Annotated in this window: 206 protein-coding genes, 4 tRNA genes, 1 other RNA gene and 11 pseudogenes (1 of these 222 only partly in view); 87 read left to right on the plus strand and 135 right to left on the minus strand. The window is 71.6% G+C overall.

The features are described from left to right. Positions 1-282, minus strand: the 5' portion of a protein-coding gene (locus ACGRHY_RS11410) for a zinc-dependent metalloprotease (protein ID WP_394635248.1). Its footprint begins 855 nt before the window's first position; 282 of the gene's 1,137 nt are visible here — the first part of the coding sequence; it begins with the start codon at positions 280-282; its stop codon lies beyond the left edge, outside the window. A gap of 162 nt (positions 283-444) precedes the next feature. Further along, positions 445-1,926 carry a D-alanyl-D-alanine carboxypeptidase/D-alanyl-D-alanine endopeptidase gene (gene dacB, locus ACGRHY_RS11415; protein ID WP_394635249.1) on the minus strand — a complete coding sequence of 494 codons (1,482 nt, stop codon included), beginning with the start codon at positions 1,924-1,926 and terminating at the stop codon, positions 445-447. Positions 1,927-2,048: 122 nt separating this feature from the next. Between dacB and ACGRHY_RS11420 the strand changes: the two genes are divergently transcribed. After that, complete coding sequence (locus ACGRHY_RS11420; protein WP_279556956.1) at positions 2,049-2,546, plus strand: inorganic diphosphatase; 498 nt, start codon at positions 2,049-2,051, stop codon at positions 2,544-2,546. Between the two features lie 129 nt (positions 2,547-2,675). Here ACGRHY_RS11420 and ACGRHY_RS11425 read toward each other — a convergent pair whose 3' ends face one another. From ACGRHY_RS11425 to ACGRHY_RS11440, 4 genes are all read right to left on the minus strand, one after another. Next, entirely contained in the window at positions 2,676-4,400 is a 1,725-nt protein-coding gene (locus ACGRHY_RS11425; protein WP_394635250.1) for a threonine/serine exporter family protein, read from the minus strand. Between the two features lie 185 nt (positions 4,401-4,585). Next, positions 4,586-5,224, minus strand: a complete 639-nt coding sequence (locus ACGRHY_RS11430) for a PadR family transcriptional regulator (RefSeq protein WP_394638009.1) — start codon at positions 5,222-5,224, stop codon at positions 4,586-4,588. 97 nt (positions 5,225-5,321) lie between these two features. Next, positions 5,322-5,885 carry a DinB family protein gene (locus tag ACGRHY_RS11435; RefSeq protein WP_394635251.1) on the minus strand — a complete coding sequence of 188 codons (564 nt, stop codon included), beginning with the start codon at positions 5,883-5,885 and terminating at the stop codon, positions 5,322-5,324. A 209-nt stretch (positions 5,886-6,094) separates the two neighbouring features. Beyond that, entirely contained in the window at positions 6,095-6,934 is an 840-nt protein-coding gene (locus ACGRHY_RS11440) for a Sco1979 family transcriptional regulator (RefSeq protein WP_394638010.1), read from the minus strand. A gap of 345 nt (positions 6,935-7,279) precedes the next feature. Between ACGRHY_RS11440 and ACGRHY_RS11445 the strand changes: the two genes are divergently transcribed. After that, positions 7,280-7,900 carry an ATP-binding protein gene (locus tag ACGRHY_RS11445; RefSeq protein WP_394635252.1) on the plus strand — a complete coding sequence of 207 codons (621 nt, stop codon included), beginning with the start codon at positions 7,280-7,282 and terminating at the stop codon, positions 7,898-7,900. Here ACGRHY_RS11445 and ACGRHY_RS11450 read toward each other — a convergent pair. Both ACGRHY_RS11450 and ACGRHY_RS11455 read right to left on the minus strand, forming a co-directional pair. Further along, the gene (locus tag ACGRHY_RS11450; protein ID WP_394635253.1) at positions 7,887-8,126 is read right to left on the minus strand and encodes a DUF397 domain-containing protein; all 240 of its coding nucleotides are present in this window, start codon (positions 8,124-8,126) and stop codon (positions 7,887-7,889) included. The genes ACGRHY_RS11445 and ACGRHY_RS11450 overlap by 14 nt on opposite strands. Positions 8,127-8,356: 230 nt before the next feature. After that, the gene (locus tag ACGRHY_RS11455; RefSeq protein WP_394635254.1) at positions 8,357-8,722 is read right to left on the minus strand and encodes a metalloregulator ArsR/SmtB family transcription factor; all 366 of its coding nucleotides are present in this window, start codon (positions 8,720-8,722) and stop codon (positions 8,357-8,359) included. A gap of 946 nt (positions 8,723-9,668) precedes the next feature. On the opposite strand from ACGRHY_RS11455, the gene ACGRHY_RS11460 reads away from it, so the two are divergent. Continuing rightward, the gene (locus ACGRHY_RS11460) at positions 9,669-10,697 is read left to right on the plus strand and encodes a rod shape-determining protein (protein ID WP_394638011.1); all 1,029 of its coding nucleotides are present in this window, start codon (positions 9,669-9,671) and stop codon (positions 10,695-10,697) included. 287 nt (positions 10,698-10,984) lie between these two features. Here ACGRHY_RS11460 and ACGRHY_RS11465 read toward each other — a convergent pair whose 3' ends face one another. Then, complete coding sequence (locus ACGRHY_RS11465) at positions 10,985-11,881, minus strand: SRPBCC family protein (protein ID WP_394635255.1); 897 nt, start codon at positions 11,879-11,881, stop codon at positions 10,985-10,987. Between the two features lie 15 nt (positions 11,882-11,896). Beyond that, complete coding sequence (locus ACGRHY_RS11470) at positions 11,897-12,691, minus strand: AfsR/SARP family transcriptional regulator (RefSeq protein WP_394635256.1); 795 nt, start codon at positions 12,689-12,691, stop codon at positions 11,897-11,899. A 240-nt stretch (positions 12,692-12,931) separates the two neighbouring features. On the opposite strand from ACGRHY_RS11470, the gene ACGRHY_RS11475 reads away from it, so the two are divergent. The 4 genes from ACGRHY_RS11475 (at position 12,932) to ACGRHY_RS11490 (ending at position 17,641) form a co-directional block, all read left to right on the plus strand. After that, on the plus strand, positions 12,932-13,255 hold the full coding sequence (locus ACGRHY_RS11475; RefSeq protein WP_394635257.1) for a hypothetical protein: 324 nt from the start codon (positions 12,932-12,934) through the stop codon (positions 13,253-13,255). Then, positions 13,252-15,609 carry a TOMM precursor leader peptide-binding protein gene (locus ACGRHY_RS11480; protein ID WP_394635258.1) on the plus strand — a complete coding sequence of 786 codons (2,358 nt, stop codon included), beginning with the start codon at positions 13,252-13,254 and terminating at the stop codon, positions 15,607-15,609. Before ACGRHY_RS11475 ends, ACGRHY_RS11480 begins: the two co-directional genes overlap by 4 nt. A gap of 103 nt (positions 15,610-15,712) precedes the next feature. Continuing rightward, positions 15,713-16,978: a sensor histidine kinase gene (locus ACGRHY_RS11485; protein WP_394635259.1), complete on the plus strand. Its 1,266-nt coding sequence runs from the start codon at positions 15,713-15,715 to the stop codon at positions 16,976-16,978. A gap of 48 nt (positions 16,979-17,026) precedes the next feature. Then, the gene (locus ACGRHY_RS11490) at positions 17,027-17,641 is read left to right on the plus strand and encodes a response regulator transcription factor (protein WP_394635260.1); all 615 of its coding nucleotides are present in this window, start codon (positions 17,027-17,029) and stop codon (positions 17,639-17,641) included. A gap of 43 nt (positions 17,642-17,684) precedes the next feature. On the opposite strand, the gene ACGRHY_RS11495 is transcribed toward ACGRHY_RS11490, so the two are convergent. Then, the gene (locus ACGRHY_RS11495) at positions 17,685-18,317 is read right to left on the minus strand and encodes an antibiotic biosynthesis monooxygenase family protein (RefSeq protein WP_394635261.1); all 633 of its coding nucleotides are present in this window, start codon (positions 18,315-18,317) and stop codon (positions 17,685-17,687) included. Between the two features lie 447 nt (positions 18,318-18,764). On the opposite strand from ACGRHY_RS11495, the gene ACGRHY_RS11500 reads away from it, so the two are divergent. Continuing rightward, complete coding sequence (locus ACGRHY_RS11500) at positions 18,765-19,796, plus strand: winged helix DNA-binding domain-containing protein (RefSeq protein WP_394635262.1); 1,032 nt, start codon at positions 18,765-18,767, stop codon at positions 19,794-19,796. 109 nt (positions 19,797-19,905) lie between these two features. On the opposite strand, the gene ACGRHY_RS11505 is transcribed toward ACGRHY_RS11500, so the two are convergent. After that, positions 19,906-22,692: a helix-turn-helix transcriptional regulator gene (locus ACGRHY_RS11505; RefSeq protein ID WP_394635263.1), complete on the minus strand. Its 2,787-nt coding sequence runs from the start codon at positions 22,690-22,692 to the stop codon at positions 19,906-19,908. Between the two features lie 365 nt (positions 22,693-23,057). Beyond that, positions 23,058-24,836, minus strand: coding sequence for a S8 family serine peptidase (locus ACGRHY_RS11510; protein WP_394638012.1), 1,779 nt, complete (start codon positions 24,834-24,836; stop codon positions 23,058-23,060). Between the two features lie 689 nt (positions 24,837-25,525). Here ACGRHY_RS11510 and ACGRHY_RS11515 point away from each other — a divergent pair. The 4 genes from ACGRHY_RS11515 (at position 25,526) to ACGRHY_RS11530 (ending at position 28,680) form a co-directional block, all read left to right on the plus strand. Next, the gene (locus ACGRHY_RS11515) at positions 25,526-25,708 is read left to right on the plus strand and encodes a hypothetical protein (protein WP_093657563.1); all 183 of its coding nucleotides are present in this window, start codon (positions 25,526-25,528) and stop codon (positions 25,706-25,708) included. A gap of 103 nt (positions 25,709-25,811) precedes the next feature. Further along, positions 25,812-26,588, plus strand: coding sequence for a hypothetical protein (locus ACGRHY_RS11520; protein ID WP_394635264.1), 777 nt, complete (start codon positions 25,812-25,814; stop codon positions 26,586-26,588). Further along, on the plus strand, positions 26,585-27,520 hold the full coding sequence (locus ACGRHY_RS11525) for a DUF6895 family protein (protein ID WP_394635265.1): 936 nt from the start codon (positions 26,585-26,587) through the stop codon (positions 27,518-27,520). The genes ACGRHY_RS11520 and ACGRHY_RS11525 overlap by 4 nt, the downstream gene beginning before the upstream one ends. Before the next feature lie 5 nt (positions 27,521-27,525). Beyond that, positions 27,526-28,680, plus strand: a complete 1,155-nt coding sequence (locus ACGRHY_RS11530) for a serine hydrolase domain-containing protein (protein WP_394635266.1) — start codon at positions 27,526-27,528, stop codon at positions 28,678-28,680. Positions 28,681-28,766: 86 nt separating this feature from the next. Here ACGRHY_RS11530 and ACGRHY_RS11535 read toward each other — a convergent pair whose 3' ends face one another. The 3 genes from ACGRHY_RS11535 to ACGRHY_RS11545 all read right to left on the minus strand — a co-directional run bounded on the left by ACGRHY_RS11535 (position 28,767) and on the right by ACGRHY_RS11545 (position 31,495). Continuing rightward, positions 28,767-30,080 (minus strand): RNA polymerase sigma factor, encoded by a 1,314-nt coding sequence (locus ACGRHY_RS11535; protein WP_394635267.1) that lies wholly within the window; start codon positions 30,078-30,080, stop codon positions 28,767-28,769. Between the two features lie 15 nt (positions 30,081-30,095). Then, positions 30,096-30,515, minus strand: coding sequence for a YciI family protein (locus ACGRHY_RS11540; protein ID WP_394635268.1), 420 nt, complete (start codon positions 30,513-30,515; stop codon positions 30,096-30,098). A gap of 173 nt (positions 30,516-30,688) precedes the next feature. Next, the gene (locus ACGRHY_RS11545; protein ID WP_394635269.1) at positions 30,689-31,495 is read right to left on the minus strand and encodes an aminotransferase class IV family protein; all 807 of its coding nucleotides are present in this window, start codon (positions 31,493-31,495) and stop codon (positions 30,689-30,691) included. A 144-nt stretch (positions 31,496-31,639) separates the two neighbouring features. On the opposite strand from ACGRHY_RS11545, the gene ACGRHY_RS11550 reads away from it, so the two are divergent. Together ACGRHY_RS11550 and ACGRHY_RS11555 are read left to right on the plus strand one after the other, a co-directional pair. Continuing rightward, positions 31,640-31,984, plus strand: coding sequence for a MerR family transcriptional regulator (locus tag ACGRHY_RS11550; protein WP_394635270.1), 345 nt, complete (start codon positions 31,640-31,642; stop codon positions 31,982-31,984). A gap of 114 nt (positions 31,985-32,098) precedes the next feature. Continuing rightward, complete coding sequence (locus ACGRHY_RS11555) at positions 32,099-32,644, plus strand: GNAT family N-acetyltransferase (RefSeq protein WP_394635271.1); 546 nt, start codon at positions 32,099-32,101, stop codon at positions 32,642-32,644. A 48-nt stretch (positions 32,645-32,692) separates the two neighbouring features. Here ACGRHY_RS11555 and ACGRHY_RS11560 read toward each other — a convergent pair whose 3' ends face one another. Then, entirely contained in the window at positions 32,693-33,331 is a 639-nt protein-coding gene (locus ACGRHY_RS11560) for an HAD family hydrolase (protein ID WP_394635272.1), read from the minus strand. Between the two features lie 358 nt (positions 33,332-33,689). Here ACGRHY_RS11560 and ACGRHY_RS11565 point away from each other — a divergent pair, with 358 nt between their 5' ends. After that, positions 33,690-34,451, plus strand: coding sequence for a hypothetical protein (locus ACGRHY_RS11565; RefSeq protein ID WP_394635273.1), 762 nt, complete (start codon positions 33,690-33,692; stop codon positions 34,449-34,451). 191 nt (positions 34,452-34,642) lie between these two features. Here ACGRHY_RS11565 and ACGRHY_RS11570 read toward each other — a convergent pair whose 3' ends face one another. Beyond that, positions 34,643-35,323 carry an enoyl-CoA hydratase-related protein gene (locus ACGRHY_RS11570; RefSeq protein WP_394635274.1) on the minus strand — a complete coding sequence of 227 codons (681 nt, stop codon included), beginning with the start codon at positions 35,321-35,323 and terminating at the stop codon, positions 34,643-34,645. A 269-nt stretch (positions 35,324-35,592) separates the two neighbouring features. On the opposite strand from ACGRHY_RS11570, the gene ACGRHY_RS11575 reads away from it, so the two are divergent. Then, on the plus strand, positions 35,593-36,990 hold the full coding sequence (locus tag ACGRHY_RS11575) for a PP2C family protein-serine/threonine phosphatase (RefSeq protein ID WP_394635275.1): 1,398 nt from the start codon (positions 35,593-35,595) through the stop codon (positions 36,988-36,990). A gap of 42 nt (positions 36,991-37,032) precedes the next feature. Here the strand turns inward: ACGRHY_RS11575 and ACGRHY_RS11580 are convergent, their stop codons facing one another. The 3 genes from ACGRHY_RS11580 to ACGRHY_RS11590 all read right to left on the minus strand — a co-directional run bounded on the left by ACGRHY_RS11580 (position 37,033) and on the right by ACGRHY_RS11590 (position 40,580). Beyond that, positions 37,033-37,758: an SDR family oxidoreductase gene (locus tag ACGRHY_RS11580; RefSeq protein WP_394638013.1), complete on the minus strand. Its 726-nt coding sequence runs from the start codon at positions 37,756-37,758 to the stop codon at positions 37,033-37,035. 199 nt (positions 37,759-37,957) lie between these two features. Next, positions 37,958-38,626 carry a lytic polysaccharide monooxygenase auxiliary activity family 9 protein gene (locus ACGRHY_RS11585; protein WP_394635276.1) on the minus strand — a complete coding sequence of 223 codons (669 nt, stop codon included), beginning with the start codon at positions 38,624-38,626 and terminating at the stop codon, positions 37,958-37,960. A 424-nt stretch (positions 38,627-39,050) separates the two neighbouring features. Beyond that, entirely contained in the window at positions 39,051-40,580 is a 1,530-nt protein-coding gene (locus ACGRHY_RS11590; RefSeq protein WP_394635277.1) for an AAA family ATPase, read from the minus strand. Between the two features lie 142 nt (positions 40,581-40,722). Between ACGRHY_RS11590 and ACGRHY_RS11595 the strand changes: the two genes are divergently transcribed. From ACGRHY_RS11595 to ACGRHY_RS11605, 3 genes are all read left to right on the plus strand, one after another. Next, positions 40,723-41,172: an archease gene (locus ACGRHY_RS11595; protein WP_394635278.1), complete on the plus strand. Its 450-nt coding sequence runs from the start codon at positions 40,723-40,725 to the stop codon at positions 41,170-41,172. Between the two features lie 170 nt (positions 41,173-41,342). Beyond that, positions 41,343-41,789 carry a DUF2267 domain-containing protein gene (locus ACGRHY_RS11600; protein ID WP_394635279.1) on the plus strand — a complete coding sequence of 149 codons (447 nt, stop codon included), beginning with the start codon at positions 41,343-41,345 and terminating at the stop codon, positions 41,787-41,789. Between the two features lie 82 nt (positions 41,790-41,871). Beyond that, positions 41,872-43,296: an RtcB family protein gene (locus tag ACGRHY_RS11605; RefSeq protein WP_394635280.1), complete on the plus strand. Its 1,425-nt coding sequence runs from the start codon at positions 41,872-41,874 to the stop codon at positions 43,294-43,296. A gap of 857 nt (positions 43,297-44,153) precedes the next feature. Here ACGRHY_RS11605 and ACGRHY_RS11610 read toward each other — a convergent pair. The 5 genes and pseudogenes from ACGRHY_RS11610 to ACGRHY_RS11630 form a co-directional block, all read right to left on the minus strand. After that, entirely contained in the window at positions 44,154-44,570 is a 417-nt protein-coding gene (locus tag ACGRHY_RS11610; RefSeq protein WP_394635281.1) for a transposase, read from the minus strand. 1,120 nt (positions 44,571-45,690) lie between these two features. Then, positions 45,691-46,437: a transposase family protein gene (locus tag ACGRHY_RS11615; protein WP_394638014.1), complete on the minus strand. Its 747-nt coding sequence runs from the start codon at positions 46,435-46,437 to the stop codon at positions 45,691-45,693. 224 nt (positions 46,438-46,661) lie between these two features. After that, positions 46,662-47,479: pseudogene (locus tag ACGRHY_RS11620) on the minus strand (IS5 family transposase). Between the two features lie 50 nt (positions 47,480-47,529). Further along, positions 47,530-47,847 (minus strand): hypothetical protein, encoded by a 318-nt coding sequence (locus ACGRHY_RS11625; protein WP_394635282.1) that lies wholly within the window; start codon positions 47,845-47,847, stop codon positions 47,530-47,532. A 40-nt stretch (positions 47,848-47,887) separates the two neighbouring features. Then, positions 47,888-48,687 (minus strand): IS5 family transposase gene (locus tag ACGRHY_RS11630; RefSeq protein WP_394638015.1). Its coding sequence is split into 2 segments (ribosomal slippage): positions 47,888-48,348 and positions 48,348-48,687, totalling 801 coding nucleotides; the frame shifts between segments, so codons are not numbered across the junction. 85 nt (positions 48,688-48,772) lie between these two features. Here ACGRHY_RS11630 and ACGRHY_RS11635 point away from each other — a divergent pair. Beyond that, positions 48,773-49,590, plus strand: a pseudogene (locus ACGRHY_RS11635) (IS5 family transposase). Between the two features lie 229 nt (positions 49,591-49,819). Continuing rightward, positions 49,820-50,140, plus strand: a pseudogene (locus ACGRHY_RS11640) (hypothetical protein); the annotation flags it as partial. On the opposite strand, the gene ACGRHY_RS11645 reads toward ACGRHY_RS11640, so the two are convergent. From ACGRHY_RS11645 to ACGRHY_RS11685, 9 genes and pseudogenes are all read right to left on the minus strand, one after another. Continuing rightward, on the minus strand, positions 50,122-50,589 hold the full coding sequence (locus tag ACGRHY_RS11645; protein WP_394635283.1) for an NUDIX hydrolase: 468 nt from the start codon (positions 50,587-50,589) through the stop codon (positions 50,122-50,124). The pseudogene ACGRHY_RS11640 and the gene ACGRHY_RS11645 overlap by 19 nt on opposite strands. Continuing rightward, positions 50,576-50,665: pseudogene (locus ACGRHY_RS11650) on the minus strand (XRE family transcriptional regulator); the annotation flags it as partial. The gene ACGRHY_RS11645 and the pseudogene ACGRHY_RS11650, both read right to left, overlap by 14 nt. Positions 50,666-50,703: 38 nt before the next feature. After that, positions 50,704-51,237 carry an ATP-binding protein gene (locus ACGRHY_RS11655; protein WP_394635284.1) on the minus strand — a complete coding sequence of 178 codons (534 nt, stop codon included), beginning with the start codon at positions 51,235-51,237 and terminating at the stop codon, positions 50,704-50,706. A 123-nt stretch (positions 51,238-51,360) separates the two neighbouring features. After that, positions 51,361-52,098, minus strand: coding sequence for a class I SAM-dependent methyltransferase (locus tag ACGRHY_RS11660; protein WP_394635285.1), 738 nt, complete (start codon positions 52,096-52,098; stop codon positions 51,361-51,363). A 63-nt stretch (positions 52,099-52,161) separates the two neighbouring features. After that, the gene (locus tag ACGRHY_RS11665) at positions 52,162-53,556 is read right to left on the minus strand and encodes a hypothetical protein (RefSeq protein ID WP_394635286.1); all 1,395 of its coding nucleotides are present in this window, start codon (positions 53,554-53,556) and stop codon (positions 52,162-52,164) included. A 2-nt stretch (positions 53,557-53,558) separates the two neighbouring features. Continuing rightward, positions 53,559-54,323: a hypothetical protein gene (locus tag ACGRHY_RS11670; protein WP_394635287.1), complete on the minus strand. Its 765-nt coding sequence runs from the start codon at positions 54,321-54,323 to the stop codon at positions 53,559-53,561. 39 nt (positions 54,324-54,362) lie between these two features. Then, positions 54,363-54,947, minus strand: coding sequence for a CYTH domain-containing protein (locus ACGRHY_RS11675; RefSeq protein ID WP_394635288.1), 585 nt, complete (start codon positions 54,945-54,947; stop codon positions 54,363-54,365). Between the two features lie 162 nt (positions 54,948-55,109). After that, on the minus strand, positions 55,110-55,409 hold the full coding sequence (locus ACGRHY_RS11680) for a hypothetical protein (RefSeq protein ID WP_206351994.1): 300 nt from the start codon (positions 55,407-55,409) through the stop codon (positions 55,110-55,112). An 80-nt stretch (positions 55,410-55,489) separates the two neighbouring features. Further along, complete coding sequence (locus ACGRHY_RS11685; protein WP_394635289.1) at positions 55,490-55,999, minus strand: nucleoside-diphosphate kinase; 510 nt, start codon at positions 55,997-55,999, stop codon at positions 55,490-55,492. Positions 56,000-56,407: 408 nt separating this feature from the next. Here ACGRHY_RS11685 and ACGRHY_RS11690 point away from each other — a divergent pair, with 408 nt between their 5' ends. Then, on the plus strand, positions 56,408-57,067 hold the full coding sequence (locus ACGRHY_RS11690; RefSeq protein WP_394635290.1) for an NUDIX hydrolase: 660 nt from the start codon (positions 56,408-56,410) through the stop codon (positions 57,065-57,067). After that, a complete protein-coding gene (locus ACGRHY_RS11695) occupies positions 57,064-57,477 on the plus strand; it encodes an NUDIX hydrolase (RefSeq protein ID WP_394635291.1) in 414 nt (137 codons plus the stop codon). Before ACGRHY_RS11690 ends, ACGRHY_RS11695 begins: the two co-directional genes overlap by 4 nt. Before the next feature lie 53 nt (positions 57,478-57,530). Here the strand turns inward: ACGRHY_RS11695 and ACGRHY_RS11700 are convergent, their stop codons facing one another. From ACGRHY_RS11700 to ACGRHY_RS11725, 6 genes are all read right to left on the minus strand, one after another. Then, on the minus strand, positions 57,531-58,076 hold the full coding sequence (locus ACGRHY_RS11700) for a hypothetical protein (protein ID WP_394635292.1): 546 nt from the start codon (positions 58,074-58,076) through the stop codon (positions 57,531-57,533). A 372-nt stretch (positions 58,077-58,448) separates the two neighbouring features. After that, the gene (locus ACGRHY_RS11705; RefSeq protein WP_394635293.1) at positions 58,449-60,164 is read right to left on the minus strand and encodes a relaxase/mobilization nuclease domain-containing protein; all 1,716 of its coding nucleotides are present in this window, start codon (positions 60,162-60,164) and stop codon (positions 58,449-58,451) included. After that, on the minus strand, positions 60,161-60,700 hold the full coding sequence (locus ACGRHY_RS11710) for a MobC family plasmid mobilization relaxosome protein (protein WP_394635294.1): 540 nt from the start codon (positions 60,698-60,700) through the stop codon (positions 60,161-60,163). Before ACGRHY_RS11710 ends, ACGRHY_RS11705 begins: the two co-directional genes overlap by 4 nt. Before the next feature lie 338 nt (positions 60,701-61,038). Next, on the minus strand, positions 61,039-61,839 hold the full coding sequence (locus tag ACGRHY_RS11715; protein ID WP_394635295.1) for a DUF2637 domain-containing protein: 801 nt from the start codon (positions 61,837-61,839) through the stop codon (positions 61,039-61,041). A gap of 435 nt (positions 61,840-62,274) precedes the next feature. Next, on the minus strand, positions 62,275-63,564 hold the full coding sequence (locus ACGRHY_RS11720) for a DUF3631 domain-containing protein (RefSeq protein ID WP_394635296.1): 1,290 nt from the start codon (positions 63,562-63,564) through the stop codon (positions 62,275-62,277). Between the two features lie 233 nt (positions 63,565-63,797). Beyond that, complete coding sequence (locus ACGRHY_RS11725) at positions 63,798-64,028, minus strand: hypothetical protein (RefSeq protein ID WP_394635297.1); 231 nt, start codon at positions 64,026-64,028, stop codon at positions 63,798-63,800. 96 nt (positions 64,029-64,124) lie between these two features. Here ACGRHY_RS11725 and ACGRHY_RS11730 point away from each other — a divergent pair, with 96 nt between their 5' ends. Together ACGRHY_RS11730 and ACGRHY_RS11735 are read left to right on the plus strand one after the other, a co-directional pair. Continuing rightward, complete coding sequence (locus ACGRHY_RS11730) at positions 64,125-64,805, plus strand: helix-turn-helix transcriptional regulator (protein ID WP_394635298.1); 681 nt, start codon at positions 64,125-64,127, stop codon at positions 64,803-64,805. Beyond that, positions 64,802-66,424 (plus strand): tyrosine-type recombinase/integrase, encoded by a 1,623-nt coding sequence (locus ACGRHY_RS11735; RefSeq protein WP_394635299.1) that lies wholly within the window; start codon positions 64,802-64,804, stop codon positions 66,422-66,424. Before ACGRHY_RS11730 ends, ACGRHY_RS11735 begins: the two co-directional genes overlap by 4 nt. Before the next feature lie 127 nt (positions 66,425-66,551). Here ACGRHY_RS11735 and ACGRHY_RS11740 read toward each other — a convergent pair. The 5 genes from ACGRHY_RS11740 to topA all read right to left on the minus strand — a co-directional run bounded on the left by ACGRHY_RS11740 (position 66,552) and on the right by topA (position 75,942). After that, positions 66,552-66,625 (minus strand) — tRNA-Thr (locus ACGRHY_RS11740). A gap of 82 nt (positions 66,626-66,707) precedes the next feature. Continuing rightward, positions 66,708-68,312 carry an alpha/beta hydrolase gene (locus tag ACGRHY_RS11745; protein WP_394635300.1) on the minus strand — a complete coding sequence of 535 codons (1,605 nt, stop codon included), beginning with the start codon at positions 68,310-68,312 and terminating at the stop codon, positions 66,708-66,710. Between the two features lie 75 nt (positions 68,313-68,387). Further along, positions 68,388-69,641, minus strand: coding sequence for a DNA polymerase III subunit delta' (locus ACGRHY_RS11750; RefSeq protein ID WP_394635301.1), 1,254 nt, complete (start codon positions 69,639-69,641; stop codon positions 68,388-68,390). Positions 69,642-69,805: 164 nt separating this feature from the next. Beyond that, on the minus strand, positions 69,806-72,967 hold the full coding sequence (gene tmk, locus ACGRHY_RS11755; protein WP_394635302.1) for a dTMP kinase: 3,162 nt from the start codon (positions 72,965-72,967) through the stop codon (positions 69,806-69,808). Positions 72,968-73,095: 128 nt separating this feature from the next. Continuing rightward, on the minus strand, positions 73,096-75,942 hold the full coding sequence (gene topA, locus ACGRHY_RS11760) for a type I DNA topoisomerase (protein WP_394635303.1): 2,847 nt from the start codon (positions 75,940-75,942) through the stop codon (positions 73,096-73,098). A gap of 394 nt (positions 75,943-76,336) precedes the next feature. Here topA and ACGRHY_RS11765 point away from each other — a divergent pair, with 394 nt between their 5' ends. The 3 genes from ACGRHY_RS11765 (at position 76,337) to ACGRHY_RS11775 (ending at position 77,761) form a co-directional block, all read left to right on the plus strand. Further along, positions 76,337-76,792, plus strand: coding sequence for a TM2 domain-containing protein (locus ACGRHY_RS11765; RefSeq protein ID WP_394635304.1), 456 nt, complete (start codon positions 76,337-76,339; stop codon positions 76,790-76,792). Positions 76,793-76,797: 5 nt separating this feature from the next. After that, the gene (locus ACGRHY_RS11770; protein WP_394635305.1) at positions 76,798-77,280 is read left to right on the plus strand and encodes a DUF2752 domain-containing protein; all 483 of its coding nucleotides are present in this window, start codon (positions 76,798-76,800) and stop codon (positions 77,278-77,280) included. 235 nt (positions 77,281-77,515) lie between these two features. Next, positions 77,516-77,761 carry a TM2 domain-containing protein gene (locus tag ACGRHY_RS11775; protein WP_394635306.1) on the plus strand — a complete coding sequence of 82 codons (246 nt, stop codon included), beginning with the start codon at positions 77,516-77,518 and terminating at the stop codon, positions 77,759-77,761. 142 nt (positions 77,762-77,903) lie between these two features. On the opposite strand, the gene ACGRHY_RS11780 is transcribed toward ACGRHY_RS11775, so the two are convergent. The 6 genes and pseudogenes from ACGRHY_RS11780 to bldG all read right to left on the minus strand — a co-directional run bounded on the left by ACGRHY_RS11780 (position 77,904) and on the right by bldG (position 84,551). Continuing rightward, a complete protein-coding gene (locus tag ACGRHY_RS11780) occupies positions 77,904-78,101 on the minus strand; it encodes a hypothetical protein (RefSeq protein ID WP_394635307.1) in 198 nt (65 codons plus the stop codon). Between the two features lie 132 nt (positions 78,102-78,233). Next, positions 78,234-79,802 carry a DUF7059 domain-containing protein gene (locus tag ACGRHY_RS11785; RefSeq protein WP_394635308.1) on the minus strand — a complete coding sequence of 523 codons (1,569 nt, stop codon included), beginning with the start codon at positions 79,800-79,802 and terminating at the stop codon, positions 78,234-78,236. A 91-nt stretch (positions 79,803-79,893) separates the two neighbouring features. Continuing rightward, positions 79,894-80,472: a small secreted protein gene (locus ACGRHY_RS11790; RefSeq protein WP_394635309.1), complete on the minus strand. Its 579-nt coding sequence runs from the start codon at positions 80,470-80,472 to the stop codon at positions 79,894-79,896. A gap of 306 nt (positions 80,473-80,778) precedes the next feature. Next, positions 80,779-83,202, minus strand: a pseudogene (locus ACGRHY_RS11795) (sodium-translocating pyrophosphatase); the annotation flags it as partial. 445 nt (positions 83,203-83,647) lie between these two features. After that, positions 83,648-84,079: an ATP-binding protein gene (locus ACGRHY_RS11800; protein ID WP_394635310.1), complete on the minus strand. Its 432-nt coding sequence runs from the start codon at positions 84,077-84,079 to the stop codon at positions 83,648-83,650. A 130-nt stretch (positions 84,080-84,209) separates the two neighbouring features. After that, positions 84,210-84,551 (minus strand): anti-sigma factor antagonist BldG, encoded by a 342-nt coding sequence (bldG, locus tag ACGRHY_RS11805; protein WP_093657489.1) that lies wholly within the window; start codon positions 84,549-84,551, stop codon positions 84,210-84,212. A gap of 162 nt (positions 84,552-84,713) precedes the next feature. Here bldG and ACGRHY_RS11810 point away from each other — a divergent pair, with 162 nt between their 5' ends. Then, positions 84,714-87,179, plus strand: coding sequence for a DEAD/DEAH box helicase (locus ACGRHY_RS11810; protein ID WP_394638016.1), 2,466 nt, complete (start codon positions 84,714-84,716; stop codon positions 87,177-87,179). Here ACGRHY_RS11810 and ACGRHY_RS11815 read toward each other — a convergent pair. From ACGRHY_RS11815 to ssd, 7 genes are all read right to left on the minus strand, one after another. Beyond that, entirely contained in the window at positions 87,103-87,483 is a 381-nt protein-coding gene (locus ACGRHY_RS11815) for an Rv3654c family TadE-like protein (protein ID WP_394635311.1), read from the minus strand. The two genes, ACGRHY_RS11810 and ACGRHY_RS11815, sit on opposite strands and share 77 nt — an antisense overlap. After that, positions 87,467-87,814, minus strand: coding sequence for a TadE family type IV pilus minor pilin (locus ACGRHY_RS11820; RefSeq protein ID WP_394635312.1), 348 nt, complete (start codon positions 87,812-87,814; stop codon positions 87,467-87,469). The genes ACGRHY_RS11815 and ACGRHY_RS11820 overlap by 17 nt, the downstream gene beginning before the upstream one ends. Continuing rightward, the gene (locus ACGRHY_RS11825) at positions 87,801-87,938 is read right to left on the minus strand and encodes a DUF4244 domain-containing protein (RefSeq protein WP_394635313.1); all 138 of its coding nucleotides are present in this window, start codon (positions 87,936-87,938) and stop codon (positions 87,801-87,803) included. Before ACGRHY_RS11825 ends, ACGRHY_RS11820 begins: the two co-directional genes overlap by 14 nt. 213 nt (positions 87,939-88,151) lie before the next feature. Continuing rightward, positions 88,152-89,036 carry a type II secretion system F family protein gene (locus tag ACGRHY_RS11830; protein WP_394635314.1) on the minus strand — a complete coding sequence of 295 codons (885 nt, stop codon included), beginning with the start codon at positions 89,034-89,036 and terminating at the stop codon, positions 88,152-88,154. Next, positions 89,033-89,884 (minus strand): type II secretion system F family protein, encoded by an 852-nt coding sequence (locus tag ACGRHY_RS11835; protein WP_394638017.1) that lies wholly within the window; start codon positions 89,882-89,884, stop codon positions 89,033-89,035. Before ACGRHY_RS11835 ends, ACGRHY_RS11830 begins: the two co-directional genes overlap by 4 nt. A 65-nt stretch (positions 89,885-89,949) precedes the next feature. Next, entirely contained in the window at positions 89,950-91,095 is a 1,146-nt protein-coding gene (locus ACGRHY_RS11840) for a TadA family conjugal transfer-associated ATPase (protein WP_394638018.1), read from the minus strand. A gap of 92 nt (positions 91,096-91,187) precedes the next feature. Beyond that, positions 91,188-92,291 (minus strand): septum site-determining protein Ssd, encoded by a 1,104-nt coding sequence (gene ssd / locus ACGRHY_RS11845; RefSeq protein ID WP_394635315.1) that lies wholly within the window; start codon positions 92,289-92,291, stop codon positions 91,188-91,190. A 453-nt stretch (positions 92,292-92,744) separates the two neighbouring features. Here ssd and ACGRHY_RS11850 point away from each other — a divergent pair, with 453 nt between their 5' ends. Further along, complete coding sequence (locus ACGRHY_RS11850) at positions 92,745-93,581, plus strand: HAD family hydrolase (RefSeq protein WP_394635316.1); 837 nt, start codon at positions 92,745-92,747, stop codon at positions 93,579-93,581. 407 nt (positions 93,582-93,988) lie between these two features. On the opposite strand, the gene ACGRHY_RS11855 is transcribed toward ACGRHY_RS11850, so the two are convergent. Beyond that, the gene (locus tag ACGRHY_RS11855) at positions 93,989-94,813 is read right to left on the minus strand and encodes a Fic family protein (RefSeq protein WP_394635317.1); all 825 of its coding nucleotides are present in this window, start codon (positions 94,811-94,813) and stop codon (positions 93,989-93,991) included. A gap of 104 nt (positions 94,814-94,917) precedes the next feature. Between ACGRHY_RS11855 and ACGRHY_RS11860 the strand changes: the two genes are divergently transcribed. After that, a complete protein-coding gene (locus ACGRHY_RS11860) occupies positions 94,918-95,919 on the plus strand; it encodes an ATP-binding protein (RefSeq protein ID WP_394635318.1) in 1,002 nt (333 codons plus the stop codon). 127 nt (positions 95,920-96,046) lie between these two features. On the opposite strand, the gene ACGRHY_RS11865 is transcribed toward ACGRHY_RS11860, so the two are convergent. Continuing rightward, positions 96,047-97,297 carry a polysaccharide deacetylase family protein gene (locus tag ACGRHY_RS11865; protein ID WP_394635319.1) on the minus strand — a complete coding sequence of 417 codons (1,251 nt, stop codon included), beginning with the start codon at positions 97,295-97,297 and terminating at the stop codon, positions 96,047-96,049. Positions 97,298-97,559: 262 nt separating this feature from the next. Here ACGRHY_RS11865 and ACGRHY_RS11870 point away from each other — a divergent pair, with 262 nt between their 5' ends. The 5 genes from ACGRHY_RS11870 to ACGRHY_RS11890 all read left to right on the plus strand — a co-directional run bounded on the left by ACGRHY_RS11870 (position 97,560) and on the right by ACGRHY_RS11890 (position 104,281). Continuing rightward, entirely contained in the window at positions 97,560-100,082 is a 2,523-nt protein-coding gene (locus ACGRHY_RS11870) for a bifunctional SulP family inorganic anion transporter/carbonic anhydrase (protein ID WP_394635320.1), read from the plus strand. Between the two features lie 214 nt (positions 100,083-100,296). Further along, entirely contained in the window at positions 100,297-102,261 is a 1,965-nt protein-coding gene (gene acs, locus ACGRHY_RS11875) for an acetate--CoA ligase (RefSeq protein WP_394635321.1), read from the plus strand. 190 nt (positions 102,262-102,451) lie between these two features. Next, positions 102,452-102,934, plus strand: coding sequence for a phage holin family protein (locus tag ACGRHY_RS11880; protein ID WP_394635322.1), 483 nt, complete (start codon positions 102,452-102,454; stop codon positions 102,932-102,934). A gap of 179 nt (positions 102,935-103,113) precedes the next feature. Next, on the plus strand, positions 103,114-104,004 hold the full coding sequence (locus ACGRHY_RS11885) for an alpha/beta fold hydrolase (RefSeq protein ID WP_394638019.1): 891 nt from the start codon (positions 103,114-103,116) through the stop codon (positions 104,002-104,004). Positions 104,005-104,086: 82 nt separating this feature from the next. Next, a complete protein-coding gene (locus ACGRHY_RS11890) occupies positions 104,087-104,281 on the plus strand; it encodes a hypothetical protein (RefSeq protein ID WP_093657465.1) in 195 nt (64 codons plus the stop codon). A gap of 171 nt (positions 104,282-104,452) precedes the next feature. Here ACGRHY_RS11890 and ACGRHY_RS11895 read toward each other — a convergent pair whose 3' ends face one another. The 3 genes from ACGRHY_RS11895 to nth are packed head-to-tail and all read right to left on the minus strand — an operon-like array spanning position 104,453 to position 107,248. Continuing rightward, the gene (locus tag ACGRHY_RS11895; RefSeq protein WP_394638020.1) at positions 104,453-105,652 is read right to left on the minus strand and encodes a MarP family serine protease; all 1,200 of its coding nucleotides are present in this window, start codon (positions 105,650-105,652) and stop codon (positions 104,453-104,455) included. A 13-nt stretch (positions 105,653-105,665) separates the two neighbouring features. Then, a complete protein-coding gene (locus ACGRHY_RS11900; RefSeq protein WP_394635323.1) occupies positions 105,666-106,388 on the minus strand; it encodes an NUDIX hydrolase in 723 nt (240 codons plus the stop codon). Positions 106,389-106,399: 11 nt separating this feature from the next. Further along, entirely contained in the window at positions 106,400-107,248 is an 849-nt protein-coding gene (nth, locus tag ACGRHY_RS11905) for an endonuclease III (RefSeq protein WP_394635324.1), read from the minus strand. Positions 107,249-107,509: 261 nt separating this feature from the next. Here nth and ACGRHY_RS11910 point away from each other — a divergent pair, with 261 nt between their 5' ends. Further along, positions 107,510-108,184 carry a Crp/Fnr family transcriptional regulator gene (locus ACGRHY_RS11910; RefSeq protein WP_093657459.1) on the plus strand — a complete coding sequence of 225 codons (675 nt, stop codon included), beginning with the start codon at positions 107,510-107,512 and terminating at the stop codon, positions 108,182-108,184. Between the two features lie 39 nt (positions 108,185-108,223). Here ACGRHY_RS11910 and ACGRHY_RS11915 read toward each other — a convergent pair whose 3' ends face one another. The 4 genes from ACGRHY_RS11915 to sp36 form a co-directional block, all read right to left on the minus strand. Then, on the minus strand, positions 108,224-109,054 hold the full coding sequence (locus ACGRHY_RS11915; protein ID WP_394635325.1) for an MBL fold metallo-hydrolase: 831 nt from the start codon (positions 109,052-109,054) through the stop codon (positions 108,224-108,226). After that, positions 109,051-109,983 (minus strand): NUDIX hydrolase, encoded by a 933-nt coding sequence (locus tag ACGRHY_RS11920; RefSeq protein WP_394635326.1) that lies wholly within the window; start codon positions 109,981-109,983, stop codon positions 109,051-109,053. The genes ACGRHY_RS11915 and ACGRHY_RS11920 overlap by 4 nt, the downstream gene beginning before the upstream one ends. A gap of 124 nt (positions 109,984-110,107) precedes the next feature. Further along, the gene (locus ACGRHY_RS11925; RefSeq protein WP_394635327.1) at positions 110,108-110,584 is read right to left on the minus strand and encodes a RidA family protein; all 477 of its coding nucleotides are present in this window, start codon (positions 110,582-110,584) and stop codon (positions 110,108-110,110) included. Then, positions 110,581-110,739: a Sp36 family protein gene (gene sp36, locus ACGRHY_RS11930; protein ID WP_010470378.1), complete on the minus strand. Its 159-nt coding sequence runs from the start codon at positions 110,737-110,739 to the stop codon at positions 110,581-110,583. Before sp36 ends, ACGRHY_RS11925 begins: the two co-directional genes overlap by 4 nt. A gap of 148 nt (positions 110,740-110,887) precedes the next feature. On the opposite strand from sp36, the gene bagA reads away from it, so the two are divergent. Together bagA and bagB are read left to right on the plus strand one after the other, a co-directional pair. Continuing rightward, on the plus strand, positions 110,888-111,865 hold the full coding sequence (gene bagA / locus ACGRHY_RS11935; protein WP_394635328.1) for an ATPase BagA: 978 nt from the start codon (positions 110,888-110,890) through the stop codon (positions 111,863-111,865). Positions 111,866-111,918: 53 nt separating this feature from the next. Beyond that, complete coding sequence (bagB, locus tag ACGRHY_RS11940) at positions 111,919-113,226, plus strand: ATPase BagB (protein ID WP_394638021.1); 1,308 nt, start codon at positions 111,919-111,921, stop codon at positions 113,224-113,226. A 122-nt stretch (positions 113,227-113,348) separates the two neighbouring features. Here bagB and ACGRHY_RS11945 read toward each other — a convergent pair whose 3' ends face one another. Beyond that, positions 113,349-113,708 carry a WhiB family transcriptional regulator gene (locus ACGRHY_RS11945; RefSeq protein WP_394635329.1) on the minus strand — a complete coding sequence of 120 codons (360 nt, stop codon included), beginning with the start codon at positions 113,706-113,708 and terminating at the stop codon, positions 113,349-113,351. A gap of 396 nt (positions 113,709-114,104) precedes the next feature. Here ACGRHY_RS11945 and ACGRHY_RS11950 point away from each other — a divergent pair, with 396 nt between their 5' ends. After that, positions 114,105-116,528, plus strand: coding sequence for a transglycosylase domain-containing protein (locus ACGRHY_RS11950; RefSeq protein ID WP_394635330.1), 2,424 nt, complete (start codon positions 114,105-114,107; stop codon positions 116,526-116,528). A gap of 95 nt (positions 116,529-116,623) precedes the next feature. On the opposite strand, the gene ACGRHY_RS11955 is transcribed toward ACGRHY_RS11950, so the two are convergent. Then, positions 116,624-117,088 carry a GatB/YqeY domain-containing protein gene (locus ACGRHY_RS11955; protein ID WP_394635331.1) on the minus strand — a complete coding sequence of 155 codons (465 nt, stop codon included), beginning with the start codon at positions 117,086-117,088 and terminating at the stop codon, positions 116,624-116,626. A 181-nt stretch (positions 117,089-117,269) separates the two neighbouring features. On the opposite strand from ACGRHY_RS11955, the gene ACGRHY_RS11960 reads away from it, so the two are divergent. From ACGRHY_RS11960 to ACGRHY_RS11975, 4 genes are all read left to right on the plus strand, one after another. Next, positions 117,270-118,211, plus strand: coding sequence for a metallophosphoesterase (locus tag ACGRHY_RS11960; RefSeq protein ID WP_394635332.1), 942 nt, complete (start codon positions 117,270-117,272; stop codon positions 118,209-118,211). An 84-nt stretch (positions 118,212-118,295) separates the two neighbouring features. After that, a tRNA-Pro gene (locus ACGRHY_RS11965) sits at positions 118,296-118,369 on the plus strand. Positions 118,370-118,609: 240 nt separating this feature from the next. Continuing rightward, a complete protein-coding gene (locus ACGRHY_RS11970; RefSeq protein WP_394635333.1) occupies positions 118,610-119,083 on the plus strand; it encodes a hypothetical protein in 474 nt (157 codons plus the stop codon). Between the two features lie 54 nt (positions 119,084-119,137). Continuing rightward, positions 119,138-120,790, plus strand: a complete 1,653-nt coding sequence (locus ACGRHY_RS11975; protein WP_394635334.1) for a serpin family protein — start codon at positions 119,138-119,140, stop codon at positions 120,788-120,790. Here the strand turns inward: ACGRHY_RS11975 and ACGRHY_RS11980 are convergent. The 7 genes and pseudogenes from ACGRHY_RS11980 to ACGRHY_RS12010 all read right to left on the minus strand — a co-directional run bounded on the left by ACGRHY_RS11980 (position 120,720) and on the right by ACGRHY_RS12010 (position 127,401). Further along, the gene (locus ACGRHY_RS11980; RefSeq protein ID WP_394635335.1) at positions 120,720-121,562 is read right to left on the minus strand and encodes a PE-PGRS family protein; all 843 of its coding nucleotides are present in this window, start codon (positions 121,560-121,562) and stop codon (positions 120,720-120,722) included. The two genes, ACGRHY_RS11975 and ACGRHY_RS11980, sit on opposite strands and share 71 nt — an antisense overlap. Before the next feature lie 286 nt (positions 121,563-121,848). Continuing rightward, positions 121,849-123,027, minus strand: coding sequence for a restriction endonuclease subunit S domain-containing protein (locus tag ACGRHY_RS11985; protein WP_394635336.1), 1,179 nt, complete (start codon positions 123,025-123,027; stop codon positions 121,849-121,851). Further along, positions 123,027-124,532, minus strand: a complete 1,506-nt coding sequence (locus ACGRHY_RS11990) for an N-6 DNA methylase (protein ID WP_394635337.1) — start codon at positions 124,530-124,532, stop codon at positions 123,027-123,029. The genes ACGRHY_RS11985 and ACGRHY_RS11990 overlap by 1 nt, the downstream gene beginning before the upstream one ends. Positions 124,533-124,534: 2 nt before the next feature. Beyond that, complete coding sequence (locus ACGRHY_RS11995) at positions 124,535-124,720, minus strand: hypothetical protein (protein WP_031510945.1); 186 nt, start codon at positions 124,718-124,720, stop codon at positions 124,535-124,537. Between the two features lie 390 nt (positions 124,721-125,110). After that, a pseudogene (locus tag ACGRHY_RS12000) lies at positions 125,111-126,647 on the minus strand (LacI family DNA-binding transcriptional regulator). Between the two features lie 46 nt (positions 126,648-126,693). Further along, positions 126,694-127,083, minus strand: coding sequence for a helix-turn-helix domain-containing protein (locus tag ACGRHY_RS12005; protein ID WP_394635338.1), 390 nt, complete (start codon positions 127,081-127,083; stop codon positions 126,694-126,696). Between the two features lie 60 nt (positions 127,084-127,143). Then, the gene (locus ACGRHY_RS12010; protein ID WP_394635339.1) at positions 127,144-127,401 is read right to left on the minus strand and encodes a helix-turn-helix domain-containing protein; all 258 of its coding nucleotides are present in this window, start codon (positions 127,399-127,401) and stop codon (positions 127,144-127,146) included. 511 nt (positions 127,402-127,912) lie between these two features. On the opposite strand from ACGRHY_RS12010, the gene ACGRHY_RS12015 reads away from it, so the two are divergent. The 4 genes from ACGRHY_RS12015 (at position 127,913) to ACGRHY_RS12030 (ending at position 132,586) form a co-directional block, all read left to right on the plus strand. Next, on the plus strand, positions 127,913-128,845 hold the full coding sequence (locus ACGRHY_RS12015; protein WP_394635340.1) for a hypothetical protein: 933 nt from the start codon (positions 127,913-127,915) through the stop codon (positions 128,843-128,845). Further along, positions 128,842-129,597: an ATP-binding protein gene (locus ACGRHY_RS12020; protein WP_394635341.1), complete on the plus strand. Its 756-nt coding sequence runs from the start codon at positions 128,842-128,844 to the stop codon at positions 129,595-129,597. The genes ACGRHY_RS12015 and ACGRHY_RS12020 overlap by 4 nt, the downstream gene beginning before the upstream one ends. 944 nt (positions 129,598-130,541) lie before the next feature. Continuing rightward, positions 130,542-130,910: a plasmid mobilization protein gene (locus ACGRHY_RS12025; protein WP_394635342.1), complete on the plus strand. Its 369-nt coding sequence runs from the start codon at positions 130,542-130,544 to the stop codon at positions 130,908-130,910. After that, positions 130,907-132,586: a relaxase/mobilization nuclease domain-containing protein gene (locus ACGRHY_RS12030; protein WP_394635343.1), complete on the plus strand. Its 1,680-nt coding sequence runs from the start codon at positions 130,907-130,909 to the stop codon at positions 132,584-132,586. The genes ACGRHY_RS12025 and ACGRHY_RS12030 overlap by 4 nt, the downstream gene beginning before the upstream one ends. An 83-nt stretch (positions 132,587-132,669) precedes the next feature. Here the strand turns inward: ACGRHY_RS12030 and ACGRHY_RS12035 are convergent, their stop codons facing one another. The 9 genes from ACGRHY_RS12035 to ACGRHY_RS12075 form a co-directional block, all read right to left on the minus strand. After that, positions 132,670-133,902 carry a damage-control phosphatase ARMT1 family protein gene (locus ACGRHY_RS12035; RefSeq protein WP_394635344.1) on the minus strand — a complete coding sequence of 411 codons (1,233 nt, stop codon included), beginning with the start codon at positions 133,900-133,902 and terminating at the stop codon, positions 132,670-132,672. A 72-nt stretch (positions 133,903-133,974) separates the two neighbouring features. After that, the gene (locus ACGRHY_RS12040; protein WP_394635345.1) at positions 133,975-135,018 is read right to left on the minus strand and encodes a hypothetical protein; all 1,044 of its coding nucleotides are present in this window, start codon (positions 135,016-135,018) and stop codon (positions 133,975-133,977) included. Beyond that, positions 135,012-136,034: a glycosyltransferase gene (locus ACGRHY_RS12045; RefSeq protein ID WP_394635346.1), complete on the minus strand. Its 1,023-nt coding sequence runs from the start codon at positions 136,032-136,034 to the stop codon at positions 135,012-135,014. The genes ACGRHY_RS12040 and ACGRHY_RS12045 overlap by 7 nt, the downstream gene beginning before the upstream one ends. After that, positions 136,034-137,326, minus strand: coding sequence for a serine--tRNA ligase (gene serS / locus ACGRHY_RS12050; protein WP_394635347.1), 1,293 nt, complete (start codon positions 137,324-137,326; stop codon positions 136,034-136,036). The genes ACGRHY_RS12045 and serS overlap by 1 nt, the downstream gene beginning before the upstream one ends. Next, a complete protein-coding gene (locus ACGRHY_RS12055) occupies positions 137,319-138,035 on the minus strand; it encodes a histidine phosphatase family protein (RefSeq protein ID WP_394635348.1) in 717 nt (238 codons plus the stop codon). Before ACGRHY_RS12055 ends, serS begins: the two co-directional genes overlap by 8 nt. After that, a complete protein-coding gene (locus tag ACGRHY_RS12060) occupies positions 138,032-138,958 on the minus strand; it encodes a phosphotransferase (protein WP_394635349.1) in 927 nt (308 codons plus the stop codon). Before ACGRHY_RS12060 ends, ACGRHY_RS12055 begins: the two co-directional genes overlap by 4 nt. Next, positions 138,958-140,208: a methionine adenosyltransferase gene (locus ACGRHY_RS12065; RefSeq protein ID WP_394635350.1), complete on the minus strand. Its 1,251-nt coding sequence runs from the start codon at positions 140,206-140,208 to the stop codon at positions 138,958-138,960. The genes ACGRHY_RS12060 and ACGRHY_RS12065 overlap by 1 nt, the downstream gene beginning before the upstream one ends. 78 nt (positions 140,209-140,286) lie before the next feature. Then, positions 140,287-141,165 carry a phosphotransferase family protein gene (locus ACGRHY_RS12070; RefSeq protein WP_394635351.1) on the minus strand — a complete coding sequence of 293 codons (879 nt, stop codon included), beginning with the start codon at positions 141,163-141,165 and terminating at the stop codon, positions 140,287-140,289. A 77-nt stretch (positions 141,166-141,242) separates the two neighbouring features. Next, complete coding sequence (locus ACGRHY_RS12075; RefSeq protein WP_394635352.1) at positions 141,243-141,545, minus strand: hypothetical protein; 303 nt, start codon at positions 141,543-141,545, stop codon at positions 141,243-141,245. A gap of 105 nt (positions 141,546-141,650) precedes the next feature. Here ACGRHY_RS12075 and ACGRHY_RS12080 point away from each other — a divergent pair, with 105 nt between their 5' ends. Together ACGRHY_RS12080 and ACGRHY_RS12085 are read left to right on the plus strand one after the other, a co-directional pair. Next, positions 141,651-142,691: an AAA family ATPase gene (locus ACGRHY_RS12080; RefSeq protein ID WP_394635353.1), complete on the plus strand. Its 1,041-nt coding sequence runs from the start codon at positions 141,651-141,653 to the stop codon at positions 142,689-142,691. Further along, on the plus strand, positions 142,688-143,248 hold the full coding sequence (locus tag ACGRHY_RS12085; RefSeq protein ID WP_394635354.1) for a phosphotransferase-like protein: 561 nt from the start codon (positions 142,688-142,690) through the stop codon (positions 143,246-143,248). The genes ACGRHY_RS12080 and ACGRHY_RS12085 overlap by 4 nt, the downstream gene beginning before the upstream one ends. 31 nt (positions 143,249-143,279) lie before the next feature. On the opposite strand, the gene ACGRHY_RS12090 is transcribed toward ACGRHY_RS12085, so the two are convergent. Both ACGRHY_RS12090 and ACGRHY_RS12095 read right to left on the minus strand, forming a co-directional pair. Next, on the minus strand, positions 143,280-144,137 hold the full coding sequence (locus ACGRHY_RS12090; protein WP_394635355.1) for an NAD(P)-dependent oxidoreductase: 858 nt from the start codon (positions 144,135-144,137) through the stop codon (positions 143,280-143,282). Beyond that, complete coding sequence (locus ACGRHY_RS12095; RefSeq protein WP_394635356.1) at positions 144,134-144,808, minus strand: HAD family hydrolase; 675 nt, start codon at positions 144,806-144,808, stop codon at positions 144,134-144,136. The genes ACGRHY_RS12090 and ACGRHY_RS12095 overlap by 4 nt, the downstream gene beginning before the upstream one ends. A 109-nt stretch (positions 144,809-144,917) precedes the next feature. Between ACGRHY_RS12095 and ACGRHY_RS12100 the strand changes: the two are divergent. Next, positions 144,918-145,196: pseudogene (locus ACGRHY_RS12100) on the plus strand (transcriptional regulator); the annotation flags it as partial. Here the strand turns inward: ACGRHY_RS12100 and ACGRHY_RS12105 are convergent. The 3 genes from ACGRHY_RS12105 to ACGRHY_RS12115 form a co-directional block, all read right to left on the minus strand. Beyond that, entirely contained in the window at positions 145,177-145,836 is a 660-nt protein-coding gene (locus ACGRHY_RS12105; protein WP_394635357.1) for an HAD family hydrolase, read from the minus strand. The pseudogene ACGRHY_RS12100 and the gene ACGRHY_RS12105 sit on opposite strands and share 20 nt — an antisense overlap. A 360-nt stretch (positions 145,837-146,196) precedes the next feature. Further along, entirely contained in the window at positions 146,197-146,388 is a 192-nt protein-coding gene (locus tag ACGRHY_RS12110) for a hypothetical protein (protein ID WP_394635358.1), read from the minus strand. Continuing rightward, positions 146,385-146,666 carry a hypothetical protein gene (locus ACGRHY_RS12115; protein WP_394635359.1) on the minus strand — a complete coding sequence of 94 codons (282 nt, stop codon included), beginning with the start codon at positions 146,664-146,666 and terminating at the stop codon, positions 146,385-146,387. Before ACGRHY_RS12115 ends, ACGRHY_RS12110 begins: the two co-directional genes overlap by 4 nt. Positions 146,667-147,072: 406 nt before the next feature. Between ACGRHY_RS12115 and ACGRHY_RS12120 the strand changes: the two genes are divergently transcribed. The 4 genes and pseudogenes from ACGRHY_RS12120 (at position 147,073) to ACGRHY_RS12135 (ending at position 149,719) form a co-directional block, all read left to right on the plus strand. Continuing rightward, complete coding sequence (locus ACGRHY_RS12120; protein ID WP_394635360.1) at positions 147,073-148,269, plus strand: NsdA family TPR-like regulatory protein; 1,197 nt, start codon at positions 147,073-147,075, stop codon at positions 148,267-148,269. Positions 148,270-148,286: 17 nt separating this feature from the next. Further along, the gene (locus ACGRHY_RS12125) at positions 148,287-148,997 is read left to right on the plus strand and encodes a creatininase family protein (RefSeq protein WP_394635361.1); all 711 of its coding nucleotides are present in this window, start codon (positions 148,287-148,289) and stop codon (positions 148,995-148,997) included. Between the two features lie 31 nt (positions 148,998-149,028). After that, positions 149,029-149,265, plus strand: a pseudogene (locus ACGRHY_RS12130) (XRE family transcriptional regulator); the annotation flags it as partial. Then, positions 149,252-149,719, plus strand: coding sequence for an NUDIX hydrolase (locus ACGRHY_RS12135; protein ID WP_394635362.1), 468 nt, complete (start codon positions 149,252-149,254; stop codon positions 149,717-149,719). The pseudogene ACGRHY_RS12130 and the gene ACGRHY_RS12135, both read left to right, overlap by 14 nt. Before the next feature lie 123 nt (positions 149,720-149,842). Here the strand turns inward: ACGRHY_RS12135 and ACGRHY_RS12140 are convergent, their stop codons facing one another. Then, positions 149,843-150,493, minus strand: a complete 651-nt coding sequence (locus ACGRHY_RS12140) for a hypothetical protein (protein WP_394635363.1) — start codon at positions 150,491-150,493, stop codon at positions 149,843-149,845. 482 nt (positions 150,494-150,975) lie between these two features. On the opposite strand from ACGRHY_RS12140, the gene ACGRHY_RS12145 reads away from it, so the two are divergent. The 4 genes from ACGRHY_RS12145 (at position 150,976) to ACGRHY_RS12160 (ending at position 158,295) form a co-directional block, all read left to right on the plus strand. Continuing rightward, positions 150,976-152,451 (plus strand): ATP-binding protein, encoded by a 1,476-nt coding sequence (locus ACGRHY_RS12145; protein ID WP_394635364.1) that lies wholly within the window; start codon positions 150,976-150,978, stop codon positions 152,449-152,451. A 63-nt stretch (positions 152,452-152,514) separates the two neighbouring features. Continuing rightward, on the plus strand, positions 152,515-155,286 hold the full coding sequence (locus tag ACGRHY_RS12150; protein WP_394635365.1) for a Z1 domain-containing protein: 2,772 nt from the start codon (positions 152,515-152,517) through the stop codon (positions 155,284-155,286). Next, on the plus strand, positions 155,283-156,293 hold the full coding sequence (locus tag ACGRHY_RS12155; protein WP_394635366.1) for a PD-(D/E)XK motif protein: 1,011 nt from the start codon (positions 155,283-155,285) through the stop codon (positions 156,291-156,293). The genes ACGRHY_RS12150 and ACGRHY_RS12155 overlap by 4 nt, the downstream gene beginning before the upstream one ends. Continuing rightward, the gene (locus ACGRHY_RS12160) at positions 156,286-158,295 is read left to right on the plus strand and encodes an AIPR family protein (RefSeq protein WP_394635367.1); all 2,010 of its coding nucleotides are present in this window, start codon (positions 156,286-156,288) and stop codon (positions 158,293-158,295) included. The genes ACGRHY_RS12155 and ACGRHY_RS12160 overlap by 8 nt, the downstream gene beginning before the upstream one ends. A gap of 26 nt (positions 158,296-158,321) precedes the next feature. On the opposite strand, the gene ACGRHY_RS12165 is transcribed toward ACGRHY_RS12160, so the two are convergent. Next, positions 158,322-158,510 (minus strand): AbrB/MazE/SpoVT family DNA-binding domain-containing protein, encoded by a 189-nt coding sequence (locus tag ACGRHY_RS12165; RefSeq protein ID WP_394635368.1) that lies wholly within the window; start codon positions 158,508-158,510, stop codon positions 158,322-158,324. A 56-nt stretch (positions 158,511-158,566) separates the two neighbouring features. Between ACGRHY_RS12165 and ACGRHY_RS12170 the strand changes: the two genes are divergently transcribed. After that, positions 158,567-159,022 (plus strand): very short patch repair endonuclease, encoded by a 456-nt coding sequence (locus ACGRHY_RS12170; RefSeq protein ID WP_394638022.1) that lies wholly within the window; start codon positions 158,567-158,569, stop codon positions 159,020-159,022. Here the strand turns inward: ACGRHY_RS12170 and ACGRHY_RS12175 are convergent. Then, on the minus strand, positions 158,976-160,970 hold the full coding sequence (locus ACGRHY_RS12175) for a DNA cytosine methyltransferase (RefSeq protein ID WP_394638023.1): 1,995 nt from the start codon (positions 160,968-160,970) through the stop codon (positions 158,976-158,978). The genes ACGRHY_RS12170 and ACGRHY_RS12175 overlap by 47 nt on opposite strands. A gap of 421 nt (positions 160,971-161,391) precedes the next feature. On the opposite strand from ACGRHY_RS12175, the gene ACGRHY_RS12180 reads away from it, so the two are divergent. Both ACGRHY_RS12180 and ACGRHY_RS12185 read left to right on the plus strand, forming a co-directional pair. Next, positions 161,392-163,632, plus strand: a complete 2,241-nt coding sequence (locus ACGRHY_RS12180) for a sensor histidine kinase (RefSeq protein ID WP_394635369.1) — start codon at positions 161,392-161,394, stop codon at positions 163,630-163,632. Then, positions 163,629-164,864, plus strand: coding sequence for a hypothetical protein (locus ACGRHY_RS12185; protein ID WP_394635370.1), 1,236 nt, complete (start codon positions 163,629-163,631; stop codon positions 164,862-164,864). Before ACGRHY_RS12180 ends, ACGRHY_RS12185 begins: the two co-directional genes overlap by 4 nt. Before the next feature lie 589 nt (positions 164,865-165,453). Here ACGRHY_RS12185 and ACGRHY_RS12190 read toward each other — a convergent pair. Beyond that, positions 165,454-166,569: pseudogene (locus tag ACGRHY_RS12190) on the minus strand (hypothetical protein); the annotation flags it as partial. An 850-nt stretch (positions 166,570-167,419) separates the two neighbouring features. On the opposite strand from ACGRHY_RS12190, the gene ACGRHY_RS12195 reads away from it, so the two are divergent. Beyond that, the gene (locus tag ACGRHY_RS12195) at positions 167,420-168,640 is read left to right on the plus strand and encodes a cytochrome P450 (RefSeq protein ID WP_394635371.1); all 1,221 of its coding nucleotides are present in this window, start codon (positions 167,420-167,422) and stop codon (positions 168,638-168,640) included. A 150-nt stretch (positions 168,641-168,790) separates the two neighbouring features. Here the strand turns inward: ACGRHY_RS12195 and ACGRHY_RS12200 are convergent, their stop codons facing one another. The 12 genes from ACGRHY_RS12200 to ACGRHY_RS12255 form a co-directional block, all read right to left on the minus strand. Next, a complete protein-coding gene (locus tag ACGRHY_RS12200; protein WP_394635372.1) occupies positions 168,791-170,068 on the minus strand; it encodes a cytochrome P450 in 1,278 nt (425 codons plus the stop codon). Further along, complete coding sequence (locus tag ACGRHY_RS12205) at positions 170,065-170,679, minus strand: GTP-binding protein (protein ID WP_394635373.1); 615 nt, start codon at positions 170,677-170,679, stop codon at positions 170,065-170,067. The genes ACGRHY_RS12200 and ACGRHY_RS12205 overlap by 4 nt, the downstream gene beginning before the upstream one ends. After that, complete coding sequence (locus tag ACGRHY_RS12210) at positions 170,660-171,019, minus strand: DUF742 domain-containing protein (protein WP_394635374.1); 360 nt, start codon at positions 171,017-171,019, stop codon at positions 170,660-170,662. The genes ACGRHY_RS12205 and ACGRHY_RS12210 overlap by 20 nt, the downstream gene beginning before the upstream one ends. Continuing rightward, positions 171,016-171,435 carry a roadblock/LC7 domain-containing protein gene (locus ACGRHY_RS12215; protein ID WP_394635375.1) on the minus strand — a complete coding sequence of 140 codons (420 nt, stop codon included), beginning with the start codon at positions 171,433-171,435 and terminating at the stop codon, positions 171,016-171,018. Before ACGRHY_RS12215 ends, ACGRHY_RS12210 begins: the two co-directional genes overlap by 4 nt. Positions 171,436-171,562: 127 nt before the next feature. Further along, a complete protein-coding gene (locus tag ACGRHY_RS12220; RefSeq protein ID WP_394635376.1) occupies positions 171,563-173,248 on the minus strand; it encodes a sensor histidine kinase in 1,686 nt (561 codons plus the stop codon). Positions 173,249-173,506: 258 nt separating this feature from the next. Further along, positions 173,507-173,731, minus strand: coding sequence for a hypothetical protein (locus ACGRHY_RS12225; protein WP_394635377.1), 225 nt, complete (start codon positions 173,729-173,731; stop codon positions 173,507-173,509). 93 nt (positions 173,732-173,824) lie between these two features. Then, a complete protein-coding gene (locus ACGRHY_RS12230) occupies positions 173,825-174,679 on the minus strand; it encodes an SURF1 family protein (protein ID WP_394635378.1) in 855 nt (284 codons plus the stop codon). Between the two features lie 77 nt (positions 174,680-174,756). Further along, positions 174,757-176,049 (minus strand): hypothetical protein, encoded by a 1,293-nt coding sequence (locus tag ACGRHY_RS12235; RefSeq protein WP_394635379.1) that lies wholly within the window; start codon positions 176,047-176,049, stop codon positions 174,757-174,759. After that, a complete protein-coding gene (locus ACGRHY_RS12240; RefSeq protein WP_394635380.1) occupies positions 176,046-176,636 on the minus strand; it encodes a SigE family RNA polymerase sigma factor in 591 nt (196 codons plus the stop codon). The genes ACGRHY_RS12235 and ACGRHY_RS12240 overlap by 4 nt, the downstream gene beginning before the upstream one ends. 567 nt (positions 176,637-177,203) lie before the next feature. Further along, positions 177,204-178,298, minus strand: coding sequence for an aspartate-semialdehyde dehydrogenase (locus tag ACGRHY_RS12245; protein WP_394635381.1), 1,095 nt, complete (start codon positions 178,296-178,298; stop codon positions 177,204-177,206). Continuing rightward, the gene (locus tag ACGRHY_RS12250; RefSeq protein WP_394635382.1) at positions 178,295-179,566 is read right to left on the minus strand and encodes an aspartate kinase; all 1,272 of its coding nucleotides are present in this window, start codon (positions 179,564-179,566) and stop codon (positions 178,295-178,297) included. The genes ACGRHY_RS12245 and ACGRHY_RS12250 overlap by 4 nt, the downstream gene beginning before the upstream one ends. A 205-nt stretch (positions 179,567-179,771) precedes the next feature. Next, positions 179,772-180,371, minus strand: a complete 600-nt coding sequence (locus tag ACGRHY_RS12255) for a Uma2 family endonuclease (protein WP_394635383.1) — start codon at positions 180,369-180,371, stop codon at positions 179,772-179,774. On the opposite strand from ACGRHY_RS12255, the gene ACGRHY_RS12260 reads away from it, so the two are divergent. Together ACGRHY_RS12260 and ACGRHY_RS12265 are read left to right on the plus strand one after the other, a co-directional pair. Then, positions 180,370-181,041: a hypothetical protein gene (locus ACGRHY_RS12260; RefSeq protein ID WP_394635384.1), complete on the plus strand. Its 672-nt coding sequence runs from the start codon at positions 180,370-180,372 to the stop codon at positions 181,039-181,041. The two genes, ACGRHY_RS12255 and ACGRHY_RS12260, sit on opposite strands and share 2 nt — an antisense overlap. After that, complete coding sequence (locus ACGRHY_RS12265) at positions 181,038-182,207, plus strand: zinc-dependent alcohol dehydrogenase (RefSeq protein WP_394635385.1); 1,170 nt, start codon at positions 181,038-181,040, stop codon at positions 182,205-182,207. The genes ACGRHY_RS12260 and ACGRHY_RS12265 overlap by 4 nt, the downstream gene beginning before the upstream one ends. Here the strand turns inward: ACGRHY_RS12265 and ACGRHY_RS12270 are convergent. From ACGRHY_RS12270 to ACGRHY_RS12295, 6 genes are all read right to left on the minus strand, one after another. Beyond that, positions 182,150-183,019, minus strand: a complete 870-nt coding sequence (locus ACGRHY_RS12270; protein ID WP_394635386.1) for a Uma2 family endonuclease — start codon at positions 183,017-183,019, stop codon at positions 182,150-182,152. The two genes, ACGRHY_RS12265 and ACGRHY_RS12270, sit on opposite strands and share 58 nt — an antisense overlap. A gap of 584 nt (positions 183,020-183,603) precedes the next feature. Next, positions 183,604-183,879: a hypothetical protein gene (locus tag ACGRHY_RS12275; RefSeq protein ID WP_394635387.1), complete on the minus strand. Its 276-nt coding sequence runs from the start codon at positions 183,877-183,879 to the stop codon at positions 183,604-183,606. 123 nt (positions 183,880-184,002) lie between these two features. Beyond that, on the minus strand, positions 184,003-185,205 hold the full coding sequence (locus tag ACGRHY_RS12280) for an RNA polymerase sigma factor (RefSeq protein ID WP_394638024.1): 1,203 nt from the start codon (positions 185,203-185,205) through the stop codon (positions 184,003-184,005). Between the two features lie 112 nt (positions 185,206-185,317). Continuing rightward, positions 185,318-185,704: a YciI family protein gene (locus tag ACGRHY_RS12285; protein ID WP_394635388.1), complete on the minus strand. Its 387-nt coding sequence runs from the start codon at positions 185,702-185,704 to the stop codon at positions 185,318-185,320. A 157-nt stretch (positions 185,705-185,861) separates the two neighbouring features. Beyond that, positions 185,862-186,068 carry a DUF397 domain-containing protein gene (locus ACGRHY_RS12290; RefSeq protein WP_394635389.1) on the minus strand — a complete coding sequence of 69 codons (207 nt, stop codon included), beginning with the start codon at positions 186,066-186,068 and terminating at the stop codon, positions 185,862-185,864. After that, complete coding sequence (locus ACGRHY_RS12295) at positions 186,052-186,906, minus strand: helix-turn-helix domain-containing protein (RefSeq protein WP_394635390.1); 855 nt, start codon at positions 186,904-186,906, stop codon at positions 186,052-186,054. The genes ACGRHY_RS12290 and ACGRHY_RS12295 overlap by 17 nt, the downstream gene beginning before the upstream one ends. A gap of 113 nt (positions 186,907-187,019) precedes the next feature. Here ACGRHY_RS12295 and ACGRHY_RS12300 point away from each other — a divergent pair, with 113 nt between their 5' ends. The 4 genes from ACGRHY_RS12300 to ACGRHY_RS12315 all read left to right on the plus strand — a co-directional run bounded on the left by ACGRHY_RS12300 (position 187,020) and on the right by ACGRHY_RS12315 (position 191,045). Then, the gene (locus ACGRHY_RS12300; RefSeq protein WP_394635391.1) at positions 187,020-187,265 is read left to right on the plus strand and encodes a hypothetical protein; all 246 of its coding nucleotides are present in this window, start codon (positions 187,020-187,022) and stop codon (positions 187,263-187,265) included. Next, positions 187,262-187,477: a hypothetical protein gene (locus tag ACGRHY_RS12305; protein ID WP_394638214.1), complete on the plus strand. Its 216-nt coding sequence runs from the start codon at positions 187,262-187,264 to the stop codon at positions 187,475-187,477. Before ACGRHY_RS12300 ends, ACGRHY_RS12305 begins: the two co-directional genes overlap by 4 nt. A 2-nt stretch (positions 187,478-187,479) precedes the next feature. Beyond that, complete coding sequence (locus ACGRHY_RS12310; RefSeq protein ID WP_394638025.1) at positions 187,480-187,707, plus strand: DUF7848 domain-containing protein; 228 nt, start codon at positions 187,480-187,482, stop codon at positions 187,705-187,707. A gap of 215 nt (positions 187,708-187,922) precedes the next feature. Further along, a complete protein-coding gene (locus ACGRHY_RS12315; protein ID WP_394635392.1) occupies positions 187,923-191,045 on the plus strand; it encodes an FG-GAP repeat domain-containing protein in 3,123 nt (1,040 codons plus the stop codon). A 123-nt stretch (positions 191,046-191,168) separates the two neighbouring features. On the opposite strand, the gene ACGRHY_RS12320 is transcribed toward ACGRHY_RS12315, so the two are convergent. From ACGRHY_RS12320 to ffs, 5 genes are all read right to left on the minus strand, one after another. After that, entirely contained in the window at positions 191,169-191,858 is a 690-nt protein-coding gene (locus ACGRHY_RS12320) for a DUF5063 domain-containing protein (protein ID WP_394635393.1), read from the minus strand. After that, positions 191,851-192,450, minus strand: coding sequence for a recombination mediator RecR (gene recR / locus ACGRHY_RS12325; RefSeq protein WP_093657343.1), 600 nt, complete (start codon positions 192,448-192,450; stop codon positions 191,851-191,853). The genes ACGRHY_RS12320 and recR overlap by 8 nt, the downstream gene beginning before the upstream one ends. Before the next feature lie 125 nt (positions 192,451-192,575). Further along, a complete protein-coding gene (locus ACGRHY_RS12330) occupies positions 192,576-192,911 on the minus strand; it encodes a YbaB/EbfC family nucleoid-associated protein (RefSeq protein ID WP_394635394.1) in 336 nt (111 codons plus the stop codon). Positions 192,912-193,074: 163 nt separating this feature from the next. Beyond that, entirely contained in the window at positions 193,075-195,333 is a 2,259-nt protein-coding gene (locus ACGRHY_RS12335; RefSeq protein WP_394635395.1) for a DNA polymerase III subunit gamma and tau, read from the minus strand. A gap of 80 nt (positions 195,334-195,413) precedes the next feature. Then, positions 195,414-195,510, minus strand: an RNA gene (gene ffs, locus ACGRHY_RS12340) — signal recognition particle sRNA small type. A gap of 106 nt (positions 195,511-195,616) precedes the next feature. Here ffs and ACGRHY_RS12345 point away from each other — a divergent pair. From ACGRHY_RS12345 to ACGRHY_RS12360, 4 genes are all read left to right on the plus strand, one after another. After that, a tRNA-Ser gene (locus ACGRHY_RS12345) sits at positions 195,617-195,704 on the plus strand. A gap of 369 nt (positions 195,705-196,073) precedes the next feature. After that, positions 196,074-196,514, plus strand: coding sequence for a hypothetical protein (locus ACGRHY_RS12350; RefSeq protein ID WP_394635396.1), 441 nt, complete (start codon positions 196,074-196,076; stop codon positions 196,512-196,514). After that, positions 196,511-197,125 carry a hypothetical protein gene (locus ACGRHY_RS12355; RefSeq protein ID WP_394635397.1) on the plus strand — a complete coding sequence of 205 codons (615 nt, stop codon included), beginning with the start codon at positions 196,511-196,513 and terminating at the stop codon, positions 197,123-197,125. The genes ACGRHY_RS12350 and ACGRHY_RS12355 overlap by 4 nt, the downstream gene beginning before the upstream one ends. A gap of 189 nt (positions 197,126-197,314) precedes the next feature. Further along, a complete protein-coding gene (locus ACGRHY_RS12360; RefSeq protein WP_394635398.1) occupies positions 197,315-198,220 on the plus strand; it encodes a type I restriction-modification system subunit M in 906 nt (301 codons plus the stop codon). A gap of 242 nt (positions 198,221-198,462) precedes the next feature. Here the strand turns inward: ACGRHY_RS12360 and ACGRHY_RS12365 are convergent, their stop codons facing one another. The 9 genes from ACGRHY_RS12365 to ACGRHY_RS12405 all read right to left on the minus strand — a co-directional run bounded on the left by ACGRHY_RS12365 (position 198,463) and on the right by ACGRHY_RS12405 (position 203,981). Beyond that, positions 198,463-199,236 carry an aminotransferase class IV family protein gene (locus ACGRHY_RS12365; RefSeq protein WP_394635399.1) on the minus strand — a complete coding sequence of 258 codons (774 nt, stop codon included), beginning with the start codon at positions 199,234-199,236 and terminating at the stop codon, positions 198,463-198,465. 75 nt (positions 199,237-199,311) lie between these two features. Continuing rightward, positions 199,312-199,725: a PIN domain-containing protein gene (locus tag ACGRHY_RS12370; RefSeq protein WP_093847114.1), complete on the minus strand. Its 414-nt coding sequence runs from the start codon at positions 199,723-199,725 to the stop codon at positions 199,312-199,314. Continuing rightward, the gene (locus tag ACGRHY_RS12375; RefSeq protein ID WP_093847112.1) at positions 199,707-199,991 is read right to left on the minus strand and encodes a hypothetical protein; all 285 of its coding nucleotides are present in this window, start codon (positions 199,989-199,991) and stop codon (positions 199,707-199,709) included. Before ACGRHY_RS12375 ends, ACGRHY_RS12370 begins: the two co-directional genes overlap by 19 nt. Positions 199,992-200,349: 358 nt before the next feature. After that, positions 200,350-201,300, minus strand: coding sequence for an FAD-dependent oxidoreductase (locus ACGRHY_RS12380; protein WP_394635400.1), 951 nt, complete (start codon positions 201,298-201,300; stop codon positions 200,350-200,352). Between the two features lie 4 nt (positions 201,301-201,304). After that, a complete protein-coding gene (locus ACGRHY_RS12385; RefSeq protein ID WP_394635401.1) occupies positions 201,305-201,874 on the minus strand; it encodes a cysteine hydrolase family protein in 570 nt (189 codons plus the stop codon). Positions 201,875-201,899: 25 nt separating this feature from the next. Beyond that, positions 201,900-202,307 (minus strand): hypothetical protein, encoded by a 408-nt coding sequence (locus ACGRHY_RS12390; RefSeq protein ID WP_394635402.1) that lies wholly within the window; start codon positions 202,305-202,307, stop codon positions 201,900-201,902. Between the two features lie 465 nt (positions 202,308-202,772). Continuing rightward, positions 202,773-203,117, minus strand: coding sequence for a hypothetical protein (locus ACGRHY_RS12395; protein ID WP_394635403.1), 345 nt, complete (start codon positions 203,115-203,117; stop codon positions 202,773-202,775). Beyond that, positions 203,114-203,836, minus strand: coding sequence for a hypothetical protein (locus tag ACGRHY_RS12400; protein WP_394635404.1), 723 nt, complete (start codon positions 203,834-203,836; stop codon positions 203,114-203,116). The genes ACGRHY_RS12395 and ACGRHY_RS12400 overlap by 4 nt, the downstream gene beginning before the upstream one ends. A 7-nt stretch (positions 203,837-203,843) precedes the next feature. Next, positions 203,844-203,981, minus strand: coding sequence for a hypothetical protein (locus ACGRHY_RS12405; RefSeq protein WP_394635405.1), 138 nt, complete (start codon positions 203,979-203,981; stop codon positions 203,844-203,846). A 519-nt stretch (positions 203,982-204,500) separates the two neighbouring features. On the opposite strand from ACGRHY_RS12405, the gene ACGRHY_RS12410 reads away from it, so the two are divergent. The 5 genes from ACGRHY_RS12410 (at position 204,501) to ACGRHY_RS12430 (ending at position 209,805) form a co-directional block, all read left to right on the plus strand. After that, positions 204,501-205,973 carry an AAA family ATPase gene (locus tag ACGRHY_RS12410; protein ID WP_394635406.1) on the plus strand — a complete coding sequence of 491 codons (1,473 nt, stop codon included), beginning with the start codon at positions 204,501-204,503 and terminating at the stop codon, positions 205,971-205,973. Positions 205,974-206,643: 670 nt separating this feature from the next. Then, positions 206,644-206,847: a cold-shock protein gene (locus ACGRHY_RS12415; protein ID WP_093851824.1), complete on the plus strand. Its 204-nt coding sequence runs from the start codon at positions 206,644-206,646 to the stop codon at positions 206,845-206,847. Between the two features lie 233 nt (positions 206,848-207,080). Beyond that, on the plus strand, positions 207,081-208,574 hold the full coding sequence (locus tag ACGRHY_RS12420) for a DEAD/DEAH box helicase (protein WP_394635407.1): 1,494 nt from the start codon (positions 207,081-207,083) through the stop codon (positions 208,572-208,574). 44 nt (positions 208,575-208,618) lie between these two features. After that, entirely contained in the window at positions 208,619-208,945 is a 327-nt protein-coding gene (locus ACGRHY_RS12425; protein WP_394635408.1) for a CBS domain-containing protein, read from the plus strand. 509 nt (positions 208,946-209,454) lie between these two features. Further along, positions 209,455-209,805, plus strand: a complete 351-nt coding sequence (locus ACGRHY_RS12430) for a MerR family transcriptional regulator (protein ID WP_394635409.1) — start codon at positions 209,455-209,457, stop codon at positions 209,803-209,805. A 213-nt stretch (positions 209,806-210,018) separates the two neighbouring features. Here the strand turns inward: ACGRHY_RS12430 and gap are convergent, their stop codons facing one another. From gap to ACGRHY_RS12450, 4 genes are all read right to left on the minus strand, one after another. Further along, positions 210,019-211,026 carry a type I glyceraldehyde-3-phosphate dehydrogenase gene (gap, locus tag ACGRHY_RS12435; protein WP_394635410.1) on the minus strand — a complete coding sequence of 336 codons (1,008 nt, stop codon included), beginning with the start codon at positions 211,024-211,026 and terminating at the stop codon, positions 210,019-210,021. A gap of 109 nt (positions 211,027-211,135) precedes the next feature. Beyond that, positions 211,136-212,092, minus strand: coding sequence for a GlxA family transcriptional regulator (locus tag ACGRHY_RS12440; protein WP_394635411.1), 957 nt, complete (start codon positions 212,090-212,092; stop codon positions 211,136-211,138). Positions 212,093-212,148: 56 nt separating this feature from the next. Continuing rightward, entirely contained in the window at positions 212,149-213,786 is a 1,638-nt protein-coding gene (locus ACGRHY_RS12445) for a cation:proton antiporter (protein WP_394635412.1), read from the minus strand. Positions 213,787-213,827: 41 nt separating this feature from the next. Next, positions 213,828-214,682, minus strand: a complete 855-nt coding sequence (locus tag ACGRHY_RS12450; protein ID WP_394635413.1) for a universal stress protein — start codon at positions 214,680-214,682, stop codon at positions 213,828-213,830. Between the two features lie 240 nt (positions 214,683-214,922). Between ACGRHY_RS12450 and ACGRHY_RS12455 the strand changes: the two genes are divergently transcribed. Next, the gene (locus ACGRHY_RS12455; protein WP_394635414.1) at positions 214,923-216,092 is read left to right on the plus strand and encodes a glutathione-independent formaldehyde dehydrogenase; all 1,170 of its coding nucleotides are present in this window, start codon (positions 214,923-214,925) and stop codon (positions 216,090-216,092) included. On the opposite strand, the gene ACGRHY_RS12460 is transcribed toward ACGRHY_RS12455, so the two are convergent. The 3 genes and pseudogenes from ACGRHY_RS12460 to ACGRHY_RS12470 all read right to left on the minus strand — a co-directional run bounded on the left by ACGRHY_RS12460 (position 215,996) and on the right by ACGRHY_RS12470 (position 217,994). Next, positions 215,996-216,433 (minus strand): zinc ribbon domain-containing protein, encoded by a 438-nt coding sequence (locus ACGRHY_RS12460; RefSeq protein ID WP_394635415.1) that lies wholly within the window; start codon positions 216,431-216,433, stop codon positions 215,996-215,998. The genes ACGRHY_RS12455 and ACGRHY_RS12460 overlap by 97 nt on opposite strands. Before the next feature lie 161 nt (positions 216,434-216,594). Beyond that, positions 216,595-217,065 (minus strand): annotated as a pseudogene (locus ACGRHY_RS12465) (RNA-guided endonuclease InsQ/TnpB family protein); the annotation flags it as partial. Between the two features lie 77 nt (positions 217,066-217,142). Further along, entirely contained in the window at positions 217,143-217,994 is an 852-nt protein-coding gene (locus ACGRHY_RS12470) for a patatin-like phospholipase family protein (RefSeq protein WP_394635416.1), read from the minus strand. A 179-nt stretch (positions 217,995-218,173) separates the two neighbouring features. On the opposite strand from ACGRHY_RS12470, the pseudogene ACGRHY_RS12480 reads away from it, so the two are divergent. The 4 genes and pseudogenes from ACGRHY_RS12480 (at position 218,174) to ACGRHY_RS12495 (ending at position 222,583) form a co-directional block, all read left to right on the plus strand. Next, positions 218,174-219,347: pseudogene (locus ACGRHY_RS12480) on the plus strand (D-arabinono-1,4-lactone oxidase). 260 nt (positions 219,348-219,607) lie between these two features. Next, complete coding sequence (locus ACGRHY_RS12485) at positions 219,608-221,179, plus strand: M28 family metallopeptidase (protein ID WP_394635419.1); 1,572 nt, start codon at positions 219,608-219,610, stop codon at positions 221,177-221,179. Between the two features lie 252 nt (positions 221,180-221,431). Next, entirely contained in the window at positions 221,432-221,728 is a 297-nt protein-coding gene (locus ACGRHY_RS12490) for a type II toxin-antitoxin system VapB family antitoxin (protein ID WP_031508611.1), read from the plus strand. A 108-nt stretch (positions 221,729-221,836) separates the two neighbouring features. Further along, a complete protein-coding gene (locus ACGRHY_RS12495; protein WP_394635420.1) occupies positions 221,837-222,583 on the plus strand; it encodes a LytR C-terminal domain-containing protein in 747 nt (248 codons plus the stop codon). Positions 222,584-222,601: 18 nt separating this feature from the next. On the opposite strand, the gene upp is transcribed toward ACGRHY_RS12495, so the two are convergent. Next, positions 222,602-223,237 carry a uracil phosphoribosyltransferase gene (upp, locus tag ACGRHY_RS12500; RefSeq protein ID WP_394635421.1) on the minus strand — a complete coding sequence of 212 codons (636 nt, stop codon included), beginning with the start codon at positions 223,235-223,237 and terminating at the stop codon, positions 222,602-222,604. A gap of 95 nt (positions 223,238-223,332) precedes the next feature. On the opposite strand from upp, the gene ACGRHY_RS12505 reads away from it, so the two are divergent. The 4 genes from ACGRHY_RS12505 (at position 223,333) to ACGRHY_RS12520 (ending at position 225,202) form a co-directional block, all read left to right on the plus strand. After that, entirely contained in the window at positions 223,333-223,638 is a 306-nt protein-coding gene (locus ACGRHY_RS12505; protein ID WP_394635422.1) for a hypothetical protein, read from the plus strand. A gap of 129 nt (positions 223,639-223,767) precedes the next feature. Further along, positions 223,768-224,319 (plus strand): tRNA adenosine deaminase-associated protein, encoded by a 552-nt coding sequence (locus ACGRHY_RS12510; protein WP_394635423.1) that lies wholly within the window; start codon positions 223,768-223,770, stop codon positions 224,317-224,319. 252 nt (positions 224,320-224,571) lie between these two features. Then, positions 224,572-225,105 (plus strand): tRNA adenosine(34) deaminase TadA, encoded by a 534-nt coding sequence (gene tadA / locus ACGRHY_RS12515; protein WP_394638026.1) that lies wholly within the window; start codon positions 224,572-224,574, stop codon positions 225,103-225,105. A gap of 10 nt (positions 225,106-225,115) precedes the next feature. After that, positions 225,116-225,202, plus strand: a tRNA-Ser gene (locus ACGRHY_RS12520). The last annotated feature ends 144 nt before the right edge of the window (positions 225,203-225,346 follow it).

Raw genomic sequence — 225,346 nt, forward strand, 5'->3', positions numbered from 1 at the left:
CTTGTCCAGCAGTGGCGACAGCAGCTCGCGGAAACCCGCCACGTTCGCCCGGATCCAGCCGGGCCGGTCCACGACGAGTACGGGTGTGTCCGCGGCGCCGTCGGGCGTCATCCGCGTGAAGCCGCGCACGTGCTCCTCGGCCGCCGCGGCGTGCCGCCGCAGCTCGGCGACGGCCTCCCGTGCCTCCTCGCGGCTCACTTCGGGCCCGGGCTTCACGAGCCGGGTCGCGGTCGCCACCGCGAGATTCCAGTCGACCATCTCCACACCACCGAGGCTCGTCATGACTTCACCGTACGTGCCGGTGCTCCCGAACGGGAGCCGACCGGGCGCCCGGGCAAGGGTGCCCGCGGAGGCGGCCCGTCACGCCTGCCCGGACGGCGGGCGCCCGGACGGAACCCGTGCCGGGGCCGGGCGGACCCCGGACGGAACCGCCGGCCGGGCCGGTCAGCGGCAGCCGCAGTTGGCCAGGGCGGCGGCGAGGCGGTCCAGGGCCTCGTGGGCGCCCTGGCGATCGGTGGTGCCCGACGCCGTGAACGCGAAGACCAGGAGTCTGCCGTCGGCGTCCACGACCGTGCCCGCCAGGGTGTTGATCCCGGTCAGCGTGCCGGTCTTGGCGCGGACCAGACCCGCACCGGTGCGGGTCGCCTCGTCGTCGTAGCGGCCGCCGAGCGTGCCGCTGAAGCGGGCCACGGGAAGCCCCGTCAGCACGGACCGCAGCTCGGGGCGGGCGGGGTCGGCGGCGAGGACCAGCAGCCGGGTCAGCAGGCCGGCGGAGACCCTGCCGGACCGGTCCAGCCCGCTGCCGTCGGCGAAGCGGGTGCCCTTCAGCGGCAGCGCCCGGCCGTACCCGGCGAGCTGTGCGCGCACCGCGCGTCCGGCGCCGGCGAAGCTCGCGGGCTCGCCGCGCGCGACGGCGGCCTGCCGGAAGAGGGCCTCGGCGATGTCGTTGTCGCTGTGGAGCATCATCCGCTCGACCAGATCCGCCAGCGGCGCGGAGCGGTGGACGGCCAGTTCCTCGGCCCCCTCCGGCGCCTTGCGGGCGCGGCCGGGGTGCCCGGGGCGCTCGACGCCGACGCCGCGCTCGCGCAGGCGGTCGGTGAAGATCTCGGCGGCGTCCCGGGCCGGGTCGTCGGAGCGGGGGGCGGGCCCGCGGGTGCTGTCGTCGAGGCGGCCCTCGTTCACCATCAGCGCGCTGACCGGCGCGATGTTCTCGTTCGGCCCGATCGGATGGCGGGCGGGCCCGGAGTAGAGCGAGGTGTCGTGGGCGGGCTCGATCCGCTTCACGCCGCGCTCCCCGAGCTCCCGGGCGGTGGCGTCGGCCAGCCGCCGCAGCGCGGCGGGGGTGACCGTGGGGTCGCCGCCGCCGACGAGGAAGACCCGCTCGCCGTCCGCGTCCCACACCACCCGGGTGGGGATGCGGTGGTCCGGTCCGAGGGCCGACAGCGCGGCGACCGCCGTGGCGATCTTGACGGTGGAGGCGGGTACGACGCTCCGGCCGGCCCCGGCTCCGTACAGCTCCCGCCCGGTGGCCACGTCCACCACCGAGGCGGTGCGGAGCGTGCCCAGGACACCGTCCTCCAGCAGCGGCTGGAGGGTGTCGGCGAGCGCGGCTGGCGCGGGAGCGGGTGCCTCGCCCGGCTCCGGCGCGGCCTCCTCGCCCCGGCCGCCCCTCCCCTCCCGGCCCTCCCCGGCGGGTGCGGCGCCCAGCGCGGTGAGCACCTCGGCGGCGCTGGGCGCCGGGGCGGGGCCACCGGGAAGACCCGCTCCGGTGTGGTCCGCGCCACTGCCCCGGTCCCAGGAGGCGGCGCGGGCCCGCTCGGCCGTACGCTGGCCGGAGTCCCAGGGCCCGGCGACGGCCACAGCCGCCACCGCGACCGCGAGTCCGGCGGCGGCGGAACCGGCCGCCACCCGCCATGTGTCCCGCACCTCGGACCAGCCCCTCTCGCGACCACACATCTGCGTGAGGGACACTTAACCACCACATCGCCGCTCCCCGGGGGAAACCCCCGGGCCACTGACGAGTGCTGAAGCATACGGAGGAGTCTCCCTTGGAGTTCGACGTCGTCATCGAGATCCCGAAGGGTTCGCGGAACAAGTACGAGGTGGACCACGAGACCGGTCGCATCCGTCTCGACCGGCACCTGTTCACTTCCACCGTGTACCCGGCCGACTACGGCTTCGTCGACAACACCCTGGGTGAGGACGGAGACCCCCTGGACGCGCTGGTGCTGCTGGAGGAGCCGACCTTCCCCGGCTGCATCATCAAGTGCCGGGCGATCGGCATGTTCCGCATGACGGACGAGGCCGGCGGCGACGACAAGCTGCTGTGCGTGCCCGCGTCCGACCCGCGCATGGAGCACCTGCGTGACATCCACCACGTGAGCGAGTTCGACCGGCTGGAGATCCAGCACTTCTTCGAGGTCTACAAGGACCTGGAGCCCGGCAAGTCGGTCGAGGGCGCGGACTGGGTCGGCCGTGCCGAGGCCGAGGCCGAGGTCGAGGCCTCGGTCAAGCGCCTGGAGGCGTCGGGCGGCGGCCACCACTGAGCCCTCCGGGTCCGCCGGGGGCGGGCCCGCCCCCGCTCCCCGTGCCCCGGGACGCACACGGCCGCCGCGCCGCGTGCGCCCGGGGCACGCTCCGTCTCCGGGGCGTGCCCGGCCTCCGGCGGGGCCTGGTCAGAAGCCTCGGGTGCGCTTGGCCGCGCGCCGGCCCGACAGCGGGGTCTCCTGGCCCGGCGCCTTGATGAACAGGCGGGCCAGCTCGTTCCCGAGGTTGACGCCGATCGCGATCGCCAGCGCCAGGGCGGCCGCCTTCGACAGGTTCGGCAGGCCGTGGTCCAGATCCCCCTGCGCGATGCCGATCAGTCCGAAGTAGATGGCGCTACCGGGCAGCAGCGGGCCGATCGCCGCCGTGATGTACGGCAGCGCCGAGACGAACCGGTAGCGCGACATCAGCTGCCCGAACAGGCCCACCAGCCCTGCCGCCGCCGCGGTCGCCGCGACGGGGTCGATCTCGCCGACGTCCGTCATCGCGCCGTACACCAGCCAGGCGACACCGCCGTTGAGCGTGGCGAGCAGCACGGTGGAGCGCTCCTGCTGGAGGAGGACGCAGAAGGTCAGTGCCAGCAGCATCGCCGCCAGGAGCTGGAGCAGCGGCCGGCTGCGGATGTCCAGGCCCTCCGGGTTGAAGTCGGCGCCCATCTCGGCGCCGATGTAGAGCACCAGCAGCACGCCGCAGACGATGCCGACGACCAGGTAGACGACCTCCAGCAGACGGGCCGAGGCCGTTATGTAGAAGCCGGTCAGCCCGTCGTGCACGGCGGCCACCAGCGCTCTACCGGGGATCAGCGGGAACAGGCCACCGGTGACGACCGCGGACGCCCTGATGGCCAGGTCGAGGTCCGCGGCGAACATCTGGACCAGCACCCCCAGCAGCGCGGGCGGCATCGCCGCCGCCACGAACTGGTAGAACTCCGGCAGCCCGCGCTGGGAGAAGAACCAGGCGAGCCGGTCGCCGAGCATCGCGCCGAGCGCGGCCAGGAAGAAGACCACCCAGCCACCGCCCACCAGGATGGACGCCGCGCCCGCCAGCAGGCCGCTGGCGACGGTGAGCGCTCCCTTGGAGTACGGGTGGCGGTTGCGGCGGGTCTCGGCGAGGCGGCCGTACGCCTCCTCCAGCGTCACGTCGCCGTCGGTGATGTCGGCCACCAGGCGGTAGACCGCCGACAGCCGGTTGTAGTCGGTGCCGCGACGGCGGACCGTACGGCTCAGCGAGACCGGGTCGTCCACCAGCGACGGCTGGTAGGTGATCGTCAGCAGGGTGAAGGTGACCGTCGGTTCGCAGCGGTCCAGCCCGTAGGCGTGGGCCACCCCGAACATCGCCGCCTCGACGTCCTCGGCGCCCTCGCCGCCCGCGAGCAGCAGCTCGCCGATACGCAGGGTCAGGTCGAGTACGCGCGGCGCCGACGGCCCGGTGTCGGCGTCGTCCTCGTCGGTGCGCCGGGGCCGTTCGGGCACCGGCCGCTCGCCCAGCGGCATCCGGACCATGGTGCGCATCCGGTCCTGCCAGGGCGCACCCGGCCGCACCAGGTTGTCGATCACCGGGATGCCGTCGGGCGGGGTGAAGGCGGATCCGGGTTCGAAGGCCGACGCCTTGCGCACGCCCTCGGGCACGGCGAACTCGGAGGTGGGGTGCTCGTCCTCCGGCAGCGGCGCGGGGGGTCTCAGCCCCTCCGGCACGGCGAACTCGGAGGTGGGGTGCTCGTCCTCGGAGTACGGGGACGACAGCGGTACGCCGGAGGGCGGTGCGAAAGCGCTGCGGGTCTCCTCCGGTACGGACCTGCGGTCCCCCGGACGGCCGGTCTCGGTCACCGTGCTGTTCCTCGTGGTCTCCAGGGCCAAGCTCGCGGCTCCTCACGCCTCCAGTCGTCTTCTCGCACGGACCTCGGATTTCCCGTTCTCAGCGGGAGATGCCCGTTCCCCTCAGCGAGCATACGGCCGGGCACCCCTCCGGAAGAGGGCGTGAAGGCGGCCGTCCGGTGTGAGATGCGTTGCAGGCGCCGGAGCGAGGCGAGAGGCCCACGCCGTCAGCCGGGGGGGCGGTCGTGCGGACGCTCCGCGTAGGGGTTCTCCACACCCTCGGGCAGCACCTCCACCGACCGCTCGCCCTCGCCCGCCATCACGTACGCGCCTTTCTCCAGACGCTCGATCAGGCCCCGGGTCCACTCCGCGCCACTGGCGGCATTGTGCACCCACAGCCTCATGACCTCGCCGATGTGGCCCCACTCGTCCGGGGCGCCCGGGGGCGTCCACTCCCCGGCGACCTCGGCGCTCCACTCCTCCAGCGCCGCCACCCGCCGCCCGAGCAGTTCGATCGCCTCCCGGCGCGGCAGGTCGACGATGAAGCCGACTCCGGCCGTGAGCACGTCCGGCTTCTCGTCGTGTGCCGTGAGCGCCCAGCGCAGCAGCCGGTGGTACTCCGCCTCGCCGGCGGCGGTCAGCTCGTACTCGGTGCGCGGCGGACCGCCCGCCGTGCTCGGCTCGGTGCCATGGGCGGTCAGCAGGCCCTGTTTCGCCATCTGCTTGAGCGCGTGGTAGATCGACCCCGGCTTGGCGTTGGACCACTGGTGCGCGCCCCAGAACTCCAGGTCGTTGCGGACCTGGTAGCCGTGTGCGCGCCCGTGCTGGCGGACCGCGCCCAGCACCAGCAACCGGATCGCCGACACCGCCGACACCGCCGACATCACCGTCCCCTCCGCCGAACTTCCCCGCGCCCGCCGCCGACCAGCGTAGACGGGCGGCGGCGGGCGCGGGTGCGGGAGGTCACCGGAAGGACGACCAGTCCGGCTCAGGCAGCGCGCCCGTCTCGAAGACCAGGCCGAAGGCGCCCCTGCCGTCGATCGTCTCGCGGATGATGTCCGCGTGCCCGGCGTGCCGGGCGGTCTCCTCGATCTGGTGGAGCAGCCCCCAACGCCAGGAGCGGGGCCCGCCCTCGTCCCAGGGCACCCTGGGGGCCGTGAAGGTGTCGTCGAGTGAGGGCACCGCCCGGACCGCCTCCTCGGTCTCCCGCGCCACCCGCTCGTAGAGGTCCAGCAGTTCCCCGACCGCCTCGTCGTCCCTGATGGCCAGGCTGTCCTCCCACCCCTTCACCCTGGTCTCGAAGTCGAAGGGCTCGCCGCTCATCGTCGCCAGCGCGCCGCGCTCGCCCACCGCGACGTGCTTGAGGATGCCGGCCAGGGAGAACGCGCTCGCGGTCGGCCTGCTGCGCGCCTGTTCGTCGGTGAGGCCGTGGAGGGCCCGGCGGATGCCGCCGCGCTGGGCTTCCAGATAGCCGAGCAGGGCTCCGCGCTCGTCGCCGCGGTTCTCGGAAGCGACAGGAACGGGCATGGGGTCTCCTCACACGTCGGTCGTCGGGCCGCCTTCCGGCCCCTTCACCGACAACGACACTACGAGGCCTTGAGGACGATTCCCGTCCTCAAGGCCTCAAGGCCCCAGGCCTCTCGATGCCTTCAGCGCCTTCACCGCCTTCGAGGCCCTCCCGGCACCGGCGGTGCCCCGAAGGCCCCGGCCGGGACGCCCCCCGCCGGCCGGACCGGTCAGATCCCTCCGCGGACCTCGTGGAGGAGCCGGCGGGTGTCCTCCGGTCCGAGGCTGTCCCGCAGGAGGCGGTCGAGGACGTCCTCGTACTGGGCGACCTCCTCCGGCTTGTCGACGTAGAGGGCACTGGTGAGGTGCTCCAGGTAGACGGTGTCGGAGATCTCCGACTCGGGAAAGCGCAGCAGCGTGAACGCCCCGCTCTCGGCCGGGTGCCCGCCGGTGTCGAACGGCATCACCTGGAGCGTGATGTGGGGCAGTTCGGAGAGTTCCGCGAGGTGTCGCAACTGGGCGTCCATCACCTCGCGGCCGCCGTAGGGGCGGCGCAGCGCGGCCTCGTCCAGCACACAGCGGACCCGGGGGGCCTGCTCGGACAGCAGCAGCTTCTGGCGCTCCAGGCGCAGGGCGACGCGGCGGTCGACCTCCTCCGGCGACAGCTCCGACCGGTGACCGCTGGTGACGACCGCCCGCGCGTAGTCCTCCGTCTGGAGCAACCCGGAGACGAACTGCACCTCGTAGACGCCGATGTGCGAGGCCGCGGCCTCCAGTCCGACGTACGTCTGGAACCAGTTCGGCAGCACGTCGCTGTAGTTGTGCCACCAGCCCGCGACGCTGGACTCACGGGCGAGGCTCAGCAGCGGCTCGCGCTCGGCCTCGTCGGTGATGCCGTACAGCGTGAGCAGGTCCGCCACGTCCCGCGCCTTGAAGCTCACACGCCCCAACTCCATGCGGCTGATCTTCGATTCGGAGGCCCGGATGGAATATCCGGCCGCCTCACGGGTGACTCCGCGGGACTCGCGGAGCCGCCGCAGCTGGGAACCGAGCAGGATGCGGCGCACCATGGAACCACTCGATCCGTTGGCCCCGTTCACTCCGTTTTTCACCGGAAATGCTCCTGTTTGTGTTCAGCTCTCCACCCCTGCACCAGTGCAGTCTGCCACCAATGCCTTCGTTGCGTGCCCAGGCGGTTACACACGATCGAAAGTCGCTCGTGCACGTGCATCTGCCCTTGCATCTGCTGTGGGCATTGGGAACGATGGGGAAAGCACAAGTGCACGTGGGGCCAGGGCACTTGGGCATGCACACGATCCACCGATGCAGCGCAACGAGCGGAACGCGATACGGAGCACCACCGCTGACGGGGTCCGCCAGGGCCATGACCGCCGCAATGCCAGGAGTGTCTCGTCATGGGGACCGAAGGACCGACCGTGCTCGACCGGTTATGGCATGACTTTCCGTCGCTCGCCCCCGACGCGCTCTCCGGTTCGGCCTCCTGCGCACTCCAGCCGCGCTACGAGGCGGTGAGGACCGCCCGCGAGTTCACCCGGAACGTACTGCTGCGCTGGCGGTTGGCCGGAAACTTCGACACCGTGGCCCTGGTGGTCTCGGAGCTCGTGACCAACGCCCTGCGCCACGGCGTGCCGGGCGCCGTCCCCGGCGAGACCCTGGACCCGCCCGTGCGGCTCCACCTGGTGCACTGGTCCGGCCGCCTGGTGTGCGCCGTGCGCGACCCCAGCGGAAAGGCGCCCGTGGCGAAGAAGCCCGGCGAGGGATTCACCGGGGAACTCGGCGGTATCGGCTGCGATTTCGGCGACGACCTCGGCGGAGGGTTCGGCGGGGAGTTCGGCGGGGAGTTCGGCGGCGCCCTCTTCGACGACACGGCGGAGTCCGGGCGCGGCCTCTTCCTCGTCGAATCCTTCAGCGACGACTGGGGCTGGCAGCCGATGGCCGGCACCATGCCCGGAAAAGTGGTCTGGGCGCTGTTCAGGCTGAACCCCGGACGGGGAACCGGCGTCAGTCCTGTATGAGGTGGTCGAACTCGCCGTCCTTGACGCCGAGCAGCATCGCCTCTACCTCGGCCGGGGTGTAGACCAGCGCGGGGCCGTCCGGGTGGCGCGAGTTCCGCACGGCCACCTCTCCGCCGGGGAGCTTGGCGAACTCCACGCACGCTCCCTGCGAGTTGCTGTGTCTGCTCTTCTGCCAGACGACCCCCTGGAGGTCCCTGGCTGCCATGCCGTTGTATGCGTGGGGCATCGGACTCTCCCGGCTGTGCGGTCGGGTGCGGTCGGGTGCGGTCAGGGGCTGAATCGGTCAACCAGCTTGGATCATAACGCCGTTCACGTGCGGATGCACGTGAAGATGCACGTGCACGACAGCCTGTCACGGTGTCATGACAACCTGTCGAAAGGCCGGTCCGCGCCTGGGCGGCGGGACCGGGCGCGGAAAGCGCCCGGTCGTCACACGCGCGCCGGCCGTCGCGCCGTTCACGCGCCGGCGTCGCCGGTTTCCCTCTCCAGGAGGCCGCGCAGGTCGCCCAGTTCCCCCATCCCGCGCCAGAACCGCTCGTACGGGCTCAGCCAGTGCTGCACCTCGCTGAGCGGTCCGGCCTCCAGCCGGTAGTGCCTCTCCCTCCCCCTGCGCCGCTCGCTGACCAGGCCGGCCTCCCGGAGCACCTTCAGATGCTCCGAGAGGCTCGGCCTGCGCATGTCGAAGTGGTCGGCCAGCCGCTGCACGGGCTGCGGCCCTTTGACCCGGAGCAGCCTCAGCACCTCGCGCCGGGTCGGGTTGGCGAGGGCGGAGAAGAGCCGGTCCTCCCGGATCCGGTCCTCGGGTACGTCGATGGCGGTCATGTTTCCCCCTTGCGAGCCAGTGGTCAGTTGGCGGTGGCGGAGAGGAGGGAAGCCGGCGGCGCCGGGCCGCTCGCAGTCCGCTTCGGTGGTCGGTGGTCGGTGGTCTCCGAAATGATCCCCCCGCGGGCACCCGCAGCGGAACCCTGTCCCACCGGCTGAACGGCGGCGCCCGGCTCCGTCCGCCCTTGACCTCGAGCCGACCTGAAGTCCTGCCGTCCGGACCACGGCAACGACGACGTGAGGATCCGCGACGGGCATGGAGGCCGCCACGCGGAACGCCCTGCACCAGGCGCACCACGTCCCTCGGGAGCAGGAGCGCCGCTCCCCCGCGCCGCCCTGCGCCGCATCGCGGGCTCCGCCCGCCCGCACCGGCGGCGGCCGGCGCTCTTCCCGCTGCTCAGCACCGCCTCGGCGGCGCCGGCGGTGGCCGAGGCTGCGATCGGACCGCCGGCCGGGTGGCTGTCGGCGCGCGTCGGCGGGGGGGCTGATCCCGGATCTGCGCACGGCCGTCCTCGACCACCTCCAGCGGATGCCGTTCGCCTCCTTCACCCATGCCCGCACCGGCGCGATGGCCGGCCGGCTGAACGGCGACGTCGTCGGCGCCCGGCAGGCCTTCGGCAGCACCCCGTCCCCGGTGGCCGGCGACTCCGTCACCCTGCTGCTCGCCGTGGTGGTCATGGTGCGGCCGTCCCGGCAGATCGACACCGGGCACGCGGCCGGGCACGCGGTCCGGGCGGGGTGCCGGGGAGTCCGCCGTGCCCGGTTCCGTCTCCTGACCGGCCATCACCTTCCCGGCGGTACGCGGAACTCGGCCGCATCGGCGCCCGCGGCGGCCCTCGCCCATCCGGATCAGTCCAGCGCGCGGGACCGCCGCCCGGCCCCCACGATGAGGAGCGGGGCCGCCGGGCGGCGGCCCGTATCGAGCCATGTCCGGGGAGATGCCGCTGTGACCGTCAGTCTTGAGCAACTGAGCCGCTGTTCCGTAGCCGTCGACCTCGGTGCGGCCAGGACCCGGGTCTACCTCAAACGGTTCGGCGTCATCGTGGACGCGCCGTCGGCCGTCGCCGTCAACACCCGCTCCGGAGCCCTGATCGCGGTCGGCGCCCCGGCGGAGCGGATGGTGGGCCGCACCCCCGAGCACATCAGGGTGGTGCGGCCGGTGTCGGGCGGGACCGTGGTGGACATCGACATGGCCCGGCGGATGCTGCGCGCCCTGGTGGGCGACCGCATCCGCCGGGCCTGGCGGCGCAAGCCGATGCTTCGCGCCGCCGTGTGCATCCCGCACGACGCCGAGCCGCTCGTCCAGCGCGCCGCGATCGAGACGCTCACCGGGATGGGCGCGCGGCGGGTGGAACTGGTGGACAGCCTCATCGCGGCGGCCGTCGGCTCCGGGCTGCCCGTGGAGGAGCCCGAGGCCACCATGATCGTGATGTGCGGCGCGGCCACCTCGCACGTCGCGGTGCTCTCGCTGGGGTCGATCGTCGCCTCCGAGACGGTGCCGGTCGGCGGCGAGGTCATCGACCGCGCCGTCATCCAGCACCTGCGCAACCAGCACGAGCTGATGCTCCCCCACCAGTCGGTCCACCCGCTGCACCTGGCGCTGTCCGTCGCACCGCCCGAGCAGACCGAGGCCGAGGTGTACGGCCGGGACGTGTCCACCGGGCTGTTCCGCACGGTGAACGTGGACACCGAGAGCGTGCGCGCCGCCATCCGGCCCCCGCTGACGGCGATGGTGGACGCCATCCGCGGCGTGCTGCGCCAGTGCCAGCCCGATCTGGTGGCCGACCTCGCGGACCGCGGGATCATGCTGGTGGGCGGCAGCGCGATGCTGCCGGGGCTGGACTCGATGCTGCGGCAGGCCACCGGGATGCCGGTGCACGTCGCCGAGCAGCCGGCCGTCTGCGCGGTGGAGGGCCTGGGCGCGATGCTGGAGGGACGGGTGCGGCTGCTGCACCGCGATCCGCTCAGCCGCTGACGGACCGCCGGACGGCCGGCTCCTCCGCACGGACCCCACGGGCCGTCCCGCCACCGGACGCACGGGCCGCACGGCGGTCCCGCGCCGCCACCACCGCCCGGCGTGCCACCGCGTACAGCGGCGGGGCGAGCGCCGGCCCGGCGCCGGTGCCGAAGAGCGCGGTGGGCACGTATTTGCCCCACGGGACCACCTCCGGCTCAGCCCCCGCCCGTCGTACGCACCGGTGGACGGCGCCCGCCACCGCGCCCGGCCGCACCCTGTCCGTTCCGCCCGGCCGTCCGGGGTGGTCAGCCGTTCGGGGCCGGGAAGCGGAAGCGGCGTGCGGAGCGGGGCGGCCGGGGAGAGGCGGGCGGCAGCGGACCGGTGCCCCGGCTCCGGGCCGCCTCGGCGGGATCGGCACCGGACGGATCGCCGCCGGACGGATCGCCGCCCGCCGCAGGACTCACCCCGGCCACGGCGGCCTCCGCCTCCCGCTCCTCCGAACCCGTCAACCGCTCGTAGAGCGCCTGCGCGTCCGCCGGCAGATCACGCCGCCATCCGCACGCCACCACCGGCCACAGCAGCACCATCGCGCCCCCCAGCGCACACCTCACCCCCACCTCCACCCGGCATCCGCCCCCCTCCCACGGCCACAGCCGGAAGTCGTACCGCGGCATCTGCCACCCCAGCGGCGTCCACATCCGCTGCCCCTCGAACGACACCCGTGCCGGCGGCTCGCACACCACCCGCCGCAGCACGCACTCCCGCCGCCGCCCCGGGAACCGGTACCGGTACTCCCCCTCCCGCGAATCCACCCGGCGCACCGACACCACGCCCGAGTGCCAGGCCGCCAGCCCGCACCCGTCGGCCAGGCGTCCGAACACCTCCTCCACCGGCAGCGGTATGGACATGTACACCCGCACCTGCGGCATCCGGCACCTCCAGCGAGCGACAGCGCCGGCCACACGATCGGCCGAACACCCCGGCCCGTCCGGGCCCACCTCTACACAGCCAGGCTGGATGCGCGCGCTCCCGGTGTCCTGCGCTCGGGAGCCGTTCGGGTTACGTCCGCGGGCGCTCCACCGGCCGGAGGAGGCCGGGAGGCGGGGAGACGGGCTCGCCGGCCGTACGGTCCGGCAGCCGTCGTGGCGCGCCGGCGACTCCGGCCGGGGAGGAGGAGCGCGGCCGGCCGGTGGCGGCGGCATCCGCCCCGGCGCCGGTCAACGCGCCGCGTGCGCCGTGGTGTCCAGCTGCGGGTGGCCGGAGAGCACCGCGTGGTGCAGCCGCTGGAGCTTCGGTGAGGGCTCCATCCCCAGCTCGTCGACGAGTGTGCCGCGCAGCCGCTGGTACGCCTCGACGGCCCGCCAGGAATTGCCCGAGCGGTGCAGAGCCACCATCAGCTGGGCGCAGAGGTTCTCGTGCATGGGGTGCCGGGCCGCCAGCACCCGCAGTTCGGAGACGAGTTCGGTGTGCCGGCCCAGCCGCAGGTCGGCGTCGATGCGGTGTTCCAGGGCCGCCATCCGGTCCTCCTCCATGCGCAGGACCTCCAGCTCCAGGACGCCGCCGGCCCTCACGTCCACCAGTGCGGGGCCGTGCCACATCTTCAGCGCACGGCCCAGCATCTCGGAGGCCGCGCGGTCGTCGCCGGCGTCGTACGCGGCCCGGCCGGACGCGGCGAGCCGCTCGAACCCATGGACGTCCACCTGGCCGGGCCGCACCTGGAGCAGATAGCCGCCGTGCTGGGTGACCAGCACGTCCTTGGCCTTCCGCCCCGGGTCGCCCTCCAGCGCCATCGCGATCCTGCGGCGCAGCTGGAGTATGTAGGTCTGCAGGGTGGTGGCGGCGCTGCGCGGGACGTCCTCCCCCCAGATCTCCTCCATCAGGGTCGGCACGGTCACTACGTGATCGGCCCGGAGGGCGAGCAGTGCGAGGATCTGCCTCGGCTTGGCAGCGCTGGGGACCACGGACACTCCCCGCTCCACCACCGCGAGCGGACCCAGAACCTTGATCTCCATGGTGTGCTCTCTCCCTGGTCGGGCCTTACCCGCCGGCCGTCCGCCGGGCTGTTCCTCTCGGAGCGTCGCGTCAGGCTCGCACGGTGCGGGAGCGGCGCACAGTGAGGTGCTCACGAGCACGGTCGTGAAAATCTCATGGGTCGGTGGTGAGCGCCGCACTGGGCGCCCCGGTGGCGTGGGTCACACAATCGTCACGATCGATTCAACCGCTCGGCCGTCCGGCTCACAGGGGGTCTTCACATGCGTACCACCACGTCCACCACCGCATCGACGGAGAACACCGGCGCGGAGGACCGGCGCTTCGCCGAGCTGGCCGCTCGCACCGGGCTGGAGCCCGGCCCGGGGGCCCGCTACGCCGCCGGGACACCCCGCCACGTGCCGGACTCCGTGGCGATCCTCGCGGAACTCGGTCTGTACGCCCCCGAGCCGGTACACGCCGGCGACCCGCTGCTCATCGAGGACCTGGAGCAGCTGGACGCCCGTGACGCCGAGCAGCTGGCCTGCTTCGGCTGCACCCGGGCGGACGCCTTCCACCTGGAGGTTCCGGGGATGGTGGGGGCGTGAGACAACGCGAAGAGGCTGCCGGCGGCGGCCCCTTCGTGGGCTTCCGTCGCCATCTGCGGGTCGAGGTGGTGCCCGGCGAGGCGGTCTATCTGCTCTCGCCGCGCGGGGTCAGGGCGCTGTACGGCAGCCGGGCCGAGGCGCTCGCCCCGCTGCTGGACGGCACCCGCACCGTGGCCGGAGTGCTGCGCGAGGCCGGCGCCCTGGTCCCTGCGGCCGAGGCCGGCCGGGTCATCGGGGAACTGGCGCGGGCCAACCTCGTCGGCTACCGGTCCACCCCCGGGGAGGGGGCCGACGCCTCGGCGGCGGCCTACTGGGAACTGGCCGGCCTGGACGGCGGCGCCGCGGACGCGGCGCTGGCCCGCACCACCGTACGGCTGGTCACCATCGGCGGTGTGGACGGCGACCAGGCCCGCGCGGCCTGCGAGGAGTCCGGCCTGAAGGTGCTGGGTCCGCTTCCCGCCCCGGAGGGGGAGCGGACCGGGTCCCCCGTCGCCGGTACCGGCGACGGGGGGTCCGACGGACCCGGCAGTAACGTTTTCTCGCTGGTGCTCTGCGACGACTACCTGGCTCCCGGACTGCGGTCCGTGGACGCCTGGCACCGCGAGCGGGGGCTTCCCTGGCTGCTGGCCGGCCCGTACGGATCCGAGCCCTGGGTGGGGCCGGTGTTCCGGCCGGGTTCGGGGCCCTGCTGGTCCTGCCTGGCGCACCGGATCCGCATCCACCGCCGCTCGGAGGTGCCGCTCCAGCGGGCCGTCGGCAGTGACGCGCCCCTGCCCCGCCCGTCCGCCTCCCTGGCGGCCGGGCGGGGGATGGGTCTGCGGATGGCGGTGCTGGAGGCGGCGAAGTGGCTGGCGGGGGTGCGCAACGAGGGCCAGGGCGCCGTCCGCGTCCTGGACACCCTCACCCTGCGCACCGGCCACCACACGGCGCACCGGCGCCCCCAGTGCCCGGAGTGCGGCGACCCGTCGCTGGTCTCCGGTCTCGTACGGCGGCCGGTCGCTCTGGCACCCCGGCCGAAGGCGGCGCGGAGCGGGAGCAACGACCGCGCCCTCACCCCCGAACAGGTCCTCAAGCGGTACGGGCACCTGGTGGACCCGGTCACCGGGATCGTGCGCGAGGTGCGGCGGGACGCCCGGCTGCCCGACGGCCTGAACTCCTACGTCTCGGGCCACAACCTGGCGCTGGACGCCCACACGCTCGCCGACCTCCGCGGCGGGCTGCGCAGTCTCAGCGGAGGCAAGGGCGTCACCGCGCTGGAGGCCGAGGTCGGCGCGCTGTGCGAGGCGGTGGAGCGCTACAGCGCCACCCGCCAGGGCGACGAACCCGTGGTGTACGACAGCCTGCGGGGCCTGGGGGAGCAGGCGATCCATCCCAACGCGTGCCAGCTCTTCGACGAGCGGCAGTTCCGGGACCGGGACCGCTGGAACGCCACCGCCTCCCCCTTCCACCAGGTGTGCGCGTCCTTCGACGCCGACCGCCCGGTGGAGTGGACGCCCGTGTGGTCCCTGACGGCCCGGACCCACCGGCTGCTGCCGACCTCCATGCTGTATTTCGGCCACCGCGCCTCCCCGGGTTCGGGCGAGCCCCGCGCCGACTCCAACGGGAACGCGGCGGGCAGCAGCCTGGAGGACGCCGTCGTCCAGGGCTTCCTGGAACTGGTCGAGCGCGACGCGGTGGCCCTGTGGTGGTACAACCGCACCCGCCAGCCGGCCGTGGACCTGGACTCCTTCGACGAGCCCTGGCTCGCCGGGCTGCGGGATGTCTACGCGCGGATGAGGCGGGAGCTGTGGGTCCTGGACCTCACCGCCGACCTGGGCGTTCCCGTGATGGCGGCACTGTCGCGGCGCACGGACAAGCCCGCGCAGGACATCGTTTTGGGATTCGGTGCCCACTTCGACCCCCGGCTGGCGCTGCGCCGCGCGCTGACGGAGATGGGGCAGCTGGCCGCCTCGGTGGCCCGCATCGGCGAGAGCGGAGCCGGATACGGTGCCGCGCCCCCCGAACTGATGTCGTGGTGGACCCGTGCGACCGTAAAGAACCAGCCATATTTGGCTCCAGACCAGTCAACGACCCCTCTTGCCCCCCGTGACTACGTGCACACCCCGCGCCACGACCTGTACGACGACGTGGAGACGGCGCGCTCCCTCCTCGAAGCCCGGGGAACGGAGTTGCTGGTGCTCGACCAGACGCGCCCTGACGTGGGTGTTCCGGTGGTCAGGGTGATCGCTCCCGGTCTGCGTCACTTCTGGGCGCGTTTCGCGCCGGGACGCCTGTTCGACATACCGGTGACACTCGGCCGACTCGAGCGCCCGACGGCCTACGAGAGCCTGAACCCGATCCCGCTGTTCGTCTGATTTCGGACGCTGCTCCTCGCCGGTGGCCAGAGTCAGCCACTGGCCAATACGATGCGGTCAACTCATGGTTCAACGTCATGGCTTCTGACCGAGGAGCAGCCAGGTGCACGACACCCCGGACAGCGCCTCCTCCCTCCGGGCTCCCGCTCAAGCGGGAGCCCGGAGCACGTTCCCCCGGTGGTCGCAGGCGCGCCACCGCGAACTGCCCGCGCCGAAGCTGGCCAGGACCATCACGGTCGCCACCCTGGTGTACTACTCGGGTATCTCACTGCTCAACGTCCTGCGCAGCGGCGCCGAGCGGAACCAGGTGCTGCTGTGCCTGGGGTGTGTGGCCGTGGTGTTCGCCTTCCAGTTCCTCCACATGTCCCCCCGCGCGCAGCACTGGTCCTTACGCCTGCGCTGCGCGACCCTGCTGGCGCAGGCCGTGCTGACCTACCTGCCTTTCCTCTTCTTCGGCCTCAACTGGGGGAGCATGGCCGGCCCGCTGGCCGGTTCGCTGCTGCTCCTGCTGCCCGGCAGGGTGGCCTGGCCCTCCTACGGCGTGATCGCGGGCACCATGCTGGCCATGACCGTCTCGGCCGGTCTGGACTGGGCGACGGTCGTCTATCTGACGACCTCGACCATGATGGCGGGGCTGATCCTCTACGGGACGGCGAGGCTGAGCGATCTGGTGGCCGAGGTCCAGGCCTCGCGGGCGGAGATGGCCCGGATGGCGGTCACCGAGGAGCGCCTGCGGTTCGCCCGCGACCTGCACGACCTGCTGGGGTACAGCCTGTCGGCCATCACGCTCAAGAGCGAGCTGACCTACCGCCTGGTGAACTCCCGGCCCGACCGGGCGCGTGAGGAGATCGTCTCCATCCTGGAGGTTTCCCGGCAGGCGCTGTCGGACGTACGGCTGGTCGCCAGCGGCTACCGCGACATGTCGCTGGCGGCGGAGGCGGAGTCGGCCGCCGCCATCCTCGCGACGGCCGACATCCGGGCGGAGGCGGACGTCCCCAGCGGCCGGCTGCATCCGGTCACCGACACCGTGCTCGCGACCGCGCTGCGGGAGGGGGTCACCAACATCCTCCGCCACAGCAAGGCCCAGACCTGCGTGATATCGGTCGAGTCGGAGGGGGAGACGGTGGTGCTCCGCCTGGTGAACGACGGGGTGTCCGGGCAGCGCCCGGACCGCTCCCCGCACAGCGGCAGCGGCCTGGGCAACCTCCGCACCCGGCTCGCGGCGATCGGGGGCCGGGTGGAGGCGGGCGTACGCGAGGACGGCCGGTTCCACCTCGTCGCACGGGCTCCCGCGCATCCCGCGACGGCGGCGCAACCGCCGGAGACCGGGGAGCCGGGCACGGCGAACGCCGCGAGATCCGCTGCCTGACACCAGTGCCCGGCCGGGGGCCGGGCACCATCCTGGTCTGGGGGGCCAATGCTGTCGGTGAAGATCCTGCTCGCCGAGGACGTGCACATGATCAGGGGGGCTCTGGTCGCCCTGCTGGAGATGGAGCCCGACCTCAGCGTCGTGGCCGCCGTCGAACGCGGGGACCTCGTCGTGGAGCGTGCGCTGGAGACCCGGCCCGACGTGGCCGTCCTGGACATCGACCTCCCCGGTGCCGACGGCCTCACGGCGGCGGCCGAACTGCACGAGAGGCTTCCCGGCTGCCGGACCCTGATCCTCACCAGTCTGGGCCGCCCGGGCACCCTGCGCCGGGCCCTGGCCGCGCACGTCACCGGGTTCCTGCTGAAGGACACGCCCTCCGACCGGCTCGCCCACGCCGTGCGCTCCGTGGCCCGGGGCCAGCGGGTCATCGACCCCCAGCTGGCCCTGTCCGCATGGGACTGCCCCGACAACCCCCTCTCCCCCAGGGAGCTGGAGGTGCTGCGGCTCGCCGCACGGGGCGCCGACGCCGCCGAGATCGCCGGCACCCTCTACCTGTCCAAGGGGACCGTCCGCAACTACCTGACGACCGTCGTCGCCAAGCTCAACGCCCGCAACCGCATCGACGCCGTGCGGATCGCCGAGGAGGCCGGCTGGATCCCCTGAGCCGCGCGCCGGCGGGACCGCTGACGCGTCCCGCCCGCCCGGCTCAGTCGGCCAGGCCCCGCTCGTAGGCGATGTGCCGGGTGCGCCGGACGCGGAAGCGCGCCACCCGGCCCAGCCCGCCGTACGCCCCGCCGCGCTCGGCCCCGGCCAGAGCCCGGTCGCAGGTCCCGGTGTCGGTCCACCACGCCATGCCCAGATACCGCTGCGGCCGGAAGGTCGAGCGCAGCAGGTCGAAGCCTCCGAAGCCTTCGGTGCCGGCCAGGCTCCGGGCCAGTTCGCGGGCCTCCCCCTCGAACTCCCGGGCCCCGCCCGGCACCGTGCACGGCAGCAGCACCACGTTGTCGTGCCCGGGCAGCGCGTTGCGCACCAGCAGGCGGTCGACGCTGACCGCCTGGTCGGCCTCGGTGTCCACCATGGGCTCCAGAGACCGCACGTGTTCGCCGAACGTCTCGGTGTGCACGGTCTTGATGAAGCCCTCCAGGCTCCGCCAGTGCCCCACGTGGACGTAGGAGGCCGGGGAGTCCAGCAGCCGTACGGTCACCAGATGGGAGAAGTCCGGCCGGCGGCGCAGGTACTGGGAGTGCTCCCGGAACTCCCGCTCGAACCGGTGCGGGTCCCCCCTGACGGTGAACCGGTGGACTGTGGTCAGTGGACTGCTGAGGTCACGATCGGTCATGAGGGTTCTCCGCGGACGGCTTGGCGTGTCGAGGGGTGGTGGTGCTGTTGACGCCCAGGCCTGCCGGACCCTGGTGCGCGCTTCGGCGAGCGTGGCGCCGGGGCCCGGCGGTTGCCGTACGCTCTCGGGGAGCGAGGATGCCGGTGTGCCGGGAGGCAGCGGGGTTCGGCACCACGGCGGGTCTTCCCTTCGGGTCGTGCCACTCGCACGGCGCCCGTGCCAGGTTCGCAGGGAGCGCTCGAGCAGGGCTGGAGCGCCGGAAGAGCACGGGTCGAGCCCGTCGGCGGGCCACCGGTTGGACCGGTTGGACCGGGCGGTGAGCGTACGAGGCCGGTGCGCATACGCTGGTCCACCATGCCCACTCACGCGTTACCGGTTCCGGTGCTCGGTCGGCGCGCTCTCAACCGCGCCCTGCTGGCACGCCAACTACTGCTCCGGAGAGCCGGGATGACCGCCCCGGAGGCGATGGAGCACCTGGTCGGCCTGCAGGCGCAGTCGCCCAGGGCCCCCTACGTCGGCCTGTGGACGCGGCTGAAGGACTTCCGCCACGACGAGGTGTCCGAACTGCTGACCTCGCGCAGGGCGGTCCGTATCGCCCTGATGCGCGGGACGGTCCACCTGGTCAGCGCGCGCGACTGCCTGACGCTGCGTCCCCTGCTCCAGCCGCTGTTCGACCGCGGCGTCCTGTCGGTCCACGGCAAGGACCTCGCCGGCCTGGACCCCCGCGAGATCGCCGACGCGGGCATGGCCCTGCTCGCGGAAGGCCCGCGCGGCACGGCGGAGTTGGGGAAGCTGCTGAGGGAGCGGTGGCCCGACCGGCCGCCGTCCGTGCTGGCCAACGTCTTCCGCTTCGTGGAGGCCCTGGTGCAGACCCCGCCCCGCGGGGTCTGGGGGGCCTCCGGGCAGCCGGTCTACGCCCACGCCGAGGACTGGCTGGGCGGCCCGCTGGACCGCGGTGCCTCACCGCACTCCATGGTCCTGCGCTACCTGGCCGCCTTCGGCCCGGCCACCGTGCGGGACGTCCAGACATGGTCGGGGCTCACCCGGCTGCGGGAGATCACCGAGGAGCTCCGCCCCCGGCTGCGTACCGCCCGCACCGAGGACGGCGCCGAACTCCTGGACGTCCCCGACGCCCCGCTCCCCGACCCCGACACGCCCGTACCACCCCTTCTGGTCGCCGAGTTCGACAACCTGATCCTGTCCCACGCCGACCGCTCCCGGGTCATCGACGACAGCGCCCGCAAGGCGATACACACCAAGAACGCCCAGATCCCGGGGACGTTCCTGGTGGACGGTTTCGTCCACGGCAAGTGGAGGATCACGCGGCAGCGGCGTGCGGCGACCCTGACCCTCACCCCGTTCTCACCACTGCGGGCGAGGGACGCGGAGGCGCTGACCGCCGCGGGCGCCGAACTGCTCGCCTTCGCCGCCGGCCGGGCCGAGACCTTCGACGTCCGAATCGAACAGCCGCCGGACTGACCCCAAAGGGGCGGGCTCTGTCCGCACGCCTGCCGGGCACCGGCGGCAGGCGCCTGTGCCGCGCCCGGCTCCGGCACCGCCGCAGACCGGCTCGTACGGGCCGGGCGGATCACTCGTCGCGCACCACCACGGCGAGCTGCGCCCGGCCGCGGACGCCGAGTTTGCGGTAGATGCGGGTCAGCCGGGCCTCGACGGTCTTGACGCTGAGGAAGAGCCTGGCCGCCGCCTCCTGGTTGCTCGCCCCCCGCCCGACGAGCAGGGCGAGCCGCCGTTCCGCCTCGGTGAGCCGCCCGGTGGACTCGGCCGGCCCGCCGGGGAACGGGCCGGCCCCGCCGCGCGGCGGGGCGCCGCCGGCCAGCCGCGCCCAGGGCCGGGCCCCGGCCCGGTCGAACACCCCGGCCGCCTCGCGCAGTACGGCCTGCGCGGCCGCCCGGCGCCTGCGGCGGCGCTCGGTGCGCGCCAGCGCCAGCAGGGTGCGTCCCGCCTCGATGGGCAGCCCGTGCGCGGTGAAGCGGTCGGCGGTCTCCCGCAGCAGCTCCGCCCCCGCGTCCGGATCGCCGGTGGCCGCCAGGTACTGGCCGTGGACCCGGTCCAGCGCCGTCAGCACGGTGGTGCGTCCCAGCCGCCGCGCCACCGGGGTGACCTCCGCCAGCAGGCCGGCGGCCTTGTCCGGCTCCCCGCCGGCCACGTACGCCTCGGCCAGCTCCTCGTGCCAGCGCAGGACGGACGGGTCGGTGGTCAGGGCGGTGATCGGCAGGTCGCGGATGCGGTCGAGCGTCTCCAGGGCCAGGGCGGTCTCGCCCATGGCGAGCTGGACGCGCCCGAGCGCGTACAGGGAGCAGTGCACGAAGACCTGGTCGCCCTCCTCCTGGGAGGCGCGCAGGCTGCGGCGGGCGTAGTCGGCCGCCCGCCGGAAGCTGCCGCCGGCGGTCTCGGCCAGCGCCGCGCTGTACCACAGCGGTCCCGGTGAGAACCCGGCCTCCAGCGCGATGGACACCGCGCGGCGGGCGTGGACGAGGGCCGCGGCGCACTGCCCCTGACGCGCCTCGACCTCGGCCAGGGAGCGCAGCGCCGCCACCAGGTCCTCGGTGGTTCCGAGCCGTTCGAGCTCGGGCAGCAGGGCGAGCAGTCCCTCGCGCGCCTCGGTGAGCCGGTCGTCGAACAGGGCGTGGCGGAAGGCGAGCAGCCGCGGCCCGTTGCGCAGCGCGGGCGGGAGCCCCTCCCGCCACACGGTGAGGGCCTCCTCGGTGCGCGCTCCCGCCTCGGGCTCCCCCAGGGCGCGGCTGATGCGGGCGCGGGCCGTGGCCGCCAGAACGGCGGTCTCCCGGTCCCCGGCGGCCAGGGCCAGGCGGTACGCCTCCTCGGCGGTGCCGCGGGCCGTGGCGCTGTCGCCGTCGGCGAGCTGCTGCTTCCACACCAGCCGGACCAGCACGGCCGCGCGCATCGACGGGTCGTCGCCGGCGTCGGCCAGGGCGTGGGAGAAGGTCTCGTCCAGGTCGGTGAGGCCCTGGAAGGCGGTGTCCAGGATGGCGAGCCGGGCGCTCAGCCGGGCGGCCGGCGGTACGTCGCGGGCGAGGATGGCGTCGGCGGCCCGCTTGGACAGATCGGGCCGGGCGGCGCGGGCCGCGTCGGCGGCGGCCCCCAGCAGCCGCGCCACCTCCTCCTCGGAGTGCCCGGCGGGAGTGCGTTCGGCGGCGAGCAGGCCGAGCTCGGCGGCCAGGGCGTGGTCCCCGCGGCGGCGGCAGGGCTCCAGGGCCCGGTCGAGCTCCCCGGCCAGTTCCGCACCGGCGCCGCGGGGGTCGGCGGCCAGGGCTCGGTGGCGTACGGCCTGGACGGGGTCGCCCACGGCTTCGGCCAGGGCGGCGTGGCAGGCGGCCCGCTCCGTCCAGTCCGCCTCGGCGGCCAGGGCCGCGGGCACCACCGCGGCGGTGAAGGCGACCGCTCCGTCCTCGCCGACGGTGACCAGCCCCGCCCGCTGGGCGGCCGCGAGGTCCGCCTCGGCCGAGGCCCGGCCCGCCCTGCGCAGCACGGTCGTGGTCGGCCTGGTGGCCAGCGCGGCCAGCAGCAGGGTCGGGTGCGCCCCGGCCGGCACCTCGGCCAGCATGTGGCGGGCGGCGGCCCGCGCCTCGCCGCCCAGCGGCAGCTCGTCGGCGTGGTGGACGAAGGTGCGGGCGCCCGCCAGGGAGCGGCCGATGGCCAGGGCGAGCCTGGGGTTGCCGCCGCTGGCCCGGCGGATGCGGCCGGCCAGGCGGGCGGGGAGTTCGTGGTCGGCCAGCAGCGCGGCGATGTGGTCGGCGCCGAGCGGCGGGACGGGGACGACGCGGGGGCCGGTGTGGCCGAAGAGGTTCTCCGCGTGCAGCGGGCTGGTGTGCTGGCGTTCGGCCGCCAGGGCCCGCACGGCGGGCGGTGCCTTGTGCAGGGCGAAGCGGAGCAGGGCGGAGCTGTCGGGGTCCAGCCACTGGGCGTTGTCCACCACCAGCAGCACCGGCCCCTCGGCGGCGATCAGGCGCAGCACCTGGGCCACGGCCAGCCGCAGGGCGACGCGGTCCTGTCCGGCGGCGGGCGCCTCCGTCTCGCGGCGGGCCACGGCGACGGCGGTGCGCTGCGGCCGGGGCAGCGCACGTACGGCCGCCTCGGGTACGTCGTCCAGCAGTCCGGCCGCGCCGGCGCCGGGGATGTCCCGGTCCTCCTCCTCCGGGGCCAGCCACAGGACGGTCTCTCCCCTCGCCCGGCGTTCCTCCGGCCGGGCCACGGCTGCGACCAGGGCCGTCTTGCCGATGCCCGGCGGGCCGGTGAGGGCGGCCCTGCCGTGGTCGCGCAGCGTCCGCTCCAGGTGGTCCAGCAGATCGCCGCGCCCTACCAGCGCCGGACGGGGGGTCTCCCGATCCAGACCCATACACCGCCTCCGGTCGTGTTCATGCCCATACCCAGCGAGGATACGGAGGGCATGGGCTACCGGTCGATGGTCTTCGGTGTGGACGTTCGACGGTTTTCCGACGGAGGTCCCGGCAGGGTCCCGGCGCGGGTGCGGTGGATCGCGCGCCGGAAGCCGTCAGGGCCTGCCGGCGGGTGCAGCGCCGGCAGGCCCTGGTTTCCCGGCCGGTGCGGACCGTCTCGGTGTCGGTCCGGGACCGGCCGGGGGTCCCCGGTGGGGGCGGGGACCGTCCGCGGGGCCGGGGCCCGCCCCGTCAGGTGGACGGGCCCCGGTCCGGTGGCCGTCCGGGCCGTGACCGGTCTCCCGGTCGGTCGCGGTCGGTTCGCTCAGAAGGTCAGGCTCCAGGAGTCGATGTAGCCGGTGTCTCCGGCGTAGACGTCCTTGACCCGCAGCTTCCAGGTGCCGTCGGCGAGCACCGAGGAGGCGTCGACGGTGTACGTGGCGATCACGTTGTCGGCGCCGTCGTAGGCGGATTCCTTGAGGGTGGCGTAGCGGCCGTCGGGGGCGACCAGCTCGACGACCAGGTCACCGCGGTAGGTGTGCTTGATGTCGACGGCGACCTGGAGGTCGGCCGGCGCGTGGCCGCCGCGGCCGCTCACCGCGATCGAGGAGGTGACACCGGTGGTGTTGTCGTCCGGGATGGCGACGTCGGTGCTGTTGGTGTAGGTGTCGCCGGCCGGGGGCTCCTCGCCGCCGCCGCTGTCGCCGCCCGCGGCCGCGACGGTCGCTGCGGCGTCGGCCAGACCGGCGCCGCAGCCGCCGCTGCACGTGCCGGGCAGGGTGCGGGCGCCCGACTTGATCAGCTGCTCGATCCGGGCCGGGCTCAGCGCGGGGTTCTCCGACTTCACCAGCGCGGCCAGGCCGGCGATGTGCGGGGCGGCCATGCTGGTGCCCTGGTAGTAGGCGTAGCTCTCGCCGCCGGGCCGGGTGGAGCCGCTGTCGACCGTGGAGAGGATGCCGTTGGCCCGGGTCGCGGTCTCACCGCCGGGGGCGGTGATGTCGACGACCGAGCCGTAGTTGGAGTAGGAGGCCCGGTTGCCCTGACGGTCGCCGGCTGCGACGGTGACGACGTCGGAGCAGCTCGCCGGGGTGAAGTTGGCGGCGTTGGCGTTGCTGTTGCCCGCCGCGACGACGACCGTGGTGCCGCGGCCGACGGCGCCGTCGATCGCGTTCTGGTAGGTGCTGGAGCAGGTGCCGCCACCGCCCAGGCTCATGTTGATGACGTCGGCCGGGGTGGGGTTGGACGGGACGCCGTGGACGGTGCCGCCGGAGGCCCAGGTGATGGCGTCGGCGATGTCGGCGGTGGTGCCGCCGCACTTGGCGAGTACGCGGACGGGCTGGATCTTCGCACCGTGGGCGACACCCGCGATGCCCTTGCCGTTGTTCGTCGCCGCGGCGATGGTGCCCGCGACGTGGGTGCCGTGCCAGGAGGAGGAGCTGTCGTAGCCGGCGCCGCACTCGCCGGCACTGAACCAGTCGCCCTCGTCGGCGGGGTCGCTGTCGCGGCCGTCGCCGTCCCGCGCGTTGGTGGCGTCGGAGACGAAGTCGTAGCCGGGGACGGTGTTGGCGTCGAGGTCGGAGTGGGCGACGTGGCCGGTGTCCAGGACGGCGACGACCGTGCCCTGGCCGGTGGAGCGGTCCCAGGCCCCGGGCACGCGCATGCCGGCGGTGGACTCGAAGAGGTCCCACTGGCTGCCGTAGTACGTGTCGTCGGGGGCCGCCATCGCGTACATACGCGTGTTGGGCTCGGCGTAGGCGACGTCCGGGTCGCTCTCGAAGGCCTTGACGATCTCGTCGATCCCGGCCCGGGAGGTCTTGCCCTCCACCTCGTACAGGGCCGCGCCCGTGGCCAGGCGGCGTTCGAACTCCAGCTTCTGCCCGGTCTTCTTCCCCTTGGCCCTGGCCTCCGCCCTGGCCTCGGAGTCGGACTCGGCCGCGCTCGGGGAGGCGTTGGCCGCCTTGGTCCCGGTGCGGTTGCGGTAGGCGACGATGACGCCGTCCGCGGGCGCCTCGGGCAGTTCGGCCCGCTGCTCGCCGGCCCCGGGGGCGGTCTCACCCGTCTGCGGGGCCGCGGCCGCGACGGACGCGGTGGCGGCTCCGGTCATGAGGGTGGCGGTCGCCGCCAGCACTGATATCAGTCTTCGCCTTGGGGCCTTCACGAGGGGGGTTCCTTTCGAAGCCGCCCGGACAGGCCGGGCGGTGGGGGTGCCTGGTGCGGGGGTGGTGAGCCGGCGTCCCGGGCGGACGGAGCACGACTTCACGGCCGCCCGGAACACCGGTGCCGCCGACCATAGGAACGCCCCGGCCGGCCCCGATACGGGGAAAACCCTTGCGTCCCCTCCCCGGTCCGCCGCCGGCCGCCCCACGGCACGGAGAACGGGGGCGTACATCCGGAAAAGCCCGGATGCCGCCGGCGGGCGGCCTTCATGACGGCCCGCCAGGCACCACCGGCACCGCGTCCGGCCGCCCCGGCCGACGGTGGGCGCACGGACCGGCCGCCCGCCCTGCCCGGTCGGCGGACGCGGGCCGCAGGCCGCAACGCACCTCGTCCGCCTGCTCCGCACGGGTGAATACTCGACCGCCCTTCCGGGCCCGCGCCTCCGGGGCCGCCGACGAGTCCCGGCGCGTCTTCCGTGGTCAGCCACCCCCTCCCGCCTCATGCACGGAACACGGGATCACGCAAAGCGGATCAAAAGCGCATATGCACATCAACCGGTGTATTCGTAACGTCGTCTGTGAGGCCGCCCACACCGGGCGACGACATCCACCTGGCATCCCACCGAGGAGGACCCAGATGCTCACCCACACCACGGGAACCACCCTTGCCCCCGCCGCTCCGGCCGAGCGCGACATGGTCGCCGACCTGATGACCACGCGCGAGGCCCCGGTCAGCGACGCACCCGTGTGGGCACCGGAGGCGATCGGCCTGCTGCTGCTCGCACTCCTGCTCTCCCCCAGGGAGCCGCGGGAGAAGTGACGCGACCGCTCCACAGCGGGATGCGACAGGAAGCGGCATGATGCAACAGAAGCGAACAGAATCGGCATAAAATGACATACCGAACCAGAGAGGTAGGTCACTGATGCCGAATCCGGACACCCCATCGCGTACGGACTACGCCGCGGCGGTGGAGAGTCTGGCCGACCGTGTCCTCGGTGCCCTGCGGGGTGCCGGGGATCCGGCGGTGGTGGCCTCCCAGGTGGACGAAGCCCCCGACCCCAAGGTCGCACTGGCGGCCGTACGGGTGCTGGGACCCGACGTGTTCGCCCCCGCGCTGCTGGCCGGAGCACCCTTCGGACCCGGCGACGCCCGGGCGGTGGCCGAGTCCCTCCGAATCTTTCCGCCCGCTCCGGACGCCGCGCCCGAGGCCGCGTGGCGCGACTGGACGACCGTGCGGCTCCTCGCGCGGTACGGCGGTGGCTCCCCCGACAGCACCTTCACCGACACCCTGGGCGTACGCGAGCCGGCGCCCCCCGGCGGCATGGACTTCCCCGACTCCCCGGGCTCCCCGGGCTTCTCCTGGCGCGAGCTGTCCCTGAGCATGGCGCAGCTCTCCCCGCTCGCCCTGCCGAACGTCGACGGCCCCGTCCACGAGACCGCCCTGGGCCGGCTGCGCGACCTGAGCCGGGGCACCGCCCGCGCGATGCTGCGCCGCGACTACCCCACAGCGGCCCGCCTGGCGCGCTGGCTCGCCCGCGCACCGCACCGCGGGGCGCGCCCCGACCTCGACACGGCCGCCGTGGTGCGGCACCTCGAACTGCACTGCGGGGGCGGCGGGCGCACCGCGCTGGACACCGCCGTCGCCCGCGGTCTGCTGGACCGTTCGCCGCCGCAGAGGCCGGGAGGACCGACCGTATGAGCACGCCCCGCACCACCACCGCGGCCCCCGTCCCCGTGGGGCGGTCGGCGCACCGGGTGGCCACCCGCGCCCTCGGCTGGCTGCGCCGCCACTGCGAGCTGGGCACCCTGCCGCCCGGCACCACCTCGGACATGGCCGACCCCGACAGCATCTACAAGCCGCTGGGCGAGACGGCCCTGGCCGCCTCCCTGGTGCTGCGCGAGGGGCTGGCCTCCGCGAGCGAGGAGCACACGGCCCGCGAGCTGCTCGACTTCGCCTGGTGGGAGCTGCGCGGCGGCGACATGCTCTACGAGCGGCAGTTGCGCTACATGATGATGGTCGACCCGCTGGAGCTGTACGCACACTTCGTCCGCGCCGGCTACCGCCACCGGCGTCTGGAGGCGCTGCTGGACCACCTCGGCGGTCTGGTCACGATGGACGCCGTCGAGCAGGTGCCCAACCGCCGCCTCGCCGTCGCCAACGCCGCACGGCTGACGGGCCTGGCACGCGAGACCGACTGGAAGCGGCTGACCGACGCCACCTGGCTCGGCAACACTCCCGAGCCGTGGGTGATCGACTGGATGACGGCCTACTGCGTGACGCACACCGTCTTCCACATCACCGACTGGGGCGCCCGTCCGGGCGACCTGCCGCCGCACCTGGAGGAGTACCTCCAGCTCTGGCTGCCGGTGTGGCTGGACGTGTGGCGGGAGGTCCAGGAGTGGGACCTCGTCACCGAGCTGCTGATCGTCGGAAGCTGCCTGCGCGAGCCTTACGCCGACCCCGTCCTGTGGGAGGAACTGGCCTCGGTGCAGCACGAGGACGGGCTGATGCCCCGGGACGGCAAGCAGGTCGAGGGGGACGCCGCCCAGCGCTTCCGGGACCACCACCACCCCACCGTCGTCGCGGCCGTCGCCGGCACCCTGGCGCTCTCCCGCGCCGCGCAGCGGTGAGCCCGGTGTCCTCCGACACGGCCTCCCGTCCCGGGCCCGAGCGGGAACCCGGCACCGGACCGGACACCGAAGCCGGGCCGGACACCGGTACCGACACCGGTACCGACGCCGGTACCGACACCGAAACCCCGACCGCCGCACAGCCCGAGTCCGCGCTCTCCCTCCCCCTGGAGACGGTCGCCGCCGCCGCGCCCGGCCCCGCGGTGGCGGTCGTGGCGGTACGGGCCGGCGAGTCCCGGCTGCTGTGCCGGGGCGCCTCCGCCGCCACCCGCTTCGAACTCGGCTCGGTGACCAAGACGTTCACCGCCCTGCTGCTGGCCGAGGCCGTGGCGCGGGGCGAGGCGGGCCACGACGACCCGATCGCCGGACGTCTCCCCGCGGCCGCCGTGCCCGAGGGCTACGGGGACCGGATCACCCTCGCCCATCTGGCCTCGCACACCGCCGGGCTGCCCGTGCTGCCGCCGGGGCTGCTGCTGCGGGCCGTGCCCCGCTTCTACACCAACCCCTACGAGGGCTTCACCCCCGACCACCTGCTGCACGCCCTCTCCCAGACCCGGGTTCGCCACCCGCCCGGGCAGCGAGTGCGCTACTCCAACTTCGGCGTCGGGCTGCTGGGCCGGCTGCTGTCGGACACGGCCGGAACCCCGTACGGCGAGGCGCTCGCCACCCGGGTCCTCACACCGCTGGGCCTGGCCGACAGCACCTGCGACCCCGAACTGCCCCAGGCCACCGGCCACTGGCACGGCCGCCCGCGCCCGCCCTGGCGCATCCCGGGCCTGCCGGGCGCGGGCGCGCTGCGCTCCAGCGCCCGCGACCTCCGGCGCTACCTGGAGGTCCTGCTCTCCCCGCCGCCGGAGGCGGGCGAGACCCTGCGCACCGCCCTCCACGACGTCACCCGCCCGCGGGCGACCTCACCCGGCGGCGACCGGATGTGCCTGGCCTGGAAGGCGCGCACCCACGTCGCCCGCGACGGCGGGGACTTCGACCTGCTGTTCCACTCCGGCGGCACCCGCGGTTTCACGTCCTTCGCCGGCTTCTGCCCGGCCGCCCGCATCGGCCTGGCGGCGGTGACCAACAGCTCCCCCACCCTGCGCGGCGCCTTCATCCGCACCGCCTACCGCACCCTGCGCGACCTCGCGGCCGAGACCCCCACCCGCTGACCCGCGCCGGGCGGGCCGACTTCGTCGCGTACGCCGCCCTCGCGTGACCTGCCGTCCGCCCGCCGGGTGAGCCCGGCCGGCCGGGCTCACCCGGCGGGCGGCTCGGCGAGGTCGGCGAGCTTGCGTTCCAGCACCGTCCGCTCGCGTTCGTTGCCGCACAGCCGCATCGCGCGCTCCAGTTCGGTGCGTGCCTCGCCGGTGCGCCCCAGGCGGGCGAGGAGTTCCCCGCGCACGTTCGGCAGCAGATGGGAGCCGGACAGCTCCCTGGCGCCGGCCAGCCCGTCCACGATCGGCAGGGCCGCCGCCGGCCCCTGCGCCATGCAGACCGCCACCGCCCGGTTGAGACCGACCACCGGTGAGGGCGCGAGCCGGCCGAGCGCCTCGTAGAGGAGCACGATCCGCTCCCAGTCCGTCGCCCCGACCGAGGGTGCGACGGCATGGCACTCGGCGATCGCCGCCTGCAGGCCGTAGGCGCCCAGGCCCCGGCCGGTCCGCTCCGCACGGGCCAGTGCAGCCCGTCCCCGGCGGATCGCGGCACGGTCCCAGCGGCGGCGTTCCTGGTGCTCCAGCAGCACCGGCTCACCGTCCGGCCCGGTACGGGCGGGGAAGCGCGCCGCGGTCAGCTCCAGCAGCGCCAGCAGGCCGTGGGCCTCGCTCTCGTCCGGCATCAGCCGGCTCAGCACCCGTGCCAGGCGCTGTGCCTCGCTCGCGAGGTCGAGCCGGATCAGATCCTTGCCCGAACTGGCCGAGGACCCCTCGGTGAAGATCAGGTAGACGACGCTGAGGACCGAGCCGAGCCGCTCGGCCCGCTCGTCGGCCGCCGGCACCTCGAACGGGACGCGGACCGCCTTCAGGGTCTTCTTCGCCCGGGTGATCCGGGCCTGCACGGTGGCGGTCGGGACGAGGAACGCCCTGGCGATCTCGTCGCTCGTCAGACCGCCGACCACCCGCAGGGTGAGCGCCACCCGCCCCTCCCGCGGCAGCACGGGGTGGCAGGCGAGGAACATCAGCGCGAGCACGTCGTCGTCGATGCGGTCCGGATCCCACAGCACGTCCTCGGCCTCCCGGGCCGGATCGGCGAAGGCACTCCCCGGGGCTCCCCCCGAGACGGCGCCGCCCTCGCCCAGGCCGTGAGCGAGGGCGGCGTACCGCTCGTCGAGGGCGGAGTGCCGGCGGAACGCGTCGATCGCGCGGCGCCGGCCGACGGTGAGCAGCCACCCCGCCGGGTCACGGGGCGCACCCTCGCGCGGCCAGTTCACCAGCGCCTCGGCCAGCGCCTCCTGGGCGCAGTCCTCGGCGAGCGCGAAGTCGCCGGTGTACCGCGCGAGCGCGCCGACGATCCGCGCGGACTCGATCCGCCAGACGGCGGCGACGGCCTCACGGCCGGTGAGGTCGGCCATCTCCCGCCGCTCCCCTCAGAGCTGGCCGGTGGCCTCGCGCCACGCCCGTTCCTTCTGGATCCACTCGTTGTCCTGGGGGAACTCGTCGATCGTGGTGACCCGGCGGATCTCGGTCTTCAGGCCCGGGCCGCTGAACGGCGCCCGCCTGGCCCACTCGACGGCCTCCTCCCTGGACGCCACGTTGAGGATGTAGAAGCCTCCGAACAGCTCCTTGGTCTCGCCGTAGGGACCGTCGGTGACCACGGGCGGCTCCGAGGAGTGGTCGACGACCACGCCCTCGGCGGCGTCGTCGAGCCCTTCCGCGGCGACCAGCACACCGGCCCTGATCATCTCCTCGTTGTACCTGCCGATGGTGGCGAGCATCTCGTTGAAGTCGACGTCCGCCATCCCCGCGAGGGACTCGTCGGTGGCGCGCATGATCATCATGTACTTCATGGCTCTGTCTCCCTGGGCGGTTCCGGGCCTCTCTCGACCCCTCTCGCCCATAGGTCGAACGGGGACGGCACGGATCAACACGGCAGCCGATTTTTTTCGGGGAACTCCGGCAGCGTATGGCACGCCCCGGCGATCCCGGCGCAGGCGGCCCCGCGGCACCGGCGGCCCGGCGCTCACGGCGCGGTGGGCGGTTCGGCCCGGTAGGCGCGGTGGAGCAGGTCCGTGAAGGCCGGGGCGGCGGGCATGGGCGCGGAGCCGATCCGGTGTACGGCGACCCCCGGCGTCCAGGAGTTCATGACGGCGGCCCCGGCCAGTCCCGGCAGGTCGGCGAGGGTGATCTCCCGGACGCGCTGGGGGACGCCGAGGCGGTCGAGCCGCCGGCGCAGGACGCCCATCGTGACCCCGGTCAGCACCTCGGCCTCGGGCCACACCACCGCCGAGCCGTCCCAGAAGGCCAGGTTCCAGATCGTCGCCTCGCCGATCCGGCCCCGGCGGTCGGTGAAGGCTGCGTCGTCGAAGCCCTGCGCGACCGCCCTGCGCAGCAGGTACGTCTTGGCCGCCTCGCCGACGAGCTTGACCGACGGCAGGAAGCGCTCGTGCCCGAACGCCGCCAGCGCCGGCGGCCCTTCGGGCCCGGAGGCGGGCGGTCCGGTGCGGACCAGCATCTCCGGTTCGGCGTCCGCCGCCGTGAACTCGCCCGCCGGGGAGTACACCACGGCCGTCAGCGACACGTCCTGCGGCCCGGCCTCCAGCGCCGCCCGCAGACGGGACCGCACCAGGTCGTCGGGCAGCGCCCGGCCGTACAGCTCCAGCGAGGCGGAACGCAGCCGCGCCAGATGCAGGTCGAGCCCCCGGACCCGGCCGCCGCGAACCTGCATGGCGGTGAAGTGGGCGTGGCCCGCGAAGGCGAGCGGCGCCAGCTCTCCGGCGGTGGCCGTACGGCCGTCGCGGTGGACGACGTATGGGGTCGATGGGGTCATGTGCCGCTCCGAAGCTCGGGTCCCGGGAGTTCGGGGGGTTCAGGGGTTTCAGGAAAGGCGCGGCGGGCACGGAATGCCCGCTCGCGGGGCGACGTTAGGGCCTCACACCGGTGTGAAGGTCAACTCCCGGGAGGAGCGGGGCACATGCTGATCGGGGAGCTGTCCCGGCGTACGGGGGTCAGTACGCGGCTGCTGCGGTACTACGGGGAGCAGGGGCTGCTCACCCCCGAGCGCGGCCCGAACGGCTACCGCACCTACGGCGAGGACGCGGTGCTCACCGTGCGGCAGATCCGCGCCCTGCTGGACGCGGGCCTGACCACCGGGGTGATCCGCTCGGTGCTGCCGTGCGCCCGGGGCCCGGAGCCGGGTTTCGACTGGTGCGCGGATCTGCGGGGCGCGCTGGAGCGGGAGCTGGCGGCGTTGGACGAGCGCATCGGCGAACTGACGCGCGGCCGCGACGCGCTCGCCGCCTACCTCGCACGCCCCTGAGCCCCGGGACCGCCCGGGCGCGGGTCACCGTCTGTACCGGACGCGGAAGAGTCCCCCGAGCCATGGCCGCGGCCCCGGATATGCTGCCTCCTCCTACAGCGCCAGGGGGGCACCGTGAGCAGCAGCAATCCGCCGTTTCCCGACCGGATCGAGCTCACCGGGGAGGGGCTCGTCCTGCGTGACTGGACGGAGGCTGACGTGGCCGCGATGCCGGACCTGTTCGACCACCCGGACATCGCGTACTGGACGCCGATCGTCTCGCCCTTCGACGAGGCGGCCGCCCGCGCACGGCTCGACCGTGCCCGGCGACTGCGGGCGGACGGCGCGGCCATCCTGCTCGCCATCACCACCGACGGCCGCGCGCCGCTCGGCGAGGTGATGCTGCGGCGCGCCCCCGAGGGCACGGAGCTCGGCTACGCGGTCGGCCCGGCGCACCGGGGCCGGGGGCTGGCCGCACGGGCGGTGCGGGTGATGGCCGCGTACGCCTTCGAGCGTCTGGGCGCTGAGCAGGTGATCCTGGAGCTGGAGGCGGAGAACGCCGCCAGCGTCGCCGTGGCCGCCAGGGCGGGCTTCAGTCTGCTCGACGTGCCGCTGATCGAGGGGCAGGAGAAGGGACGGCCCTACGTCCTTCAGACGTGGGGCCTGCGGCCGGCGCCGTGAGGTCGCCCGGGCGGGGATGAGCGCATCGGCCGCACGGCGGGCCGGCGCTCAGGGGCGTGGAGCCTCGGGTGCCGGGGCCACGTGGGCCGTGATCCGGGCGATGGTGCGGGCGTTGTCCTCGTGCAGATGCCCCAGCATGCCGAACTTCCGCGCGGCCTCGACGTTCTCCGGGAGGTCGTCGACGAAGAGGCAGTCCTGCGGGCGTGCGCCCATGGCGGCGCACACAGCCTCGTAGGCGCGGGGGTCGGGTTTGAGGACACCGATCTCGTGGGAGTAGACGATCCGGTCGACCAGTGCGCCGAAGCCGTACGCCGCCTCCTCCCGTTCGCGGGCGCCGGCGAAGCTGTTGCTGAGGATGCCGAGCCCGAGACTCGGCCCGCAGCGCCCCCGCAGTCCGCGTACGCAGGCGATCAGCTCCTCGTTGGCCGTGCCCAGGTACTCGGTCCACAGGTCGGTCATGAAGGCGTCCACCGCCGCCTCGTCCAGGGCGAGTTCGGCCGAGACCCGGGCCCGTACGCCGGGCTCGTCGATCTCTCCGATCCTCCCGGCCCGCCAGACCTCCCCGAGCCGCCGGTTCACGGTGCCGGGCGGCAGGCCGAGCCGTTGCTCCCAGCTCTGGTGCCATCCCGCCCTCGGGGCGATCTCCAGTACGCCGCCTATGTCGAGGATGACGCAGCGCGAATCCATGGAGTCTCCCTCTCCCCGCTCCGGTGCATCGGACGAGAGGGGGACGGCGCCGCGCGGGCCGCCGGTTCCCTGTCCACGGGCCGCCGGGCGGTGCGCCGCCCGCTCCGGAGGGGGAGGAATCCGGCCCGGAGCTCGGGTGCCGGGGTCGGGATCCGGGATTCGAGCGCCTTCTCCAAGGAATGGGTGGGAGGTCTCCTCCCACCCTCCCACCCTGCGGTTTTCCACTCTGAGCGACCGGGTCGCCACACACCGCGTCGGCGGTGTGGCGTGCGGGACGACAAGAGAACGACCCCCGCCGGTGGGCCAACACCGGACGAGGGTCTGACCATCCAGATCGATCGGAACTCGATCCATGGCTATGGCCAACAGTAGCGCCGACGTGCGCCCGTACGCCCCTCCGATGGCCGCTCCCGGCTACGGAAAACGCTCCGCGCCCGGGCAACTCCACCGTAAGCGCGGCGATTTCGAACATCTGCCGCCCCGTGAGGCGTCGGTGGCCGCCCACATCGACCGGCTGCCGGACGGCGCGGCGATCGACACCAAGACCCTCGCCCGCGAACTGCCCGCCTACGGGCAGCAGGCGGTGCGGTCCGCGCTGAACGCGCTGTCGCGGGCCGGGCATCTGCGGCGGGTGCGCGAGACAGTGGGCGAGGGCCGCACCCAGTGGGTGTACCGCACGTACTTCTCGCGGACGGCGCGGGACGACGCCTGGTGGGGGGCGTTCCTGCGGGAGGGCGTACAGCCCGGTGAGGCCCCCGATACAGAACGGGAGCCGGAGGCCGGGAACGCCGGGAACGCCGAGGAGGTACGGCCGTCCCGGCGGGCGGAGGCGTACGAGGTACTGGCCGAGCTCGGGCAGGCCGACCCGCGTATGACGCTCTCGGCCGCCGAGTGCGAAGCCCTGGCCGGTCCGGCCGCCGTCTGGCTGGAGCGCGGGGCGAGCCCGGGGCAGCTCGCGATGGCGCTGACGTCCGGGCTGCCGGAGACGGTGCACTGCCCGGGGGCGCCGGCCCGGGGGCGCCGGCCCAGCGTCGGCTGGCCGACCGGCTGCCGCCCGAGGCGGCGGCCGTACCCGCACCCGCGCCCGTACCCGCTCAGGCAGCGGCACCGCGCCGGGTGATGGAGTGCACCGGGTACGGGCGCCCCGGCCGTCCCGAGGCGCTGCCCGGCGGGCTGTGCCGTGACTGCCGCGGGGTGCCGGAGCCGCCTGCGGCCGGGCCGCAGGCTGCCGCCGAGGTACGCGCCCCGGCCGCGCGGGACCGGGGCCCGGTCCCGGTCTTCGGCTGAGTGGCCGGGCAGTTGAACGGCCGCTCAGCCGCCCAGGCTGAGCGGGATCTCCTCGGCACGCAGCTCCGCGACGGCCGGGCCGTACATCCGGGACTTGATGGTGCCCAGGGTGGGGCCGGCCTTGGCGGTCAGGGACGCGGCGATCTCGATCGCGGTGGACCGGACGGCGTCCTCCTCCACCGCCCGGTCGACGATCCCGGCGGCCAGCGCGTCCTGCCCGCCGTAGCGGCGGGCGGTGGTCATGGACTCGTGGGCCGTCTGCGGGGTCAGCCGGGCCTGGATGAGGGCGGACATGCCGGGGGTGAAGGGGATGTGGATGTCGGCCTCGGGCAGGCACCAGAAACCCCGGTCGGCGCGCATCACACGGAAGTCGTGGGCCAGGGAGAGCATCGCGCCGGCGGCGAAGGTGTGGCCCTGGAGGGCGGCCACGGTGATCAGCGGCAGGGTCAGCATCCGGGCGAAGAGGTCCTGGACGTCGGCGGCGTACTCGGCGGCCTTGTCCGTGTTGGCCAGCAGCCACTCGAGGTCGAGGCCGTTGGAGAAGAACTTGCCGGTCGCCGCGGTGATCAGGGCGCGCGGCCCCTCGGCCTTCTCCACCTCGTCCAGCAGGGCGTCGACGGAGGCGAGCCAGTCGGGGTGGAAGCGGTTCTCGCCGTCTCCGAGGTCGAGGACGAAGACGTCGCCTTGGCGGTCGAGCGCGGGCATGGCTGCTCCTTCGGGCGGGAGTGGGACCGGCCGCGTCCTCTCGTGATCTTCCCGAACGAGAACCTACTGGCCGGTAACGGCGATGGCCGCATCGTACCCAGCCGCCCCCCGGACGACATCTCCGGCACCGGGCCGCCGGACCCCACTCATCGGACAAAAGGGTCTTAGCATATGCCTTGTGAGGTGCCACCGGAGAGGAAACAGGCACTCTCCCCCGGCGGGCGTCCAGGCCGGGTAGCGTGCCCGGTCCACAGCGACGAGGAGACTTGATGGAGCAGGGCCAGGGGGCGCAGCGGCACGAGGGTCGGTCCCGCACCGGCCCGTCGGCCGCCCCGGAGGCCGGTGCCGCCCCGGAGACCGATCCCGGCCGGGCCGCCGAGGCCGCCGAGGCCGCCGAGCAGATCCGGTCGCTGACCCGCGCCCAGCAGCGGCTGCAGAGCCTGCTCGACGCCGTGCTGGCCATCAGCAGCGAGCTGGAGCTGCCCGTGGTGCTGCGCCGCATCGTCACCACGGCGATGGAGCTGGTCGACGCCCGCTACGGCGCGCTCGGCGTACTGGACGAGAGCGGGGATGAACTGGAGCAGTTCATCCCCGTAGGGTTGAGCGATCAGGAGGAGGCCGCGCTCGCCGGTGTGGAGCTCCCCCGGGGCCACGGCCTGCTCGGGCACCTGATCCACATCCCCGAACCGCTGCGGGTCGAGCACATCGGGGCCCACCCCAACTCCTCGGGCTTCCCGTCCGGGCACCCGCCGATGCGCACCCTGCTCGGCGTGGCGATCAGCGTACGGGGCGAGATCTACGGCGACCTGTACCTGACCGACCGGCGCGACGGCCGTCCCTTCGACGCCCAGGACGAGAACATCGTCATCGCGCTGGCGGGCGCCGCGGGCGTGGCGATCGAGAACGCCCGGCTGTTCGAGCAGGTCCGCTCCGGTGCCGAGAACTTCCAGCGCCTGCTGCTGCCCCGGCTCCCCGACCTCCACCCGTTCAGCGGATCGGCCGTCTACCGGCCCGCGACCGCCCCCGGACAGCTCGGCGGCGACTGGTACGACGTCATCCTGCTGCCCGACCGGTCCTGCGCGGCCGTCATCGGCGATGTCGTCGGGCACGACCTGAAGGCCGCGGCCTCCATGGCCCAGACCCGCAACATGCTCCGCGCGCTGCTGTACGACCGGCGCACCCCGCCGAGCCTGGTCCTCTCCCAGCTCGACCGCACCCTCCACGCGATCACCGAGAGCTCCGTCACCACCGCCTGCCTGGCCCGTATCGAGCCGGAGGGGGACGACTGGTGCCTGCACTGGAGCAGCGCCGGCCATCTGCCGCCGCTGGTGATCACACCGGACCGGAGGACGGCCTATCTGCACGCCGACCCCGGCGTGCCGCTCGGGGTGGACACCCGGCAGCCCCGACCCGACCACACCCACCCCCTGCCGGGCGGGACCACGGTGGTCCTCTTCACGGACGGGCTGGTGGAGCACCCGGGGCGCCCGCTGGACGTGTGCATGGACGAGCTCGCCGAGGTCGCCGCCGCCCACGTCGGCGAGCCGCCGGACAAGCTGTGCCAGATCCTGGCCGACAACCACACCAGCGACGGCCACGACGACCTGGCCGTCCTCGTCCTGCGCACCCCGGACGCCCCGGACACTCAGGACACTCCGGACGCCTGACGGCGGGCGCCAGGCGTCAGACGTCAGGCGACGGGCGGCGCCTCACACCGTCTGGCCGAGCGGCCTGACGGTGACGGTGCTGACGTCCACGCCGGGCGGCTGCCCGATCGCCCACACGACGGAGGCTGCGATCTGCTCCGCGGTCAGCAGCGGGCCCTCGGGAGTGCCGCCCGCGTCCTCCCAGAAGGGCGTCTCCACACGCCCCGGGGCGATCAGCGTCACGCCCACGCCGTCGCCGGTCACCATGCGCCGGGTGTTCTCGGCGAGGCCGGTGACCGCCCACTTGGTCGCGCCGTAGAGCTGGCCCGGAACACCGACCAGGCCCGCGACACTGCCGACGAGGACGAGGCGCCCGCGCGACTCCCGCAGCGCGGGCAGTGCCTCCCTGATCAGCAGGGCCGGCCCCAGGACGTTGGTCAGCACCATCTCGCGCCACCGGACGGGGTCGCCGTCGGCGACGGTGCCGCCGGTGGAGAATCCGGCGTTGGCGACGGCGTTGTCCAGCCGCCCCCACTTCTCCACGGCCGTCTCCACGGCCGCTCGGACCGATTCGTGGTCGGCCGCGTCCCCGGCGATCGTCAGCAGGTCCTGCGGATCGCCCAGCTCTCCGGCCAGCCGGCGCAGTCGCTCCTCGCGGCGCCCGGTGACGGCGACCCGGTGGCCGCGCTCCAGCAGCAGCCGGGCGGCGGCCGCGCCGATGCCGCTGCCGCCGCCCGTGATCAGCGTGACGGGACGCTCCGCCGCGCTCCGTGCTCCGTTCCCGGTCATGTGCTCGGCCGTGTGCTCGGTCATGTCTCCCCCAGCGGTCTCGGGGCGCCGCCCGTGTGTCTCGCGGCGCCGCCCGGTGTCGGACAGCGGGGAGTCCATCACTTGGAGCGCTCTCGATGGCAAGCGCGGACGGTCGGCGGGCGGCACGGTCCGCGAGGACGCCGAACCGCCCGCCGGACACACGGCGAGGGACTTCGGCTCAGCCGAAGTCCACGTCACTGCAGATGTAGTAGACCTGGTCCGCGTGCGAGGCCTTCCAGATCGTGTAGACGATGTGGTGCCCGCTGCGGCCGGGGGCGCTGACGTCCACCCTGATGTCCGAGGCGGGGGCGTACCTGCCGGTCGTCTCGATCAGCTCCAGGTCGCCCCAGCCCAGCCGCTCGGTGGCGGGGTCGAAGCCCTGGCGGGTGACGTAGATCTGCAGGTAGTCCGCACCGTGCCGGGCCTGGTCGCGCAGGTGCACGGTGAAGTCGCGGCCGACGTCCGTCTTCTTCCACCGGCCGGGGACGTCCATCGCGCGGTAGCGGCCGTCGCTCGTGTGCCCGGCGCTGCAGAGCTGACCGTCGGGGACGAACGCCTGGTGGTCGCCGCCGACGTTGTCGCGGTACAGGCCGTTCCAGTTCCACATGGCGTTGGTGTCGGTCTGCCACGCCTGCCAGCACATCGGGTCTTCCTGCTGCATGGCCGGATTCTGGAAGTCGCCGCCCCAGCGCAGCCAGCAGCCGTAGTTGCGGGAGGCGGGGTCGATGACCGAGCCGTGGGCGGAGGCTGTCCCGGCCCACGGGAGCATGCCGAGCAGCACGGCGGCCAGCACGGCGAGGAGGCGGGCCGTCCAGCGGCCCGCTAAGACGCGCTCATGACAGTTCATCGCGGACACTTCACTTTCGGGTGTGAGGGGATGCAGATTGGGAGCGCTCCCAGTCCGTCATTCATGCGTTCCCCCGCGGCAATCGGGCCGAAACGCATTCGACAGCAATTCGACAGAAATCCACTTCTGGACCGTCGGGCACGATCACTCGCACCGTGGCATCGTCGGCACCGTGCCCTTCGACCACAGCGACCGCTACCACCGACCGCTGCCACCGACCGCTGCCGCGCCGGGTGCCGCCCGGCTGCTCGCGGGGCGGGGGACCGATGTGGACGGGATCGACGCCTCGGCCGAAGTGATCACAACCACCCGCTCCGGCGCGCCCGCGTACTCCGGCACCGGCAGACGCGGTGTCCGTCCCCCACCCGCGCGGACCGACGTGTCCGACGCGGCCGCCCCCTCGGCGGCCGGCCGGTCCATCGGCCTACGAGCCGCCGGGAGCGTCCCCGCGCCTCCCCCCGTACAGCCGGTCGAGGCCGACGAGCAGCACCTCGCCGTCCGCCTCCGCCGCGCGCAGGGCGGGGGTGAAGCCCGCGCCGGAGTAGCAGGCGGGGCGGGTGCGCGCGGTGTCCTCGCCGTGGGCGGCGAGATGGGCGATCAGCCCGCGCAGCCGCTCCAGGTGGGTCACGTCCAGCACCTCGTCCCAGCGGGCCAGCCCGACCGACAGCAGCGCACCGGGGCGTTCCCCGGCCGGTCCCCGCACCACCACCCCGGCGGCGGGGGCGGCGTCCGGCGGCGGGTGGGCCGGGGAGCCGTGGAGCGCCGTGGCGGGCGTGTCCCCGAAGACGCCGGGGCCGGCGTACCCCACCGCCCACTCCCGGCACACCCGGGCGAAGTGCGGCGCCGCCACCTGCGCCCCGAAGGCGGAGCGCGCCCGGCGCCACAGGGCGGCGGGGTCCTCCCGCTCCGCCGACGGGCGCCGCGGCCGGACGACCGCGTACTCGAAGGCGAGCAGCGGCTCGGCGATCCGCAGCCGGGTGACGTTCGGGCGCAGGGCGTCGGGGCCGGCGCTCAGCAGGCCGCTCTCGTGCAGCAGCTCCAGGCAGCGGGAGACGTCGGGCAGCGGCACCTCCACCCGCTCGGCGATCTCACCGGCCGTGGAGTGCCCCGAGGCGACGGCGGCGAGCACGGAGTGGCTCAGGGCGCGGTCGAAGTGGTCGGTCTCCTCCAGCACCAGCAGCCGCACCTCGCGGTACAGGGGCGTGCCCGGGTCGAGGACCGCCCGGCACACCCAGGCGTCGAAGTCGTCCGGCCCGCCGGGGATGTCGTCGCGGACGTGGTCGTAACGGTAGGCGGGGGTGCCGCCCACGACGGCGTGCACCAGGAACGCCAGGCGGGGGTCGTCCAGGTTCCACATGCGCGCGGCCTGCCGGAAGTCCGGCGGGCGCACCTCCAACTCCAGGTCCGCCAGCCCGTGCAGCGGCGAGGGGCCGCTGAACAGCCGGCGCATCACCGGCAGGTCGCTGCCGCACAGCAGCAGCCGGGGCCGGGCCCCGCCGTCCGCCCCGGCCGCCGCGCTCCGGCGGTGCAGGGCGGCGCAGATCACGGACGGCAGCGACGGGCTCTGCCGCACCAGGCGGGGGAACTCGTCGACCACGACCGGCAGCGGACGGCCCTCCCCCAGTCCCAGCAGGGCGTCCACGGCCGCCTCCCAGTCGCGCGGGCGGCTTCGCGCGGGTGCGTCCGTGTGCTCGGCGGTCTCGGCGATCCGCTCGCCCAGCATGCGCAGGGACTCCGACCGCACCGCCTCCTGCGCGCCGAACCAGAAGCCGCCGGCGGCCTCGGTGAGCGCCCGCAGCAGATGCGTCTTGCCCTGCCGCAGCCGTCCCGAGACGACGCCGAGGCCGGGTCCGGGGCGGGGGTCGGAGGCGAAGGCGGCGAGCGCCTCCCACTCGGCGTCGCGGCCGAGGACCGTATCCGGCTTGGTGTACCGGAGGGCGTCGGTGCGGGACACGGGCCGCTCCCATCGGTCGGTAGCGCTCCTGCTTCCCATTACACCTCCGGGCGCCGACCGCCGCGACGCGCGTACGCCCGCCCGCGGGGCGACGACGGGGCCGGACGGGGCCGGGGGACCGGGAGCCGAGGAGGGCGGATCCATGGTGCGAACGGAGAGCGCCGCACGGCACGGCGGACCACGGGGCGGGCACCGCTCCGTCCCGCACACCGCCGACCTGCGGGTGGAGGCGTGGGCCCCGACCCGCGAGGAGTGCCTGGCGCACGCGGTGCGCGGCGTCTGCGAGTCGTTCGTGGACCTGTCGGGGGCCGTCGGCCGGCGCCGTCGGGACGTCGAGGTGCGGGCGGAGACGGACGAGGACCTGCTGGTGGCCCTGCTGGACGAGGTGGTGTACCGGCTCGACGCCGACGGCGAGGTACCGGTGGACGCGGAACCGGCCGCCGTGCCCGGCGGGATGCGGGCCGTGCTGCACACGGCCGACGTCGGCACGCTCGTGGAGACGGGCGCGGCTCCGAAGGCCGTCACGCTGCACGGGCTGAGTTTCGGCCGCGGAAGGCACGGCTGGGAGTGCTCGGTGACGCTCGACGTCTGAGCGGATCCACCGGGCGGGGCGGGCGGTCCGAGCGGGTGACCGCACGGGCCTGCCGCAATACCATGGACCCCAGAACAGGGACGAAACGGCCATATCCGGCTACCGGTTCCGTACGGCGTCCCCCGGTGCCCCCACGGCGCCACGACCTCTTTCTCCGAGGGGGAGGATCCATGTCCGCCACGCACGCGGCCGAATTCGAGCACGTCATCCACACCGCGAACATCTGGCTCAAGGCGGTGTCCGAAGCCCTGGGGACAGAGGACCGGCATCTGGCCAACCGCGTCCTGCGCACCTGGCTGCACACCCTCCGCGACCGGCTCACCGTCGACGCCGCCGCCCACTTCGCCGCCCAGCTCCCCGAACTGCTGCGCGGCGTCTACTACGACGGCTGGGTCCCCAGCGCCGCGCCGGTCAAGTACGACCGCGAGGCCTATGTGAACCGCTTCGCCCAGGAGGCACTGGTGAGCACCGAGGCCGTCCCCCGGATCGCCCCGGCGGTCACCGAGACCGTACGCGGGCACCTGTCGCCCGGCCAGCTCGAGCGGGCGCTCGACCAGCTCCCGCACGACGTCCGCGCCGTCCTCGAACCCGCGCCGGTCCCGGCCCCGGCGGGCTGAGCGCGCACCGCGGCGCGCCGACACGGTCCTCGACGCGGGCCCCGGCGCGGACGGCGACCACGGAACGAGCCCGGAGGGGACCGTGGACATCACCCTGACCAAGGAGAGCCCGTTCCGCTTCCGCATCGAGCGGCGGGGCGCGATGCGCGTGCCGGGCGTCGTGTTCGCCACGCGCGACCTGCTGCCCGAGGCGGCGGGCGACCAGGCGCTGGAGCAGGTGGCCAACGTGGCCACCCTCCCCGGCATCGTCCGCGCCTCCTTCGCCATGCCCGACGTCCACTGGGGGTACGGCTTCCCGATCGGCGGGGTGGCCGCCACCGACATCGACGACGCCGGCGTGGTCTCGCCCGGCGGTGTGGGCTTCGACATCTCCTGCGGGGTGCGCCTGCTGGCCGCCGGCATCGACCGCGAGGGGCTGGAGCCCCGCCTGCGGGAGCTGATGGACTTCCTGGGCGACACCGTCCCGCGCGGCACCGGCCCCGGCGGGCTGTGGAGGCTCTCCGGGCGCCCGCAGATGGAGAAACTTCTGGTCGGCGGTGCCGGATACGCCGTCGAGCAGGGCCACGGCGTACCGAGCGACCTGACCTTCTGCGAGGACTACGGCGCCCTGGAGGACGCCGACCCGTCCCAGGTGGGGGCGCGGGCCGTGGAGCGCGGCCTCCAGCAGGTCGGCAGCCTGGGCTCGGGCAACCACTTCCTGGAGGTGCAGGCCGTGGACCGGGTCCACGACGAGAAGACCGCCGCCGCCTTCGGACTGCGCCCCGGCGGGGTGTGCGTGATGATCCACTGCGGCTCCCGGGGCCTGGGCCACCAGGTGTGTACCGACCACGTCCGCGTCATGGACCGCTCGCTGCGCCGCTTCGGCATCTCCCTGCCGGACCGGCAGCTCGCCTGCGCGCCGGCCGTCTCCCCGGAGGGGCGGGCGTATCTGGGGGCCATGGCCGCCGCCGCCAACTACGGCCGTGCCAACCGCCAGCTGCTCACCGAGGCCGTACGCCGCGCCTTCACCTCGGCGGCGGGAGCGGAGGTGGATCTGGTCTACGACGTCTCCCACAACATGGCGAAGACCGAGACCCACGAGGTGGACGGCGTACCGCACCGCCTGTGCGTCCACCGCAAGGGCGCCACCCGCGCGCTGCCGCCCGGCCACCCGGACTTGCCCGGGGAACTCTCCGGCGCCGGGCAGCCGGTGCTGATCCCCGGCACCATGGGCACCGCGTCCCACGTCCTGGTCGGCGAACCCGGCAACGACGCCTTCCTCTCCACCTGCCACGGCGCCGGCCGGGTCTGGAGCCGCCACCAGGCGCTGCGCCGGGTCCGCGGCGAGGAGCTGCGCGGCCGTCTGGAGTCCGGGGGCGTCGCCGTCCGCCCCTCCTCCTGGCGCGGACTGGCCGAGGAGACCCCGGAGGCCTACAAGGACGTCGACGCGGTCGCCGCCGCCACCGAGGGCGCGGGCCTGGCCCACCTGGTCGCCCGCCTGGTACCGCTGGGCGTCGTCAAGGGCTGAGGCGGCCGGCCTCGGCCTCCTCCCACTCGAACCACCCGGCCCGGTTCGCTTCCCGCCGAGGGGTCTCGAACGGCGGCGAACGTATTCCACGAGATGCCACACGCCACCCAGACACGCATGCACGTGCAGATGCACATGCATGTGCACGTGAACTCCACTATAGTGCCGGGGAGTTGAAGTGATCGGCCAGTAGTCGTCCACATGTCCGCAGGGGGTCTCGACGACCCTCGTTTACTCCAGCCCGGCTTCGGGGCACACCGGGGCGGCCCGGCGCGGCCGCGCCCGGAGAGCGGGCTTCCCTCCGCCCGCGTTCACCGGTGGTACGCACCGTACGACGGCGGCGTCGCTCCCGGCGGCCGACCCGGCCGACCGAGCGAGAAGGCCCCGTGACCGCACCGGCCGGAGAGCCGGGCATGCCGCGCGAACTCCCGGCCGCCGGTGAGCCCCGGCTTCTCCGGCTCCTGCGGACCACGTGGACACGACTGGGGCCCCGCCCCTCCGGCGCGCCACGAGCCGGCGTGACGGGGGCCGAGACGGATCCCGCACCCCTCACGCGCGGGAGAGCCCACGCCCCGACCCCGGGTTTCCTACGCCACCGGGTCGGGCGGGGCTCTCCGCGCGGTGACCTCGCAAGCCCTCGAAGACCCTGAAAGGAACACCGGTCATGCAGGATAAGCGCAACGGCGTCCCCGCCGTGCAGCGAGCCAGGACCGCCCTGCGGCGCCTCGCCCGGTGGGGGCCCGGCGCCGCCACGTCGCCGCCGACCACCTACTGCGAGGCGTCTGTTCCGGCATCGGAACCGCCGCGGTGGGACTGGCCGCGGTCTGGTTCCAGTCTCGCCACTGACAGCACCCGGGTCAGGGGCCGCGACTCGTCGACGGCCCCTGACCCCGTCCGCCGGGGTTGCGGAGCTTGCCCCCCCTGAGAGGGCTTCTCGAAACCGAGTGTGGGGGCTGGGTTTGTGCTGGTGAGGCATGGTGTCGGGGCGGGGGAGGTAGGTCCGGTGCGTCGGTGCTGGGGCGGCTGGAGGAGCGGGAGCGGGCGGCCCGGGATCGGGTGAGCCAGGCGAACGTCCGCTCGACGAGCCACCGTTTGGGCAGCACGACGAAGCCTGCCTGGCTGTCGCTGCGGCGGATGACGGTCAGCATCAGGTTCAGGGCGGTCGCGCACCAGCTCACCAGCATGCCGGTGTATCCGCTGTCCGCCCATACCCGCCCAAGGCGGTGATGCCGCCGTGCGGCCTGGGTCAGGAGGTCCTGGGCGGGGTCTGTCAAACGTTCGGCTCTGTCTCACTTCCGGTGGTGACGGAACGCAAGAGTTGAGCGGCGCTGCTTGCAGAGAGTGCGGCCGACGCTCTGACCTCGACAGTTCGAACGGATGGCAGCGCACCGAGACCACTGGGCCTGTCGCGCCATACTCTCGCGGACAGGTGCCGGGCCGGTCAGCCGGTACCGAAGAACGACCGCCACGGTCCGCTGACCTTCGGATTCTGGTCTACGACCTGCCCAACATTACTGTCACTTTCCGTCACCACCGGAAGTGAGACAGAGCCGAACGTTTTACAGTCCCGCACGGAGCCTTGGAAAGCGCATCAGGTAAACGACGTGTACGGCATCCGGGTCGAGGGCTTCGGCGCACTTGAGGCAAGGAGCAACACGACTTTTAAGTTCGGAGATCGAAATCCTGCGCTCAGCTCCACAATTGACGCACCGGGCAGCGACTCGCTCACCGAGCCGAGCATATCCCTCATGGTCACGCACGAGCCCGTACGCCTTGAAGAACTCATCCTGCCATGGGGCCAGGGGTAGCGCGAAGCAGTACACGCACCGACTACGTCCGGAGTCTCTACGACTACCAAGACTCATCGACGCGCTCCACTTGGCGGTGGTCCCGCACACAATGCACTCCACCGCAACAAGCGACCACACGTGCTCCATCTGACGGGCGAGCCCAGCGGCATCCAGCACCTCACCAGCCGGGCCACGAGCGAGAAAATCGTTCCCCAGGACAACCTGCGCCGCCTGTTCCACTGTGATGTCCCACTTCGAAGGCTCACTCAAGAGACCGTGTTCGTACATCTGGCGGCACGAGCACCAATCGCAGTAGTGGCTTCCCTTGCTGCGGATCTCGGCATAGGCGATCCGATCAGGCTGACCACATTCGATGCACACGCACTGGCGGGAATGCCCCGGGGAGATGTACGGCTCACTAGGATTCCAGCCAAGCTGCCGATATCGATCGTCGATACAGTCGACACATCTTCCAGGCTTCCCCTTCCGGTTGGCGCTGTCCCGAGCCTTGCATTCAAGGCACTTACGTTCTGTCGCCATGCAACCCTTCCCCTGCAGAACGAAAGCTCGGATCGGAACCGTATCCGCAGCCACTGAACGCTTCTCATCCTGAGCGCCAGGCGATCTCGATGGCGTGAACGGCGGCGACCGTGCGACCGATGCGGTTGGTGCTGCACCGGGCCTTGCGGAGGATCTGCCATTGCTTGAGGCGGGCGAAGGCGCGTTCGCCCGGAGCGCGCAGCCGGGTGTGGTCCCGGTTGTACTGCTGGTAGTGCTCGGGCAGGTCGTGGTGGCGGTAGTAGGGGGTGCGGACGGTGGCGCCGGCGCCCTGGTAGGCGCGGTCGGCCAGGACGAGGAGCTGACGGGACAGGCAGGCTTGGATCACACCGTGTGCGCGGGCCGCGGTCAGGTCGTGTGTGCGTCCCGGTGTCGCGCGGGAGAACCAGAGTGGGGTGCCGTCCGGGTGGGCGATGACCTGCACGTTCATGCCGTGGCGGCGGTGCTTCTGCGAGTAGTACGGCTCGTCCGCCGCGATGCGGTCGGTAGTGATCAGCGTGCCGTCGAGGATGACGAACCCCTCCGGCGGCAGCTCGCGCAGGGCCTCGTGCAGACTCGGGGCACGCTCGGCGAGGAGGTCGACCGTTTCGCTCACGTACCGGCCGGCGGTGGCGGTGGAGACGCCGAACCCCGCTGCGGCCTGGGCCAGGGTCTCGTTCTTGCGCAGGTGTACCAGGACCAGCAGGGCCTGCCGGAAGCAGCCCAGCTTCCGCCAGCGGGAGTTCAGCTCACACCTTCGGGCGTAGATGAGCCAGGAAACGTGCTCCACGACCTCGTGCGGGACGTCGAGCATGGCACGATACGGGACCAACAGGGCTCCTGTGTCGGGACGTTGGCGAGTGAGATCACCAGCCGCAACGACCAGGAGCCCTGCCGCGTTACGGCCCCCGACCACCAGCCGTCATCACCCACGAGCCACAGGATGAGAAGCGTTCACTGACACCTCCCACGCCGACATCGAGGGCTGCGTCCGAACGAACAAAGCGACGGGCCTGCACACCCCTCTAAGAGCGTGTCCTACGTGGTGAGGCGGATCAGTCGCTTGTAGCAGCAGAGGGCGGCGGCCAGGCCGAGGAAGGCCAGGTAGTTGCGGGAATGGCGCTCGTAGCGGGGGGACAGGCGGCGGTAGCCGGCCAGCCAGGCCATCGTGCGCTCGATGACCCAGCGGTGACGCCCTAACCGTTCGCTGGACTCGACGCCCTTGCGGGCGATCCGTGCCGCGATGCGTTTGCCACGGAGTCATCTGCGCAGGTCAGGGTTGTCGTAGGCCTTGTCGGCGTGGAGCTTGCCGAATCGGTAGTCGCGGCCTCGGCCGGGGTCGTGTCTCGTTTGGAGACCGGCCAGCATCGGCTTCAGGCCCTGGCTGTCGTGGGTGTTGCCAGGTGAGATGCCGACCACGAGGGGCAGTCCGGACCGATCGGACAGGATGTGCATCTTGGTACCCGGCTTTGCCCGGTCCACGGGGCTCGGACCTGTGTGTTCGCCCCCTTTTTGGCCCGCACGTGGGCCGAGTCGAGAACGATGCGGGAGAGGTCCAGCAGACCGTGGTCGGCGAGTTTGTCGAGCACCGCCTGGTGCAGGCGGCCCCACACGCCGGCTCTGGACCAGATCAGGAAGCGGCGATGGGCGGTGGACTTGGAGATCCCGAAGCACGGCGGCAGCGCCCGCCAGGCGCAGCCGCTGACCAGCACGTAGACGATCGCGGCGAACACCGCCTCATCAGGGGTGTTCTGCGTCCCACCGCCCTGCGGCCGCACCTTCGCCGGCGGCAGCAGCGGCTGCGCGAGCTCCCACAGCCCGTCCGGAACGATCCATCCCCACCGAGCACTCCCCATGCCCGGACAACGAGCCGACCACCACATAGGACACGCTCTTACAGGTCATCTCATTTGGCGTTCGGAACGCTCAAAACGAGCAGGGCAAGCTGGTGCAGCCGTTGGTAGTACTGGCGGCCTGATGGGTCGCTGATCTGCGGAATGACTCGAGCCAGGTCCTCAAAGCGGGCCTGCAGGATGCGTCTGCGCTTCGGATCGAGGGCGCCGCCGTTGTTGAGCCACGTGCAGACGCAGCCTGCGGTATCCGCGTCGAGCATCACCATGTCGATGCCTTCGAACTCAACACCTCGCAGGTCGGCGGGGAAGTCGGCGTCGAGGTGCTCCCGCCACAGTCGGGCCGCGTCCCGCATCTGCTCGGATCTGGTCACCGGGCCATCATCCTGCACACGGCCGTGTCCTCGGTGCAGGTCAGGTGTTCATGCGGCGGTAGCAGATGAGGGTGCAGGCGATGCTGGTGAAGGCGAGGAAGCGCTCGGCCTTGCGCTCGTAGCGGCGGTGAAGGCGCCGGCAGCCGGTGAGCCAGGCCATGGTGCGTTCGATGGTCCAGCGGTGTCGGCCCAGCCGGGCGGAGGAGTCGGCGCCCTTGCGGGCGATGCGGTGCCCGATGCCCCGCTGGGACAGCCATCGCCGCAGGTGGGCGTAGTCGTAGCCCTTGTCCGCGTGGAGCTTGCCGGGCCTGCGACGGCGCGGCCCGCGGCGGCAGCGGATCGGCGGTATGCCCTGCACCAGCGGGATCAGGGCCTGGCTGTCGTGGAGGTTGGCTCCGGAGATGCCCACGGACAGGGGCAGACCGGTCCGCTCGGTGATCAGGTGGATCTTCGACCCGTACTTGCCCCGGTCGACAGGATTCGGACCGGTCAGGTCCCCCTTTTCATCGCCCGCATGTTCACCGAGTCGATCGCGCAGCGGGTCCAGTCCAGTTCACCGCGGCAGCCGAGTTCGTCCAGGACCAGGCGGTGCAGCTTGGCCCACACCCGGGCCCGGGTCCACTCGGCGAACCGCCGGTGCGCGGTGGCCCCGGACGGTCCGAACGACGCAGACGGCAGCTGCTGCCAGGTACATCCCGAGGTGGCCACGAAGATGATCGCGGCCAGCACCTCCCGGTCGCCGTGTCGGCGGCGGCCGCCGCCCTGCGGCCGGGTCGGGGTGGGCGGTACCACCCGTTGGAACAGCTCCCACAGCTCATCCGGCACCAGTCGTTCCACGATCGTCACGTCCGCAGAGTACCGACTACACCAAATGAGATGACCTGTAAGAGCGTGTCCTATGTGGTGGTCGGCTCGTTGTCCGGGCATGGGGAGTGCTCGGTGGGGATGGATCGTTCCGGACGGGCTGTGGGAGCTCGCGCAGCCGCTGCTGCCGCCGGCGAAGGTGCGGCCGCAGGGCGGTGGGACGCAGAACACCCCTGATGAGGCGGTGTTCGCCGCGATCGTCTACGTGCTGGTCAGCGGCTGCGCCTGGCGGGCGCTGCCGCCGTGCTTCGGGATCTCCAAGTCCACCGCCCATCGCCGCTTCCTGATCTGGTCCAGAGCCGGCGTGTGGGGCCGCCTGCACCAGGCGGTGCTCGACAAACTCGCCGACCACGGTCTGCTGGACCTCTCCCGCATCGTTCTCGACTCGGCCCACGTGCGGGCCAAAAAGGGGGCGAACACACAGGTCCGAGCCCCGTGGACCGGGCAAAGCCGGGTACCAAGATGCACATCCTGTCCGATCGGTCCGGACTGCCCCTCGTGGTCGGCATCTCACCTGGCAACACCCACGACAGCCAGGGCCTGAAGCCGATGCTGGCCGGTCTCCAAACGAGACACGACCCCGGCCGAGGCCGCGACTACCGATTCGGCAAGCTCCACGCCGACAAGGCCTACGACAACCCTGACCTGCGCAGATGACTCCGTGGCAAACGCATCGCGGCACGGATCGCCCGCAAGGGCGTCGAGTCCAGCGAACGGTTAGGGCGTCACCGCTGGGTCATCGAGCGCACGATGGCCTGGCTGGCCGGCTACCGCCGCCTGTCCCCCCGCTACGAGCGCCATTCCCGCAACTACCTGGCCTTCCTCGGCCTGGCCGCCGCCCTCTGCTGCTACAAGCGACTGATCCGCCTCACCACGTAGGACACGCTCTAAGCCATGGGAGATCAACTGCGATTGGATGCTCAGCGCGAACATGGCCGCCGACCTGGACGCCTAGGTGAGACCGCTGCCCTGCACAACATCGATGACATTGCCGCCGCCAAGCTCGTAGCCATGCGATTTCGCCTCTACCGTTGCCAGCCTGTCTGACGAAACATGCCCGCCGCCGCTGGCTGCGGATCAAGGCGAACGGGCCCTGAGCAGGCACGTTCGCGACCTGCTGACAGCAGCTCATCGGCCAGATCTCCTCCGGGAAGTGCTGGAGACGGAGCTGCCGTTGTTGGAGGACCAGTTGCTGGTGGACGCGCTGGTCTACTGCGACATGACGACGACGCCCGACGGGGAGCGGGCCGCCGCCGAGGAGCGGGTGGCCGAGATCCGGGGCCGCTACGGGGACGACAGTGTGGTGGGGCGGTTCATCCGCCGGGCGGCGCCGGAGATCTTCGCCGCGGTGGGGCGGGTGGAGGATGTGCTGGGGGCACCTCCCATGCCCGAAAGGGCCATGGGGGAAGCTCAGTCCAGGTGGGGGTAGGTGCCGGCGAGGTAGTCGCCGATCTGCCGGCGCATGCTGGGGTGGATGTCGTACCGGTCGAGGTCGGCCGGCTGGACGAAATGGACGCCGTCGGCCTCGTTGTTGATCGTGGGTTCGCCGCCGATGGGGCGGCCGATGTAGGTGGTCTCGTACTGCTGGCGGATCTCGCCGTCGGTGTAGGCGACGATGTGGTGGGGGTTGGTGTAGACGCCGAGGAAGCCGGTGATCTCGGCGACGATGCCGGTCTCCTCCAGGCATTCGCGCACCGCGCACTGCGCGGCCGTCTCGCCGATGTCCTGGGCGCCGCCGGGCAGGGCCCACTGGCCGGTGTCGCGGCGGCGCTGGAGGAGGATGGCGCCGTCCGCATCGACGACGAGCAGGTTGCTGGCGGGGATGAGGGTGTTCGCCTTGGGGGCGTCGGGGTCGTGGTAGTACTCAGTCCTGCCCATGGGCGGCCATCCCCTCCTGGTCGGGCGTCCAGGGCCGGGCACCGGCCCAGACGGCGTCGAAGCTCTGAGCGTAGTCACGACACGGGAATCCTCTCCATGGTTCAGGTGGCTCGGTCACAGCTCACGTAGGCCGGTCAGGACTCGCCCGATGAGCATTGGTGCGGCTTGCCGACTCCCGATGCCTGGCTCACCGAGGGCGGTGCTGGGATGGGCGGGAACCTCTGCCCAGACGACCTTTCCAGGGTGCGGCTGTGTGGGGAAGTAGCCCCAGCAGTTGGCCATGGCTTGGGTCAGGAGGAGTCCGCGGCCTCCAGTGGCGCTGGCGTCTCCTGTGCGGGGTACCGGCGGCCGGGGGTCGGAGTCACCGACTGAGATCACGACGACACACCCGTTGGTGGGCCAGAGCCTGAGGACGATTGTGCTGGAGCCGGAGGGTTCCGTGTCGCCGGTATCAGAGGACTCGGTCGGTCGCGCGTGCTCGATCGCGTTGGTGGCCAGCTCCGAGACGAGGAGCCGGGCGACCTCGATGCCCTCGGTGGGAAAGTGCCAGCGCTGGAGGATGTCGACGGTGTGGCGGCGGGCCCAGGCGACGGCGTTGGGAGTGGCGGCGAGGATCAGTTCGCTGATGGACGGTGGGACCTGGTTCATGCGGGTGGCTCCCTCGGCGGCGTGGCCGGGCGGGTGCGGGGCGCCGTGGCGTCGGCGGAGGCCCGCGAGTCCAGGGTGACCAGGGACGGGCCGCCCCGGACTCGCGGGCTGCTTGAAAGGTGGCTACTTCGTGGCGACGACGTAGACGCTGCCCCAGCGGCGCTTCGGGTTGGCCATGGCGGGGTCGAACGTCCAGGGTTCGACGGTGGTGAAGCCGGCCTCGGTGAAGAGCTGGACGAGCTTCTCGTGGTCGTAGGCCCACAGGTGCGGGGTGTAGGTGGGATCGTCGTCCTGGTCGCGGAAGACGAGGTTGACGAGGTCGAGCCGCGTGTTGATGTCGCCCCGGCAGTCGCGCTTGGCGTACCAGCGTGCGATCGTCTCCTCGGAGGGGGTCAGGGGACCCGGGTACTGGTTCAGGGCGAAGGCGGCGTCGGGCACCCCGGTGATGATCCGGCCGCCCGGCACGAGGATCCGGTACGCCTCGCGGACGTAGTGCTTGGCCGAACGCGGGTAGTCGATGTGCTCCAGGAAGTGCTCGGAGAAGATCTCTTCGGTGGTGTCGTCCTGGAGGGGGATGCCCTCGCGGATGTCCCAGAGGAGGTCGGCCGGCGGGATTAGGTCGATGTTGAAGAAGCCGTCGATGCGGTGGGCTCCGCCGCCGATCTGGACCTTGGTGGGCTTGTCGTCGATGCGGCCGTTGGGCCAGGCGCGCCGGCTGGCGTGGTGGTAGCGGTGGAGTTCGATCTCCCTGGCCGCGGCCCGGAGGGTGCGGGCGAGGCCGTGGGTGGTGGCGGGGTCGGCGAGGACGGCGTCGATCTGCTCGCCGAGGAGGTCGATGGAGGGCATGCCGGAGGGATTCATCACGGATCTCCTGCGTGTGAGGTGGCTCGGGGTGAGGTGGGCCGCGGATTGCGGCGGTGGTGATCAGGCGACGCTGGGCGCGGGGGCGGTCCACTGGTTGTTGCGCATGAGGGTGTACTTGATGTCCACCAGTCGCGGGGCGATGCTCAGCGAGAGCTCTTCGGCCGGGTGGAGGTGGCCGGCATCGTCCTGCTCGGCGCGCCAGACGCGGTAGTCGAGGTTGGGGTAGGCCGGGTTGATGCCGACCTCGCCCTTGGGCATCGTGCCGTTGAACGGGGCGACGATGTCCATGTGGTTCCAGTAGTTCCAGGCTTGCAGCGCCTTGTGCTGGTCGAAGTAGAAGTAGAAATCGGGGTAGCGGCCGAAGGTGCGCAGCTCCCGGTGGATGAGGTGACCGAGGAGCGGTCCGAGCTGGGTGGCCAGGGAGTCGAACTCCCAGCGCGTGTGGTGCCAGGCTTCGGGGGCCTCACCGGGCGCGAGGAGGCGGGCGGCGACGAGGTAGCTGATCCGCTCGACCAGGTACGCGCTCGCGTGGCCGGTGTCGATGGTCGGATCGACCTGGTGGATGAGCGTGGCCAGCTGCTTCGGACGGGGACGGAACCTCGCGAGGTCGAACTTGCCGGCCATCGCGGGGAAGGAGGCGAACAGCATCTCCTTGTACAGCCAGTTGTTCAGCTCGCCGAGTTCGGCCAGGCGCCGGGTGTGGTGGGAGGTCGAGTGGAGCATCAGGTACTCGGCGACCGCTTCGAAGTACAGGTAGCCGAGGATCGGCAGGCGGGGGATCGTCTCGTCGAGCAGCTTCAGGAACGGCTCGGCGTCGACGCGGGTGCCCTGGTAGGCGACGGCGGCAGCGGTGGCGAGGAACGCGGCCGAGTTCTTGACGCGGCCGGCGACGGTCTCGCGCAGTTGGTGCCGTTCGTTCTTGCTCAGCAGGTATTCGAGGTGGCTGTAGATCCGCAGGTGGATGAGGCCCAGCCGCAGGTAGTCCACTCCGGCGAGACCGCGGTACGCCTGTGGCGGGGTGTCGATCTCGAAGATCAGCGGGGTGGGGACGCGGTCGGTGACGCCGAGTTTGGCCAGGAAGGCCGGTGCTTCCTTGGTCAGGACGTAGGCGCCCAGGTTGTGCATGCGGAAGCCCTGGTCGGTCGCGGTGAGCGGCGCGCAGTAGATGCTTCCGACGAGGCAGCCGCCCGACGGGTAGAGGACTCCCTGCCGGCTGATCTCCTCCAGGGCGTGGGTGACGTGCAGCAGGTGCAGCTTGCCGCTGCCGCTCAGGGCCTCGAAGAGGGCGTTCTGCCGCAGCAGGTGGCCGTTCGAGGTCTCCTCCGCGAGCCGTCTGTCCCAGTCCGCGGCCTGGGTGGCGAGCGGGTCGGTGTGGTCGGCGGGGCGGGGGATGAGGGTGGAGTCGAAGAACGCGTGGGCGTCGGCCCACAGGTGGTAGGCGTCGAGGAAGTCCATGGTCAGACCAGGCCCTTCTCGGCGAGCGCGTAGCGCACGGCCGCGGCGCCGCGGGCCCCGGCGAGGTAGGCCCGCTCCGAGACCAGGACCAGGTCGAAGGCGAGGCCGCGCAGCTGGTCGAAGGCGGGCTCGCGGACGTACGCGGCGTTCGGCCACCACTTCAGTTTCGGCAGGCGGTAGCGGTCCAGGGCGTCGGCGGCCTTGACCACGTCGGTGATGCGCTCGACCCGGGCGTGATCGGCGCGATCGTCGGCGGTGAACGCCTCGTACGGGACGTCGTGCAGGCGGACGGCGGTGGCTGCCTGCACGATCCGCCGTGGTGTGGCGGTGAGGCCGAAGTGGTCCCAGACGGTGTCGGCGTTCGCGGCGAGCCAGACGGCGGCTCGGGCGCCATGCCCTCGGTCGTTCTTGTCGTGGCGCCGCTGGCAGTCGTGTAAGGCGGCGGCGACGACGGCTGTGGCGGTGTCGGCGTCGTCCAGCCCGTTCGCCTCGGCGAGGACGGCGGCGAGCGCCGCCGTCCTCATGGCGTGCCGAACGCCGTGGAGCGACGTGTACAGGCGGGGGTCGGCCCACCAACGGGTGGGCAGCCCGCCGCGCGTGAGCAGCTCCTTCGACTGCGGACGCAAGGCCGGCTGTGGCGTCGGCGGGAGGTCGGGCCTGTGGGAACTGATCCACTCGACGGTGGCGTGGTCCATGTGCTGGTGGAGCGGGAGCTGCCCTCGGGCAGCCAGGTCGATCAGACTTGCGGTCAACGGGGTCGTGCTCATTCGTGCCCACCCCCTTGGTGGTCTCCGCGGTGATGTTCCCTACCGGATCGGCGTGGCCTGCTGCTCGCGCTCCTTGCGCTCCTTCTCGGCGGCCTCGAAGGCGGCGGTGAAGTCGGCCAGCTCCTGCTCCGTCATCAGGGTCAGCCCGAGCTCCGTGGCGACGTCCGTGATCTTGGCCTCCGCCTCGGCGCGGGCGGCGTCCGGGGCGCCGTCCTCCAGGAGGACCTCGAACTCGGCGTGGTAGCCCCACGCCTCACTCCACTTGACCGCGATCTCGACACCGTCGAAGCGGAAGTTGTGACGGAAGTTGAACGCCTCGTGCATCGCCGTCTCGAAGCCGAGGGCGTTGAACACCTTCACCGCGGCCGGGACGTCGGCGGGTGCGATGGGGAACTCGGTCTCCGCGAAGGCCGCGCCCTGCCCGATCTTGCTTCCCTTGAGGGTGATCTTGGCCGTGCCGGCGGTGGTGTTGTCGGTGACCTTCAGAAGCTGGTCGGGGAGCACGTAGAAGTAGATGTGCTTGTCGTCGGGGCCCAGGTCCTCCCCGTCCGCCTTCAGGCGGGTGACGAGCCGGTCGTGGACCTCCTTGGTGAAGCGGGCGCGCATCTCGATCTCGACGGCCACGGGGCTGCTGCCTCCTCGTTTCAGGCATGGCGAAGCCATCTGGACCCTGCCGTGCGGGGGCCTGTCCGGTCGGGCGATCGCTATGGGACTGGTGGTGGTCGAACGCGGGGTGATGCGGCCGATGCGGGCGCCGGCCGCATCACCCAGGTGGTTCTGTGGGTATCAGCCGAGGGCGCCGAAGCGCTCCTGGACGACACCCGGATGCAGATAGGTCGGCAACTGGACGCCGCCCACCGACGTGCGGCCGGTGGCGACCTGCTCCTCCGTCTCGCTGGGGAATCCCTCCAGCAGACGCAGGCACTGCTGGGCCCACTCACGCGACGCGGGCCAGTCGCCCAGGTCGCGGTGGCGCACTGCCAGGGCGTACGCGGTCTCGGTGGCCGCCCACCGGTCGGTCGCCAGCTCACGCTGGAAGATCGACTCCAGTTCGTCGGTGGAGGCCAGGCGGGTCGGGTTGGTCATGGTGCCCTCTCGGATCAGACGGTCGTGCCCCAGTGGTGATCAACGCCCCGGCGCCCCCGCGGTGACGCCGCGACCCGCTGCTAATACGTGTAGATCTCGGCCAGCGTCTTGTAGTCCTGCAGCTCGCCCTTGTCGAACCACAGCTCCACCTCCTGCTTGGCCTCCTCAGCGTTGCCGGAGGCGTGCACGAGGTTCGCCACCGCCTTGCCCGAGGCAGTGCTGGCCGCCGCGCTGTAGTGCGAGAAGTCGCCCCTCACCGTGCCAGCCGGAGCCTGGTTCGGGTACGTGCTGCCGACGATCTTGCGGACGGTGGCGATGGCATCGAAGCCCTCCAGCACCAGGGCGATGACCGGCCCCTGCTGCATGAACGTCGCCGTGACGTTGTAGACCTCCGAACCCAGCCGTTCCTCCAGGTCGAAGTAGTGCCGACGGGTGAACTCCTCGTCCATCCACTTCATCTTGGTGCCGACGATCTTCAGCGCGGCGTCCTCGAACCGCGTGATGATCCTCCCTGCCAGGCCACGCGCCAGCGCATCGGGCTTGAGCAGGACGAGCGTGCGCTCGACAGTGTGTGCCTGAACCTCGGCCATTGGCTCCCTTTCGCCTTGCTGCCAACCGAACATGACGATCAGTCAACCGTCACCCGCTGAGGTTACCGGCGCCGACAGGGCGGTTCGGATGTGCGGACAAGGCCCCGGACGGGTGAACGGCCCAAGTGATGCCGCCTACCCACCAGTCTCAGAGACCCGATTCAGCCAACTTCCCTGTATCTGCTATCCGTCGGGGATACGCACCTAGAATCTCCTCGTGGTCATCCGGCGCCTCCGCGCCTCGTACACGCCTCCCAGGGACTCAGCCGCTGCCGGGCGATTCCTCGTCCCTGGTGACAGCGATTCTTCCGGGGCTCCCCCTGCGCGACCATGAAGCACCAGTGCAGTGGGAGTGCACTTTCAGCGCCCGGGTTCCTGCACCGATAGCGGCGAGGAGGGAACGGCTTCGTGGACGTGATCGAACGGTGGACCGGCCAATACGCCTGCCTGCTGCAGTCCGCCCTACGTCTCAGCAACGAGCAGTTCGCCGCGAGATTGGGCATCGGCGTGCGGACCGTGGCCGCTTGGCACGCCGACGAGAACGTCGTGCCCCGCGGGGAGATGCAGCAGCTCCTCGACACCGCTCATGAGCAGGCTTCCGACGCGGCACGGCAACGCTTCGCGCTCCTGTTGGCGAAGGGCCGGACATCGGTGGAATCGACGCCCGCCGGCGCGCAGGCACTCCGCGTGGCCATCGCCGTGGTCATCCGTGACAGTGACGTCCTGCTGGTGTGCCGAAGAGATGACGACGCGGCCGGGATCACGTGGCAGTTCCCGGCCGGGGTCATCAAGCCCGGTGCCCGGGCCGAGACCATCACCGTGAGGGAAACGCTGGACGAGACAGGCGTCCACTGCGCTGTCCGTCGGCATCTCGGCAACCGAGTGCACCCCGTGACCGGCGTGCTGTGCGAATACTTCCTCTGCGAGTACCTAGCGGGCGAGGCCACCAACAGCGACGCAGCCGAGAACATCGACGTCATGTGGGTCCCCAGAAACTCGGTGACCCGCTTCATCCCCGTCGATACGATCTTCCCGTCCATCCTGGCCGTCCTGGAGGAGCAGACGTGACGCAGCAGAACACGGACGAGCGGCCGGGCATCGCCGCTGCCATCGTGGTGCACGAGGGACGCGTGCTCATGGTGCGCCGCCGGGTCAGCGAGGGACAGCTCTCCTGGCAGTTCCCGGCCGGAGAGGTCGAGCCCGGCGAGTCCCGCGAGGACGCCGCTGTGCGGGAGACCCAGGAGGAGACCGGCCTGGACGTGGCCGCCGTGAAACTGCTCGGCGAGCGGGTCCACCCGAAGACGGGCCGGCTGATGTCGTACACCGCTTGCGAGGTGGTGGGCGGCACCGCCCACGTCGCGGACACCGAGGAACTGGCCGAGCTCGCTTGGGTCGCCCATGGCGAGATCCCGCAGTACGTGCCGTACGGGCTGTTCGAGCCGGTGCAGGAATACCTCGATGCGGCTCTGCTTTCCTGAACGACCTCGGGCCGCACTCAGGAGAGCGTGGCGTCACCCTGTCGTGGAGTGGGTCACAGGCGAGCAGTCCCTGAGGGGATCTTCTCCAAGAGGGTCCAGCTCCACGAACGCCCGTCGATCACCAGGGTGGTCTCGTCTGCGACTCGCCATCCGCTCATCCATCCGCCACCGCCGTGGTTGCGTGCTCGGCATGAGCAGGTGCATACGTAGCCCATCGCATTCATACAGCTTGGGTTGCACTTCTCGGAACGGTTGAACTCCCGGCCGAGCAAGATGCGACCGTGCCGCTGCACAAGAGCGCCAGTGAGTTCGATGAAGTGGTCCGTGGCCACAGCCCAGGAGCCGTTGTTCCGTTCCCACTCCGGCCTGGCTCGGCCGTGTACGTAGGTGTGCACGAACTGCTCGTGCTTCTGCCAGCCGTGCTTGGGGATCCAGTAACCGGTGCGCCCCTTGGCCGGGAGGGTGACGATGGGGGCATCGGCATCGCCCCACAGCGGAATCCACGATGGTCTCGGCACAGGCACTTCCTGGATCGTGCTGCGGGGACGCCGTGGCGTGGGAGGCGAGTTGTCAGAGCGACCGATCTTGTAGAGCGGCATCTGGGGCGCTCCAGGCTGATAGCGCTGCTTCGCGGACTCCGGGCACTGCCCGACCCGCCGATCAGCGCGGGGATGGGCGAGCACCTTTCCCGTGCGTCGGTCTATCCGTATGGCACCACCGCAGAGCTGGCATCTTCCCTTCTCCGTGTAGGAAGTAGGCAACGCGTTCCCTTCAGGCGAAGAGAGTTCGAAATCTCGGACGGGTTCGGACTCTTCGGAATCAGCAGGCCCAGCGTAGGCACGACTACCGCCGATGGATGTCGAGTTGGAGATATCGATCTGCATACCTGGCCATCGCCCCGGGTGCCATCGGCCGCATCAGGAAATCCCGCTGGTCGTGGCCGACAACGCGGCGGATGACTCGGCCTCCCTCTATCGGCGGAGGTGAGGTTGATGTGCGCCGGAGGCACTGGCCTTCACGGGGCCCTGGGAAGGGTGAGGGTTCTGAGCGGCGGCTTGAGCAAACACAGTCGTACGGCGTCGGGCGGCTGCGGCGCGGGAGTTGGGGGTGGGGTTGCGGCTGGTGTGCTGGATGCGGGTGATCAGGACGCGGGCGGGTTTGCGGGCGGTGGTCAGTTCGCGTTGGGCGGCGGCTTCCTTGAGGAGTTGGTGAGGTTGGTGGCCGCGGGCCTCGGCGTCGGCCAGGACGGTGGTGAGAGCCGGCCAGGTGGGGTCGGTGAGGATGCGGTTGGCATGGTCGGGGACGGCGGTATGGACGTCGTGAGCAAGGGTCTGACGCATCTGCTCCTTCGGTTGACGGGCGGCGAGGCTGTCGAGGACGGGCGCGAGGGCGTGGTCGGCGGCGGTCTGAAGGTGGTGGAGGGTCTGGCGGGCGGCGTCGGCCTGGTGGGCGTGATGCTTCGCTTCGTGCCAGCGGGTGGCGATGACCGTGGCCCAGACGAGGGCGGTGAGCAGGGCGGCGAGAGCGCTGCCGTCGGGGCCGGTGGCGGTGTGGGCGATGTCGCGGGCGGCGGCTCGCAGGGCGTGGGCTGCCTGGTTCTCGGCGCGGATCTGGGAGCGCTGAGCACGGGCAAACACCCTTGATGCCGACCGCAGTTCAGCCTGAAGGTGGGTGGAGGCCTTCTGGGCGGTGGCTTCGATCAACTCGCCCAGCGCGGCGATGTGGGCCTGAGCGTGGGTGTCGTCGGCGAGGCCGGTGTGGAGGGTGTCGAGGGCGTCGGTGGCCCGGTGCCACGGTGTGGCGGGGCGGTCGCGGCGGGCGGTGGGGTGCTCCTCCGGCTGGTCGGCTTCGAGGCGGGCCTTCAGCTTGGGCAGGGTGAGATCGGGGGCGATCTTTCCGCCGGGGTGGAAGATCTGTTCGCCGTCCTTGTCGAGGTCGCCGGGGCGGCCGGCGGAGTAGCCGAGGAGGTCTCCGGACGGTCCGCGTCGGGGCTTGACCGCAATGCCGTCGGCTTCGAGGTAGGCGAGGAGTTCCTCGGCGCTGCTCGTGTGGGGGATGGCGGCGCGGATGCGGTCCTGGAGCCATTCCCGGCTGGTCTGTTCCCAGCCGAGACGTTCGGCCTTGTGCATCTCGGCCTGGGTGGGGCGGCGTCCAGCGGTGCGGTCGCCCTTCCTCAGACGGCGCAGCCCGTAGTCCTTCTCGATTTCGCGGCATGCGTCACCGACGCGGTGACCGCTGTCGTGCAGTTTGGGGCGGCGGCCATCTTCGCGGACGGTCGTGGCGAGGATGTGGATGTGGTCGTCAGCGTGGCGTACGGCGATCCACCGGCAGGCCAGGTCGTCACCAGCGGGGGCGATACCGGCTGCCTCGACGATGCGCTGAGCGATCTCGGCCCACTCGGTGTCGGAGAGGTGGCGGTCGGTGGGGGCGGCGCGGACGGGGCAGTGCCAGACGTGGTCGGTGACTTTCTTGCCGAATTCGCTGTTCCGGAGCTGAACGGGCGCGTCGAGGTGGCGGGCTAGCTGGGTGAGGGTGGCGTTCTCGTCGCGGCCGGGATCGGGCATGCCCAGCATGGCGAACCCCGCCACAACGTGCGGATCGAGGTGCTCGTCGTGGCGGCCGGGTCCGTAGAGGTAGGCGAGCAGGCCGCGCGTGTTGGATCCGGCCGGTTTGATGGCGGCGATCATGCAGACAGATCCTTCGGCGGATCGGTGGGCTCGCGCAGAGCCTCAGCGATCAGTTTCAGCAGGTGCTGAAGCTCGGCAAGGTTCCGGCGGATGTCCGGTGGTGTGAGGTCGCTGTTGAGAGCACGGGCGACCTGGTTGATGTTGACGCCGATGCGGTTGAGGTGGCGCAGCACCTGCGAGCGGAACTCGTGGAGGCGGCGGCGGTCCTCGGACAGAGGGAGATTCGCAGTGAACCGCCCGTCCACGAAGGCCAGGACGACATCGGCGGCGAAGCCGGACTCGCCCTTGTAACCGTGTTCGGCTGCTACCTCCTGGAGACGGGCTCGTTCGTCGCCGAGGAAGCGCAGGGGGCCGACACGCTCCATACGCTTGTCGCCGGTGAAGCGCCGGATCGTGGGCTGAGCACGCGGGAGGCCGTCTGCGGGCGGGAGGCGGAGGACGGCTTGCTGCACGGCGTGGAGTTCGTCCGGCTCGGGGCTGCCCTCGGCCCCGAGTCCTCGGTCCGGCGCCCCCTGGCGCTGGGCCGTCTCCGCCACCCCCGGGGCGGAGACCCCCAGGGACCGGCCTTGAGTCGGACTCGGGGTACTACTGGCTCCGCCAGGGGCCGTCCGTTCGAACGCCTGTCGCAAACGCCCCAGCAGCGTAGGCGACTTCGTCAGCGGCAACGGCTCTTCCGGAACGTACTCGGACTGGGGGTGCGGATTGTTCGTCACGGGTGGTGCCTCCGGAGCAGGGGAGGGAAGGGCTGGTTGAGTGGGGGGCGACCAGTCCGTCCACAGGTGTGGGTAAGCGATCAGGTGATGAGGTTCGGGATCCGCTTGGCCGGTGGGCGGAGCGGCAGTGCCCACCGGCCAGGCGGTCAGCCGTTGTCGGGTCAGGTGCCCGTGTTGAGTTCGTCCCGGAGGATGGCCATCACCTCGGTCAGCCGCTTGCTGCTGACCGAATGTCCTTCGGCTCGTACGGCTCGCTCGACGATGTCCCGTTTCAAGGTGTTCTTCTCCGCGGCGGCGATGCGCCCGATCTCCACGAGTTCCTCGACCGTTGCGCTGGCCGGACGACCGCCGCGTGGCTTGCCCGCCGGCTGTGGCTGGGGTTCCGGCCGCTGCGCGGAAGTAGGCGTCGGCCACTCAGCCGTTTCGCCGGCCCGAGCGGAAGGATTGACCGGTGGTTCGGGCGCTTGGGCGGGTGCGGGGTGCGGTTGGTCGACGAGCTGGTGGACCTGCCGCATCAGAACACCGAAGGCGAGCAGTGCGGCGGCTGGCGGTACGGCGGCGACCACGTAGTCGAGCAGGGGCACAGGTCCGGCGTCGGCCGTACCGCTGACTCCGGCCACGTTGAGGGCGATGGAGCCGACCGAGCCGGTGGCCGTGAGGGCGATGGCCCAGCCGTCGGTGACGCGGCGCAGTCCCGCGCGGAGCATGAGGAGTTCACCAGCGACGATGAAAGCGTTCAGGGTCGCCGGCCAGGCCCACTGGCGGGCGGGAGAACCACCCAGCCCGTGCTGTCCGGCGACCTCGGCAAGGTGTGCGTACGACAGCCAGAACCCGCCGGCGGTGAGGAGCACAATGACGACTCCGGCGGCGGCGAGCGCGTACCGTTCGGTGGCCTGCTTGGTCGTCGCTGGCTGCCCTTGGTCGGGCCGGTGGCGCTGGGTGAGGGTCGTGGGGTGGGTCAAGCGGGATACTCCTGGGGTGGTGGCGGATGATCCGTCTTGGCCGTCTTGGCCGTCTTGGCCGTTGCAAGCGCAGGCCAGGGCAGGTACGGCAGCCGCGTCGACCTTCCGTCCCGGAGGCGTGCCGGAGCCGTACTCCGGTCCTGCTGCCGGGAAGCCGCGGCTCATCTCAGGAGAGGCGGCTCTCTGCGTGCTGCCTGTCGGCCGGGACGGCGCTGTCGCAGCGTGCCGTCCCGGCCAGCGGTGCCACGACCTGCGGCGATACGGCGGGGACGCCCGGGACGGCACAAGACGGATCTGGGCAGCGTCCTGGCGGAGGCAGCGCGGTGATGATGATCGCGTTGCCGTCTTGCCCCCGGCTGCCGTCCCGCTCTCATGCCGTTTGACCTGCGATGTCACGGCAGGGACGGCAGGGACGGTCACCGGGGGACGCGGGGCTCAGGCCATCGTGGTGCTGGTTGGTGCGGTGTCCACTGAGTGGACGGTGGGGCAGTAGCGCCGCCATGGGTCGAGGAACTTGTTGCGCGTGTAGCCCTTGCGCTGGGTTCCGTCGGCGAGGCGGACGTTGCCGGGTTTGACGCCGAACTCGCGCAGCATGGCTGCCAGGTCGCGGGCGGTCAGCCCGCCTCGTCCCCACTCCGCCCAGGGACTCTCGGCGTCCTGGCGGAGCTGGTGGAGCAGCTCGTCCGTGGGCAGGCTGTCGGGTTCGCGCTGGGCGGCGAACACCCTGCGGATGTCGGCCAGGGTGCGGGCTCCGCCCGGCTGGTCCTCCTCCGCTTCGACCTCGGTGGCGACCATCCGTGCGCACGCCGCGCGGGCCCGGCGGGGCCAGGGTCCGGCGGCGAGGTCGGCGACGATCACCAGGGGCTCCCAGGTGTCGGCGGCGCGGTCCTCCACCGGCATCACCGGTTCCAGGTCTGCGGCCTCGTCCAGCAGCGGCCGGGCCCAGGCGGCGATACGGTCACGCAGGTCGTGCAGGACCGGGATGTCGCGGCGGGAGCGGAAGGGCTTGACGCTCTCGCCCTCGGCGCGGCGGCGCATGCGGACCACCACGGAGCGATCCATGATCGTATCGGGCAGGTCACCGATCCCCGCGAGGGCCGCCATCGCGAAGGTGGCGAACTTGTGGGGCGTGTGGTCGTTGCCCACGACCCGGGTGACGTAGCGGTTGCGCTGGTGCCCGGCGTTGAGCAGGCCGCGCATCTCCTCGTTCTTCTCGGCCTGCTTCGGGGTGCCGAAGATGGTGTCGGCCTCGTCCACCAGGAGGGTGGGCGGCTCGTCGGTGATCGAGCGGAAGACCGCGGCCGGGGTGGTGTTGATGGTGAGCATCGGCTCGTGGACCGTCTCGGTCAGCACATCCAGCAGCCGCGACTTGCCGCACCGCTTCGCCGGTCCCACCACCGCCAGGCGCGGGGCGTGCTGCCACGCGGGCTGCAGGTGGGTGGCCGCCACCCACAGCGTCACCGCGTCCAACGCCTCCTGCGAAGGCAGGATCACGAATTGGGCAATCTGCGCCCGCAGTTCGCCCAGCAACTCCGATCCGTGCGTCGGCTCCGGGTCCGGCACCACCTCCTCGGCGGGTCGGCCCGCCGTAGCCGCGTCCGGGGCACCGTCGTCGGCAGATGTGGAGACTTGGCCGGTGTGGTGGCCGGGCCGGCCGGGGAGGGCGACCGGCGGCCACGAAGGCTGGCTGGGGTCGGAACAGGGCTCGGTTCCCGCACGTTCCACGGGGCAGCTCCTCGTCTGGCGGTGGCGGGCTTGCGCGCCCTTGCCGCCGGGTTGGTTCTTCCAGGGCCGTTCGGGGGTGCTGGGGCCTCCGGCGTTGCGCCGCCGGAGGCCCCTTGCCGTCTCGCGGGCGCCAGGCCACCGCGAGGGAACACGGACCGTACGTCCACGCCCGGCAACAGTCCAGCGCTTCTGTGTCAGCTCAACGCAGAATTGCCTGCTACGCTGCCACCCCTTCACGCCGCCAGCCCGAGTAGCTGAAGCAGGTCCGCGGTCACGACCCGGTAAGCGTTGCCCAGCCGCAGGACCTTGCACGGATAGGCGCCCCGCTTGGCCAGCTCGTAGCCCTTGCTGCGCCCGAGTCCGAGCGCGCGGTTGCTTGTATCCAGGTCAACGGACACGGGGAGAGACAGCAGCTCCTCCCGACTCATCCCCTTCGACCGTCCAGTCGTCGCGTCTTCGCGCATGCACTGCGCCCCTTTCGGCACAGCCCTCGGCGAACGTGCCCATCACGTCCGGCTCCAGGCGTCCACCAACCAGAATGGCCAAGCTAATGTGTCTCTGTGACACAAAGCGGCTTCGATGATGAAGAGGACGACGTTCCCGAGTGGGCGGACCGGATCAAGGCCAACGTGGCCGGCGAAGTCCGGCGGAGAAGGAAGGAGATGGGGTGGAGCGCGCAGGACTTGGCGGACCGGTGCGAGCGGCTCGGGCACCCCATCCCGCGCAACGTGATCGCCAACATGGAGTCCGGCCGCCGGGCCAGTCTGCCGCTGGTGGACGTCATGGTCCTGGCAGCTGCCCTGGAGACGTACCCGGTCTGCCTGATCTTCCCGGTCGGATACGTGGACCGGACGCAGGAACTTCCGTTCCAGGACCTCGTCCCCACCTGGGGCGCGCTGCGCCGCTTCACCGGCGAGGAGGAAGTGCCCGGCTACGACGCCGGCCTGGTCCCCGACTTCGAGCACCACGCCAGCCTCGTACAAACCGCCCTCGCCGCACTCGACGAAGAAGAACGGGCACGGTTCGCAGCCAAGACCGCCACCAGCCGCGCCCAGCAGGAAGAAGCCGAGCGCAAGCGGACCCAGTACGCCGACCAGGCCATCTCCTCCAAGTACAGCCTTCGTCACCTCCGCCGCCGACTCCGCGAGGACGGCGCTACCCCACCCGATCTGCCACCCGCGCTGGGCGACATCGACCCGCCCGAAACAGACGCCGACACCACCTCGGAGGAACGCCTTTGAAGGGCTCCACCTACCGCCGCTGCTCGTGCCGCGACCCGAAGACCGGCAAGGAACTCGGCTCTTCCTGCCCCAGGCGCAACAGCAGGAACCACTGCACGTACTCCATACGCCAGGAGCTGCCGCCCCGCGAGGACGGGGGCCGGCGCTCCTTCGCACGGGGCGGTTACAGCAGCCTCAGGGCGGCCCAGGCCGATCTCGACCACGTACGCGCCCTCCTCGGCCTCGCCGAGGCAGACGACCCCGAGGGCGTCCAGCTGATCACCGAGATGCTGTCCGAGATCAGCCGCGACAAGCTGCCGCTCCCCGACGTAGAGGAGACGAGGCGGCGCCTCAAGGCCGGCCAGGACCTCGTCGGCAGCCTCACCGTGGGTGAATGGCTGGACCGGTGGCTCGCCGGCAAGCGCATCCGGAAGTCAGGCATCAGCCGCTACGAGACCGATGTCCGCGTCCACCTCAAGCCGCATATCGGGGACCGGCGCCTCGACCGGCTGCGCGTCAGCCACCTCAGCGAGATGTTCACCGCCATCACCGACGCCAACGCCGAGATCCTGGAGCAGAACGCCCAGCGGCGCGCAGCAGTCGAAGAGTTGGCGACTGTGCCGTGGAAGGGCGCGGAGAACCGGGCCCGCCGCAAGGCCATGAAGGCGGCGATCGACGCCATGCCGCCCTTCCGCCGCGTCACCGGACCCGCGACGCGCCAGCACATCAAGGCCACGCTCCGTGCCGCCCTGAACGACGCGATCGGCCGGCAGATCATCACGTTCAACCCGGCGGCCCACGTCGAGATCGATCCCGTCCGCAAGCCGAAGGCCCTGGTGTGGACGGACGAGCGGGTCGCCCGGTGGCAGGAGACCGGCGAGAAGCCCTCCCCCGTCATGGTCTGGACGCCGGAGCAGACGGGTGCGTTCCTCGACTTCGTGGCCGAGGACCGGCTGTACGCCATGTGGCACCTGATCGCCTTCCGCGGCCTGCGCCGCGGTGAGGCGTGCGGCCAGCCCTGGTCGGAGACCAATCTCGACCGCCACTCCCTCACGGTCGCCGGTCAGCTCGTGCAGGACGGGTGGGGCGTGGAGGCGTCGGAGCCGAAGACCGACAGCGGCTTCCGCGTCGTGGCCCTGGATGACGACACCGTCGGCGTGCTGGAGCGGCACCGCAGGCAGCAGGAGGCGGACCGCGCGGAGTGGGGCTCCGCCTGGGTCGAGACCGGCCTCGTCTTCACCCAGGAGGACGGCTCCTGGCTGCATCCCGGCAAGGTCACCGACCTCTTCGAGCGGCTTGTCGCGGCTTCCGGCCTCCCGCCGATCCGGCTGCACGACCTCCGGCACGGTGCGGCCACGCTCATGCTCGCCGCCGACATCGACATAAAGATCGTTTCGGACACCCTCGGGCACAGCGACACCCGGATCACGCGGGACATCTACCAGAGCGTCCTCCCCCACGTCGGCAAGAACGCCGCCGAGGCCACCGCCAGACTCGTCCCCCTCCGGCGCAAGGCGGAAGCGGAAGAGGCCTCGCGCAAGGCGGAGAAAGCCCGGAAGAAGGCGGAGCGAGCCAGGAAGGCCCAGGCCGAGAGCGAGAAGAAGAGCCCGAGGGCCAAGCGGAAGAAGCCCAAAAAGTAGGGCCCGCCTGTCCCCCCGCTCACGGATCGCTCACGCGAGCCATCCCACGGCGCTCCGGCCGTGCCCCGCAATGCCCCGAACAGCAGAAAACCCCAGGTCAGAAACTATCTGACCTGGGGTTCTTCGGAGCCGCCTAAGGGAATCGAACCCTTGACCTACGCATTACGAGTGCGTCGCTCTGGCCGACTGAGCTAAGGCGGCGATGCGTGCGGCGAACCGCAGCGCGCCCAAGTCTACACAGTGCCCGGGGGTGCCCCGCACCGGATCCGGTGCGGGGCACGGATCAGGAGCACTTCTTGCCGTCGGCGGGGACCTTCCCCCGCAGCAGGTAGGCGTTGATCGCCGAGTCGACGCAGTCGCTGCCGCGCACGTACGCCGTGTGGCCGTCGCCCTCGTACGTCAGCAGGGTCGCCGAGGAGAGCTGATCGGCCAGGCCCTGGGACCACTTGTACGGGGTCGCCGGGTCGCGGGTGGTGCCGACGACCAGGATGGGGGCGGCGCCCTCCGCCTCGATGCGGCGGGGCTCACCGGTGGGCGGGTGCTGCCAGTACGTGCAGTTCAGGGCCGCCCAGGCGAAGTTGCGCCCGAAGACCCCGGACGCCCTGCGGAAGTCCGGGACGGCCTTCTCCGCCTCGGCCGGGCTCTTGAAGGGGGCGGGCAGGTCCAGGCAGTTGACGGCGGTGTTGGCGTACATGATGTTGCCGTAGCCGCCGTCGGCGCCGCGCTCGTAGTAGTCGTCGGCCAGCGACAGCAGCTCCGCGCCGTCGCCCTTCTGCGCGGCGGTGAGCGCCGAGCGCAGCTTCGGCCAGTAGTACTCGGTGTACATGGCGTTCAGCACGCCGATCGTGGCCAGCGACTCGGTCAGTCTCCGCGACTCGCCCGTGGCGACCGGCCTGGCGTCCGCCTTCTCGAAGAAGGCGTTCAGGCGCTCGCCCGCCTCCTTGGTGCTCCCGTTGCCCAGGGGACAGTCGTCGAGCTTGACGCAGTCCTCGGCGAAGGCGGTGAAGGCCGTGTCGAATCCCGCGGTCTGGTCGAGGTTGAGCTGCTCGGAGGTGAGCGAGGGGTCCATGCCGCCGTCCAGGACGAGCCGGCCGACGCGGGACGGGAAGAGTCCGGCGTAGGTGGCTCCGAGGTGGGTGCCGTAGGAGGCGCCGACGTAGGTCAGCTTGTCGTCGCCGAGCACCTGGCGCAGGACGTCCATGTCGCGGGCGGCCTCGACGGTCGAGACATGGCCGAGCAAGTCCCCCTCCCGCTTCTCGCAGCCCTCGGCGAACTTCTCGAAGGCCGCTGCCAGCTTGTCGACCTCGCCCTTGTCGTCAGGGGTGGCGTCGGTGCGGACGTAGTCGTCCATCTCCTTGTCGGTCAGGCACTCGATGGGCTCGCTGCGGGCCACGCCGCGCGGGTCCATGCCGACGATGTCGTACCGGGCGCGCACCGGGGCCGGGTAGCCGACGCCCGCCGCGAGCTGGACGTAGTCGACGGCGGAACCGCCCGGGCCGCCCGGATTGACGTGCAGGGTGCCCAGCCTCCTGCCGGGGCCGGACGCCTTCTTGCGGGTGACGGCGAGTTCCAGGTCCTCGGACTTCTTCGGTGCGGCGTAGTCCAGCGGCACCTTCAGCTCGGCGCACTGGAAGCCGGAGACGCCGCACTCCTTCCAGCTCAGCTTCTGCTCGTAGTACGGCTTGAGGTTCGCCGGGACAGCCTCGGGCAGCGGTTCGAGCGGCTTGGCCGGGCTCACCGCACGGTCGTCCGAGGGGCGTGACGACGAATGGGAGGGCTCGGAGCCGCGCTCGGGCTCCGGATCGTCCGAACCGGAGCAGCCCGACAGCAACAGCGCGGCCGTCGCGAACGCGACGCCACCGGTACGGAGCAGACGCCTGGTGTACATGACCTTGGAGCGTATACGGGCCGGAGCCGCCAGGGGGTGAGCCGCCGCCGGAGTCCGCGGCGGTGGAGGAGGAGGTCAGCCCGCGCGGAGCGCCACCGCCATCGCCTCAACGGCCAGCAGGGGGGCCACATTGCGCTCGATGGCGCGGCGGCACTCCAGTACCGCCTCCATGCGGCGCAGTGTCTGCTCCGGACGGGTGGAGGAGGCGATCCGCTCCACCGCGTCGCGGACGTCCTCGCCCGCGATCGCCACCCGCGAGCCGAGCTGGCGGACCAGTACATCGCGGTAGAAGGAGGTGAGGTCGAGCAGGGCGAGGTCGAGGGAGTCGCGCTGGGCGCGGGTGGCACGGCTCTTCTGCCGCTTCTCCAGATCCTTCATCACTCCCGCCGTACCGCGCGGCAGCCGGCCGCCCTCGGAGGCGCCGAGGGCCGCGCGCATCTCCTCGGTCTCCCTGGCGTCCACCTCCTCGACGGCCTCCTTGGCGTCCTCGCCGGCCGCGTCGACCAGTTGCTGGGCGGCCCGGAGCGCGTCGCCGATGTCCTCCATCCGGGTGGGCAGGGCGAGGACGGCGGCACGACGCGTGCGGGCCCGCGCGTCGGTGGCCAGGCGTCGGGCCCTCTCGATGTGGCCCTGGGTGGCGCGGGCGGCGGCCACCGCCGTCCGTGGCTCGATGCCGTCGCGCCGGACCAGCATGTCGGCGACCGCGTCCACGGGCGGCGTACGCAGCACCAGATGGCGGCAGCGGGAGCGGATGGTGGGCAGGACGTCGTCGGCCGAGGGCGCACACAGCAGCCACACCGTGCGGGGGGCGGGCTCCTCGACGGCCTTGAGGAGGGCGTTGGCGGCCTGTTCGGTGAGCCGGTCGGCGGTCTCGTGGACGACCACCTGCCAGCGGCCTCCGGACGGGGAGAGCTGGGCGCGGCGCACCAGGTCGCGGGTGTCGTCGACGCCGGTGCTGAGCCCGGACGCGCGGACCATCTCGACGTCGGCGTGCGTGCCGATCAGCGCCGTGTGGCAGCCGTCGCAGAAGCCGCAGCCGGGTGAGCCGCCCAGGGCGCGGTCGGGGCTGACGCACTGCAGGGCGGCGGCGAAGGCGCGGGCGACGGTCGCCAGGCCGGAGCCGGGCGGGCCGGTGAACAGCCAGGCGTGGGTCATCGCCGAGCCGGAGAGCCCGGACGATCCCGACGGCCCCGCCGCCCCCGGTGGCGCTGCCCGGTCGCCCTCCTCTCCGGAGGCGACGGCCGTGACGTACGCGTCGGCGTCGCGCGCCGCCGCTGTGAGCTGGTCCACGACCCTGTCCTGCCCGACCAGGTCGTCCCATACGGCCATGTCCCGTCGCCCTCCCTCCGCGTGCCGCCCGGTCGGTGCGGCGCCGTCCGCTGCTCGGCGCCGCTTGCGTACCGTTCGGCGCCGAACGGCGTCTTTGCCATTGTTCCGCACGGCTGTGACAGCCGCGGACGGCCGGCTCGCGCCGGGGTACGGCCCGCGGGGCGTCAGCCCCGGCGGCCGCGTCGCCGGCCGTCCTCCTCGTCCTCCTCGTCCTCGGTGAACTCCTGCTGGGGTCCGAGGAGTTCGTCGGCGAGGGTGGGCAGGTCGTCCATCGGCGTCTCCTCCGCCCACTCGGGACGGCGACGGGTACGGCCCGCCTCGTCGACCTGCGGCAGCTCCCGGGTGCGCTCCTCCCCGGCGGGCGGGGCGGCCTGGGGCTCGGCGCCGGGCTCGTCCTTGCTCAGCGACCACGACGGCGCCTGCCGCCCGGGCCCCACCCGCGGCAGCGGGGTGGTCCCGTCCCCGGGGGCCGGGGCCGCCCCCGCCGGGGGAGCCGGGGGCGCCTGCTGCGGCAGGACGACCGTCTCCTCCGCGTCCGGCGGGATCCGCGGCAGGACGGTGGTCTCGTCGGCGTCGTCGACGCCGTTTCCGGTGCCGGTGGCGGAACCCGAGCCGGGGCCCTCGTCCTTGCGCAGCGAGTGCCTGCGCACCGCCTCCCGGGACTCCCGCCCCTCCCGCTCCCGGCGGGCGGCTTCCCCCGCCTCGGTGGCCCCGCGGGCCCGCTCGGCGCGGAGCAGGGCCTCCTCGGCCCTGCGCTGCTTCTCCAGCCGACGCTCCTCGGCCTCGGCCCGCAGCCGGGCCTCCTCCTCGGCCAGACGGCGCCTGCGCTCCTCCTCCTCACGGCGGGCACGCTCCTCGGCCTCACGGCGGGCGCGCTCCTCCTCCGCCTGGCGGCGGGCCTCCTCGGCACGCTGCCGGGCCTCCTCGGCCCTGCGCAGCTCCTCGCGGCGCCGGGCTTCCTCCTCCTCGCGCTTCCTGCGCTCCTCCTCCTCGGCGCGCAGCCGCTCCAGACGCTCCTGGCGCTCGCGCTCCAGGCGCTCCTCCTCGGCCTTGCGCGCGGCCTCTTCCTCCGCACGCCTGCGGGCCTCCTCCTCGGCGTTGCGGCGCGCCTCCTCGCGGGCGGCGATCTCGGCCTCGGACAGCGGCAGCACCTGGTCGAGCCGGTGCCGCACCACCGTGGTGACGGCCTCGGGCTCCAGCCCCGCGTCCACCACCAGGTAGCGGGTGGGATCGGCGGCTGCCAGGGCGAGGAAGCCGGAGCGGACCCGCCGGTGGAACTCGGCGGACTCCGACTCCAGCCGGTCGGGCGCCTCGGTGAACCGCTCGCGGGCGGTCTCCGGCGAGATGTCCAGCAGCACGGTCAGGTGGGGCACGAGCCCGCCGGTGGCCCAGCGGGAGATCCGGGCGACCTCCGTCGGCGACAGGTCGCGCCCGGCGCCCTGGTAGGCGACGGAGGAGTCGACGTAGCGGTCGGTGATGACGACCGCGCCGCGTTCCAGGGCCGGGCGTACGACCGAGTCGACGTGCTCGGCCCGGTCGGCGGCGTAGAGCAGGGCCTCGGCGCGGTGCGACAGCCCGGCCGAGGAGACGTCCAGCAGGATCGAGCGCAGCCGCTTGCCGATCGGGGTCGCGCCCGGCTCACGGGTGACGACGACCTCGTGGCCCTTGGAGCGGATCCACTCGGCCAGCGCCTCCACCTGCGTGGACTTGCCCGCGCCGTCGCCACCCTCCAGGGCGATGAAGAAGCCGGTGGGCGAGGGGGCCTGAAGCGGCTCGGCACCGCCGCCGAACGCCTCGCGCAGGTCGCGGCGCAGCGGTACGCCCTGCCGGTCGTCGAGGCGGACCAGGACGAGGGCCGCCACCGGCAGCAGCAGCGCGCCGACCAGCATCAGTGTGAAGGCCGCGCCGCCGTGGGCGAAGACGAAGTCGCCGGTCTCGACCCTGTGCGGGCCGATGAGGGCCGCCAGCACGGGCGCGGCGACGGCCGCGAGCGCGATGCCGACGTGCACGGACGCGTGCAGGTGATCGGTCATCCGGGCGCGGCGGGACTCCTCGGTCTCCTCGTCCAGGAGGGTGTGCCCGGTGTTCGCGGCGACCCCGGCGGACAGGCCCGCGAGCAGGAGCAGCAGCAGCACGGCGGTGGTGTCGGGGGTCAGCCCGGCCGCGAGCAGGGCCAGGCCGGCCAGCGCGACGGACAGGGCGAGCAGCCGCCTGCGGGACAGTGCGGGCAGTACGCGCGGGGCCCGGCGGACACCCGCGGCGGTGCCCCCGGTCAGCGCCAGGACGAACAGCCCGAACAAGACCGGGCCGCCGCCCAGGTCCATGGCGTGCAGCACAGCGAGCGCGGCGGCCGCGGCGACGGCGGCGGCCACGCAGGCACCGGTCAGGACGAGCAGCGGGGCGGCGCCGGTGCGGCCCCTGTCCACGGCCTTGCGGACGGTCTTGCCGTCGGCGCCCTTCTCCGGCCTGCCGGTGCGGGGGCGGCGCAGGCCCTCCAGCGGAGAGCGGGGGCGCGGGGTACCGCCGCCAGGAAGGTGCAGGAAGTACAGCAGGGAGATCGACGCGGCGAACAGTCCGGCGGCGGCGTACGACGCCAGTGCCGCCTGGTGGGTGGTGAACCACTCGATGCCCGCGCCCAGCAGGTTGCCGACCAGGGTGATCGCGACCAGTCCCGCGGCGGCCGCCGGGATGGAGAGGAAGCCCGTGCGCAGCCACAGGCGGCGCAGCGCGCCGTGGTGGTCCGGCAGGGGGCGCACCGCCGCGCCCTCGGGGGGCGGCGCGGGCAGCAGTGTGGGGGCGGCGCTGTCCTTGGCCACGCCCCGGACCCGTTCGGCGACTCCGGTGAGGAAGACGGTGACCAGCAGGAACGCGAACGCCTGGTCGGGGGTCCAGCCGATCCACAGCGGCGCGACGATCATCAGCGCCAGCCGTACGCCGTCCGCCCCGATCATGGTCCAGCGGCGGTCGAGCACGCCGCCGGAGTCCGCGGTGAGGGAGGAGAGCGGGCCCAGCAGTACGGCGCCGAAGAGCAGGGTGGCCAGCAGCCGGACGGCGAGGACGGCGGCGACGGCGAGCGCCACGCCGCGGTAGCCGCCGCCCAGGACGGGGGCGCCTCCCATGGCCGGTACGGCGACGGCCGCCTGGAGGGCCAGCAGCACCAGGACCAGCAGGGTGAGGGCGTCGCCGACCCCGCCGGCGAGCTGTGCGCCCCAAAGCCTGCGCAGGGGGGCATGCCTCAGCAGGGCCCGTACGGCGCGCTCGCGGGAATCCGCGGCCAGGGCGTCGGAGGTGGGGGACACGACCGGTGGCTGCTCTGCACGCGTCATCCCGCCAGCCTATCGGTCGGGGACATGGGGGCGGCGATGCGGCCGGACGAGCGGCCGGGGAAGCTGTTACGGACGGACACGTGCGGAAGGTTCCCGCACGTGCCGCCCGTATGCATACACCCGCGGGCCTACTCCGCGTCGGCCGCCGCCCCTCCCCCGGCGGTCCTCGGCGCCGCCTTCGCCGCCGTCTTCTTCGCCGTGGTCTTCTTGGCGGCCGTCTTCTTGGCCGCGGTCTTCTTGGCCGCGGTCTTCTTGGCGGCCGTCTTCTTGGCCGCGGTCTTCTTGGCCGGCCCCTTGGCGCGCTTCTCCGCCAGCAGCTCGTACCCGCGCTCCGGCGTGATCGTCTCCACGTCGTCGTCGCGGCGCAGTGTGGCGTTGGTCTCGCCGTCGGTGACGTAAGGGCCGAAGCGGCCGTCCTTGACCACCACCGGGCGCTCGCTCGACGGGTCGGTGCCCAGCTCCTTCAGCGGCGGCTTGGCCGCGGCCCGGCCGCGCTGCTTGGGCTGGGCGTAGATCGCCAGAGCCTCGTCCAGGGTGATGGTGAAGATCTGCTCCTCACTCTGGAGCGAGCGGGAGTCGGTCCCCTTCTTCAGGTACGGCCCGTAGCGTCCGTTCTGCGCGGTGATCTCCTGGCCGCTCTCGGGATCGGTGCCGACCACGCGCGGCAGGGAGAGCAGCTTCAGGGCGTCGCCGAGGGTGACGGTGTCCAGGGACATCGACTTCAGCAGTGACGCCGTGCGCGGCTTGACGGCGTTCTTGCCGGTCTTCGGGGTGCCCTCGGGCAGCACCTCGGTGACGTACGGCCCGTAGCGGCCGTCCCTGGCCACGATGGGGCGGCCCGTCTCCGGGTCGGTGCCCAGCTCGAACTCGCCGCTGGGCTTGGCCAGCAGCTCCCGGGCGTACTCCACCGTCAGCTCGTCCGGCGGCAGGTCGGCGGGTACGTCGGCGCGGCGGCCGGTCTCGCCCTCGGCGGCCGGCGGCTCCTCGACGTAGGGGCCGTAGCGGCCCACCCGCAGCACGATGCCCTCCCCGACGGGGAAGGAGGAGACGCCCCGGGCGTCGATCGCGCCGAGATCGGAGACCAGCTCCTTCAGCCCGCCGAGGTGGTCACCGTCGCCGTTCCCGGCCGCCGCGGCGGCGGCGCCCTCGGCGCCCGGCTCGTCGGTGCCGAAGTAGAAGCGGCGCAGCCACGGCACGGCCTCGGCCTCGCCGGCGGCGATGCGGTCGAGGTCGTCCTCCATCTTGGCGGTGAAGTCGTAGTCGACCAGGCGGCCGAAGTGCTTCTCCAGCAGGCCGACGACGGCGAAGGAGAGGAAGGAGGGGACGAGCGCGGTGCCCTTCTTGAAGACGTAGCCGCGGTCGAGGATGGTGCTGATGATCGACGCGTACGTCGAGGGGCGCCCGATCTCGCGCTCCTCCAGCTCCTTGACCAGTGTGGCCTCGGTGTAGCGGGCCGGGGGCTTGGTGGCGTGGCCGTCCGCGGACATCGCGGTGGCGGTCAGCGGGTCGCCCTCCTCGACACGCGGCAGGCGGCGCTCGCGGTCGTCGAGGTCGGCGCCGGGGTCGTCGGCGCCCTCGACGTAGGCCTTGAGGAAGCCGTGGAAGGTGATGACCTTGCCGGAGGCGCTGAATTCGGCGTCCCGTCCGTCCGTACCGCGACCGCCGACCTTGACCGTGACGGACTGGCCGGTGGCGTCCTTCATCTGGGAGGCGACCGTCCGCTTCCAGATCAGCTCGTACAACCTGAACTGGTCGCCGGTCAGGCCCGTCTCGGCGGGGGTGCGGAAGCGGTCGCCGGAGGGGCGGATCGCCTCGTGGGCCTCCTGCGCGTTCTTGACCTTGCTCGCGTAGGTGCGGGGGCGGTCGGGCAGGTAGTCGGCGCCGTAGAGCTGGGTGACCTGGGCACGGGCGGCGGCGACGGCGGTGTCGGACAGGGTGGTGGAGTCCGTCCGCATGTAGGTGATGAAACCGTTCTCGTACAGCTTCTGCGCCACCTGCATGGTCACCTTCGCGCCGAAGCCGAGCTTGCGGCTGGCCTCCTGCTGGAGAGTGGTCGTGCGGAAGGGGGCGTACGGCGAGCGGCGGTACGGCTTGGACTCCACCGAGCGGACGGTGAAGTCGGCGCCCTCCAGGGCGGCGGCCAGCGCGCGGGCGGCGGCCTCGTCCAGGTGCAGGACGCTCCCCTTGTCGCCGGAGCCGCCCTTGAGCCGCCCGTCGGGGCCGAAGTCGCGGCCCTGGGCGACGCGGCGGCCGTCCACGGCGCTCAGCCGGGCGGTGAGGGAGGCCGGGTCGGCGGCGTCGCCGGGGCGGCCGGTGGCGAAGGTGCCGGTCAGGTCCCAGTACTCGGCGGAGCGGAAGGCGACGCGCTCGCGCTCGCGCTCGACGACCAGGCGGGTGGCGACGGACTGCACACGGCCCGCCGACAGGCGCGGCATGACCTTCTTCCACAGCACCGGGGAGACCTCGTAGCCGTAGAGCCGGTCGAGGATGCGGCGGGTCTCCTGGGCGTCGACCAGACGCTGGTTCAGCTCGCGGGTGTTGGAGACGGCGGCCCTGATGGCGTCCTTGGTGATCTCGTTGAAGACCATCCGGCGCACCGGGACCTTGGGCCTGAGCACTTCCTGGAGGTGCCAGGCGATGGCCTCGCCCTCGCGGTCCTCATCGGTGGCCAGGAACAGCTCGTCGGACTCCGCCAGGAGCTGCTTGAGCTTTTTGACCTGGTCCCTCTTGTCGCTGTTGACGACGTACAGCGGCTCGAAGTCGTGGTCGACGTTGACACCGAGCCGGGCCCAGGACTCGCCCTTGTACTTGGCGGGGACCTCGGCGGCACCGTTCGGCAGGTCGCGGATGTGCCCGACGCTGGCCTCGACCACGTAGCCAGGACCGAGGTAGCCCTTGATCGTCTTGGCTTTGGCCGGCGACTCGACGATCACGAGTCGGCGCCCGCCGTCTGCGGTCTTGCTGGTCGGGGACAACTTCTTCTCGCTCTTCTCCGGTCGGTGGTCCCGCTTCGTCGGGTCGGTCTGCTCTCGGCGTGTTTCACGCTTCCGTGCGGCTGCGCTCTCGCTGCGGAGTGTGACGGTACCTCCCGCCCCCGTGTCAAACGGGAAAAGTCCGCAACGCCACTCGAACGGTAACCCGATGAGATAACCATCTCCCCGGGCTCGCCGGATCCGCCGTCCGGGGCCCGGCGCCGTGCCCGCCGGAGTACGGCGGCGGGCAGGTGCCCGGACCTCCGAGCCGTCCGGCGGAGCCTTCACCGCTCGGTTACTCGAACGGTAACCCGACGGCCGCCATTCCTGCGCCCCCGCACCGGCTGGCAAGATGTGGCCGTCTGTCTGTCCCAGCCACACACCGGGGGAACCTCCCATGTCCGACCCCAGCCCGCAGAACCCCTACGGCCAGCCCCAGCAGCCGCAGAACAACCCCTACGCCCAGCAGCCGGGCCAGCCCGCTTACGGCTACCCCCAGCAGCCGGGTCAGCCCGGGTACGGCTACCCGCAGCAGCCCGGCCAGCCGGAGTACGGCTACCCCCAGCAGACCCCGCCGCCCGCGCCGGGCGGCTACACCGGCGACCCGAACGCCCCGTACGGCTACGACCCCTACGGCCGCCCGTACTCCGACAAGTCCAAGGTCGTGGCGGGTGTCCTCTCCCTCTTCCTGGGCGGCTTCGGCGTCGGGCGCTTCTACACCGGCCACACCGGTCTGGCCCTCGGCCAGCTGTTCACCTGCGGTGGCTGCGGCATCTGGTCGCTGATCGACGGGATCATGCTGCTCACCCAGGACAGCCCCACCGACGCGCAGGGCCGCGTGCTGCGGAGCTGAGCGCGATGACCACGGTGACCGGGAGGACGGAAACGGAAGCGGAGGGGGCCGAAGAGGTGGTCGGGAACCGGGAGGCCGGAGTGTTCTCCCGGGCCGTGCGCACTCTCCGCACCCACCCCGCCGCGCCGCCGCTGGGCGCGCTCGCGGCCGGACTGGCCGGGGCGGCCTACCTGTGGGGGACCAACCCGCACCAGGCCGGGCAGTGGCTGCCGCGCTGCCCGTTCAACGTGGTGACCGGGCTGCTGTGCCCGGCGTGCGGCGGCACCCGCATGACGTACGACCTGATGCACGGGGACGTCGTCGCGGCCTTCCACGACAACGCCCTGCTACTGACCCTCGGCGTTCCGGCCGCCGCGTACTTCGGCGGGCGCTGGCTGGTGGAGGGGCTGCGCGGGCGCCGCTACCGGCCGAAGCTGGGGAAGGCCGGCACGACGGTTGTGCTGGGGACGGCCGTGGTGTGGGCGCTGGTGCGGAATCTGGTCGGCTGAGCCCGGCCGGCCGCCTCCGCCCACCGCACGCCGTCCACGGGGAGTCCGGATACTGGACGTTGCGCCGGACGTTTCCGCAGGTGAGTGACGTGCCGTCGGATCACTGTTCGATCACGACCGCGAATCCGCCGCAACCCTCGCCGGGCCTCGGTGGTCTGGGATCCCACCACGTACGCCTGGTACATGACATCAGCGGCCGCGGCGTGTTCCCATCCGAAACACGAGGGAGCCACCCATGGCTTTCCCCGGCACCGCGCCCAACGGTCAGCCGTACTCCGACAAGTCCAAGATCACCGCTGGTCTGCTGCAGATCTTCCTGGGTGGCCTGGGCATCGGCCGCTTCTACACCGGTCACACCGGCATGGCGATCGCCCCGTTGCTGACCTGCGGCGGTCTGGGCTTCTGGTCGCTGATCGACGGAATCCTCTTCCTCACCAGCAACGACCGCACCGACAAGCAGGGCCGTGTCCTGCGCGGCTGACGGCCCACCGGTGACCGGCGCCGTGAGGGCGTACGCACCTCGGCGGCCCGTGCCTCCCGACCGCAGGAGGCACGGGCCGCTCCCGCTCTCCGGGGGCATCAAGGCCACCGGGCTGCCAGGCCCTCGGGGAGGGCCGGACGACTCAGAGGCGCGTGAACGCCCAGAGCCCGGCGGCCAGGAAGGCCACGCCGAACACCGAGGCGAGCACGGCCGCGGTGGCCTGCTCGGCCCCCTCGGCCACCGGCTCGCGCAGCCGTACGCGCACCGAGGTCCACAGCAGCAGTCCGGCGCCGAACAGGGTGAAGGCCGCTCCGGCGAAGACGGCGGGTCCGCTTTCCATGCGGAGCACGGTGGCACTCGCGGGGATCGCGGCGGAGAACGCCGGGTGAACGCCGTTCGGACAGCCGGGCGAGCTCCGGCCAAACATCCGGTCCGCCCCTACCGGCGGTTCCCCGGTACCGCCCGGCCCCGCCTACTCCTCCCCCGCGGGCAGCAGGAAACCCTGCTCGACCAGGAGGCGGATGGACTCCGGGGTGCGGTCGCGCAGTCCCACCGGGTCCTCGCCGAGGAGCTGGGCGATGGCGTCGACGATGCGGCCGGCCGGAAGCGATCCGTCGCACACGCCGGCGAAACCCGCGCCGACCGTGTCCACCCTCGTCGCGCGCCGCATACCGCGGTTCTGACGGAGCACCACGTACTCCGGGTCGTCCGCACCGGGCCTGCCGATCTGCTCCTGGGCGACCTCGTCGGCCAGTACGAAACGGGTCGCGAGCAGAGCCGCGTCGTCCGCGGCGCGCAGGAAGTCCCGGCGCTCGAAGTGGGCGCGCACCTCCTCGCCGAGCGGCTGCTCCACCGGGTGCGGCCACTCCTCGACGGTGACCGACGGGTGCCGCGCGCCCGACTTGCGCAGGGTGATCCAGCCGAAGCCGACACCGGTGGTGCCGCCGGCCTCGAACTCCTCCAGCCAGGCGTCGTAGTGCGCGGCGTACGCGGCCGGGTCGCCCAGGTGCTCGCCCGCGTCGCGCAGCCACAGCTCGGCGTACTGGGCGATGTCCTGCACCTCGCGCTGCACGATCCAGGCGTCGCAGCCCTCCGGCACCCAGGAGGCCAGCCGCTCGCTCCAGTCCCGGCCCTCGATGTGCCGCCAGTTGGCGAGGAGCTGGCAGTGGCCGCCGTCGGCGAGGTGGGCCGCGGAACGCTCCACGAGGGTGCGGCACAGGTCGTCGCCGCCCATGCCGCCGTCGCGGTAGGTCAGGCGGGTGCCGTCCGCCGCGCGGGGGGAGATGACGAAGGGCGGGTTGGAGACGATCAGGTCGTAGGGCGCCTCGCCCTCGACCGGCCCGAAGAGGGAGCCCTCGCGCAGGTCGGCCTCGGGTGCGCCGGAGAGGGCGAGGGTGAGCCGGGTCAGGCGCAGGGCGCGGGGGTTGAGGTCGGTGGCGGTGACGGAGTCGGCGTGCCGGGCGGCGTGCAGGGCCTGGACGCCCGAGCCGGTGCCCAGGTCCAGGGCACGGGCCACGGGGGTGCGCACGGTGATGCCCGCCAGGGTCGTCGAGGCGCCGCCGACGCCGAGGACGAGCTGCGAGCGGTCGGCCGTGCCCGTACCGGCACCCTCGGCCGTACGGATGCCGCCGGCGCCGCCGACCGCGCAGCCGAGGTCGGAGACGATCCACCAGTTCAGCCCTTCCGGCCCGGCGTACGGGCGGACGTCCACAGTGGCGCGGACGGCGTCGCCGCCTCCGCCCGCGTCGGCAGCGGTGTGGCGGCGCAGCCAGCCGTCGGTGAGCGCATCGTCGGCCTGGAGCGCCGAGCGGGCCCGCTCGTAGGGCACCGGCCGCTGGAGCAGGAACAGCCGCACCAGCGTCTCCAGCCGTCCGCCGCCGCGCGTGGCGCGCAGCGCGGGGACGGTCTCGTTGCGGGCGAGGGCCGCGTAAGCGGGTGCGCCGAGCAGTTCCAGCAGTCCGTCGGGGGTGAAGCCGGCGGCGAGGAAGGCGTCGCGCAGCCGGGGGATGGCGGGTCCGGGGGTGGGGAGGCGGTCACTCACCTCCCCATTGTCACGCGGAGCGCCCCGGCGTACGTAAGCCCCCCGCGCACGCCCCCTGCTTCCGGGCTGCTCCCGGCTTCCCCGCCTTCCGCTACGCCGCCGAGGCGGACGGCGCCGGCGACGGCTTCCTGCAGCCCTTCTGACCCGCTATCGCTTCCTGGAGATCCCCCTGCCGGAACTCGCCCAGCGCCTTCTCCACCTCGCCGAACTGCTTGGGGAGTTTGTCCATCTCCCCGGCGATGTCCTGCAGCCCGTCGGCGAACTCCGACCGGTCCTTCTCGTTCAGGGCCTCCGCCCGCTCACGGAGGTCCGCGTACGTGGCCGACAGCGCGTCGAGCCGGGCGATCGCGTTCTTCTGGATCCGGGAGCCTTCCTCCAGCGGCGGGACGCCCGCCTTGCGCACGGCGGTGGACAGGGCCTTGTAGGCGGTGGAGAGGTCACCGAAGGCCTCCACGTCGGTCTTCTTGACCTCCTCGGGGGCCTTGTCCCCCTCGGTGATCCGCGCGAGTGCCTGGTTGGCGCCGTCGATGGTCTTGTTCTGCTTCTGCAGCGAGCCGCAGTACTCCTGGGCCCAGCGCTCGGCCTTCTCGTTGCCCTCGTCGCCGCACCCGCTCAGGGCGAGCACGAGCACCGCGGTGCCGGACAGCGCGGCAGCAAGCTTCTTGTTCACTCCGGACCGATCCCTTCGTGGGTGTTCGGCCCGGAACATACACGCAGGAGGTTCACCGGCCGTGGGCCGGTGAGGCGAATAGATCGCATTTAAGGCTTGGATACCCATTTACGTTGAGCGCATCTCACATGGTCCGCCCCCGTGCGTGGCGGTGGGCGGGGCACCGGGGCACCGGGGCACCGGGGCACCGCCATGCGCCAGGGCTCCCGTGCGAAGCCCCGCCAGCCCCCGCTACGGCGCCGCCACCGGAGCCCCTGGCTCAGAAGGGCCTGACGGGCCTGACGGACCAGATGTGTCCGGCGTGTCCGGGGAGCCGGAGGAACCCGGTGCTCCGGAGGTGCGTCCGGCCGTGCCGCCGGCGTCCTTCCCGTCACCTTCGCCGTCCTCGCCGCCTTCTCCGCCGACCGTGATACCGCGCCGCTTGGAGACGTAGACCGCCCCGATGATGACGCCGAGGGCGAGGACCGCGATGGCGGCCCGCACGCCGGCGCTGGCGTCGTCGCCGTAGCTGAGCTGCACCACGGCGGGTGCGATCAGCAGCGCGACCAGGTTCATCACCTTCAGCAGCGGGTTGATCGCGGGGCCCGCGGTGTCCTTGAACGGGTCGCCGACGGTGTCGCCGATGACCGTCGCGGCGTGCGCCTCGCTGCCCTTGCCGCCGTGGTGGCCGTCCTCGACCAGTTTCTTGGCGTTGTCCCAGGCTCCGCCGGAGTTGGCGAGGAAGACCGCCATCAGCGTGCCCGCGCCGATGGCGCCGGCGAGGAAGGAGCCGAGTGCGCCGACGCCGAGCGTGAAGCCGACGGCTATGGGCGCCATGACGGCCAGCAGACCGGGTGTGGCCAGTTCGCGCAGCGCGTCCTTGGTGCAGATGTCCACCACCCGGCCGTACTCGGGCTTCTCGCTGTAGTCCATGATCCCGGGCCGTTCGCGGAACTGACGCCGCACCTCGAAGACCACCGAGCCCGCCGACCGGGAGACGGCGTTGATCGCCAGCCCGGAGAAGAGGAAGACGACGGAGGCCCCGAGGACCAGGCCGACCAGGTTGTTCGGCTGCGAGATGTCCAGACTCAGGCCCAGCTCCCCGGCCCTGGCGCCCACGTCCGCCACGGCGCCGGCGATCGCGTCGCGGTAGGAGCCGAAGAGGGCCGCTGCGGCCAGTACCGCGGTGGCGATGGCGATGCCCTTGGTGATGGCCTTGGTGGTGTTGCCCACCGCGTCGAGGTCGGTGAGCACCTGGGCGCCCGCACCCTCGACGTCGCCGGACATCTCGGCGATGCCCTGGGCGTTGTCGGAGACCGGGCCGAAGGTGTCCATGGCCACGATGACGCCGACGGTGGTGAGCAGGCCGGTGCCCGCCAGTGCGACGGCGAACAGCGCCAGCATGATGGAGGTGCCGCCCAGCAGGAAGGCGCCGTAGACGCTGAGCGCGATCAGCAGCGCCGTGTAGACGGCGGACTCCAGACCGATGGAGACGCCGGAGAGGATCACGGTGGCGGGGCCGGTCAGCGAGGTCTTGCCGATGTCGCGCACGGGCCTGCGGCCCGGTTCGGTGAAGTAGCCGGTGAGCTGCTGGATCAGCGCGGCGAGCACGATGCCGATGGCGACCGAGAGCAACGCGAAGACACGCGGGTCGCCGTCGTGGCCGGCGATGGCGGTGTCGGTGACGCCCTCCAGTTCGCCGAAACTGCCCGGCAGGTAGGCGAACGCCGCGACGGCCACCAGGACCAGGGAGATCACCGCGGAGATGAAGAAGCCGCGGTTGATGGCGGTCATGCCGCTGCGGTCGGCGCGGCGCGGCGCGACCGCGAAGACGCCGATCATGGCGGTGAGGACGCCGATCGCCGGGACGAGCAGGGGGAAGGCCAGCCCCGAGTCACCGAAGGCGACCGTACCCAGGATGAGCGCGGCCACCAGGGTGACGGCGTAGGACTCGAAGAGGTCTGCGGCCATGCCCGCGCAGTCGCCGACGTTGTCGCCGACGTTGTCCGCGATGGTGGCGGCATTGCGCGGGTCGTCCTCGGGGATGCCCTTCTCGACCTTGCCGACGAGGTCCGCGCCCACGTCGGCGGCCTTGGTGAAGATGCCGCCGCCCACTCGCATGAACATCGCGATCAGAGCGGCTCCCAGGCCGAAGCCCTCCAGCACCTTGGGCGCGTCGGCGGCGTAGACGAGCACCACGACGGCGGCCCCGAGCAGACCGAGGCCGACGGTGAACATGCCGACGACCCCGCCCGTACGGAAGGCGATCTTCATCGCCCGGTGGGAGACCTCGGTCAGGTCCTTCGCCGGTTCTCCCTCACCGGGGGTGGCCTCCCGGGCGGCGGCCGCGACCCGTACGTTGCTGCGTACGGCCAGCCACATGCCGATATAACCGGTGGCCGCCGAGAAAGCGGCGCCGACCAGGAAGAACGCCGAGCGTCCGATTCGCTGGCCCATACCGTCGGCCGGGAGCAGCATCAACAGGAAGAAGACCGCGACGGCGAATATGCCGAGAGTGCGCAACTGCCGTGCGAGGTAGGCGTTCGCGCCTTCCTGTACCGCGGATGCGATCTTCTTCATGCTGTCGGTGCCCTCGCCCGCGGCGAGCACTTGACGTACCAGCACCACGGCGACCGCCAGGGCTGCCGCGGCGACGAGCGCGATCACCAGCACCAGGCCGCGATTGCCGCTGGTGAGCACGGCGTCGGCCAGTTGTAGCCGGTTCTGGAAAGGGGTGTGGTGCCCCGCCATTCGTCCTCCTTGACGTTTGGCACATGGGCGCGCGCAAGCACGCTCAGGCGTCCTGCTGCAAAGATGTGGACGGATTGTAGGGAGCTGCTTCGGCTCACAACAGAGTGCGGTATTTCCTGCCGGTCCGCACCCGCAAAGATCGAATAGCGGGCACCGGAAATAATTCCCCTGAACGGCCTAGATATTCCTCTCCGACGGCACGGAAGAAAAGATCTCGAAACACCCGGAGAGCTCCCGGCCGGGGCGCGGAGACGGATATGCGCAGGTCGGCCGCGGCGAGGCGGGAGCGGGCGGAACGGGAGCGGGACGGGGCGGGGCGAGACCAGGGGGAGGAGGCAGGGCGGACCCCGGACATGAGCGAGGCGCCCCGGAAGGGGGCGCCTGGGCCGGCCCGGGAGGAACCACGGGGGCGGATCGGCACGCGGGCGGACCCGCACGGGGCGGTTCAGGCGAGCGGCTCGGGGTTGGTCGGCCAGCTCAGGCGGATCAGGCCGCCGCGCTCGTCGGCGGTCACCTCGACATCGTCCACCAGCCCGCTGATCACCGCGAGCCCCATGTCGACCTCTTCGTCGCCCTCGGCGCCGTCCCCGCCCCCGGAAGAGATGCGGGCCACACCCTGCACCCCCTGGGGAACGCCGTCACCCACCTCGATGCGGAAGGCCTTCTCGTCCTCGGTCAGCGCCACCCGGACGGGCGCGTCGAGACCGTGGCCGATGTGAAGACCGACCGCTCTGCTGCACGCCTCACCCACCGCGAGCCGTACCTCGTCCAGTACGGCGTCGTCGACACCGGCCCGGCGCGCGACGGCGGCCGCCACCAGACGCGCCGTCCTCACATGCTCGGGCAGCGCGCTGAAGCGCAGTTCGACGGTGGCCATGCCATCCCCCTCGGTAATGCCTGCGGTCACCCGGTGACCTGGTGCCTGACGGCCGCTCAGGGGCGCCGGGCCGGTCAGGTGCCGGTCCGGCGCCCCTGAGCGCCTTGTACGAGCTTGTTCGGCCCGGCTTTCAGTCGGTGGCCGCCACGGCCTCGTCGACCGAGGTGTGGATGGGGAACACCTTGGTCAGGCCGGTGATACGGAAGATCTTGAGAATGCGCTCCTGGTTGCAGACCAGACGCAGCGACCCCTCGTGGGCGCGCACGCGCTTGAGTCCGCCGACGAGCACACCGAGGCCGGTGGAGTCGAGGAAGTCAACACCCTCCATGTCCACGACCAGGTGGTAGCTGCCGTCGTTCACCAGCTCGACCAGCTGCTCGCGCAGCTTGGGCGCGGTGTATACATCGATCTCGCCGCCCACCGAGACGATCGTGCGATCGCCGACGGTACGGGTCGACAGGGACAGGTCCACAGATCCTCCAGCACCTTGCTATCGAGCGGTCCGCCCCCTTGGCGCCTCCCCACCAGGGGGTGAGGACGGGCCATCCCCACCGGACGTGGGGAGGTCGTCTCCCCGCCGAAGGTAGAGGACGGATCGGCAGCCGCAGAAGCATTCAATCACTTACCCGGGGGCCTGCACGACGCCTTGCGACCATTGTCCGTCGCGCCGGTGACACACTCGATTCCGATGGCCACCAACCACCGCGCGACGTCTGCAGGCGCACGTCCCTCGCCCCCGTCTCCCCGAACGGTCCTCGAAAGCCTTGCCGCGGGGGCGGACCGGGCCGTGCGCATCACCCATGTGGAGCACCTGCCCCCACGGAACGGTCGTCATGCGGACTGGCCTGGTCAGATTCGGCCGGAAGTGGTCGATGCGATCCGCGCCGCCGGCATCGACCGTCCGTGGGAGCACCAGGCCCGTGCCGCCGAGCACGCACTGCGGGGGGAGTCGGTGGTGGTCGCCACCGGCACGGCGTCGGGCAAGTCGCTCGCCTACCTGGCTCCGGTGCTCAGCGTGCTGCTGGAAGGCGCGCAGGCCCCGAACGGGCGCGGCGCCACCACCCTCTACCTCGCCCCCACCAAGGCGCTGGCCTCCGACCAGCGGCGGGCCTTGAGCGAACTGGCCGCACCACTGGGCATCGCCGTCCGCCCGGCGGTCTACGACGGGGACACCCCTGTCGAGGAGCGCGAGTGGGTGCGGCGGTACGCCAACCACGTGCTCACCAACCCCGACATGCTGCACCGCGGGATACTCCCCTCCCACCCCCGCTGGTCCTCCTTCCTGCGCGCTCTGCGCTATGTGGTCGTCGACGAGTGCCACACCTACCGCGGCGTGTTCGGCTCCCATGTCGCCCAGGTACTGCGCCGGCTGCGGCGCGTGTGCGCCCGCCACGGCTCCGAGCCGGTCTTCCTGCTGGCCTCCGCCACCGCCGCCGAGCCGGGCGAGGCGGCCACCCGCCTCACCGGCCTGCCCGTCACCGAGATCACCCAGGACGCCTCCCCGCGAGGCGAGGTGGTCTTCGCCCTCTGGGAGCCCCCTCTGACGGAGATGCACGGCGAGCGCGGCGCCCCGGTACGGCGGACCGCCACCGCCGAGGCCGCCGACCTCCTGACCGACCTCGCCGTCCAGGGCGTGCGGACCGTCGCCTTCGTACGCTCCCGGCGTGGCGCCGAGCTGATCTCGGTGATCGCCCGGGAGCGGCTGTCGGAAGTGGACCGCGCCCTGGCCGGACGGGTCGCCGCCTACCGGGGTGGCTACCTGCCGGAGGAACGACGCGCCCTGGAGCGGTCCCTGCACTCCGGCGAACTCCTCGGGCTGGCCGCCACCACCGCGCTCGAGCTCGGCATCGACGTGTCCGGTCTCGACGCGGTGATCCTGGCCGGCTACCCCGGCACCCGTGCCTCCCTGTGGCAGCAGGCCGGGCGCGCCGGGCGGGCGGGCCAGGGCGCCCTGGCCGTCCTCGTCGCCCGGGACGACCCGCTGGACACCTACCTCGTCCACCATCCCGACGCGATCTTCCGCCGCCCCGTGGAGTCCACCGTCCTGGATCCGGACAATCCCTACGTCCTCACCCCCCATCTGTGCGCCGCGGCGGCGGAGACACCCATCACCGAGGCGGATTTCGAGCTGTTCGGGCCGTCCGTACCCGATCTGATGCCGCTCCTGGAGCGGCGCGGACTGCTGCGCCGCCGGGGGACGGGCTGGTACTGGACCCGCCGCGAGCGGGCCACCGACCTCACCGACATCCGCGGCCAGGGCGGCCGGCCCGTCCAGGTGGTGGAGGACGGCACCGGGCGGCTGCTGGGCACGGTCGACGCCGCGGCGGCCCACACCACCGTCCACGACGGTGCGGTCCACCTCCACCAGGGCCGCACCTATGTGGTCCGCCGCCTCGACCTGGAGGACTCGGTCGCCCTGGTGGAGGAGGCGAGCCCGCCCTGGACGACGATGGCCAGGGACACCACCTCGGTCTCCGTGCTGGAGACCGACACCGAGATCCCCTGGGGCGGGGCCCGGTTGTGCTTCGGCTCGGTCGAGGTCACCAACCAGGTCGTCTCCTATCTGCGCCGCAGACTGGTCACCGGTGAGGTGCTCGGCGAGACCAGGCTGGACCTGCCGCCGCGCACCCTGCGCACCCGCGCGGTGTGGTGGACGGTCACCGAGGACCAGCTCGACGCCGCCCGGATCGGCCCCGAGGTGCTGCCCGGCGCCCTGCACGCCGCCGAGCACGCCTCCATCGGCATGCTGCCGCTCTTCGCCACCTGCGACCGCTGGGACATCGGCGGCGTATCGGTACCGCTGCATCCCGACACCCTGCTGCCGACGGTCTTCGTCTACGACGGGCACCCCGGCGGCGCCGGCTTCGCCGAACGCGCCTTCCACACCGCCCGCGACTGGCTGACCGCGACCCGCCGGGCCATCGCCGCGTGCGAGTGCGACAGCGGCTGCCCGTCGTGCATCCAGTCGCCCAAGTGCGGCAACGGCAACGACCCCCTGCACAAGCGCGGCGCGGTAAGGCTCCTCACGGAGCTGCTGCGGCAGGCCCGGCCCGAGCCCTCACTCCGGCGGAGTACGGACCCGCCCGCACCCGCACCGTGAGGTCCGCGATCTCCTCCCGCACCTGGCAGCGCACCAACCTCGCCCGCTGCGCGGCGGCCACCCGGCGCGCGGCGGCGCATGCCTCCTGCGCACCCCGAAGAGCGTGATCGGCCGCCGCGAGCGCCGCCGCGTCCGCTGCCGCTCCCGCACGATGACGCGTGACGACAGCCTGCCCCAGTGCCAGTACGCCCACCGCCACCGTGCACAGCACCAGTCCGCACAGCGCGGCCCATACCGTGGCCGAGCCCCGCTCCCCGGAGCGGACGCCGCCGCGAGTTGGCCGGCGATCACCCGGGTTCCGCATACGCCACCGCCTCGGCCTCCAGCTCCACGCCCAGCGGACCGGGGCCGGCCGCCCTCGCCGTGACCCGTACCCGCACCAGCTCGCCCTCCCGGGACGTCTCCAGCCCCGCTCCCCGCGGGGCGATCTCCCGCACGGCCCGGTGGATCCTCTCGGGCGGCTCACCCCTTGCCGCCGCCCGTGCTCCCGCGCCCGCCGCGTCCACACAGCGGACCTGTGCGACCACCGCCGCCCCACCCCACAGCAGCAACCCGAGCAGCGCGACCAGGGAGGGCACCACCACGGCGGTCTCCGCGGTGACATAGCCGCGGTCCCACCTTTCAGAAGCCCGCATCGAGCGCCCGCTCGATCAGCTGTTGCATCGCCGTGGAGACCGGGCCACTGGTGACGATCTTGTAGAGCACCGCCGCGAAACCCGCGGCGGCGATCGTGCCCACCGCGTACTCCGCGGTACTCATCCCTGCCTGTGCGTCCCGGTCCCGGGCTCCGCGCATCCTCCGGCCGATCCACGCCGCCGTCCGCCCCCGCCTGCTCCGTCCCCACAGCACTCGTGCCCGCACCGCTCGTCCTCCCACCGGTCGTCCCCACATGAACCGTCTCGCCATCTCGCCATCTCGCCATTTCACCGTCCGTCCTGTCGCCCGCTGCGGGCGCGGCCCGTACCTCGCGGTTCACAGCAGCGACCGCGCCAGGCCGATGACCACCGGGACCACGCCCGCCAGCAGGAAGGCGGGCAGAAAGCACAGCCCCAGCGGTCCGGTGACCAGGACCGCGGCCCGCCGTGCCCGTTCGGTGGCCGCCCGGGCCCGCCGTGCCCGGCACTCGGCGGCCAGGCGGCCCACCGGCTCCACCGCGGGCACACCGGTCGTCGCCGCCCGTTCCAGGCACCGGGCCAGCTCCGCCGCTCCCGGCAGTTCGCCCAGCCGCGCCCATACGGCCACCGGGTCACCGCCGAGCCGCAGTTCGGCCGAGGCCCGCACCAGTCCCTCACCGAGCGGACCGCCCACCGAGCCGCCCACCGCACCGGCCGCCTCACCCGGCCTCGATCCGGCCGCCAGACAGGCGGCCAGCAGTTCCGCGGTGATCGGCAGTTGTCCGGTCACCGACGACCCGGCACTTGCCGACTCCCCTTTACCCTTTTTGTTCACGTATGATCTCGCCGCGGTGCCCCATCGCGCCTTCCTGTCGCGCAGCAGACGCCGCACCCCGTACGCCGCCACCACCCCGACCAGACAGCCGGCCGGACCTCCGACCAGGCCGGTTCCCAGGGCGACGGCCCCGGCCATCGCGGCGGCCTCCCGGGCCGGCAGCCGCCGCACCCCGGTCACGCGCAGCGTCTTCAGCGCCCCGGCCCCACTCCGGGCCCCGGTCCCGGCAACGGTCCCCAGCAGTTCCGCCGACCGGCGTCGGCGGCGCCGCACCCGGCCGGCCGTCGACACCCCGCCGACCAGACACAGCGCGGCAACCGACAGGGACAGTGCGGGCGGGGGCGACGGAAGCGAAGGGGAGGAACCCGCGTACGTTGTCCACACGCTGTGGACGAATTCGCCGCTCATCTCCGCCCGCCCTCCTCCGCCCTTCGGACGATCCGGGAAACCCATGCCAACCCGGCCCACTCCAGCAACCCGGCACCGGCCAGACAGGCCCATCCGGTCGGACTGTGCAGCAGCACGTGCAGCGGTCTCGCCCCCATCGCACCGCCCAGCAGCAGTCCGAAGAGCGGCAGTAGCGCCAGGACAAGCGCTGTGGACCGCGGCCCCGCCAACTGGGCGCGCAGTTCCTCCCGCCGGTCGCGCTCCGCCCGCAGCGAACCGGCCACCCGGTCCAGTCCGTCCGCGAGGCCGGCGCCTCCGTCCACCGCCACCTGCCAGCAGGCGGCCATCCCACCGAGCCCTTCCGCTCCCTTCTGCCGGGCCGCCTGCCGAAGCGCCCCCGGTACATCCCCTCCGAAGCGGGCCGCTGCCAGCACCACCGCTCCGGTGTCCCCGAGGCCGGGCATACCGGTCCCCAGCAGAGCCCGCTCGGGCGTACGGCCCGCCCGCAGCTCGCCCGCGACCGCCGAGCACAGGGCGATGACGGCGGCCTCCCTCGACTCCCCCGCACGACGCCGCTCCCGTGCGCGCATTCGGCGGCCGAGCAGTGGCACCGCCACCGCGCCGGCCAGCAGCGGCAGCACCGACTCCCCCAGCAGCGCCAGCAGAGCCCCACCCACCGGACACCACCCCGCAGGACCCACCCGGGCTCCGAATCCGCGCACCGTCCGGGCGACGGCCTCCGCGGCACCGGCCGCCGGGCCGCCCCACCGGGACACCGGCTCGGCACCGCCGGCGCACAGCAGCCGAGCCCTCCGCAGCCCCTCCCCGGGGCGGCCCAGCAGCCGGCTCATCGCTCCGGCGCACACCATCGCCGCGCACACCGAACCCGCGTACACCACCTCGGGCTGCGCCCCGGTCTGTGTTCCGACCGCCGTCACAGCACACCACCGCCCCGTGCGCACAGCCGCTCCAGCCGCGGCCAGCCCCGCTCCCGCACGAAGCCGTCCGGCCCCCGGACGGCTGCGGGCACCGTCACCACCAGGCCGTACCGGTCCTGCTCCAGCACATGGATCTCGGCGATCCGCCTCCGGCCCCGGCGATCCCGAACCAGGTGGACCACCACCGACAGCGCAGCCGCGAGCTGGCTGTGCAGCGCCGTCCGGTCGAGCCCCGCCGTGGTGCCCAGCGCCTCCAGCCGGGCCGGTACGTCGGCCGCCGCATTGGCGTGGACCGTCCCGCACCCGCCCTCGTGTCCCGTGTTCAGCGCGGCCAGCAGGTCCGTCACCTCCGCGCCGCGCACCTCACCGACCACGAGCCGGTCCGGCCGCATACGCAACGCCTGCCGCACCAGATCCCGCAGGGTGACACGGCCTACGCCCTCCTGGTTGGCCGGACGCGTCTCCAGCCGCACCACATGCGGATGGTCGGGGCGCAGCTCGGCGGAGTCCTCGGCCAGGACGATCCGCTCCTTCGGCCCCACCAATCCCAGCAGGCTCGACAGCAAGGTCGTCTTCCCCGACCCCGTCCCACCACTGACCAGGAAAGACAACCTGGCGTCCAGGACCGCCCCCAGCAGCGTCCCCCCGCCCGGGGGCACCGTGCCGGCCGCCACCAGCTCAGGCAGGGCGAAGGCCCGCGGCCGGACCACCCGCAGGGACAGGCATGTGCAGCCGACCGCCACCGGGGGCAGCACCGCGTGCAGCCGGGTACCGTCCGGGAGCCGGGCGTCCACCCAGGGGTGGGCATCGTCCAGCCGCCGTCCCGCCGAGGTGGCCAGCCGCTGGGCGAGCCTGCGCACCGCCGCCGCGTCGGGGAAACGGACGGCGGTGCGTTCCACTCCGCCGCCGCGGTCCACCCAGACCTCGTCCGGAGCGGTCACCAGGACGTCAGTGACCTCCGGCTCGGCCAGCAGCGGCTCCAGCGGGCCGGCGCCGACCATCTCCGACCGCAGTGCCTCCACCACGCCCAGCACCGCGCTGTCTCCGAGCAGCCGCCCCTGAGCCCGCAGCGCCGCCGCGACCCGGGCGGGCGTGGGTTCCGCGCCGGCTTCCGCCAGCCGCAGACGCACCGCGTCCACCAGCGTCCGCGGGGCGGGCGCCCCGCCGTAAGCCTCCGCCCGCGCATGTGCGTCCGCTCCCCCGCGCGTCTCCCTCAGGGCACCCGTACGCGCGCTCACGCGGCCACGCTCCCCCGGCCGCCGGCGGGCCGTGCCCCGCCGCCCTCCGGCAGTGCGCGGGCCCAGAACTCCGCGCAGAACCGGGCCAGTGGACCGCGTGTGTCCGCTCCGGGAGGGCGGCCCGCGTCCACCGCGGCCGACAGCCCGCCCTCGGAGGGCATTTCACCGGCGAGCCTCAGCCCGAGCAGCCGGGCGATCTCCTCACCCTCCAGTCCCGGTCCGAAGGGACCTCGCACCACAGCCCGCAGGTCCCGCAGTACCAGGCCGGCCCGGGAGGCGACCCGCTGCGTCGCCGCGACGGCCCGCAACTCGGCGGGCACGACCAGCAGGCCGAGGTCGAGTTGCGCCAGCACCTCGGCGACCGTCTCGTCCAGTCGGCGCGGCAGGTCGACCACGACCACTCCGCCGCGCCGTCTGGCCGCCCCCAGGACCGCGCGCACCGCCTCCGGCGGGACAGCCGCGCTCTCCCCCCTGTCCCAGCTGAGCAGCCGCAGACCGTGCAACCTGGGCAGGGACTCCTCCAGAGCCGCACCGCCGACCCGGCCGCGCGAGTCGGCGAACGCGGGCCAGCGCAGGCCCTCCGCCCGCTCTCCCCCGAGCAGGATGTCGAGCCCGCCACCGAGCGGATCGCCGTCGACGAGCATCGTGCGGTGTCCGGCACGCGCGGCCACCAGGGCCAGTGCACAGGCCAGGGTGGAGGCCCCGGCCCCGCCGCGGCCGCCCATCACCCCGACGGTCAGCGCCTGCCGTCCGACGCCCTCGGCCGCGTCGGCGATCCGGCCTGTGAGCCACGATTCGCCGTCGGGCAGGAGCACCACGTGCTCCGCCCCGATCCCCACACCGCGCCGCCAGACGCCGGGGTCGTCCAGATCCCGGCCGATGAGCAGCACCCCCGGTCGGCGCGCGGGCGCACGCGCCGACCGGGACAGCGCATCGGCCCGGTCGTCGCCGACCAGCACCAGCGGGGCGCTCTCCCATCGCCCCGGGACCGGCGGTGCCCCGTGCGCCACCTCCGCCTCGGCCCCGGCCGCCGCGCACAGGCGCAGCAGATCGTCCAGCAACTTCTCGTCCTCGGTGACGATCAGGATGCTTCCGGTCACGTCCCGTTCCCCTTCCGGATTCTCGCTCTCCAGTTCACGGCGGGCCCGCGAACTCCGTGCTCAATCACCGTGCCGGGGAACGGAAAAACTCGATGATCTTGGTCTAAATGCGTGGACAACTCTGCAGTTGTGAATAACTCGCTCACCCAAACGAGCGACCCCACATGGGCAGGCTGACGAATACGGAGAGTGACCGACCGCAGAGGGAGAGGGCCCGTGCCCCAGCAGACCGGGAGAGGGGGAGGAAGAGGGTCCGGCGACGCAAAAACGCGCCCGGACATGCGACGACCCCCGCCGGGGGGGAGAGCGGGGGTCGTCTCCACGGCCGACTCGGGGGGGGAGGAGCCGGACCGGGGTAGCACGGTCGCGAACGATCCGTGACTTCCATGGTGTACCCGAGAGCCTTCTCAGGCAAACCCACGCGCCCCACCTTACGCCGAATGGTGGGCGCATATGCTCAACCTCGTGGAAAACCACTCACTGCCGCGCACCGCTGCCTTCTTCGACCTGGACAAGACGGTCATCGCGAAGTCGAGCGCGCTCACCTTCGGCAAGTCCTTCTACCATGGCGGGCTGATCAATCGGCGCGCCGCACTGCGCACCGCGTACACGCAGTTCGTGTTCCTCGCCGGAGGCGCCGACCACGCCCAGATGGAACGGATGCGCGCCCATCTGTCCGCGATGTGCCGCGGCTGGAACGTCCAGCAGGTCAGGGAGATCATCGCCGAGACCATCCACGAGCTCATCGACCCGATCATCTACGACGAGGCCGCCTCCCTCATCGAGGAGCACCACCTCGCCGGGCGCGACGTCGTGATCGTGAGTACCTCCGGCACGGAGGTGGTCGAGCCGATCGGTGAACTGATAGGCGCGGACCGCGTCGTGGCGACACGCATGGTCGTCGAGGACGGGTGCTTCACCGGCGAGATCGAGTACTACGCGTACGGTCCGACCAAGGCGGAGGCCGTGCGCGAACTGGCGGGGTCCGAGGGGTACGACCTCTCGCGCTGCTACGCCTACAGCGACTCGGCCACCGACATCCCCATGCTGGAGGCGGTCGGCCACCCGCATGCCGTCAACCCCGACCGGGCCCTGCGCCGGGAGGCGGCGGCCCGGGACTGGCCGATCCTCACCTTCCAGCGCCCGGTCCGCCTCAAGCAGCGGGTGCCCTCCCTCACCATGCCCCAGCGCCCCGCACTGGCCGCCGCGGTGGCGGTGGGCGCGGCGGCGGCCACCGCCGGCCTGGTCTGGTACGCGAACCGGCGGCGCGCCCGCCTCCACACCGCGTGAGCACCGCCGCCCTCCGGCCGGACCCCATGTCCCTCTATGGGCCCGTGTGGGACGCTTGAACGGGAAAGCAAAGCTCTGCGGCGAGAGGTTCCACTTCGTCCCCCGGTGGGGTACAAAAGAGTCAACGGCCCGCGAGACCTGGTCGATCCCACCCGAAAGGGAGGGTCGGCGCGGACGAAGGCCCCACGGACCGAGCATGGAAGCCGGGAACCCACGCGCAGCAGACCCGCGATAGGGCCGGCCGCACCAGGGTCGGGCGAAGTCCCCCCTGATGACGGCCATACCGTGCACGCCTGGTACCCCGGCGGACGTGCCAGCGGCGACACCGACCTCGCGCCGGTGCCGCCGCATCACTGTGCGCAGGGGCCTCCGGTGACGCCTCCCCACCCCCGCCGGGCTTCCCGGCGTCAGGCCGCCCCGCGCTGGAGGGCCTCGCAGACCGCCGTGCTCTCCCGTGCGCCCAGTCCCACCGCCCGGCCGCAGTGGCCGATCCACTCCACCACCCCCTCCGGGGTGCCGGAGACGTACCCCTCCAGCGCCTCGACATAGGCGTCGGCACCCTGCTCGGCGTGGCCGACCTCCGGGGGACAGACGGACTTCGGATCCAGGCCGCCGCCGATCAGCACGATCCGCTCGGCCGCCCGGGCGACCAGGCCGTTGTACGTGCCGAAGGGCCGCAGGGCCATCAGCTCGCCGTGCACCACCGCCGCCACCACCAGTGCGGGTGCGGAGGTGCCCGCGACGACGAGTTGTGCCAGGGCGTCCAGCCGGGCCGAGACCTCGGCGGCGTCCGGCAGCACCAGCCCGGACACCAGCGCCTCCTCCACCGGTTCGCCCGCCAGTCGCGGCCGGCCCACCCGGGCGCCTCCCGCCTCGCCACCCGCCGCCACCAGATGAAGCCTGGCCAGCACCCGCAGGGGCGACTGCCGCCACACGTCCAGCAGTTGGCCTGCCTCCGCCGTCGCCCGCAGGGCCGCGCCGACCGTAAGCGCCTCGGCGTCCGCGCCGAAGTCGCTGCGGCGCCGCACCTCCTCCAGCGGCCAGTCGGCGCCGCCGAGCGCCGCCGAGGCGCGGGCGCCCCGCAGCACCGCCTCGGCGGTGACCTCGCTGCTGCGGCGCCGCATCACCCGGTGCCCGTACACCCGGTCCACGGCCTTGCGCACCGATTCGACGGAGTCGGCGACGCCGGGCAGCGCGCCCAGCGCGGCGAGGGGATCAGCAGTCGTAGACATGCCTAGACCCTACGCATCCCCGACGGCGTGGACGCCCCACGATCGAGTGGTCTTCTTCACGCGGTCCCCTCCCGTACCGTGGGTGCCCCATTACGCTTCCGACCATGAAAATCGCTTTCGTGGGAAAGGGTGGCAGCGGCAAGACGACGCTGTCCTCGCTGTTCGTCCGTCACCTCGCCGCCCAGCACCTCCCCGTCGTCGCCGTGGACGCCGACATCAACCAGCACCTGGGCGTCGCGCTGGGCCTGGACGAGGAGGCGGCGGCGGCCCTGCCCGCGATGGGCGCCCATCTGCCGCTGATCAAGGAGTACCTGCGCGGCGCCAACCCCCGGATCGCCTCGGCCGGGACGATGATCAAGACGACTCCGCCCGGCGAGGGGTCCCGGCTGCTGCGGATCACCGAGGACAACCCCGTGTACGACGCCTGCGCCCGCCGCGTCCGGCCCGGCGGCGTCCCCGACGGCGGCGACGTACGGCTGCTGGCGACCGGCCCCTTCACCGAGGCGGACCTGGGCGTGGCCTGCTACCACTCCAAGGTCGGCGCCGTCGAGCTGTATCTGAACCACCTGGTCGACGGGCGCGGGGAGTTCGTGGTCACCGACATGACGGCGGGCTCGGACTCCTTCGCCTCCGGGATGTTCACGCGCTTCGACATGACGTTCCTGGTGGCCGAGCCGACCCGCAAGGGCATGGCGGTCTACCGGCAGTACAAGGAGCACGCCCGGGACTACGACGTCCAGCTGCGCGTGGTGGGCAACAAGGTGCAGTGCCAGGACGACCTGGACTTCCTGCACTCGGAGGCCGGGGACGACCTGCTGGTCACCGTCGGGCACTCCGACTGGGTGCGCGCGATGGAGAAGGGCCGTGTCCGGCCCTTCTCCGAACTGGAGGACGCGAACCACAAGGCGCTGCGCATGATGCGGGAGACGGCGGACGCGTCGTACGGGCTGCGCGACTGGGAGCGCTACACCCGGCAGATGGTGCACTTCCACCTGAAGAACGCGGAGAGCTGGGGCAACGCGAAGACGGGCGCCGATCTTGCGGCCCAGGTGGATCCCGCCTTCGTGCTCCGCGAGGAGCCGGCCCCGGCCTCCCGGGCCGTCTGAGCCGGCTCCCCTCCCATCTCTCCGGCCCCGGCCCCGGTCGGCGCGCCCGACGCACCGGGCGCGCCGACCGCACCGCGTGTACAGGACCGCCGGGACCGGAGAGACCGGCGCCGGGAGCCCGGGGGGCCTACGCGCCGGAGGACCGGGAGGAGGCCGCCGTCGAGGGAGCGGTCAGGAACCTCTTCCAGCCGTCCTCGGGCGCCTGCCCCACCCCGAGGGTGCGGAGCCTCTCCAGGATCCGCGGGTTCTGGGCGTCGAGCCAGTCGACGAGTTGCCTGAAGGAGACGCAGTGCACGTCGGCCATGGGGCACACCTTCCTGATGACGTCCTCGACGGCCTTCATGTAGACGCCGCCGTTCCAGCCCTCGAAGTGGTTGCCGATGATCAGCGGCGCGCGGTTGCCGTCATACGCGCGGTCGAAACCCTCCAGCAGACCGTCGCGCATCTGGCGCCCCCATGCCTCGCGCTGCGCCGGATCGCCGTTGACCGTCCCCGACTGGTTGGCCAGGAAGTTGTAGTCCATCGCGAGCGTCTCGAAGGAACGCCCGGGCATGGGCACCTGCTGGAGCGGCAGGTCCCACAGGCCGCCCTCCTTGTCGGGCCAGACCTGGGTGCCGTTGCCGGAGGAGTCGTAGCGGAAGCCCATCTCCTTCGCGGCGGGGAGCAGATTCTCGCGGCCCTCCAGACAGGGGGTGCGTCCGCCGACCAGTTCCCGGTCGTAGTCGAAGGGGAGGGGCTCCAGGTCCTTCCAGCCGGTGGTGGTCTTCCAGTTCTTCACGAACCACTTGGCCTGTTCGATCTCGCTCTTCCACTGCTCGGGCGTCCAGCCGCCGACGCCGTTCGCCCCGCAGAAGTGGCCGTTGAAGTGGGTGCCTATCTCGTTCCCCTCGAGCCAGGCGCCGCGGAGCTGCTCCAGCGTGGCCCGTATGTTCTCGTCCTTGAGGTAGCCGATGTCCGAGGCGCCGCGGCTGCGGCCGGGGGGCTCATAGCGGTGGGCCTCCTTCTCGGGCAGTACGTACACGCCGCTGAGGAAGTACGTCATGTGCGCGTCGTACTTCCTTCCCACCCCGCGGAAGTGCGAGAAGAGCTTCTTGCTGTCCTCCCCCGCGCCGTCCCAGGAGAAGACGACGAACTGCGGAGGCTTGTCGCCGGGCTCCAGACGCCCGAACTCGGGCTGGTTCGGCTGGGCGCCTATGTAGGCGGTGGAGCCGTCACCTATGAGCTTGACCCTGCCCTCGGGCTTCCCCTTCCGCCCGTCCTTGTTCGCATGCCCCTCGTCCTTCGACACGCTCGGGGACGAACTCGAGCAACCGACCGCCAGCACGACCAGTACAGACGCTCCCGCAACACCTCTGGTCAGCCTCCGTGCGACTCCCATGCTCTCCACCTCATCGCTTCCGTCGTCGATTCCGTACTCTTCCGGCCGGTGCGTCCGGCCTGCGACCAACCTCACACGCACTGTGAGAGGCGCAAGCGAGGAGAGCGGTTCCTATGACTTATTCACCCTCGGGTGTGAACAGTGAGCCCGATTGCCCTGACCTTCTTTCTTGGCCCTCCGGGCGACATTACGATTCGTTTACCGAAACTTTGTGTAGTCAAATACATACACATCGTGACCGAATCTCGCGACGGAGACGGATATGTCCGCCTGCGCCACTCCACGTCCCCCCGAAAGTCCCTCCGAAAGTCCCTCCGAAGGTCCCTACGGCGGCGCCCTCACCGGGCCCGACGACCCCACCGGCCGGTCCGCCGCCCCAGCGCCCTCCTCCCGCCTCCGCCCGAGAGACCGTCTGCACCGCTCCCTGCGCGGAAGCAGTCCGAAAGGCGCCCGCGCCGCCGACCTGACGGCCTCCGTGGCGGTCTTCCTCGTCGCCCTGCCGCTCTCCCTGGGCATCGCCCTGGCCACCGGGGCGCCCCTCCAGGCCGGCCTGGTGGCCGCGGCGGTCGGCGGCATCGTCGCCGGGCGGTTCGGTGGCGCGCCTCTCCAGGTCAGTGGTCCGGCCGCAGGTCTGACGGTGGTCGTCGCCGAACTGATCCAGCGGTACGGCTGGCGTGCCACCTGTGCCATCACCGTCCTCGCCGGACTCGCCCAGCTCGGCCTGTCCGCACTGCGCACGGCCCGCTCCGCGCTGATGGTCAGTCCGGCGATCGTGCACGGCATGGTCTCGGGCATCGGCGTGACGATCGCCCTCGCCCAGCTGCACATCGTGCTCGGCGGCAGTCCGGAGAGTTCCGCCGTCGCCAACGTGCTCGCTCTGCCCGGCCAGCTGGCCGACCCGCAGCCCGCCGCCCTGACGGCCGGTGGCGTCACGGTGGCGGTCGTCCTGCTGTGGCCGCGGCTGCGCGGCCGGGCGGGCGAGCTGACGCGCCGGGTCCTCCCCTCGGCGCTGGCCGCGGTGGCGCTGGCGACCGCCATGTCCTCGCTGGCCGGTCTGCGGCTGCCGCGTGTGGACCTGCCGTCCTGGCACAGCCACGCCCTGCCCTCGCCGCCCGGGGGCCCGGTGCCGGGGCTGCTCGCCGCCGTGCTCACCGTCACCCTGGTGGCCAGTGTGGCCTCGCTGCTGTCGGCGATGGCCGCCGACAAGATGACCGCCGCCCGCACCCTCCCGGACCATCTGTCGGGTGTACGGGTCCCGCGTGCGGACCTGGACAGGGAGCTGCGCGGTCAGGGCCTGGCCAACGTGGTCTCCGGAGCCCTGGGCGGTCTGCCGGTCACCGGCGTCGCGGTGCGCACCACGGCGAACGTGGAGGCCGGCGCGGTCAGCCGCAATTCCGCCATCCTCCACGGGGTGTGGGTGATCCTGGCGTCCGGTCTGCTGGTCGGCCTGCTGGAGCTGATTCCACTGGCCGTCCTCGCCGCACTGGTGATGGTGGTCGGCGTCCAGATGGTCAAGATCGTCCATATCCGCAGCGTCACCCGGCACCGCGAGGTGCTGGTGTACGCCGCGACGACGGCGGGCGTGGTGCTGCTCGGCGTGCTGGAAGGGGTGGGGATCGGCGTCGCGGTCGCCCTCGCCCTCGCCCTGCACCGGCTGGCCCGCACCCGGATCGTCTGCGAGACCGCCGAGGGGAGCGGGCCGGACGTGTCCGGAAGCGTCCACCGGGTACGGGTGCGCGGCCAGCTCACGTTCCTCGCGGTGCCGCGGCTCAGCCGGACGCTGGGCCAGGTACCCGAGGGGAGCCGGGTGGTGGTGGAGCTGGGCGGCTCCTTCATGGACCACGCGGCGTACGAGACCCTGCGGGACTGGGAGACCTCCCACACGGCGCACGGTGGCAGCGTGGAGATCACCGGCCGCTCCGCGCCCTGTGTGCAGGAGCCGTCCGCCTCGCACGGCTGTACTCCCTGGAAGCCCTGGCGCAACCACCAGTGCACCCGGCCGCACCCCGGCAAAGGCTCCGGCGGAGTTCCGGTCGGCAGCCAGCTCCTGGGCGGGCTGAGCAACTTCCAGCGCACCACCGCACCCCTGGTCCGCGAGGAGCTGGCCAGACTGGCACGGGAGGGGCAGCACCCCTCGCAACTCTTCATCACCTGCGCCGACTCCCGGCTGGTCACCAGCATGATCACCTCCAGCGGCCCGGGAGACCTCTTCACCGTGCGCAACGTGGGCAATCTGGTACCGCCACCCGGCTCCGAGGCGAGCGACGACTCGGTGGCAGCGGCGATCGAGTACGCCGTCGAGGTACTGCGCGTGGAGTCGATCACCGTCTGCGGGCACTCGGGATGCGGCGCGATGCAGGCGCTGCACGACTCCGGACCGGACGGCGGCGCCCTCTCCCCCGGCACCCCGCTGGGCCGCTGGCTGACCCATGGCAGGCCCAGCCTGGAACGGCTGGCCGCACGGCGCGGCTCCGCGCCGCACCCCGGCCCACCGCATCCCGGCCGGTGGACCGCCATCCCCCGGATCGCCCGCACCCCGGGGGCGGAGCCCTGTGAGGCCGAAGCGCTGGAGGCGCTCTGCCTGGCCAACGTGGTGCAGCAGCTCGACCATCTTCGGGCCCATCCGTGTGTGGCCCGGCGGCTGTCCGAGGGGGCGCTGGAGCTGCACGGAATGTACTTCCACGTCGGCGAGGCACAGGCGTACGTACTGGACGGTCCGGGCGACGGGGACGGAGGCGGGGGGGCGGCCTTCACTCCCGTGCGACCCGGCGCGGCGGTCGTCTGAGCAGTCCCGCGCGCAGCGGGGGGACGGCGGCCGACAGCGGAGCGAGGATCGCGGAAACAAGCCGTTCGACCGCTCGTCGGCCGCTCACCGACAGGCATCGACCCCTGAGCGCAAGAGGTCTACACCACTTGACGGACAACCCTTGTCAGAGGGCGACAAGGGCTGGTCTGCTATGACGCGGGACACACCAGACACCCTGGGAAAGGGAGATGTCGTGAGCAACGAAAGCCTGGCCAACCTGCTCAAGGAGGAACGGAGGTTCGCGCCGCCCGCCGAGCTGGCAGCGAACGCCAACGTCACCGCGGAGGCGTACGAACGGGCGAAAGCGGACCGGCTGGGCTTCTGGGCCGAGCAGGCCCGCCGACTGAACTGGGAGACCGAGCCGACCGAGACCCTGGACTGGTCCGACCCGCCCTTCGCCAAGTGGTTCGAGGACGGCCGGCTCAACGTGGCCCACAACTGCGTAGACCGCCATGTCGAGGCAGGCCTGGGCGACCGGGTCGCCATCCACTTCGAGGGCGAGCCGGGCGACACCCGCGCGATCACCTACGCCGACCTCCGGCGCGAGGTCTCCAAGGCCGCCAACGCCCTGATCGAACTGGGCGTGCAGACCGGCGACCGGGTCGCGATCTACATGCCCATGATCCCCGAGACGGTCGTGGCGATGCTGGCCTGCGCCCGCATCGGCGCCCCCCACTCCCTGGTCTTCGGCGGCTTCTCCTCCGACGCCCTGGCCACCCGCATCCAGGACGCCGACGCCCGCGTCGTCATCACCGCCGACGGCGGTTACCGGCGCGGCAAGCCCAGCGCCCTGAAGCCCGCCGTCGATGAGGCCCTGACCCAGCCGGGCACCGAGAACGTACGCAACGTCCTGGTCGTCCGCCGCACCGGCGAGGAGACGGCCTGGACCGAGGGCCGGGACGTGTGGTGGCACGAGCTGGTGGACCGCCAGTCCGAGGAGCACACACCACAGGCCTTCGATGCCGAGCACCCGCTGTTCATCCTCTACACCTCCGGCACCACGGGCAAGCCCAAGGGCATCCTCCACACCTCCGGCGGCTACCTCACCCAGACGGCCTACACCCACCACGCCGTCTTCGACCTCAAGCCGGAGACGGACGTCTACTGGTGCACCGCCGACGTCGGCTGGGTCACCGGCCACTCGTACATCGTCTACGGTCCGCTGGCCAACGGCGCCACCCAGGTGATCTACGAGGGCACTCCCGACACCCCGCACAAGGGCCGCTGGTGGGAGATCGTCGAGAAGTACAGGGTCACGATCCTCTACACCGCCCCGACCGCCATCCGCACCTGCATGAAGTGGGGCGACGACATCCCGGCGAAGTTCGACCTGTCCTCGCTGCGGGTGCTGGGTTCGGTCGGTGAGCCGATCAACCCCGAGGCCTGGGTCTGGTACCGCCACAACATCGGTGGCGACCGCACCCCGGTGGTGGACACCTGGTGGCAGACCGAGACCGGCGCCATCATGGTCAGCCCGCTGCCGGGCGTCACCGAGGCCAAGCCCGGCTCGGCACAGGTGCCGCTGCCCGGCATCTCCGCCACGGTCGTGGACGACGAGGCCAAAGAGGTGCCCGACGGCTCCGGCGGCTACCTCGTCCTGACCGAGCCGTGGCCGTCGATGCTCCGGACGATCTGGGGCGACGACCAGCGGTACCTGGACACCTACTGGTCGCGCTTCCAGGACCGCTACTTCGCGGGCGACGGCGCCAAGAAGGACGAGGACGGCGACATCTGGCTGCTGGGCCGGGTGGACGACGTGATGCTGGTCTCCGGCCACAACATCTCCACCACCGAGGTCGAGTCCGCCCTCGTCTCGCACCCGAAGGTCGCCGAGGCGGCGGTCGTCGGCGCCACCGACCCGCAGACCACCCAGGCCATCTGCGCCTTCGTCATCCTGCGCGGCAACGCCGCCGAGGACGAGGGGCTGGTGGAGGAACTGCGCGGACACGTGGCCAAGCACCTCGGCCCGATCGCCAAGCCCAAGCGCATCCTTCCGGTCGAGGAGCTGCCCAAGACCCGATCGGGCAAGATCATGCGCCGGCTGCTGCGCGATGTCGCCGAGAACCGGGACCTGGGGGACGTCACCACACTCACCGACTCCACAGTGATGACCCTCATCCAGTCCAAGCTGCCCGGCGCCGCCTCCGGCGAGGACTGATCCGGCACCAGCCCCTTCCACAGGGGCGCCCGGCCACCGCGTGTGCGGCGGCCGGGCGCCCCTGTCCGCTGCGGACGCCCGCACGCGCAGGCGGCTCGCCGACACCGTGTGCGACGGCGGGCACCGCGGTCCGGCATGATGCAGACCCTGGTGCAGAGCCATCGACCGCCACGACGAGAGGAAGCATGAGATGAGCCCAGCCGACGACGGCCGCAGCATCGGTCAGCTGGTCGCCTCGGCGACGACCGAACTGTCCGCACTGGTCCACGAGGAGATCGCGCTGGCCAAGGCCGAGCTGCGGCAGGACGTCAAGCGCGGCGCGATCGGCAGCGGCGCGGCCGTCGCCGCGGGCATCCTCGCGCTCTTCTCACTGCCGGTCTTCAGCTTCGCCGCGGCCTACGGCATCCACAACCTGGGGCTCGGGCTCGCCTGGTCGTTCACCACCGTGGGGGGCGTGTACCTGCTGGTCGCGCTCGTGCTCCTGCTGCTGGCCAAGGCCAAGCTGTCCAAGGTCAAGCCGCCCAAGCGCTCGATCGCCTCGGCCAAGCAGTCGGCGGCCGTGCTGTCGGGCGTCAAGCCCCACCCCCGAGCCGTTCCGGGCGCGCGAACGGAGCCCAGGGCCGTCGAGGCGGAGCCGGTGGCCATCGAGCACGTGACACGCTCTTCCGCATGACGGACAGCACGGACAGCACGGACAGCGTGGACAGCACGGACGGTGCGGGCAACACGGGCACGGCAGGCACGGCGAACACGGCGGAGATGAGCGACACGGCAGGCAGGACGCCAACAGGTACGGCAACGACGGGTGCGACAGGCGTGAACCACTCCGGCGCCTCCTCCTCCGCCATCCGGATGGACGGTCCCTGGACACACCGGGACATCGCCGCCAACGGTGCGCGCTTCCACATCGCCGAGATGGGCGAGGGTCCGCTGGTACTGCTGCTGCACGGCTTTCCGCAGTTCTGGTGGGCCTGGCGGCACCAGTTGCCCGCCCTCGCCGAGGCGGGTTACCGCGCGGTCGCGATGGACCTGAGGGGCGTGGGCGGCAGCGATCGCACCCCCCGCGGCTACGACCCGGCCAACCTCGCGCTCGATGTCACCGGCGTGATCCGCTCCCTGGGCGAGCCCGACGCCGCTCTCGTCGGCCATGACCTGGGCGGTTACCTGGCGTGGACGGCGGCGGTGATGCGCCCAAAGCTGGTCCGGCGCCTGGCCGTGGCCTCGATGCCGCACCCGCGCCGCTGGCGCGCGGCCATGCTGGGCGATCTGCGGCAGACGGCGGCCGGGGCCTACGTGTGGGGCTTCCAGAGCCCCTGGGTCCCCGAGCGGCGGCTGGTGGCGGACGGCGGGGCGCTGGTCGGCCGCCTGCTGCGGGAGTGGTCCGGGCCCCGGCTGCCGGAGGACGACGCGATCGAGGTCTACCGGCGGGCGATGTGCGTGCCCTCCACCGCGCACTGCTCGATCGAGCCGTACAGGTGGATGGTCCGCTCGCTGGCACGCCTGGACGGGGTCCAGTTCAACCGCCGTATGAAGCGGCCGGTCCGTGTCCCCACCCTCCACCTGCACGGTTCGCTCGACCCGGTGATGCGTACCCGCAGCGCGGCGGGCTCGGGCGAGTACGTGGAGGCCCCGTACCGCTGGCGGCTGTTCGACGGGCTTGGCCACTTCCCCCACGAGGAGGACCCGAAGGCGTTCACGGGCGAGCTGGTCGCCTGGCTGAAAGACCCCGAACCGGACCGATGATAAGAGCACGTGACGCCCGCATAGGCCAATTGACGGACCATTGGGCGATTACCGACCTTGGGGCACGGGCAGAGTCCGGGGTATGGGTTGGACGCACGACTACCGTGACGTGTCACGCGACATCCGGGAACAGAGCAGCGCGCAGGGCTCGCCCCCGCGCTCCGCGCGGGACCACCGCGATCTCGGCGATCTCCGCGATCCCCAGCTCGGCATCCCCCACATCCTGCGCCGCCGTGCCCGCTGGGTCGGCGCGCGGCTGCGCCATACGCGCGGCTGACGCCGCCCACCGCGCATCCGCCGCGCCGTCCGGCTCTCCGCCGGTCCGCTGCCGCCGTCCGGCCGCCGAAGCCGTGGCGGGTGGTGGCGCGTGGCGGGACCGATGTCCCGGGCGGCCGGGGCGTGGCAGGGCGGGGCCGGAGGCGACCCGGGGCCGGGCGGAAACCGGTCCTCACATCGCGCATCCCTGGCTGTCCACCGGCCCCCGGGAGGCCCGCCCCTGCAGGATGTCCTGGCGGATCTCGTCGTTGGTGAGCGCGTAGCCGGTGCTGTCGTCCTCCAGGGACTTGGCGAAGATGACGCCGTAGACCCTGCCGTCGGGCGTCAGCAGCGGGCCGCCGGAGTTGCCCTGCCGGACCATGGCGTGCAGGGAGTAGACGTCGCGGCGCACCGTGCCCCGGTGGTAGATGTCCGGGCCGGTCGCCTGGATACGGCCGCGTACCCGCGCGGAGCGGACGTCGAACCCGCCGTTCTCCGGGAAGCCCGCGACGATCGCGTCGTCGCCGGTCTCCGCGTCGTCCTCCACGAACCGCAGCGCCGGCGCCCGGAGTGACGGCACGTCGAGTACGGCGATGTCGCGCTCCCAGTCGTAGAGGACGACCGTGGCGTCGTGGAGCCTGCCCTCGCCACCGACCTGCACGGTCGGTTCGTCGACGCCGCCGACCACGTGCGCGTTGGTCATCACCCGGCCGCGGTCGAAGACGAAGCCGGTGCCCTCCAGCACCTTGCCGCAGCTCTGCGCGGTACCCAGGACCTTGACGATGGACCGCTTGGCGCGGGCCACGGCCGGGCTGTCGGCCAGAGCCGGGTCCGGCGGCTCCACCGAGGTGATCGGCTCGTTGGCGAACGGCGAGAAGACCTGCGGGAAGCCGTTCCGCGCGAGCACCGAGGTGAAGTCGGTGAACCAGGTGTCGGCGCTGTCCGGCAGCGCCCGGGAGACCCCGTGCAGCACCGCGGAGCCGCGGACCTCCCGGGCGACGACGGGCACGGCCGTGGACGCCAGCAGCGAACCGATCAGCCAGGCGACCAGCAGCATGGCCACGACGTTCACCAGGGCGCCGCCGGAGGCGTCCAGAACCCGGGCAGGCGACCAGGTGATGTGCCGGCGCAGCCGGTTGCCCAGATGGGTGGTGAACGCCTGGCCGACCGAAGCGCACACGATCACCACCGCCACGGCCACGATCGCACCCGCCGTCCCCGGCGACGCGCCGTCGGTGAACTCGTTCCAGACGAGCGGCAGCAGATGGACCGCGGCGAGCCCGCCCCCGAGGAAACCGGCGACCGACAGCACACCGACCACGAAACCCTGGCGGTAGCCCACGACCGCGAACCAGACGGCGGAGAGCAGCAGCAGTACGTCCAGCACGTTCACGTCGCCCACCGTCTCATGCGTGCCAGTCGAGAGGGACGCTGCGGTCGGTGTCCCACGGCCGCTCCCATCCGGCGAAGTGCAGGATCCGGTCGATGATCCCGGCCGTGAAGCCCCACACCAGCGCGTCGCTGACGAGGAAGCACGGACCGCGGTAGCCGCTGGGGTGTCTGGCCGTGGCGCGGTTCGCCGGATCGGCAAGGTCGGCCACGGGCGTGGTGAAGACCCGGGCCGTCTCGGCCGGGTCCACCGGCGCCACCGGGCTCGGCTCCCTCCACCACCCCAGTACGGGCGTGACGACGAATCCGCTCACCGGGATGTAGACGCGCGGCAGCCGCCCGAAGACCTGCACCCCGCACGGGTCGAGCCCGGTCTCCTCCTCCGCCTCCCGCAGCGCGGCGCGCAGCGGCCCGTCGCCCTCGGGATCGCCGTCCTCCGGGTCGAGGGCTCCGCCGGGGAAGGACGGCTGCCCGGCGTGCGAGCGGAGACTGGAGGACCGCTCCATCAGCAGCAGTTCCGGCCCGGCACCCGTTCCGCTCCCGGCGCCCTCGCCGAAGAGCACCAGGACCGCGGACTGCCGTCCGCCCCCGTCGCTGGGCGGCAGGAAGCGGCTGAGCTGTCGCGCCCGCACCGTCGACGCCACGTCGGCCACCGGGCGCAGCCAGTCCGGCAGCCCCCGGTCGGTGACGGCCACCGGGCCGGCAGCGGAACTCCGGTGCCTCTCCTGTGCTTCTCTCATCCGCGCTCCGCTCAGGCGCCCAGCGGCGGCGCCGGCTGCCCGGGGTAGTCCGCGGGGGGCTTGAGCCGCTGGCCGGGCAGGCCTCCCATCTCGTACTTCAGCAGTTTCTTCGCCTTCTCCGGGTCCGTCTCGCCCTCGCCGTACGAGGGGCACAGGTGCGTGATCGGGCAGGCGCCGCAGGCGGGCTTGCGGGAGTGGCAGACGCGGCGGCCGTGGAAGACGACCCGGTGCGAGAACATCGTCCACTCGCTCTTGGGGATGATCCCGGCGATCTCGGCCTCGACCTTCTCCGGGTCGGTCTGCTCCGTCAGCCGCCAGCGGCGCACCAGCCGCCCGAAGTGGGTGTCCACGGTCAGGCCCGGCCTGCCGAAGGCGTTCCCCAGCACCACGTGTGCCGTCTTACGACCGACACCGGGCAGGGAGACCATGTCCTCAAGACTGTCCGGCACCTCGCCGCCGAAACGGTCGCGCAGGGCCGCGGAGAGTCCCAGCAGTGACCTTGCCTTGTTGCGGAAGAACCCGGTGGGCCGGATCAGCTCCTCCAGCCGTTCGGGATCGGCCGCGGCCATCTCCTCCGGTGTGGGGTAGGCGGCGAAGAGGGCGGGAGTGGTCTGGTTGACCCGCAGATCGGTGGTCTGGGCGGAGAGGACGGTGGCGACCAGCAACTGGAAGGGGTTCTCGAAGTCCAGCTCGGGGTGAGCGTAGTAGTACACCTCGGCCAGTTCGCGGTTGATACGCCGGGCGCGGCGGACCATGGCCAGCCGTGTCTCCGGCTTGCTCCCCGCCTTCCTCTTTCCTCCCCCGGCCGCTCTCGGCGGCTTCGCCTCCGTCACCCGTTCGGCGGGCACTTGTTCGCCCACGGCGGAATCCTGGGATGAGCCACGGGACACCGTCACCCGCACGCCCCCTTTCCGTCCGGTCTCACCGGCGTGTTGGACACCCGGCCAGCGTACGGGGGAGCGCCGACATCCGCCCCGCTCACCGCCGATTCGGGGCCCAATCGGACCCCTGGCGCACGCGCCGGACGCCGGGTGCGTCAAACTTGTGACTGATCGCACTGTTTCACCGTCCGGCATCATGGGGGCGACAGACCCGTGGGCACGTGGACAAGGAGAGAACTCGTGGACGACGTTCTGCGGCGCGCCCCGCTCTTCGCGGCGCTTGACGACGAGCAGGCTGCCGAGCTGCGTGCCTCCATGACGGAGACGACGCTCGCGCGGGGTGAGGCCCTGTTCCACGAGGGCGACCCCGGGGACCGGCTCTACGTCGTGATCGAGGGCAAGGTCAAGCTCCACCGCACCTCCCCGGACGGCCGGGAGAACATGCTGGCCGTACTCGGCCCCGGCGAGCTGATCGGCGAGCTGTCCCTGTTCGACCCGGGCCCGCGTACGGCCACGGCCACGGCGCTGACCGAGGTCAAGCTCTTCGGCCTGGGCCACGGCGACCTCCAGCCCTGGCTGAACGCCCGCCCCGAGGTCGCCACCGCGCTGCTGCGCGCCGTCGCCCGGCGTCTGCGCCGCACCAACGACTCGATGTCCGACCTGGTCTTCTCCGATGTGCCCGGCCGCGTCGCCAAGGCACTGCTGGACCTGTCGCGCCGCTTCGGCGTGCAGTCCGAGGAGGGCATCCACGTGGTGCACGACCTCACCCAGGAGGAGCTGGCCCAGCTCGTCGGCGCGTCCCGCGAGACCGTCAACAAGGCGCTGGCCGACTTCGCCAGCCGGGGCTGGCTGCGGCTGGAGGCCCGTGCGGTCATCCTGCTGGACGTGGAGCGGCTGGCGAAGCGCTCGCGCTGAGTCCCGGCCTCCGCGGAAGCGGCCCGGAGGCACGGCCCGTCACACCAGGCCGTGCTCCTCCAGGTACTCCAGCTGCGCCCGCACCGACAGCTCGGCGGCGGGCCACAGCGAGCGGTCCACGTCCGCGTAGACGTGCGCCACGACCTCCCCCGGCGTCCGGTGGCCCGCCTCCACGGCCGTCTCCACCTGCGCCAGACGGCTCGCCCGGTGCGCCAGGTAGTACTCGACGGCCCCCTGCGCGTCGTCCAGCACCGGCCCGTGCCCCGGCAGCACCGTGCGCACGCCGTCGTCCACGGTCAGCGAGCGCAGCCGCCGCAGGGAGTCCAGGTACTCGCCCAGCCGCCCGTCGGGGTGGGCCACCATCGTCGTGCCGCGCCCCAGGACGGTGTCGCCGGTCAGCACCGCGCCGTCGGCGGGCAGATGGAAGCTGAGCGAGTCCGAGGTGTGCCCCGGCGTGGGCACCACCCTCAGCTCCAGGCCGCCCGTGGTCACCACGTCCCCGGCCCCCAGGCCCTCCTCGCCCAGCCGCAGCGCCGGGTCGAGGGCGCGTACGGCCGTCCCCGTCAGCTCGGCGAAGCGGGCGGCCCCCTCGGCGTGGTCCCAGTGGCCGTGGGTGAGCAGTGTCAGCCCCACCCGCCGGCCCGACCGCTCGACGGTGTCGATCACCTGGCGCAGGTGCCCCTCGTCCAGCGGACCGGGGTCGACGACGACCGCCAGCGGCGAGTCCGCTTCGGCGACGATCCAGGTGTTGGTGCCGTCCAGCGTCATCGGGGAGGGATTCGGCGCGAGCACGCACACCGCGCGGGCGGTGCCCGTGCCGTCGATGGCGCCGCCGCGCGGCTGCCCGGGCAGTGCGGAGGCGTCCGTCACGGCGCACCCCCCGCCGTCCGCCGGGCCGCGGGCACATGCCTGGTGAACTCCTCGTGCCCCGGCCAGCTCAGCACCACCCGCTGCCCGCCGGATCCGTCGTCCTCCAGGCTCGCCCGGGCCAGTACGGGCGTCAGGTCCCGCTCCCCGGAGGCGTCCAGCGCCGCGGCGGCGCCGGCGTACGGCATGAGCTGCCGCAGGGTGGCGATCGTCGGGGGCATCATCGTCAGCTCGCCCCGGTCGTAGGCGGCGGCCGCGTCCGCCGGGCGGATCCACACCGTGCGGTCGGCCTCGCCGGAGACGTCGCGGGTGCGCTGCCCCTCGGGCAGGGCTGCGACGAAGAACCAGGTGTCGTAGCGCCGCGCCTCGAACTCCGGGGTGATCCAGCGCGCCCAGGCGCCCAGCAGATCGCTGCGCAGGACCAGCTCGCGGCGGGTGAGGAACTCGGCGAAGGACAGCTCGCGGGCCACCAGGGCGGCCCGGTCCGCCTCCCAGTCCTCGCCGGTGGTGTCGGCGACGACCGTGTCCGGGTCCGGGCCGGCCAGCAGGACGCCCGCCTCCTCGAAGGTCTCGCGCACGGCGGCGCACACGACGGCCTGCGCGACCGCCTCCTCCACCCCGAGCCGCCGCGCCCACTCCCCGCGCGCCGGGCCGGCCCAGGCGACCGCGCCCTCGTCGCGGGGGTCCACGCCGCCGCCGGGATAGGCGTACGCGCCCGCGGCGAAGGCCATGGAGGCACGCCGGCGCAGCATGTGGACGGCCGGGCCGCCTCCGGAGTCCCGCAGCAGCATCACGGTCGCCGCCCGGCGCGGAGGCACGGGCGTGAGCCGCCCCTCGGCCAGGGCGCGGATGCGCTCGGGCCACTCGGACGGGTACCACTGCCCGTCACGCGGGGGCGTGGAAGAGGCGGATGACGGCGGCGTTGACGGCATGGCCGGATCGTACGGCCGCGGGCCGCGATGTTCGAGTGCGGGCCTCGAACACCACGGACACCTCGGCACGCGGAAGACGGCGCCCCGCACCGATCCGCACCGGGCGGGTCCGCCGCCAGGCGGCTCAGTGCGCCAGCTCGACCTGGATCTCGACCTCGACCGGCGCGTCGACCGGCAGCACCGCGACGCCCACCGCGCTGCGCGCGTGCACGCCCTTGTCGCCCAGCACCTCGCCCAGCAGCTCACTGGCGCCGTTGACCACGCCGGGCTGGCCGGTGAAGTCCGGAGCGGAGGCGACGAAGCCGACCACCTTGACGACCCGGGCGATCCGGTCCAGGTCACCGGCGACCGACTTCACGGCCGCCAGGGCGTTCAGCGCGCAGATCCGGGCCAGTTCCCTGGCCTCCTCCGGCGTCACCTCGGCGCCGACCTTGCCGGTCACCGGCAGCGCGCCGTCGACCATCGGCAGCTGCCCGGCGGTGTACACGTAGGAGCCGGAGAGCACCGCCGGGACGTACGACGCCAGCGGCGCCACCACCTCAGGCAGGGTCAGCCCCAGCTCCGCGAGCCTGGACTCGACCGAGCCGCGCGCGTCGCTCACCGCTTCTCCCGCTTCAGGTACGCCACGAGCTGCTCCGGGTTGTTCGGGCCCGGCACCACCTGGACCAGCTCCCAGCCGTCCTCGCCCCAGGTGTCCAGGATCTGCTTGGTCGCGTGCACGAGCAGCGGAACGGTCGCGTATTCCCATTTCGTCATGGGCCGACCTTAGCCCCTGCCCCGCGGCCCGCCCCGCGCCCTCCCCCGGTGTCCGCGCCGCTCCGGCCCGCCTCCGCCGGAGCCCGGGCGCACCTCCATGGCCCATCCGCACGCGTACTCCCCCCGTCCGGTGGTTAGGCTCCGAAGGGTGAGCAGGCTGCATGTGGTGACCGGCAAGGGCGGGACCGGAAAGACGACGGTCGCCGCCGCACTCGCACTCGCCCTCGCCGAGGAGGGCAAACGCACGCTCCTGGTGGAGGTCGAGGGGCGGCAGGGCATCGCCCAGCTCTTCGAGACCGAGGCGCTGCCGTACGAGGAGCGGAAGATCGCCGTGGGACCGGGCGGCGGCGAGGTGTACGCGCTGGCCGTCGACGCGGAGAAGGCGCTGCTGGACTACCTGCAGATGTTCTACAAGCTCGGCGGCGCGGGGCGCGCCCTGAAGAGGATCGGTGCGATCGACTTCGCCACCACCATCGCACCCGGTGTGCGCGATGTCCTCCTCACCGGCAAGGTCTGCGAGGCGGTGCGCCGCCGCACCCGCGGCGGCGGCTTCGTCTACGACGCTGTGATCATGGACGCGCCGCCCACCGGCCGGATAACCCGCTTCCTCGGGGTCAACGACCAGGTGGCCGGGCTGGCCAGGGTCGGCCCGATCCACAACCAGGCCCAGGCCGTGATGCGGGTGCTCAAGTCCTCCGAGACCGCCGTGCACCTGGTGACCCTGCTGGAGGAGATGCCCGTCCAGGAGACCGTGGACGGCGTCGCCGAGCTGCGTGCCACCGGGCTGCCGGTCGGCGGCGTGTTCGTCAACATGACACGGCCGGCGGTACTGGACCGGGCGGCGGTGCGGGCGGCCGAGGAGTCCCGCACCGAGATCGCCAAGGCACTTTCCCGGGCGGGCCTGGGCGGCGCGCGGCGCGGCGGCAAGGCCGAACAGCTGATCGGCCCGCTGCTGCGCCAGGCCCACGAGCACGCCGAGCGGCTGGCGCTGGAGGGCGAGCTGCGGTCGGAGATAGCCGGGCTGGAACTGCCCGGATACGAACTGGAGCTGCTGGCCGAGGGCGCCGACCTGCCCGGCGTCTACCTGCTCGCCGGCGAGCTGCGCGAACAGGGGGTGGCGAGGTGACGGCACGGACGGCCGAAGCGGGGACCGCACGGGCGCACGGACAGGCACACGGGCTGGGTACGCTTCCGGTGCTGGACGTCGACGCGCTGATCGACGATCCCGGTACCCGGATCGTGGTCTGCTGCGGCGCGGGCGGCGTGGGCAAGACGACGACGGCCGCGGCCCTGGGCGTACGCGCGGCCGAGCGCGGCCGGAAGGTCGTCGTCCTCACCATCGACCCGGCCCGTCGGCTGGCCCAGTCGATGGGCCTGACCGAACTGGACAACACCCCGCGCCGGGTCGAGGGCGTCGACGGCGCGCCGGGCGGCGAGCTGCACGCGATGATGCTCGACATGAAGCGGACCTTCGACGAGATCGTCGAGGCCCACACCGACCCCGAGCGGGCCCGCGCGATCCTGGAGAACCCCTTCTACCAGTCACTGTCGGCCGGTTTCGCGGGCACGCAGGAGTACATGGCCATGGAGAAACTCGGCCAGCTCCGCGCGGGCGACGATTGGGACCTGATCGTCGTGGACACGCCGCCGAGCCGTTCCGCGCTGGACTTCCTGGACGCGCCCAAGCGCCTGGGGTCGTTCCTGGACGGGCGGTTCATCAGGCTGCTGACGGCTCCGGCGAAGGCCGGCGGCCGGGCGGGGCTGAGGTTCGTGAACCTGGGCGTGTCCGGGCTGTCGGTGTTCACCGGGCTGCTCAACAAGCTGCTGGGCACGGGGCTGCTGCGCGACATGCAGACGTTCGTGGCCGCGATGGACACGATGTTCGGCGGCTTCCGCACCCGTGCCGACGCCACGTACCGGCTGCTCCAGGCGCCCGGCACGGCGTTCCTGGTGGTGGCGGCCCCGGAGCGCGACGCGCTGCGCGAGGCGGCGTACTTCGTCGAGCGGCTGGCCGCGGACCGGATGCCGCTGGCGGGGCTCGTGCTGAACCGGATGCACGGCAGCGAGGCGGCCCACCTCAGTTCGGAGCGGGCGCTGGCGGCCGCGGAGAATCTTGAGGAGGACGGCATTGTCGATCTCCCCACCGGGAAGAGGGGTGATGGACGGTCAGCCCCGCGATCCGTCTCCGACTCCGGCTCCGACGACGGCCCCGGCCCCGGACCCGGTGCCGACTCCGGCGACCTCCCCGAGGGCTCCCCCTCCTCTCCCGCGACGGCCGAGCGGCTGGCCGCGGGCATGCTGCGGCTGCACGCGGAGCGGATGCACGTCCTGGCGCGCGAGCGGCGCACGCGCGACCGCTTCGCCGCACTGCACCCGGAGGTGCCGGCGGCCGAGGTCGCCGCGCTGCCGGGCGATGTGCACGACCTGGAGGGGCTGCGGGCGATCGGCGGGCGCCTGGCGGAGCAGCCCGGCGTCGAGCCCGCCTAGCCCTACCGCCGGCCCTGCCGTCGCTCTCGCGACCGCCGGACGGCGCCGCGGGGTGTCCCCACCGGCCCGTGCCCTCCGCCTCCGCCGGACCCCGCCCGGGGCCTGGGGCCCGGAGAACGGTTTCAGCCCGCCGTGGCGTAGTCGCCGCTGTACCGCCGCGCGTCGTGCTCGCGCATCTCGACCTCCACGGGCAGCAGGCCCGCGCTGCGCTCGTACTCGGTGCGCGCGGTCTCCAGCAGCCGCCGCCAGGAGGTGACCGTCGGGCGGCGGCGCAGCAGCGCTCTCCGCTCCCGCTCGGTCATCCCGCCCCAGACACCGAACTCCACACGGTTGTCCAGAGCGTCGGCCAGGCACTCGGTGCGCACCGGGCATCCGGTGCAGACCGCCTTGGCGCGGTTCTGTGCCGCCCCTTGTACGAACAGTTCATCCGGATCCGCAGTGCGACAGGCCGCCTGCGCGCTCCAGTCGGTAACCCAGCCCATGCCGGCGCCGTCCTCTCCCGAATCGAGGCTCCCCCACGGCGGCAGACGGCATATTCACCGCTGCCAGGGCAGGACGTTACGGAAGGTGGCCGGGGTGCAACACCCCCGACGGGCCCAATCTTGAATGGCCCGAACGGACTATGGGTGCGTGGCAGATCACCCAACGGAGTGACCGAAGAATCGTTCCGGCGTTTCTCTCAAAAACGGGCATTGCGCCCTTTTCCCAAGAGGCCGAGATCGGATGTTTCCTGACACGGGATTGCAATTCGGTCACATCTCAACACCCGATGGAGTGAACCGTGAGTTGACAAGGAACCGAACGACCGTGTCAGACGTGATACAGCGTAGGCGAACACACGCACACCTGTCCGGCGATTGAGAACGTAGGCTGCCCTCATGCCAAACAAGCGCTCGGGTGGCGGGCTGTCCGGGACCCAACAGGCCGCCAAGTTCCTCGGCGTCAGCGTGCTCTCGGGAGCGGTGCTGGCGGGCATCGCGCTGCCCGTGGCCGGCGGCCTGGGGCTGGCCGCCAAGGGCACCGTCGAGAGTTTCGACGAGATCCCCATGGACTTCAAGCGCCCCCCGCTCAGCCAGAAGAACCGGATCCTCGACTCCGAGGGCAACCTGATCGCGACCGACTACTACCGCGACCGCACGGTGGTGCCGCTGAAGAAGATCAGCCCCACCATGCGGAAGGCGATCGTCGCGATCGAGGACTCCCGCTTCTACGAGCACGGCGCGATCGACCTCAAGAGCGTGATGCGCGCCCTGAACAGGAACGCGCAGCAGGGCGGGGTCGCCGAGGGCGGCTCCACCCTCACCCAGCAGTACGTCAAGAACGTCTTCGTGGAGCAGGCCGGCGACGACCAGGAGAAGGTCGCCGAGGCCACCCAGCAGACCATCGGCCGCAAGATCCAGGAACTGAAGTACGCGATCAGGATCGAGGAGGAGCTCAGCAAGGAGCAGATCCTCGAGAACTACCTCAACATCACGTTCTTCGGCCAGCAGGCATACGGCGTCGAGGCCGCTGCCCGGCGCTACTTCTCCAAGAACGCCGCCGACCTGGAACTCCACGAGGCCGCCCTCCTCGCCGGTCTCGTCCAGTCCCCCACCTACTACGACCCCGTCAACTACCCCGACCGGGCGGTCAAACGCCGCAACATCGTGCTCAACCGCATGGCCGAGACGGGAGCGGCCACCAAGGCGGACGTCGCGGCGGCCAGGAAGAAGAAGCTGGGCCTCAAGGTCAGCAAGCCCAGGAGCGGCTGCATCACCGCCACCGACAAGGCCGGCTTCTTCTGCGACTACGTCCGCAAGATCATCCTGACCGACCCGGTCTTCGGCAAGACCGAGAAGGAGCGCAAGGACCTCTGGAAGCGCGGCGGCCTGACGGTCCGCACCACGCTCTCGCCCAAGGCGCAGAAGGCATCCGCGGAGGCTGCCACCGGCAAGGTCTACGAGGACGACCCCGTCGCCGCCTCAGTGGTCCAGGTGGAGCCGGGCACCGGGAGGATCCTCTCGATGGCCCAGAGCCGCCCGTACGGTCTGGACCAGAACAAGAACCAGACCCTGCTCAACCTCGCGGTCGACAACTCCATGGGCGGCAGCACCCACGGCTTCCAGGTCGGTTCCACCTTCAAGCCGATCATCGCCGCCGCCGCGATGGCCGACGGCATCAGTCCCACGAGCACCTACAAGAGCGACTGGAAGACCTCCTTCGGCCTGGGGGACTTCAAGGTCTGCGGCAACAAGCCCTACGGCAGCGGCAGCTGGGACGTCCAGAACGAGCTGGAGTCCGAGAAGGGCACCTGGGACATGACCGGCGCCCTCAGCAAGTCGATCAACACCTACTTCGTCGATCTGGGCCAGAAGGTCGGCCTGTGCGACGTCGTGGAGATGGCCGGGAAGATGGGGGTCCGCCTCGGCAGCGGCAAGCCCGTCGAGCAGAAGCCGGCGATGCTCCTGGGCGGGCAGAACATCAGCCCGCTGACCATGGCCGCCGCGTACGCCACGTTCGCCGACCGCGGCACCTACTGCTCGCCGGTCGCGATCGAGAAGGTCACCGACGCCGACGGCAAGAAGCTCCCGGTCCCCCGGACCAAGTGCGAACGGGCGATGTCCGAGCACATCGCGGACTCCGTCAACAAGATGCTCAAGGGCGTGGTGGAGGACGGCACCGGGACGAGGGCCGGCCTGACCGACCGCGACAACGCGGGCAAGACCGGTACGACGGACGGCCGCAAGGACGCCTGGTTCGTCGGCTACACCCCGAACCTCTCCACCGCCGTCTGGGTCGGCGACGACATCGGAGACCCGCAGGAGATGTACGACATCACCATCGGCGGCCAGTTCTACGCCAAGGTCTGCGGTGGCTGTCTGCCCGGCCCCATCTGGAAGACCGCGATGACCGGGGCCCTGCGTGGCGAGCCCGTCGAGTCCTTCAACGACGTCCGGGTGCCGCGAGCCGACACCGATGACAAGGAGGACCGGGGCCGCGGCGGGGACGACGACAAGCCCGGCGACCGCCGTCCCGGCAACCCGTTCCCCGACATCTCCCTTCCGCCCGGTGTCATCGGTGGAGGCGGCAACGGGGGCCCGGGCGGGGGCACCAGCACCATGGGCGGCACCACCGACGGCAGCACGGTCGGCACCACCGTGGGTGGTGTGACCGGTGGTGACACCGGTGGCACCACGACCGGCGGCGACAGCATCGGCGCCACCTCCACCACCGGGGGCTGGGACGCCGGAGGCGGCAACGGCACGAACAGCACCGGAGGTTGGCAGACCTCCGGCCAGGATGGCGGCTGGACCCCGCGGTAGCCGGCGCGGCTCGCACGAAGACACACGGAGGGGCCCCGAACCGGGGCCCCTCCGCCGTTCCTCCGCTTCCCTCCGGCCCGCCCGCGGGCCTGCGGTCAGCCCGCCAGGCGCTTCTTGACCGCGGCGGCCACCCGGCCGCCCTCCGCGCGCCCCGCCACCTTCGGGTTCACGATCTTCATCACGGCGCCCATGGCCCTCGGGCCCTCGGCCCCGGCCGACTTCGCCTCCGCCACGGCCTCGGCCACCAGCGCGTCCAGTTCCTCGTCGGCGAGCTGCTTGGGCAGGTACTCGGCGAGCACCTCGCCCTCCGCACGCTCCCGCTCGGCCTGCTCGGCGCGCCCGCCCTTGGCGAACGCGTCCGCCGCCTCGCGCCGCTTCTTGGCCTCACTGGTGATGATCTTCTCGACCTCGGCGTCGGTCAGTTCGCGGGCGCTCTCGCCCGCCACCTCCTCCTTCTGGATCGCGGTCAGCGTGAGGCGGAGGGTGGAGGAGCGCAGCTCGTCGCGCGCCCTGATCGCCGCGGTGAGGTCGTCCTGGAGCCGGGTCTTGAGCGTGGTCATGTCGGAAGTGTGCCAGGAGGCGGGGCTTGACGCCCACCGCATTGTGCCGCGCCGCCCCCCGCGCCTCTTCCCGCGCCGCCTCAGGCCCTCCCTTCCGCCGCCCTTCGCCCGGGCCCGGGCCCGGGCCACTCCCACCGCCCGCGCGTCCGCATCTCGCCCGCGTGTCTGCGACGATGGGCCCATGCGTGCGCGATACCCGCTCTCCCTCAAAATCCCCCTCGGCGTCACGGCGGTAGGCGCGGCCTGCCTCGCCTACTCGGCGGGCATCGAAGCCCGTTCGTTCCGCCTCCGGCGCGTCACGGTGCCCGTACTGCCGCGCGGGATGCGGCCGCTGCGCGTGCTCCAGGTCTCCGACATCCACATGGTCGGCGGCCAGCGCAAGAAACAGCGCTGGCTCCAGTCGCTGGCCGGGCTGCGCCCCGACTTCGTGATCAACACCGGCGACAACCTCTCCGACCCGGAGGCCGTCCCCGAGGTCCTGGACGCACTCGGTCCGCTGATGGAGTTCCCCGGCGCGTACGTCTTCGGCTCCAACGACTACTACGGTCCCCGGCTGCGCAACCCCGCCCGCTACCTGATGGAGAAGACCAGCGGCCGGCACGGCCTCAACGGCAACCCTCCGGTCGTCGGCGCCGTCCACAACCCGTGGGAGGGGATGCGCGACGCCTTCGACTCCGCGGGCTGGGTCGGCCTGTCCAACACCCGGGGCCGGATCAAGCTCGGCGGCGGCGAGGAGATCGCCCTCACCGGACTGGACGACCCGCACATCAAGCGCGACCGCTACGACGAGGTGGCCGGCGGTCCCGAGCACGACGCGGACCTCCCCCTCGCCGTCGTGCACGCCCCGTACCTGCGCGTCCTGGACGCCTTCGCCGCCGACCGCTACCCGCTGATCCTGGCCGGCCACACCCACGGCGGGCAGCTCCGGGTCCCCTTCCACGGCGCCCTGGTCACCAACTGCGACCTGGACACCGACCGGGCCCGCGGCCTGTCCCACCACGAGGCGGACGGCCACCGTTCCTACCTCCACGTCTCGGCGGGCTGCGGCGCCAACCGCTACACCCCCTTCCGGTTCGCCTGCCCCCCGGAGGCCACTCTCCTCACCCTCGTCGAGCGCCCCTGACCGCGCCCGCCGCACCTCCGCCGCACCCCGGAAACCGGATTTCTCCTGAGCGCGGGCGTGGGCTAAAGTAGTCCTCGTTGCACACGGGGTGTGGCGCAGCTTGGCAGCGCGCTTCGTTCGGGACGAAGAGGTCGTGGGTTCAAATCCCGCCACCCCGACAGAGAAACACCAGGTCAGGGGCCTGATCCGCGAGAGCGGGTCGGGCCCCTGACCCGTTTCTGGGGCTGCTTGGGAGCCGTTTGGGAGCCGACCTCGATTTCCGGCTCCCAGGCCATGGCGTGCCGAACGGGCCGTAGGCTCTGGATGTTGCGTTGCCACCGCGATGGGAGGGGGACGCGTTGTTGCAGCCACGCAGCGCCAAAGCGGTCGGGAAGGACTTCCCATATCGGCTCAGCACCATGTGCTACATCGAGGTGCACGGAGATGGCTCCGTGACCCACGGCCGGGACGCCGAGACTTATCGGCGGGCATGGGCAGGTGAGTCCCGGTTGTACGCCGTGTGGCCCGGTGAGTGGTCCAGCCATCTGTTCGTCATCGACGATCTGGACGAATATGCCAAAGCCTTCGGCATCGTCCACGACGAGGAGCGGACCGGTCTGGCGGACCACCATCACGACGTCCGGTGGGAGGTGGCGTCGTGGGAGGACAAGCTCGATGGCACCTACATCTCGATCGAAGTATGGCTCGACTGCGGCTGTGAAGTGCGTGATCTGAACGTCTTCGCCAAGCAGATGCGCGAGCAGCGAGGCTGGGACATCGCCACCACCAGAGGCTGGGGAAGCGGCGGTGGAAGCTACTCCATGCGCGCGAGAAGGAGGAGTCTCGAAGGGCGGCCCTCGACCGCAACCGCGAAAGGTGACACCAAGCGGTGAGAGATTCTCCGTACGACTTGTGTTGGGCCGGTCACTGACGGTACGACCGTCACCATGCACCGTTGGTCGCGTCTCAACGATCGCCAGCTGGCCTTACTCACCCGCATCGGCGAAGGCACCGATCCCGTCACCTCGGACAGCCCGGAACTTGCCCTCACTGCTCGGGCCCTGAAGGAGCGGGGGCTCATCGTCATGCCGAAGGACGGCAAGAGGTGGCGGGCGGAGATCACCGACGCCGGGCGCTTCTACCTGCGGCACGGGCACCATCCGGACAAACCCCCGCGTGTACCCCGGAGACAGCGGATCTCAGCCACCGATCGCGAGGCTTCGGACTCCGACCATGTCCAACAGAGCACGGCAGAGACCCGGGAGCCCTCCGCGCAGCGCACCGCCATGTCTCCTCGGCCCTCCACACAACCGTCCAACCCCTCGCCGGCGGACATCGGTCCCGCCCTGATCGAGGAGGTTCAGAAGGCCGGGCGCTTCCTGCGCATCCCCAACCCGGACGACGCAGAACGGGCCCGCTATCGCAGGGCGTTCGACGCGGCTCGCAAGTGCGCCCCGGCCGGGTACTACTTGAAGTACAGCGGGCGGGCCAAGGGCGACTTCTTCCTCGGCCTGCTCAGAGTGACCGGCGAGGACGACACGGAGTGGAACCGGATCCGGTTGCAACGGAGCCGGGTGATCACCGACATCGACGAGGTCCTCGCCCTGGTCAAGAGCGACCACAGCGCCTTCGAGGTCTCGGATGAGGTGCTTCCCCGCGTGCTGTCCCTGCTCCGGCTCCTGGGCGAGGAGGCTCTCCTCCGCCACGGGGACATCACGGTCTCCAAGAAGCGCAGGCAGCCGAGGCCGATGCTCACCGTCCACGGAAGGACGTACGAGGTCGGCTTCCGTGAGCGGGAGAAGCGGGTCCAGTACGTACCGGCCCAGAACGGCAGGCGCAGGGTGTATGACTGGCAACGGGTCATCCCCGCGCATCGCATGGAGCCGTCCGGGGAGCTGGAGTTGCACCTCAGTCAGCAGCAGGGGTACGGGCGCCTCTGGCAGAAGGAGTGGGCGGATACTCCCAAGAAGCGGCTTGAGGATCAGATCGGTTCCGTCCTCCGAGCGCTGAAGAAGCACGCCGAGGAGCAAGAGCGGGAGCGACTGGCACGCGAGGCGGAGCGGCGCCGACAGGAGGAGGAGCGGAAGCGGCAGGAGGCCGAGCGCCGGCGGTTGGAGGCCGAGGAGCGGGAACGCACCCGGCGGGATTGGGAGGCCGACATCAGCGTGGCCTCGATCAAGGCCGTGGACGCCGCACGGGCCGAGCATTTCGGAACCGCCTTGGAGCAGTGGCGAACCGCCGGGGAGATCCGGGCCTTCTGCGCAGCATTGGATGAGGCCGCCGCCCACGCGGGCGAACCCGATGAAGCCGAGAGGCTGCTGCAGTGGTCGGCGTGGGGGAAGGCGGAGGCCGACCGCCTCGACCCCACACTGAACGGCCGGGGTCTCGCCGGGCGAAACTTCCACGCGGAGCCGACGGGAGAGGAGCTGCGCCCCTTCCTCGACGGCTGGAGTCCTCACCGCCCCGAGAAGGAGAAGCCGCCCGCGGAACCCTCCCCGCCCAAACCCGACGTGGCGGCGTGGCGCGGTGTTAGCGACGCACTTCGGGACCAAGGCTGGAGATATGGACGCCAAGGTCGCGCTCAATGGTGGAGGCGATGACACCGTGGCCGCGTTCGCGCAGGGCCTTCACGGCACGCTCGACGAGCTCACCGAGCCGTAGGACCTCGGCGCGCAGGGCGACCAGCTCGTCGTAACGCTCCGCCTTGTCCTCACCGCACCACTCCCGGACGGTCCGCAGGGCGGCCGCCTCGGCGTCCAGTTTGCGGTCGTCCCGACGGCCGTACGAGTACCAGGATGACTGGGTACGCTCCTGCTCGATGTCCTGCTGCTTGCGGTCCACCTCCGGGAGGATCTCATCGGCGAGGCGGGCGGCGACATGGCGTGCAACGCATTCGGTAATCTGCCAGCCGGCCAAGCACAGGCCGTTGCGGTCCTCATGGAGCATCGGGCGCGCCCGCAACTCGGTGGGGTCCATGCCGATCAAAGGTGCTGTGTCGTCGAGGCGACCGAGTTCCAGGACGCCCGCGTCGGCCACGCCGCGGCGCAGCCGCAGCCTGTTCTTCGGCCGGACGAACCCGAGGATCATTCGCGCCGCCTCGAACTCGGCGCTGCCCCGCATATCCCTCGACGCCTCGGCCAGGGACAGCTCACTTACGTCATCCGCGCGGAACGCCTCGACCTCATCCCAGCGTGCGACCAGGCATCCGAGACTCACCCACTCCTGCAGACCGGCCTCGTCCCCCTCCAGGAACCGGATATGAACCCGTCCTGTCCTTCCCGACCCGTTCACCCGGACGATTTCCACGTGGTGGACGGCGCTGCCCAGCTCCTTCGGCCTGGCCCGGTAGGCCCAGTGTTCCCCGATCTCCATGCGCTTATTGAGCCAGGCCGATCGGGCCCTCCGCAGCGTTTCCCGGAATCGGGTTCCTTGGAGCGATGACCATCTCCGGAGGTTGCCCCGGGGCAGAACCTCCAGTCTTCGGAGCGGGCAGCCCAACCGCTCCTGTCATGGCCACCTTCGGCGCCACCCTCCACAAGGAGCCATTCGCAACCTGCTCGTGGCGGACTTGGCCTGAACCGCGTGCCGTCCGGGCCTCAGGTACCCGGACGGCGCTTTCCGGAGCGGTCTCAAGGTAACGCGATGTGAGGCATTCGGTTCAACTCCTCCTCGTGCTGGAGGAGACGCCGCGCAACAGCACATCGAGAAGTTCCGCCAGGGTCCGGTTCTCGTCGAGCGCTGCCCGCGCTCTCGCGTGCAGGGGTTCCGCCACGGTATGAAACTGCCGGCGCACGTCCGGACCGGGCCAGGCGACGCCCAGCCGCGCGAAGGCCCGGCCGGTAATCTCACGTGCGCTCCGTCCCTGGGCGATTCCCGGGATCTCATCACTCCGTGAGCGGAGTTCGTGCAGAAGCCACCAGCGGTCCTCGGGGTCGGCGGGCCGGACCGCGAGGACGCCTCGGCGAGGTGCCGCGGGTACCAGTGTGATCGCCGTACGTGCTCCGTCTGGTCGCGAGGCAACCAGAAGTGTTCCCGGCTCACAGACCGCACTCGGCTCGGCGGGGCCCTGGTGTTCCGCATGGCCGACATACGGCATGGTGGTGCCCAAGACATCGGCCGGAGCCACCCAGGTGATGTCCGTTTCGCTGTCTTCCGGAGAGGTGCCGGGGGAGGATTTCCCGGTCACCGCGCGGGCGACCGTGCCAAACGTACAGGACGTCCACGATGCCCGATGCCGCGCCCAGGACGCGTGGCAGGCATCCGCCACGGCGACCGCACCGGCGGCGATCTGCCGGTTGAGGTCCGTCTTCGCCTCCATCAGGGCGACCAGCTCGCAGAGCTTGTCGATCTGCTCGCGTGGCGGAACCCACACCTGCATCTTCTTCAGCGCGTCAAGACTGAGCGTCGGCTCGACATGGGCGGAGACATGCCGGCCAATCCATGACTGGGCAAAGGGAGTCCGGAACCAGATCCTCAGCCATGGTGTGATGCGCGGATCTTTCGCTCTGACGATGCCGACGGACCGGGTCGCGATCCATCCCGCATGCTGCCTGGTGACCAACGCGGCATCGCCGACTCGGCGGACTAGGACGACGACCAAGTCCCCCTCTTTGAGGACTGCTCGTGTTCTCCTGGTGATGGCCGTGGCGACACCGTCGGGCCGGTTCGCCATGACACGCCCGTCACGGATGTCACCCGCCCGGATGACGCCCTGGTGGTCGGGAAGGTCCCGGTCGTGAACTCCGTAGGTGAGCAGGTCATCGGCGAGCTCACCCACTGTCGTCTCCTTCCAGGGACCGAACCTCCCCGGGTGGATGGCGGCGACGAAGTCACGCATCACAGCTCCCCCAGAACACGCAGCAGGTCGGTCTCCAGTCTGTGGGACTCTTCGAACCTGGCCTGGAGCTCCTCCACGAGTGCCGCGACACGTCCATCCTCCGTGATCGCCTCGTCGGCCGACTCACTCGTGTACAGCGGAGGCAGCAGGTCGTACTGGTGGTCGGCGATCTCCTGGAGGGAGAGGGAGCGGCACCAGCCGGACTCGTCCTGGTAGGAGGCCTGTGTCTGTACGGTGGCCGGTGGCGCGCCTCTCCACGCGGCGAGGGTGCGCAGGATCCTCTCCGTACCGTCGCTCCCAAGGCGCCGCTGCCGGGTGCCGGGCACCGTCTCATACGCGCCCCGGGCGTCGATGAGGAGAACCTGACTACGCCGGTCGCTCCGTCCCTGTCCCCGTTGGGGACCCTTGTCCCGGTTCAGTAGCCACAGGCAGGAAGAGATACGCGTGTGGGGGAACAGACCGGGCGGCAGTGCGATCACGCATTCGACGAGGTCGCTGCGGACCAGCCGCTTGCGGATCTTCTGCTCGACCGGCCGGACTCCCGTGGCGGCGCCGTCGGCCATGAGGATCGCGGCCCTGCCCTCGGAGTCGAGGGCATGCGCGATGTGCAGGATCCACGCGAAATTCGCGTTGTCCCGCGGCGGGAGCGCGTCATCCGGCCACCTCGGGTCGCCTCTGCGTGGCGTCTCCGCTCCCCGGAAGGACATGTTGAAGGGAGGATTCGCCAGCACGATGTCGTAGAAAGAGTCCGACGGCTTCTCAAGGCTGTTCACCGCCGGGCCGATGTGCCCGTCGAGGCCGTGCGCACTGAGGTTCATCCGTGCGATCTGGAGTGTGCCGGCATGGAGGTCCTGCCCTGTCAGTGCCAGGCTCGGATGCAGTCCACCCAGACTCTCACTGACCTGGCGAGCGGCCTCGATCAGCAGTCCGGCCGAGCCGCACACCGGGTCGAGCACACTCTGCCCGTCCTGCGGGGCTGCCGCCGCCACCATCAGCCGCACGATGTCGGGCGGTGTGAAGTAGTGGCCGCCCTTCGCCTGCGCGGAGGACAGATCCTGGAGGCACTGCTCCAGCAGCTCGCCCCGCCGAACGGCCTGGTCGATGGCTTTGACCAGATACCGGAGAACCGTGTCGGCCGTTCGGGGAAGGTACGGCACGGATTCCCCACCCGCATCGGCGCCATCTGATTCGTCCGTCCGCGGCAGCCACTGGCTCAGGCAGTACCGCACATAAGGGCTCAGGGGCTGCTGGTCCTCCGCTCGGCGGACAAGCGACGGCCAGGAGGGCTTCTCGGCCTCCCGCCGTCCGTCCGGGCCGTCCTGTGCCCGGCTCGCCCGGCTCTTCATGTAGATGAGACCGACGACAACCCGGCCGGCGTCGTAGAGGTTCAGCAGACCGCCGAGGTCACGCGTCAGCCGCCGCACTCGACGCGACACCGCGTCCGGTCTGTCTGCTGTCGTCCCCACCTCCGGGTTCCCCCGGCGTACGCGCTGCTCGCCGCTCATGCTCACACCAGCCCGAAGGTGGACACGAACAGGAGGGCCAGGGTCAGCGCGGCGGCGAAGGTCTTACCACCCGCCTGGATCGCCTCCGCCGCACCGGCCCCGCTGTATGTCTTCACGATCGCACCCAGCAGCGCTGTGGCCAGTGCCACCAGGAACGCCGTGAGGCCGAGCATCAGTGTCCACTTCACGTGTGACTCCCCCTCGCGTTATGCGCGCAAGCCCAACCGAGGCCCGTGCGCGGTGTGTCCGGCCCGCTTCCTGTCTGCCGAGCCACGAGAACTGTAGAGCCTCAGGGGCAAGTGCCGCTCAGAGCACGCCGTTTGGGATTTCCCAAAGGAAGAGAGCGCGCATAGGGCCGTTTGAAGAGAAGCACGCTGTTTGGGTTCTGAGCGAGTCCCGGCTACACCGGACGCTCCTCGGACAGGGCGCGGACGGGTCCCCAGCCGCAGTCCAGCCGATGGTCCCGGGTGCAGGAGCCGGTCGATCAGTGCCGCACCTTGGGCGCCGTAATCAGAACACGTTGCGGGAGCCAGGGATCGTCAATCATGCCGCCCCTTCCGGCGGTGTGGGGGCATCAATCACCGACCCGTCTGTACCGGACCGGCAGTTTCTCTGCGGGCGCGCAGGATGCCGTCGAGCACACGAACCGGTGAGGTGGGGGACCATGGCCAACCGGGCGTCGAGTGCTGCCTCCCACTGGTCGGTGAGGCCGTTCATGAGGCGCTTGCGCATGCCGGGGGTGACGTGGGCGTAGCGGGCGGAGACGGAGCCGTCGATGTGGCCCATGCGTTCGTCCATGAGGACCTTCTCGGTGCCGAGGTCCTCCATCACGGTCCGGTGGGTGTGGCGGAGGCCGTGGGGTGTGAGGCCCTTGGCGATCGGGAGCCAGCAGGCGTCGGCCCGTCCGCCGGCGCCGCGACCGCGTGCCGGGATGCCCGGCCAGGGCTCGCCGAGCAGGGGGGCGGGCCGGGCCTCCTGGGGTGCCTTCTTCGGGTACCAGCCTGAGGCGGCCGGGGTGAACAGCCAGGTGGCGAAGCCGTTGCGGCGCCAGTGGGCCGCGTTCTCCGTCGGCGCGCCGCCGCGTATGAAGTTGAGTTCGGTGATGGCCGTCTCCACGCGGGCGCGGGTGTCGTCGCGGACGCGCTCGGGGTGGTTGAGGACGTTGGAGACCGTGCCGGTGGAGACGTCGGCGCGGCGGGCGACGTCCGCCAGCTTGGCGCCCTGGTGCCCGCCGGTGCGTGCCGTGCCCTGGCCGCGGAAGACGTACCGCTTGCCGTGGCAGGGGCACGGGGACGGTTTGGTACGGGCGATGTGGTCGGCGATCAGGGCGGACAGGAAGTCGGGGGCGTCGATGGTGCGGTAGCTGTCGTCCTTGGGCGGGCAGCGGATCAGCGTCCCGGAGTCCAGCTCGTACAGCTGGTGCTCGACGCGGACGGCGCCGGGGCGGGTGAACTCGGTCTCCAGGCCGACGATCTCGCCCCACCGCATCCCGGTGTACGCCATGAGGACCACGGCGACGAACTCGTCGTCGCGGCCGGAGAGCAGCGCGGCTCTCTCGGCGATCAGCAGGGCGCCGAGAGGATCGGTGATGGCCTTCTCGGGGCCGCGGTCGCGGGAGCGGCCGGCGCGCTTGCCGCGCCCGCGGCGTCTGGCCGCCGGGTTGGAGGTGATCAGGCCCTCGTCGATCGCGTCCTCAAGGATCAGGTGGAGCGTGGAGCGCCAGGTCTTGACGCTGGAGGCCGCGTAGAGGGCCTTCTCCTTCTTCTCCCACAGGTCGACGTCCGAGCGGAGGATGCCGGCGAGCGCCTTGTCCTCGAACGCGGGAAGCAGGTGCTCCTCGATGTGGCGCTTGTAGTTCTGCATGGTCGAGGCGGCCAGGTCCTGGGCGGCGTACCAGCGGTTCGCGTACTCGCCGAAGGTCTCCTGGCCGAGCGCCGGGTCGCGCCAGTCGCCGCGCCGGTACCTGTTCTCGGCCTCGCTCGCGGCACGCTGGGCCTCGCCCTTGGTGGCGAACCTGACCGCCTTGCCGCGCTCGTCGACGACCGTGAGGTGCTTGCCGGGCGCGGTCTTGTACCGGCCGCGCCAGTAGTTTCCGCGCTTCTCCGCGAAACCCAACTTCCGGTGGCTCCTTCGCTTCTGTCTGCTGCGTGTCGGGGTGCGGCTACGCGGTGGCGTCGTACTGGGCCCGGCGCGGTGGCCGGGCCCGCAGGCGGTTCACCGGAGTGGTGGGGTGGCGGCGCGGCTGTGGGGATTCGTCTCGGGAGGCGGCCTGGGAGGACGGAGCGGCCACGTTCCCGGCCGGCTGGGCGGGCCGTGCCGGTGTCTCCTCGTGGAGGCGGATGATCTCGGCGAGGTGGCCGGCGGTGAAGCGGTAGGCACGGCCGACGCGGGTGTACGGGATGAGGCTCCGCCGGGCCCGGTCCTTGACCCACCAGGCAGAGCAGCCGAGTGCTTCGGCGATCTCCTCGGGTCGGTAGAGGCGCGGCAGAGGGGCGTCGCTCGGGTTGTGCGGGAAGCATGCGGTCGCGGGCGTGGGCGAAGGTCGGTGCAAGGGCGGCGGGTCCTGACTCGGTGGTGGGCGTGCTCGGTCAGCGGTACCGGACGGGCCTCGTCACGGGGCGGTCGGGCCCTGCAGCAGCACGAGGGGCGAGACGAGGAGGGCTTCGGCGATCGCGGCGAGGTCGTCGACGTCGCAGCGGCGCTGGGCGCGTTCGATGCGGGACAGCATCGCGTTGGACATCGGGCGGCCGAGGGCGGTCACCCGGCCGGCCAGCTGGCGCTGCGCGAGGCCGCGCTCGGTGCGGAGGATTTCGATGGTCCGGGCGGCCCGTATTCCTACGGGGCCGATTTCCAGTGATCGCGCTGCCATATCTCCATTACTAGCCTGCATTCGCCGGTTTGGTTAACCGGCGATCGTGGTCTATGTTGCGCCTCACTCGGCACACACGCGGAGGGTTCTCCGCAGCCGGGAGGCCCGGGGCCGCGATACTGAACGGCACTCGGAAGAGGCTCTGACGTGGGGTGTTGTGTTGTAGCTTCCCCGGCGGGAGCCCGTCAACGGCTTAGTGATGTGATTCTTCCGGCTCGACGTCCAAGGGCAGTTTTTTGGTCAACCGCCGATCGTGCCCTACCGTTTCCGCACCGCCCTTCACAGCCCGCTTTGCGGCGGCTCTTCTGCCGTCAGAGATTCGGCTGTATCGGGCTGGACTTGCATGTCCTGGGTGTGGCTATGTTGACGACACCCCCGGAAAACGCGACCGGCCATCAGCGCACCCCGCGCCAACGGCCGGCCACCTCCCTGCCCTTCACGCCCGAACCGCCGCAACCGACGGTGAGCCGTGGACGCCCGCCCACCGCCCGCCGAGTGAGGACCGCTCCTCTTGGCACGCATCCGCACCATCAAGCCCGAAGCATTCGTCTCCGAGTCCCTGGCCGCCGTCACCCTGACCGCTGAGCGGACCTTCTTCGGCTTGCTCACCCAGGCCGACGATCAGGGCCGCCACCGCGACCATGCCGCGATCATCGCCGGACAGCTGTGGGTCCTGCGTCCGGAGCACACGCCCGCCGAGGTCGAGAAGGACCTCGCCCAGCTCGCGGACGCCGGCCTGATCTGCCGCTACAAGGGCCCGGACGACAAGCGCTACCTGCACATCGTCACCTGGCACCAGCACCAGAAGATCAACCGGCCCAGCAAGAGCCGCCTCCCCGGCTGCCCGCACCACGGCGCTCCGTCCGGCACCGCGGGGAGCACCACCGCGCCTGCCGCACGGGCCGGTGTCACGGAGCCCGCACCACCGCCTCACGGAACCCCCCATGAAGGCTCCCGTGAGATGCGCGAGTCCACACCGAATCCCGGCCCTGCTGACGAAACCGCAGGTGAGGACGGTTTCACGGAACCCTCCGTGAAGAAGCACGGAGACCTCCCGGCAGCGGCGGTGACACCTCACCGTCCGGATCTAGGACCTAGGATCATGGATCTAGGAACTACTCCGTCGGGGGGCGCGAGCGCCCCCGCACCCGACACCGTCTCGGCCCGGCAGCTCATAGGCGAGTACGTCACCGCCTGTGCCCACCGCCCCCCGAAGGACGTCCTGGGACACCTCGGCCGGGAGATCGGCAAGCTGCTGGCCGAGGGCATCGATCCCGCCCACATCCGTTCTGGGCTGGAACGCCACCGCGCCAAGGGCCTGCACCCCAGCACACTCCCCAGCCTCGTCCACGAGGCGATGAACGCCACCCGAACCGCACCCGCCGCCCACCGCCCGTGGACGAACCCGGCCGACGTCGAGGCGGCCTATGGAGGCGAGCTGTGACCACCGCCCACACCCGCGCGCCGCAGCGCGTCGGCCCGCTGGCCGACCGGCTCAACGCGATCCTCACCGCCCGCGGCATCGACCCAGATGCTCCTCTGGACGAACCGGCCGACGAGCCGGTCACCGCGCTGGAGCTGGCCGACGCCCGCATACCCGCCCGCTACCGCCGCGCCCTGGCCGACCACCCGCGGATCACCGCCTGGGCCGACACCATCGCCCGCACCGGCCGCCCCGGGCCGGGCGGCGCCCCGGGCATCGCCGAGGGCCCGTCCCTGCTGATCGCCGGACCCACCGGCACCGGCAAGACCCACCAGGCATACGGCGCCATCCGCACTCTCCTGGCCGCCGGGGTCCGCCTGCGCTGGGAGGCCATCACCGCCGCCGACCTCTACGCCCGCCTGCGCCCCCGCTCCGGCCACGACGGCGAACGCGACCTGCAAGCCCTGGCCCGCTGCCCGCTGCTGCTCCTGGACGACCTCGGCGCCGCCAAGGCCAGCGACTGGACCGAGGAACTCACCTACCGGCTGATCAACTACCGGTACGAGCACCTGCGCCCCACCCTGATCACCACCAACCTCCCCACCACCGAGCTGCGCACCGCGCTCGGCGACCGCGTCGCCTCCCGCCTCGCCGAGATGACCGACCGCGTCATCCTCACCGGCTCCGACCGACGCCGGACACCCGCGCACGCCCCGGTGCCGACCGCTGTGGCCGCCCCTCCGCCGACCCCGGTCCCAGGACGCACCCGCTGAGCAGTCCCGCATCCGAAAGGAACGGCGGCGGACCGGCCCGCCGCTGAAGAAGACGACCAGACTCTCGCGGTCCCCGCCGAACAGGGCCGGGGACCGGACCACCCGGGACCACGGTCCCCGCAGTCCCCGGTCCTCTCAGAGACCGGTAGCCGGGGACCGGAACGCGGACCGCGCTGGGCACCGGGGACCGGGGACCGAACCATGTCGGGGACCGCAGCCCCCTCGGGGACTGTGGGACCGTCCCGAAGATCGGGTACCGCGCACACCCACCGGGACCACGGACCAGCATCACCCCAGGTCTGCCGCCCATGGCCCCTCTGCGCAACTCCGTTCCCCGGGACCACCGCCTGCCTGCCGACCACGGGACGGTCCCCGCAAACCGACAGCAGATCCCGTTCGGGGACCGTCCCCGCCCGCAGGCACAGGCGGCGGGGACCGAGCCGGGACCGGGACCATCCCGGGGACCGAAAACCGCGAACCGCCCCGGGGACCGAGGACCGCAGGACAAAGCCAGCGAAGACGGGACCCAGACGCGGTCCCACCAAGCCGCTGCACGGCTCCCAGTGAATACGCCGGACAAGGACCGTCCGCGAGCAGGGCGGCAACGACATCACGAGCCCGCCACGCCCTGAACCTCTGATCGCCTTCGTCCGGCGCCCCCACCCACAACCACCACGGAGACACCGCGCATGCACCACCCACATGCCAACCGCGCCCATCGATTGCAGCAGGAGGCGACCACCCCAGCCCACAGCCGAGCAAGTTGGAGGTCCGGACACTCCCCCGCAGGGGGAGCACCCGGCCCCGGCCCCGCCCCGGGGGTGGCGGGGCCCGCCCGGCACCAAGGGGCGCCGGGCGGGAGGGCTGCGACCGAGGGCGGACCGCAGCCAAGCAAGGCCAGCCGCAAGGGCAGGGCAAGGAAGGGGAAGGCGCGTCCGCGTGACATGAAGCAGCGCCCCGCGCACAGTGTCCGCCTCAACGACCAGGAACTCGCCGTCATCCAGGCCAGCGCCGACCACGTCGGCATGAGCGTGGCCGGGTTCCTGGCCCACTCTGCCCTGGCCGCCGCCCGCGACCAGTCCCGCACCGCAGCGGCCATCGCCACCGAGCGGGACATCCTGACGGCCCTGTTCGGTGTGCGTCGCCAGCTCGGCTGGGCGGGCAGCAACGTCAACCAGATCGCCAAGGCCCTCAACTCCGGTGCCGACGTACCGCACTTCGCTGCCGCTCTCGCCGACCTGCAGCGCGCCGCGCAGGCCGTCCAGCGGGCAGCCGACAGGGTCGCCGGCGGGTCGGAGGACGAGGCGGCTTGATCCCCCGAATCCACCGGCAGGGCAGCAACACCCTCGGCCTGCTGCACTACCTGTACGGCAAGGGCACCCACGAGGAGCACACCGACCCCCACTTGGTCGCTTCCTTCGACGGCATGGCCCCCGACCCCGGCCGCGACCCGTCAGTGACGAAGAAGGACCTCCAGCACCTCCTCGACCAGCCCCTGCACCTCCTCGACGCCGACCAGCGCCCGGCCAAGCATGTGTGGCACTGCTCGGTGCGCGCCGCGCCCGACGACCCACCCCTCACCGACGAGCAGTGGGCTGCGATCGCCCACCGCATGGTGGCGGCCGCCGGCATCGACCCCGGCGACGGCGCGGGCTGCCGCTGGGCCGCCGTCCGCCACGCCGATGACCACATCCACCTCATCGCCACCCTCGTCCGCGAGGACGGCCGCCGCCCCGACCACCACCGCTCCGGACAACGCGCCCAGGCCGAGGCCCGCCTGATCGAAGCCGACTACGGCCTGCGCCGCGTCGCCCCCGGCGACGGCACCGCCGCCCGGCGCCCCACCAGCGCCGAACGCCACAAAGCCCAACGCCGCGGCCGCCGCCGCACCGCGCGGGAGGAGTTGCGCGAGACCGTCCGCCAGGCCGTGGTCGGCGCCACCGACGAGGCGGAGTTCTTCAACCGGCTCGCCGCCGCCGGGCTCCTCGTCCGCACCCGCGTCCTGCCCTCCGGCGATCTCGGCGGCTACACCGTCGCCCTGCCCGGCGACCACAATCAGCACCACGAGCCCGTCTTCTACGCCGGCTCCACCCTCGCCCCCGACCTGTCCCTGCCCCACATCCGCGCCCGCTTCGACGCGATCGGTCCTGCATCCGCGCCGGACCACACCGACCAGCCGGGCCCCTCCCCGCAGCATCCCGCACCGTCCACCGCACGGCGCGCAGCCACCCACGCGGCGTGGGCCGCACTGCTCGTCCTTGACCAAGGCGACGACGGTGCGGCTGCCGCACAGATCGCCGCCACCGGCGAGATCCTCGACGCTCTGGCCACGACCTCCGCCCTCTACACCCGGCAGCAGCTACGCGAAGCGGCCTGGACGTTCGAGCGGGCCTCCCGCTCCCACACGCGAGCAGAATTCCGCCATGCCCAAACCCTGCGCCGCGCCGCCCGCGACCTCCGCCACAGCGGCCCGGCACTCGGCCGAGGCGAGGACGGCGCCACCACCGCCATGCTGATCGACACCCTGTTCTTCCTGACCACCGCCGCCGCCCACTGGCACGCCAGACGCCACCACGCCCAGCAGGCCGAAGCCGCCCACCAGGCCGCCACCCACCTGCACGCCGCCTACACGGTGGCCGCCGAAGAACCGATGGCCCGCCTCCGGGAGCAGGGCCAGCGCCTGGCTCGGCCCGTCCGCGACCAGGCCGCCGCCCTCCTGCACGCCGCCGCACCGCAGCTCGCCGAGCAGATACTGCGCGAGCCGGGCTGGCCCGCCCTGGCCGCCACCCTCACCCGCGCCCACCGGGAACTGCACACCGCCCACTCCCTCAGCGACACCCTCACCTGGCGCCTGCGCCACCTCGCCGACCTACCGGCCGACACCACGCCAGCCACACGCCCCAAGGCCCCGGCCGCCCCTGCCCAGCAGGCCCGCCCAGCACGGAGCGGACCACCCACCCGCCCCAAGACCCCGGGACGCAGCAGATAAGCCCTGGCCCACCGGAGTGGCCGGCCGATCAACGACCGAGCGGCCGGGCAGACAGCGCCCGGCCGCTCAGCGTGTGATCCGGTCTACCGGCGAACCTGGATCAGCGCGTGGGTGCCGCTGGTGCGCCAGCCCGCACCAGCCCCTTCGAGGGCATCCAGCGTCTTCCGCTCCAGCCCCACGACGACGTCGGACTTCAGGGTGCGCAGCGCCGCGACCGCACCGGGGAAGTACGCCGTCAGGTCGGCGAACGGCGTCGTGGCGTCCCACATCCGGTCGCCCACGAGCCGGCGGTAGTTGAGGTCGCCCTTCAAGATGGTCAGCGTGACGGCCGCGAACTCCTCCCGCAGGTCCACCGGCATCTGCGCGTACGGCAGCGGCGCGCAGAAGAACGGGTGGGTGCGCACTTCCAGGCGTCCTGCCGCCATGGCCTCCCACAGCCGCCCGCCGATCCTGCCGGCCTCACCGGGCGCCTGGCCGAGGCGGCGGAGGCAGTCGACGACGTCCGCCGTCATCGCGTCGGAGACGTAGTACGGGTAGGGCTTGACGTGGAGCACGACCCGCCCGGCGTGCCGGTGCACCAGGAGGTGGTCGACGAGGACCAGGTCCGGGACCAGTTCCCGCCCGGCGTTGTCCGCCACCACGGCGACCGTGGAACCGGCTCCGGCGGGCAGGAGCCGCCAGAGCACGGCGCTGTCGTCAGCCACCAGCCCACCGGTGACGTCACCGGGGGCCGGCTCCCCCTGCGTGACGCGGAAGCCGAGGTCGGCGCGGTTGCCCCAGAGCGAGGCGTGGAGCAGAGCCGTGGCCCGCTCATCGGCCGGCGCGTCGGCGAGCGCGTCCAGGGCCCGCAGTTCCTCGTCCACCGCCGCCCCGCGCAGTTCGGCCTGCTTGAAGGGGGCGAAGGGATCGACTCCCCGCCACGGTCCCCCACCGAAGTACTCGACGGCGCCCAGCAGCCTGCGGTAGAAGTAGCTCTCCGCCCACAGGAACGGGGCGTCGAACCACGACCGCCCGAAGTGTTCCCGCCCCCAGGCCGACCACTGCCCCCGGTCGTGCTCCGAAGGGGCGAGAGGTTCGATGACACCGCCGGTGATCTCCTCCAGCAGGGCATCGAGGGCCTCGTGCTGCCGGCGGCCGTACGGGAAGGCGTCCCGCACCTGCTGGATCAGCGCCGGATGCCGCTCGGCCAGAACCCCCCAGGCGAACGAGCCCGGCTCGTTGCTCAAAATAACCGGGGCGCCCGGTCCTGGTCCGGTAGCGGGGCGGGAGCCGCGATCGTCCTCCTCGCCCCAGATACGTGAGGTTTTCTCCGCCACAGCGCTCGAGCCTTTCGGGTATCGCTCATTCGGGCCACCGTCTCCCGTGGTCGGCCCCGAGAAGTCCCTCCGTCACACGGCTCGGCCACGCATCCCCGCCTTGTCAGGGAAGGAAGCGCCCTCACAGGTGGCCTCCTCCTCTATGGCGCAGGCGATCGCCGACCACGGGGCACGCAACGTACTGAAGAGCGACCAGTAGCCGCACATGTCCCTGACCACGGCCCCCACACCAAGGCGCACAGCGTCTCGGTCGATGGCACCTATGACTCGCCGGGTGATTCCGCCCGCCCCACGGGCGGCTGGGGTGATCCCGTGCCCGAGGAGGAGAGTGGCCGTACGGATGGCGTCCAGCGTGGTCGGCGGCGCAGCCCCGGCGAAGCCTCCGTAGATCAGTTGGTGCCAGCGCTCCTGGGTGCGAGCCCATGCCAGGCGTTCCAGCCCGCTGCCGAGGTCTACGGCCATGCGCTCTGGGTGTTCGGTGTTCCACAGGAGGACGATGTCGCCAAGGGTGTGGTCCAGATGCCGGAAGCGTAGCGTGATGCCCTCGACCTGTCGTCGGCGCCACGGGGACAGCTTGCCGACGATGCTCAGGTGCCGGGCATGGAAGCCGAGTCGGGACAGGACCGTCAGCCAGCCGTCGAGAATGGTTCCGTACTCGTCCAGGCTGCTTACACGTTGGACCCGGGAGACATTGACGAAGGAGGTCAGAAAGCCGTCCTCCAAGTGGCCGGCGGCGTCGCGCCGGCCAGTGAAGCGAACGACCGGCTGAGGAAGGAACCCGTCTCGGTACGTGCGGAGTTGGCCGTCCTTGAGGAGTGGGTCGAGTGCCTGGACCGCGGAGATGGCCAGTTCGGTCTCCCGGCCCCAGCGGAGGGGGAGACAGGCATCGCGTGCGGCACCGCATCGCGCGAAGCCGACCTCCAGAGAGTCGAGCAGTTCCCTCCACGAGGGCGTTCTACGCGGTGGCCTGTAAGGGGTACCGCGGTTCGGATGGCGGACCTCGATGTGGCGGCCGTCGGCCGTGAACTCCCAACGCGGGCCTAACGCGGCACGCAGCGCGCCAGGTATCCGCTGGGCCAAGTCGTCCCCGGCTGTGCGGCTCGCCCGGGTCAGCACGGCCGTGCCGCCATCGCCTGGAAGTGGCGTGCCGGGTCGAAGCGCCGCATCCCGACCTCCTGGACCCGGCGATGGTCGAGGCCCTCCGCCTGCTGGATCACGTCGGCGAGCCTCCGAGCCGCCGTCTCGTCGTCCTCCCGCGGGTCGACGACGGTGACCGCGCCTGTCTCGTCGCACAGGGCGGCTTGGGCGCACGTCCCATCCCGCCAGGTCAGAGCGGCCATGGGGGTGCCGGCGCGGAGGGATTCACCGAAGACGGCGGCGCCCGCTTCCACGTACGGGCGGGCGTACGTGTAGACGAAGACGGATGCCGCGGCGATCGCCGCGGTTTTGGCGGGGCCACCGAGTTCTCCGACCCACTTCACGTGGTCGGCAGTGAGGAGTCGATCGTGGCGGTGGACGTACTCCTTGTCGAAGACGGGGCCGACGATCTGGATCCGGCGACCGAGGATCTGCGCCGCCCGCACCGCGATGTGCGGGGCCTTGTCCTCGTCGATCCGACCGAGCCAGACGAGGTCGGTACCGGCGGTGGCCGGAGGTTCCTCCTCACGCAGGCCGAGGTGAACGGCGAGTTCGGGGATCGGCCGGTGGTCGGCGTAGCGCTCGGTCATCTCGGGCGAGTAGCAGTAGAGCCGCGACCGCCGGCCGTCGAAGGCAGTGGGGGTGTGCCGGAAGACGGGCGAGTGCTGGAACGTGGCCACGTCGCAGTCCAGTCGGCTCCAGGTGCGGGTCCAGGCGGGAAGCGACGGGTACTCGTGACCCACGACCAGGAGGTCGTACCCCGCGCCGCGCAGCTCGCGTTCGGCGAGCGATCCAGGAGTGATGTCCTCCAGGCGGACCGGCTTGCGGACCCAGTCGCGTTCCAGATCCGTGAGCCAGCCCGGCCCGAGGAGGTGTACGTCGGCGCCTGCGGCGCGGGCACCTACGGCGACCGCCCACAGCCATCGTTCGATCCCGCCGTATCCGGCGGGTGGAAAAGTGTAGCTACCAGGGAAGTCGCAGACGCCGACGAGCACTATGCCTCCGGTGTTCCGTCCGCCGAGATCCGGCGGAAGCCGAGGTACGGGACGAGGGATTCGGGCAGGAGGATGGAGCCGTCCTGCTGCTGGCACTGCTCAAGGAGAGCGGCCAGGGTGCGGCCGATGGGAAGACCGGAGCCGTTGAGGGTGGCGACGAGTTTGGGCTTGCCGTCCTCGCCGCGAGTCCGGATGTTCGCCCGGCGGGCCTGGAAGGTGCCGAAGTCGGAGACCGAGGAGATCTCGCGGTACGTGTTCTGGCTCGGGATCCAGACCTCGATGTCGTAGGTGAGCTGGGCGGAGAAGCCCGTGTCGCCGGCGGCCAGCTTGACGATGCGGTAGGCCAGCCCGAGTTCCTTCAGGCACGCCTCGGCGTGTCCGATCATCTTCTCCAGCTCGGCGCCGGCGTCCGCCGGGTCGACGATGCGGACGATCTCGACCTTGCTGAACTGGTGCTGGCGGATCAGGCCGCGGGTGTCGCGGCCGTAGGAACCCGCCTCGGACCGGAAGCACGGGGTGTGCGCGGTGAATGCGAGCGGCAGCTCTGCCGGGGGGATGATCTCGTCGGCGTAGAGGTTGGTCAGCGGGACCTCGGCCGTCGGGATGAGGAACAGCTCGCGGTCGGCGACTCCGGTCTTGAACAGGTCTTCCTCGAACTTCGGAAGCTGGCCGGTGCCGGTCATGGTCTTGCGGGTGACCAGGTAGGGGACTGCGTACTCGACGTAGCCGTGCCGACGGGTGTGGAGGTCGAGGAAGAGCGCGGCGAGGGTGCGCTCCAGGGCGGCACCAGCACCGCGGGAGACCGCGAAGCGCGGGCCGGACAGCTTCGTCGCCCTACCGAAGTCGAGGATGCCGGTGGCCTCGCCGAGGTCGACGTGGTCCTTCGGCTTGAACGGGAAAGCCGGGGGCGTACCGACGCGCCGGACCTCCACGGCGAACTCCTCGGAGTCGCCGTCGGGGGCCGAGTCGTCCGGCAGGTTCGGGATGCTCAGGAGCAGCTCGCGGAGCTGGGTCTCCGCCTGCTCCTGGTCGGCCTCGATCTCGCGGATCCGGTCCTTCAGCTCGCGGGCGCGCTCCTTGAGCTTGGTGATGTCGCCGCCCTGCTTGGCCGTCTGCTGGACCTCGCTCGCCACTCGCTTGGACTCTGCCCGCAGTTCGTCGGCCGAGCGGATGCTCTGGTTGCGCCGAGAGTGGAGGGACTCCAGCTCGGACAGGTCCAGGGTGTAGCCGCGACGAGCGAGCCGACGAACCGCTTCGGCACCCATGTCGATCAGGGCACGGGCATCATGCATGAGGAAGATCCTTCTGATGCTGCGAGTGGGATGGAGATGCGGAATCGACGGTAGCAACCGCTGAGCCGCTCCCGTTCCGGAACGCTCTCCCACCATCGGTGTCGTCGGCACGGCGATCAGCGTCGGCTTCGAGATCGTTCATCAGCGTCCCGATGTACTCCGGCAGCTCCTCATCCGGGATGGCGACGGGCTCGACGTACGGGGCCTCGGGGAAGAACAGGGGCATGGTCCGGCCCGGAGTCCGTACGCGGTGCCACAGGAGTACGGAGATCAGCAGGCCGTGGGCCACGAGGACGCGAGGGCCGGGGTGGTCCAGAGCCGCGAGAACTCCCGTGAGCATCCTGTGGATGCCCTCGTTCTGCGACTCGCTGCTTCCGGGTGGTCGCCCGTCGGCGCCGTGCCCGTCGAGCCAGGCGGCGTATTCGAGGAACGGCTTTCCCTCGAATATCCCGTAGTCGAGTTCGTTCAGTCGCGGATCGGTGATCAGTTCCGGCCCGGGAACACCCATCAACAGGCTCGCGGACTGCTGTGCACGAGGGAATTCGCTGGCCACCCACGTTCTCACGCTGTGCAGGGGCAGGCTTTTCCAGCCCTTGGCCAGCGCCCGTCGGCCGTCCTCGCTCAGGTGGATGGGTCTGGCCGGGTCACCGTTGACGACGTAGCGCCGGCTGTGGTCGGTCGGTCCGTGGCGGAGGACATAAGTCGTCATGATCGGTTCCCTGGGTTCGGCGCCGACAGCCGCGCGAGGACATCGGCCATCCGTGGTGAGCGTGGATCAGCGGTTTCGAGGTAGTAGAGGAGACCGTCGAGGGCCAGGGTTCGGCACCACGGCGCCAGGACGGGGACGGGGATACGGGAGATTCGGGCGGCCGTGGCCAGGCGGGCGTCGGTGCCGCGCCCGAGGTCGTAGTACACGGTCCAGAAGGCCCAGTCGAAGGCTGCGTCTCCCACCATCGGAAGCGGATCGATCAGGCGAGGGTGTCCCAGCCGGTCGAAGAGCACGTTCTCGCGGTAGAGATCCGCGTGCAGCACCGTCGTGCGGCTGTCGTCCTCTCCCAAGGTCATGAGTTCGGGAAGGACCATGTCGACGAGGTCCTGCCACGGACCGGGGTCGGTGGTCTCCAGTCTGCGCCGTACCCGCGGGCGTACCTCCTGGTTCAGGTGGCTGTCCAGGGTGGGGAGACCGCACGGTCGGCGACGGCGGCGGCCGGAGATGTGCAGACCGTGGAGGGCGGCGGCCACCGTCTGCAGCTCCCGTGCCGGCCGCTCGCCCCCACCGGGACGGCCCCCGATCATCTCCAGAGCCGCCACGGCCAGGTCGTCGGCTGCCTCGACGACGCCGACCGTGGGACCGGCTGCCCAAAGGCGCAGGGCGTTGACCTCGTTGCGGAACCGGGCGGGGTCGGCCCACGCTTTGAGGAGCAGCGGACGCCCGCCGGGGGTGTCGGCCATGGCGATCACGGAGGCGTGCCCGGCGTCGTGGTACGCGCCGAGCGCGAGTTTCCAGCGCTCCGCCGCCTGGTCCAGTAGGGCGGGCACCGCGTCGAGCCACTCGGAGGCTTTGGCGCCGTAGTGGATGATCAGGCGCCGCCGGCACTCCGGGGAGACCTCTCCAAGCGTCCGCTCCACCATCAGCTCAGCACGATCCCCTCGGAGACCAGCTCGTCGGTGAGGGCGGGGAACTCGTCCAGCGCCTCCTCCACCAGCGCCTGCACCTTGTCCACCTCGGCGCCCGGGGACGAGATGCGGACGAGGACGCGCCACGGCTGGTCGAGGCGCTGACCGGTGGCGCTCACCAGATGGACCTCGGCGTACTCCCCGGTCGCCTCGTGCAGCCGCTCGGCGAGCCTTCGCGCGGCGATGTTGTAGAGCTTTCCCACGTGGTACACGGGGTTCTTCCCGTTGGCGCCTTCCAGGTTCATCGGTCGCAGCGGTGTGATGAGCCCGTTGACCCGGTTGCCGCGACCGACGACACCTTCGTCGCCGGACTCGATCGAACTGCCGGTGTAGGTGAGGTACAGCTCGTCCTTCTCCGGGACGTCGCGCGCGTTGAGCCGGAACCGTGCCTTCGCGCCCGCGAGCCGGAGGGCGGCGAGTCTCTGGCACTCGGCGAGCACGCCCTCCGCGTTCCGGAGGTACTCGGTCCGGTTGGCGACGAACCACGACTTCTGCGGAACGCAGAGCACGACATCGGCCTGCTCTCCGTCCCAATAGCCCATGAGCTTGACGTCCGAGCCGCACCAGGCATGGGTGCGGGTGAACCCGCTGTCCCCGGAGAAGTGGTCCACCAGCTCTCGGACGAACGACTCGAAGGTGTTCTCCGGAGCCCAGCCGGTTCCCAGCGAGGTGTCGTTGGACAGCCGCACCCGCCGCTCCCGCAGATCCTCGATCGACCGCGGAGCGAACCAGCGCGTCCGGTCGGGTACCTCGTCGCCCGTGAGGACGGCGCCCGGGCTCGAGTTGCCGGTGATGTTGAAGGTGATGTCGAGATGGTCCGAGACCTCGGGGAGCCGCTCGGCGAAGAACGCCCGGACCTCGGCTTCCACGATCTCCTCGACGGGGATCCGCTCCCCGCCGCACATGGGTGCGGCACGACCGTTGACGAGCACCCTGACGGGGGCGGTCATCCGGCCGGCGCCGTATCGGACCTCGCTCGCGCCGCCGAGGAGGGCGAGCTTGTCGAAGTTGTGGTGCAGCACGGCACCGAAGCGCGCGACGGTGTGGCGACTGTAAGCGCGGGACAACCGCTCGGCGAGGTGGTCGGCCAGGGTGTCCGGGTGACCGAGGCCCTTCCGTTCGACGATGGTCGTCGCGTCCGGTCTGGCCATGGCAGTGTCGATGACGAGACTGGTGTCGCCGACGGTCGTGCTCGTACGGGGCATCGCGAACTCCCTTTTCAGGTGGGCAGAAGGTGGATGAGCGCAGGCGCCGACACGCCTGGACACGCAGTGAGCGAGGACTCAGCGCGGGACGCCGGCGATGCGCAGGGCCGAGACAGCACGAACCAGCGACGTGTAGGCGGCTGGAGCGTGGACCTGGGCAGTAAGGCGTTGAACGTCTCGGGCCGTGACGAGGCCGATGTCCTCGGGGCGGCGGCGATCGAGCCAGAGCAGTACGCGCCAGGCCAGTACAGGCCCGCTGAACGGCAGCCGGGTGATGAGACCGATCGGGACACGGTCGGGTTTCACGCCCGCGTACAGCAGGTCACGCACGAGGTGGAACGCCGCGTCGGCGTAGTCCGCCACGGCGGGCCCGCGAGCACTCGCCTCCCAGTCGAGGATGCTCAACCGGTGGCCGTCGACCAGGAGGTGTTCGGGCTTGAGATCACCATGGAGGTGGACGACGGGATGCGATCCAAGCGGTTGGAGGGCCTCGGCCATTGCTGCCCACCACGGTCGCAGTCGGCAGCGCGGAGACAACTGGTCGAGTAGGAAGTGGTGTTGCAGTGCGAGGTGTCCTCGTTCGCCGGTCCAGCCGGAACCAGGTGTGAGACCGGGTGAGCATCGGTGAAGGCGGCGCGTCAGGCCAAGGATGTGGTCGATGTACTCCTCGACCGCCCGACCCGTACGCACCCCGCACGGCACGCCCGGCAGCATGCGGAGCACCGACCAGGATCCAGCGTCGCACCTGCCTGTGGCCAAGACTTCCGGAACCGACAGACCCCAGCGGGCCGCACGCCGGACCGTCTCCGCCTCACGCTGCCGTCGGCCCTCGGGATCAATCCCCACGTAGACCTTCAGCAGCGAACCGCTGTCCACTGCCCGCTGCGTCCTGGAGTACGGCTTGACGGTGGCAGGGCCGAACGGGCCGTATAGGCGATCGGCCTGCCACAGCGTCATGCCGTGGCCGAGTGCAGGCGGCCTGCTGCCGGTGAGGGCGTTCCGACCACTGGACGGGTGCGAAGGCGTCGGCGCACTCACAGTCTCAATCCCGACAGCAGGTCTGCGGCCGACGTGGTGACGTCCTTCACGAACGGGCCGATGTTATGGGTGTCGGCCAGGTAGAGGCCGAAAACCCCACACACCGCGGCGTGCCCTGCCTTGAACCCACCTCCGCGGCACGAGATGACGATCACTATGCCGAGAATCAGCAGGACAGCAACATCAGCAGTTACCACAGAGCCCCCTCCGATCTCGTACGGATACTGGAGACCGAGGCGGCTTGCGATGACCGCGTCGGTGTGACCATGACAGCGGTCCGGCGGCGTGCGGAGTATCACGAGCTGTTGCCGAAGCCGCTCATCATCGGCTCATGGCGGACTGACATGACTTTTCAACATCGGCTTTCACACGCGCTCATGAGAGGCTGACCTAGGCTCCGGACCATGACCGGCGATGGGCAGGCGGTAAGCGCGGTGGGGAAGAGTCGCCCGGGCTGGCGCCCGGACAAGTTGAGACAGCAGCGAGAAGCCCACGGCCTGACCCTCGAAGGCGCGGGTGAGCGGCTGCGCGAGGTCGCTCGGGCCGCAGGGCTCGCGGTGCCGGCCGCCAACTTCCAGACGCTGTGGCAGCACGAGCAGGGCGAGGTCTATCCCGGACCGCACTACCGCCGCGCGTACTGCTTGCTCTACCGCGCGACCGAACCCGAGCTGGGCTTCCGCAACGCCCTGCCCGACGAGGCCAGGAAGCTCAGGTTCACCGCGTCGGACGAACCGCGCAACGGAGCCCACGTGCTCGCTGTGGAGCGCGCGCTGCTCCAGCTCTCACCCGGTACGGAGGACACCGACGGGCAGGGCGTACAGCAGCGCGTCCTCGACGCCTGGAAGCGACGCCACACCGGCGGCGACCCGAACAAGCCGACACTGATGATGGTCGGGGGCTACGCGGGCAGCGGGAAATCGGAGTTCGCCCGCTTCATATCCCAGATCACCGGCTGGCCCGTTCTCGACAAGGACCCGATCACCCGCCCTCTCGTCGAGCGCCTCCTGGTGGAGATGGGCAGCGACCCGCATGACCGGCACACCGACCTCTACCGGGAGAAGGTCCGCCCGCTGGAGTACCAGTGCCTACTGGAGACCGCGTACGCGAACATCGACTGCGCGATCAGCACCGTTGTCACCGCGCCGTTCATCGCCGAGGCCACCGATCCTCGGTGGATGCGGCGCCTGATCAACCGCTGCGAAGCGCGTGGCGTCACCGTCGCCGTTGTCTGGATCCAGTGCGACCTCGACACGATGCACGAGTACATCAGCTTCCGTTCCGCCGCCCGGGACAGTTGGAAGCTCCAGAACTGGGACACATATGCCGCCGGGCTCGATCCCGAACTGCGCCCGGCTGTGCCGCACTTGATCGTCGACAACCGGCTTGGAGCCGCGATATCGCTCACCGACCAGGTGCGCCAGGTCTTCGGGGCGGTGTTCCGGTGAGGCAGGGCATTCTGCTGTACGGACCGCCGGCGGCAGGCAAGGACACGGTCACGGCGGCACTCACCGAACTCGACGCGCGGTACGTGCCGTTCACCCGGCTGAAGATCGGCAGCGGGAAGACCAGGGGCTACCGGATGGGCACGCCGGAGCAACTGACCGACCTGGAGGCACGGGGTGATGTCATCTACCGCAACGATCGGTACGGCAACATCTACGTCGTCGACCGGCCCGGCCTCGACCAAGCCATGGAGGGCGGCAGGACCCCCGTCGTCCACCTGGGTCAGATGGTGGGTATGGAGCGGGTGACCGCCCTCTTCCCGGCGCACTGGGTGCGCGTTCTGCTGTGGTGCTCCAAGGAGACCACCGCCCGGCGCTCATCGCAGCGGGGCGACACCGACACGGCTGCTCGACTGGCCGCGTGGGACGCCACTCGGACCGATCTCGCGGCTCATCCGCGGGCTCGGTGGGACCTGCGCGTGGACACGGATACGACGGCCCCCCGCGAAGCCGTACAGAGGATCGACGGCGTCGTCCGCACCACGTCACCTTTCTCCTGACCGCCGGGACGAATCAACGGATACAAACTGCTCAACCCTGGTCGTCCAGGTCACGCTCCCCGCGCAGGGCCTCCAGTGCCTCGGCGATGCCCAGTCGCTCATCTCTGTGGCCTTCCCACCGGGCGAGTGTCTCGGCAGCGGCGTGCATGAGGGAGTCCGGCAGCCCGGCGTCGGCCAGCAGAACCGCCGCGTCCTCGATCTCCGGGCCCCAACGCCAGGCGCGAGCAGCGGTCTTGGGAATGTAGTCGGTCTCCACGAGGTAGCTGCGGGTGCGCTTGGCCGCGATCATCATCAGCTCGTCCGCGACACCGTACGCTTCGGCCGCTCCGTACGCCACGGCGGCCAGTACGCGGGAGACCTTCTGGTAGCTGGAGTACGCGAGCTTGAGCGCGGAGGCTTTGCCGATGCCGTCACCCAGGGCGTGGGGCCGCACATCGGTTCCCGCGAAGAGCTCGGCGACCCGCTCGACCTGCTTACCGGGGCCAGCCAGATAGAGCGTCGGAGTCTTGCCGCCCATCGGAGGCGATCCGACCACCGCGGCGTCGATGACCGGCATCGGGGCCAGACGGTCGGCGATGCACCGCACACGCGACGGCGCGACGGCGTTCGCCTCGACATAGATCGTTCCCGCGCCGACCATGCCGAGCTCGGCCACCTGAGCGGCAACCTCCTCCGCAGCAGCCGGCGGGCACAGGGAGAGCAGCACCTCGGAACGGGAGACAAGCTCGGGCAGTGCCACGGCTTCGAGGCCCGCGCGCTCGGCCCGGCGGCGGGTCGCGTCGCTTCGTCCGTCGGGGCACCACAGTACGGTGTGACCGCGAGCGCACAACTGGGCGCCGAAGGCGGATCCCATACTGCCGGGATGCAGCAGCCCGACGGTGTCCTTCATACCGTGCTCCTCTCATGATCGGCGGCGTGCAGAAGCAGGAGGTCGATGGCAGCGCGTACGTGCGACACCGTGTGGTTGGGCCCGGGGCCGTCCAGCGGCCAGACGCGGCCGCCACTGACCCAGATGGTGCGCAGCCCCGCGGAGCGTCCGCCGCCGATGTCGTTGACGGGGTTGTCGCCGACCATCCAGCCGCCCTCGCCCAGCACGGCGCCGCAGCGGGCCGCGGCCAGGGCGAAGTGCCGGCGCTGGGGTTTACGCGCTTCGGCCTCCTCGGAGACGAAGGCGCCGTCCACGCGCTCGAAGATGCCGGCGGCCCGCAGCTTGGCGCGTTGGATATCCGCCGCACCGTTGGTGGCCACCCCCACTCGCCAGCCGGCCTCGCGCAGCTCGCCCAAACCGTCGAGGACCTCGGCCGGGCAGGTGACCAAGGCCGAGATGTCGGTGCAGTAGGCACGCCACAACTCCGCAGCCGATATGGGCAGCCGGTAACGGATGCGAATGGCCTCAAAGGTGGACGGGTAGGCTCGCTCGGTCACCATGTCCAGGACATACGCCCGCTCCTCGTCCCCCAGACCGTGTCTGGCGGTGAACTGAGCGGCCCAGTCGCCGAGCGTTCCCCGCCGGTCCACGAGGGTGTTGTCGAGGTCGAAGAGAACCAGAGGGCGCTGCACATCCCGCACCCTAATGCGCGAGGAGCAGAGCCCTGGGGCGAACGACCATCGCAGCTCGCGTGGCCAGGTCCAGGACTGCTCGAAGTCGAGGGACAAGACCCACATCCACGAGGTGCTCGACGCACTGCCGCCCGAGTCGGACAAGCAGCGCACCGTCGTCCTCGGCGACCTCGCCGCGGTCGAGGCCGCCGACGGAAGGCCGCGGGAGGCGTGCGGATACGCCATCCAGGCCCTCGACCAGTTGGCGGTCACCTGGTACGCGACCGGCATGGACCGCGTCCGCGAGGTCCGCCGCACGCTCGCCCCCTGGCAGAACGAGCAGTGCGTGCGGGACCTCGACGACCGCCTCTACGACTGGGGTACGACGGTCAGCGCGCTTCAGCGTTGAACTTGGCGATCTTCTCCGGCAGCTCCCCGAGCGAGTCGATGCGCATCGTCGTGATCGCGTCCGCGTCCGGATCGCGCTGCTGGATCGTGCCCCAGGGGCCACGCCGGATCAGGGCCGTCAGCAGGCCCGCCTGCACGGCCGGGCGGATGTCGTTGTCGAGCCGGTCACCGACGTACAGGATCTCGCCCGGTGCGGCGGGCGTGGCCTCGATGACGTGCTCGAAGAACTTCACGTCCGGCTTGGAGGCACCCCAGTCGTCACTGGTGGCGATCATGTCGGCCGGAAGGTCCAGTCCCCGCAGCAGGCCGCCGGCCCTGACGGTCTGGTTCCCCGCGATGCCCACCCACAGTCCGGCCTCGCGCAGAGCCGCCAGCGTGGGGCGGACGTCCGGGTACAGATCGCCTTCACCGAACCACTCCGGCTGCCCGGCAGCCGCGCGCTTCTCCCGCTCCTCGGTCAGGTCGAAACCGGGCCGGAACTCCTGGAACGTCTCCCGGTAGTCCCTCCCCTGCGCGATGACCGCCCCGAACATCGCCGCGAAGGTGTGCCGCGGCACCCCCAGCCAGTCAGCCCACGTCCCGTACTCCCGGGTCTCGTCAACAAGGCACTCGCCGACATCGAACACCACCGCACGAATCATGCACCGCAGGGTAGACAGTTGAGCGCGGCGGCGAAGCAGCCCTTTCGGACTGTGATCGGGCCGGGCGTGATCCTTTCGGCAGGCATGGTGCTTGTGTCCGGAGTCGCCATCGGTGTGGGGGCATCGCACAGCCGTCGGCGCTCCGCAGACCAAGGCTGGACCACTGCCAGGCGACCCCACAAGTCAGGGGACGCTGGGTGGAGCCGAGTGACCCCACCGGGGAGCAGAAGGACCCGGCTCGGATCCGCAGGAGGGGCCGACTCCCGCACGCGGCATGCCGGCGGTCGGCCCGGCCCCGGTCTCGGGAGGCCATACGGGATCGGGCCGGGGCCCTCCGGCGGCGGAATGCTGTCCGCCGTCCTACTGTCGCATCACCAGGCTCCAGTGCAGCTGCTCTAGGTGGAACACGCACGCCCGGCACGCTCGGATCTCGACGTCGATGCCGCGCGCGCTGATCGTGCCGATCGGTGCGACCTCCGTGCCGGTGCGGTCGCAGCGGAAGCACGTCCCGGCCGCCCACGCGAACCACTCCCACAGCGCGAGCGGCTTCACGGCCGCTCCCCGGTCTCGACGGGACGCAGGTCGTCGATGCGTGGCGTCCACTCCCGGCCACCGCCCACCGGGCGCAGCCACGCCCGGGTGGGCGTCGCTGAGGCGGGGTAGGGCCAGTCCTGCACCTCGCCCCTCCGCCCGGTGCGGGTGTCCAGGACGAGGGCCCCGGTGGTCAGCCAGTCGGGCAGCGGAGCGGGATCGGACGCACCGGCTCCCGCGCTGCGTCGGCCGGTGGTCGGCGTGGTGGGCACCTGGTGGTGCGTGCCGCTGTTCGTCATCGGACCTCCAGCGATCCTCGGCCGTAGGTGGTGGCCCGTCCCGCGCGTGGGAGAGGGACGGGCCACCTGGACCGCCCGGCGGCGAGGGGAGTCGTACGGCATCGCCCCGGACGGTGCTCTGAAGTGGCGCATCGCGGGTTCTCCGGATGCCGCCATCGACCCGAGGCGCTCGGCTGAGGGATGGCGTCACATCGCCTCCTCGCCCGGAGTTCCTTGGGCTGCGCGGTGAGGCTGCACAAGATCCGAGTCCCTGGCCGCCTCGCACGACGGCAAGTAAGCCCTGACGGGGGCCGTTTCGCAGTGGACAGGGTTAACGGACGCCCTCGTTAACCGTTAACTCCCCACACGCGAAGCGGTCTTGCCATCATCATGCGGTGACCGGACAACCACGGGCTGCGAGGGTGCGATGAAGGCCAGGACGAAGCTGCAGGAAGCCAGACACGCACGTGGATGGACTCAGGCGGACCTGATCGACGCGCTCACGGCCGCGGCGGAGCGGCTCGGGGTGGCGTCGCCGACACGTGCCAGTCTGAAGACTCTGGTCTCGATGTACGAGAACGGACGGCGATCGGTCAGGCGTGATCACCGGCCGCTGTTCCGCGAGGCGTACCAGGCGACCGACGCCGAGCTCGGCTTCCCCTCCCACGTGGAGGAGACAGAGCCACGAGACCCATCGTCCGCGCCTTCGCCGCGGAGCAAGCTGCCCGCCCCGGTCAGCACGGAGATGCTCGGCTACCTGGCGTCCGTCCTTCGGCAGCACGCCCAAGCCGAACCGCTGGTGGGCCCTCGGTTCCTGGTCGCGCCGGTGCAGAGCCAGATGCCCCTGATAGAGCAGATGTGCCAGGAGTCCCACGGTCTGCTGCGCGCGGACGTGCTGCGGGTCGGCACTCGGTACGCCGAGTTCCTTGGATGGCTGTACCAGGACACCGGCCGCACGGACGAAGCCGTGCGCTGGACCAGGACGGCGATGGACTACGCACAGGAACTGGGCGATCCGATGCTCATCGCGTACATCCTCCAGCGGCGCGGCAACATCGCCACCGAGGCCGGCCACGCCGGGCACGGTGCAGGTCTCGCCACCGCCGCACTACGACATGCCACCAGTCTCTCCCCCCGCGTGCATGCGGTTGTCCTACGGCAGCTCGCCAACAGCAAGGCACGCCTCGGAGAGCGGAGCGAGACCGCTCGCGCCATCGAACACGCCATGGCGGCAACCGACGAGGGAGACGATTCCGACCCCCTGGCCGGATACTGCTCACCGGCGTACATCGAGATGGAAGGAGCCGACTGCGCCCTACACCTCGACCGGCCGGACGAGGCCGTGCCGACCTTCCACAAGAGCCTGAGCCACTGGCCCGCCGTCCAGGAGCGGGACCGAGGACTGTGCCTCGCCCGTCTCGCCACAGCGAACGCCGCCCTGGAGGACGTGGAAGGCGCCTACGAGGCGGCACGGCAAGCCCTGGACATAGCGGAGCGGACGGGATCGGCACGCATCCGAGCCGAGCTGTCGCGCCTGCGGCAGCGCCTTGCGCCATGGCGGAAGCTGGTGGAGATTTCAGAACTGAACGCGGCGCTGGACAGGATGGACGGCGCCGACCTCTAGCGAGCCGGAGGAGTCCTGTGAACCTGCTGCCGACAGCCACGAGCACCGACGTCCAGGAGCAGCGGCCCCGGGTCGCCGTGCTCCCGGTCGGCTCCTTCGAGCAGCACGGGCCCCACCTCCCCCTGATCACCGACACCGCCATCGCGGCCATCTACGGGCGGTGCATCGCGGACGCCTACCCGGTCCACCTGCTGCCGCCCATCACGATGGCGTGCAGCCACGAGCACGGCTCCTGGCCAGGCACGGTCAGCATCAGCGCCAGGACCCTCTACGCGGTGATCGACGACATCAGAGCCTCCCTGGGCCGATCCGGCATCCGGAAGCTGGTCATCGTCAACGGCCACGGAGGCAACTACGTCCTGTCGAACATCGTCCAGGAGGCGAACGTCGACGGGCCGCGCATGAGCCTCTTCCCCCTGAGCAGCGACGTGGACCGCGCCCGCAGCGACGCAGGTCTCGTCTCGGACAAGCACGGCGACATGCACGCGGGGGAGTACGAGACCTCCATCCTGCTGCACGCCGCCCCCGAGCTGGTGCGCCCCGGCTACGAGAAGGCCGACCACGACGGCGGCGAACGCCGCTTCCTGCTCACCCTGGGCATGACCGAGTACACCGCATCGGGCGTCATCGGCTATCCCTCTCACGCCACGGCCGAGAAGGGCGGAGCCCTCCTCGGCAGCCTCACAAAGAGCTTCGCCGACCACCTCGCCGCCCTGGGTGAACACTGACCGGGCGATGAACCCATCACCTCACAGGCACGAGGTGCGGCTGTACGACACCACGCTCTACACGTCGATGTTCCGCTACGACGACCACCTGCTGGTCAACCCGCACATCTGGGGACAGCCGGCCAGCGCCAACCCTCTTCTCCACCTCAGGAGAGTCGACGCCTCCGGGTGGTTCGACAACTACGCTCAGAGCTTCGACGCCGTCTGGGCCGGTGCCCGGCCCTGGACGCCAGACCAGGAGGGGATGACCGCCCATGGGCAGGACTGAGTACTACCACGACCCCGACGCCCCCAAGGCGAACACCCTCATCCCCGCCAGCAACCTGCTCGTCGTGGACGCGGACGGCGCCATCCTGCTCCAGCGCCGCCGCGACACCGGCCAGTGGGCCCTGCCCGGCGGCGCCCAGGACATCGGCGAGACGGCCGCGCAGTGCGCGGTGCGCGAATGCCTGAAGGAGACCGGCATCGTCGCCGAGATCACCGGCTTCCTCGGCGTCTACACCAACCCGCACCACATCGTCGCCTACACCGACGGCGAGATCCGCCAGCAGTACGAGACCACCTACATCGGCCGCCCCATCGGCGGCGAACCCACGATCAACAACGAGGCCGACGGCGTCCATTTCGTCCAGCCGGCCGACCTCGACCGGTACGACATCCACCCCAGCATGCACCAGCAGATCGGCGACTACCTCGCCGGCACCTACCCCCACCTGGACTGAGCTTCCCCCATGGCCCTTTCGGGCATGGGAGGTGCCCCCAGCACATCCTCCACCCGCCCCACCGCGGCGAAGATCTCCGGCGCCGCCCGGCGGATGAACCACAACGAAGGCAAGAACAGTCACTCACCTGCGGGGTGGCTGCCACTCCACCTGACTGACTATGCGGTCGGCCAAGTCGATGAAGTTCGTGATCGACGGCGCTTCCACGGTCAACAGCCGTCCGTGGCTACTGCCGTCGTCAAAACCGCATCCGGTGTCGCGAACCAATGGTGTCAGCCAGTGGATAGTCGGGCGCTCCGCTGCGAAGTAGACAACTGGCCGCGGGGACCATGAGTGATCGGACAGATGGCTCCGGCAGCTTGCTGCAGTGAAGCAGCCAATGGATGTAAGGGCATATGAGAGGCTCGCCACGCCGAGTTCAAGAGAACCGAGAAGTGGCTCGGCGACATAGCCGTCCCCGACGAGTTCAGCTATCTCACTCTCAGGATGCTCGGCTACAAAGCCTGCTGGCAGGCAGTCCGGGTCGTTTGACTCCAACGCGCTGGCGATCGCTTCGAAGTCAGCATGGGTCAGCGCGGCAAGGTCGACCAGGCTGGCGAGGTGTCGTTCCTCCTTGACCATAGCGACAGCTTCTTCGTGGCTGACATCGCCAATGTCCCAGACGCCCCGAAAGAAGCCGTACCCCTCCTCATCGATCTCGTCCTCGGGGGGCAGACCGAGCGCCACGTTGGCGGGAAATGAGGGGTCAACCTCTATGTCCACGACCGGGATCACAGACGGCTCCTAGTAGTTGCCAGTGGCATGGAACCCCACCGTACCCTCGCTTCCGTCTGGTTCACATGGCTCTGGTTCCTCGCCCTGGGTCCTGCGGCACGGCGACGCCAGTTTCTTGGCAGGCTACTCATCAACACAGAGACAGCCCTCGAGGTACGAGCTACACCACGGCCTGATCCTGCTCCGGCGCTTCCGAGTGATGATGGCCGAGACGAGGGGCAGGAGCAGACCCGTCTGGCGTCTCGGGACATCCGTATCGATCACTCGGAACTGTGGCGCAACGTCTTGGTGCGGGCTTCGGACTCACGGAAGTGCCGTTCCTTCACTCCACTACCATTGGCTACGGGCGGGGAGCCCCGCATGACCGGCGGCCTGGCAGGCGAGTGTTCAAGTTGCGGTCTCTGTCCGCCCGGTGCCTCTGGCTCTCCAGGGACAGCTGCGCACCGACTGAGGGGCCGGGGGAAGCGGGACTGGGGACCACTATGACGTACGACATCGCAGCTCCCGAACCTGCCGGGATGGTGGCCTCGCTGAGTTCGCTGGGTTACTCGTTGCCTGCAGCGATTGCGGATCTTGTCGACAACAGCGTCTCCGCGAAGGCACAGAACATCGGCGTCGAGTTCGCCTGGGCGGGTAGCGACTCGTGGATCGCGGTCGTGGACGACGGTGATGGCATGAGCGGGGACGAGCTCGTCACTGCCATGACCGTGGCGGCTCGAGGACCGACGACGCCGCGTTCGTCGACTGATCTGGGGCGGTTCGGAGTCGGTCTCAAGTCCGCGTCGTTCTCGCAGTCGAGACAGCTCACCGTCGCGACGGCCGACGACGGTCAGTGGCACACCCGTACGTGGGACCTTGACGTGGTCGAGAAGTACGGCGAGTGGCGGTTGCTCCACGGGTCCGACGACGATACCGTCGCCATTCTCCAGAGGATCCGACCTTCCGGCGACCATGGCACGGTGGTGCTGTGGCGTCGACTCAACGGCTATCACACGGCCGACGTTACCGAGGACGACGAGCGTACCCAGAAGCAGTTCTACGCCGAGGCAACGCGTACCGAAGCTCATCTCGGAATGGTCTTCGCGCGATTCCTCACGGGAACCCGGCGACGTGGCCTGAGGGTGTCCGGAACCGCGGTAGAGCCCTGGGACCCTTTCATGAGCGCCCATCCCTCCGTTCAGCGGCTTCCTGTAGAGGAACTTCCTCTGGGCAACGGCTTCGTGAAGGTCGAGGCGTTCATTCTCCCGAGCGCTCACCGCCTGCCTCCTGACGAGTTCAGTCGTGCGGCAGGGCCGCAGGGATGGCTCGACCAGCAGGGCTTCTACGTGTACCGACGCAACCGTCTGATTCTTGCTGGTGACTGGTTGGGGCAGCGCGGAATGCGTCGCGAGGAGAAGTACAACCTCGCCCGCATCTCCATCGACATCCCGGCCGAGTCGGACGCCGAGTGGGGAGTCGACGTACGGAAGTCCAGCGTCGTCCCACCTGTCGGCTTGCGGCCCCACCTTCACCGCATCGCACGTCAGGCCCGCGATAAGGCCGCGGAGGTACTGCGGCACCGCGGCCAGGTCGCGGCGCGTGCACACGGCGATCCTCTGGTGTACGTGTGGAACGTGCGTCGTACGGACGGCCGGCTCGCCTGCCGGATCAACCGCAGCCATCCGCTGGTCCAGGCCGCGCTGAGACCAGGAAGCGCAAATCCCAATGACGTGCGTGCTCTGGTCCGTCTCCTTGAAGAGACCGTGCCAGTCGCCACTCTCCGTGTGATGCACGAGACCGACACCAGTGACGACCCCGATCCGTTCGGCGGCGCGGGCCCCGCCGACGAGACGGCGACCGAGGTTGCGCAGCGCATCTATGAGTCCCTTGTCTCCGGCGGCCGTTCACCTGCCGCAGCGCGCGAGCGGCTGCGCACGATGTCGCCCTTCGACCAGCTGCAGGGGTTCTGGAGTACCTGAGCCCGTTGTTGGTGGTCACCCCTACCCTGCTCCATACCGTCTCCGAACAGTTGGAGGTTCCTCGTGAGCTCCATCCCCGACGAGCCCCTCGCCAAGGCGAAGCGGCTGGTACGCAGCTTCCTGCCGCAGGACCGGCAGCCCAGCCCGGACGAGGTGCAGATCGCGGTCAACGCGATCTTCGGCATGCTGGCCGCACAGGGGGAGGATCTGGACCGGGACCAGCTGGCCAAGGAGATCGAAGCCATGATCACGGTGTTCCAGGAGCGTTCCCTGGGTCTCGTTGATCCCAAGGGACATGAGCCGTGGCTCCCTGAAGCGAAGAACAACCGTTCCTGGGATTTCTGGGAGCGGTACCGGTGGTACCTCGAGGATGTCGAGGACCTGCCGCTTTCGGTCGTGCGACGCCTGGACCAGACCTCGGATGAGGTGCTGAGCCAGCTGGAGGATCCGCGGCGTCCTGGCCCCTGGCGCCGCAAGGGGCTCGTGATCGGCCAGGTGCAGTCGGGTAAGACCGGACAGTACATCGGACTTGTTTCCAAGGCGGTTGACGCGGGCTACAAGCTCGTTGTGGTTCTCGCCGGCATCCACAACGACCTCCGGAGCCAGACTCAGCTGCGCATAGACGAGGGCCTGCTGGGCTTCGACACCCAGCATCAGATGCGCTCCAACGAGAACGGGAACTCCCGGACCATCGGTGCCGGGCTCATGCCGCTGCAGGGCAAGAAGCTTGATATCGCATCTCCGACGAACAGCTCCGAGAAGGGGGACTTCGGGCGCCAGGCCGCTGCCACGATCAACTTCCCCCTCGGCAGCTTCCCCGTCGTGCTCGTCGTCAAGAAGCACTGGAAGATCCTCGAGTACCTGCGCAGGTGGGTGACGGACGTGCAGGGGACCGAGGGCGACAACGGCCGCAAGATCGTGCGTGATGTTCCGCTCTTGGTCATCGATGACGAGGCCGACAACGCGTCGATCAACACGGCGCGTGATCCGGACGACGACCCCACCAGGACGAACCGGGCGATCCGGGACCTTATAAACAGTTTCGACAGGGCGGCGTACGTTGGGTACACAGCCACCCCGTTCGCCAACATCTACATTGACCCCGACGCAGAGCACGACGAGGTCGGCGAGGATCTCTTCCCGGAGAGCTTCATCCGAAGTCTCCCCTCGCCCTCGAACTATCTGGGGCCCGAGCGGGTCTTCGGGCTTCAGGTGGACGATGAGGACGAGGAGGACGTGCACCCGCTGCCGCTGGTGCGTCACGTGAACGACGCCGAGGGCTGGTTGCGGAGCCGCCACAAGGCTGGCGACAGGCCCCGGGGTGATCTCCCTGGGTCCCTGCGTGAGGCCATTGCCTCGTTCGTGCTTTCCTGCGCGGCCCGCAGGGCCAGGGGGCAGGTCAAGGTGCACAACTCCATGTTGGTGCACGTGACGCGGTTCACGGCCGTGCAGGGCCTTGTCCGCGAACAGGTGGAGGACCACCTGCACTTCCTCGTGGACTCGCTCCGTGACCGGTACGGGAAAGGGCCGAAGCTCCTTGCAGAGCTGCAGGAACTCTGGGCGCGCGACTTCGTTCCCACCACGATCCATTTCCCTGCCGACGAGGCTGAGCCTCTGACCTGGGATCAGGTGTCGACGGAGCTTCTGGACGCGATCAGGAAAATCCAGGTCAAAGCGGTGAACGGCACCTCCCGGGACGCTCTCGACTACTACGACAACCGCAAGGATGGGCTCTCCGTCATCGCCATCGGTGGCCAGAAACTGTCCCGGGGTCTCACGCTTTCAGGACTCACGGTCAGTTACTACCTGCGCTGGGCCAACACGTACGACACGCTGCTCCAGATGGGCAGATGGTTCGGGTACCGGCCCGGGTACGAGGACCTGTGCAGGCTGTACACCACGCCTGCCGTCGAGGACGCCTACGTGGAGGTCACGGCCGCGACCGACGAACTCCGCAGGGAGGTCGAGGAGATGGCGACGCTCGGTCTTACGCCCAGGCAGTTCGGTCTGAAGGTCCGCTCCTCGTCGCTGGGGTTGATGGTCACTGCGGCGAACAAGATGAGGCAGAGTGAGAGGATCCTGCTCAGCTACTCCGGTGAGGGACCGGAGACGGTGATCTTCAACCTCGCTGACAGGGCTGTGAAGCGCAACTTCAAGTCACTCTATGACCTCGTGCGTCGCCTCGACAGCATCACGGAACCCGAGGCGGCGGCCACTGGCGGCACGGTGATGTGGCGAGGAGTGCCGCCGGAGGTTGTCTCGGAGTTCGTGGCCGCCTATGAGACCGACCGCATGGCACAGCGGGTCCGTCCCCGGCTCATCGCCAAGTACATCGAACAGTGCGCCAGGGTGGGCGAGCTGGGCAACTGGACCGTTTGCCTGGTCGGCAAGTCGGCGGCCACTCCTGTGGACATCGCCGGGCACTCTGTCGGCCCGGTTACGCGTACTCCGCTCAACGAGGAGTTCAGGGCGGAGGGGCGGTACACGATCCGCCGTGTCCTCAGCCCTCGCGACGAGGGCCTCGACCTCGATGAGGCGCAACTCGACGCGGCGCGCGAGGCCGCGAGGAAGGCCGCGGAGCAGAAGGAGAAGACCTCGGCTCCGAAGCATCCGTCGGGGCCGTACCTCCGTCGCCAGCGACGCCCGGACCAAGCCCTGATGCTCATCTACCCCATCGAGATACAGGCATCCGAGGACAGTTCCCCGGAGCTGCCCTTGGTGGGCTTCCAGGTGAGCTTCCCGTACTCCCGTAACGAGTCGAAGACCGAGTACGTGGCGAACAGCATCTACCTCCAGGAGGACATCCAGCCCTTCGACGAGGAGGACGAGGCATGACCGTCACCGAGGAGGACTGGGACGAGCTGGAGCGCCCTCACGACTCACCAGGGCGTTCCAGCCGTCGGTTGCACCCAGACTCCCCGCTGGACCTGTTCCTCTCCGTCACGCATCCAGGTCGACAGCGCATGCTCGTACTCAGGGCTGACGCCCGCTCGGCGGACCACATCGTGCGTTCGGTGGGGCGACTGCCTCGGGCGGTCGGCATCGAGATGCAACTGAGTGCGGTGTCCCGTATCGAGTACGAGCTCCAGTTGATCCTCATGGCGAATGACCTCCGGGAAGTGTTCAACCCGCTCGTGACCGACGTGGCAGACACTGCGCGTACAGCGCCGACCGCCGCCGATGCTCTGACAGCCACCGTGGACAGGTTCGAGCGCTGGCAGGATCTCCTGCGCACAGTTGGCAGGGACGGGCTGGGAGCCGAGGCACGGAGGGGGCTGTACGGGGAGCTCCTCGTGCTTGGTAACCACCTCCTGGGCACCCTGCCCGAGATCGAGGCTGTGGAGTCCTGGACGGGACCGACAGGCGCCAATCAGGACTTCCAACTCCCGGGAGCCGCGATCGAGGTCAAGGCCAGCGCCGCGAGACTCCCCCGCAGTGTCCGCATAGCAAGTGAGCGGCAGCTGGACGACACCGGTGTCTCTGACCTGCTGCTGTGCCTAATGGTGCTCGACGAACGACGCGGCGGCTCCGGCGAGAGCCTGAACCGTCGTGTGCAGAGCGTCCGGGAGCAACTTGACAGCGCTGCAGCCAGGGCCCAATTCGACGGCCTACTGATCCAGGCGGGTTACCTGCCAGGGCATCACGACTTCTATGACGAACCTCGTTACACCCCGCGTGACCTGCGCTTCTGGCATGTTCGGGAGGGCTTTCCCAGAATTGTCGAGTCGGACCTTCCCGAGGGCGTCAGCGGCTGCACCTATCACGTGACTGTCTCGGGGCTGGACGCCTACCTTGCGTCGATCGACGAGGTGAGAAAGCTGATCGGGGAAGCCCATGGCTGAACAGGACTTGGCCGAGTACTCCAGGAGCCTCGTCGCCGACATACAGGCAACTGCAGACGCCGAGGGAACGACAACCCCTGAGGCGTTCACACACAGGGTCCTGTTCGACCTGGAGAAAGCCGGGGTCGTCTCCAACACCTTCACCGCGTACCACAAGGCCCACGGTCACGAGGTCCATGGTTACGGCATCGGGGAAGCCGGTGAGTCCCTGGATCTCTTCCTCACGGATTTCCACTTGGCGCCGTTGGAGACCAAGCTCACCAAGGCCCAGACCGAAACCTCGTTCAAACGGCTGTTGACGTTCGCACGTCGCTGCCAGGAGGGCCTGCAGCAGCACATTGACGAGTCCTTCGACGTGTACGACATGTGCGAGGCGGTCGAGAAGGCCCTGACCGAGGTGCAGCGGATCAGGCTCTTCCTGCTGAGCAACCGGGTCGGCACGTCCGTGGAGGTCCCGCCCACCCACTTCGACGGTCTGCCGGTCGTCCATGAGGTGTGGGACCTGGCGCGGCTGCACCGTCACGAGACGTCGGGAACGCTCAGCGAGCCCATCGTGGTGCCCTTCACGCCCCCGCTGCCCTGCGTTTCCGCTCCGAGCTCGGAGCAGGACCACTCCGTCGTGCTTGCTGTGATACCCGGCGAGATGCTGGCGGAGCTGTACGCGGAGCACGGGACACGCCTTCTCGAGCTCAATGTGCGTTCGTTCCTGCAGGCCCGGGGCTCCGTCAACCGAGGCATCCGGGAGACCCTGTTGCACGCGCCCGGCCGCTTCCTGGCCTACAACAACGGGATCACTGCAACGGCTTCCCAGGTCGACTTCGTCACAGGACCGGACGGGGAGCCGGCCCATATCTCCTGCGTACACGGCCTTCAGATCGTCAACGGCGGTCAGACGACCGCGTCACTCCACTATGCCCAGTCACGGGACAAGGCCGACCTGTCCCAGGTCCGGGTCCAGATGAAGCTGACGGAGGTCTCCCCCGAGCGTCTCACCGAGATCGTTCCCAGGATCTCGGAGTACTCCAACACGCAGAACCGCGTGACCCAGGTCGACTTCAGCTCCAATCACGAGTATCACGTGGCGATCCAGCGGATCACCCGTTCCCTCTGGGCCCCCGCTGCCGACGGCAGCGGTCAGGAGACCCACTGGTTCTACGAGCGGGCACGCGGCCAGTACACGGACGAGCTGGCCAAGGCCCGTACGCCTGCCCGTCAGCGCCAGTTCAAGAGGATCAACCCGACGAAGAAGAAGTTCACGAAGGCCGACCTGGCGAAGTTCGTCCACTCGTGGATCCAGCTCCCGTACCTGGTGAGCCGGGGCGCACAGAAGAACTTCGTCGAGTTCATGCTGCGCATCGACGAGGCGCCGCCGCGCGTCGACATCCAGTACTGCCAGCGGGTGATCGCCATGGCGATCCTGTTCAAGGCCGTGGACCAGATCGCCGCCGGCCATGGAGCGGGCAGCCACAAGAGCCTGGTCACGACCTACACGACGGCGCGACTGTCCCTGGCCACCGACCAGCGGATCGATCTTGACCGGATCTGGCGTGAGCAGGGGATCTCCGCTGCTCTGGAAACCGCGGTGGACGATCTGTGCCCCCGCGTCATGGCGACGGTGACGAGGCCGCTCGAAGGCAACCACGTGGGTGAGTGGGCCAAGAAAGCGGCCTGCTGGGACGCCGTTTCACGAGTGCGCTGGGCGGTCCCCGACGCCCTGGCAGCCGAGCTCCTGGACTTCCCTCTGGACGAAGCAGCACTGGCCGGCGGCAGCCCGGACGTGGAGGGGGTAGTCGAGGAACTCCTGGTTGTTCCAGCCGACCAGTGGTACGCAATCGAGCAGTGGGCCAAAGAGACACACAACCTCGAACCCTGGCAGAGGCAGCTGGCCCAGTCCGTCGGGAGGCGGATGGAGAACGGCCAGGAGATACCCGAGACACAGGCGCTACAAGCGCTTCACGCACGTAGCGAGGCTCTGCGCCTGGGGTTCACTCCTGCTCGTTGATCACCACTTGCGCTTTGTGGACCGGGTCAGAGCATGCCCTTCTCGATCAGGTCCCTGGCCGCGTCCTCAGCTCGCCTAAGGACAATCCGTCCGTCACCATCACTGAAGGCGACGAGATCCGAGCCCGGCGCGACGCCGGCCTCCGCCAGCAGGCCGAGCGGCAGCTCGACCCGACCCTGATCATCAACACGAAGTTCGGCTGGTTCCCGGAGCATGGGAAGAGTGTGGCACCCTCCCTGTCGGAGGACGTCGACAGGCTAGGAAAGTGATCATGGCCGGAGGGGGCAGAACGCCGGACCGTGGATGGGTCGCCACCACGGAAGGTGAGCATCTTCGCGGTCGGCGCGTGAAGGACACCAGGCCGGAGGTGGCTCTCAGGAAGGCAGTGCACCGGCTGGGCTTCAGGTTCCGCCTTCAACAGATGGTGGCCCCCAGGTGCACGGCTGACTTCGTGCTTCCCAGATACCACGTGGCCGTCTTCGTCGACGGCTGCTTCTGGCACGGCTGTCCGACGCACGGCCCGAAGGTGTTCCGAGGACCGAACGCCGAGCGTTGGACCGACAAGATCGAGACCAACAAGGCCCGGGACAGACGCAACACGGAGGCAGCGGAAGCCGCCGGATGGACCGTACTCCGCATCTGGGAGTGTGAGGTCAAGGTCAGTCCCACGGAGGCAGCGCTCAAGGTTGCCGAGCGGTGTTCGGCTCCTGGCCGCGTGACTGAGTAGGGATGGGTTCGCGACCGTGCGTCCCGCTCAGAGCGTCCGCGACCAGGTCTCCTGCAGCACTGTCCCTGCCCGCGCAGTACTGGCTCAGGGGGCACTGGTCACAAAGCGGATCTTTCGCGATGCATAGTGTGCTTCCGATGAGGCGCAGGGCAGCCATGCGCAGGGGGGCCTTCTCGCCTGCTCCGACCAGCTTCACCAAGTGCACCCGGCCATCACTGAGTCGGTTCGTGCGGTCCGAGTCACTGTCGTGCAGCCGAGCAGCGACGCGTAGTGCGCTCTGTCCCACCCACAGAAGGTCGTCATCGATCAGCAGCCGGTAGAGCGCTCTCTCGGCTGGCTTCATCTCCAGGCGCTTGGGCACCTCCTTCTGCTTCTCCTCGTCTTCGGCCCAGACGCTTGACTTGCCTGCCACCGCGGTAAGCCTGTCGAGGCGTGCCCGAACGGCGGCAGTGGGGGCTACATCAAGGAGAGTCCGCAGGGAGGACTTGGTCAGAGTCGTGTTCTCCCGGATGGTCTTGAGCATCTCGTGCATCTGACCAGACTGCACCCGGGTTCCAGCCAGCACCGCCACGACCGCTGCCTGCGCTGACGACAGTTTGGGCAGCTGGTACCAGTTCTCGCCGTCGCGCTGACGCTCCGCCCAAGCGGTCAGGTCCTCGCGGGCCATGCGCCAGCGAGGCTGGAGTCCGCCTTCCTCAGCCGGGCAGTCCTCGACTGGCAACAGCACTTCCGCAGCAGCCTTGCCGAGGAGCGGCGGAACCGCGTTGCCAATCTGCCGGAAGGCGTCACTACGCGTGCCAGCAAACCTGAACCGGTCCGGGAAGGTCTGAACCCGCGCCGCCTCACGGACAGACAGAGTGCGGTTCTGGTCAGGATGGATGTACCAGTAACCGTCCTTGGCGATGTGGGCGGTGATCGACCGGCTCAGATCACCCCAGTCCAGCTTCTTGTACTTGTCAGTGAACTGGTCGGCCTTGTAACGCTGGAGCTCCGGCTCGATGTCCGAGTAGAGAGTCTTGGACGTCATTCTCTTGAAGATCTTGTAGTCGTCCCGCCTGACCCGTCGGGTCATGTGGTCGAAGACGACATCGCCCCGGGCCCGCTTACGCATTTCCTTCGCGAACTGGGACTGCTCCTCAGCGGGTGTCTTGTACTCCATCTCCCGTTCACCGACGCGCTCCGTGGGCACCACGATCAGGGGCGGCAGGTCTCCGATGGCATCGCGCAGGGTGGTGCGCTCCTCCTCGGTGACCTCCTGCTGCCACTCGAACTTCTCGATGTCCTTCCTGGCCAACAGGATGAGGCGCTTCCGGTGCTGTGGGACTCCGTAACGCCAGGCGTCGACGAGGCGCACCTGTGTTGCGTAACCGAGCTCCTCCAGCTGCTGTTCGATCACGCGGACCACGAAGAAGTCGTCGCCCAGCCCCATGTCCGGAACGTTCTCCATGAGGACGGCTCGCGGCCCGATCCTCTTGACGACGTCGAGGTACGCGCTCCACAGCTCTTTACGAAGGTCGTGAGGGTCGCGGCCGTGGTGCTCGACCAAGTGGCGGATCTTGCTACGTCCTGCCCTGCTGAACGGCTGGCAGGGAGGGCCTCCCGCCACCAGGTCGATCTTGCCCCTCGCAGGCTCGAGGAGTTCCTCGAGCCTGTCGCGCTCGGCGGGATTCCCTAGGTCCATGTTCAGACTCATGCCAGGGAAGTTGGCAGCGTGCGTCTCGAGGGCGCGCTCGTCGGAGTCGACGGCGGCCGCGATAGTCCAGCCAGCTCGCTGAAGACCGAGACTCAGGCCGCCGGCTCCAGAGAAGAGGTCCACAGCCAAGCGGCGCCCGTTGCCGTAGCCTTCGAGCCACTTTGCGAACCGCTCGGGTCTACAGCTGTGCCGGTGCCGCCGGAGCTTCAGGCAATCGCTTCGTTCCAGGGGTACGCCATAGTGCGACTCCTGCACAGCACGCACCTCCACACCAGCGAGAACGACGAGCACCAGGAGATCACAGAAGCGCTGGTGGAGGCAAGGATTCCCCCATGCTGACCTCCGGAAAACCCATGAGGTCGGCGCTACGCTCTGCCGGGTCCCCGTGCGAGTCCGCACGCCCCCCAGACCTCGGCTTCGAACCGACGTTCCGGTGCGTTACCGGAGGCAATCCTAGAGGACAGCAGTGACAGGGTCGCCCTCGGGATCCTGTTTGATCGGACAAGCTGGTCAACGATCCGACAGGGCTGAAGGCACGTTCGAGTCGGCGTGAGCTTACGTGCGGTTTTAGCCATCTGCGAGGGCCGGAAGCCTACTTGGCTGATGGATAGTTAGTAGAATCTTGCCCCACTGCACACTGCAGGGCATGGCTGACAGTTGACGAGCGGGGGCGTGGGTGGACTCCGAGAGCGCAAAGGCGTATCTCCGGCCGCGGGCCCGGCTCATGAGCACGCTCGGCGAAGAACTGATCAGCAACGAACGTGTCGCCCTCACCGAGCTGGTGAAGAACGCCTACGACGCGGACGCCAGCCTCGTCCTGATCCGGTTCACTCCTCCCCTTGAAGAAGGTCAGGGCGCGATCGAGGTCTGGGACAACGGACACGGCATGTCGCCATCCACGGTCCGCGGCACGTGGATGGAGATCGCCACCCCACACAGGCACCGGAATCCACGCAGTGAGTCAGGTGGGCGTCGCGTGCTGGGCGCCAAGGGCATCGGCCGGTTCGCCTCAGCTCGGCTTGGCCATACCGCCACAATCACGACTCGGCGGGTCGATGAGCAGGAAGTCACCCTTCGCATCGACTGGGGGGACTTCACGGAGGGTGACGCGTACCTGGATGAGGTTCCGGTCTCTCTGTCCACGACCACTCCGACCGTCTTCGTTGACGAAGGCGTAGCGGCGCAGACCTTTTCCGAGGTCCTCCGGGAGTTTCAGACAGCGCCGGCTACAGCCGTCGGCACGGCGCATGGCACCGTGGTCCGACTCGAGAGGCTTCGCACGGCTTGGGGAGCGAACGAGATTGAGGCGCTCAAGCGTTCCCTGTCCAGGCTCCTCCCCCCGCCGCCTCCCGCCGAGCTCTCTGTGCCGGACCAGCCGGATTTCTCGATCTACATCGATACTCCGGAGGGGCCGCTCCGCCACCACAGCGGATTCGTTGCTGCGAGTGAGACACTGGCCCATCCCCGCTACCGCCTCGTCGGTACCGTGAATGCTGACGGGGACGCGCGCCTGGCCATTTACACCGGCGGCGACGAACCTGTAGAGGTCGTCCAGGACAACCTCCGGAAGGACTCGAAGAGGCCCTCGTGTGGCCCTCTGAAACTGGACTTCCGAGTCTGGGACCTCGAGTCGTCGGCCATCAAGCCGCTCCTGGCACTCGACACCAGCGCGAGGAACACCAACGACGTACGGGAACTTATCCGGAACAACAGCGGTGTGGCCCTGTACAGGGACGGGTTCCGCGTGCAGCCGTTCGGGGAACCCGGGTTCGACTGGCTTGGTTTCGACCAGCGACGTATCAACAACCCGACGCTGCGTCTCTCCAACCGGCAAGTGGCGGGATTCGTCTACATCTCGGCTGATGACAACCCCGGCCTCCTGGACCGCTCGCACCGCGAAGGACTGATCGACACCCCGGAGTACGAGGAACTGAAAGCGGTCATACTCCAAGCGATTGCCAGATTGGAGACGCAACGCTACCGACTGCGTCGGGAACCCACTGCTCCGACGGACACCCCACTCCTTGCCGGGCCGTCCGAAGGCAGGGGCCACGGGCTCTTCCAGAACTTCAACCTGGACCCGCTGCGACAGGTGGCTGCCGAGCGGCACCCAGATGACATCATCCTCAGCCGCGCCATCGAGGAAGCCACGGAGACGATCAACGAAGGGGTACGCAAAGTACAGGAGGTCATCGCCCAGTTCTCCCGTCTCGCGACCCTGGGAACCCTGGTCGATGTCGTCCTTCACGACGGACGCACCGCCCTTTCCCGCATCGGCGTGGGCCTTCGTCGTCTCGGCAAGATCACCACAAAGGTCGAGACACACGATGTGGAGTTGTCAGCTGCGCTGGGCAAGCTGCGGACGGACTTCACCGCACAGGAGAGGGCTCTCGACCGGCTCTTCGCCCGCATCGAGCCACTCAGCGGACGGAAGCGTGGACGACCTCGCCGGCTCTCTCTACATCGGAGCATTTCCGAGGCCGTTGACGTGCTGGAGTCGGAGATCACCAAGCATGGTGTAGACGTGAAGATCGGCGGGGCGGACGTGATCGTCACTGCCGAGCCAGGTGATATCAGGACTCTTGTGGTCAACCTCGTGAGCAACGCCGTGTACTGGCTCTCCACCATGCCCAAGGGCACTCCCCGCGAGATCCTGATCGAGACGGAGCGCAGTCTCGAGGGCGAACTGGACGTGGTCGACATCACGGTCAGCGACAACGGTCCTGGGGTGCGCGAGGAGATCAAGGACCTGATCTTCGAGACCTACTTCAGCGACAAGCCGGATGGCGTCGGCCTCGGTCTCAGCATCGCAGGCAGCGTCGTGAAGGACTTCTACGACGGCGACCTGGGGCTGGTGAGCCCCGGCACCCTGTCGGGTGCGAGTTTCCGGGCACGACTGCGAAGGAGAGTTGGGTGACGTCGACGGACGTTGCGTATCGGGTGCTCATAGTCGATGACGACGCCCAGATGATCGCGGACCTTCGCGAGGTACTGTCCGAGGAACTCACAGACCTCGGGGAGATCCACTTCGAGTCCGAGCAGGACTTCGCCGCAGCCGAGCAACGGTTGGTGGACGAAGACTTCGACCTGGTCATCCTCGACGTCCGCGACGCCGCCGATGGCAGACCCTCCGCTGCCATCGAAGGACGGGGACACGAGCTGTACGACGCCATCGCCGGCGCGCGGTGGCTGCCCGTGGTCTTCTTCACAGCTGTCCCTCAGCAGGTGCGTGACTTGGAGAAGCCTCCACTCATCCGTGTGGTGACCAAGAACGCCTGGAATGAGATCGCTCCTGCAGTCCGAGACGGGCTGCTCTCGGGGGTGTCGGAGTTGAGGCGCCGCATCTCCGATCTCGTCGAGCGCAAGGTCCGCATTTTCCTTCGTGACGTCGTGGCCCCGCACTGGCACGAGATGGCGGGTGCTGATCCCCACGAGATCACCCCGATCATTGTCAACCGCCTCGCGGCCGAGCTCAGAGAAAACGGCCCCAGCGAACTGGGCTATGCCGGGGACAGCGAGGCTGTCGCCACTGCCGGGCAACCCTCTGCAGCTCGGGTCTACTTGAAGCCGTGCGTGACCCACCACCTCACCGCCACTGACCTCGTGGTCAGTCCCGAGGGCGATTGGTGGATCGTCCTCACCCCCGCTTGCGACCTATATGAGGACCACCCGGACGCCAACGTGGCGAGACCTCGTAAGGCCAAGGCACAGTACGTTCGCTTGGCCAAGGCCGACCGCATCTTCACCGAGGACGGCGAGGAGTCGGAGTCGCCAGCGATCGCCACATGGCTGGCCAGCTCGAAGAGCAACAGCCACAAAGACCAGACCAAACAAATCTTCGGGGACAAACAGAACCGGTACCGCGCCCTTCCTGGCTACCTCGACATCCCCGACCTCTTGGTCGACTTCGAGAACGTGATATCCGTCCCGCTCGCCGAGGCACGAACCTGGCGACGAGTCGCAACCCTAGATGGCCCGTTCTCGGAGGCGATGCTAATCGCATACAGCCGCTCGGTGGGGCGTATCGGAACTCCAGACCTCAGCTTCGACGACGTGAAGGTGCGGTTGGGACTCGAGAAGCCGAAGGCCAGGCACCTGCCAGCGCAGGCTTCCACACCAACAGCAAACGGTGAGATTGTGAAGAACTGAGCTGCCGGGCGTTCGGGCAGCATGCACGATCATCAGCGGAGGACATGGCGGGCGCGAAGCCCTAGCCCTCCTCTGGTCGACTCGTAGACGTTGCCGAAGACACTCCGTCGGTGAACGGTACGGCTCTGTGGCCGCTCCGCCGCTCTCCGACGAGTGCGTTGGCATAGGCGTACACGGCGCCGGTGGGCACCATGCCCTGGGAGCCATCTGGGAGCCGACCCGCTCCCCGAGCCCCTTCCAGGCCACGCGACACCAACCGAGCCCATCCATCTGACCTGCGGAAACGCAATCGGAGCTGGCAGGCTCAGCAACCGGACCTCGTTCGGGACGAAGAGGTCGTGGGTTCAAATCCCGCCACCCCGACAGCCGAAACACCAGGTCAGGGGCCTGATCCGCTCAGCGGGTCGGGCCCCTGACCTGTTTCCGGAGACCGCTTGGGAGCCGTTCGGGGGGCCGCCTCCGGGAGAAAACGAGGTGAGGACGCCCAGCCCTCGCGTTCCGTCGTCACCGGTTGTGGACCGGAGCCGTTCGCCTGACGGACGCAGGAAGAGCTTCCCCGCCGACGGCCCTGCCACCGGGGCTCGGCAGGGCCCTGGGCTGAGGTGGTGTCGTCGGCGTTCTCCGCGCGGCCCGCGGCCGCCCGCAGTGTCACAGCAGCCGTGATTCCCGCCGCCGGACCGAAGGTCAGGGCGGCCGGGACGCCGTCGCCGAGGCGGGCGGACAGGTGCGGCAGCCCCCAGCGCGGACCCGCCCCGTCGTCCGGCGCGGTCCGCAGCAACTGACTCACCAGCAGCCCGAGGACGGTCGCGCAGACCGCGCCGACCGCGCCGACCGTCATCGCCGGGAGGGTGGCCCGGGCCAGCGGCTCGGGCAGCCGGCGAAGTGCCCACCACACCGCGGCGAGCAGCAGCAGACCGGCGGCACGGTACAGGAGCCAGTCGCCCGGCGACTGGCTCGACGGGCCCGCACAGACGCCCAGCAACAGCCACTGGCGCGGGAGTTCGCCCGGCTCGGTGAGCATCCCGCCACCGGTGAAGGCCGTCTGGACGGTGGCTGCGACCGGCAGGTACGAGAGGACCACCAGAGAGATCGCGACCACTGCGGTCCCGGCGCTCGCGGCCGGGCGGGCGGCGCGCACGGGAACGGCCTGACGCGGCGGCGGGCCGGCGCCCTTGGCGGTGATCAGTGCCACCGGCGCCACCACCGTCGCCACGACCAGCGCGGCCGGCACCAGGATCTGCCGTCCGGAGGCGATCACACTCGCCGTCTGGGGCAGGAAGCGGTAACTGCCGTGCCCCTGCGCGGCGATCAGAACCAGACCCCAGGCCCACACCGCGAGCAGTGCGGCCGGTATCCGGCCGTGCACCGGCGGCGGCCTGCGCATCAGGAGCAGCGCCCCGGGCACGAAGAAGGCGAAGAGGGCACCGAACCGGATCTGCGTCGCGTTCGTGTACAGGGAGAGGTAGCGGTCGCCGTCGCCCCCGTCCGGGCCGCCGGGCGCCCCGGCACCGGGCCGGATCGAGGCCGGGGGATCTTACGACCAGAGGGTGAGCCGGCGTTCGAGTTCGGCGGCGGTCCGGCCGCCGAGCACGTCGGTGGCACCCGGCAGGCGCAGCGCGTGCGTGCTCGCCCCCGCCCACCGCAGGAGAGCCGTGAGCGGCAGCCCTCCGAGCAGTGCCGGTAACGTCGCTCGCCGGTATGCCATGTGCCCTTCCCCTCTTGGCCGCACACCCCGTGGGCCCCTGGCCGGGTGGAGGGCTACGGGGTTCCGATCACATACGGATCACGGCCGTACGCCGGATCCACTGGCGGTGACGGACACGGTCACACTCCTTTCGAGTGGTGCGGAAATGGCACCACTCGCTGTCACGCGGAGCCGCACCTTCCGTGAGCTGCCGGAGACGGTCCCTTCATATGCGGTGCACTTCCAGGCAGCCCGAGGGTGTCCATCACCCGGAGGCCACCCTTCCGGCACGACGCCGAGGTTTCCACACCGGGAGCCGCCTGGGGACCGACCCGCTCCCCAGGCCCCTTCCAGACCATCCGAGACCAAACGCCCCCCTTGACCTGCGGAAACGTCGTTGTGGCCAGTAAGGTCAACAACTGAACCCCGTTCGGATCGGAGGGGCCGTGGGCCAGTCCGCCCCCGCTCCACCGGGCGAGCCGGCGGTGGCCGCGTCGCGCAGTGCCTCCGGCAGACTGCGCAGGGCGGGCTGTCCGAGGGTGGCCTTCCGTACGACCGCCGAGACCACCCTGACCGGTTCGGGGCCGCGGACCGGGCGTACGACGACGCCGGGATGCCGTGCGGCCGGGCGGTCTGCCCGTGGGAACCGTGTCCACGCGAGACGCCGCCCCCCGTGTCCGGGGCTCGCCGGGCGGCGGGTGTTCGGGTAAGCAACGCTTCCATGTGGCGGCGGATGGCTTGAAATCGACTCCAGATCAAGGATTTTGACGCTGCATATGTGATGTGCATGTGCTTTGGCAAGGCTGTTCCAGTTGCCGGATGATCAATACCCTGAGCCTGTCTGCCCGTCACGTCTTCGATGGAGCTCGCCTTGTCCAGCACGCAGCAGTTCCCCGACATACTCTCGCCCGAGTTCGCCGCCGACCCCTACAGCGCCTACCGCACGATGCGTGAGAGCGCGCCGCTCATCTGGCACGAAGCCACCCGCAGCTACATCGTCTCCCGGTACGAGGACGTGGAGCGGGCGTTCAAGGACGGAACGTCGTTCACCACCGACAACTACGAGTGGCAGGTCGAGCCGGTGCACGGGAAGACGATCCTCCAGCTCAGCGGCCGCGAGCACGCGGTGCGCCGGGCCCTGGTGGCACCCGCCTTCCGCGGCAGCGACCTGCAGAACAAGTTCCTGCCGGTCATCGAACGCAACTCGCGCGAGCTCGTCGACGCCTTCCGCCACACCGGCAGGGTGGATCTGGTGGACGCCTACGCCACCCGCTTCCCGGTCAACGTCATCGCCGACATGCTGGGCCTGGACAAGGCCGACCACCCCAGGTTCCACCGCTGGTACACCTCGGTGATCGCCTTCCTGGGCAACCTCTCCGGCGACCCCGAGGTGATCGCGGACGGCGAGCGCACCCGGGTGGAGTTCGCCGAGTACATGATCCCCGTCATCCGGCAGCGCCGCGAGAACCTGGGCGACGACCTGCTGTCCACGCTGTGCGCCGCCGAGGTGGACGGCGTGCGGATGAGCGACGAGGACATCAAGGCGTTCTGCAGTCTGCTGCTGGCCGCGGGCGGGGAGACCACCGACAAGGCTATCGCCGCCATCTTCGCCAACCTGCTGGCCCACCCCGAGCAGCTCGCCGCCGTGCGGGAGGACCGCTCCCTGATCGACCGGGCGTTCGCCGAGACCCTGCGCTACACCCCGCCCGTCCACATGATCATGCGGCAGACCGCGCAGGACGTGGAGGTCGGCGGCGGCACGATCCCGGCCGGGGCGACCGTCACCTGTCTGATCGGCGCCGCCAACCGCGACCCGGGCCACTACAAGGAGCCCGACTCCTTCGACATCTTCCGCGACGACCTGACGTCCACCACCGCGTTCTCCGCCGCCGCCGACCACCTGGCCTTCGCGCTGGGCCGGCACTTCTGCGTCGGGGCGCTGCTGGCCAAGGCCGAGGTCGAGATCGGCGTCAACCAGTTGCTGGACGCCATGCCGGACATGCGGCTGGCCGACGGCGCCGAGGTCACCGAGCAGGGGGTGTTCACCCGCGGCCCCAAGGAGGTGCCGGTGGTGTTCACCCCCGCCGCCTGACCGCCGGCCGGGACGGGAAGCCGGAACGGGTCCGGGAACGGCCGTGCCGCCACCGGAACGGAGGGTTGCGGCGGCGGCACGGCCGGCTTGTACGGGGCCGGCTGTACGACCGGCTGTACGGGCCGCCGTACGGTCGGCCCGGCGCGGGGGCTACACCACGGGCGTGAAGGAGACCGGCAGGGAGGTCAGGCCCCGCATCCAGACGGACGGCCGCCAGGTCAGCTCCTCCGGTTCGACCGCCAGGACGATGTCCGGCAGCCGCTCCAGCAGCGTCTCCACCGCGGTGCGGGCGATGACGTCGGCCAGTTGGGGAGCGGGGTAGGGGCAGCGGTGCTCGCCGTTGCTGAAGCTCAGATGGGCGGAGTTGACCTGCGCCCCGACGTGTCCCTCGGGCCAGATCTGCGGGTCGGTGTTGGCCGCGGCCAGCCCCAGCACCAGGCAGTCGCCGGCCCTGATCTGCCGGCCGCCGAGCTGGATGTCGCGGACCGCCCAGCGGCCGATGAAGTTCTGCGTGGGGGTGTCCAGCCACAGCACCTCGTTGAGTGCCTGCCCCACGCTCACCCGGCCGCCGGAGACGTTGACGGCGAAGCGGTCGTCGGTGAGCAGCAGCCGCAGGGTGTTGCCGATCCAGTTGCCGGTGGGCTGCTGGGCGGCGGCGATGATGGAGATCAGGTCCTGCACGATCTCCTCGTCGGTCAGCCCGGCCGGGTCGGCGATCATGCGGGAGGTGACGTCCGGACCGGGGTCCTCGCGCTTCTCCGCGACCAGCCGCTGGATGCGCTCCTGGACGCGGACGTAGGCGGCGACCGGGTCGTCGCCCTCCGAGGCGTCCAGGGACATCCGCAGGTCCTCCACCAGATCGTCGGTGTCGGACCCCGTGAGCGGCATGCCGCACATCCGGACCGCCGCGCGCATCGGCAGGGCGTGGGCGTACGCGGACATCAGCTCCGCCTGCCCGCTGCCCGCGAACTCGGCGAGGAGCTGCTCGGCGATCTCCTGGCAGTCCTGGGAGAACTCCAGCTGGTCGACCTCCTCCAGGGCCTCGCTGATGACGCCCGCCCGGCGCTGGTGCTCGGCCCCCTCGGTGAACAGCACCGACGGCTGGTAGCCGACGAACGGCATCAGCGGCCAGTCGGCGGGGATGGCGGGCCACTGGTTCCAGCGCCGCGAGTCCCGGGCGAACAGCTCGTCGTGGCTGGTGACGTAGGAGACCTCGGCGTATCCGAGCACCAGCCAGGCGGGGATGCCGCCGTCCAGCAGTACGGGGGCGACCGTGCCGTGGTCGCGGCGCAGCGCCCGGTAGAGCTGGAAGGGGGTCTGCTGGTACTCCAGGCCGCTGAGGGACACGGCGTCGGGATGGGCCGCGGGGCAGCCGGACGGCGGGGCGGCCGCCGGGGCGGAGACGTCCTGGGCGGGCTGGTCGGTCATGCGGTCATCTCCCGTGCCAGTGCCTGCTGGTAGAGGTGGTCGACGAGGGTGATCAGCACGTTCTTGCCGGAATCGCGCAGCCGGGCGTCGCAGTCGACCAGCGGCACGTCCTCCGGCAGGTCCAGTGCCTGGCGGATCTCGTCCAGGGAGAAGCGCGAGGCGTCGTCGTCGAACCGGTTGACGGCCACCACGAACGGGGTCCGGTGGTGCTCCAGCCGGTCGATCGCGTACCAGGAGTCGGCCATGCGCCGGGTGTCCACCAGCACCACCGCGCCGAGCGTCCCGGAGAACAGCCGGTCCCACAGGAACCAGAAGCGCTCCTGCCCGGGTGCCCCGAACAGGTACAGCACCGTCTGCTCGTTGAGGCTGATCCGGCCGAAGTCGAACGCCACCGTGGTGGTGTTCTTGTTCCGCAGGCCGGCGGTGTCGTCCACCCCCGCGCCGGCCTGGGTCATGACCTCCTCGGTGTTCAGGGGGCGGATCTCGCTGACGGATCTGACCAGCGTCGTCTTCCCGACGCCGAAGCCGCCCACTATGACGATCTTCAGTCCGGTCTCGGCGGCGTCCGCGAGCGGCATGCGCGCCGGGGCCTCAGAGGTTGCGGAGTCCAATGAGCACCTCCTTCAACAGGGCGGATTCGGGCGCGTCGCCATACGCTGCGGACGGACGCGGGTTCCGTGCGGTGATGCGTCCGGCGACGAGCAGATCGCCGAGGAGGATCTTCACCACGGTGATGGGCAGGCGCAGGTCGGCCGCGATCTCGACCACCGCGGTGGGGTGGGCGCAGAGCTCCAGGATGCGTACGTGCTCCGACTGCATGCCCTCCGTCGGCCGGCACTCGCTGACGATGAGCGTGACCAGGTCCAGCCCGGCCTCCTCGCCCCGGCTTCGTCCGCCGGTGACGGTGTAGAGCCGGTGGGGGTCGCCGATGTCGACGGGTTTGCGGATCATGACGGGACGCCGCCCTCGGCCGGCGTGCGGGGCTCGGCTCGCAGGTGCTCGCCGATCTGCTCGACCATCTCGTCCATCTGGTGGCCGACCACACCGGGGTCCGCGCTGTCGTCGGCGACGACGGCCAGATGGGCGCCCTCCCCGGCCTCGACGATGAACAGCAGGCCGCCGTGGAACTCCGTCATCGAGTGCCGTACCCCTCCGCTCCCGTCGCCGAACTCCAGGGAGGCTCCCTGCGCCAGGGCCTGCATCCCGGAGGAGATGGCCGCGAGCTGGTCGGCCCGGTCCAGGGTCAGACTGCTGCTCCAGCACAGCTTGAGCCCGTCGCGGGAGAGCACCAGGGCGTGTCGGGTCCCGGGAGTGCGGTTGAGCAGGCTCTCGAGAAGCCAGGTCAGGCTGTTGTCGGTGGTCTCCATGATCTGCATCGGGCGTTCCGGGCCGACTGTCCGGCCACCGGCCCGTGCCTCCAATCTCACGGTCTTCGCTGGGGGGTGGGGCGCCCGCCGGAGGGACGGGCGCCCCGGTTGCGTCGGAGGGGCGCGCCTACTCGGAGGGGTTCTCGGGGCGCCTGGAGCGGTGGAACGCCCCGAAGCTCGCTCCGGCGTCACGGGCGGTGCGCTTCCGCTGCGAAAGGCCGGCGGAGGCGTCGGCCGCCCGCTCGCGGGCGCTGTCGGCCCGGGCCAGGGTGCGGCCCCGGGGGCGCACCGGCAGCCCGTGGGTGGTCTCCCCCGCCGCGGGCGCCGGGGTCCCGGCGGTGTCCGGCGGTGCGGACGCGGCCGTAACGGCCGGGGCGGCCGGGGCTGGGAGGTCGGGCCCGGTGGCGGGCGCCTGGGCCTGCCGCGGAGCCCTGGCCGCCGGCACCGCGACCGCGGGCGTGGCCTCCGCGCGCTGCTGGGCCAGCAGGTGCGGCGGCAGCAGGACCACCACACCGGTGCCGCCCCGGGAGGAGGGCCGGTAGCTCACGCGGATGCCGTACTTGTGGGCCAGCATTCCCACCACGGCCAGACCGAGCCGGGTGCCCTGGAGGCGGGCGAGGTCGGTCGACTCGCCGGAGACGGCCTTCTCCGCGCGGCGCATCGCGGCGTCGGACATGCGCAGTCCGCTGTCCTCGATGGTGACCACGAGACCCGCGGTGCGCTCCTCGACGTAGACGTTGACCTCGTCGATGGGCGGGGAGAAGTTCGCCGCGTTGTCGATGAGCTCCGCGAGCAGGTGCATCACGCCCTCGGCTGCGAATCCGGCGATCGCGGTGCCGCTGGCGCAGTGCATACGGACCCGCTGGTAGGCGGCGATGCGTCCCACCGCGCCGCGCAGGATGCTCTCCATGATGATCGGCTTGTTCCAGGCCCGGCTGGCGCGGCCGCCCATCAGCAGGGCCAGGCGGTCGGTGAGCAGTCCGATCTGCGAGGTGCTGTGGTCCAGCCTGAGCAGGTCGCCGAAGACCTCCTCGCCGTGGCGCTCCTGCATCTCGCGCAGGTCCGCCAGCATGCCCACGGCCGCCGCCTGCACCCGGCTGAGGGCCTTGGTGCCGGCCGTACGGGCGGCGGCGGACCGCCGCTCGCTGGTCGCGTACTCCCGGATCACGAACTCCGTCAGGGCGGCCAGCCGCTCGTCGTCGGGGCGCGGTACCTTCGCCAGGACCGTGCCCGCCGAGGCGCCGCCGCGCAGCCGCTCGAAGGTCCCGGGCAGGACGTCGGTGAGGAGGTCGTCCACCCCGTCCGCCGCCGCCCGCGCCTGCCGGACCGCCTCGTCCCGCTCGGCCTGCGCGGACAGCCGCTGCCCGGTGGCGGAGGAGACCTCGTGCGCGAAGGCGTGGAGGAGCCGCTGGAGCGGCAGGTCCTCCGGGAGGGGCATTCCGGCCAGCGCCTCCTCCGGCCGCGCACCGGTCCGCAGCCGCTCGGCGACCGCCGGCAGCACGGAGTCGGCCAGGTGCGCGGTGTGCGCCTGCCGGTGCTCGGCCTGGCGGCGCAGCGTGCCGGTCTCGGCCGCCGCGTTCGCGGAGGCGGTGGTCGTCCGCCGCACGGTCAGGACGGTGGCGAGGAAGGCCGCGACGGCCACGACCCCGGCCACGGCGATCACGCCCAGCACCCAGGGGCGCGTACTGTCGGGGGCCGCCGCGGCGCCCGCCGCGCCACCCGCCACGAGCGCCGTCAGGCAGACGGCGAGTAAGGCGAGGGGCAGACGTCCTCCGGGCACTCGGTGCTGGCCGGGGGCGGCAGGATCTGACATCGCGCAATCCCTGTGGCTGTGTGGGGGCGAGTGATGCGGTTCGGAAGACAAACGACGGCCGAAAGCCCGCTGGGAGAAGGGAAGTTGCCTTCTCATGCGATTGCCTTCGTCATAGTAACCATGCATCACGCAGCGCGTGTGCCGAGCCGGTGGACGGGTGCTCGGGCCGTTCCGCCGCGGCGGACACGATGAGGTGCGACCACGACCTTCCCGGGGGGTCCATGCGCGTGCGCGGTGCGACCGCCGCCTTACCTTTCGTCACAGCCGCCCTGCTCCACGCAGTCCGAGCAGCGCGTCCCGGCCGGTCTCCACCGGCTCGTACGGCCGCACGCTCGGGGGCGGCGGCGGGACGCGTCGCCCCCGGCCGCCGTCCGGCCCCTGGCTCCGAACCTGGCTCTGCCCCTGGAGGGCGAAGGCCGTACCGCCCAGGCCCGCCAGTGCGACGGTGGCGGCCCCGGCCGCGAAGAACCGCTGCTTGCTCATGTTTCCTCCGCGTCGTGGGCGTACGCGTCCGCGGGGGGCGTACGCCGTTCCTCGTCGTCGTGGCCCAGGCGTGGAGGGAGGGCGGACCCTGTGTCAGGAAGCGGATTTCTCCGCGGACGGAGCGCCGGCGCCTGCCGCGGCGGTCTCCTCCCGTACCGGGGGCGGTTCCGCGGACGGCCCGGTGGGCGCCTCGATACCGAGGGCGAGATCGCGGGCGGCCTCCGTCTCGCGGCGGAACAGCCGGTACCACATGAAGACCACGAAGCCCGCGAAGACGAACCACTGCGCGGTGTAGCCCAGGTTCTGGAACGCCTTCAGGTCCAGCCCGGTGCCCGCCGCCGCGACCGGCGGCACCGCCTCCATCGGCCCCTGCGCGCGCTGGACGGTGATCCACGCGTCGTACACCTCGTAGGGCACCAGATTGACCAGCGTGGCCGCGCCGATGATGCCGACCTGGCCCCGCGGCAGGGCAACGCCGACGGCGCCCGGTGAGCTCTGGCTCTCCGGCGCCTGGAGCACTCCGGTGACGCTCACCTCGCCGGCCGGTGGCGCGGGCACCCGCGCGGGGTCGGCCTCGCCCGGCAGCCAGCCGCGTACGACGGGCAGGGCCCGGCCGTCGCCGGTGCGCAGCGGGGTCAGCACGTAGAAGCCCTCGCGGTCGCCGATGCGGCGGCCGGGCACCAGGAACTCGCGGCCCGCGTCGTAGCGGCCGGTGGCCCGGGCGGCCTGGCCGACGGTCTCCTGGGTGAGGGGCAGCAGATCGTCCAGCGGCCTGGCGCCGGCCTCGGGGTTCCCCTCCGCCGAGCGCTCCTGCCGGGCCTGGTGGGAGTCCACACGGTCCTCGAAGCGGCTCAGCTGCCAGCTCCCCATGAACAGGCAGACGGGGATCGACAGCAGCACGAAGAGGTTGATCACCCACCAGCGCGGGGTCAGCAGGAACCGGTACACACCCTCAACGGTACGGGGGCGGGCCGGGGACGGCCCATCCGCCCCCGCTCCGCGTGCCGCCCGCGGATCCGCCCGTGTCAGCCCACCGGGACGGGGCCGGTGCGGTACACCGTCCCGGCGCAGGCCCCGGCGATCTCGATCTTGCCGATGCGCGGCTCGCCCGCCGCCGGCACGTAGCGCAGGACGACCGAGGCCGCCGTGGCGCCCGGGCCGGAGCCATCGCTGTCGTACGCGAGCTGGGGGCTGACGCCGCTGCCCTCGGCGGGCTCCTCGACGCCCTCGCCGCCCTCGCCGCCGGCGGGGGGTGTCGTGCCGCCGCCGGTGTCGGTGCCTCCGGAGGAGTCCGTGCCTCCGCTCCCGCCGGTGCCCCCGGTGCCGCCGCTTCCACCGGTGCCGCCGCTCCCGCCGCCGGAGTCCGTGCCTCCGGAGGAGTCGCCGGGAGCCGTCGGATCGGGGCCCGGGGACGCCGGGCAGCCGGTGGTGCCGCCGCCCTCGCTCGGCACCCAGGCGAACCGCACCACGTACGCCTTGCCCGGCTCCAGGACGAACGAGCCGGGTTCGAGCTGCGGGTCGGGCAGTTTGGAGGCCCTGCCGCCGGAGGTGTGGGCGACGACGCCGAAGCCGGTCGGGTCCGCGGCGCCCACCGGGGTGGCGGTGACGGTGTCGGACCCGTCCACCAGGCAGGAGTCTTCCGAGATGTTCGTGACCTCGAAGGCCCCGTACACATGGCCGTCCGCGTCGGCGGGGCTCACCGTGGAGCCGCCGTCGCCGATCTGGGAGCGCAGGCAGCTCGGTGAGGTGGGGCCGAGGGTGTCGCCGGTCTCGGGGAACGAAGCGGAGCCGTCCCTGCCGGAGCCTTCGCGCGACCCCGCCGCGTCCTGTCGTCCGCCGCCCGCGGAGTAATGGTCGGCGCCCTGGTTCGCGGCGTCGCCGCTCTGGCCGCCCGCCCCGGCGCCCTCCTGCCGGTTGTGGGCGCTGGCGGCGTTGGTGGTGGTGCCGTCCAGGACCCGGGTGATGACGCCGCTCTGCACCAGGGCGGGAGTGGCCACGCCGATGACGAGTGCGGCCGCGGCCGCCCCGACCGTCAGCTGCCTGCGGCGCGCCCGGCGGGCGGGTACGGCGTGGTGGAGGCGTTCGAGGGCGTCCGGGGCCGGCGCGACGTCCTCGACGGCGCCGTGCAGCATCAGCCGCAGCGACCGCTCGTCCAGGCCGGCCGAATCCGCCGGGGCGTCCGCCGGGCCCGCCGGGTCCTCGCCCGGCGAGCCGCCCGCGTCCGGCTCCGTCGTCTCCCGCCCGCCGCCCGCACCGTGTCCGGCTCCGGGTTCACCGTGCGGGTCGCGCTGTTCCTCGTGCCGTCCGTCGCCGCTCATGCGGGCGCCTCCATCGCGACCCGCAGGGCGGCGATGCCCCGGGAGCCGTATGCCTTCACCGAGCCGAGCGAGATGCCGAGCGTCTCGGCGACCTGCGACTCGGTCATGTCCGCGAAGTACCGCAGGACCAGTACCTCCCGCTGGCGGCGCTGGAGCTTGCGCAGCGCCTTCTTCAACTCGTCCTGCTCGATGCGCGCGTACGCGCCCTCCTCCGCGCTGGCCATGTCCGGCATCGGCTTGGAGAGCAGCTTCAGCCCCAGGATGCGGCGGCGCAGCGTGGAGCGGGAGAGGTTGACGACGGTCTGTCGCAGATACGACAGCGTCTTCTCCGGCTCCCGCACCCGTCTGCGCGCCGAGTGCACGCGGATGAACGCCTCCTGCACCACGTCCTCGCAGGACGCCGTGTCGTCGAGCAGCAGGGCGGCGAGCCCGAGCAGGGAGCGGTAGTGGGCCTGGTAGGTCTCGGTGAGGTGGTCGACGGTGGTGCCCGCCACTGCGGTGCTCGCTGCCATCGTGCCGTCAGCGTCCCTCGACTGCGAGGGGAGCCGTGCGGGACGGGAAGCCGACCAGGGAGCGATCACGGGCATGCCCCTGCCGGGCGTACCGCCGCCCGCGGGGGCCCGTACGGGCGCCGTTGTGATTCCGAGTGCCTCTGCCACGCCTGTTGGACACGCTTCCCCCCGTCAGGGTTGTACGCGCGGAGCGTCGTTCTTCCCGGCGAACCGGACGACCGCATGCGTACCACCTCTTCCTCTCCGCCGCCGAACAGGCGCCTTCGGCTTCCGGCAGTGGAACGGGAGACGCCCGCGCCCGGATCGCGGTTCCGGGCATGTGAAGGAAAATCCTCATCCAGAAGGCTGGTCTGGATCAAGCGGTTACCAGGTATGACTTCATCACGAGTCCTTCACAGTCGGCACCGCCGCGTCCGGATCCGGCCCCCGGCGCCGGAGCGCACGGCCCGCCCTCCGCCCGCCTCCGGACCACCGGGGCCGGGCGCGCCGGGGCCGTCAGGCGCCCTCGGCGGCGCGGTGCCGGGCCAAAGACCGCGTCAGGGCCGGGCCAAGGCCGCACCGGGGTCGCGCCAAGGCCGCGGCGCAACCACCATGACGGCGGGACCGGCGGCGGTTTCCGGTCGGTTTCCGGTCGGTTTCCGGTCAGTCTCCGGCCCGCTCGGCCGCGACCAGCTCGCCGATCTGCGCCATGTTGAGCGCGGCGCCCTTGCGGAGGTTGTCGCCGCACACGAACAGCTCCAGCGCCCGCGGGTCGTCCGGCGAGCGCCGCACCCGCCCCACCCAGGCGGGATCGGTGCCGACCGCGTCGGCGGGGGTGGGGAACTCGCCCGCCGCCGGATCGTCGCACACCACCACACCCGGCGCGTTCGCCAGGATCTCGTGCGCCTTGCCCACCGAGACCTCGCTCTCGAAGCGCGCGTGCACCGACACCGAGTGGGTGGTGACGACGGGTACGCGCACACAGGTGGCGGTGGTACGCAGTCCCGGCAGGCCCAGGACCCTGCGGGTCTCCTCTCGGACCGCCAGCTCCTCGGTCGTCCAGCCGTCCCCGGCCGGCGCCCCGGAGAAGGGCACCACGTTGAGCGCGATCGGTGCCGCGTACGGGCCGGTGTCGCCCACCGCGCGCCGTATGTCGCCGGGGTGGACGCCCAGCTCGGTGCCGGCCACGGCCGTGAGCTGCTCGCGCAGGGTCTCCACGCCCCGCCGCCCGGACTCGGAGACGGCCTGGTAGGTGGAGACGACCAGCTCCTCCAGGCCCCACTCCGCGTGCAGGGCCCCCAGTGCCACGATCATCGCCAGGGTGGCGCAGCCGGGACCGGCGACGATGCCGCGGGGCCTGGCCCGCACCGCGTGGGCGTTGACCTCGGGAACGACCATCGGTACGTCCGGATCCGCCCGGAACGCGCCGGAGTTGTCCACCACCACCGCGCCACGGGCCGCCGCCACCGGCGCCCAGTGGGCCGCGACCCCGGCGGGCACGTCGAACATCGCGACGTCCACACCGTCGAAGACCTCCTCGCCCAGGGCGAGGACCTCGATCTCCTCACCGCGCACCGCCAGCTTGCGGCCGGCCGAACGCCCCGAGGCGACCAGGCGGATCTCCCCCCAGACGTCCGCGCGCTCCGACAGCAGCCCCAGCAGCACGGTGCCGACGGCCCCGGTCGCGCCGACCACGGCCAGAGTGGGCCGGTCGGCGCGACCGATCGGGGCTCGGGGGAATCCCCCGGCGGGGGTCATCGCCCGGTGCCCCCGTAGACGACCGCCTCGTCGTTCTCGCTGTCCAGGCCGAACGCGGTGTGCACCGCGCGGACGGCCTCGTTGACGTCGTCCTTGCGGGTGACGACCGAGATACGGATCTCGGAGGTCGAGATCAGCTCGATGTTGACCCCGGCACCCGACAGCGCCTCGAAGAAGGTGGCGGTGACGCCCGGGTTGGTCTTCATGCCCGCGCCGACCAGGGAGATCTTGGCGATCTGGTCGTCGTAGCGCAGGGAGTCGAAGCCGATGCCGGCCTTCGCCCGCTCCAGCGCCTCGATGGCCCGGCGGCCGTCGGTCTTGGGCAGGGTGAAGGAGATGTCGGTCAGACCGGTGGACGCGGCGGAGACGTTCTGCACCACCATGTCGATGTTCAGCTCGCCGTCCGCGATGGCCCGGAAGATCTTCGCGGCCTCGCCCGGCTTGTCCGGCACTCCGACGACCGTGATCTTCGCCTCGGAGGTGTCGTGTGCGACACCGGAGATGAGCGCCTGCTCCATCGGCTGGTCCCCTTGCGGCTGGTTGCTGACCCACGTGCCCCGAAGCCCGGAGAAGGAGGAGCGGACGTGGATCGGGATGTTGTAACGGCGTGCGTACTCCACGCACCGGTGCAGCAGCACCTTGGAGCCGGAGCTGGCCAGCTCCAGCATGTCCTCGAACGAGATCCAGTCGATCTTGCGGGCCTTCTTCACGACCCGCGGGTCGGCGGTGAAGACGCCGTCGACATCGGTGTAGATCTCGCAGACCTCGGCGTCCAGCGCGGCGGCCAGCGCCACCGCGGTGGTGTCCGAGCCGCCCCGGCCCAGGGTGGTGATGTCCTTCTTGTCCTGGGACACGCCCTGGAAACCGGCGACGATGGCGATGTTGCCCTCGTCCAGCGCGGTCTTGATACGGCCCGGCGTGACGTCGATGATGCGGGCCTTGTTGTGGACGGAGTCGGTGATGACACCCGCCTGGCTCCCGGTGAACGACTGCGCCTCGTGGCCGAGGGACTTGATCGCCATCGCCAGCAGGGCCATGGAGATCCGCTCTCCGGCGGTCAGCAGCATGTCGAACTCGCGCCCGGATGTGACCGGGGACACCTCTCCAGCGAGATCGATCAGCTCGTCCGTCGTGTCACCCATCGCCGAAACCACGACGACCACCTGGTGGCCGTTCTTCTTGGCTTCGACGACTCGCTTGGCAACGCGCTTGATGCCTTCGGCATCGGCAACGGAGGAGCCGCCGTACTTCTGCACGACAGGGCCCACGTGCGCTCCTCGTAATCTGTCTTCCGGGGCTCCCGTACAGGAGCCCAGCGGTCGCTTCAGTTTACCGAGCAGGCCTTCTCGACCCCGCCTCTACCACATCGTGAGATGTACCGCCCACAAGCAGCGCGGCGCGGCGCCACGTCGCACCGGCTCAGCGGGCACCCCTGCCCGCTCACGGGCTCTTCACACGGGAACGTTGCGCAGCTCACACCCGCCGCGCGACCGCGGTCAGGTCGATATCCACCGGAAACGGGACATCTGTTTTCAGCCGATCGTGGTGGATGCCGGTCACGGCGTAGGTGCGGGTGGCGGGCTCCAGCTCGAAGACGTACACGACGGGGCTCCAGCCGTCCTCCCCCGCCTCCACCCGCCAGAAGTGCGGGATCCCAGACGCGGCGTACTTGCGCGGCTTGGTCTCGCGGTCGCGCGCCTCGGAGTCGTCCGACACCACCTCGACGGCCAGCACGACGTCCTCGGGGCGGTAGCCGGTCTGCCGCGGGCCGGTGAGCGCCTCGGCCCTGACGACCATGACGTCCGGTTCCGTACGGTCCCGTTTCCCGAGGGTGACGGTCATCTCCCGGACGATGTCCAGCTCGGGCGGGGCCACCTGGAGGAGACGGTGCTCCAGCAGGCGCATCGCGCGCATGTGAAAGGCGGTCTGCGGACTCACGAAGACGAGGCTCCCGTCGATCAGCTCCGTGTGCGGGGGCAGATCGGGAATCCGGTCCAGGTCCTCGGCGGTGTACCCGCCCGCCGGCGGTCGCGGCCACGCGTACTCGGGCTCGACACTCATCACTGCTCCCATGAGCCGTATCCTCGCCGACTTCGTCAGCCTACCCGGCGACTTCCCCGTTCCATCGCCCGTACGGGTGAACACCGCCCCGCCCGGCCGCCAGCCCCCGCCGCGCATGGCCGCTGCCGTCCGGGGGTACCCCGGACACCCCTGCAACGACGGTACGGACGGCAACGACGGCAGACGGAGCGGGAGGCGGAAGGCCATGAACCAACTGGCACGCACGGCGCTGGTCCTCGCGGGCGCCGGGGCCGGCGCGGCGGCCCTGCGCGGGGCCGCGTCCGCACGGCGCAGGGCGCGGGAGAACGGCCGCCGCTGGCTGGTCGTGACCATCAACCGCGCACCGACCGACGTGATGCCCCACGGCGGCCCGCCCCACCCGCTGGACGAGTTCGGCGACGCGCTGGAGATCACAGTGCGGCCCGCCCCCGGCGACCGCGGCACCGAGCTGGCCGCCCGGCTGCGCGAACCCGCGCCGCCCGCCTCCGCCTCACCACCGTCCCGGCTCGCGGGCAAGGACCCGCGCCAGGAGGTGCGGCGCGCGCTGCGCGAGGCCAAGTCCCTTCTGGAGACCGGTGAGGTGATGCTGCCGGACGCGCCGCCGACCGGGCGCGGCGACACGGCCGGGGGCAAGGCCGTCGGACTGGCGTCGAGGCGCGCGGGTGGGGAGGGAGTGCTGTGAGGGCTCTGTGCTGGGAAGGCGTCGACAAGCTGTCGGTCGAGCAGATCCCCGAACCGGAGATCCGCAACGACCAGGACGTCGTCGTGCGCCTGCTGCTGAGCACCACCTGCGGTTCCGACCTGCACCTCATCGACGGCTACATCCCCGCCATGCGGCCCGGTGACGTGATCGGGCACGAGTTCGTCGGCGAGGTGGTCGAGACCGGATCCGGGGTGCGCCGCCACAGTGTCGGCGACCGGGTCGTGGTGTGCTCCTTCATCGGCTGTGGCCGCTGCTGGTACTGCCAGAACGACATGTGGTCGCTGTGCGACAACACCAACACCGACCCCGGCCTCGGCCAGGCCCTCTTCGGCCACGAGACCGCCGGGACCTTCGGCTACTCGCACGCCATGGGCGGCATCCGCGGCGGCCACGCCGAGTACGTGCGCGTACCCTTCGCCGACTACGGCGCCTTCCCCGTCCCCGAGGGCGTCGACGACCTCAGCGCGCTGTTCGCCTCCGACGCCGTGCCCACCGGCTGGATGGGCGCCGACCTCGGCGGTGTGAAACCCGGCGACGTGGTGGCGGTGTGGGGCTGCGGCGCGGTCGGCCAGATGGCGGCGCGGGCCTCCGTCCTCAAGGGCGCCGAACGCGTCATCTGCATCGACCGCTACACCGAGCGGCTGGCGATGGCCGAGACGTACGCCGGCGCCGAGACCGTCGACTACACCTCCACCGACGTCGCCGCCGAACTGCGCGAGCGCACCGGCGGCCGGGGCCCGGACGTGTGCGTCGAGGCCGTCGGCATGGAGGCCCACAGCAACGGGCCGGGCTACCTGTACGACCGGGCCAGGCACCGGCTCCGCCTCCAGGCCGACCGCCCCACCGCCGTGCGCCAGGCCGTCCACGCCTGCCGCAAGGGCGGCACGGTCTTCGTGCTGGGCGTCTTCGCCGGAGCGGTCGACAAGTTCCCGCTCGGCACGGTCGTCAACAAGGGGCTGACGCTGCGCGGCGCGCAGACACACGGCCAGCGCTACATCCCGATGCTGCTGGAGCGCATCGCCGCCGGCGAGATCGACACCGCCCACCTGGCCACCCACACCATGTCCCTGGACCGGGCGGCCAAGGGCTACGACATGTTCAAGCACAAGAAGGACGGCTGCGTGCGCGCGGTCTTCCACCCGTAGCCCGCCGGGTGCCCCCGGCGGGCACGTCGGGCGTAGTCCTTGAGCTTCTCCGTCCGCAGCGTGATCCCGACCGGGTCGGGGATCTCCACCACGGCCCCGTACGGCCGCGTCGTCCGGCTCCGGTACGTGCCGCCCTCCGGCTCGCAGTGCACGGTGACGCTGTGGTCGTCGCGGTCGACGAGGAGATGGACGGGGGTGCCCGCCGCCGCGTAGGCGTCGCGCTTGTCCACCCGGTCACGCCGACCGGTGTCCGGGCCGTACGACGTGACCTCGGCGGGCGGGGGACCGGCCGGGGCGGCAGGTGGCAGGCCGCGGCAGTCGCGGCACAGGCCGCCGGGAAAGGCCTCGGGGCGGCCCGGGACGCCGCACACCGTGCACTCCGCCATCCGCAGCACGGCCGGTTCCGGCGGGCCGGAGGCGGGGCCGGGCGCGGCTGCCGGCCCGGGTGCGGGCTCGGGCGGGAGCCTGTCCGTCAGGCGCCTGCGGGCGAGGGCGGCCGGGTGGTGGACCTCCGGTGGCAACCCGGCGGTCAGCGCGCCGGTGAGCTGCCGCTCGTCGGCCCCACGCTCCAGCCACTGCCCGGCCGGCTCCTCCAGGGCCGCGCAGTCGGCGGCCGAGAGCGTCATGCGCGGCTCGGCGCGGCCGAGCCCGGCCAGCACGCCGTACGCCCGCGAGCGCGGCGGCCGTACGGGCCCGGGGGCCGGTGCGGGGGCGGGGACGGTTGCGGGCTCGTCCTCCGGATGCTCCCCCGCCAGGAACGCCGCCCACCACGCGTCGCCGCGCGCCGTCCGCGAGAAGTACGTGCGCGTCACCCGGCGCGGGCTGCCGCCGCCGGTGATGTGCTCGCGCCCGCGCCGCACGCAGGTGCCCGGCCTCCGACAGCCGCCGCAGCACCGTGCCCAGCGCGCACTGCCCGTAGTCCGGCAGCACCTTGGCCAGGGTCTTCACGGAGATGTCGGCGCCGTCGGGCAGCCGGTCGAGGTAGGCGGCGACGGACGCCTCGCGCCGGGGCAGGTGCGCGAAGCCGGCCGCCGTACGCGGCCGTTGGCCGGGCGCGGTTCGCTTTCCGTAGCCCGGTGACGCCATGGGGTGCTTGTGCGCGGGCATGCCGGCGCTGAGGTCTTCTGCAGCCACAGGATCGTCCTTACCGATCTGGGTGGTCAGACCCCCGACCGGTGTTGGCGCACCGCCGGGGGTCGAGTTCTTCGATCGGCACGCCACACCGGCGCCACCGATCGTCGTGACCCGGTCACCTCAGGTCATCCCCGCAGGTGCGATTGTTGTACGCGCGCTGCACGGGGCCGTACGGGAGGGTGGGCGGGTTGCACCAACCCGCCCATTCCTCACAAGCAGCGCTCGAGTCCCGGGACCCGAGCCCCGGGCCCCGCGACGGCCCTCACTCCGGGGACGCACCGCGCGCCCTGCCCGTCTGGGCCAGCAGGACCAGCGCCAGTCCGCCCAGCATGAGCGGAAGGTGGATTCCGGGGGACACCCACCGGCCCACCGCGAGCGACGCCGCCATCAGCAGGGCGCCGGCGCCCCACACACCCGGCCGCCTCACGCTCCGGCGCGGCCAGGGGAACAGAAGGCGTCCCGTGGCCAGGGCCGACACACCCGCCACTCCCAGCGCCACGGCCATCACCGCGGTGACCGTCCAGAAGAACACCGACATCGCTTCCCTCCCCGCACTCCCCGTCCGGGGCACGTTCGTGGAGAGGGTCTCACCGACCCCGGCATCCCGTGCCGGGCGGGCCCCTTCCCGCACCGAACGCTCTCCGGCTCTCCGGCTCTCGGGTCACGAGCGCCGGGCGCGTCCCAGCAGCAGTTCCCGTTCGCGCTCGTTGTGCGTCAGGGAGGCGGCGCGTTCGAACTCCGCGCGCGCCTCTTCCCCGCGCCCCAGGCGCTCCAGCAGGTCGCCCCGGACGCTGGGCAGCAGGTGGTAGCCGCGCAGGGCGGGCTCATCGGTGAGGGCGTCCACCAGCCTCAGCCCGGCCTCGGGCCCCTCGGCCATGGAGACGGCCACCGCCCGGTTCAGTTCCACCACCGGCGAGGGCGTCAGCGCCGCCAGCCGCCCGTACAGCGTGGCGATCACCGCCCAGTCCGTTTCCTCGTACCGCACCGCCCGCGCGTGGCAGGCGGCGATCGCCGCCTGGAGGCAGTACGGGCCGTACGGGCCCTTCCCCGCGCGCCGCAGGGCCTCCAGGCCGCGCAGGACCAGCATGCGGTTCCACCTGGCGCGGTTCTGCCCGGCGAGCAGCACCGGCTCGCCGCCGGGACCGGTGCGCGCCGGGATGCGGGACGCCTGGAGCTCCAGCAGCGCCGCCAGCCCGTGCACCTCGGGCTCGCCCGGCATCAGCCCCTCCAGCACACGCGCCAGGCGCAGGGCGTCCTCGCACAGCGCCGGGCGGCACAGGTCGTCGCCGGCCGTCGCCGAGTAGCCCTCGTTGAAGATCAGGTAGACGACCTCCAGCACGGACGACAGCCGCCCGGCCCGGTCGTCGCCGTAGGGCACCTCGAAGGGCACCCCGGCCGTCGCCAGCTTCCGCTTGGCCCGCACGATCCGCTGGGCGACGGTCGCCTCGGAGGTCAGGAACGCGCGGGCGATCTCCTGTGTCGTCAGCCCGCCCAGCAGCCGCAGCGTGAGGGCGGTCCGGGCCTCCGTGGAGAGGACGGGGTGGCAGGCGGTGAAGACCAGCCGCAGCAGGTCGTCGTCGATGTCCTGCGGATCGGCGGGCTCGGGCGGCGGCGGGGTGTCCTCCAGCGTCCGCCCGACCTCGGCCAGCTTGCGCGCGTACGTCTCCCTGCGGCGCACGAGGTCGATCGCGCGCCGCTTGGCGATGGCCGTGAGCCAGGCGCCCGGCCGATCCGGTACGCCTGACTCCGGCCACTGCTCCAACGCCGTCACCAGGGCGTCCTGCGCGATCTCCTCCGCCAGCCCGACGTCCCGCACGACGCGGGCCACGGCGGCGATGATCCGCGCGGACTCGATCCTGAACACCGTCTCGACCGTCTCGGCCGTCGTACTGCCCGCACTGCCCGCACTGCCCGTACCGGCCGTGCCGACCACGTCCGTTCCCGTCACAGCCACCCATCAGAGCAGCCGCGCGGCGTCAGGGGCAAGGAAGTTCGGACGGGTCGGACGGCGCCTCCTCGATCTGGCGGACCTCGGCGGTGACGCTCCAGTGATCCGGGTGGACCTCCAGGAACCGCCGGGTCCACTCCAGGGCCTCGGCCTTGTCCTTGACCTGGACGAGCGCGTAGCCGCCGACGACCTCCTTGGTCTCGGTGAAGGGGCCGTCGGTCTGGCTGATCTTCCCGCCCGACCAGGTGAGCCGGGTGGCCTGGGAGGTCGGAGTGAGCCCGGCCGTGTCCAGCATGACCCCGGCCTTGGTGATCTCCTCGAACAGCGCGCCCATGCGCTTCTCGAAGTCGGGGTCGGGGGCCTGGGCGGCGATGCTCTGCTCGTCGATCTGGATCAGCGACATGAAGCGGGGCATGGTGGCTCCTCTGCTCGGTTCGGGTGGTGGAGGCGGACTCTCTTCCCGCCTCTCACCCATGCGTCGATCGGGAGACGGCCGGATCGACAGCTCCCCTGGTTTTTTCCCAGGAATTTTTTCCGGCCCTGCTCCGGCCCGATTCCGGCCCGGCCCCGCCTCAGAGCCGGCCGCCCCGGACGGCCGCCACGAACGGCCCCCAGCCCTCGGCGGAGAACACGACCACCGGGCCGGACGGCCGCTTGGAGTCGCGCACCGGTATCAGGCCGGGGAGGTTGTCGGCGGCCTCAACACAGTCGCCGTTGTTGCCTCCGCTGTAGCTCGACTTGCGCCAGTGCGAGCCAGTCAGATCACGCTTCACACCCACGCTCGTACTCCTTCGCCGCCGACTCGATCATGGCCAGGGAGACGTCGGGCGACAGCGCGGACGCCCTCGCGTGGTCGAAGGCGGCCTCACACTTGCCCACCACTGCCGGATCGTCCAACAACTCCCCGCTGAAAGGGCCTTCAACGTACGCCACGGGCGGCGCGTCCACGAACGTCATCACGGTCAGGTTCCCCTCCAGCAGCGCGTGCGCCCGCGAGCTGAACGGCAGCACCTGCACGAGTACCCGGTCGCCCTTGGCGAGTTCGGTGATGTGCCGCAGCTGCTCAGCCATGTCGGCGTCGCTGCCGATGGGGCGCCGCAGGATGCTCTCGTCCAGGATCGCCCACAACTCGGGGGCTGTCGGACCCTCCGGAAGCCGCGCCCGCTCCATCCGGCTCCTGACGCCCTCCTCGTTCCGCTCGGCCGGGCGGAACGGCTGAGCCGCCCGGAAGACCGCGCGGGCGTACCCCTCGGTCTGGAGCAGCCCCGGCACCAGAGTCGGCGAGCAGGTGCAGATCGTGGTGGTGAGGGTCTGGAACTCCGCCGCCTCGGCGAAGTAGTCGGCGAACGGCGAGCTGTTGACCAGTTCCTCGCACATCCGGGCGAAGTAACCGTCCGTGTCCAGCTCCTCGTCGAAGCGGCGGGCCGGCTCCAACTGCGGCCTGCGGACCGCCGACTCGAACTGCCCGATGTACGAGCCCGAGCAGAACACCCGCTCACCCAGCTCCTGTTGGGTGACGTCCGCCGCCTCGCGGCGGCGTCTCGGCTCGGATCCGAAGAACCCCCAGCCGATCTTCGGCCGCCCGGGACGGCCCGGTCCACTGCCACCACTGGCCATGGCGTCACTCCCCAACAAGGTTCACCGCATCGGTCTAACCCTGGCGAGCGCAGCTTTCGGCGGCCACTCTGGGTATCCATTCGGAAACTCTCGGCATGCACAGGAGGCCAGGCGTGGTCGTGACAGGACGGCAGCCCGATCGTGAACGGCTCGGCGTCGCGGAGGAGGCGGTGGACGAGCTGCGGAAAGCGCTGCTCGGCGCGGGTGTCACGCTTCCCTCTCTGCGCGTGGACCTCGTCTCGTACGCGGGCGAGACGGTCGATCCGCCGCTGGTGGAGCTGGGCCGCTGCACCCCCGCCACGGCGCGGCGGCTGGCCGCCGCGCTCGCGGGGCCGGTGACGGAGGGTGAGAAGAGGTGAACCCGGTCGTCGGCTCGTACGTCGTGGACGGCCGCAGCGACCGGGTGGGGCAGGTGATGGGGGCGGTGGGCGGGCTGGTGCAGCTCCGGCCGCCCGGCGGAGGGCTGGAGTGGGACTGCCCGGCCGACGCGCTGCGGCCGGCCGGGACGTGCGAGGAACTGCGCGCCCGGGTCACCGAGATCAACCGCGACCGCACGAGGAGGCTGCCGTGAGCATGCGCAGTGTGATCCGTTTCGCGAGCTGGACGCTGGAGCCCGACCGCGAGCCCGACGCCGAGCCCGTCACGTACGCGATGGAGTGCGCGGTGTGCGGGCGGCGATCGGGAGCCGGCGTCGACTTCCAGGACGCCCAGCGCTGGGCGTTCGCCCACGCGGGACGCCATCCTTCCCACCACACCTACCGCGAGATCATCCACCGCCCATGGCGGGCGTGGATGCGCTGACGGCCGTCCGGCCGGTGGGGCGGCGGTGCGACGGCGGTGCGGCGCGCCCCCGTGGCGCTCCCGTACAACCCTCGGGCACCCTCGTTGGTCTCCCAATGGCCGTGCGCCCGGAATCCCTGCGCCAAATACCCCGCAAAACAGGGATGTTGGGCGGAAATCACCCCCACCGACCGGGGCCGCACCACGCCCCCCGCAGGCAGCAGGAGTGTTCCCGCATGCACCAGCAAGCCCGTCTCGCCCTGGCGACGGCCACCGCGCTCTCGCTGGCGACCGGTCTGCTCGCCCTCGTCCCGGCACCGGCGTCGGCGTCGGCGTCGGACACCCCGCAGGAGACGGTGGTCCCGGCCACGCAGCGCTCCGCGGACCTGTCCGTGTCGCTGTTCTCGACGAACAGCCCGTCGGACCTGGACGGCGTCGGCGTTCTGGGTGCCTTCCACCGTCTGGAGGGCCACTCCGGCCTGGTGTGGACGCGCTACTCGGACGGCGAGACCTTCCCCGTGTCCGAGCCGGAGGGGGACGACGTCTACGCCCAGGCGACCGGCGGCGACACCCTCGCCTACCGGGTGGACGACCAGGTCCTCCTGTGGGACGCGGTCGGGCGGACGACCCGCACCGTGCCGATCCCCGAAGGGCACTCCTACTACCGGACCCTCGGGAGCACGGTCGTCACCCGTCACACGGTCACGGTCGAGGACGGCACGGACGTCCGGGTGATGCACCTGCTGACAGCGGAACCCGACGGCACCACGCGGGACGTGGCGGTCACCGGGCTGCCCGCGGGCTCCCTCGTCGGCAACCCGCTGGCAGCCGACGAGCGAACGCTGGTGTTCAGCGCGCAGATCGACGGGCAGCGGCGGATGGTCCTCGCCGACCGCGCGACCGGGCGGGTCGAGAACTGGACCGCACCGCTTCCCAGCGGCTACCACTACGCGGCCCTCACCGAGGACCGCCTCGTGATGTACAGCACCTCCGTTCCTGCCGTCCTGTCGGTGCCCCGCACCGACCCGGCCGCCGCCCCGGCCGAGACCCTGATCGAGGGCGGGGACGTCCAGCCGTCGCTCAACCTGGCCGCGGTGGGCGACTGGCTGGTCTACACACAGAGCGCGGGGCCGAACCTCGTGGTGGTCAAGGCCGCGCCCATGGCGGGAGGCGAGCCGGTCACGCTCCTGGACCGGGCACGCCCCTGGGTCTCCGCGGGCCCCGGCGGCACCGCCGCCGTCGTCGCCCGGGACACCACGGGCGAGTGGGCCCTGCAGCGCCTGGCCGCGGACGGCGACGGCCGGCCCGCCGCCACCGTGTTCAAACCGCTGCCCCGCCCGCCCCTGGACATCCAGGGGCTGACGCTGTCCCACGGCCGCCTGGTCGTCGCCGACAGCGCCGCGGGCCACAACCGGCGGCGGAGCTGGGCGCGCACGCTGCCCACGACCGGCGCCCCCGAGGCGGGCGAGCGCACCCGGTTCCTCGGCGACGGCTCGTTCATCCCCCTCTGCCCCACCCAGGACATCGGCTGCGAGCGGATCCTGAGCCCCGCGGACGGACGGATCGCCTGGCTGCTCCGGGCCACCGAGGACACCGACAGCCTCCGCGCCAACAGCGGCTGGCCGTCCGTCCACCACAACGACTACTCCGAACAGCGTGTCCCCTCCGGTGGGCGGATCACGGACGTGTCCGGCCACTACCTCGTCCACACCGCGCCCGGACAGCAGACCGTGCTCAGGATCGGACACCACGGGCCCCCCGTGCTCACCCGTGAGCCGGGCCCGGCGGCGGTGTGGGGCGATGTGCTGTGGACCCCGGGCGCCGAGCCGGGCACCGTCACCGGCTACGACCTGGCCGCGAAGAAGACGGCAGCGACGGTGGACACCGGGGCCGGCTGCGCTCCGGAGGAGCTCCAGGCCGTGGGCCGGTGGCTGTACGTCGACTGCTCCGGCACCGCGCCGTCGGTGGTCCACGACCGGGAGGCGGGGACGACGGTGGCCGTGCCGGCCGGTGAGGCGCTGCTGGGCGACGGCTACCTGGTCACCCACGACCGCGCGTCCGGCGACCTGACGCTGACCACCGTGACCGGCGGAGCGGCCGCCGGCCGGGTCATCGGCAGTCTGCCCGACACCGGGCGCTCGCAGCGCCATGTGCGCTGGACGGTGGACGAGTTCGGCGGCCACGCCGCCTGGGTGGACGACCGGGAGCGCGTCCACCTGGTGCCCTCCGGTGCGCCCACCGGCGCGCCGACCGCCGTCGGCGCACCGAGCAAGGCCCCCGAGGTGTGGGGGGCCACCGCCGAGGCCGCGCCCAGCCCGCTGACCTCGGTGCTGCTGTCCAAGCCGGCCGCCGGCTGGACGCTGACCGTGCGGGACGCGGTGACCGGCCGGACGGTGAACACCTCCACCGGCGGCGCGGCCCGCGGCCGGCTGGAGGTGGGCTGGCACGGACTCCACCCAGGCGACTCCCCGGACGTGTTCCTGCCCGACGGCCGGTACGACTGGACGCTGGCGGTCACCCCGGCCGACGGCCACGGCCCCGCCCTGACCTACGGCGGCACGACCGTGCTGCGCGGCGGCGGCCAGATACGCCACGACCACGCCGGAGCCAGGCAGCCGAACGGGGTGAGCGATCTGGTGACCGTCAGCCCGGGCGGCTGGCTGACCTTCCAGCACGGCGACGGATCGGGCGGCTTCTCCGGCAAGACCAGCGCCTACGGGTGGTCCAACCAGATCACCCCGGTCTCCTTCGGGGACCTCGACGGCGACCGCTGCAACGACCTGCTGGTGCGGATGCCGGACGGGGAACTGCGCGGCTACCGGCCCGAGTGCGGGGAGGCGGTCGCCCCCGACACCCCCTACACCGGCCTGGGCACCGGCTGGGACGCCTACGACATGCTGACCTCCCCCGGCGACCTGACCGGCGACGGGCGTGCCGACCTGCTGGCACGCCGGACCACCACCGGCGACATCCATCTGTTCGCCGCCAAGGCCGACGGGACGCTGGCGGCGGGTAGGAAGATCCGCTCGGGGTGGACGTACACGAAGATCGTCGGCGTCGGCGACCTGAACGGCGACGGCCACGGCGATCTGCTGGCCCACCGCAAGGACGGCGCCCTCTTCCGCTACGACGGCACCGGCACCGGCCTGCTGAAGAGCCGCGTCCTGCTCTCCGCGAAGTGGGGGCTGTCCTACGACACGGTGGTCGGCGCCGGCGACATCACCGGCGACGGCCACGCCGACATCGTCGTGCGGAACACCGACGGCGTGCTCTACCGCAACCACGGCAAGGGCGACGGCACCTTCACCAAGCGCACCGGGATCGGCACCGGCTGGGGCGGCTACAAGGGCCTGTTCTGACCGCTGCCGACCGACTTCCCCGTTCCGGCCCCGGGCCGGGCGCATCCCGCGCCCGGCCCGGGGCCGGTTTCCGCGTACGGGGCCGCCCCGCGGGCGGACCGTGCTCGGGTCGTCAGCCTCTGATCAGTCGCGCGCAGGCTTGATGCCCAGCGGGGCGGCGATCTCCGCCGCCATCACCGCGCCGGCCTCCCTCTCCAGCTGGAGGTCGTCGGCGTCGGTGTCCGTGTCCAGGCCCTCCAACTCGTCGAGGGGGGTGTCGAGGCGGACGTGGGCCACCAGCGACTGCAGGGCGCGCAGGGAGGCGGAGGCGGTGGGGCCCCAGTTGGACAGGTAGGAGAACTGCCACCACCACAGCGCCTCGCTGATCCGCCCGGCCCGGTAGTGGGCCATGCCGTGGCGCAGGTCGGTGACCACGTCGGCGATGTCGTCGGAGATGCGGCAGGCGACCGGGGCGCTGCGCGCGTACGGGTCGAAGACCTCCGAGTAGACGTCCACCGGGTCCAGCAGCCGGGCGAGCCGCATGCGCAGCTCGTCGACGTCCGGCTCGGGGCCGGTGTCCGGCTCGTACCGCTCCTCCGGGACGATGTCCTCGTGGGCGCCTAGGCGCCCGCCCGCGAGCAGCAGCTGGGACACCTCCAGCAGCAGGTACGGGACGGCACTGTCCGGCTCGTCCCCCTTGGCCACCTCGGTGACCGCCACGAGGAAGCTCTCGACCTGATCCGCGATCTGCACCGCGAAGTCGTCCGGGCTGCGGTCCCGGCCGGGGTCCTGGCCGGGGTCCTGGCCGCGGTTCTCGGGCTTGGCTTCAGACATCGAGCAGTCTTCTCCCCTCGAAGGCACGTCCCAGCGTGACCTCGTCGGCGTACTCCAGGTCTCCTCCGACGGGGAGGCCGCTGGCCAGCCTGGTCACGCGCAGGCCCATGGAGGACACCATGCGCGCGAGGTAGGTGGCCGTCGCCTCCCCTTCGAGGTTCGGGTCCGTGGCCAGGATCAGCTCGGTGACGGTGCCGTCGGCGAGCCTGGCCAGCAGTTCCCTGATCCGCAGATCGTCCGGGCCCACGCCCTCGATCGGGCTGATCGCGCCGCCGAGGACGTGGTAGCGCCCCCGGAACTCGCGCGTCCGCTCGATGGCCACGACGTCCTTGGGCTCCTCCACGACGCAGATGACCGACGGATCGCGGCGCGGGTCCTGGCAGACCCTGCACCGCTCGGCCTCCGCGACGTTGCCGCAGACCTCGCAGAACCGGACTTTCTCCTTCACCTCGGTCAGCGCGTGGGCGAGCCGGCGGACGTCCGCCGGCTCGGCCTGCAGGATGTGGAAGGCGATCCGCTGCGCGCTCTTGGGACCGACGCCGGGCAGCCTGCCCAACTCGTCGATGAGGTCCTGAACCACGCCTTCGTACACGGTCGCCTACTCCACTCTTCCCGCTCTGCCCTTGTCACTCCCGTACGGTCCCAGCGCCGACCGTACGCTCGTTTCCGCTTTTCGGTGCGCCATGCACCCGGCGCACGGTCCGTGCCCGGCCGTCCTCAGAGAGGCAGGCCCGGCATGCCGCCCAGCCCCTGGGCGAGGGGGCCGAGCTTCTGCTGCTGGAGCTCCTGCGCGGCGGCGTTCGCGTCGCGGACGGCCGCCAGGACCAGGTCGGCGAGGGTCTCGGTGTCCTCCGGGTCCACCGCCTCGGGGTCGATCACCAGGCCCTTGAGCTCACCGGAACCGGAGACCGTGGCCTTCACCAGGCCGCCGCCCGCCGATCCCTCGACATCGGTGTCGGCCAGCTCCTGCTGGGCCGCAGCGAGGTCCTGCTGCATCTTCTGGGCCTGCTGAAGCAACTGCTGCATGTTGGGCTGGCCACCACCGGGAATCACGGGATCCGCTCCTGGCTCGCTCGACGACATGTGCGCGTGCGTACACGTGCTCGCCGCGTACGCGTCCGCCTCGTACTCCGTACCACTGAGCGTACGCGCTCCCCCGGCCTGTTGGCCTCGTGAGGACCGGACGATCCCGTCTCCCGCGGACGGACGACGGGCGTCACTCGTGGTACATCTCCTCCAGCACCGTCGCACCCAGCTCGCGCACGATCAGGTCGTGGCCGGACAGGGCGGTGTCGTCCAGATCCGGGTCGTCCTCGGCGGGCATGTCGTCCTCAGGCGCCACGGGGGGCGGAGGCGGCGGCTCGGAATCGCCGCGCGGTGCGGGCTCCCGGGGCGCCTGCGGCCGGGAGGGCTGCTGTGGCTGCTGCCGGGCCGACTGCTGCTGCTGCGCGTACGGCGCGGAGGACGGGGACTGCGCGGCGGGAGCGGGGGGCGCCGCGACGGCGGCCGAGCGGAAACCTCCCGAGCCCCCGGGGGAGTACGGGGCCTGCCCCTGCGGCGGCGCGGAGCCGCCGGAGGGATCGACGACGGACTCGATCCGCCACTGCACGCCGAACGCGTCGGCCAGCGCGGCGCGCAGCACCTCCTCACTGCCGCCGTTGACGAAGCTGTCACGGGCTCCCTGGTTGGAGAAGCCGAGCCGGAGCGTCGTCCCGTCGAACCCGGCGACGTGCGCGTTCTGGCTGAGCAGGATCCAGGTGAACCGGCGGCGGCCCTTGACGGCCTCCAGGACGTCGGGCCACATCTGCCGTACCTGCGCGGCTCCCTGCCCGGCGTCGGCGCCGCCCTGGGGCGGCGCGGGGGCCTGTGCCGGGGAAGCCGGGGTCTGCGGCTGCGGTGCGGGGACGGCCGGGGCCTGCGCCTGTGCGGGGGCGGACGCCGGAGTGGGCCAGGCACCGGGGCGCCGGCCGTCGTCCTGCGGCCGGTCGGGCTGCTGCGCCGGCTGCTGCCCGGGCCACGCCCCGGGGCGGGCCTGCGGCTCTGCCCGGCCGCCGCCCGGAGCCGCCGTCGGCCGGGCACCGGGCTGCCCGCCGGCGTCCGGTGCGGGCCCGCTCTCCGGCTGCCCCGCGTACGCGGAGGGCTGGGCGGACCGCGCGGGCGGCGGGGCCTGCGGTGCGGGCGCGTCCTGCTGCCCGGCCGGAGCCGTACGGGCCGCCGACGGGCCGCCGCCCGGTGCCGGCGGCGCCCCCGCGGGGGCGCCGCCCACCGGACCCGCACCCACCGGACCCGTGCCCGCCGCCAGACCGCCCGCGAGGCTCGCGCCCCGCTCCAGACGGTCCAGGCGGGCCTGGAGGGAGCGCTCGTCGCCGTACGCCGCGGGCAGCAGCACCCGGGCGCAGATCAGCTCCAGCTGCAGCCGCGGCGAGGTCGCGCCGCGCATGGCCGTCAGGCCCTCGTTGACGATGTCCGCCGCCCGGCTCAGCTCGGCCGGGCCGAAGACCGACGCCTGGGCCGTCATCTTCTCCACCACGTCGGCGGGGGCGTCGATCAGCCCCTTCTCCCCGGCATCCGGCACGGCGGCCAGGATCACCAGATCGCGCAGCCGCTCCAGCAGATCGGCGACGAAGCGCCGCGGATCGTGCCCGCCCTCGATCACCCGGTCGACCACCTCGAAGGCCGCCGCGCCGTCACCCGCCGCGAAGGCGTCCACCACCGAGTCCAGCAGCGCGCCGTCGGTGTAGCCCAGCAGCGCCGTGGCCATGGCGTACGTCACGCCGTCCGGGCCGGCGCCCGCCAGCAGCTGGTCCATCACCGACATCGAGTCACGCACGGACCCGGCCCCGGCACGCACCACCAGGGGCAGCACCCCGTCCTCGACGGGGATGGCCTCGCGCTCGCACACCTCCGCCAGGTAGTCGCGCAGGGTGCCCGGCGGCACCAGGCGGAACGGGTAGTGGTGGGTGCGCGACCGGATCGTGCCGATGACCTTCTCGGGCTCGGTCGTCGCGAAGATGAACTTCAGGTGCTCCGGCGGCTCCTCGACCACCTTCAGCAGAGCGTTGAAGCCCGCCGAGGTGACCATGTGCGCCTCGTCGATGATGTAGATCTTGTACCGGCTGGAGGCCGGGCCGAAGAACGCCTTCTCGCGCAGCTCGCGGGCGTCGTCCACACCGCCGTGCGACGCGGCGTCGATCTCGATGACGTCGATCGAGCCCGGCCCGTTGCGCGCCAGGTCCAGGCAGGAGCGGCACTCCCCGCACGGATCCGGCGTCGGGCCCTCCTCGCAGTTCAGGCAGCGGGCGAGGATACGTGCGCTGGTCGTCTTGCCGCAGCCGCGCGGCCCGCTGAAGAGATACGCGTGGTTGACCCGGTTGTTGCGGAGGGCCTGCTGGAGGGGGTCGGTGACATGCTCCTGCCCGATGACCTCGGAGAAGGTCTCGGGTCGGTAGCGGCGGTACAGCGCGAGGGACGACACGCCTCCGACGATATAGGCCGCCGCCGACAACTGTGCCCCCCGTCGGAACGGGGGGGGGCACAGTTGTCGGCGGGAGGAAAATCAGGCGCCCCCCACGCACCCGCCAGAGCTCACCTACCCTTGCTGCCTTCCGGCCCTGGGGGAGTTCAGCGAGATGGCGCCACGTGAGGGGCTGCGCCAAGCGTACCGGATGCCGGAGGGTGGTCGGGCCCAGGAGGGGGGCGGGGGCGTGACCGGGGATCGGATTCGCAACCGCTCCCCCGCGTCATGTAGTGTTTCCGGCGGAGGATTCGCCTAGAGGCCTAGGGCGCACGCTTGGAAAGCGTGTTGGGGGCAACCCCTCACGAGTTCGAATCTCGTATCCTCCGCCACGGCCGACCAGCCGAAACGAAGGTCCCGACCGCCCAGCGGTCGGGACCTTCGTCGTTCCGTGGTCTCAGTTCTGGTCTCATTCGCGGTGATCGGATCGGCGCGGACGTGGGCGGACAGCGCCCGCCGCGCCTGCCGAGCGACGCGTCCCCGTGCCGTGCTCCGGGCCTCCGTCCTCCCCTAATCCGGCGGCCCCATCGATCACGGGCCTTGCTCCGGCTGCTCGCGCTGCTGGGTCTGCCACCAGAAGCGCGGGACCTGACCACCCCGTAACGGGGCTCGGCCGGATACCCCTCGAATGGAGCACAGGCACCTGGTCAGCCCATGGGTAGGCCCTGTCTGGCTTTACAGCGATAGGGAGGAGAACGATCATGCCCACCAACGACATTGACCTCGACGCGCTCCCGCCGGACACCCTCGTCGTTGAGAACGGCCAGGTCACCCCAGTCGGGAAACAGGTCATCGCGAAGGTGGCCGGGGACCTGGTCACCGCCTGCCGACAGGCTGGCGCCCCGCAGGTCGTGCTCAGAGAGCTTCCGGAACTCATCGCCAAGCACACGGCGGAGATCACCGGCCGGCGCAGCCGCGTCGAGCCCAGCCCGCTGCGCACGGTCCTCGCCAACCTTGTCGGGTCCGAGTGTCTGGTGCGACGCCCCGGCCGCGATCCGCTGACCGGCGACCGTACAGACGGCCGACCGGACACCGACGACACCAGGCTCGATCGCCTGCCCTGTACCCGGCAGCACGGCCACGGCGACGACCACAGCGACGCCCTTGGGCGGACCTGGCAGAGGGCGGGGGTTCCGGCATGAAGATCCTGACCCCTGAGCGCCTCCTGCCCGTGTCGCTCCGCCTGCGCCGGGGTGACGCACATCAGGCGAATGCCATCATGGTGCGTCGCGACGGCGACCGTTTCACCGCCACCTACGACCCCGAGCGGGCCTCCCTCGACACGGTGGTCATGCTTGGCCGTGTCCGTTTGTTCTCCGAGGGCAGCACCATCTCCGAGGTGGTCCTCGAAGGCCACGACCCGGACCTCACAGCCTTGTACCGCGCTGCCTCGAAGTTGCTCCTGAACGTGGAGATCACCAGTGGACCGCGAGTCACCGAACCCGTTGTAGAGGTGCGCAGCCAGGACCCGATGCAGGCGGTGTACTTCATCCCGGAGGGCTGGGACCTGTCCGACGCTCTCACCGGGCTGCCCGCCGCGTTCGCCTCCGCCCGGCCAGAGGTCGCCCGCCACCTCGAAAAGATCGAGCAGGCGAAGAAGGGCTCTGACGGGAAGGTCCGCTGTGCTCTCGACGTGTTGGCCGTGCTGATCCTGGAGACTGACGACCCGGAGGGCGTCTACAGCGAAGTGCTACAGCTGCTCAACCCGACCAGCACCGAGAAGAAGACGGCCTCCCCCGCTACGGCGGCCTGAGCTTCCATTGGCATGATCTGGGGTCGGCGGCTCTGCCGCCGACCCCAGATCATGAGGACAAGCGGTTCATGCAGCGAGGCGCCCCGGTGAGGCGGCTCTCACTGCCTGGAGATCGGAGATTCGGCCGACCGGATCGGCACTCTCTGCAATGCTTGCCCGCACCACCGGTGGTCAGAAGGCAGGACCGAGTTGAGCACCCTGGGTAACTTCGTGTGGTCGATCGCTGACCAACTGCGAGGCGTCTACAGGCCGCACCAGTACGGCGGCGTCATCCTCCCGTTCACGATCCTGCGGCGTCTGGACTGCCTGCTCGAACCCACCCGCGACGAGGTCCGCGCCTTGGCCGGGAAATACGCCGGCGGCGCTCTGGACGTCCAGGTCAAGCGCAAGACCGGCCTGGCCTTCTACAACACCTCGCCCTACGACTTCGCCCTGCTGCTCCAGGACCCCGAGGGCCTGCGCGCCAATCTGATCGACTACATCTCGCACTTCTCCGGCAACATCGACGTCTTCGAGCGCTTCGGCTTCGAGGCCGAGATCAACCGGCTCGACGAGAAGAACCGGCTGTACCTGATCGTCTCGAAGTTCGCCGAGGTCGACCTGCACCCCGACACCGTCCCCAACGCGGCGATGGGCGACCTGTACGAGCACCTGATCTACAAGTTCGCGGAAGCCTCCAACGAGGAGGCCGGCGAGCACTACACGCCGCGCGACGCGATCCGTCTCATGGTCGACCTACTGTTCGCGGAGGAGAGCGAGGCCCTGCTGGAGCCGGGCACCATCCGCACGATCTACGACCCGACCGCCGGCACCGGCGGCATGCTTTCGGTGGCCGAGGAGCGCCTGCTGGAGCGCAACAAGCATGCGCGCCTGCGTCTGTACGGGCAGGAGATCAACGACCTGTCCTACGCCATCTGCAAGTCCGACTTGATCGGCAAGGGGCAGGACGTCGGCAACATCCGCCTCGGCGACACCCTGGCCGACGACAAGTTCTTCGACAAGACCTTCGACTTCTGCATGTCCAACCCGCCCTACGGCGTGGACTGGAGGGCCTCGGAAGCTGCGGTTGAGGTTCCCCCGAGATGCGGCCAGTGAGGTGTCCAATGCTGCCTGATTGACCGGGCGGGGCTGAATCGCTTGACCACGAGCCTCCCACTTGGACACCATACGACTGCTCACCCCCAGGTGGGCGGCGAATGCCTCGACACTCATGCGTTTGGCCTGCCGCAGTGCCCGCACCTCGACACCGGTCCATCGTTCAACGGTCGCCACCTCAGCCACTCCCCCTGTGAGCTGCCGATTTCCTGCCGTTTCAAGAACATTCTCCGGTGAGGTCGTTACAGGAAGTCTCCGGGGACCTCTGTGTACTCCTTGCGCAGTTCTTCGATCAGGGGGTGTGTGTCCGGGAGCGGGAGGTCGTCCAGGCGGCTGATGGCCCGGACGCCGATGGCGGCGTTGGTGGCGAAGGCCGCGTCGAACCCGGTGACGTCGGCGAGTCCCACCGGGGCCGAGACCGAGGTGTGGACCTGCTGGAGCAGCCGCATGGTGGTGCCGGCCAGGCACTCCGCCTCCGGCCACACCACCTGCCCGCCCCGGACGAAGCCGATGTTCCAGGTGCCGCCCTCGGAGATCATGGACCGGCCGTCCACGAACAGCGCGTCGTCGAAGCCCGCGCGCTGTGCCGCGCGCCGGTGCCGCAGCGCGCCGAACAGCCCGACGCTCTTCACCTCGGGCATGTCCCGGGTGTACACGGCCGACCGGACCCGCAGCGGCGGAAGCGGCAGGCTGCCGGCGGCTCGGGTGGTCACCAGCACGTGCGGGTGCGCGTCCGATCCGATGCGGCCCAGGTCCAGCGCCGGATCGAAGACGGTCACCCTGACGACACAGGCTCCGGTCCGGGGAGCGGCCCTGCGGACGAACTCCAGGACACGCTCGGGGTCGAGGTCGGTGTCGAACACCGCCCGGCAGTCGCGCACCAGCCGGTCCAGGTGCAGGGACAGTCCGCGTACCCGGCCCTGCTCGACGCGCACCGACGTGAAGTGGCCGTAGTTGGTCAGCGCCAGGGCCTGGAGGGCGTCAGGACCGACCGGCTCGCCGTTGAGTTCCGCCATGCCCCTGAGCCTGACACCCGCAGTCGGCAGGCACGGGCGAGACGGAGCGGGACAAGCAGATCTTGCAGGCATCGGCTACACGGCGACGAGGCGCACCCTGTCGCCGCAGAGTTTCGTCATGTCGTCGATGTCCGAGGTGAGCATGACGACCGGGCGGCGCTGACGCAGCGCCGTCTCGGCCACTGCAGCGTCGATGGCGTATTTGTGACCGTGCAGCCCGGCGTTGATCAGCATGGCCGAGGCGGCCTTGGCCTCCTCGTCACCGACGGGCACGATCCGCACGCCGGACAGGACCCACGCGAGCCGCGCCCTGTCGGTCCGGCGATGCACCGCCTCGATGATGGTGAGCGCGCTGATGACCACCTCCATGCCCCGCTTGCGGGCCTCGGCGATGAGGGCGACGACGGGCTCGTGATCACTGACGAACTTCGACAGACCCTCACAGTCGAGTACGAGGGTGCCTTCGTGGCTCAGCTTGCGGCGGGCCACTGCCCCTCCTCGGCGAACACCTCGTCGAAGACCCGGCGTGCCCGCTCCTGCTCGTGCTCGGAGATCGGCCCCTGACGACGTTCGTAGTCGGCCAGGTACTCGTCCAGGATCTGACCGCGCAGCTCGCGCTCCACCGCTTCGGTGATGAACGCGGAGAACTCACGCTTGCCGACCCGTCGGCGGATCGCCTCAGCCGTTCCCTCGGGAAGGGAGAGGCTGACCCTGGTGGCCGGCCCCTCGCCGACGCTGTAAGGAATCTCGCCCATGGGACCAAGTTTATCAAACAAGTAGGAATTCAGCTCGGGTGCAGCACCCACCGAACGACGTGAGCCGCCCGCCCGTCACGTCGTGGTCTCAGTTCTGGTCTCATTCGCCCCCGTCCAGCCCCGTCCAGACGGAGCCGATCCGAACGCTTCACCGCAGGTCAGGACGCATACGACCGCCACCGGACCCCCGGACGAGCATTTGGAAAGCGTGTTGGGGGCAACCCCTCACGAGTTCGAATCTCGTATCCTCCGCAGCGCCCACCAGGGCAGACGGAATGCCCCGACCGATCACGGTCGGGGCATTCGTCGTTCCGCGCCCTCGGTTGCGCCGCGCCTGGCTCGGCTTCGGGACATCTCCTCAGCCTTCGGTGAGTGGTTGTCCGGTCGCGTAGTAGGCCCGTAGTGCGGCCTCGCTGCCGGAGCCCATGGCGGTCATGATCCGCTGGAAGCGGGCGGAGCGCAGATCACCGGCCACGATGACGCGGGGATGCTGGTCGGTAGGCGGGCAGTATCCGTCCGCACCGCGGACCACATCGCCGGGCGGGGCGGTCGGCGCGTTCCCGATGCTGAGGTAGGCGGCGTCCGCCGCGACCGCCCGCCGCTCACCGCCGCGGCCCACCACTTCCGCCGACACGGCGGCGCCCTCCGCGGGCTCCAGCGTCAGGTGCCCGACGGGCAGGAGCGTGACCCGGGGGTCCTCGCGGATCTCCTCGACCTTGTAGTCGTCGGCCGCCGGATACGCCACCAGCAGGCGCGTGCCGGTGGCCGGGTGGGCGCGCAGGAAGGTGCCGACCGGGCGGTCACCGCCGAGGACGAGAAGGGTGCGGCCCTCGGCGTCGGCCTCGCCGGCCTGCCAGAGCGGGGGCAGGGTCAGGCCGTCGGGGGCGGTGATCCAGGTGGCGTCGCAAGGCTGGAGGGGGCCGGTGCCGGTGGCGACGATGGCGTACGGAGCGGTGAGACGGGCGCCGGTGTCGAGCGTGGCGGTCACGCGGTCTTCGTCGGCGCGGAGTTCGGTGACATGCCGGCCGAGTTCGAGGCGGCACAGCTGTGTGTCCTTCAGCTCCGCGGTGATGGTCTCGGCCAGCTCGGGGCCGCTGGTGTGGCCGCCCAGGACGTTGTTCAGGGCCGGGATCCGGTAGAGGTTGCGGCACAGCCGGTCCGGCTCGACCAGGATCGAGCGCATGCCGACGCCGGCGGCCATGCGGGCGGTGGCGCAGCCGGCCGGGCCACCGCCGACGACGATCAGGTCCGTGTCACGGGTGGCGGGCGAACCGGTACGGGCCGGGGGCGGGGACGGGGTGTCGGCCATGGGGCTATTCCAGCACCGGGGCCCCGGCGTACGCAGCGAGTCGCCCCATCACATGCTCAACGGTGACGAGTTGGCCGGTTCCAACCAGGCGGCGGGCGACGAGGAGGCCGGCATCGTGGACGTCCGGGCCCGCGTCACTGGCGCAGGCGTCCGTGACGATCCAGGGCGGGTAGTCGTGCTCGAAGGCGTCGGCCGCGGACTTCAGGACACAGCTCTCCGTGGCGATCCCGCAGAACACGAGGTCGGTCCAGCCGGACTGGCGGATCAGTTCGGTGGCTTCGGGGGTGAAGAGCGTGTACCCGGTCTTGTCGACGACCGCGTGTGCGCGGGCGACCGCTTCCGTGAGTTCGGGAACGATGTCGGTCTCGGGTGGTTCCCGGAGCCGGCGCCACTGGAAGAAGCGCTCGTAGGGACTGTCCGGATAGTTGAAGTACCGGGTGAAGACCACAGGCCGGCCGGCGGCGGACCACTGGGCGACCACGTCGGAGACCGCGTGCACGGCGTGGCGGCTGTGATGGTTCACGAACCCGTTCTGCATGTCCACCACGATCAGCGCGGCACTGCCGATATCCATCCGTTGTCTCTCCTGACCCGTCTTTTCAGTCGGCGCTCTCACGTAGAGCGTCCTGCGCGGCACGCAGCCGTTCGGCAAGCCCGCTGGTCTTCATGATGGCCTCCCGCATCAGGACGTGTTGCGCGGTCTCCTGGGCACGGGCGGTGGTGAGCCGGGAGTACGCGGCGCGCAGGAAACGCCAGCCGTACTGCTCGGGCATGGAAGGGTCTCTTCCGTCCTCGATCATCTGCTGGATCTGGCGAGTGAAGCACCACAGGGCCTGGACGGTCAGTTCGCAGGTGACCAGCTCGTCGATGGAGAGGCTGCGCTCACGGGAGTGCCCGGACCAGCCGGCGTAGGCGGTGGAGACTCCCCGTACGCCGAAGGACACGATGTCCGGATGGTCGAAGCTGGTGGCCAGGAGCGACTCCTCGACTGTGCCGTCCAGGGGCACGGGCCCGCCCGGGGCGCCGCGGTCGACCAGGACAGAGGGCGTGGACAGCAGGCGCAGGGCGGGGGTCTGTCAAACGTTCGGCTCTGTCTCACTTCCGGTGGTGACGGAACGCAAGAGTTGAGCGGCGCTGCTTGCAGAGAGTGCGGCCGACGCTCTGACCTCGACAGTTCGAACGGATGGCAGCGCACCGAGACCACTGGGCCTGTCGCGCCATACTCTCGCGGACAGGTGCCGGGCCGGTCAGCCGGTACCGAAGAACGACCGCCACGGTCCGCTGACCTTCGGATTCTGGTCTACGACCTGCCCAACATTACTGTCACTTTCCGTCACCACCGGAAGTGAGACAGAGCCGAACGTTTTACAGTCCCAGACCCCGAGCGGTTGACATGCCGCAGTGGGGACCATGCCCGTATACATAGCGGTAGCCGTGCGGTCTTGCGTCCAGAGGTGCGCTTTCGCCCGGATTCAGGGCGCGAGAACGGTCAGCCGCAGCAGCGCGGTCAGGCCCAGGATCGCGGGGAATGCGTACCACCACCGGCGCAGGTGCCCGGCCCTCACGAACCCCCGGGTCAGCAGCGCGGAGACGCCGGTGACCGGCAGCACCAGCCCTGCGGCGATGCCGGAGTGGGCGGCTGCGTCCGGCTCCCACGGATTGGCGGTCCCGGACATGTACGCCAAGAAGAGGAGGTAGCCCGCCACCGCATGCGCCAGGAGCAGGAGGACCGCACCCACCACGGTGCCGGCGCGGCCGGTGGTGTTCGGCCTCCGTCCGCCCCGCGCCGGGGCGGGGGAGGAGGCTGCACCGCTCATTTCAGTGCCTCTTTCGCCTGGTCCAGCTTCTGATCGAAACCCCGGCCGTACGCCTGGGCGTCGGCGGCCTGCCGTACCTCGGGGCGCAGGGCGTCTAGGCCGTTGAGGAATTTCAGCGGGTCCGGAACGGTGCCGCGGAAGTCGGGCAGGGAGCGGTAGGCCGCCCTGATGTCGGCAACGCACTTCTCGCGCGCCTCCGGCTCCACCCGCAGGGCGTCGCCGTAGTGGTCCTTGGTCTTGTTGTAGTAGTCCTCGGCTTCTTCGCGGATCGCGTCGACGTCGACGGTCAGCTCCGCCAGGAAGTCCAGGAAGCCGGTGCCGGCCCGCAGGTCCTCCCACTGCCGCAGCGGCTCGGCCGCGCGGGCCGTCGGCGTGACGGCTGTGGCTTCCCGTGCCATGACATCCGCGAGTTTGCCCTCGGTGTGCTTGCCGCTCGCGTAGTGGTCCTTGGCGGTGGTGACCGCGTCGGCGTAGGCGGACAGGGCCTTCCACACCTTGCGGAAGCTCGCCGAGAGGGCCTCGGAGATCTGCCGGGCTTCGTCCAGCCGCCTGGTGTACCGGTCGTGGGCCTCGCTGACCCAGTCGATCTTCCCGGCCTTGCGGAAGGAGTCGTCGGTGGACTCGATCAGGTTGTGCAGGCGGCGGAACTCCGCGGCGCCGCGGTCGATGAGTGCCGGGTTGGCGTCCTGGAGGAACTCCACGGATTCGCGATAGGTCATGGCCGGGTCACCGGTCCTCGGCGGCTACGAACCGGCCCGAGGCCAGGATGGTGTCCATCTGCTGCTGGACGTCCGCGTCGTATGCCGTGTAGTCGTCGCCGGCGGACTTCAGCCTGCTGGACAGCGCGGCCAGGAGCGTGACCATGTCGCCGTAGAGTTCCTGGGGGATCCGCCCGCCCTTTGGTGGCCGGCGGGATCGGAACCGAGCCGCAGGGCGAGCGGGGACGGCCTCCGGACAGAGCGTTCCTCTCGCCTTGGTCTCGGTTCTGGTCTCATTCGCCCCCGTCCGGGGCCGTCCGAAACGCTTCCCATCACCCGCTCCGCCGCAGATCAGGACGGGTACGGCTCTCGCCGGACGCCCGGGCGGACAGTTGGAAAGCGTATTGGGGGCAACCCCTCACGAGTTCGAATCTCGTATCCTCCGCCACGGCCGACCAGCCGAAACGAAGGTCCCGGCCGCCCGGCGGCCGGGACCTTCGCCGTTCCCCGGTCTCGGTTTCGGGCTCGCTCACTCCCGACATTCACGACATTCTTTGCGGCGGTGCGCCACCACGGCACTCCCTGGCGAGCACCGAACGCCCGGACCGGCGGACGCACGCCGCGAACACCGTCAGGAAGTAGGGGTATGTTTTATGGAAGTGTACTTCTATCTCTGGAGCAGCTCGTGGACAAGCCGGCTGAGATGTTCGACCGGGACTACGAGTGGTCGGCGCTGAGCCGGTTCATCACCGACCCGCAGCCCGGCGCGACCCTGGGCGTGGTCTCCGGGCGCCGCCGCCAGGGCAAGACGTTCCTGCTGGATGCCGCCTGTCGCGCTGCCGGAGGGTTCTACTTCGGTGCGACCGAGGCCGCCGATGCCGAGTCGCTACGGCGGATCAGCGCGGCGCTGACCGCCCACGTCCGTCCTGCCAGCCCGTTCCACTTCGCCGACTGGGCGGAGGCCGTCGACGCACTGCTCGCGCTCGGCGCCGAGCGGCCCGTCCCCGTGGTGATCGACGAGTTTCCGTACCTGGCCAAGGCCAACCCGGAGCTGCCCTCCATCATCCAGGAGGCGTTGCGGCCCCTGCGTGACCAGCGCACCGGCTCCCGTACCCGGCTGCTGCTGTGCGGTTCGGCGCTGTCCTTCATGGGCCGGCTGCTCTCGGGCAACGCCCCACTGCGCGGACGGGCGGGGCTGGAACTGGTCGTCCGTCCACTCGATCACCGCCTCGCCGCCGAATTCTGGGGCATCACCGACCCCCACCTGGCCATGAAGGTGAACGCGATCGTGGGCGGCACCCCGGCCTACCGGCGCGAATTCGCACGCGGCGACACGCCACAGGGGCCGGACGACTTCGACGACTGGGTCGTCCGCACCGTCCTCAATCCCGAAACCCCCCTGTTCCGCGAGGCCCGCTATCTGCTGGCCGAAGAACCCGACCTTCGCGACACCGCCCTGTATCTGTCCGTCCTGGCCGCCGTCGCCGACGGCAACACCACCCGCGGGGGCATGGCCGGCTACCTGGAACGCAAGGCCACCGACATCGCCCACCCCATCAACGTCCTCGAAGACGCGGGGCTGCTGCACCGCGACGCGGACGCCTTCCGCGACAACCGTCCCACCTACCGCATCGCCGAACCGCTGATCGGCTTCTACCACGCGATCATGCGACCGGTCTGGGACCAGCTCGAACGCCCCGGCAGTGGGACACGAGTCTGGCAGGCCAGTCGTCGCCGCTACGTCAGCAACGTCCTCGGGCCCCGTTTCGAACAGGTCTGCCGCGACTGGGCGCTGCACCACGCCGACCCCGAGCTCCTGGGCGGTCTGCCCGCACGCGTCGCACAGGGCGTCGTCCACGACTCCAGGGCCCGCACCGGCCACGAGGTCGACGTGGCGGTCATCGGAATCGCGGATGGCACCAAGCCACCACTGCTGGCCATCGGGGAGGCCAAGTGGAACGACACCATGGGCGCCGCCCACATCGAACGTCTCCGGCACATCCGCGACCTCGTCACCCTGGCAGGCCGCTACGACACCACCGACACGCGGCTCCTGTGCTTCAGCGGAGCCGGATTCAACGACAAGGCGCAGGCCGCGTCAGCGGCCGATCCGGACATCCAGCTGATCGACCTGGCGACCCTCTACAGCCAGGCCTGACGTACGCCCCCCATACCCGTTCCCGGCAGGGACACCATGGTGAGCGCCGACCTGCCGCCGGCGTTGTGGCACGCCCGGAAGCCGGAGCAGGCTGGTCTCGTCCCTGGTCTCATTCGCCTCCGTGGACCACCTGCTCAGCCGCGAGCCCGTGCTTCCCCTCCCGGCCGGGTCCGACCTGTCGGTGATGGAGGCGTACGGCCCCGGGGAACTGCCCGGCGCGGGGCGTGAGCGGGATCGGGTCCCCGTGGCCGCGGTTCCGTGGGACGGGCTTCCCCGCCTCGACGAAGGGTCCTCACGGGGAGTGTGACCTTCGTCGCGGCGGTGGAGTCCCGGCGCGCTCGCCCTCGTGCCGTCCGCCGACGGCAGCGGCGCTTCCCCGTCGACGGAGGTCACGGAGGTGCGGGCGGAAGAGCACGGAAGAAAGACCGCATCCGCGAAGAGCAATATCTGTGCCCGCGACATGAGAAATAGGCGTGGGACACGGCGAGCATTCCTCGACCCCCGACCGGAGTGGAATTATCGGCCGTGCAGGGCCGATCGCACCGTGCTACTGTCGATCTCAGTTGCAGGTGTGGTTGCCAGAAGATTCATTTCCGACGAGGTAATCATCACGGCGACACGGGGTTCACACAGGGTGAATTCCTGAAACCGCCTCCGAAGGAGAAATGAAATGGCTACCGGCACCGTGAAGTGGTTCAACGCGGAAAAGGGCTTCGGCTTCATCGAGCAGGACGGCGGCGGCGCCGACGTCTTCGCCCACTACTCGAACATCTCCGCTCAGGGCTTCCGCGAGCTCCTGGAGGGCCAGAAGGTGTCGTTCGACATCGCGCAGGGCCAGAAGGGCCCGACGGCCGAGAACATCGTTTCCGCCTGACACCGGCGCTGACGCATACTTCGCAGCCGGGGCCCGCACCTGGAGGGGTGCGGGCCCCGGCTCGCCGCGTTTCAGGGCGCGCGGCGGAAAAGACTCCACCGCTCACCGACCGGTGACGCTTTCCCCGCCGGTCCGCGTCGGCCCACATCGTCTTCGGCTCGTCTCGAGATTCTCTGCGCCGCTCATCTGCTGCGGGAATTCCTTGCCACGTGCCGCACCAAGGAAGGTTCCGCATGAAGAGTGCCCGCGCATCCCGCACGTACGACCGCTTCGGACGAGGCTCCGGCGGCAGCCGCTCCGGTGGCCCGCGCCGCTCCGGAGGCTACGGAAACCGACAGACCGGACGGGCCCCACAGGGCGAGTTCGCTCCGCCGAAGACGATCACGCCCGCGCTGCCCGCCGTCGGGGCGTTCGCCGATCTCGACATGCCCGCGCGGCTGTTGGCCACGCTCGGCCGCGAAGGTGTGACCGTGCCGTTCCCGATCCAGGCGGCTACCCTGCCGAACTCCCTGGCCGGCCGTGACGTACTCGGCCGTGGCCGCACCGGCTCGGGCAAGACCCTCGCCTTCGGCCTCGCCGTACTGGCCCGCACAGCCGGTCGGCGTGCCGAGCCGCGGCAGCCGCTCGCCCTCGTCCTGGTCCCCACCCGCGAACTCGCCCAGCAGGTCACCGACGCGCTCACCCCGTACGCCCGCTCCGTGAGCCTGCGGCTGGCCACTGTCGTCGGCGGGATGTCCATCGGCAGGCAGGCCGGTGCGCTGCGCGCCGGGGCCGAGGTGGTCGTCGCGACACCCGGGCGGCTCAAGGACCTCATCGACCGGGGCGACTGCCGGCTGGACGGTGTCGGCACCACAGTCCTCGACGAGGCCGACCAGATGACCGACATGGGCTTCATGCCCCAGGTCACCGCTCTGCTCGACCAGGTGCGTCCCGACGGGCAGCGGATGCTCTTCTCGGCCACCCTCGACCGTAACGTCGACCTGCTGGTCCGCCGCTACCTGACGGACCCGGTGGTCCACTCCGTCGACCCGTCGGCGGGCGCCGTCACCACCATGGAGCACCACGTACTCCATGTGCACGGCGCGGACAAGCACCAAACGACCACCGAGATCGCGGCGCGGGACGGCCGGGTGATCATGTTCCTCGACACCAAGCACGCGGTGGACCGGCTGACCAGACACCTGCTGAACAGCGGTGTCCGCGCCGCGGCCCTGCACGGTGGCAAGTCCCAGCCGCAGCGCACGCGGACCCTGGCCCAGTTCAGGAGCGGGCACGTCGCGGTCCTGGTGGCCACCAACGTCGCCGCACGCGGGATCCACATCGACAACCTCGACCTGGTCGTCAACGTGGACCCGCCCGGTGACCACAAGGACTACCTGCACCGCGGCGGCCGTACCGCCCGCGCCGGCGAGTCCGGCAGCGTCGTCACCCTGGTGACCCCCGAGCAGCGTCACGGCATGAGCCGGCTGATGGCCTCGGCGGGCATCACTCCCCGGATCACCCAGGTGCGTTCGGGCGAGGCGGAGCTGAGCCGCATCACAGGCGCCCAGGCCCCTTCCGGTGTTCCGGTCGTCGTCACCGCGCCGGAAGCGGAACGTTCCCGCGGCGCGTCCTCCTCGTCCCGGGGCCGCCGGGGCCACCGGGGCCGCGCAGGCCGGGGCAGGCCCGTCGGCGAAGCGGCGCACCGCGGGGCACAGCGGCGGCCCGGCTTCGGCTCGGCTGCCTAGAGCCGTCGCGACCACTGGCCCACCCCCTTCCGGTAGGAGACACCTTGACGCCGACCCAGACGCAGCACCGTGCAGTGGATCCCTCACCCGATGCCGTGGCCGCAGGCAGGAGCGCGTCCGGACCCCGGGTCCGTGACGACATGACGGTCGAGGTGGCTCTGTCCCTCATGGCCGGCGCCCGTGTCGATCACCTCGTCCTCTGCGACGGGGACGACCAGAGCACGGGCCTGATCACCCTGGCCCGGCTCACCGTTCTCCGCGACAGCCCCGCCTACACGGACCGGGTCCGCCTGCGGGACGTCCTCGCCGGACCGTTCACCTCACCCGCCGCTCCGCCCCGCCCGGCCGGCCCGTCCTCCTTCACCCGGTGAGACACCGCGTGCTGTGTCATCGCCCGGTAACCGTCCGAGCTGACCAGGACCGGGGCGCCGGCCTCGGTGAAGGGCGTCACGCCCGAGCCCGTCACGGGCGATTCCGTGACCAGTCGGCGCTGCTCGGAGGCGCCGACTCCCCGGGGGTGTGAGGCGCGGGCGGGAAACCGCCATCAGAAGACCCGGTGAGGGCTCTGCCGACGCGCGTCGGCAGAGCCCTCACCGTCGTGAGGAGCTCCGGCGCACGCGCTTCCCACCTCCGCACCGGCCTGTCCGGCACCGCCGCCCCCCGGTCCGAGAAGCTCCCCGGCCGGGTACCGCAAGCCCCCGGAACGGGCGTGGTCCCCGGTCGCGCAGCCGCGATCCCCGCGCCTCCCTACTCATCGGGCCGGGTGACGGGAACAGAAGACCGGCACAGCACGTGGGCCGGCGGATGGTGTTGAATTTCCTTCGGGGCCCTGGTGCCATACGGTGCCAGGGCCCCTCGACGCAGTGCACAACGAGGTGACATGGCAGCAGATACTCCGCTCAGCGATCGTCTGGACGACGACGACTACCCCGCGTACACCATGGGCCGGGCCGCCGAGATGCTCGGCACCACCCCTGGCTTCCTCCGGGCCATCGGTGAGGCGCGGCTGATCACTCCGCTGCGCTCGGAGGGCGGGCATCGCCGGTACTCCCGCTACCAGCTGCGGATCGCCGCCCGTGCCCGCGAGCTCGTCGACAGGGGTACCCCGATCGAGGCCGCTTGCCGCATCGTCATCCTCGAGGACCAGCTCGAGGAAGCTCAGCGCATCAACGCCGAGTACCGCCGCGCCGCGAACGAGGCGTCCGGCGGTTCCGGTCCCGGTTCGGGCTGATCGCGCGGGCGGGCCGGCCCGGGCCCGTACGGCTCCGGACGCGCACGAGCGAAGACGCACACGCGGCGGTCCGCCCTGACGAGTGAGCGGAGAGGAACCGTTCCTCCCGCCGGCCACGCCGGACGGCACGGTCCGTTACCCGCCCGCCACGGCCCTGCGACGGCGTACGGCGAGAACGGCGATCGCGGTGCCGCCGATGGCGGCAGCGACCGGTCAGCGGGTGGCCATGAGTTCGAGGGTGTCGACCACGCGGTTGGAGAAGCCCCACTCGTTGTCGTACCAGGCGACCACCTTGATGTGGCGGCCGTCGACACGTGTGAGGGCCGAGTCGAAGACCGACGAGGCCGGGTTGCCCGTGATGTCGGACGACACCAGCGGATCCTCCGAGTACTCCAGGATGCCGGCGAGCGGCCCCCGTGCCGCGGCGCGGTACGCCTCCAGCACCTTCTCGCGCGTGACGTCGCGGGCGACGGTCGTGTTCAGTTCGACGATCGAGCCCACCGGGACCGGTACGCGGATCGAGTCGCCCGACAGCCTGCCGTCGAGGTTCGGCAGCACCAGGCCGATCGCCCTGGCGGCGCCGGTCGTGGTCGGCACGATGTTGACGGCCGCGGCGCGAGCCCGGCGGGCGTCGCGGTGCGGGCCGTCCTGCAGGTTCTGCTCCTGGGTGTAGGCGTGCACCGTCGTCATGAAGCCGTGCTCGATGCCGGCGAGTCCGTCGAGCACGGCGGCCAGCGGCGCGAGGGCGTTGGTCGTGCACGAGGCGTTCGAGACGATCGTGTGCGCGGCCGGGTCGTACGCGCCGGTGTTGACCCCGAACGCGAGGGTGACGTCGGCGCCGTCCGACGGCGCGCCGACGAGCACCTTGTGCGCGCCCGCGTCGAGGTGGGCGCGGGCGGCCTCGGCCGGGGTGAAGCGGCCGGTCGCCTCGAGCACGATGTCGACGCCGAGTCGTGCCCAGGGCAGCCTCGCCGGTTCGCGCTCGGCGAGCACCGCGATACGGCGGCCGTCGACGACGAGGGTGTCCCCGTCGGCGCTCACCGGGCGGCCGAGCCGGCCGGCCGTCGTGTCGTAGGCGAGCAGCCGGGCGAGTGCGGCGGGTTCCGTCAGGTCGTTGACGGCGACGATCTCCAGGGTTTCGAGGGCGCTCTCGCGCTCCAGCAGGGCGCGCAGCACATTGCGCCCGATGCGGCCGAATCCGTTGATGGCGATACGGGTCATGGGTGGCCTCCTCCGGTCCGCACCAGCGTCGCGCGGGGCATGCGCCCGTGACAGCGGCGCGAACGCCATGGTTCGCGAGGATCACGCCACGCGGCGGCGGGCCGCCGCGCTACCCGCCCCGGGCGAAGGTGCGCCGGTACTCGCTCGGCGTGGTGCCCAGGACACGCCGGAAGTGCAGCCGCAGATTGGCGCCGGTGCCCAGGCCGACGTCGGCTGCGATCCGCTCGACGCTCCGCTCCGAGCGCTCCAGCAGCTCACGGGCCGCGTCGACGCGGGCGCGCATGACCCACCGCATCGGCGTGTATCCCGTGTCCTCGGCGAAGCGCCGCGAGAACGTGCGCGGCGAGACGCCCGCCCGCCGGGCGAGGAGTTCGAGGGTGAGGGGCTCGCCGAGCCGGCGCAGCGCCCACTCGCGGGTGGCGGCGAACCGCTCGCCCAGCGGCTCGGGCACGCTGCGCGGCACGTACTGCGCCTGGCCGCCGCTGCGGTAGGGGGCCGCGACCAGGCGCCGGGCCGCGTGGTTGGACGCGGCCACCCCGAGGTCGCCGCGCAGGATGTGCAGGCACAGGTCGATGCCCGAGGCGGCCCCGGCCGACGTCAGCACCCCGCCCTCGTCGACGAACAGGACGTTCTCGTCGACCAGGACGGACGGGTGCCTCGCCGCGAGCGCCCGCGTGTAGTGCCAGTGCGTCGTGGCACGTCTGCCGTCGAGCAGGCCCGTGGCGGCGAGCGCGAAGGCGCCCGTCGAGATGGCGGCCAGCCGCGTGCCCCGGGCACGGGCGGCCGAGAGCGCGTCGACGACGGCCGGCGGCGGGTCGTCGCGGTCGGGGAAGCGGTAGCCGGGGATGAAGACGGTCTCGGCCCAGGCGAGCGCTTCGAGGCCGTGGACGACGTGGTAGGACAGGCCGTCGCCGCCGGTCACCAGGCCGGGCGCCGCCCCGCACACCCGCACCTCGTACGGCATGCTCGCCCGGGTCGTGAACACCTGCGCGGGGATACCGACGTCGAGCGGCTTGGCGCCTTCCAGGACCAGGACGGCGACGCGGCGCAGACGGGGGAACGGCACGGGGACAGGGTACGAGGAGAGCGCGCGAGACGTCCGTTTGCGCCCCCGGTTCCGCGTCAGTCGCGCAGCAGCCCGTCCAGGGCCGCCGCCGCGTCCGACGCCGCGGCGGCGAACGGCTCGATGACCAGGTCGACCCCTTCGGCGCGCAGGTGCTCGGCGTCGCGCCGGCTGTGGGCGGTGACGGCTGTGACGCCCCGGTACCCGTGGTGGCGCAGCCCGTGCAGCAGCGCCCGGTTGGTGTCCGCCACCGGGATGGCGGACACCACGCAGCGGGCCCGGGCCAGCGGCAGGGACTCAAGGAAGTGGACGTCCTCGGCGCTGCCGAAGACCGCGGTCACCCCCTCCCGGTCGTTGCGCGCCACCCGGTGCGGGTCGTAGTCCACCGCCAGGACCCGGTGCCCGGACCGGCTGAGCCGGTCGGCCAGCAGGCCGCCGAAGCGGCCGAGCCCGTAGAGGACGACGTCGGCGTCACGGTGGGCGTCGGTGGGTTCGGCGTGGCGGGCGCCGGTCCGCTCGAACCTCGCCAGCCGGCGCTCCAGGCGACCGTAGATCTGGTGGGAGTAGAGGATCAGATAGGTGGAGGCGCCGATGGTGACCAGACCGACGACGGTGATCAGGCTGACGGTGGCGCCGGTGATGTGCCCGAGGCTGTAGCCGAGGGCTGCGAGGATGAGGGAGAACTCCGAGATCTGGGCGACCGTCAGCCCCGCCAGGAAGCCCACCCGGACCGGATAGCGCATGGCCACCATGATCACGACGACGATCAGCGGGTTGCCGACGAGCACGAAGACCGAGAACACCAGCGCCTCGGCGATCTGCGTGCCCGCGTCGGTGAACTCGAGTTGCGCTCCCAGTTCCAGGAAGAAGAAGAGCAGCAGGAAGTCGCGCAGGCTGACCAGCCGGGCCCCCATGGCGTCCCGGTAGGGGGTGCCGGCCAGGGAGACCCCGGCCAGGAACGCCCCGACCTCGGAGCTGAAGCCGAGCCACTCGCTCAGCGCTGCCACCGACACCGCGTAGGCCAAGCCGAAGAGCAGCAGCAGTTCCTGGGAGCGGGCGACGCGGTGCAGCAGACCGGGCAGGACGTAGCGCGTCAGCGCGGCGATGCCGGCCAGCAGGCCCAGGCCCTTGGCGAAGACCAGGGCGATGTTCAGGGCCATGCCGCCGCCGCTGTCTCCGGCCCGCTGCCCGAACGCGGTCAGCCCGATCATGACCAGCACCACGACGATGTCCTGCACGATCAGGAATCCCACCGCGATGCGGCCGTGGAGCTGCTCCAGCTCACGCTTGTCGGACAGCAGCTTCACGATGATGATCGTGGACGAGAAGGTGAGCGCGACCGCGACGTAGAGCGCCGTCACCGTGTCCATGCCCAGCGCGAGCGCGATCAGGAAGCCGATCACCGAGGTGAACAGGACCTGGCCGAGCCCGGTGGCCAGCGCGATGGGCCCGGTGGTGCGCACCAGGTGCAGGTCGAGCCGGAGTCCCACCAGGAACAGCAGCACCGCGATGCCCAGCCGGGCCAGCAGCTCGACGGTGCCCTCGGCCTCCACCCAGCCGGCGCCCGCGGGGCCGACCAGGATGCCGACGCCGATGAAGGCGACGATCAGCGGCTGCTTCAGCAGTGTCGCCAGCAGGCCCACGGCGGCGGAGATCGCGAGGACCGCGGCGACGAGCGGGAAGTCGTACGGATCCATGGCCCGGTCCGATCACTGGTTCGTTCGCTGCGGGAAGACGGTCATCGTCCCGGCCCCGGGACTGCGAGCACGTCGCACGGCGCCTCGGACACCACGTGCTGGGCGACGCCGCCGAGGAGGGCGTGGCCGGCCGCCGAGCGCGTGCCCGTCCCGACCACGGCCAGGTCGGCCCCCTCCCCTCCGGCGAGACGGGGTACGGCGTCCTGCGGGCGTCCCGGAGCGACCAGGACGCGCGCCGGACGCGGTGCCAGGTCCGCCGCGATCCGTTCGGCGGCCGGGCGGGCCTGCTCGGTGCGGGTGCGCCGCAACCGCTCCAGCTCCTCCTCCGGCACCCCCCGCATGCGCAGCAGATGCTCGCCGGGGACGGTGACGCAGTGGACCAGCAGACGCTCCGCGCCCGGGGTCAGCGCCGTCCCGGTACGGGCCGCGGCGAGGGAGGCGGTGGACAGGTCGACGGCGAGCAGGACCTTCCGGTACGCGCCGCCGGGCACCCGCCTGACGACCAGCGCCGGCACCTCGCTGGAGCGCACCAGGTTCCCGGCGACGCCGCCCAGCCCGGTACCGCCGGGCCGGTGCCGGCCGCGGGCCCCCAGCACCAGCAGATCGGCGCCCGCCCCGCCCGCCTCGTCCGGCACGACGGTGGTGACCCTGCCGGTGCGGACCGTCCCCCGGGCCGCCGGTACGCCGTGGGCGTGCCGGCGCAGGTGGGAGCGCAGCCGCAGCCGGGCGAACTCCACCAGCTCCGGGTCCACGGCCGGCGGTGCGACGTAGAGCACGAGCAGTTGCGCGCCGTACGGCGCGGCGAGCCGGGCCGCACGGCCGACGGCTTCCCCGGCCGGCTCGGAGAGGTCGGTGACCGCCAGTACGCACCGGGGCGGCACTGAGTACACCGGCATCACCACCCCGGTCGACCGGACCCCATGCCAGATTAGTCCCTTTCGTCGACACGGCGCCTCCCGGGCACGCCCCCTCCGCCCGGCGCGCGCTCCGGCAGGTTTCACCGGCCTGCCCACGGACACCCGCCTGGTCGAATCGGCGAGAATGCGAAGTATGAGCGGAATCAACCACATGTGACGCGCGCCGCGACGGCGCTCTCGCGGACCGTGTGCGCCGCGCCACGCCGTAAGGAGGCAGCGATGAAAGCCGTCGTCTACAAGGAACCGTTCAGCGTCGACGTCGAGGAGGTCGCCGACCCCCGGATCCAGGACCCCACGGACGTGCTCGTCAAGGTCACCACATCCGCCATCTGCGGCTCCGACCTGCACATGTACGAGGGCCGCACCGGCGCGGAGCCGGGCATCGTGTTCGGCCACGAGAACATGGGGGTCGTGGAGGAGACCGGCTCCGGCGTCGCCTCGGTGAAGAAGGGCGACCGGGTCGTCATGCCGTTCAATGTGGCATGCGGCTTCTGCAAGAACTGCCTGGCCGGGCGGACGGGCTTCTGCCTGACCGTCAACCCGGGCTTCGCGGGCGGCGCCTACGGCTATGTGTCGATGGGCCCCTACACCGGCGGCCAGGCGCAGTACCTGCGCGTGCCGTTCGCAGACTTCAACTGCCTGCAACTGCCCAAGGGCACCGAGCACGAGGACGACTTCGCCCTGCTCGCCGACATCTTCCCCACCGGCTACCACGCCACCGAGCTGGCGCGGGTCTCCCCCGGGGAGACGGTGTGCGTGTTCGGCGCCGGACCGGTCGGCCTGATGGCGGCCTACTCCGCGGTGCTGCGCGGCGCCTCCCGCGTCTTCGTCGTCGACAAGCAGCCGGACCGGCTCCGCCTCGCGGGCCGGATCGGCGCGATCCCGGTCGACTACAGCAAGGGCGACGCCGCCGAGCAGATCAAGGAGCAGACGAACGGGGAGGGCACCGACAAGGGCATCGACGCCGTCGGCTACCAGGCCACGGTCCCCGAGGGCGAGGAGCAGCCGGCGATGGTGCTCAACGCCCTGGTCGAGGCCGTGCGCCCCACCGGGATGCTCGGAGTGGTCGGGCTCTACGTGCCGGCCGACCCCGGAGGCCCCAGCGAGAGCGCCAAGAAGGGCGAACTGCTCTTCCGGATCGGCAGGTTCTTCGAGAAGGGCCTGCGGATGGGGACCGGCCAGGCGAACGTCAAGTCGTACAACCGCCAGCTGCGCGACCTGATCATCGCCGGCCGCGCCACCCCCAGCTTCGTGGTCTCCCACCGGATCCCGCTGGGCGAGGCCCCGGATGCCTACCAGCACTTCGACAAACGCGACGAGGGCTGGACCAAGGTGCTCCTCAAGCCCGAGATGGGCGACGGGCACAAGAAGCAGAAGGTGTCGGCTTGACATCCTCGCCGCCCTGAGGGACGGCGATTCCCGTCGACCGCGTCGCCTGTGGCCGCGGTGTCGGGTGGGTTCCCGCCTCTCCGCGCTGCGCCGGGACGAAACGCCCGTCCTGCCTGCGCTCCACGGGCCGGCACGGCCGGTCCGGCCGCCCTGGCGACGTCGACCGCCGCGTTGATCTCCCGGTCCAGGACGGCTCCGCACGCCCTGCACGTCCACACCCGGACGTGCAGGGGCCCGGGGCCGTCCTGGGCGCCGCAGGCCGAGCACACCCGGCCGGTCGGCCCGCAGCGGCCGGCCTTGAGGAAGGTGCGCCCGGAGCGGGCGGCCCTGTACTCCAGCATGTTCCACGGACGCCGACCATCCGGCGTCGTGCACGGACCTGGCCAGGCGGGTGCGGGCGAGTCCCTGCACGCACAGGTCCTGCACCGCGACTGCCTGGTTCTCGTGGACGATCCCGGTGGAGAGGCGGACGGGGCACTCCCGTGCCGAAGGCCATGGGGGTGAGGAACTCGCGGCGCGCGTCGGCGACCTTCGCGTGTGCCCGTGCGACGCGGCCCCGGGCCTCGTCCCGGTTCCTGCTGTTCTGCTGTTCGCGGGACAGGGCCCGCCGTGCCTTCCTCGGGCGTTTCTCGGCCCGGCGCAGAAACCGCGGGGAGTCGATCTTCGTGTCGTCGGAGAGGACGGCGAAGTGGGTCGGCCCGAGACCGATTCCCAGCTCGGGCGCGACCCCGGGCGTCGTCTCCGGCAGCAGTTCCCCGGGTCCGGTCTCCACCACGAGGGCCGCGGAGTACCGGCCCGCGCTGTCCCGGACCACCGTGACCGCGGACGGGGCGGACGGCAGGGAGCGGGACCAGCGCACCGGAATGTCGCCGATCTTCGGCAGGCGCAGTTTGCGCCCCGGGGTGATCGGCCAGTGGGCTTTGGCGGTGAAGCGGACGGCCTGCCGGGCGTCCTTGCGCCTGGGGTCGGGCACCGACTGGTCGCGGGTGCCCGTGCCCGGCGTACGCGTGTCCGGCCGCCGGTAGGACCCGGCCGCCGGCGGCCGGGCGCTCAGCCGTGCCAGACACCGGCCACGGCGCGCGCGTGGGCGGCGGCCTGCGCACGTCCCGCACGTGCGCAGGCCGCCCGGCGGGAGGCGTCCAGGGGGTTGCGTCCGAGCTCCCGGCGGGCGGCGGCGTCCGGGACGAGCAGGGCGACCTCCGCCCCCTCCGCCCGCAGCCGGGTGGCGAGCCACTCGGCCCTCGGGCCCGGCCCGAACGCCCTGGGGAGCGGGGCGAGCACCACCACCCGGCGGTGGCCGCGCGCCAGGTCGGCGTTGGTCGTCGACCGCACGCCGCCGTCGATCCACCACCGCCCACGCAGGGCGACCGGCGGCCACAGGCCCGGCATCGCGCAGCTCGCGGCGACCGCCCGGAGCAGGCCGGCGCCGCTGCCGGAGTGGAAGGCCCCCAGCGCGCCGGTGTGCGCGTCCACGGCGGTCACGCGCAGCGCGTCCGGCCACGCCCGCACCGGCAGCAGGGCGGCCATGGCCTCCAGCACCTCCTCCCCCGGAGCGGTGCGCGCCCCCAGCGCCATCCGCCCCAGCCGCCGCGCCACCGCCTCCGGGGTGCGCCGGCCCAGTTGGGCGCGCAGGAACCCCAGGGCCGCGCCGGGGGTGATCCGCGCCTTCGGACCGGCCACCTCCGGATCCGGGCCGGCCGCCTGCGACTGCCGCCGGTGGAGCTCCTCCGGATGCTCCCCGGCCGCCAGCCGGGCGCCGACCACCGCTCCCGCCGAGGTGCCGATCACCGTGTCGGCGCAGGCGAGGTCCACACCTGCGGCGGCCAGCCCGGCCAGCACACCCACCTGCCACGCCCCGCCCGCGTGCCCGCCGCTGCCCAGTACGAGCGCCCTCTCCGCCACGGCGCCGGCCTCCTCCCTCGTTCTCCCTCGTTCTCCCTCGTCCTCCCTCACCGACCGTGTCCGCCTACCCGCCGCCGGGCGGAAGCAGCCGCACCACGACCGCCCCGCCGGCGCCCCTGACCGCCGCACCGGTGGCATACGCTCGCACGGCCGATCGATTCCACGAGGCTGGAGGCTCCATGGCCGCGACGCCGACCAACTGGGCCGGGAACGTCGAGTTCGCCGCCCGGACCCTGCACCGCCCGGCGACGACGGACCGGTTACGGGAGATCGTCGCGGCGGCCGACCGCGTACGGGTGCTGGGCTCGGGCCACTCCTTCAACCGGATCGCCGACACCACCGGCGACCTGATCACCCTCGACGACCTGCCCCGCACCATCGATGCGGACCCGGCCTCCGGCGCGGTCCGGTTCGGCGGCGCGGTCCGGGCCGCCGGCGCGGTCCGGTTCGGCGAGCTGTGCCCGGTGCTGCGGCGGCACGCTGGCCGCCGCCGTACGGTCGGTGGAACTGGTCACGGCGGACGGCTCGCAGGTCACCGTCTCGCGCGGCGACGCCGGCTTCGAGGGGACCGTGGTCTCGCTCGGCGCCCTGGGCGCGGTCACCGCCCTGACCCTGGAGGCGTGCCCGGCGTTCGAGGTGGGGCAGTACGTCCACGAAGGGCTGCCTTGGGCGGTGCTGACGGAGCACCCGGAGAAGGTGTTCGGCGCCGCGTACAGCGTCAGCGTCTTCACCGACTGGACCGGCCCGGCACGCGTGTGGGCCAAGCGCCGCGCCGGTGACCCGATGCCCGGCCTCGCCTGGACCGGCGCCCGCCCCGCCGACGGCCCCCGTCACCCGATCGAGGGGATGCCGACCGGGAACGCCACCGGGCAGCAGGGCGTGCCCGGGCCGTGGGACGAGCGGCTGCCGCACTTCCGCTCCGGGTTCACGCCCAGCGCCGGGAACGAGCTCCAGTCGGAGTACTCCGTGCCGGCCGGCCGCGCGGGCGAGGCCTTCGCGGCGCTGCGGGAACTCGGGCCGCTGCCCGCCCCCGTGCTGCAGGTATCCGAGATACGCACCGTGGCCGCCGATCCGCACTGGCTCAGCCCCGCCCACGGCCGCGACGGCGTCGCCCTCCACTTCACCTGGACGTCCGACGCCGCCGCCGTCGACCCCGTGCTGCTCCGCGTCGAAGAGGCGCTCGCGCCCTTCGACGCGCGCCCCCACTGGGGGAAGCTGTCGTCCACGGAGACGGAGACGCTGAGCGCCTCGTACGCACGCTGGGAGGACTTCCGGGCGCTGCTGGACCGCTTCGACCCGGCGGGCGTGTTCCGCAACGCGCTGATCGACCGTTGGTTTCCCCGCGGCCGGTAGCCGACAGCCGGTCAGCGGGTCAACGGCGGCCGGGCGGAGGCGGCGACCGGGAGGGCCGGTGTCCCGTGTTCCCGTGATCGGGCGGGTTTGGCCCCGGCGTGCGGGCGGATCACTTCCCCCAAAACGGGCCAGTTGTGCCGGGATCATTCCCTCAGCGCCCTCCAGTCGCTACCTTCCCTTCCACCACGTCCGCAACCCGGACAGGCAATCCCCCACGTCGAACAGCCCGTCCCAGCTGTCCGCACCGGAAGGATCCTCCCGTGCACGCACCTCTTCCCAGAGGCAGGAAGCGCAGAATCATCGCGGCCACCGCCGCCGCGTCCCTCGCCACCCCCCTTCTGCTCGCCGCGTCCGCCACCTCCGCCGTGGCCAAGCCCGACCCGGGCAAGCAGGGCGAGAGACTGGCGAGGCAGCTGGTCAAGAAGACCGGCGCCGACAGCGCCATGAGGCATCTGCGGGCGTTCCAGGCGATCGCCGACGCCCAGGACGACAACCGCGCCGCCGGCTCCGCCGGCTACGACTGGTCCGCGAAGTACGCCGGCACCCTGCTCAAGCTCGCCGGCTACGAGGTCACCTACCAGAACTTCGACTTCGTCTACCGCGAGACGCTCGCGGAGAAGCTGTCGGTCCTGACCCCCGCTCAGCGCGATGTCCCCATCAAGCTGATGACGTACACCGCGAGCACCCCCGAGGGCGGCATCGAGGCCGCCCTCGCGACCGTGCCCGTGGACGCCGACGGCACCACCGGCTGCACCGCCGACGACTTCGCCGCCGGCGACTTCACCGGCAAGATCGCCCTGATCAAGCGCGGCGGCTGCACCTTCGCCGCCAAGCAGGCGAACGCCGCCGACGCCGGCGCGGTCGGCGCGATCATCTACAACAACACCGAGGGGGACCTCAACGGCACCCTCGGCGATGCCTCGGCCGGCCGCATCCCCACCGGCGGCATCACCCTGGAGGCCGGCGAGGCGCTGGCGGCCGACGCCGCCCAGGGCACCGCCACCGTCAGCATGGAGATCCGCGAGTTCCACGAGACCCGCTCCACGCCCAACGTCATCGCCGAGACCCGCGGCGGCGACGAGGACAACGTGGTGATGTTCGGCGCCCACCTGGACTCCGTCGCCGACGGCCCGGGCATCAACGACAACGCCTCCGGCTCCGCCGGCATCCTGGAGGCCGCCCTCCAGCTCGCCGAGGCCGACCGCAAGGGCAGGCACACCAACAAGGTGCGCTTCGCGCTGTGGTCCGCCGAGGAGGTGGGCCTGCAGGGCTCCGAGCACTACGTGACCAGCCTGCCCGAGGCCGAGCGCGAGAAGATCGCCCTCTACCTCAACTTCGACATGATCGCCTCGCCGAACTACGGCCTGTTCGTCTACGACGGCGACGACTCCGACGGCGTCGGCGCCGGCCCGGGCCCCGAGGGCTCGGCTCAGCTCGAGCACGCGATCAACACCTTCATGCGCTCGCAGAGCCAGGAGCCGCGCGGCACCGACTTCACCGGCCGCTCCGACTACGGTCCGTTCATCGAGGCCGGCATTCCCTCCGGCGGCACCTTCACCGGCGCCGAGGGCACCAAGAGCGAGGAGGAGGCCGCCCTGTGGGGCGGCGAGGCCGGTCTCGCGTACGACGAGTGCTACCACCAGGCGTGCGACGACATGGGCAACGTCAGCAAGAAGGCGCTCGGTATCAACGTCGACGTGATCGCGAACGCCGTGGGCACCTACGCCTGGGACACCTCCTCCCTGACGGAGGACGTACCCTTCGAGCCCACCAAGGGCACCGCGGGCAGCGGTGGCGGTCTGCACGACCACGACCACGAGGTGACCTCCTGAGGTCCTGATGCCCCGACGGCCCGACGGCCCGACGGCCCGACGATCCGACTGCCTGACGTCCCACGGACGTACGGCCGTAACGGCACCCCACTGCGGGCGCCGGGGCGTGTGCCCCGGCGCCCGCAGTGCTTTACGCGCCGTGTGCCCCGGCGGCGCGCCGGCCCGTGACCGCCCGCCCCCCGAGGCCGGGACACGCCCCGACCCTCCGCCGGAAGGCTGCGTCCCGCGCCGCCGGACCGGTAGGCTTTCCGTGTGATCTTCAAGCGAATCGGAAACGGGCGGCCGTACCCCGACCACGGCCGGGAGAGCACCCGCCAGTGGGCGGATGTCGCCCCACGCCCGGTGCGTCTTGACCAGCTCGTCACCACCAAGGGGCAGCTCGACCTGGAGACCCTGCTCGCCGAGGACTCCACCTTCTACGGCGATCTGTTCGCGCACGTCGTGAAGTGGAACGGGGACCTCTATCTGGAGGACGGCCTCCACCGCGCCGTGCGCGCCGCCCTCCAGCAGCGGCAGGTGCTGCACGCCCGGGTGCTCGAACTCGACTGACGCCCCGGGCCGCGCCGTGCGGGACCCGTTGGCCCTTTCGGGGCCGACTGCGGTGTGCGCATTGATCGTTTAGTAGGCATTACGCCGTCGCCGCACTACGCTGCGCCCATGAGCATGCTCACTCCCCCCGGCATGGGCGGCAAGTACCGCATCACGGGTGACGGCTACCCGCGGATGCGGCGCCCGCGCAGGCGCCGCAGGATCGTCGCCGCCTCGGTCGCGGCGACCGCCGCCCTCGGCGTGCTCTCCTGGGGGACGGTGCAGCTCCTCGACGCCTTCACGGGCGGCGGCACCACGGTGCGGGCGGCCGCTGACGGCCGCGGCTGCGAGCCGGACGGCGGTAACGGGAAGAGCGACGCGAAGAACGGCGGCAACGCCGCCGCGGCGCGCTCCGCCAACAACTCCGGCGCCTCGCCCGTCGCCCTGCCGAAACCGTCAGCCATCACCGTCAACGTCTACAACGCCACCACCCGCAGCGGCCTGGCCAGGAAGACGGCGGACGCGCTGGAGAAGCGCGGCTTCACCATCGGCGAGGTGGCCAACGCCCCGGCCTCCCTCGACAAGAAGGTGAAGAAGGCCGGGCTGCTGATGGGCCCGCCCGCCGCTTACGGGAACGGCGCGTTCGACGTCCTGCTCACCCAGTTGCCCGGAGCGGAGGTCAGGGCGGTCGAGCGCAGGGCCTCCGAAGAGGCGGGGAGCGGGGAGAGGGCCCCCGGAAAGAACGCGGGGGAGAGAGAGGTCGACCTGGTGATCGGCAAGGCGTTCAAGGCCCTGGCCGAGGAGAAGGACGTGCGCGAGGCCATGGCGGCCCTCGCCTCCCCCTCCCCCTCCCCCTCTCCCTCGGACTGCCGGTAGACGGGTGCGTCGGCCGGGTCAGCCGGCCGTCCCGTACATGCGGTCGCCCGCGTCGCCCAGGCCCGGGATGATGTAGCCGTCCTCGTTGAGCCGCTCGTCGACCGAGGCGGTCACCACCGTCACCGGCGTGCCCGCCAGCTCGCGCTCCATCAGCTCCACGCCCTCGGGCGCCGCCAGCAGGCAGAGCGCCGTGACGTCGTCGGCGCCGCGCCGGATCAGCTCCCGGATCGCCGCGACCAGCGTGCCGCCGGTCGCCAGCATCGGGTCCAGGACGTACACCTGGCGCCCGGAGAGGTCGTCGGGCATCCGGGTGGCGTACGTGGACGCCTGGAGGGTGCGCTCGTCGCGGATCATGCCCAGGAAGCCCACCTCGGCGGTCGGCAGCAGTCGCACCATCCCGTCGAGCATTCCCAGCCCGGCCCGCAGGATCGGCACCACCAGGGGGCGCGGATGGGACAGCCGCACGCCCGTGGTGGCCGTCACCGGGGTCCTGATGTCGACCGGCTCGATGCGCACGTCCCGGGTGGCCTCGTAGGCGAGCAGGGTCACCAGCTCGTCGGCGAGGCGCCGGAAGGTCGGGGAGTCGGTGCGCTCGTCGCGCAGCGTGGTGAGTTTGTGCGCCACCAGCGGGTGGTCGACGACGTGAATCCGCATGCCATCGACAGTAGCCGAGCCGCTTTCCCCGCTCGCACTGGCGTACAAGCGCCTTTTCGGGGGACAGTGAACAGGTACGACCGGAGGTGGGCCGTATGACCGGACCGAGGCAGCAGCACGACGACACCCCCGACGACCGTCGGGGGCTCATACGCGAGGACCAGCGGGGCCAGGAGCAGCGGGACCGCCGGGGCTCCGGGAAGCGCCGCACGGGCACCCGGACCGCCGGTGGCTCCGCAGCCCCGGCGACCCCGGACAGCGACGCGGAGCGCCGCCGCCGACGGGCGGTCTTCCTGCGCGAGCTGAACGAGGCCAAGGCCCTGCGCGAACGGGTGCAGCCGCGCCGCGCCCGCGCCGCGCGCATGCGCCAGGCGATGCGGATGAGGACATTTCGCTGGTAGTCCGGCGCAACACCCACGCGACGCACGGTCGAAGACCTCTCGCTCAGCGCCGGTTTCTGCCACGATGCCGATTGGGCGGGGCGCGGTCCCGTCAGCACTCGGGCACCTGAAACCAGTGGGAGAGTCACGGTGTACTTCGCCGCACTGCTCGCGCGCACCGAAGACGGCTGGGAAGCGAGCGACACGGAACTCGACGAGGTCGAGACCCTGGCCGATCTCGCCGACCTGGCCCGGGAGGCCGCCGAGGACGATGAGCCGGTCCTGGTCTGTATCGAACAGGAGGGCGTCTGGTTCGGCGTCGTCCGGGTGGAGGGCGAGGAGGATCCCCGCATCTTCGTCTCGGACGCGGCCGCGGCCGCGCGCAGCTCCTACGGGGAGATCCTGCTCACCGACGAACTCCTCGGCCGCGAACCGGGCGGTGAGGAGGATCTCGACCTCCTCGTGGACCTCGACGGCACCGAGGACGGCGAGCCGCCGGGCGACACGGAGGACGACGAGGACGACAGGGAAGCGTCCGCACGGGCCGCCGGTGCCGCTCCGGCGGGGCCGGTCGGCGATGTCGGGCTGCTGGCCGACTTCGGCATGGACGGCAAGGCGCTGCTCTCGCTGACCTCCGAGGACGCGCTGACCGAGATCGCCGACGCGCTCGGCTGCACGGACATGCTGGAGGCCGTCCGGTAGCCGGCGCCCGCACGGGCGCACCTTTCCCCTCGTACGCCCCTTCGGCCCCGCGTGTCCCATGTGTCCCGCGGGGTCCCTCCGCCGTGCCCGCCCGCCGTACGCGGGGCCGGGGCGAGCGGGGACACTGGGCGCATGAGTGTTCCGCCGGACCCGCGGGTCCCTTCGCCGGAGTCCCTTCCGCCGGGCTCCCCGGACTCCGAGCACTCCCCGGACGAGGCGGCCGACCCGCTGCGTGACCCGTGGCGGGCGGCGATGCGCCGTGCCCTGGCCGAGGCCGTACGGGCTCCCGGGACCGGCGACGTGCCCGTCGGCGCGGTCGTCCTGGGCCCGGACGGCGCGGTCCTGGGGTTCGGCCGCAACGAGCGCGAGGCGACCGGCGACCCCACGGCGCACGCGGAGGTCGTGGCGATCCGCGAGGCCGCCCGGGCGGCCGGCGAGTGGCGGCTGTCGGGCTGCACCCTGGTGGTGACGCTGGAGCCGTGCACGATGTGCGCGGGCGCGATCGTGCTGTCCCGGCTGGAGAGGGTCGTCTACGGAGCGGTGGACGAGAAGGCGGGCGCGGCGGGCTCCCTGTGGGACGTCGTGCGCGACCGCCGGCTCAACCACCGGCCCGAGGTGGTCTCCGGGGTGCTGGCGCGGGAGTGCGGGGCACTGCTCACCGGCTTCTTCCGCGCGCCCTCCCGCGCCCCTTCCCGTACGGCGCGCCGCCCCTCGCCGGGGGGCGCGGAGGGCCGGAACGGCACTTCCCCCGGAACCGATTTCGGCGCACGCCCGACCATGGGCTAGGCTTCCTCCCGGTAGCGTGTCCGAGCGGCCGAAGGAGCTCGCCTCGAAAGCGAGTGTGGGGGCAACTCCACCGTGGGTTCAAATCCCACCGCTACCGCGGCAGTCGAAGGGCCTCCTCACCGAGGGGGCCCTTCGCCGTGTCCGGCCCCCCGTCCGGTCCGGCCGCGCCCGTACGCCCGCACCCCTGCGCCGCCGCCCGGGCCCGCCGCACGGCGCCGCCCGCGCAACCCCTGGGAGCGCC

Source organism: Streptomyces shinuiensis, from assembly GCF_043660855.1.
Classification (GTDB): Bacteria; Actinomycetota; Actinomycetes; order Streptomycetales; family Streptomycetaceae; genus Streptomyces.

Excerpts from the sequence above, each read along its gene's own strand:
- ACGRHY_RS12285 (WP_394635388.1), bottom strand. The coding sequence starts at position 185,704 with ATGCCCCGCTTCATGTCGCTGATCCAGATCGACGAGCAGAGCATCGCC.
- ACGRHY_RS11655 (WP_394635284.1), bottom strand. The coding sequence starts at position 51,237 with ATGAACCAGGTCCCACCGTCCATCAGCGAACTGATCCTCGCCGCCACT.
- ACGRHY_RS11945 (WP_394635329.1), bottom strand. The coding sequence starts at position 113,708 with ATGGGCTGGGTTACCGACTGGAGCGCGCAGGCGGCCTGTCGCACTGCG.
- ACGRHY_RS11985 (WP_394635336.1), bottom strand. The coding sequence starts at position 123,027 with ATGCGTGACTTCGTCGCCGCCATCCACCCGGGGAGGTTCGGTCCCTGG.
- ACGRHY_RS12320 (WP_394635393.1), bottom strand. The coding sequence starts at position 191,858 with ATGTCTGAAGCCAAGCCCGAGAACCGCGGCCAGGACCCCGGCCAGGAC.
- ACGRHY_RS12375 (WP_093847112.1), bottom strand. The coding sequence starts at position 199,991 with ATGGGCGAGATTCCTTACAGCGTCGGCGAGGGGCCGGCCACCAGGGTC.
- ACGRHY_RS12215 (WP_394635375.1), bottom strand. The coding sequence starts at position 171,435 with ATGGAGACCACCGACAACAGCCTGACCTGGCTTCTCGAGAGCCTGCTC.
- ACGRHY_RS12495 (WP_394635420.1), top strand. The coding sequence starts at position 221,837 with ATGAGCATGCTCACTCCCCCCGGCATGGGCGGCAAGTACCGCATCACG.
- ACGRHY_RS11465 (WP_394635255.1), bottom strand. The coding sequence starts at position 11,881 with ATGCCGCCGCCACCGGCCGGCCGCGCTCCTCCTCCCCGGCCGGAGTCG.
- serS (WP_394635347.1), bottom strand. The coding sequence starts at position 137,326 with ATGCATGATGCCCGTGCCCTGATCGACATGGGTGCCGAAGCGGTTCGT.
- ACGRHY_RS12210 (WP_394635374.1), bottom strand. The coding sequence starts at position 171,019 with ATGATCCGCAAACCCGTCGACATCGGCGACCCCCACCGGCTCTACACC.
- ACGRHY_RS11680 (WP_206351994.1), bottom strand. The coding sequence starts at position 55,409 with ATGACCAACCCGACCCGCCTGGCCTCCACCGACGAACTGGAGTCGATC.
- ACGRHY_RS11660 (WP_394635285.1), bottom strand. The coding sequence starts at position 52,098 with ATGAATCCCTCCGGCATGCCCTCCATCGACCTCCTCGGCGAGCAGATC.
- ACGRHY_RS12155 (WP_394635366.1), top strand. The coding sequence starts at position 155,283 with ATGACCGTCACCGAGGAGGACTGGGACGAGCTGGAGCGCCCTCACGAC.
- ACGRHY_RS11885 (WP_394638019.1), top strand. The coding sequence starts at position 103,114 with ATGGACGGTCCCTGGACACACCGGGACATCGCCGCCAACGGTGCGCGC.
- ACGRHY_RS11855 (WP_394635317.1), bottom strand. The coding sequence starts at position 94,813 with ATGTCTACGACTGCTGATCCCCTCGCCGCGCTGGGCGCGCTGCCCGGC.
- ACGRHY_RS11700 (WP_394635292.1), bottom strand. The coding sequence starts at position 58,076 with ATGCCGCTCTACAAGATCGGTCGCTCTGACAACTCGCCTCCCACGCCA.
- ACGRHY_RS12065 (WP_394635350.1), bottom strand. The coding sequence starts at position 140,208 with ATGCCCCGTACGAGCACGACCGTCGGCGACACCAGTCTCGTCATCGAC.
- ACGRHY_RS11520 (WP_394635264.1), top strand. The coding sequence starts at position 25,812 with ATGCCGAATCCGGACACCCCATCGCGTACGGACTACGCCGCGGCGGTG.
- ACGRHY_RS11775 (WP_394635306.1), top strand. The coding sequence starts at position 77,516 with ATGGCTTTCCCCGGCACCGCGCCCAACGGTCAGCCGTACTCCGACAAG.
- ACGRHY_RS12380 (WP_394635400.1), bottom strand. The coding sequence starts at position 201,300 with ATGGCCGACACCCCGTCCCCGCCCCCGGCCCGTACCGGTTCGCCCGCC.
- ACGRHY_RS11770 (WP_394635305.1), top strand. The coding sequence starts at position 76,798 with ATGACCACGGTGACCGGGAGGACGGAAACGGAAGCGGAGGGGGCCGAA.
- ACGRHY_RS12160 (WP_394635367.1), top strand. The coding sequence starts at position 156,286 with ATGGCTGAACAGGACTTGGCCGAGTACTCCAGGAGCCTCGTCGCCGAC.
- ACGRHY_RS11975 (WP_394635334.1), top strand. The coding sequence starts at position 119,138 with ATGCACCGTTGGTCGCGTCTCAACGATCGCCAGCTGGCCTTACTCACC.
- ACGRHY_RS12315 (WP_394635392.1), top strand. The coding sequence starts at position 187,923 with ATGCACCAGCAAGCCCGTCTCGCCCTGGCGACGGCCACCGCGCTCTCG.
- ACGRHY_RS12350 (WP_394635396.1), top strand. The coding sequence starts at position 196,074 with ATGCCCACCAACGACATTGACCTCGACGCGCTCCCGCCGGACACCCTC.
- ACGRHY_RS11510 (WP_394638012.1), bottom strand. The coding sequence starts at position 24,836 with ATGACCGGAGCCGCCACCGCGTCCGTCGCGGCCGCGGCCCCGCAGACG.
- ACGRHY_RS11900 (WP_394635323.1), bottom strand. The coding sequence starts at position 106,388 with ATGAGAGAAGCACAGGAGAGGCACCGGAGTTCCGCTGCCGGCCCGGTG.
- ACGRHY_RS11980 (WP_394635335.1), bottom strand. The coding sequence starts at position 121,562 with ATGGAGATCGGGGAACACTGGGCCTACCGGGCCAGGCCGAAGGAGCTG.
- ACGRHY_RS11440 (WP_394638010.1), bottom strand. The coding sequence starts at position 6,934 with ATGGTGCGCCGCATCCTGCTCGGTTCCCAGCTGCGGCGGCTCCGCGAG.
- ACGRHY_RS11850 (WP_394635316.1), top strand. The coding sequence starts at position 92,745 with ATGCTCAACCTCGTGGAAAACCACTCACTGCCGCGCACCGCTGCCTTC.
- ACGRHY_RS11890 (WP_093657465.1), top strand. The coding sequence starts at position 104,087 with ATGGGTTGGACGCACGACTACCGTGACGTGTCACGCGACATCCGGGAA.
- upp (WP_394635421.1), bottom strand. The coding sequence starts at position 223,237 with ATGCGGATTCACGTCGTCGACCACCCGCTGGTGGCGCACAAACTCACC.
- ACGRHY_RS11665 (WP_394635286.1), bottom strand. The coding sequence starts at position 53,556 with ATGGACTTCCTCGACGCCTACCACCTGTGGGCCGACGCCCACGCGTTC.
- ACGRHY_RS12295 (WP_394635390.1), bottom strand. The coding sequence starts at position 186,906 with ATGGCCAGTGGTGGCAGTGGACCGGGCCGTCCCGGGCGGCCGAAGATC.
- ACGRHY_RS11560 (WP_394635272.1), bottom strand. The coding sequence starts at position 33,331 with ATGGATTCGCGCTGCGTCATCCTCGACATAGGCGGCGTACTGGAGATC.
- ACGRHY_RS11725 (WP_394635297.1), bottom strand. The coding sequence starts at position 64,028 with ATGCGCGAAGACGCGACGACTGGACGGTCGAAGGGGATGAGTCGGGAG.
- ACGRHY_RS12070 (WP_394635351.1), bottom strand. The coding sequence starts at position 141,165 with ATGACGCTGTGGCAGGCCGATCGCCTATACGGCCCGTTCGGCCCTGCC.
- ACGRHY_RS12060 (WP_394635349.1), bottom strand. The coding sequence starts at position 138,958 with ATGGTGGAGCGGACGCTTGGAGAGGTCTCCCCGGAGTGCCGGCGGCGC.
- ACGRHY_RS11970 (WP_394635333.1), top strand. The coding sequence starts at position 118,610 with ATGTGCTACATCGAGGTGCACGGAGATGGCTCCGTGACCCACGGCCGG.
- ACGRHY_RS11475 (WP_394635257.1), top strand. The coding sequence starts at position 12,932 with ATGCGTACCACCACGTCCACCACCGCATCGACGGAGAACACCGGCGCG.
- ACGRHY_RS12455 (WP_394635414.1), top strand. The coding sequence starts at position 214,923 with ATGAAAGCCGTCGTCTACAAGGAACCGTTCAGCGTCGACGTCGAGGAG.
- ACGRHY_RS11950 (WP_394635330.1), top strand. The coding sequence starts at position 114,105 with ATGCCAAACAAGCGCTCGGGTGGCGGGCTGTCCGGGACCCAACAGGCC.
- ACGRHY_RS12430 (WP_394635409.1), top strand. The coding sequence starts at position 209,455 with ATGGCAGCAGATACTCCGCTCAGCGATCGTCTGGACGACGACGACTAC.
- tadA (WP_394638026.1), top strand. The coding sequence starts at position 224,572 with ATGCGCCGTGCCCTGGCCGAGGCCGTACGGGCTCCCGGGACCGGCGAC.
- ACGRHY_RS12505 (WP_394635422.1), top strand. The coding sequence starts at position 223,333 with ATGACCGGACCGAGGCAGCAGCACGACGACACCCCCGACGACCGTCGG.
- ACGRHY_RS12395 (WP_394635403.1), bottom strand. The coding sequence starts at position 203,117 with ATGAGCGGTGCAGCCTCCTCCCCCGCCCCGGCGCGGGGCGGACGGAGG.
- ACGRHY_RS11705 (WP_394635293.1), bottom strand. The coding sequence starts at position 60,164 with ATGATCGCCGCCATCAAACCGGCCGGATCCAACACGCGCGGCCTGCTC.
- ACGRHY_RS12010 (WP_394635339.1), bottom strand. The coding sequence starts at position 127,401 with ATGGCAGCGCGATCACTGGAAATCGGCCCCGTAGGAATACGGGCCGCC.
- ACGRHY_RS11545 (WP_394635269.1), bottom strand. The coding sequence starts at position 31,495 with ATGACCCCATCGACCCCATACGTCGTCCACCGCGACGGCCGTACGGCC.
- ACGRHY_RS12135 (WP_394635362.1), top strand. The coding sequence starts at position 149,252 with ATGGGCAGGACTGAGTACTACCACGACCCCGACGCCCCCAAGGCGAAC.
- ACGRHY_RS11780 (WP_394635307.1), bottom strand. The coding sequence starts at position 78,101 with ATGGAAAGCGGACCCGCCGTCTTCGCCGGAGCGGCCTTCACCCTGTTC.
- ACGRHY_RS12105 (WP_394635357.1), bottom strand. The coding sequence starts at position 145,836 with ATGATTCGTGCGGTGGTGTTCGATGTCGGCGAGTGCCTTGTTGACGAG.
- ACGRHY_RS12460 (WP_394635415.1), bottom strand. The coding sequence starts at position 216,433 with ATGCTGGAGTACAGGGCCGCCCGCTCCGGGCGCACCTTCCTCAAGGCC.
- ACGRHY_RS11495 (WP_394635261.1), bottom strand. The coding sequence starts at position 18,317 with ATGACCGATCGTGACCTCAGCAGTCCACTGACCACAGTCCACCGGTTC.
- ACGRHY_RS11470 (WP_394635256.1), bottom strand. The coding sequence starts at position 12,691 with ATGGAGATCAAGGTTCTGGGTCCGCTCGCGGTGGTGGAGCGGGGAGTG.
- ACGRHY_RS12145 (WP_394635364.1), top strand. The coding sequence starts at position 150,976 with ATGACGTACGACATCGCAGCTCCCGAACCTGCCGGGATGGTGGCCTCG.
- ACGRHY_RS11595 (WP_394635278.1), top strand. The coding sequence starts at position 40,723 with ATGGTGCGAACGGAGAGCGCCGCACGGCACGGCGGACCACGGGGCGGG.
- ACGRHY_RS12025 (WP_394635342.1), top strand. The coding sequence starts at position 130,542 with ATGAAGCAGCGCCCCGCGCACAGTGTCCGCCTCAACGACCAGGAACTC.
- ACGRHY_RS11550 (WP_394635270.1), top strand. The coding sequence starts at position 31,640 with ATGCTGATCGGGGAGCTGTCCCGGCGTACGGGGGTCAGTACGCGGCTG.
- ACGRHY_RS11835 (WP_394638017.1), bottom strand. The coding sequence starts at position 89,884 with ATGGTGTGCGCCGGAGCGATGAGCCGGCTGCTGGGCCGCCCCGGGGAG.
- ACGRHY_RS11825 (WP_394635313.1), bottom strand. The coding sequence starts at position 87,938 with ATGAGTACCGCGGAGTACGCGGTGGGCACGATCGCCGCCGCGGGTTTC.
- ACGRHY_RS11575 (WP_394635275.1), top strand. The coding sequence starts at position 35,593 with ATGGAGCAGGGCCAGGGGGCGCAGCGGCACGAGGGTCGGTCCCGCACC.
- ACGRHY_RS11765 (WP_394635304.1), top strand. The coding sequence starts at position 76,337 with ATGTCCGACCCCAGCCCGCAGAACCCCTACGGCCAGCCCCAGCAGCCG.
- sp36 (WP_010470378.1), bottom strand. The coding sequence starts at position 110,739 with ATGACGAAATGGGAATACGCGACCGTTCCGCTGCTCGTGCACGCGACC.
- ACGRHY_RS11670 (WP_394635287.1), bottom strand. The coding sequence starts at position 54,323 with ATGAGCACGACCCCGTTGACCGCAAGTCTGATCGACCTGGCTGCCCGA.
- ACGRHY_RS11920 (WP_394635326.1), bottom strand. The coding sequence starts at position 109,983 with ATGCCGTCAACGCCGCCGTCATCCGCCTCTTCCACGCCCCCGCGTGAC.
- ACGRHY_RS12310 (WP_394638025.1), top strand. The coding sequence starts at position 187,480 with ATGCGCAGTGTGATCCGTTTCGCGAGCTGGACGCTGGAGCCCGACCGC.
- ACGRHY_RS12235 (WP_394635379.1), bottom strand. The coding sequence starts at position 176,049 with ATGAGCGGCGACGGACGGCACGAGGAACAGCGCGACCCGCACGGTGAA.
- ACGRHY_RS11585 (WP_394635276.1), bottom strand. The coding sequence starts at position 38,626 with ATGAACTGTCATGAGCGCGTCTTAGCGGGCCGCTGGACGGCCCGCCTC.
- ACGRHY_RS11870 (WP_394635320.1), top strand. The coding sequence starts at position 97,560 with ATGTCCGCCTGCGCCACTCCACGTCCCCCCGAAAGTCCCTCCGAAAGT.
- gap (WP_394635410.1), bottom strand. The coding sequence starts at position 211,026 with ATGACCCGTATCGCCATCAACGGATTCGGCCGCATCGGGCGCAATGTG.
- ACGRHY_RS12445 (WP_394635412.1), bottom strand. The coding sequence starts at position 213,786 with ATGGATCCGTACGACTTCCCGCTCGTCGCCGCGGTCCTCGCGATCTCC.
- ACGRHY_RS12245 (WP_394635381.1), bottom strand. The coding sequence starts at position 178,298 with ATGACCCCCGCCGGGGGATTCCCCCGAGCCCCGATCGGTCGCGCCGAC.
- ACGRHY_RS11800 (WP_394635310.1), bottom strand. The coding sequence starts at position 84,079 with ATGGCCACCGTCGAACTGCGCTTCAGCGCGCTGCCCGAGCATGTGAGG.
- ACGRHY_RS11565 (WP_394635273.1), top strand. The coding sequence starts at position 33,690 with ATGGCCAACAGTAGCGCCGACGTGCGCCCGTACGCCCCTCCGATGGCC.
- ACGRHY_RS12260 (WP_394635384.1), top strand. The coding sequence starts at position 180,370 with ATGAGCCGTATCCTCGCCGACTTCGTCAGCCTACCCGGCGACTTCCCC.
- ACGRHY_RS12385 (WP_394635401.1), bottom strand. The coding sequence starts at position 201,874 with ATGGATATCGGCAGTGCCGCGCTGATCGTGGTGGACATGCAGAACGGG.
- ACGRHY_RS12450 (WP_394635413.1), bottom strand. The coding sequence starts at position 214,682 with ATGCCGGTGTACTCAGTGCCGCCCCGGTGCGTACTGGCGGTCACCGAC.
- ACGRHY_RS11615 (WP_394638014.1), bottom strand. The coding sequence starts at position 46,437 with ATGCTCGACGTCCCGCACGAGGTCGTGGAGCACGTTTCCTGGCTCATC.
- ACGRHY_RS12120 (WP_394635360.1), top strand. The coding sequence starts at position 147,073 with ATGAAGGCCAGGACGAAGCTGCAGGAAGCCAGACACGCACGTGGATGG.
- ACGRHY_RS11960 (WP_394635332.1), top strand. The coding sequence starts at position 117,270 with ATGCGTGCGCGATACCCGCTCTCCCTCAAAATCCCCCTCGGCGTCACG.
- ACGRHY_RS11685 (WP_394635289.1), bottom strand. The coding sequence starts at position 55,999 with ATGGCCGAGGTTCAGGCACACACTGTCGAGCGCACGCTCGTCCTGCTC.
- ACGRHY_RS12415 (WP_093851824.1), top strand. The coding sequence starts at position 206,644 with ATGGCTACCGGCACCGTGAAGTGGTTCAACGCGGAAAAGGGCTTCGGC.
- ACGRHY_RS12170 (WP_394638022.1), top strand. The coding sequence starts at position 158,567 with ATGGCCGGAGGGGGCAGAACGCCGGACCGTGGATGGGTCGCCACCACG.
- tmk (WP_394635302.1), bottom strand. The coding sequence starts at position 72,967 with ATGACGCGTGCAGAGCAGCCACCGGTCGTGTCCCCCACCTCCGACGCC.
- ACGRHY_RS11820 (WP_394635312.1), bottom strand. The coding sequence starts at position 87,814 with ATGCGGGCTTCTGAAAGGTGGGACCGCGGCTATGTCACCGCGGAGACC.
- ACGRHY_RS12090 (WP_394635355.1), bottom strand. The coding sequence starts at position 144,137 with ATGAAGGACACCGTCGGGCTGCTGCATCCCGGCAGTATGGGATCCGCC.
- ACGRHY_RS11435 (WP_394635251.1), bottom strand. The coding sequence starts at position 5,885 with ATGCCCGTTCCTGTCGCTTCCGAGAACCGCGGCGACGAGCGCGGAGCC.
- ACGRHY_RS12365 (WP_394635399.1), bottom strand. The coding sequence starts at position 199,236 with ATGGCGGAACTCAACGGCGAGCCGGTCGGTCCTGACGCCCTCCAGGCC.
- ACGRHY_RS11525 (WP_394635265.1), top strand. The coding sequence starts at position 26,585 with ATGAGCACGCCCCGCACCACCACCGCGGCCCCCGTCCCCGTGGGGCGG.
- ACGRHY_RS12420 (WP_394635407.1), top strand. The coding sequence starts at position 207,081 with ATGAAGAGTGCCCGCGCATCCCGCACGTACGACCGCTTCGGACGAGGC.
- ACGRHY_RS11865 (WP_394635319.1), bottom strand. The coding sequence starts at position 97,297 with ATGGGAGTCGCACGGAGGCTGACCAGAGGTGTTGCGGGAGCGTCTGTA.
- ACGRHY_RS12255 (WP_394635383.1), bottom strand. The coding sequence starts at position 180,371 with ATGGGAGCAGTGATGAGTGTCGAGCCCGAGTACGCGTGGCCGCGACCG.
- ACGRHY_RS12220 (WP_394635376.1), bottom strand. The coding sequence starts at position 173,248 with ATGTCAGATCCTGCCGCCCCCGGCCAGCACCGAGTGCCCGGAGGACGT.
- ACGRHY_RS11540 (WP_394635268.1), bottom strand. The coding sequence starts at position 30,515 with ATGAAGTACATGATGATCATGCGCGCCACCGACGAGTCCCTCGCGGGG.
- ACGRHY_RS11600 (WP_394635279.1), top strand. The coding sequence starts at position 41,343 with ATGTCCGCCACGCACGCGGCCGAATTCGAGCACGTCATCCACACCGCG.
- ACGRHY_RS11645 (WP_394635283.1), bottom strand. The coding sequence starts at position 50,589 with ATGGGCAGGACTGAGTACTACCACGACCCCGACGCCCCCAAGGCGAAC.
- ACGRHY_RS11750 (WP_394635301.1), bottom strand. The coding sequence starts at position 69,641 with ATGGCCGTATGGGACGACCTGGTCGGGCAGGACAGGGTCGTGGACCAG.
- ACGRHY_RS11505 (WP_394635263.1), bottom strand. The coding sequence starts at position 22,692 with ATGGGTCTGGATCGGGAGACCCCCCGTCCGGCGCTGGTAGGGCGCGGC.
- ACGRHY_RS11455 (WP_394635254.1), bottom strand. The coding sequence starts at position 8,722 with ATGACCGCCATCGACGTACCCGAGGACCGGATCCGGGAGGACCGGCTC.
- ACGRHY_RS11880 (WP_394635322.1), top strand. The coding sequence starts at position 102,452 with ATGAGCCCAGCCGACGACGGCCGCAGCATCGGTCAGCTGGTCGCCTCG.
- ACGRHY_RS12275 (WP_394635387.1), bottom strand. The coding sequence starts at position 183,879 with ATGTCGGTGTTCTTCTGGACGGTCACCGCGGTGATGGCCGTGGCGCTG.
- ACGRHY_RS11490 (WP_394635260.1), top strand. The coding sequence starts at position 17,027 with ATGCTGTCGGTGAAGATCCTGCTCGCCGAGGACGTGCACATGATCAGG.
- ACGRHY_RS11815 (WP_394635311.1), bottom strand. The coding sequence starts at position 87,483 with ATGCGGAACCCGGGTGATCGCCGGCCAACTCGCGGCGGCGTCCGCTCC.
- ACGRHY_RS11580 (WP_394638013.1), bottom strand. The coding sequence starts at position 37,758 with ATGACCGGGAACGGAGCACGGAGCGCGGCGGAGCGTCCCGTCACGCTG.
- ACGRHY_RS11955 (WP_394635331.1), bottom strand. The coding sequence starts at position 117,088 with ATGACCACGCTCAAGACCCGGCTCCAGGACGACCTCACCGCGGCGATC.
- ACGRHY_RS12400 (WP_394635404.1), bottom strand. The coding sequence starts at position 203,836 with ATGACCTATCGCGAATCCGTGGAGTTCCTCCAGGACGCCAACCCGGCA.
- ACGRHY_RS11570 (WP_394635274.1), bottom strand. The coding sequence starts at position 35,323 with ATGCCCGCGCTCGACCGCCAAGGCGACGTCTTCGTCCTCGACCTCGGA.
- ACGRHY_RS12355 (WP_394635397.1), top strand. The coding sequence starts at position 196,511 with ATGAAGATCCTGACCCCTGAGCGCCTCCTGCCCGTGTCGCTCCGCCTG.
- ACGRHY_RS12165 (WP_394635368.1), bottom strand. The coding sequence starts at position 158,510 with ATGCTCCGGGAACCAGCCGAACTTCGTGTTGATGATCAGGGTCGGGTC.
- ACGRHY_RS11990 (WP_394635337.1), bottom strand. The coding sequence starts at position 124,532 with ATGAGCGGCGAGCAGCGCGTACGCCGGGGGAACCCGGAGGTGGGGACG.
- ACGRHY_RS12405 (WP_394635405.1), bottom strand. The coding sequence starts at position 203,981 with ATGGTCACGCTCCTGGCCGCGCTGTCCAGCAGGCTGAAGTCCGCCGGC.
- ACGRHY_RS12080 (WP_394635353.1), top strand. The coding sequence starts at position 141,651 with ATGACCGGCGATGGGCAGGCGGTAAGCGCGGTGGGGAAGAGTCGCCCG.
- ACGRHY_RS12115 (WP_394635359.1), bottom strand. The coding sequence starts at position 146,666 with ATGACGAACAGCGGCACGCACCACCAGGTGCCCACCACGCCGACCACC.
- ACGRHY_RS11745 (WP_394635300.1), bottom strand. The coding sequence starts at position 68,312 with ATGTACACCAGGCGTCTGCTCCGTACCGGTGGCGTCGCGTTCGCGACG.
- ACGRHY_RS12225 (WP_394635377.1), bottom strand. The coding sequence starts at position 173,731 with ATGAGCAAGCAGCGGTTCTTCGCGGCCGGGGCCGCCACCGTCGCACTG.
- ACGRHY_RS12200 (WP_394635372.1), bottom strand. The coding sequence starts at position 170,068 with ATGACCGACCAGCCCGCCCAGGACGTCTCCGCCCCGGCGGCCGCCCCG.
- ACGRHY_RS11830 (WP_394635314.1), bottom strand. The coding sequence starts at position 89,036 with ATGAGCGGCGAATTCGTCCACAGCGTGTGGACAACGTACGCGGGTTCC.
- ACGRHY_RS11450 (WP_394635253.1), bottom strand. The coding sequence starts at position 8,126 with ATGCCCCACGCATACAACGGCATGGCAGCCAGGGACCTCCAGGGGGTC.
- ACGRHY_RS11515 (WP_093657563.1), top strand. The coding sequence starts at position 25,526 with ATGCTCACCCACACCACGGGAACCACCCTTGCCCCCGCCGCTCCGGCC.
- ACGRHY_RS11860 (WP_394635318.1), top strand. The coding sequence starts at position 94,918 with ATGAAAATCGCTTTCGTGGGAAAGGGTGGCAGCGGCAAGACGACGCTG.
- ACGRHY_RS12055 (WP_394635348.1), bottom strand. The coding sequence starts at position 138,035 with ATGACGACTTATGTCCTCCGCCACGGACCGACCGACCACAGCCGGCGC.
- ACGRHY_RS12240 (WP_394635380.1), bottom strand. The coding sequence starts at position 176,636 with ATGCCCGTGATCGCTCCCTGGTCGGCTTCCCGTCCCGCACGGCTCCCC.
- ACGRHY_RS11445 (WP_394635252.1), top strand. The coding sequence starts at position 7,280 with ATGGGGACCGAAGGACCGACCGTGCTCGACCGGTTATGGCATGACTTT.
- ACGRHY_RS11500 (WP_394635262.1), top strand. The coding sequence starts at position 18,765 with ATGACCGCCCCGGAGGCGATGGAGCACCTGGTCGGCCTGCAGGCGCAG.
- ACGRHY_RS11535 (WP_394635267.1), bottom strand. The coding sequence starts at position 30,080 with ATGGCCGACCTCACCGGCCGTGAGGCCGTCGCCGCCGTCTGGCGGATC.